Genomic DNA, 228,002 nt, shown 5'->3' on the forward strand with positions numbered 1-228,002 from the left:
CTGGAATTTATTTCAAGGCGCCTTTTCTATGCGCCCTGACTCCTCGGCAGCCGGCACTTTCAAGTCAGCCGTCAGAGCATGCGCTGCCGGAGCACCGATCGTCCAATCGTGCAGCACGGTATAAGCAACTGCCAGCAAAGTTGGGCCGATGAAAACGCCAAGGAAGCCAAAAGCAAACGCGCCACCCAGGATGCCCAGCATCACCAGTATTAGCGGCATGTCACTACTCTTACCAATCAGTATCGGCTTGATGACATTGTCGGACATGCCGACGACCAACACGCCCCACACGACCAGAAAAATTGCCCAACCCGTTGCGCCGCCGTGATACAGCCAGATCGCCGCGGGCAACCAGACGACAACCGGACCGCCCGGTATCACGGACAGGAAGAACGTCGCCAGACCAAGCAGTGCTGGCGCCGGGACGCCCGCAATCCAGCAACCGAAGCCGGCAAGAATGCCTTGCACAAGCGCCGTGCCGAGAATTCCGTAGACCACGCCCTTCACCGTGCTGCCCGCCAACGCCAGCAAGTAATCGGCGCGTTCGCCGGCGATGCGCCGCATGCCCGCCCTCAGCCAGGCCGCAGCGCCCTCCCCTCCGGTATAAAAGAAGAATGCAAGCACGATACTCAGCGCCAACAAACCCAGACCATGCGTAACGGCAATCGCAGCCGCCAGGATCCACTTGCCAGCCGGCGCCGCAAGCGCATGCATTTGCGCGATCAGTTCGGAGTTGCTGCTCGTTACATTTGCCCAGAACGTCTCGATGTTCGAGCCGATCAGCGGGATTCGCCCCACCCACGGCGGCAAATCCGGCAAGCCAGCCTCGAAGAGCCTTTGCACCAACGCGACGATGTCGTGAACGTGCGCACCGAAAGCAAAGCCCGCATACACGAACGGGCCAAGCACCACAACCAGAATGATGAGTACGATCAACGTAGCGGCCAGCTTCCGCCGGCCGCCGACGGCCGCAGTCAGGCGCCGGTACAAGCCCCATGAGCTATAACTAAGAATCGCGCCCCACAGCAACGCGGTCGTAAAAGGCGCCAGCACCAGCAGGGACCCGCCCACCAATATGATCAACGCGAACACCGCCGCGAGACGTTCAATCAGTTGGTCGGATTTCACTATGAATCTCCTGTTGTGCCAGACCACAGCGAAGAATAGACACGCTTGTCAGGCGCCCACTGAACGCAGTCAGTATAGAAGCGAGTCGCGCCCCTGGGCACGACTTATATCATTCGGCCAAGGCGCCATGCAACGCATCCGGAGGCACCCGCAAGAGGCTTATTTTCAGCGCGGAAACGTCCCAATCCATTCGGCATATTCAGCCAAATAATATGTCGGCATAGAAAAGACTAGAATATAAGGTTCTGTGCACCCAACTTCCGGATTTATGCGCTCGCGAATCGCCAAACGTCTCCCCCCCGATGCCGACAAGCTTGTCGGTCTCTCGCTCGCGCTTTTCGCGTCGGGCAGCCGCACCGAAGATCGCTTCTGGGAAGCGAAGCTCGATGTGCTGCTGGCCAAGATCGTCCGCAACGCCAACCAGACTACGCTGGACGCCGCGCTCGATCATCTGCAGCAAAATCATCCCGATGCTTACGGCGCACTCGCCGACATGGCAGAGACGCACAGCGAGTCGTTCATCGTCGAACATGAAGGCGCTCCTTACGAGGCGCTGCTGATTGCCGCGCCCGTGCTGGCCTGGACTCGCTACATGATTCCTTCGGGCCCGCTCAAGGCGGACGCAGCCGACGCGCTGCGCGCGCACCTGCAGGCGCACGTGCTCGCAGCCAATACGCGTGTCGCCATGGTGCCGTTCCTGTACAGCATCGATCAGCTACCGCGTCACCACGTCGAAACCTGGCGCATCGCCCAGCAACTCGCTCAAGCAGCGATGGCCGGCGGCAACGTCAAACTCAATTTTGGCGAACTGCCGGAAACTTCACCGATCCTTGCCGACCCGCGCTTTCTGCTGGCTGTGGTCGCGGCGCCGGTAGGCGAGCCGGCGTTTCGCTGGCAGGAGGAAGAAAACGGCAGCCGGATCGAGCGTGGCCAATGCCTTGAACAATGGGCAACGCAAGGCGGCGCGAATCTTTCGCTGGTACTGCCCGGATGTGAATTCGAGTGCCTGCTGCCAGACGCCTATTATTCAGCTTGCCGCGACGCCGACGAACGCGTGCGCCCTCATACGGTGCGTACAGCAGTGCGCTACCTGTTCGACACAATCGGCGCGGCGCCGCAGGAGTTGCGCGCGGTTGTCGCGGGCTTCGGCGAGCGCCGTATCGACGAATACCGCGTTGGCTTCACGCGCCGCGGCAGCAACGACGTGATCTACGGCGTCGTATGGCCACTTTATGGCCGCGAGAACGGCGAACCCGGTATCGATGAAGAACCGCAAGAGACCGCTGCGTCAGATGACCCGATCGAAGAAATCGTCGCGTTGCTCAAGGAAACCGGTGTGACTGACGTGCGCCGCCACTCGGGCCGCTTCGAGCCGGAATATTGTGATGACTGCGGTGTCCCGCTCTACGCGGACCCGCTTGGCGAAATCGTCCACGCCGAAATGCCGGAGGACGCGGAGCCCGCGCAACCGCATTTCCACTGAGCCACCGGCGCGATTGAGCCGCGCCGTCGACACCAGGAAGCCCCGCCGCGCGCGGGGCTTTTTTGTGTCATTCCTCCTATGCCTTTTGGACAGGCCGTCAAAACGAAGGGAATTTGCCATCATAGTGTCGGTGGCGCATCGTAGTGCGCTCGGCACCCCCGCCGGACCGCACACATCGCGCCACCTCGCCCGATTCATCTGGAGACATGGCATGCGATTCTCAATACTCAACTCAGACGCGGAACGCCGCGATGGACTCAAAGCGCTGCTGCGGCAAATCGACCGGCTAGCACGCTTCAACGAAGCACAGGATTGGCGTCAGGTTGAGCGTACGCTCAAGCGCCTGCGCCCCGACCTGCTCGTGATCGATTGGCAGGACTGGATGTCGGTTGACGATGCCCGTCATCTGCTTAGCCACTACCCGGACCTGCGCATTGCCGTGCTGACCGACGAGGTCTCGCCAGCCGTCGTGAGGGACCTGATGGACGAAGGTGTGCTCGGCGTGGTTCCGCGCGAAACCGACCCCTGCCTGATCGTGCGCGCTTTCGAGATGGTTCTGCTAGGCGGTCACTACGTGCCGCCCGGCGCGTTGGCGCTCAAGCCGCTGCTACCGCCGGACGCGGTCATCCGGCCGTTCGACGAAAAGACTCCGCCACCGCGCAGGACCAAACTTTCCAGCGGCCTGTCGCCTCGCCAGGAGCAGATCATGCGCTGCGTCCACATGGGCAGCACCAACAAGATGATTGCGCGCACGCTCGGCATCAGTGAAGGCACCGTCAAGATCCATCTGACCAGCATATTTCAGCAACTCGGCGCGCCCAATCGCGCTGCGGCGGTCGCGCTCTACAACGGCTGGCTGTCAGCTCATTTGCAAGTACTGCGCAACGGAGACGCAGGTCCGCTCCGTCCGGTAATGGGGCAAGCCGGCGTGGTGCCATTGCGGCGCCGCACGCCGCAGCGCTTTCAGTATCCGTTGCCCGCGAACGACACGGCCGACACGCTGCCAATGGCAGCCGAACCGAGCACGCCTTACGGCGATATGCCCGCCGGGCCGGCGGCGGAGCAGGTCATGCAAGGTCCCGCATAACCTCAGCCGGCGCACACGCCAGAATCGGAAGGTGCACTTTCTGGCAGCGTTTGCGCCGGCTGGCATGGAATCCGCTCACACCTTTTCTCGTCCAACGAGTAATATGAGATACATGGGTTTCCTCTACACACCGCTTCCGTTCTGGGTCGCTGTCGGTGGCTGGATCGCCACTGCGATAGTGGTCGCGCTCGCGCTGTGGAAAAATCCTTTCAAACGACTTCAAGACGGCACGCTCCAGCATGTCTGGCTCGCGATCATCGTCGCGGTGTCGGTGCTGTGGGCGAGCAACGCGTGGCTCGACGACGGCACGGTCATGCATCTGCTCGGCGCCACGCTGGTCGTCACATTATTCGATTGGGCGCTGGCGCTAATCGCCATGGCGATCGTCACTGGTCTCGCCGCTGTCATCTTCGACGCCCCGTGGCAAGGCATTGCGCTGACTTTCCTCGTGTTCGGTGCGTTGCCTGTCGGCATCTCGACCTTGATCCAGCGCGCCAGCATCGCCTGGCTGCCGCGTAATCTCTTCATGTTCATCCTGGGCCAGGGTTTTGTCTCACCCGCCATTGCCGTGTCGCTCACGGCGGCCGCGGCGCTTGGCGTTCACATCGCACTGGCCGACGGTTCGATGACCGTGGTGCCGGCCGGCTACGCGTTCAGCGTGCTTCTGCTAGCCACCGGCGAGGCCTGGTTCACAGGCATGTCGACGGCATTGATCGCGGTCTATCGTCCGGCGTGGGTCACCACTTATGATGTGCGCCGTTATCGATTGGGCGGCCCACGCACCTGACAGAGACGCGGCATCGAGTATCTATCTGCGGCAATCAGTCATCTCGACACGTAAGCGCTTGAGTCCATGCACCACGACAGGACAAAATATTTGTGTCAGGATTGAACTCATCCCTCTCGCCGTGCATCTTACGTGCCTCACGTCTCTTAGCGTCTAACGAACTAGATGGATCGCCCCAACGTACCGCGCCGATTACTGCGGCTGGTCGGCCGGTTAGCAACATTTGCAGCGAGTCTCTCGCTCATCTGCACTGCTCCCGCATACGCCGATCAACTCGAACAGCACAACGATCTCGTCAACAAATTTGTCAATGACATGCATGCAGACCCGTTAGTCGCAGACTGCGCTGCGCATGGCGATTTTGTTGCAAGCACATCGACCGTCTTCGACCATGTCGAATTTCCACCCAACTCCTTCGACAACGCGCATGCGTCCGTCACGCCCTGGAACGATTCGTTCGACGAGGGCAAGCAGCGTGTCAAGGTGGACAACATCGTGACAGTCGAAGGTCTCGGTATCCGTCAGAGCGGCGACGGCGATCCAGCCGATCTCAAGTTCCGCTGCGGCTATGTAGGCGCCCAGATGCTCGCGTTCAGCTGGAACGATCCAGTGCCCCCGGCGCGCGCGCAGAGTTCAGGATCGGCAGGATCGCGTGCGTCGTCGGGCAAGCATAAGAGCGTGAAGGGCAAACACTCCGCCGGCGGCAAAACAACGACGAAGAAAGCGGCTGGCAAGTCCTCGAAGGCAAGCTCGGGAAAATCTTCGCGAGCAACTTCCAGCAAGTCTTCGAGCAAATCGGCCGCGAAGAAGTCCACGGCGAAAAAGAGTCAATAACGGGCAAAGACCTCGCAGTCATTTCGACTGACCCGCGCTTCGGGGTCATTCCGGCGCCAAGTAAAAAGCGGGCACACACCTATACAGTGTGTGCCCGCTTTTTTTGAAACGGCAGGTCAGGCAAACGTCTCCACGTGCCGCAAAATTGCCTGCAGCATGGCGGCGCCCAGCGAAGCGCTACGTTCGCCGTTCCAACCCACCCGCTCGTCCGGCAGGTTGGCGTTGTCCTTGAACGGCATCTCCAGCGTCAACGACAGACAGCCGAATTCATTGCCGATGTACTTTGAAGCCAGCTTGAGCGCATCCTCGCGATACTTGCTCGCGGCGTAGCCGTACTTGTCCTGGAAGTCGGGACTCGCATGCTTGAACGCCTCAATGAACGCTTTCTGCTCCTCCCCCTGCCGCTCGGTGAAACCCGGCAGCATTTCGGAGCCGGCCACGAAGACGTAGGGCAGCGCTTCGTCGCCGTGGATATCGAAAAAGAGATCGCAACCGGTCGCGTGAATTGCGTCACGCACCACCAGCACCTCGGGACTGCGCGCGGCGTCTGGTTCCATCCATTCGCGGTTCAGGTTCGCACCCGTCGCGTTGGTGCGCAGATTGCCGTGCACGCTGCCGTCCGGATTCATGTTCGGCACGATGTAGAACACCGCGTGATCGTAGAGCTTGCGCGCCACCGGGTCGCCCACCCAATCGCCCCAGCCCACGAGACGCTTGACGAGACCTTCGATAAACCATTCGGCCATCGTTTCGCCCGGATGCTGGCGCGCGATCAGCCAGATCTTCTTTTTCGGCGTCTCGCCGGTTTGCGGCGTGCCGAGCGTCAGCAGCGACATCGGCCGGCCTTCGACAGTCTTGCCCAATTCCGTGAGCGTGGCCTGTGGCAATTGCTGGACCGCGCCGAGAAACTCCGAGTGGCGTTCCTCGCCATACGGCTCGAAATACGCGTAGTAGATGCGGTCGAAATCAGGCGTGTGGTCGATCGTCAGCACACGCCCGTCGTAGGAAGTCGGCACGCGGAACCAGTTCACCCTGTCGTAGCTTGCCACCGCCTGATAGTCGCGCCAGCCTTCGGCGAAAGCGCACGCCGCGGCATTTTCGAAGATCATCACGCAGCGCTCACCGGACGCGCCGGACAAACGGAAATAGAACCACTGCGCGAACTCGGCGTGACTGTCGGGCCGCACGCGCAGACGGATGTTGCCAGCGTCTTCGCAAGCCAGCACTTCGATTGCGCCCGCGTCGAAGTTGCTCGTAATCGATAACGTCATGATGTGCTTCCCTGCTTAAGTGCTTGTATGCGCGGCAATCGCCTGGTCGGCGATGCGACGGCGGAATACGTAAGTGGAATCGTTCGAGGCTTCGGCGTCGAATGCATAGCCTTCGGAGTCGAAGTCCTTCAACTGCTCGGGCTTGTCGAGGCGGTTCTCGACCGCGTAGCGCGCCATCAGACCGCGCGCGCGCTTGGCGTGGAAGCTGATGATCTTGTAGCGGCCGCCCTTCCAGTCTTCAAACACGGGCGTGACGATCGGCGCGTCGAGAAGCCTGGGCTTGACCGACTTGAAGTACTCGCCCGACGCGCAGTTGACCAGCACGCGCGACGCGACCGTGTTCTTCTTCAGTTGCGCGTTCAAAGCCTGCGTGATCCGCTCGCCCCAGAACGCGTAAAGATCCTTGCCGCGCGCGTTGGCAAAGCGCGTACCCATTTCGAGCCGATACGGCTGTAGCAGGTCGAGTGGGCGCAGCAATCCGTAGAGGCCGGACAGCACGCGGACGTGGCTTTGCGCGTAATCCAGATCGGCCGACGACAACGTCTTCGCGTTGAAGCCTTCGTATACGTCGCCATTGAACGCGAGTACCGCCTGCTTGGCGTTGTGCGTGCCAAAACTCGGCGACCACTCCGCGTAACGCTGGAAATTGAGGTGCGCAAGCTGATCGGAAATGCTCATCAGCGAGCCGATCTGCTGCGGCGACAAACGACGCAAGCCGCCGATCAATTCGGCCGCGTCGTCGACGAAATCGGGGATCGTGTGTTTTTTGACGTGCGGAGGGGTTTCGTAGTCGAGCGATTTCGCCGGCGACAGAACGATTATCATAGAGGCTTGCAGGCACGCCGTGCCTGGCGGTCAAAGACGAAAGCCAGATTGTAACGAATGCCCGGTTCCCATGCCTCACACGGCGCTTTGCGCGTCGTCCTCGATTCCAATGTGTGGATCGATATTCTCGTGTTCGACGATCCGCACACGCGGCCGATCCGCGCCGCGCTCGAAAGCGGCGCGCTGGCCGCGCTGATCGACGCGCGCTGCCTCGCCGAACTCGCCCACGTGCTCGACTATCCGCAATTCGTGCATCGCAATGTCGACAAGGCGGCGGCGCTTGCCGTCGTCGCACGGCTCGCGCAGCTGGTCGAGCCCACGGCACCCGCGGAAGATGCCAGCCCGCTGCCCAAATGCAAAGACCGCGACGACCAGAAATTCCTCGAACTCGCCCACGCCGCGCAGGCCCACTGGCTGGTATCGAAAGACCGCGCGGTCTTGAAACTTGCCAAACGGATTGCGCGCGACTTCGGTTTTCAGATTGCACAGCCGGCGCCGTTCGTCAGCGCCTGTATGAGCGCGGCAGACGAACCCGCGCCCGTGCAGTAACCCGTGTAACCCTATGACCCTTGGCCGGATGGCCAACGTTGGGCCGAAGGTGCGCACGCAGCGCCGCGTTTTCCCTACAATCAGGCTTCGTCCTTTTCAAACGACGCCTTTCGCCAATTCACTCGACCCCGCTCCGGACAGCGCCATGAATGCACCGCACGACACGCCCATGAGTCCCTCGTTTCCGTCTCGCCTGCCGGACGTCGGCACGACGATCTTCACCGTGATGAGCGCGCTCGCCGCCGAAAAAGGCGCGGTGAACCTCGGCCAGGGCTTCCCCGACTTCGGCTGCGATCCCCGCATTGTCGACGCCGTCGCGAACGCCATGCGCGACGGCCACAATCAATACCCGCCAATGGCGGGCGCCGTGCCGCTGCGTCAGGCGATTTCGGACAAGATCGCCAATCTGTACGGCCGCCGCTACGACGCCACCAGCGAGATCACCGTGACCGCGGGCGCCACGCAGGCGCTGCTGACCGCGATTCTCTGCACCGTGCATCCGGGCGACGAAGTGATCGTGGTCGAGCCGACCTACGACAGCTACCTGCCGTCGATCGAGCTGGCTGGCGGCAAACCGGTATTCGTCACGCTCGAAGCGCCCGACTACACGATCCCGTTCGACAAGCTTGCCGCCGCGATCACCCCGAAAACGCGGCTCCTGCTGATCAATACGCCGCACAATCCGACCGGGACAGTCTGGCGCAGCGAAGACATGCGCAAGCTCGAGGAAATCGTACGCGGCACGAACGTACTGATTCTGTCGGACGAAGTGTATGAACACATGGTGTACGACGGCGCGCCGCACGAAAGCGTGGCGCGTTATCCGGAACTGGCGCAGCGCAGCTTCGTGGTGTCGAGCTTCGGCAAGACCTACCACGTCACTGGCTGGAAAGTCGGCTACGTCGCCGCGCCCGCCGCGCTCACTGCGGAATTCCGCAAAGTGCACCAGTTCAACGTGTTCACGGTCAACACGCCGATGCAGGTCGGTCTTGCCGGCTACATGAAGGATCCGGCACCGTATCTGGATCTGCCCGCGTTTTATCAGAAGAAACGCGACTTCTTCCGCGCCGGCCTCGCGGATTCCCGCTTCAAGCTACTGCCTTGCACGGGCACGTACTTTCAATGCGTCGACTATTCGGCGATCAGCGATTTGCCCGAAGCCGATTTCGCGCAATGGCTGACCGGCGAAGTTGGTGTCGCGGCGATCCCAGTCTCGGCGTTCTATCACGAAGCCCATGAATCGGGCGTGGTGCGTTTCTGTTTTGCCAAGCAGGAAGCCACTCTCGCCACCGCGCTCGAGCGGCTGGCGCGGCTCTAGGAGGTCCCGCGCGATGCTGCGAACGAACCCACGTTCCTCGCCATCGCGCGCAGCGGCCCGCACGTGCGTTGCACGCCCGGATTCATTTCGGCCTCAATGCCGCCACACCTCACGCCGGACGCGAGGCCGCGATATACGCCTTACGATCTTCGGTCACGCGTTGCGCGGCCGGCCGGGCGTTGATCGCCTTCACATAGCTTTTCCAGTCCACACCGGCGTCGAGCAGGAAGTCGCGACCGTAGACAGTCTGCGTCGCCATGCCGACCAGCGGCAGGCTCACATAACCCGCCGCGTCAGCGACACTGAAACGCTCGCCGCCCAGATACGGTCCGAATTTCGCAATCCGCTTGAAGCCGGCAATGTGATGTGCGAGCAACTTCTCAACACGCCCCTTGGTTGCGTCAGTCACGGTACCGCCGAAGAACGCCTGCTTGTAGAGATTGCGTGCGGTCAGTTCGAGATGCACGTCCACGAACATGATCAACTCGCGTTCCTTGGCCGCCTCCCATGGGTCAGCAGAGAAAATCGCCTTGTCGGGAAAACGCGCGGCCAGGTACTCGACGATGCTTTGCGATTCGCACAGATCGCCGTGCTCGGTCTGGATATAGGGCACCTTGCCGAGCGGAGAATGCTCGAGCATCGTCTCTTCCTGGCTCGGCAGCACGAACACTTCCTCGAACGGAATGCCGTGTTCGAGAAGCACGAACTTCACCTTGTTGTAATAGTTCGAGAGCGCGAAACCGCACAGCTTGATCATCGGGTGTCTCCTTCCTTCGAGTTGTTTGAGACCGCGCGTCGACATCAAATGCGGCGGCCTTCGATCAATCATCCAGTAAATTGCACGATCGTGCTATTCTAAAATAACCATGGAGTCGAGCATCACAATGACCTCTCGCAATTTCAGCATCGAGACTATCGGCATCGTTGGAACCGGTGCAATGGGTCGTGGCATCGCCCAGATTGCCGCACTGGCGGGCCTTACCGTACGTCTGTACGACACGAATCCCGCCGCGATCGGCGCCGCGCGCGACTACCTTGCCGAGACTTTCGCCAAATTGACCGCCAAAGGCAAGCTCGATCAGGCCCGCTCGCTCGCCGCGCTGGCGAACGTGAGCGGCGCGCAGGTCATCGGCGATCTGGCCGATTGCGATCTGGTCGTCGAGGCGATCGTCGAAAAGCTCGAGGTGAAGCAAGCCCTCTTTCGCGAACTCGAAGCAGTGGTAAGCGGGCGCTGCGTGCTGGCATCGAATACGTCGTCGTTGTCGATTACCGCGATTGCGGCGGGCTGCACGAATCCGTCGCGCGTAGCCGGTTACCATTTCTTCAATCCGGTTCCGTTGATGAAGGTCGTCGAAGTGATCGACGGGCTGCGCAGCGATCCCGCCGCCGGCGACGCGCTGATGGATCTCGCGCGCCGCATGGGCCACACGCCGGTGCGCGCGAAAGACATGCCCGGCTTCATCGTCAATCATGCCGGCCGCGGCATGAATACCGAAGGCCTGCGCGTGGCGGGCGAAGGCGTGGCGAGCTTCGCAGACATCGACCGTATCATGCGCGAGCAGGCGGGGTTTCGTCTCGGGCCGTTCGAACTGCTCGATCTGACCGCGCTCGACGTATCGCATCCCGTGATGGAATCGATCTATCACCAGTTCTACGAAGAGCCGCGCTTTACGCCCTCGCCGATCACGGGCACGCGGCTCGCGGGCGGATTGATCGGCCGCAAGACGGGCGAAGGCTTCTACCGCTATGAAGACGGCAAACAGCAAGTGCCCGCCGAGGCGCCCGCGCCGACCGAACTGCCGCAAAGCGTGTGGGTCAGCAAGCGCTATCCGCAAGCGCATGAAGCCGTTGCGCAACTCGTCACCAAGGCCGGCGTCAAGCTCGACGAAGGCGCCACGCCCGCAGCGGACTCGCTGATCGTCGTGACACCATTCGGTCATGACGCGACCACCGCTGCCGTCGACGAAGCACTCGATGCCACCCGCGTTGTCGCTATCGACGCGCTATTCCCGCTGCTCGCGGCGCAACGCCGCACGCTGATGACGACACCCGCCACCAGCCGCGCCGCACGTGAGACCGCGCACGCGCTGTTTGCCGCTGACGGCATTCCCGTCACCGTCATCCGCGACTCGACAGGCTTCGTCGCGCAACGCGTGGTGGCGACCATCGTCAATATCGGCTGCGACATCGCACAGAAACAGATCGCCACGCCGGACGATATCGACCTCGCCGTGATGCTCGGCCTCGGCTACCCGCGTGGGCCGCTCGCACTCGGCGATGCACTTGGCGCGGCAACAATTCTCACCATCTTGCGCAATATCTATAGCGTACTCGGCGATCCACGCTACCGTCCGTCGCCGTGGCTGGCACGGCGTGCGCAACTTGGCCTGTCGCTCACTCAACGCGACGCCGCCGACACTCAAACGGAGACCCAACAATGAGCGCCGAACTGCTGACCTCGCGCCCGACCGAAAGCGAATCGACGCTAGTCCTCACGCTGTCGAACCCCGGCGCACGCAATGCGCTGCATCCGGACATGTATGCCGCGGGCATCGAGGCGCTCGATTCAGTCGAGCGCGATCCGTCGATCCGCGCGGTCGTGATTACCGGCGCGGACAACTTCTTTTGTGCCGGCGGCAATCTGAACCGTCTACTGGAAAACCGTGCGAAAGATCCATCGGTACAGGCCGAGAGCATCGATCTGCTGGGCGAATGGATTTCGGCGCTGCGTCTGTCGTCGAAGCCGGTGATCGCTGCTGTCGATGGCGCCGCGGCCGGCGCGGGATTTTCGCTGGCGCTCGCATGTGATCTGATCGTCGCCGCGGAGGACGCCAGGTTCGTGATGTCGTATGCGCGCGTCGGTCTCACGCCCGACGGCGGCGGCTCATGGTTTCTCGCGCAGGCGTTGCCGCGCCAGCTGGCAACCGAGGTGCTGATCGAAGGCAAACCGATCGGCGCCACGCGTCTGCACGAACTCGGCGTCGTCAACAAACTGGCGAGGGCCGGCACAGTGCGCGACACGGCTGTCGCCTGGGCTGACGAGCTGGGCAAGATTTCGCCGAATTCGGTCGCGCGCATCAAGGGGCTCATTAGCGCGGCCGGCACCCAGCCGCTCGCCGAACATCTGGTTGCCGAGCGCGACAGCTTCGTCGCATCCCTGCACCATCGCGAAGGGCTCGAAGGAATTTCCGCATTCCTCGAAAAACGCGCGCCGGTCTACAAGTGAACCTCAGTGAACGAAGGGACAATGCCTGACTATCAACTCCCGAAGCGCCGCCGGGTCTTCCTGATGCGTCACGGCGACGTGACCTACTTCGACGACAGCGGCCGCGCGATCGATCCTGAAACCGTACCGTTAAATGCGAACGGCCGCGAGCAGGCAAGCGCGGCAGGCCGCGTGTTCGCCGGGCAGCAAGTCCGGTTCGACCGGGTGATCGTGAGCGGTTTGCCGCGCACGGTCGAAACCGCGCAGCGCGTATTGGCCGAGACCGGTCAGCGGATCGAGATCGAGATCGAGCCTGCATGGCAGGAAATTCGCGGCGGTAAGCTTGGCAATATTCCACTCCAGGACATGGAAGCGGCATTTCTCGGTGTGTTCGACGGCATCGTGCCGGAAAGCACACGCTTTCTCGACGGCGAAACCATCGGCGCGTTGTTCGACCGCGTGTTGCCCGCGGTGGCGGCATTGCGCGAGGACACGTCGTGGGACACCGTGCTGCTGGTGCTGCACGGTGGAGTGAATCGCGCGATTCTGTCGCACGCGCTCACCGCCGGAGGGCGCACTTTCTTCGGCCATCTGGCGCAGGCCACCGGTTGCATCAACGCGCTCGACGTCGGCGCCGCGCCGCGCGACTGGGTGCTGCGCACGATCAACTATTCCCCGCCGTCGCCGCTCCATCGCGACGTTCGCAACACCACGATGGAAATGCTCTACGCACAATTCATTCAATACAAGCGTAGCTGAACCGAACTGGAGGAGACATATGGTGCAAGCCACACAGACCGGCGAACCAGAACACAAACCGGATTACTCAGACTTCGAGGGCACGCGTCCGGTCAACGAGCGGCAACGCTTCGACAGTGACGCGCTCGCCGCGTGGCTAAGCCAGCATCTCGACGGATTCGCCGGACCGCTCACGCTGGAACAATTCGCGGGCGGCCAGTCCAATCCCACCTTCAAGCTCGTCACGCCATCGCGTGCGTATGTGATGCGCGCCAAGCCCGGGCCAGCCGCGAAGTTACTGCCCTCGGCGCACGCCGTCGAACGCGAATACCGGGTGATGCATGCGCTTGCCGACACCGACGTGCCTGTCGCGAACATGCTCGCGTTGTGCGAGGACGAGAGCGTGATTGGCCGGGCGTTCTACGTGATGGAGTTCGTCGAGGGCCGCGTGCTGTGGGACCAGTCCTTGCCCGGCATGACGCCTGCGGAGCGCACGGCAATTTACGATGAAATGAATCGCGTGATTGCCGCGTTGCATAGCGTCGATGTCACGGCAATCGGCCTTGCGAACTACGGCAAACCGGGCAACTACTTCGCGCGCCAGATCGGCCGCTGGAGCAAACAGTACATCGCATCCGAAACGGAACCGATCGACGCGATGCAACGCCTGATCGAATGGCTTCCGCAACATATGCCGGCCGAAACGAGCGAGCGTGCCTCGGTCGTGCATGGCGACTACCGGCTCGACAATCTGATCTTCCATCCCAATGAGCCACGGGTACTCGCCGTGCTCGACTGGGAACTGTCGACGCTCGGCGATCCGCTCGCCGACTTCGCCTACCACTGCATGGCATGGCACGTCGACCCGACGCAATTCCGCGGCATCGCGGGTCTCGATTGGGCAGCCCTTGGGATTCCCGACGAAACCCAATACGTCGAGCGCTATTGCAAGCGCACCGGCTTCGAGATCCACGGCGACTGGAATTTCTATCTGGCGTACAACATGTTCCGCATCGCCGCGATCCTGCAAGGGATCATGAAACGTGTGGTTGACGGCACGGCGGCCAGCGCTCAGGCGCTCGATGCCGGCCGTCGTGCCAAGCCGATGGCCGAACTCGCCTGGCGCTACGCGCAGAAGGTGCGCTAACCGAATCGAATCGGCGCACCGAACTGCGCTCCCGAACAAACGTCATTCGTCATCCGCGAGGTCATATATGAATTTCGATTACACCCCGAAGGTTCAGGCGCTGCGCGAGAAACTGCTCGCCTTCTTTGACGAACACATCTATCCGAACGAGCAGGCGTTCTACGCCGAGATCGCGCGCAATCGCCAGAACGGCAACGCCTGGCTGCCGACTGAACTGATCGAGCAACTGAAACAGAAGGCGCGCGACGCCGGCTTGTGGAATCTGTTCCTGCCTGAATCGATCCGCGGCGCCGGTCTGACGAATCTTGAATACGCGCCGCTGTGCGAAATCATGGGCCGTGTACCCTGGGCGCCGGAAGTGTTCAACTGCAACGCGCCCGACACCGGCAACATGGAAACGATCGAGCGTTACGGCAGCGACGACAACAAGCGCGAATGGCTCGAACCGCTGCTGCAAGGCCACATCCGTTCGGCGTTTCTGATGACCGAGCCGGACGTGGCGTCGTCGGACGCGACCAATATTCAGACCAGCATCGTGCGCGATGGCGATTACTACGTGATCAACGGCCACAAGTGGTGGTCGTCCGGTGCGGGGGATCCGCGCTGCAAGGTCTACATCGTGATGGGCAAGACCGATCCTGAGGCGCCGCGCCATGCACAACAGTCGATGATTCTGGTCCCCGCCGACGCTACCGGCATCACCGTGCACCGCCCTCTCACCGTGTTCGGTTACGACGACGCGCCGCACGGCCACATGGAAATCACGCTCGAAAACGTGCGCGTGCCAGCCACCAACATGCTGCTCGGCGAAGGACGTGGTTTCGAAATCGCCCAAGGCCGCCTCGGACCGGGACGCATCCACCATTGCATGCGGTTGATCGGCCTCGCCGAGCGCGCGATTGAGTTGATGGCGAAGCGCTCGCTACAACGCGTGGCGTTCGGCAAGCCGGTCGCAGCGCAAGGCGTCACGCAGGAGCGTCTCGCCGAAGCACGCTGCATGATCGAGCAAGCGCGTCTGTTGACGTTGAAGACCGCATACATGATGGACACTGTCGGCAACAAGGGCGCGCGCGGCGAGATTGCGATGATCAAGGTGGTCGCGCCGAATATGGCGTGTCAGGTGATCGACTGGGCGATCCAGGCGCACGGCGGCGGCGGCGTCAGCGACGATTTTCCGCTGGCGTATGCGTATGCATCCGCACGGACCTTACGCTTCGCCGATGGCCCAGACGAAGTGCATCGCAACGCGATCGCAAAGCTCGAATTGGCGCGCTATATGGATGCGGAGGCCGCGGCTCGCGTGGAGACGCCGATTACGCGGGTTTGAGGTCGGGGACGAGGCGATCGCGCGAGTTCACGGCCAGCAGCATCGTCCGATCTGTGCTCTAATTTTCGTCGACTGCGGCGCCCTTGGTGGCGCCGCTTCCACGAAACGAAGGAGCCAGGATGATCGACGTCTATAGCTGGGCCACCCCGAACGGCCACAAGGTTCACATCATGCTCGAGGAGACCGGCCTCGCATACACCGCACATGCCGTGGATATCGGCGCGGGCGACCAGTTCAAACCCGAGTTCCTCGCTATTAGCCCGAACAACAAGATTCCGGCGATCGTCGATTCCGAGGGTCCCAAGGGTGCCGACGGCAAACCGTTCGCGCTATTCGAATCGGGCGCGATTCTGCTTTATCTCGCCGAAAAAACCGGCAAGTTCCTGCCGACCGATCCGGCCGCACGCTATGCAACACTTCAATGGCTGATGTTCCAGATGGGCGGATTAGGCCCCATGCTCGGGCAAACGCATCACTTCCGCATCTACGCGCCGGAGCCGATTGAATACGCGATCAATCGCTACACGAACGAAACGCGACGCCTCTATAGCGTAATGGATACACAACTCGGCAAGACGCAGTATCTGGCCGGCAACGATTACACGATCGCGGATATCGCCGCGTTTCCGTGGACCCGTTCGTGGCAAAACCAGGGGGTCGAACTCGATGCGCTTCCGAATGTGAAGCGCTGGCATGAAGAAATCGCCGCACGTCCGGCGGTCGTGCGCGGTGTCGAGGTGCTGGCGTCGGCCCGCAAGCCGCTTATGGACGATAAGGCCAAGGAAATGCTATTCGGTGCGACGCAGTACGCGAAGCGGTAATTTGCGGCCGTCCCGTGGCGTGGGTGTTCTTTCGCGTTGCAATGTGACCGCAGCGTCACTGTCAGCCGTACGTACGTCGATATGAAAAAGCGCGAGATGGCGTTACTGCCACTCGCGCTTTTTTGCCAACCGGGAGTTAGTCATCAGCGTTAGAAATAGTGCCGCGTGATAAATGCCGCAACACATACGGGCCGCTCACTACCCTGCCGCTCCAGCGTCACGTTCCACTCGACCTGCACACCCGCATTGTCGACGTCAGTGACGGATTCAACCGCGAACTGTGCCCGCAGTTGCGAACCGACCAGCACCGGCGACGTGAACCGCACGCGATTCAAGCCGTAATTGACGCCCATACGCTGCTCGAGCGCCACCGTCTGGTCGAGTAGCGCGGGAATCAGCGACAGCGTCATGAATCCATGCGCGACCGGACCGCCGAACGGCGACTCACGCCGCGCCCGCTCGGGGTCGACGTGAATCCATTGACGATCGCCGGTGGCCTCGGCGAAACGATCGACGCTCGCCTGATCGACCGTCAGCCAGTCGCTCACGAGCGGTTCAGCGCCAATCAGCGCGCGCAACGCCGCCGCATCGCCCAACGTAGCGGCAGGCAACGCGCTGCCCGTCACGACGCGGCCCCCGGATTGCGCAGTCCGAACAAAGCCTTGGAGCGTACCGTAATCACCATTTCGCCGTGCTGGTTGAAGCCTTCCCACTGCGTTGAAACGATGCCGCGATCCGGCTTGCTCTCCGACACGCGCTTGTCGAGTATGGCGTTCATCATCGTGATCGTGTCGCCGACGCGCACCGGCTTTAACCAGCGAATTTCGTCGATGCCGGGCGAGCCCATCGACGTGGAACCCGCGATCGCGTTGCGCACCAGCATGCCCATCATGACCGAACAGGTGTGCCAGCCGCTTGCGACCAGTCCGCGAAACGGGGACGCTGCGGCTGCAGCCTCGTCCAGATGAAACGGCTGCGGATCGAACTTCTCCGCGAACTCGACAATCTCTTCGCGCGTGAAAGTATGCTTGCCGATTTCGGTAGTCGTGCCGACTACCATGTCTTCATAACTCAGACCCATCGTCACACCTCTTTCTTCCGATTCGCCCGGCTGATCAAGCTTCGGCGATGACAAAGCCGGGCAGCGCGGCGAACCGCGCGAGATGGTGATCGACATCGCCCAACGTGGTTTCGATGATAGCAAGACGTTTGAACAGATGCGCCGCCGCGACTTCGTTCGTGACGCCCATGCCGCCGTGCAACTGGACCGCCTGCTGACCAACAAAGCGTGCGGCCTGACCCACTCGCGCTTTCGCGGCGGAGACCGCGCGACGACGTACGTCGGCATCTGCGCTCGTGTAACGCATGGCCGCGAGATAAGTGACCGACCGCGCCTGCTCGGCGTGAATCAGCATCTCGACCATGCGGTGCTGCAACGCCTGAAACCGTGCGATCGGCTGGCCGAACTGCTGGCGCGTTTTGGTGTATTCGACCGTTGCATGGTTCAACGCGTCGAGCGCGCCAACGGCTTCCGCACACAGCAATACCGTGCCGTAGTCCGCGATGTGTTCCAGGGCTGCGGCACCGGCGTGTTTGCCGGTGAGTTGGCGAGCCGGCGTACCGTTGAACTTGAGTGTCGCGGCGCGCTGGCCGTCGATTGTGCGGTAGTCGGTCACTGCAACGCTAGCCGCATCGTGAGCGACGACAAAGAGCGCGATCTCGCCATCGAGCCTCGCCGGCACGATCCAGTAATCCGCTTGCGCGCCGTGCAACACAACCGATTTCGTGCCAGTCAACGTCTGCTGATCGCGCTGCCCGTTCGCAACAGTTTCGACCTCGAACAGGTCGTAGCGCGCGTGCGGCTCGTGAAATGCCACTGCCAGCTTGATCTCGCCCTGAGCCGCACGTTCGAGCAGAGATGCGTCTTCGCCCTGCTGCGTGCCCGCCAGCCGCAGTGCCTCGATGCCCACTGCGGTCGCCCAATACGGCTCGATGACCAAAGCACGCCCGAGCTCCTGCATGACGACCAGCATATCGATCGGGCTGCCCTTGAAGCCACCGTGAGCTTCCGGCACCGGCAAAGCGGTCAGGCCGAGTTCGGCAAAGGCGGCCCAGTGCAGATCCGACACGCCGGCTTCCGATTGCACGATCGCCTGGCGCGCCTCGAACCCGTAACTCTTGTCCAGATAGCGGCGCAGCGCGTCAGCAAATTGCTGTTGTTCGTCGTTGAAAGTGAAGTCCATGCGCCGCTCCTCAAAGTCCCAGAATCATCTGCGCGATGATGTTCTTTTGAATTTCGTTCGAGCCGCCGTAAATCGACGTCTTGCGGAAGTTGAAGTAGTACGCGGCCAACGGCGCGGCGTCATCGTCACCGGCGAGGCTATGTTCGCGTTCGCCTTCGAGGAATGGCACGTCGAACGGTGCGGCGAGCGGCCCGATTGCTTCGACCATCAGTTCAGTCAGTGCTTGCTGCACTTCCGTGCCCTTGATCTTGAGCATGGACGCCTCGGGTCCCGGCCCACGTCCGCCGGTTTCATTGGCCACCACGCGTTGCACGGTGACTTCGAGCGCCATCAGTTCGATCTCGAGACTTGCGACTTTGGCGGCAAACACAGGATCCTGCAGCAACGGTTTGCCGTTCTTCTTCTGATCCAGCGCGAGGCGCTTCAGAAATACGAGTTCGCGCTTCGATTGACCGACACGAGCGATACCCGTGCGCTCGTGCCCAAGCAGGTACTTCGCGTAAGTCCAGCCACGGTTCTCTTCGCCGACCAGATTCTCGAAGGGCACCTTCACGTCCTCGAAGAAGACTTCGTTGACTTCGTGGTCTTCGTCGAGCGTGATGATTGGGCGCACGGTGATACCGGGCGTTTTCATGTCGATCAGCAGGAAGGAGATGCCCTCCTGCTTTTTCGCACCGCTGTCGGTGCGCACGAGGCAGAACATCATGTCGGCGTACTGGCCCAGCGTGGTCCAGGTTTTCTGGCCGTTGACCACATAGTGATCGCCGACGCGCTCGGCACGCGTGCGCAGTGAGGCCAGGTCGGAGCCGGAGCCAGGCTCGGAATAGCCCTGACACCACCAGTCTGTACCGTCGAGGATGCGCGGCAGATAGTGGCGCTTCTGCGCCTCATTGCCGTACTTCATCAGCACGGGCGCCACCATCGAGACGCCGAACGGCAGCACCGATGGCGCGCCGATACGCGCGCACTCTTCGTCCCATATATGCCGTTGGGTCGCGTCCCAGCCTGGGCCACCGTATTCCTTCGGCCACGCGATGACCGACCAGCCGCGCGTGCCGAGCAGCTTGTGCCAGCCAGCGAAGTCTTCACGGTTCAGACGTTTGTGGTTGAGTACCTTGTCGCTCAGCTCGCGAGGCAAATTCGCTTCGAGCCAGGCGCGGATGTCGGCGCGGAATGCGTCGTCAGCGGGGGAATAGTCCAGATTCATGCGTAGTGTCTCCTGGCCGCGACCGCCCGCCGCCAGTGAGCCACTGCGCTATTGCAGCGGTTCCTTCAAGGCAGCCGGGACCGGCAGCGGCATCACTTCGATGCCTTCTTCGACTAAGGCTTTCGCATCTTCCGGTGTCGTGACACCGCGAATATTGCGTGCCGGCGCTTCGTTGTAATGAATGCGCCGTGCTTCCTCAGCGAAGCGGTCGCCCACGTTCTCAGTCTTTTCCAGTACCTCACGCAAAGCACGCATCACACGCGCCTGCATATCCGCCGAGCCCGCAGGGACTTTCGTATCAGTCGCCCCCGACAGATTCAGTCGGGGCGCCGACGGCAAACGGCTCACTTCGTTCGCGCCGCAGATCGGACATTCGATGAGCTTGCGGGACTGCTGCGACTCGAAATCATCCGCCGAAGCGAACCAGCCTTCGAACCGATGGCCATGCGGACACTGTAAATCGAGGACCTTCATGTGGAATCAGGGCTTGCGTGCCAGTTTAGCGCAAAATGGAAATTTGTGAACGGTCGTTCGTAAATTTTTACGGACGGCGCATTGACGCCAGGCGTCGCCGACAAATCGAACGCGGTGCGCGATTTTAACGCTTTGCGCAACGGGCTGCCGAAGGTGGCTCAATCTGCGAACGGCACATCGAAAACCCGTAGATGAAAGAGCGCGCTGAACGTATGGCCCCCATGGTTTCGCGCTTGCCGCCGCGCACCTTTTAAGCCACAAGGGATTCGAGTCGGCGGTTAAGCCGTGGTTCGAGTTCGAGCGCCTCTTTGGCGAGGTTGATCTGCTTGGTCGATTTCGCGACATCGAACACGTCCGCCTTGATGTCATACCCGCCACGCGCGGTCAGCCAATCCAGGATGTCCGACAGATGCCATACCGACGCACTGCCCTCGTGAACCGGCGGTGGAAAATCAATGGCATGGCCCAGCATCAGCTTACGCATGTTTTGCCGTGACACGCCCGCCACCTCAGCGACATCCGTAAGGCCGACGAAATCCGGCCCCGCTTCGACAAGGCGTGCGGACGGCACGACCTGTTTGATATCTTTGAGTGCGCTGACAAGCGCTTCGAACGCTGACGCGCCCTCGCGTGCAAAGACCAGCGCGATGCGTCCTGGCTGCCCTACGCCGATCGTAGCGTCATCACATCCCGCTTCGCCCAGCCGCTCGACGATCTCGTCAAGATCGCAATCTTCAGCGGCAAGCCGGTACTTCAAGGTGAACACATATTCCATAAGCTACTCCTGCCTTCATTCAGCTTCGGGCTTTTTGCCCTTCGAACACGTTTACTGCCGACGCGCCGTGCAGTTGTCGACGATGCGCCTCAGGTGCCTTGCGTGATTGCCGGGATTCTTGGGAGTACTCCACACACTCGAAATGCAAAACTCACCGCAGCGACACCCCGCCTCGTTGTAAGGGCAGTACATCTTTCCCCACGCGTGACCTTTTCCGCCTCCCTGCACACACCAGCCGATTCTTTCCGCGTAAGCCAACGCGGCCTCGACTTCTTTCTTGGAATGGATTTCACGAACCATCTATACCCTCCAATTTAAGGTGTACGCGTCTGGTTGTCAAGTGACAACCAAAAAATACACGATCGCACTCGAAGCCATCTCATATCATTCGTTATCCAAAGTAAATGCGATAACAAACTCCGTTACCAGACATCGATACTAGAGCGGCAACGGACGGGGGGCGAGACTGTCAGATGGCATAGGACGAGAACCCATTTTTCAGACACGGGCTAACGCATTGAGTCGATATTCTGCCCGCAATGGCAAAGCCCCTGGCGGTCATGGACCAACAGGGGCTTTTTGCGGATTTTCCAGCCGGCGCGACTCGCGCCCGGTCTGCGTTCTAAACAGTGCGCTATTGCGGCTCGGCCATTGGCCAGGTACCCGACAACACCTTCTCCAGCCAGAACGTGCCAATGACGGTTTTCACATCGGTGATCTTGCCGGTGCGCACCCACTCGGACACATCGGCCACAGTCGCTGTGAACAGTTCGAGAAATTCGCCGTCGTCGAGTTTGCGCTCGCCGGCAGTCAACCCGCGCGCCAGGTAAATATCGATGAATTCCGTCGAATAGGAAATGATGGGATGAATGCGCGTCAGATAAACATACTCGCGCGCGGTATAGCCGGTCTCTTCCCGCAGCTCACGTTTCGCACAAGCCAGTGCGCCTTCGTTCGGATCGAGCTTGCCCGCCGGATATTCGACCATCACCTTGCCCATCGGATAACGGTACTGGCTTTCCAGCAACACACGGCCGTCGTCGAATAGCGGGATCACCATCACGGCGCCCGGATGCTGAACGTACTCGCGAGTAGCTTGCTTACCGTCCGGCAAGCGGACCGTATCGCATTTGAGCGTGAGGAACGGCCCTTGATGGATCGTTTCGCTCTCGATACAGGTCTCGGTGAGCGCGGCGTCGTGATCGGGAAGTTCAGCCATATGCGACCTCAGAACAGCTTGGTGCGCGACGGCGAGAGGCCGTCAGCGGCGTTTGACGAGATACTGGAAGGTAAAGCCGGGGAATGCGAACACGACGAACAACGCAAACGTGATCGCGTAGAACTGCCACCCCTGTTCGAACCGGTTACCCGCGCGTGCTTCCAGAAGAAACCCGAGCGCGCCGACCGCAAAGTACAGCACGATCAATTCGGCAATCCGGATCCAGCCGCTCTTCTTCGCCGCCTGCAACGGCACGGCGGCGAAGAGCCGTTGATTCAGGAACGGTAGGTTGGCGCCGACCAGCGCCAACAACACGATAAACCATCCCGCAGCCGACATCAGAGCAGCAGCGTGTGCTGGATAGCCTGCAGGCAGGCCTTCAACAGCGGATCCGGCACGATACCGAGCACCAGCACGGCAACACCATTGAGTGCCAGCAATGCACGCGTGCTCGTGTCGGCGAGGATCGGCGACTTGTCTTGCGGTTCGTCGAAGTACATCAGCTTGACGATACGCAGGTAGTAGAACGCGCCGAACAGCGACGTGATGACGGCCAACACGGTCAACCACGTCAACCCGGCATTCATGGTTGCCTGCAACACCGCGAGCTTGGCGTAGAAACCGACCGCAGGCGGAATGCCGGCGAGCGAGAACATCATCACCATCATGACGAAAGCGAACACCGGGCTACGTTGATTCAGGCCCTTGAAGTCTTCGAGCGTGTCCGCTTCGAAATCGCGGCGTGCCAGCAGCATGATGATGCCGAAGGTGCCCATCGTCGTAATCAGGTAGACGATGCTGTAGTACATCGCCGAGCCGTACGCGTTGGCGGCACCCGTGGTCTTGTGATCCACGACGCCAGCCAGCAGGCCCAGCAACACGAAGCCCATGTTCGAAATTGCCGAATACGCGAGCATCCGCTTGACGTTACGTTGCACGATACCGGTGATGTTGCCGACGATCAGCGACAGCGCAGCGAGGATGACAAGCATTTCCTGCCATTCAACCGCCAGCGGCAGCAGACCCATCACGAGGAAGCGCAGGCCCCACGCGAACGCCGCCACTTTCGGACCACCGCCGACCATCAGCGTCATTGCCGTGGGCGCGCCCTGATACACGTCGGGCACCCACATGTGGAACGGCACCGCACCCATCTTGAATGCCACGCCCGCCACGATGAAGATCACGCCGAACAGCAGCACGCTCGGATCGTAGTGGCTTGTGCCGATCGCCTTGAACACTTCGTTCAGATCGAGCGAACCGGTCGCACCGTAGAGCATCGAAATGCCGTACAGCAGGAAGCCGGAAGCCAGCGCGCCGAGCACGTAGTACTTCATCGCCGCTTCGTTCGAAGGCGCCGCATCGCGACGCAGTGCGATCGCACCGTACAGCGACAACGACATCAGTTCCAGACCAAGATACAGCGTCAGGAAGTTGTTGCCGGAGATCATCACCAGTTGGCCGAGCAAGGAGAACATGCCCAACAGGAAGAATTCGCCGCGGAACAAGCCGCGATCTTCGAGGTACCGGCGCGAATAAACGATCGACACCGCATAGCCGAGCGTCACCACCGCCTTCATCACACTGGCGAACGAATCCACCACATACATGTGACCGAAGAAGTAATGCACCTGCGGGTCGAACGCGTTCACCGCGAACCAGATGCCGGCAATCAGCGTCGAGAAGAACGCGATGAAATACGTGGTACGGCGACCGGCCTGGCCGACGAACGTGTCGTTGAGCCACGCGACGACAACGGCGAGCATCACCAGTGCGTCGGGCAACAGAGCAGTCATAGGGGCGTTTTGCATGATCTTTAAATTCCTCCGCTCTGCATTACTGTGGCAACGGCAGTTTGGACTGCGCGACGTGGGAGAGGAGGTTTTCCACGGATACGTGCATCACATCGGTAAAGGGCTTCGGATACAGGCCCATGAACAGCGTCAGTGCGGCGAGCACTGCCAGCATGAAAAATTCGCGGCGATTGATGTCGATGAGGCTCTTCACGTGATCGTTGGCAATCGCGCCGAAGTACACGCGCTTGTACATCCACAACGTGTAGGCCGCACCGAGAATCAGCGTGACAGCCGCACCGCCCGCGATCCAGAAGTTGTACTGGACAGCAGCCAGAATCACCATGAACTCGCCGACGAAACCGGAAGTACCCGGCAAGCCGCAATTGGCCATCGAGAACAGCATCACAAACGCCGCGAACTTCGGCATGACGTTCACGACGCCGCCGTAATCGGCGATCTGACGCGAGTGCATCCGGTCGTACAGCACACCGATGCTCAGGAACATCGCGCCCGACACGAACCCGTGCGAGATCATCTGCACGATCGCGCCTTCCATGCCGAGCTGATTGAAGATGAAGAAGCCGAGCGTCACGAAACCCATGTGCGCGATCGACGAATACGCAACCAGCTTCTTCATGTCGGCCTGCACCATCGCGACCAGACCGATGTAGATCACCGCGATGAGCGACAGCGTGATCACGACCGGTGCGAGGAAGTGGCTTGCGTCCGGTGCGATCGGCAGCGAGAAGCGCACGAAACCGTACGCGCCCAGCTTCAGCATGATCGCGGCCAGCACGACGGAGCCGCCGGTTGGCGCTTCCACGTGGGCATCAGGCAACCACGTGTGAACCGGCCACATCGGCACCTTCACGGCGAAGGCCATGAAGAACGCTATAAAGATCAATATCTGCGGCGTCATGCCGATCTGCGCGTTCTGCCATGTAGCCAGATCGAACGTGCCGGTTTCGATGTACAGGTACAGCAACGCGACCAGCATCAGCAGCGAACCCATCAGCGTGTACAGGAAGAACTTGAACGCCGCATACACGCGGTTCGCCCCACCCCACACGCCGATGATGATGTACATCGGAATCAGCGTTGCTTCGAAGAACACGTAGAACAGCATGCCGTCCGCTGCGCTGAACACGCCGACCATGATGCCGGACAGGATCAGGAACGAAGCGAGGTACTGTGCCACGTTCTTCGTGATGACTTCCCACGCGGCGATCACGACGATCACCGTAATCAATGCGGTCAACACGACGAACCACATCGAGATGCCGTCGACGCCCAGGTGGTACGTGATGTTAAAGCGCTCGATCCAGTTCGCCTTTTCGACGAACTGCAGATCGGCGGTGCTCGAATCAAAACCGGTAATCAGCGGGATCGTCACGATGAAGCTGACGACCGAGCCGATCAGCGCGATCCAGCGCGCCGGAGCCGGGTTCCGGTCAGAACCAATGGCGAGTACCAGCAGACCTACGAGGATCGGTAACCAGATCGCAATACTGAGAATCGGATAAGCGTGCATTAGTGTCCCTCGCCTTATTTGCCGCCGAGCGTTACAAACAGGGTCAGGAGCCCCAACATGCCGATAATCATGGCAAACGCGTAGTGGTAGATATAGCCGGATTGGAGGAAGCGGATCACGCCGGCAAACCAGCCAATAAAGCGTGCGCTACCGTTGACGATACCGTCGATAACCACGACGTCGCCTTCCTTCCAGAGACCACGGCCAATCGCCACAGCGCCCCGCGCAAACACGACGTCATTGATCTTGTCCATGTAGTACTTGTTGTCGAGCAGCGTGTAGATCGGACCCGCCGCGCGCTTGATGACAGCCGGCAGATCGGGACGAACCAGGTACAGGAACCACGCCACCACCACACCTGCGAGTGCCAGCCAAACCGGCAGACCCGAGACCGAGTGCAGACCCATCGACGCCCAGCCCTGGAATTCTTCAGCCATCTCATGCAGCGCCGGATGGTTTTCGCCGATGAAAATCACCTTGTCGAACGCCACGCCGTGCTGGAAGAAGTCGCCGAACAACATCGGACCGATACCGATCGCACCGATCACCACCGACGGAATCGCCAGCAGCACCAGCGGCAGCCACACCACCCACGGCGTTTCATGCGGCTCGTGTGCGTGGTCGTCGTGACCATGGCCGTGTGCGTCATGGCCGTGACCGTCATGCGCATGCGCGGCCGCTTCGATGCCCATCGGCGAATCCGGATGCTTCGGATCGCGGAAGCGCTCCTTGCCGTGGAACACCATGAAGTACATACGGAACGAATACAGCGCCGTAACGAACACGCTCGCCACCACAGCGAAGTACGCGAAACCCGAACCCGGCAGATGCGACAGTTTGACTGCGTCGATGATCGAATCTTTCGAGTAGAAGCCCGAGAAGAACGGCGTACCGATCAATGCCAGCGAACCGATCAGCGACGTGATCCACGTGATCGGCATGTATTTACGCAGGCCGCCCATGTTGCGCATGTCCTGGTCGTGGTGCATGCCGATGATCACGGAACCCGCGCCGAGGAACAGCAGTGCCTTGAAGAACGCGTGCGTCGTGAGGTGGAACACGGCGACCGGGTAGGCCGACACGCCAAGCGCGACCGTCATGTAACCGAGCTGCGACAGCGTGGAGTAAGCCACCACGCGCTTGATGTCGTTCTGGACAATCCCGAGGAAGCCCATGAACAACGCTGTAATCGCACCGATGATCGTGATGAACGACAGCGCCGTATCCGACAGTTCGAACAGCGGCGACATGCGCGTAACCATGAAGATACCGGCCGTCACCATGGTTGCCGCGTGAATCAGTGCGGAAATCGGCGTCGGGCCTTCCATCGAATCCGGCAGCCAGACGTGCAGCGGGAACTGCGCCGACTTACCCATCGCGCCGATGAAGAGGCAAATGCAGGCGACCGTCAGCAGACCCCAGTCCGTACCCGGGAAGGTCAATGCCGCGAGTTCGGTGCGCTTCGCGAACACATCACCGTAGTTCATCGAACCAGCGAACGCGAACAGCAGACCGATACCGAGCAGGAACCCGAAGTCGCCGATACGGTTCACGATGAACGCTTTCATGTTCGCGTAGATCGCCGTCGGACGCGTGAAGTAGAAGCCGATCAGCAGGTACGACACCAGACCCACCGCTTCCCAACCGAAGAACAGTTGCAGGAAGTTGTTGCTCATCACGAGCATCAGCATCGAGAACGTGAACAGCGAGATGTACGAGAAGAAGCGCTGGTAGCCGTCGTCGTCGGCCATGTAGCCGATCGTGTAGATGTGCACCATCAGCGACACGAAGGTCACCACGCACATCATCATCGCCGTCAGCGAGTCGACCAGGAAACCGATCTCGAACTTCGTCTTGCCGATCGTCATCCATTCATAAACGGTCGCGTTGAAGCTCGCGCCGTTCAGCACGTCGAAAAACACGATGGCCGAAAGGATGAAGGAGATCGCGACGCCGAGGATCGTGACCGAATGCGCACCGGCTCGCCCTACCGCCTTCCCGAACAGCCCCGCAATCAGGCAGCCGGCCAGCGGTGCCAGCGGGATCGCCAGCAGCAGGTTTTCATTGAGTATCGTTGACATAGCCGCTTTACCTGAAATTAACCTTTGAGCTGATCGAGATCCTCGACATTGATCGTGTCGAGACTACGGAACAGGGTCACCAGAATTGCGAGGCCGATCGCCGCTTCCGCCGCTGCAACCGTCAGCACGAAGAAGACGAAGATCTGGCCATGCACGTCGCCGAGATAATGCGAGAACGCGACAAAATTGGTGTTCACCGCCAGCAGCATCAGTTCGATCGCCATCAGGATGATGATGACGTTGCGACGGTTCAGGAAAATGCCGACGATGCTGATCGCAAACAGGATCGCGCCGAGGACAAGGTAATGAGCAAGGGTCAACATGATTTCTATCTCCTGTCCGCTCAGCTGTTCTTAGCGGGTGCCGAGTCGGCCGCTGCTGCCGCTGCGGCGGCTTCTTCCGCCGCGACGGTCGCCGCGGTCTTTTCTGATGCCATCTTCACGATGCGCACGCGGTCTTGAGCACGTACCTTGACCTGCTCGCTGACGTTCTGGCGCTTGCTATCTTTCTTGTGGCTCGTGGTCAGCGCAATCGCCGCGATGATCGCCACCAGCAGCACGAGGCCCGCGACTTCGAAGGCGAAGATGTAGTCGGTGTAGATGATCTTGCCGATCAGGCGGGTGTTCGACCAGTCGGCCATACCGTTCGCGGCAGCCGTGGTGTCACGCAGTGCCGTGGCGGTCGCGCCGTAGCCGTGCCACAGGATCAGTGCGGTTTCGATCACGATGATCGCACCCACCACCGTGGCCATTGGCACAAAGCGTTTGAAGTCTTTGCGCAGCACGTCGATGTTGATGTCCAGCATCATCACGACGAACAGGAACAGCACCATCACCGCGCCGACATACACCAGCACCAGCAGGATCGCGAGGAACTCGGCCTGTAGCAGCATCCAGATCGCGGCTGCGTTGAAGAACGCCAGCACTAGAAACAGTGCGGACGAAACCGGGTTACGCGAGGTGATCACCTTCAGCCCTGAAACCACCAGGAGCAGCGCGAAGATGTAGAACAGTACGGTCGTGAATTCCATGATTACCGGTTCATCGTTAGGCCATCGTCAGGCATTGTTCTTTGGCACGTGGCGGGCAAAAGCGGCCGAAACCGCCAGAACAACCGCACAGGTGCGCCGTGCCGCGGCGCTCAGGCCGCGGCGCTCGGCCCGACAACAGGCCGTGTTACTGCTGCATTTACTGCCGCATTTACCGCTTTAACAGAAGCGCTTCAACGATACGGTGCGTCGGCTGCCTTGTTCGCGGCGATCTCCGCTTCGTAGCGATCGCCCACGGCCAGCAGCATGTCTTTCGTGAAATACAGGTCGCCGCGCTTTTCGCCGTGATATTCGAGAATGTGCGTCTCGACAATCGAATCGACCGGACAGCTTTCTTCGCAGAAACCGCAGAAGATGCACTTGGTCAGGTCGATGTCGTAGCGCGTCGTGCGGCGCGTATTGTCCGCACGGGTTTCCGATTCGATCGTGATGGCGAGCGCCGGGCACACCGCTTCGCACAGCTTGCAGGCGATGCAGCGTTCTTCGCCGTTTTCATAGCGGCGCAGCGCATGCAGCCCGCGGAAACGTGGCGAAATCGGAGTCTTCTCTTCAGGGAACTGCACCGTCACCTTGCGCTGGAACGTGTAACGTCCGGTCAGCGCGAGGCCTTTGAGCAATTCCGTCAGGAAGAAGGTCTTGAAAAAGTTTTGGATTGCGGTCATGGGTTCATCCGCCCTTTATTTCCAGATATTCAACGGCGACATGATCCAGAAGCCGACCACCACCAGCCACACCACGCAGACCGGAATGAAAATCTTCCAGCCCAGACGCATGATCTGGTCATAGCGATAGCGCGGGAATGTGGCACGCGCCCAGATGAACACCGACAACAGGAAGAAAACCTTCAGCACCAGCCAGAAGACGCCGGGGATAAACGACAGGAAGCCGAATGGTGCGCTCCAGCCGCCGAGGAACAGCGTTGCAGCCAATGCCGAGATCACGATCATGTTGATGTACTCGGCGAGGAAGAACAGCGCGAACGCCATCCCCGAGTAATCGATCATGTGGCCCGCGACGATTTCCGACTCCCCTTCCACCACGTCGAACGGGTGACGGTTCGTTTCGGCGATGCCCGAGATAAAGTACACGACGAACATCGGCAACAGCGGCAGCCAGTTCCACGACAGGAAGGTCAAGCCGTAGCCCGCGAAAATGCCGCGCTCCTGCGAAGTCACGATGTCCGACAAATTCAGGCTGCCCGCGGTCATCAGCACGACGACGAGCGCGAAGCCCATTGAAATTTCGTACGAGACCATCTGCGCCGCGGCGCGCATGGCGCCGAGGAATGCGTACTTCGAATTCGACGCCCAGCCGGCCAGGATCACGCCGTACACGCCAACCGACGAAATCGCGATCGCATACAACAGACCCGCGTTGATGTCGCCGAGCACCGCACCCGCCTGGAACGGAATCACCGCCCAGACCGCGAAGGCCGGCACCACCACCATGATCGGCGCAATCATGTAGATCCAGCGGCTAGCCTGGGCCGGTTGAATCACTTCTTTCAGCAACAACTTCAGCACGTCGGCGATCGGCTGCAGCAAACCTGCGGGGCCGACGCGGTTCGGACCCAGACGCACGTGCATCCAGCCGATCAGCTTACGCTCCCACAGAATCAGGTAAGCCACGCACAGCAGGATCACGACGGCCACCACCAGGATGCGTACCAGTGCCCACACCGTGGGCCATGCCACACCGAGAAGCTGGGTGCCGCCCGAGTTGATCGTATCGAACAAGCTCATTTACGCCTTCTCCACCAGCAGTTCACCGAACAGGCTGCCCAGCGCTGCACCGGCAGGCGTAGCCGCCGATACGCGGACGACTGTCTCCGCAAGATTCGCGTCGCGCACGGCCGGCAACTGCACCGATTGCTCGCCCTGGCGCACGCGCACTGCGTCGCCTTCCTTCAAACCCAGTTTGTCGAACAGCCCAGCCGGCAGGCCGGCCGAATTCGCTGCGCGTGCCGCCGCCGTCAGATGCAGCGACTCAGCGCGACGCACCAGCGAGTCGGCGTGGTAGATCGGCACGTCGGCGATACGCTCGAACTTGCCTTCCGCCGCCTTCGCTGCCTTGCCGCGTGCAACCGCGACGCCCGTCCTGTTCGACAGACGCGACGTCAACTCGCCATCGCCGAGGGCTGCCGTGCGCACTTCTTCCGACGTGTCGAATTCGAAGCCCGGCGCGCCGAGCAGGCTGCCCAGCACGCGCAACACCTTCCATGCCGGACGCGTGTCGCCGAGCGGACGCACGACGCCGTTGAACGTCTGCACCGTCCCTTCGGCGTTGACGAACGTGCCGGCCGTTTCCGTGAACGGTGCGATCGGCAGCAGCACGTCTGCGTAATCAGCGCCCGTCTGGAACGGCGACATCACGACAACCATTTCAGCCTGGTTTAGCGCGGCCAAAGCCTGCGCCGGATTGGCCGTGTCGAACTCGGGTTCGACGTTCAGCAGCACATAACCCTTGCGCGGTTGTTCGAACACTTCGCGAGCATTCAGGCCACCCTCGCCCGGCAATGCGTTCACGAGATGCGCGCCGACCGTGTTGGCGCCTTCCGTGAGGAAACCCAGCGTTGCACCGGTCGCCTCTGCGATCCATTGCGCCGCTGCGTGAATCAGGGTGAAATCCGGATGACGGACCGCGCCGTTGCCGAGCAACACCACGCGGTGTTCGCCGGTGGCGAGCGACTTCGCAACCTGTTTGTTAGCGTCTGTCGGTTGCGTGCCGGCAAAGGCTTCCGGCAGTGCTACACCGTTCGCTTCCGAGACCGCGCCAGCGATGCCTGCCAACGCGTCGAGCCATGCCGACGGTGCGGCAACCACGCGTTGCGCCTGCGGAATCATCGCGTCGTCGTTCGTGGCTTGCACGAGCGTGAGCTTCGTGCCGCTCTTGGCGGCTTGACGCAGACGCGCGGCGAACAGCGGATGATCGCGGCGCAAATCCGAACCAATTACCAATGCGGCGTCGACATTCGACAGATCGGCGATCGTCGTGCCGAGCCACGGCGCACCGTTGAGCGGAGCGGAGAAGTCCGACTGACGCAGACGGAAGTCGACGTTCGGCGTGCCGACCGCGCTCGCCAGTTGCTTCAACAGGAACAGTTCTTCGACGGTGCTGTGGACGCTGCCGAGAGCGGCCAGCGCGTTCGCGCCATGGTCGCCCTTGATACCCTTCAGTCCCTTGACCACGTATTCAAGTGCGCTTTGCCAGTCGGTCTCGACCCACTTGCCGCCTTGCTTGAGCATCGGCTGCGTGAGACGTTCCGGGCTGTTCAGGCTTTCGTACGAGAAGCGGTCCTTGTCCGAAATCCAGCATTCGTTGATGGATTCGTTTTCGAACGGCAGAACACGCATCACGCGGTTGTTCTTGACTTGCACCACGAGGTTCGCGCCGACGGAATCGTGCGGGCTCACCGACTTGCGGCGCGACAGCTCCCACGTGCGGGCGCTGTAACGGAATGGCTTGCTGGTCAGCGCGCCGACCGGGCACAGATCGATCATGTTGCCCGACAGTTCCGAATCCACCGTCTTGCCGACGAACGACGTGATTTCCGAATGCTCGCCGCGGCCCAGCATGCCGAGCTCCATCACGCCGGCGACTTCCTGGCCGAAGCGGACACAACGCGTGCAGTGGATGCAACGCGACATTTCTTCCATCGAGATCAGCGGGCCGACGTTCTTGTGGAACACCACGCGCTTTTCTTCGCTATAGCGCGACGCCGACTTGCCGTAGCCCACGGCCAGATCCTGCAACTGACACTCGCCGCCCTGATCGCAGATCGGGCAATCCAGCGGGTGGTTGATCAGCAGAAATTCCATCACGGCTTGCTGACCCTTCACTGCCTTATCGGACTTGGTGCGCACGATCATGCCCGCCGACACCGGCGTGGCGCATGCAGGCACGGCCTTCGGCATCTTTTCGACATCGACCAGACACATCCGGCAGTTGGCCGCAATCGACAGCTTCTTGTGATAGCAGAAGTGAGGAATATACGTGTCGACCTTATGCGCAGCCTGGATCACCATGCTGCCTTCAGGCACCTCTACTTTCTTGCCGTCTATTTCAAGTTCAACCATGATGGTCAATCTTCCTTAACCTGTTACCGCTCAATCGTTCGCCCTGTTCATCGCCCATTTCAGGCGGTGAATCCCGCGGATGATGTGTTCTGGTGCGCTATTTAGCGTACTTATCTGGGCACTCAAGCAGCCACTGTTTCCGACGCCGCAGCCGCACCGGCGTGACCGCCGACGAGGCAATGCTTGTGAGCGACGTGGTATTCGAATTCGTCCCAGTAGTGCTTGAGCATGCCGCGAACCGGCATGGCCGCCGCATCGCCGAGCGCGCAAATCGTGCGGCCCATGATGTTCTCGGCAACCGAGTTCAGCAGATCCAGATCTTCCGGACGGCCGAGGCCGTGTTCAATACGATGCACGACGCGATACAGCCAGCCGGTGCCTTCGCGGCATGGCGTGCACTGACCGCACGACTCTTCGTAATAGAAATACGACAGACGCAGCAGCGAACGCACCATGCAACGGGTTTCGTCCATCACGATGACCGCGCCCGAACCGAGCATCGAGCCAGCCTTGGCGATCGAGTCGTAGTCCATGTCGGTATGCATCATCATTTCGCCCGGGATCACCGGTGCCGACGAGCCGCCAGGAATCACAGCCTTGATCTTCTTGCCGCCGCGCATGCCGCCGGCCAGTTCCATCAGCGTCGCGAACGGGGTGCCGAGCGGAATTTCATAGTTGCCCGGACGCTCGACGTCGCCTGCGACCGAGAATATCTTCGTGCCGCCGTTGTTCGGCTTGCCGATTTCGAGGTAATTCTGCGGACCGATCGCGAGCAGGAACGGCACCGCGGCGAACGTCTCGGTGTTGTTGATCGTGGTCGGCTTGCCATAGACGCCGAAGCTCGCCGGGAACGGCGGCTTGAAGCGCGGCTGGCCTTTCTTGCCTTCGAGCGACTCGAGCAGCGCGGTTTCTTCGCCGCAAATGTAGGCGCCGTAGCCATGATGCGCATGCAGTTCGAACGAGAAGCCCGAACCCATGATGTTGTCGCCGAGGAATCCGGCGCGGCGGGCTTCGTCTAACGCTTGTTCAAAGCGCTTGTAGACTTCCCAGATTTCGCCGTGGATATAGTTGTAGCCGACCGTGATGCCCATCGCGTACGCGCCAATGGCCATGCCTTCAATCAGCGAATGCGGATTGAAGCGCAGGATGTCGCGATCCTTGAACGTGCCCGGTTCTCCTTCGTCCGAATTGCAAACGAGGTACTTCTGCCCCGGGAACTGACGCGGCATGAAGCTCCACTTCAGGCCAGTCGGGAAACCCGCACCGCCACGGCCGCGCAGACCCGACGCCTTGACGTCGGCGATCACCTGTTCGGGCGGAATCTTTTCTTCCAGAATGCGGCGCAGCTGGGCGTAACCGCCGCGCGCCACATAGTCTTCGAGATGCCAGTTGTCGCCGTTCAGGCCAGCGAGAATCAGCGGTTTGATGTGACGATCGTGTAAAGACGTCATTTCGAAAGTTCCTCGAGCAGCTGGTCGATCTTCGCGCGGCTCATGAAGCTGCACATGCGATGGTTGTTCACCAGCATCACCGGCGCATCGCCGCACGAGCCCATGCACTCACCTTCTTTCAAGGTGAACTTGCCGTCAGCCGTGGTTTCGCCGAAGTCGATGCCGAGCTTCTGCTTCAGATATTCAGCGGCGCTGTCGGAGCCGCCGTCCGGGCCGAGTTGGCACGGCAGGTTCGTGCAGAGCGTGATCTTGTACTTGCCGACCGGCGAGGTCTCGTACATCGTGTAGAAGGTAGCCACCTCCTGCACGGCGACTGCCGGCATGCCGAGATAGTCCGCGACGAACTGCATGAGTTCGGGCGACAGCCAGCCATGCTCTTCCTGAGCAGTAGCCAGCGCCGACATCACGGCGGACTGTTTCTGATCGGCGGGATACTTCGCGATCGCACGATCGATTTCTTTCAGGCCTTCAGCTGAGATCATTTTCAGACACGACTCTTTCAATTCCTACCGAACGAAAACCCGTCGCGCGCTGCATGTTGCGACAGACCCGGCGTTCCTTTGCTTGACGCGCGCTTCGGTGCAATCTGAAGACACGCGGCGATGAATACGTCCTAGCGATCCACTTCGCCGAACACGATGTCCTGCGTACCGATGATCGTCACAGCGTCGGCGATCATGTGACCGCGCGCCATTTCGTCAAGCGTGGACAGGTGCGCGTAGCCCGGTGCGCGAATCTTCAGGCGATACGGCTTGTTCGCGCCGTCGGAGATCAGGTAGATACCGAACTCGCCCTTCGGATGCTCGACGGCCGCGTACGCTTCGCCTTCCGGTACGTGGAAGCCTTCGGTGAAGAGCTTGAAGTGGTGAATCAACTCTTCCATGTTCGACTTCATGCCAACGCGTGACGGCGGCGCAACCTTGTGATTGTCGACCATCACTGGACCAGGATTCTTACGCAACCACTCAATGCACTGTTTCACAATCCGCGTGGACTGGCGCATTTCTTCGACGCGAACTAGATACCGGTCATAACAATCGCCATTAACGCCGACCGGAATGTCGAAATCCATCTTGTCGTAGACTTCGTACGGCTGCTTCTTGCGCAGATCCCACTCGATACCCGAGCCGCGCAACATCGCGCCGGTCATACCGAGGTTCAGCGCCCGTTCGGGGCTGACCACGCCGATACCGACCAGACGTTGCTTCCAGATCCGGTTGTCGGTGAGCAGCGTTTCGTATTCGTCGACGCACTTGGGGAAACGCGTAAAGAAATCGTCGATGAAGTCGAGCAGCGAACCCTGACGGTTCTCGTTCATCCTCGACAACGCCTTCGCATTGCGAATCTTGGATGCCTTGTATTGCGGCATTGCGTCAGGCAGATCGCGGTACACGCCGCCCGGACGATAGTAAGCCGCGTGCATCCGTGCGCCGGACACCGCTTCGTACACGTCCATCAGGTCTTCGCGCTCGCGGAACGCATACAGAAACACCGCCATCGCGCCGACGTCGAGCGCATGTGCACCGATCCACATCAGGTGGTTCAGCACCCGCGTGACTTCGTCGAACATCACGCGGATGTACTGCGCGCGAATCGGCACTTCGATGCCGAGCAGCTTTTCAATCGCCATCACGTAGCCGTGCTCGTTGACCATCATCGACACGTAGTCGAGGCGGTCCATGTACGGCACGGACTGGATAAACGTTTTGGTTTCCGCGAGTTTTTCAGTCGCGCGATGCAGCAGACCGATGTGCGGATCGGCGCGCTGAATAACTTCGCCGTCGAGTTCGAGCACGAGGCGCAGCACACCGTGCGCTGCCGGATGCTGAGGGCCGAAGTTGAGCGTGTAGTTCTTGATCTCTGCCATGGCGTTCTCTTAGTGTTTCAGACCGCCATAGCGATCCTCGCGGATCACGCGCGGCGTGATTTCCCGCGGCTCGATCGTCACAGGCTGATAGACGACGCGCTTCTCTTCCGGGTCGTAACGCATTTCGACATAACCGGAGACAGGGAAATCTTTACGGAACGGGTGACCAATGAAACCGTAATCGGTCAGGATGCGGCGCAAGTCCGGGTGGCCTTCGAAGACGATGCCGTACAGGTCGAATGCTTCGCGCTCGTACCAGTTGGCCGAACTCCAGATATCGACGACCGAGGCTACGATCGGCACTTCGTCGTCCGGCGCGAACACCCGCAGACGCAGGCGCCAGTTGTTCTGCACCGACAACAAATGCAGGACGGCCGCGAAACGTGGGCCGTCGTATGCGCCATCGGCGTAGGTCTGATAGTCAACACCGCACAGATCGACCAGCTGCTCGAAGCCGAGCGAGCGGTCGTCGCGCAGACGCGTTGCCACATTGATGTAGTCGCTCGCCTTCACGACGATCGTCAGCTCACCGATTGCCTCGGTGGTGCTCAGCAGGAGGCCGCCAAAGGCCGCCTCGAGGTTCGCTTTCAGGGTCTCGAGTTTGCTTGCCATATTGTGGGAGAGGCGTTGGCCTTATTGACGGGCGATTGTATTGGTGCGGCGAATCTTGGCCTGCAACTGGATCACGCCGTACACCAGCGCTTCCGCGGTGGGCGGGCAACCCGGCACATAGACGTCGACCGGCACGATCCGATCGCAGCCGCGCACTACCGAATAGGAATAGTGGTAGTAGCCGCCGCCGTTCGCGCACGAGCCCATCGAAATCACCCAGCGCGGCTCGGCCATCTGGTCGTAGACCTTGCGCAGAGCCGGCGCCATCTTGTTGCACAGCGTGCCGGCGACGATCATCACGTCCGACTGACGCGGACTCGGACGAAACACCACGCCGAAGCGGTCAAGGTCATAACGGGCAGCGCCCGCATGCATCATCTCGACCGCGCAACACGCGAGCCCGAACGTCATCGGCCACAACGACCCGGTGCGCGTCCAGTTGATCAGTTTGTCTGCCGTCGTGGTGACAAACCCTTCTTTCAAGACCCCTTCGATACTCATTTGCTTTCCACTCCAGACGGGGCGGCAAGCCTTGGCCACCCACGCAAACCGGCGATTAATCCATCATTCCCAGTCGAGGCCGCCCTTCTTCCAGATATAGGCGAAGCCCAACAGGAACTCGAGCAGGAAAATCATCATCGCCATGAAGCCAGGCCAGCCGATGTCGCGCAGGGCCACACCCCACGGAAACAGGAACGCGGTTTCAAGGTCGAAAATGATGAAGAGAATGGCGACGAGGTAGTAGCGCACATCGAACTTCATGCGCGCATCTTCGAATGCTTCGAAGCCGCACTCGTATGGTGCGTTTTTCTCGGTATCGGGCTTGTTGGGACCGAGGATCTTGCCGATGCTGACCAGTGCTACGCCTAAACCGGTGCCCACAATGAGGAACAACAAGACGGGGAAATAGGCTGCGAGGTTCAAGACTATCCTCTTTCGGTTGGTTCTGAATGCCGCCAAGAGCATAGCACTCCTGACGCGAAATCACTTCGGCAACGCACATGCCGCAAGCCCAACGCAAGCCGCGCGTCAGAAGTGAAAATGCCAGCCGAAGCGAAGCAAGCGGCTGGCATTTAGATAACATTTGGTGCCGACGGCGAGACTCGAACTCGCACAGCTTTCGCCACTACCCCCTCAAGATAGCGTGTCTACCAATTTCACCACGTCGGCACTAACTGCAATCCGGGAAAACAACTTATAAAACCCGCGAATCGCTTCAAGACTTAGATTGTAACTTGTCTAAACAGTTTGTTCAACGCACAAAAGCACTTTGAACGAAAATTTATTTCGGCACGTCTGTAGCGGGGACGGATGCGGCCGATGCCGGCAATACTGCCGAGCCACCGGCAGGCGCGGACGCAGCAGAAGCCGCGACAGGCGCAGTCACAGCCGCACCCAGCAAGCCTGCGGACGGTTTCGCACGATACGCACCGAGGTACGTGAGCGTCAACGTAGTGACGAAAAACACGGCTGCGAGGACGGCTGTGGTACGCGACAAAAAGTTTGCCGAACCGGTCGCGCCAAACAGGCTACCCGACGCGCCGCTACCGAAAGCAGCGCCCATATCGGCGCCTTTGCCGTGTTGCAACAAAACGAGGCCGATCACCCCGAGTGCCGACAACAGCTGAACGACGATAATCAATGTTTTCAAATACAGCATCACACTCACCTGAGTCTTTATTTAACCGCGCCACACAAAGTGTGCCGCGCGGGATTGGGTCATCCTCGCCGAGGCGCCCTGCTTAACTGGCGACGCCGGTCGCGCCGGCCGCCTTGCAGATCGCCAGGAAATCCTGGTCTTTCAACGACGCGCCGCCGATCAGGCCGCCGTCGATATCCGGCTCGCGGAACAATTCTTCCGCGTTCTCCGGCTTTACACTGCCGCCGTACAACAACGGCACATCCGCCACCGCCGCGCCCTTTGCCGCCAGACGCGAGCGCAGGAACGCATGCACGGCTTGCGCCTGATCCGACGTGGCGCTCTTGCCGGTACCGATCGCCCAGACCGGCTCGTATGCAACAACGATGCGTGCCGCTTCTTCCACCGACAGCTTCGCCAGCACCTCATCCAGTTGCATGCCGACCACCTGCTCCGTCGAGCCGGCCTCGCGCTCCTCGAGCGTTTCGCCGACACACACAATCGGGGTCAAGCCCGCTTCCAGCGCGCGCTGCGTCTTCACCGCCACCAACTCCGCGCTTTCACGATGGTAGGCACGACGTTCCGAGTGCCCAACGATCGCAAGCGTGGCGCCGAAATCGACCACCATCTGCGCTGCCACTTCGCCGGTATAGGCTCCCTGCGTAAACGCCGAGACGTCCTGCACACCCCACACGACCCGGCTGCCTGCCAGCAACGATTGAGTCTGCGCGAGATAAGGGCACGGCACACAGACACCCACGCGCACATCAGCCGGCAATTCACTCGCGCCTTGCGCCACCGCCTGCAGCAACGCTGCGTTTTCGGCGAGGCGCCCGTGCATCTTCCAGTTACCGACTACCAGCTTGGCTCGTTGTTTCGACATCGTCTCGTCGTCTCGTCTTCTTGAATTGGCGGCGGACTTGGTTTGCGCTTACAGCCCGCCTTTCGGATTCATGCGGCGTGCGCAAAACGCGCAATTTTACTGCGTGGGGTGGATCGGGTCAAACTGCCCATGTCAACCCGACCCTCTCAAACCGTCCGTGTCAAGCATCCTGACCCCAAGTCAGCACGATCTTGCCGACGTGCGTGCTGCTTTCCATCAACGCATGCGCTTCGGCTGCTTGCGCGGCCGGAAACACACGATGCACCACCGGCTTGATGCGGCCGCCTTCTAGATGCGGCCACACGCGCTCTTTCAATTGCGCGGCGATCTTCGCCTTGAACTCGATCGGCCGGGGACGCAACGTGGAACCCGTTACCGTCAAGCGGCGGCGCAGCACTTCGTTCAGATTCAGCTCTGCCTTCGCGCCGCCCAGCAACGCGATCAGCACGATGCGGCCGCCGTCGGCCAGCGCGGTCAACTCACGCGGCACATAGCTACCAGCCACCATGTCGAGGATGACGTCGACGCCACGGTCGTTCGTCAGCGACTTGATGACTTCGACGAAATCCTCAGTCTTGTAGTTGACCGCACGTTCGGCGCCGAGCGCTTCACACGCGCGGCACTTTTCGTCCGATCCAGCCGTGGCAAACACACGAAAGCCCAGTGCATGCGCGATCTGGATCGCCGTCACGCCGATACCGCTCGAGCCACCCTGCACCAGCAGCGTCTCGTTCGGTGCGCCTTCGCCCTTGCCGAGTTGCGCACGGTCGAACACATTGCTCCATACCGTGAAGAATGTTTCCGGCAGCGAAGCCGCCTCGACATCCGACAAGCCGGCGGGCACCGGCAGGCACTGCAACAGCGGCGCGGTCGCGTATTCCGCGTAACCACCGCCCGCAAGCAACGCACACACGCGGTCACCCACCTTCAAACCGAACGGATTGTTCTTCGCGTCGATGCTGCCGCCGACAATCTCCCCGGCCACTTCCAGCCCCGGCAGATCCGAGGCGCCCGGCGGCGGCGCATAGCCGCCTTTGCGCTGAAACACGTCCGGCCGGTTGATGCCCGAAGCCGCCACCTTGATCAGCACCTCACCCGCTTTCGGCTGCGGCGTGGGCCGCTCCGCCAGCTTCAGGACTTCCGGTGCTCCGAATTCGGTGATTTCGATCGCTTTCATCTGCGTCAACTCCAAGATTGGATTGCGTTGCATACCGGCGCCCCGAAGGAAGTCCCTCAAGGGATTGGCGGACACGAATCGCCCCGCTCCAACGAAACGCTCCATGCAAACAGAGTACCCGCTTATGTCCGTTTGCAGCGACCTGCAACGCAATCCACCCTGCACGCTTCATGAAAAACGGCCGGAGCGCATTCACGCTGCCGGCCGTCGTCCCGCTACCGCATTACTGCGGCGTCGGCTCGCCTTGCGGCGCGCCGCTTGCGCCATTCGCGCCTTCGTTCAGCAACGCCTTGGCCGACAAACGCACGCGGCCCTTTTCGTCCGTCTGGATGACCTTGACCTTAACTTGCTGGCCGTCCTTCAGGTAGTCGTTGATGTCCTTGATACGCTCGTTGGCGATTTCGGAGATGTGCAGCAGACCATCTTTACCCGGCAGAATGTTCACGATCGCGCCGAAATCGAGCAGCTTGAGCACGGTACCTTCGTACACCTGGCCCACTTCGACTTCCAGCGTGATGTTCTCGATACGCTTCTTCGCTTCGGCCATCCCTTCGCTGCTGGTGCTGGCGATGGTGACGACGCCGTCGTCCGAAATATCGATCGTCGTGCCGGTTTCTTCGGTCAATGCGCGGATCACCGAACCACCCTTGCCGATCACGTCGCGGATCTTTTCCGGATTGATCTTGATGGTGATCATGCGCGGTGCGTAGTCCGACAGCACCGTGTTCGCGCCCGACACCGCCGAGGTCATCTTGCCGAGGATGTGCATACGGCCTTCCTTCGCTTGCGCGAGGGCGACCTGCATGATTTCCTTGGTAATGCCCTGGATTTTGATGTCCATCTGCAGCGCGGTCACGCCTTGCTCCGTACCCGCCACCTTGAAGTCCATGTCGCCGAGGTGATCTTCGTCGCCGAGGATGTCGGTCAGCACGGCAAACTTGTTGTCTTCCAGAATCAGGCCCATCGCGATGCCGGCGACGTGCGCCTTCATCGGCACGCCAGCGTCCATCAGTGCGAGGCAGCCGCCGCACACCGAAGCCATCGACGAGGAACCGTTCGATTCGGTGATTTCCGACACGACGCGAATCGAATAGCCGAATTCGTCGGCGCTCGGCAGGCACGCAGCCAGCGCGCGCTTGGCCAGACGGCCGTGACCGATTTCACGGCGCTTCGGCGAACCGACGCGGCCCGTTTCGCCGGTCGCGAACGGAGGCATGTTGTAGTGGAGCATGAAGCGTTCGCGGTACTCGCCTTCGAGCGCGTCGATGTTCTGCTCGTCGCCCTTCGTACCGAGCGTTGCGACAACCAGCGCCTGCGTTTCGCCACGCGTGAACAGGGCCGAACCGTGCGTACGCGGCAGCACGCCGGTACGGATTTCGATCGGGCGCACCGTGCGCGTGTCGCGGCCGTCGATACGCGGCTCGCCGTTCAGGATCTGCGTACGGACGATCTTCGCTTCGATGTCGAACAGCACGTTGCCGACGGTTGCCTTATCTGCTGCGACCGTGCCGGCCGCCGCCGCATCTTCTTCCAGTTTCTTCGACGTGGCTGCGTAGATTTCCTTCAGCTTGGCCGAACGGGCTTGCTTGTCGCGGATCTGATAAGCGGCGAGCAGCTCGGCTTGCGCCAGTTCCGCCACGCGCGCGATCAGCGGCTCGTTCTTCGCTGCCGGCTGCCAATCCCATTCCGGCTTGCCGCCTTCGCTGACCAGATCGTGAATCGCGTTGATGGCGATCTGCATTTGTTCGTGGCCGAACACGACAGCGCCGAGCATCACTTCTTCGGTCAGCTGTTGCGCTTCCGACTCCACCATCAGCACCGCGCGTTCCGTACCGGCGACGATCAGGTCGAGCGCCGATTCCTTCATTTGCGGGCGCGTCGGGTTCAACACGTATTCGTTGTTGATGTAAGCCACGCGTGCTGCGCCGACCGGGCCGTTGAACGGCAGACCGGACACGGCCAGCGCCGCCGACGCGCCGATCAGCGCGGGGATGTCAGCGGGGATTTCCGGGTTCAGCGACAGGACGTGGATCACGACCTGGACTTCGTTATAGAAGCCTTCCGGGAACAGCGGGCGCAGCGGACGGTCGATCAGGCGCGAGATCAGCGTTTCGCCTTCCGACGGACGGCCTTCACGGCGGAAGAAGCCACCCGGGATCTTGCCGGCGGCGTAGGTCTTTTCGAGGTAATCGACGGTCAGCGGGAAGAAGTCCTGGCCCGGCTTGGCGGTCTTTGCGCCGACCACGGTAGCCAGCACAACGGTGTCTTCGACGTCGACGATCACCGCACCGCTTGCCTGACGAGCGACTTCGCCCGTTTCGAGGCGGACCTTATGCTGTCCCCACTGAAATTCTTTGACGATCTTATTGAACATAGTCATTGCTTTTCCTCTTCGTAATGCCGCGCGGACCAGAAGCGGCGCGGCAACGCCAGGACCGGCGCCGCATGGGGAGAGTAGTGTTATGCCATTCCAGAGAACCACGCCCTACGTCGAGTACGCGCGCGAACCGCTGGAATGACACAAAGCTCTGCCCTGAAGCCCGGCCGTATTTCTGTTTTTTACTGCTTTTTTTACTGCTGTTTTCCTGCTAGCCGCCGCATGAACCGTCACGCTACCGCGGCCTTCAGGCAGTGCGCGTCACATGAAGCGCACCGTGCAAAAACAAAATGCCTGTATCAGTGGAACTGACACAGGCATCTTGCTGAACGACTGGCCGATTACTTACGCAGACCCAGCTTCTCGATCAGTGCGCGGTAACGATCCGCGTCCTTACCCTTCAGGTAGTCGAGCAGCTTACGACGGCGGCTCACCATGCGCAGCAGACCGCGGCGGCTGTGATGGTCCTTCGTGTGGGCCTTGAAGTGAACGGTCAGTTCGTTGATGCGGGTCGTGAGCAGCGCGACCTGAACTTCGGGGGAGCCGGTGTCGTTAGCTGCGCGTGCGAATTGCGCAACGACTTCGGACTTCTTGCTTGTTTCAACTGCGGACATGTCGATTTCCTTAAGAACTAGACAGGCGGTCACGGAAGAAAGGCCGTGCCGTGGGTTACCCGTGTATGCATAGTTTTAGCCATGCCTCACAACGGGACGCGTATTGTAGCACAGCCCAATCCGGCCGCGAACCCTGCTGCGCCGGGCGACTCGCGTGTGCCCAAGGGTCCGCTTTCGGGCCGTTTCATTCAAGGCCGTTTCATCCTGCACACGGTCGAGGGCACAGTCCGCTCGGGCGGCAACGCCAGCACCGTGCGGAAACCATAGCCTGAACCTTCGTTGTCGAACTTGACGCCCGGCGTGCCGGCCTTGTCCATCTCCATCACGTAAAGGGGCTGGATCAGTTGATGGTCATCGGCCCGCATCCACGACGCGTGAAAGCCGTTGTCGAACTTGATGCCCTCCAAGGCCCGGGCGACGGCTATCGGGTCGGCGCTCCCGACGCGATTCATCGCCGCGGCCAGGGTTTCGATCATCAACGGCATGCGCAGGACCGGATAATCGTCCTGGGCGGCCGGGAAACGGGCGCGAAACGCGGCGTACCACGCGTCGGAGGCTGCCCCGCCGGCGTTCGGGTGCCAGTCGGCTACCGCGATCACGTGTTTGACACCGGCGTCACCCAGCGCCGCAGGCGCGCCAAGACTGTTGCCATAGAAAGTGTAAAACCGGGTATCGAGGCCCTGTTCACGCGCCGCCTTGACCAGAAGCGTCAAATCGTTGCCCCAGTTGCCGGTGATGACCGCGTCCGCGCCGCTCGCGCGGATCTTGGCGATGTACGGCGCAAAGTCCTTCACGCGGCCAATCGGATGAAATTCGTCGCCGACAACCGCAATATCCGGACGCTTGGTCGCCAACGTCGAACGCGCGAGACTGCTGACATCATGGCCGAAGCTGTAGTCCTGGTTCAGCAGGTAAACCTTCTTGACCGCTTTGTCGCGCTGGATCACATCGACCAGCGCATCCATGCGCATGCCGGCGTGCGCGTCGAAGCGAAAGTGCCAGAAACTGCAATTGGCATTGGTGAGGGCGGGATCGTCGGCGGAATAATTGAGGAACAGTTCGCGGTTGCCCGGCTCGCGGCTGTTCTGCTTGTCGATTGCGCCGATCAGCGCGGCCGCCACTGCCGAGCTGTTACCTTGCATGACGTAGCCGATATGGCGGTCGGCGGCGGCGCGCAGTTGCACCAGCGCCTCTTCGGTACTGCCCTTGCTGTCGAGCACGACCAGTTCGAGCGGATGCGCGCCGTCGGCGAGCTTCACGCCACCTTGCGCATTCACCTGTTCGACGCCGAAGCGCAGATTGCGCTCCACTGCCGCACCCGCGTTCGCGAAGGGACCGGACATGCCTTCGATCAGCGCCAGCTGGATCGGCGTACCTGTGGGCTTGCTTACTGGCTTGCTGATCGAGCTTGCCGAACCCGACGCCGCCTCGCCTGCCGCATGAGCCACCGCGGCCATCGAAATCGCTGCCAGCGCCATGAATGCCGCCGCTGCCGCCCGTTGCCACTTCGCCATTGTCATTGCCCCGCTGGATTCGTCGAAGCGCGGATCATAGGGCGTTCCGGACGGAATAAGCAAGCCGGCGAATCCGTTACCGTTCTTTCATCAAGGGCTTATACGAAGCGCAAATCTTTTGCTGCCGCCCGTGTCAAAATAATGCGTCTCGATGATAAAAACCGCTACTCAAATGCCATCGGAGGAAGTTATGTCCAACCGCCAACCATCCACGGCGGCCTCGATCGAAGCGCCGCCCGCGGCACGCCTGCGCCGCGCCGCGCTCGTCTGCGTGAGCGCGCTCGCGCTCACGCTTACGCTCGCCGGCTGCGTGCAGCCCTGGCAGCAATACAGCCAGGGCGCGGACGAATCGACCATCGTCGCCCGTCTCGGCGCGCCGCGTGAAAGCTACGATTTGCCCAACGGCGGCAAACGGCTGATGTGGCCGACCCAGCCGATGGGCGAAACCACCACCGCCGCCGACATCGACGCATCCGGCAAGATTGTCACCGTGCGCCAGGTGCTTCAACCCAACGAGTTCTACCGTGCCGAAATCGGCAAATGGACGAAGAGCGACGTGCTGGTGAACTTCGGCCGCCCGGTCGAAACGTCGTACTTCCCGCTGATGAAGCGCGAGGTCTGGACCTATCGCTATCTCGAAGACAACGTCTGGTACATGATGTACAGCTTCTATTTCGACGACCAGGGCATTGTGCGGCTCACGCAGAAAACGCCTGATCCGCTGCACGATCCGGATCGGCGCAGCCTGTTCTGAGCACCTGATCGAGCCCATTGCGCATGGGTAGACAAAGCCGCCGCTTCAGGCGGCTTTTTTTTATTTATTGCGCATGCGGACGAATTTTATTTCGTGCACGGTGGATTTATTTTTTGATAGAAAGGTATTCGTAAGAATTGATTCGGCGTCTCCCATGCTCACCGCGCCGTCCGCGCACAGCCGGGATTCAGCTACGGATCTATGCACTCACTCACGGAGCCGCTATCGATGAACCGTCCGAAACGCTTGCTGGTCGCCAACGTCGCATGGGCGCACGAAACCGCCGCGCGCAATCCCGAATTTTTTCGTGATCTGGTGCGAGGCCAGAACCCACATGTGCTGTGGATCGGCTGCTCGGACAGCCGCGTGCCCGCGGAAACTATCACCCATTGCGAGCCTGGCGATCTATTCGTTCATCGCAACATCGCCAACCTCTTTCATGCCGACGACGACAACTCCGCGAGCGTCCTCGAATACGCGGTGCGGGTGCTGAAGGTAGGCCACGTCATCGTCTGCGGTCACTACGGGTGCGGCGGCGTGCGCGCTGCGCTGCTGCCACCGGAACCGACGCTACCTCATGTGAATCGCCGGATCGCGCCTCTATGCGCATTGGCAAAAGCGCATGGCAATGAGCTCGAGAGCTGCGCGAGCGAACGTGAACGTATCGACCGTCTCGCTGAATTGAACGTGCTCGAACAGGTGCGCCAGCTACGAGCGAGTCTGATCGTGCGGAATGCCGATCCGGCGCCGCTGATTCACGGCTGGATCTTCGCGCTCGAGGATGGGCGCATCAAGGTACTCACGTCCGGCTACGGAGCCGACGATGCGATGACCTGCACGACGGCTGCCCACAGCGCCGCCTAGCGCGCGGCTTGTACCAGAAAGCGGCCTCGGCGTGACCCCCACCGCCAACGCCAACGCCAAGGCCAACGCCAATCCAAAACTCCCGCACCGATTCCATGAACCTTCGAGCCTTTTTCTCCACGTTTCAACGCGATCTGCTTGCAGGCACGGTCGTTTTTCTGGTGGCGCTGCCGTTGTGCCTGGGCATCGCCAACGCTTCGGGCGTCGAGCCGTTTGCCGGGCTCGTGTCGGGCATCGTCGGCGGCCTCGTGGTGGCCGTGCTGAGCGGTTCGCGATTGAGTGTCAGCGGACCAGCGGCAGGCCTCGTTGTGATTGTCGTCGACGGCATCGCGCAACTCGGCGGCTTCTCCGCGTTCCTGCTGGCCGTGTTGCTGTGCGGTGCGATCCAGTTCGGCTTCGGCATGCTAAAGGCCGGCAGATTTGCCGCCTATGTGCCGTCGCCGGTGATCAAAGGCATGCTGGCAGCGATCGGCGTGCTGTTGATCGTCAAGCAATTTCCGCTTGCGCTCGGACTATCCGGGCCGAATGCGGTGACCGGGTCGCAAGCTGCGTCCCAGGTGGCCGGGAGCGTAACCACGCCGTTCGGCTCGATATCGCTCGCGGCCTGCGTGATCACCTTGCTCTCGCTAGCGATTCTGGTGGGCTGGGAAACACGCGCGCTGCGTCGCTTTGTGCTGGTGCGCCTCGTTCCCGCACCACTCGCCGTGGTTCTCCTTGGGATTGGTGCGACACTGCTGCTGAGCCTGCTCGCTCCGTCGTTCGCGCCGCCTGCCGAGCATCGCGTCGCGCTGCCGTCGCTCGAATCGTTCGCCTCGTTGCAAGTCGCCCTCGAATGGGCCGAATTCGGGCCGCACTTCGCGCAGCTGGTCAATCCCGATGTCTGGCGCGTGGCGATCACGCTGGCGATCGTCGCGAGTCTTGAAACGCTGTTGAGTCTCGAAGCGGTCGAGCAGATCGATCCCGCGCGACGCACCGCACCGCCGGATCGCGAATTGAAGGCACAGGGCGTGGGCAATCTGATTGCCGGCGCGATCGGCGGCCTGCCGATCACCTCGGTGATTGTGCGCAGTTCCGCCAATGTCCACGCGGGCGCGCAGAGCAGACTGTCGGCGATCATTCATGGCGTGTTGTTGCTAGTGAGCGTGTTCGCGCTCACCAGTGTCATCAACCTGATCCCGCTTGCCTGCCTCGCGGCGATTCTTATCTTCACCGGCGTGAAGCTCGCCAAGCCGTCGTTATTCGTCGCTGTCGCGAGGCAAGGCTTCGCACCGTTGGCGCCGTTTATCGTCACGCTGGTCGGCGTGCTCGCCACCGATCTGCTGATCGGCATCGTGCTCGGCATTCTGTGCAGCGTGCTGCTCGCGCTGTATGCGAACCTGCGCAGCCCGATCGTGCTCGCGCAACATGGCGATCACTATCTGCTGTCGTTTCGCAAGGACGTGTCGTTTCTCGGCAAAGTGCCGCTCAAGCACTATCTGCAGCAGATTCCCGACGGCGCGACCCTGATCGTCGACGCCACACGCGCCGATTTCGTCGATCATGATGTGCGCGAACTGCTGGAGACGTTTGTCGCCGATGCGCCGCGCCGCGAGATCGCAGTCGAAGTCAGGCATCAGGTGCAAGCGCAGGCGCGCGCGGCGCGCGGGTGGTCGATGCGGCGCACGGCGACGGAGTAACTGCATCACATCAGAAAGGCCAGGCCCGTGCGCTTCAAGACACGAAGCACGCGAAAAGAAGGCGCCTGAAACCAAAAAAGCCCCGCGCTCTTCAGCACGGGGCTTCCTATCGAGCCGGTTCAGCAGGCACGCAGCCAGCGCACCCGCCCTCCCATTACTCCGAGCGTTGCGGATTCAACTTATCGACGTTCGAATACAGCTTGTTGAGCGCCGAGATATACGCCTTCGCGGAAGCCGCGACGATGTCCGGGTCGGTGCCCACGCCGTTGACGATACGGCCGCTCTTCGAGAGGCGCACGGTCACTTCGCCCTGCGCCTGCGTGCCGGTGGTAATGGCGTTCACCGAATACAGCAGCAGTTCCGAGCCGCTACCCACTTCCGTTTCGATCGCATTGAGCGTGGCATCTACCGGGCCGTTGCCGCGAGCTTCTCCGGTCACTTCCTTGCCTTCAACCGAGAACACGATTTTCGCGTGCGGCTGCTCACCGGTTTCCGAATGCTGCGACAGCGACAGGAATTTGTAGTGCTCCTTTTCCTGCGCTGCAGCCGACTCTTCCGTGACGATCGCGATGATGTCCTCGTCGAAGATTTCCGACTTGCGGTCGGCCAGTTCCTTGAAGCGCGCGAACGCGGTATTCAGTTCGCCTTCGCTGTCGAGCGCGATACCCAATTCCTGCAGACGCTGCTTGAATGCATTGCGGCCCGACAACTTGCCGAGCACGATCTTGTTCGCGCTCCAGCCCACATCTTCGGCGCGCATGATTTCATACGTGTCGCGCGCTTTCAACACGCCGTCCTGGTGAATGCCGGATGCGTGCGCAAACGCGTTCGCGCCGACCACCGCCTTGTTCGGCTGCACGACGAAACCGGTGATCTGCGACACCAGTTTCGACGCCGGCACGATCTGCGTGGTATCGAGACCGACATCGAGGCCGAAGTAATCCTTGCGGGTCTTCACCGCCATCACGATTTCTTCAAGCGACGTATTACCCGCGCGCTCGCCGAGACCGTTGATTGTGCACTCGACCTGACGCGCGCCACCGATCTGCACACCGGCCAGCGAGTTCGCCACCGCCATGCCAAGGTCGTTATGGCAGTGCACCGAGAACACGGCCTTGTGCGAGTTCGGAATACGCTCGCGCAGCGTCTTCACGAGCTGGCCGTACAGTTCCGGCACGCCATAACCGACCGTATCCGCGATATTGATGGTGGTTGCGCCCTCGGCGATGACCGCTTCCAGCACGCGGCACAGGAAATCCATGTCCGAACGGCTGCCGTCTTCCGGCGAGAACTCGACGTCGTCCGTAAACTTGCGGGCGAAACGCACTGCCAGCTTTGCCTGCTCGAACACCTGATCCGGCGTCATGCGCAGCTTCTTTTCCATATGCAGCGGCGACGTTGCAATGAACGTGTGGATGCGGAAATGATCGGCCGGCTTGAGCGCGTCAGCCGCGCGTTGAATGTCTTTGTCGTTGGCACGGGCCAGCGAGCAGACCGTGCTGTCCTTGATCAGGCCCGCGATCGTCTGGATCGAATCGAAGTCCCCGTTCGAGCTAGCCGCGAAGCCTGCTTCGATCACGTCCACCTTCATTCGCTCGAGTTGCTTCGCGATGCGGATTTTTTCTTCCTTCGTCATCGACGCGCCGGGCGATTGCTCGCCGTCACGCAACGTGGTGTCGAATATGATCAGTTTGTCGGCCATGTCGGGTCTCCCAAGGAGGCGTTCAATTGTGGGGATTGGATAGTGGAATTTGAGCGTTCGCGCCACCGCTGGCGACGCTCTAAATCACAGACGAGGCAGACGGAGGGCGGAAACAGTCGGCGATCGGCGCGGTGGTGCATCAGCACGAGCGCGCCTGGCGACGCACCGGCTTGTCAAAGTTCGTGCCGTCGTTCTCGTGCCGCAGTTCAAATGAGAACGTGAACGCATTCATCGAACGACTATAGCGGCATTCCCGCCGTCGTGCAATTGGCGTCAGACCTGTCTGGCACGCCCCGCCACAGGGCTTCGGCAAACGAAAACGGCAGCCCGAAGGCTGCCGTTTTCTCGTGTCACTTTCATGCAAAAGCGATGCGCGGTTACCTATCCCGTGCCACCGAGCGAGCCGGATTCGCCCTGCCCCGCAGCGCCTGGTAGCCCCAGAACACGTAGCCCGACAGACCGTACAGCACGAACAGGCCGAACAGCATCAGCGGCGGGTCGGACGACACCAGCACGAACGCCACCACCACCAGCAGGATCACTCCGAACGGCACGCGATGCCGCACGTCGAGCGCCTTGCCGCTATAGAACGGTGCGTTCGACACCATCGTCACGCCGGCGTAGATGGTCAGCACGAAGGCGACCCACGGCAGCCACACGAGCTTGAGCGGCACGCGGTTGTCGGTGGCGAGCCACACGAAGCCGGCGATCAACGCCGCGGCAGCGGGGCTCGGCATGCCCTGGAAGAAACGCTTGTCGACCACGCCGATGTTCGTGTTGAAACGCGCGAGCCGCAACGCCGCCCCCGAACAGTAGACAAACGCCGCGAGCCAGCCCCAGCGGCCGAGGTCCTTCAGGATCCACTCGTACATGACGAGCGCCGGCGCCACGCCGAACGACACCATGTCCGAAAGGCTGTCGAACTGTTCGCCGAAGGCGCTCTGCGTGTGCGTCATACGCGCCACGCGGCCGTCCATGCCGTCGAGCACCATCGCCACGAAGATCGCGATCGCGGCGATTTCGAAGCGCACGTTCATGGCCTGCACGACGGCAAAGAAGCCGCAGAACAGCGCGGCGGTGGTGAATGCGTTTGGCAGCAGGTAAATGCCGCGCTTCCTCAGGAACTGCTGACGCTGTGCGCGTCGGCTTTCGACTGCTCCCGTCTCCGCCACGATCGGCTTGTTACGGCGGAACGGGCGTGGCAGCTGTCCGCTGTTGCGGGGTCGACGCGGTTTGAATGCGGCCATTCGGAAAACCTCCTTGGTGCCGCTTTATAGTTCAGCGAGGATCGTGGACGACGCGGAAACCTTCTCGCCGATCGACACACGCGGACGGCTGCCAACCGGCAGATACACGTCGACACGCGAGCCAAAACGGATAAATCCATAACGCTGGCCACGCGTGAGCGGCTCGCCTGAGCGTACGTAGCAAAGAATGCGCCGCGCGATCAATCCGGCGATCTGCACCGACGTCACCGTCTGGCCGCCGGCCATTTCGATCACCACCGCATTGCGCTCATTTTCGGTCGAAGCCTTATCCACGGCGGCATTCAGATACGCACCCGGGAAATATTCGACCTTGGAGATCGCGCCATCCACCGGCGAGCGTTGCGAGTGGACATTGAAAACGTTCATGAACACGCTGATCTTCAGCGCTTCACGGTTGGCATAAGGATCGTGCGCGGTTTCGACCGCGACAATACGGCCGTCGGCCGGGCACAGCACGGCGTTCGCCTGAGTGGGAATCGGGCGTGCCGGATCGCGGAAGAACTGCACGACGAAGATCAGCAGCAGCCAGAACAGCCATGAAATGCCGAATCCCGCGAAGAAGTGAATCAGTAAAGCAACGACGGCCGCGATGGCGATGAACGGCCAGCCTTCTCGCGCGATGATCGGATGAGGGTAATTCATGGATGGCTTCTGTATTTTTGTAAAACCGTAGGATAGCAAAAGCCGCCCAGGGTTCAGCACCCTTGGACGGCTTTTTGATAAGTCCGGCTAATACGACACGGCGGCGACACCGCGCCGCACCGGACAAATGTAACGACTCGCTTAGTTCTTCGACTGATCGACCAGCTTGTTCGCGGCGATCCACGGCATCATCGAACGCAGCTTCGCACCCACGGTTTCGATCTGGTGCTCAGCCGTCAGACGGCGGCGCGATTGCAGCGTCGGTGCGCCAGCCTTGTTTTCGATGATGAAGCTCTTCGCGTACTCGCCGGTCTGAATGTCCGTGAGAACCTGCTTCATCGCCTTCTTCGTTTCAGCCGTCACGATACGCGGACCCGTCACGTACTCGCCGTATTCGGCGTTGTTCGAGATCGAGTAGTTCATGTTCGCGATGCCGCCTTCGTAGATCAGGTCGACGATCAGCTTCAATTCGTGCAGGCACTCGAAGTACGCCATTTCCGGCGCATAGCCCGCTTCCACCAGCGTTTCGAAGCCGGCCTTGATCAGGTCGACTGTACCGCCGCACAGCACGGCTTGTTCGCCGAACAGGTCGGTTTCCGTTTCTTCGCGGAAGTTCGTTTCGATGATGCCGGCACGGCCGCCGCCGTTCGCTGCCGCGTACGACAAAGCGATGTCACGGGCCGAGCCCGACTTGTCTTGCGCAACGGCGATCAGGTGGGGCACGCCGCCACCTTGCGAGTACGTACCGCGCACCGTGTGGCCCGGCGCCTTCGGCGCGATCATGATCACGTCGAGGTCGGCGCGCGGGATCACTTGACCGTAATGCACGTTGAAGCCGTGCGCGAAGGCCAGCGCCGCGCCTTGCTTGGCGTTGCCATGCACTTCCTTGGCATAGACTTCGGCGATCTGCTCGTCCGGCAGCAGCATCATGACCACATCTGCGCCCTTGACGGCTTCCGCGACTTCCTTGACTTGCAGGCCGGCGTTCTCAGCCTTGCTCCACGATGCGCCGCCCTTGCGCAGACCGACCGTGATGTTCACGCCGCTTTCCTTCAGGTTCAGCGCGTGAGCATGGCCTTGCGAGCCATAGCCGATGATGGTGACTTGCTTGCCCTTGATGAGGGAGAGGTCGGCGTCCTTGTCGTAGAAAACTTTCATGTCGGTTCCTTGGCTAAATTCGGTGAAATCGGTGAAATACAAATACTGCGAATGTTGTGTTGCTGACCGGACTGGCGCAGGTGCAAGCGCACGCACTGCCCGGCTTCGATCGAGACGGCGGGTAACCACATAACCCACCGCAACCCGGCTCGCGCGTCAAACCTTCAGAATGCGCTCGCCGCGGCCGATACCGGAACCGCCCGTACGGACGGTTTCGAGAATCGCAGTCGAGTCGATCCCTTCGATGAAGGCATCGAGCTTCTCGCTCGCGCCCGTCAGTTCGATCGTGTAGGTCTTTTCGGTGACGTCGATGATGCGGCCGCGGAAAATATCCGACATCCGCTTCATCTCCTCACGTTCCTTGCCGACTGCCCTCACCTTGATCAACATCAGCTCGCGCTCGATGTGGGCGCCCTCGGTAAGGTCGACCACTTTCACCACCTCGATCAGGCGGTTCAGATGCTTCGTGATCTGTTCGATCACGTCGTCCGAGCCAATGGAGACGATGGTCATGCGCGACAGCGAACGGTCTTCGGTCGGAGCCACCGTCAAGGTTTCAATGTTGTAGCCGCGTGCCGAGAACAGACCAACCACGCGTGATAACGCGCCCGGTTCGTTTTCCAGCAGGACAGAAATAATGTGTCTCATGTTTCGCTTCTTCCAGATGTTTTGTCGATGTATGCGAGCAGGTTCGCGCCGCTTCATCCGCCCTCGCCCTTTTTGAAGGCGTGCATGACGAAGCCGGCGTCAGAAACCGTCGTTATAGATCTTCCGAACCCATGAGCATCTCAGTGATGCCCTTGCCGGCCTGAACCATCGGCCAGACGTTTTCGGTCGGATCGGTCTGGAAGTCGAGAAACACCGTGCGATCTTTCAGGCGCAGCGCTTCCTTCAGCGCCGGTTCCACATCTGCCGTGCGTTCGATACGCATGCCCACGTGGCCGTACGCTTCGGCGAGCTTCACGAAATCGGGCAACGCATCCATGTACGAATGCGAATAGCGCTTGCTGTATTCGATCTGCTGCCACTGGCGCACCATGCCCAGATAGCGGTTGTTCAGCGAAATGATCTTCACCGGAGTCTCGTACTGCTTGCAGGTGGAGAGCTCCTGGATGCACATCTGGATCGAGCCTTCGCCCGTGATACAGAGCACGTCGTCGTCCGGGTGCGCCATCTTCACGCCCATCGCCGCCGGCAGGCCGAAGCCCATCGTGCCGAGGCCACCGGAATTGATCCAGCGGCGCGGCTTGTTGAAGCGATAGAACTGCGCAGCCCACATCTGGTGCTGACCGACGTCGGAACACACGAAGGCATTGCCGTCGGTCAGTTCCCACGCCTTTTCCACCACGTACTGCGGCTTGATGATGTCGCTCTTGCGGTCGAACTTCAGGCAGTCTTTGGCGCGCCAGGCTTCGATGTCCTTCCACCAGTCGGCCAGCGCCGCGGTGTCCGGGCCATGCTCGGCCGTTTGCAGCTGCTCGATCAGCTCCTTCAGCACTTCCTTCACGTCGCCGACGATCGGAATGTCGACCTTGACGCGCTTGGAGATGGAAGAAGGATCGATGTCGATATGGATGATCTTGCGCGGACGCGACGCGAAGTGTGCCGGGTCGCCGATCACACGGTCGTCGAAGCGCGCGCCGATCGCGATCAGCACGTCGCAGTGCTGCATCGCCATGTTGGCTTCGTACGTGCCGTGCATGCCGAGCATGCCGAGGAATTTCTTGTCGCTCGCGCGGTAACCGCCCAGCCCCATCAACGTATTGGTGATCGGGTAGCCGAGCAGGTCGGCGAACTGGTTCAACTCACGCGATGCATCCGCGAGGATGATGCCGCCGCCGGTGTAGATATACGGGCGACTGGCTGACAGCAGCAAGGCAACCGCCTTGCGGATCTGGCCGGAGTGACCCTTCGTGACCGGGTTGTACGAGCGCAGCGAGACACTCTTGAGCGGTTCGTACTGGCAAGGTGTTTTCGACACATCTTTCGGAATGTCGATCAGCACCGGGCCGGGACGGCCGGTACGGGCAATGTAGAACGCTTTCTTGACGGTAGCGGCGAGGTCGCGCACGTCCTTCACGAGGAAGTTGTGCTTCACGCAGGGACGCGTGATGCCGACCGTATCGCACTCCTGGAACGCATCCTGGCCGATCGCGGCAGTCGGCACCTGGCCGCTGATCACCACCAACGGAATCGAATCCATGTAGGCGGTGGCGATACCGGTCACCGCATTGGTGACGCCGGGGCCGGAAGTCACGAGGCACACACCCACTTTGCCGGTTGAACGCGCGTAGGCGTCGGCGGCGTGGACTGCGGCTTGTTCGTGGCGCACGAGGATGTGCTGGAATTTGTCCTGCTTGTACAGCTCGTCGTAAATGTAGAGTACCGAGCCGCCGGGATAGCCCCACACAAACTCGACGTCTTCGTCGGCCAAAGCGCGCATGAGCACGGTGGCGCCGATAGATTCAGCTTCGGGATGGGGGGTCGTATCCGACGTGGAGAATTCCGCGCTGGGCATATTCATTTATTCACCTTTCGAATTTTCGGCAAAAAATTGATCGGGTGCTCTCTGCCGGGCTTGTGGCTCGGGTTCAAGCGGCGCGTCCAGTTGACAGGTGAGCTTCTTGGGCCACACCTCAATTGAGACAAGTCACTTATGTTGCGAACCAGCGACGATATCTTCAGAAGGCCGCGCGGTCAAGCAAATATTGCCTGAGCGGCCGGCTTGCAATCTCACAATTCGCCGAAAGTGACCGAAACCTTGTTATTGAGATGCAAGGTGAGGCGCGTTTCGCCCCGGCAGCGCAAAAGTTTGTTAGCATCCGCGAGTTTTACGACATTTTTCGACCGATTACGCGCACGCACGCTGCGCCGACCCCCAAACGGATGGCATCAGACAAGGAACTCGCCGATTTTCTGGCGGGCGTCGAAAGGCGCGCATTCAAGCAGACGGTCTACGCCGTGCGGGACGACGACGCCTCGCTCGATATCGTGCAGGACGCGATGATCAAGCTCGCCGAAAAATACGGCGACCGTCCGCCGGCCGAACTTCCGCTTCTGTTTCAGCGTATTCTCCAGAATGCGATGCACGACTATTTCCGTCGTGCGAAAGTGCGCAATACTTGGGTTAGTCTGTTTTCCTCGCTCGGCAACGCCGACGACGACGAATTCGACCCACTCGAAACATTCGAGGCGCAGCAAGGTTCAGCGGGCTCGGAAAGCAACGAACAGAAACTCGAACGCGAACAGGTCTTACAGTTAATCGACAACGAGATCCAAAAATTACCGGCACGTCAACGGGAGGCGTTTCTCATGCGTTATTGGGAAGATATGGATGTCGCCGAGACTGCCGCCGCAATGGGCTGTTCCGAGGGTAGCGTGAAAACGCACTGCTCGCGGGCCACCCACACGCTGGCGCAAGCGCTCAAGGCTAAAGGAATCACGCTATGAGCTCCCCAGAAACCAAAGAACTCGAGTTCGCCCGCCAGGTGCGCCGCGCGCTCGACGAAACCGCCGCCAGCATTCCGGCCGCCACCGTCGACCGGCTCGCCGCGGCCCGCCGTGCCGCGCTCGCCCGCAAGAAGCCCGAACCCGTGAGCGCGCCGGTGTTCGTGCCCGCATTCGCCGGTGCCGGCATGCCGGCCGGTATGCCACAAGTCGACCTGCCGCAGCGCCGCCGTTCGCCGCTGCGCCGCTTTGCGCTCGCGTGGCCGCTCGTCGCGCTGCTGGTCAGCCTCGTGGGCATCGCTTACTGGGAAGACCAGCAACGCATCGCCGAACTCGCCGATATCGATGCAGCCATGCTAAGCGACGACTTGCCGCTCAATGCCTATCTCGACCACGGTTTCAACGCGTACCTATCACGCGCCCACTGAGCGGGAGATTCTTCGGGTGAGTTACAAGCGCGGCTTGGCCGTTGTTTTCGGATGTGCGATCGCGGCCCTGGTGTCGTTTGCTGCGACGTATCCGCGCTTTTATCCGAGCCCGTCGCCCGCCAGCACGCCTGCCGCAAGCGGCAATGCGACCGCCAAGGCGCCGGCGCCCACGCTCGCCGTCGAACTGCCGAGTCTGCCCACCAGCAATAGCCCGTTGGCATGGGCGCGCCTGAGCGCGGCCGAGCATGTCGCGCTCGCGCCGTTCGCCAGCCAATGGGACTCCTTCAGCGACGAACGCAAGCGAAATTGGATCAAGATCGCGTCGCGTTATCCGAAGTTGTCGCCCGACGCGCAAAAACGCCTGCATGACCGAATGACTGAATGGGTGCGTATGACACCGGATCAGCGGCGGGTTGCGCGCGAAAATTATCAGGTGTCGAAGGAGTTGCCGCGCGAAACCCGCCAGAACGCGTGGAAGGCCTATCAGCAATTGCCCGAGGAACAGAAGGAGCGGCTCGCCGCGAGCGAGCGCAAGCGGCGCCCGAGCGTCGTCAGCGCGCCGCCGTCCGGCAAGTCGGAGATCAAGGGCCTGGACCGCCTGGTCACTGCGCGGGAGCACGGCGCGAGCGGTGCCGCGGCGGTGAGCGCCCCGGCTGCCGTTCCATTGCCGAGCCCGGCCTCCACGCCGGCGATTCCTGCCGCAGGCAGTTTCGTGCCCGCCACGCCGATACCGGTGTCGCCGGCCGAGGCGCCGTCGATCTTCAACGGCTCCTGAGCCGGGCTCGACTGTGTCCCAGCCGCTAGTCACCTCGACCGCGCCCGCCGATTCATCCGGCTCCGCACCCACCGTTCGCCGGCGCCTCGCGGCGCTGCTCTACGAAGCCGTGATCCTGTTCGGCGTCGTGTTCATCGCCGGTTATCTGTTCAGCACGTTGACGCAGCAGCGCAATGGCCTCACTCACCATAACCTGCTCGCGGCGTGGATCGGTCTGGTGGTCGGTCTGTATTTCGTCTGGTTCTGGACTCACAGCGGTCAAACGCTGCCGATGAAAACCTGGCGCCTGCGCGTCGTCGCCGCTGACGGCGCCCCGCTGACGACGGGCCGCGCGATCGTTCGTTACGTGCTCGCCTGGCTGTGGTTTTTGCCGCCGCTCGCGCTGCATCCGTTGCTCGGCCTCGCCGTACCGCAAACGCTGGTGGTCGCCGCGATCTGGTGCGTGCTGTGGGCCGCTACCGGCCGCTTCGATTCGCAGCGTCAATTCCTGCATGACCGGCTTGCGGGTACACGCGTGGTGAGCGTCGTACGCTGACATAGCGGGCACCCGGCAATTCCCAACGCGGCGCCCCTCTCCCGTCACAGTAATAAGAACTTCTCGTGACTGTCACGGCACGGTCACGCGCGGCTGGCGCAATACGGGCACTGCAACTCGACGCGTGAGCCATGGACCCCAAAACGTCCGCGACTTCCCTGTTCCGCCAGACCGGCCCGAGCGTCGACCCTGTCGCGTTCCGCCCGGAACCCAACCCTGGTCACGGATTGCCGTTGTCCGTACCGTCACTGCCGCTCGACGCGCACGCCGGTCATCACGACGACGAGTACGCCGAACCCCACCGCTATCGCACGATCTGGCTCTCCGACATCCATCTCGGCTCGAGCGGCTGTCAGGCGCCCTATCTGCTCGACTTTCTGCGGCACAACGAGTCGGAATATCTGTACCTCGTCGGCGACATCATCGACGGCTGGCAGTTGAAAAAAGGCTGGTACTGGCCGCAAGCGCACAACGACGTCGTGCAGAAGGTGCTGCGCAAAGCGCGCAAAGGCACTCAGGTCATCTACGTTCCGGGCAATCACGACGAAGCCGCGCGCCAGTTCTGCGACCTCGCGTTCGGCGACATCCACGTGCGCGGCGAAGCCTTCCACACGACGCTCGCCGGCAAGCGCCTGTGGATCGTGCATGGCGATCTGTTCGATGGCGTGATCCAGCATGCCAAGTGGCTCGCCTATCTGGGCGACACGCTCTACACGATGATCCTGATCCTGAACCGCTGGTTCAACCGGATCCGCAGCCGCCTCGGCTTCCCGTACTGGTCGCTGTCGCAATACCTGAAGCATCAGGTGAAGAACGCGGTGAATTTCATCTCCTCGTTCGAACGCGTGATGACTGACGAAGCGCGCCGCCGCGGCTGCGACGGCGTGGTCTGCGGACACATTCACAAAGCCGAGATCCGCGACATCGACGGCGTGCTGTATTGCAATGACGGCGATTGGGTCGAAAGTCTGTCGGCACTCGTCGAGACGTACGAAGGCGAACTCAAGGTGATCTACTGGACCGTGATGCGCGCACCGGAAGTCGGCGTGCAAAAGGCCCGGGCGACCGCGTAGTCCCTCTCCACTTCTATTGGGCCGAAACCGATGAAGATCATGATCGTCACCGACGCATGGGAACCGCAGGTCAATGGCGTCGTGCGCACGCTGAAAAACACCACGCGCGAGCTCACCGCGCTCGGCCACCGCGTCGACTTGCTGACGCCGCTCGAATTCAAGACGATTCCGTGCCCGACCTATCCGGAGATTCGCCTGTCGCTGCTGCCGCGCCGCAAGCTGTGCCAGCGGATTGACGAATTCGCGCCCGACGCGCTGCACATCGCAACCGAAGGCCCGCTCGGCATGGCCGCGCGCGCCTACGCGATCCAGCACAAGCTGCCGTTCACGACGGCCTATCACACGCGCTTTCCCGAATACGTGCAGGCGCGTTTCGGCATTCCGCTCGCAATCACCTACAAGTTTTTGCACTGGTTCCACAAGGCGTCGCTGGCGGTGATGGCGCCCACGCCGGTGGTCAAGACCGACCTCGAAAAATTCGGCTTCACCAACGTGGTGCTGTGGACCCGCGGCGTCGACCTCGACATCTTTCACCAGATGGACTCGAAGGTCCTCAACACCGCGCGGCCGATCTTTCTGTACGTGGGACGTGTGGCCGTCGAGAAAAACGTCGAGGCATTTCTGAAGCTCGACCTGCCCGGCTCGAAGTGGGTTGCCGGCGAAGGCCCCGCATTGGCCGAACTGAAGTCACGCTATCCGCAAGCGAATTACCTGGGCGTGCTGACGCAAGCCGAACTGGCGAAGGTCTACGCCGCCGCCGATGTCTTCGTGTTCCCGAGCCGCACCGATACCTTCGGGCTCGTGCTGCTCGAAGCGCTGGCCTGCGGCACGCCGGTCGCGGCGTATCCGGTAACCGGCCCAATCGACGTGCTCGGCGACGGCGGCGCGGGCGCCATGCACGAAGACTTGCGCGAAGCCTGCCTCGAAGCGCTCAAGATCGATCGCAACCATGCGCGCGCGTGGGCCGAACGTTTCTCGTGGACGGCGGCGTCCGAGCAGTTCGCGGCGCATCTGAAGCCGCTGCCGCGCGCCTCGTACAGTGAGGAAAGCGCCGCCGCGTGAGGCGACGCGCCAAGCTGCTTATGCGAACCCGAAACTCCACCGCGGCACGCGCGTCGAACGGCGCGTTGCGCGCCGTCGATGCCGGCACGGACAGCGCCAGCATCGAACCGTTCGACGACGTGCGTGAGCACGTCACCGAGCACGTAGCTGAGCACGTAGCTGAGCACGTAGCTGAGCACGATAGCGGGCACGGCGCGCCAAATCATGCCAATCACGCGAATGGTTTGCGTGGCATGAACGGCGCGCGCTTCGAGCGCGCCGACAGCGATCTGCACCACGAACCGCTCAGCCCCGACGATCCGCTCGCCCCGCTCCCTTTCAATCCGTACAAGGGCAATCGCGGCCTGACCCGCGCATGGCACGCGATGAAAAATTCGCTGGCCGGTTTTCAGGTGGCGATTCGCGAGGAAAGCGCGTTCCGCCAGGAACTCACGCTCGCCGCGATCCTGATTCCCTGTGGCGTGCTGGTGCCGGTCGATCCGGTGTCGCGCGTGCTGCTGATCGGCTCGGTGCTGCTGGTGCTGATCGTCGAGTTGCTGAATTCGAGCGTCGAAGCGGCCATCGACCGGATTTCGCTCGAACGCCATGAGTTGTCGCGCCGCGCCAAGGATCTCGGCAGCGCGGCGGTCATGGTCGCGCTCGGTATGTGCCTGATGACGTGGGGGCTGATTGTTGGGCCGCTCGTCGTGGGTTGGGTCAAAGCGTGGCTATGAGGCGGGCTATGAAGCGTGGCCATAGAGCGCGGCCATGAAGCGGAGGCCGCGCCGTTCCATCGCGCTCTCAGCAATGAAAACCCTGAGTATTCGTTTGGTATAAGAACGGTCGGTTTATAATCGACCGATACCAACCGCGTCCGGGTGGAGCACGCAAGCCCGGCGTAACCAGGGCCGGACTACATGGAAGCCAAACCTCCCCGCCGCACCCGCGAACGGATCCTCGAACTGTCGTTGAAGCTGTTCAACGAGATCGGCGAACCGAACGTCACGACCACGACGATCGCCGAGGAAATGGAAATCAGTCCAGGCAACCTGTACTACCACTTCCGCAACAAAGACGACATCATCAACAGCATCTTCAGCCAGTTCGAGCAGGAGATCGAAAAGCGTCTGCGCTTTCCCGACGATCACCGCGCGACCATCGACGAGATGTGGTCGTACCTGCAGTACATGGTCGATTTCACCTGGCGCTATCGTTTTCTGTATCGTGACCTGAACGATCTGCTGGCGCGCAACCGCACGCTGGAAACGCACTTCAAGCAGATCATCAGCCACAAGGTGCGCTTTGCGAGCCAGTTCTGCGAGCAACTGGTGGCGGACGGCGAAATGGTCGCCACGCCCGAAGAACTGCACGTGATCGCCACCAACATCGGCGTAATCGCGACGTACTGGCTGTCGTATCAGTTCGTGATGAACCCGCGCAAGTACAACGAGCAGGAAACCATTCGCGCTGAACTGCATCAGGTGAGCGTGCAGATCGTCTCGCTGATGGCGCCTTATCTGCGCGGCCGCTCGCGGCAGATTTTCGACGACCTCGTTTCGGGCAAGCTGCCCAAACGCGAGTTCTACGACTACCTGCCGCCGAAAGAAGGCGCCGTGCCCCGTAACGAACCGAAGGACACTTGAGCATGAAGTCGGTGTGTGTGTATTGCGGCTCCTCCGACGGAGCCAAACCGTTGTACGCCGAAGCCGCGCGCGCCTTCGGCCGCGCGCTGGTAAAGGCCGATCTCGCGCTCGTCTATGGCGGCGGCAAGGTCGGTCTGATGGGCGTGATCGCCGATACGGTGATGGCCGAAGGCGGCCGCGCAATCGGCGTGATTCCCGAATTGCTGGTCAACAAGGAAGTCGGCCATAACGGGCTGACCGAGTTGCACGTGGTGCCCGACATGCATCATCGCAAGAAGATGATGGCCGACCTTTCCGACGCGTTCGTCGCGATGCCAGGCGGCGTGGGCACGCTCGAAGAGCTGTTCGAGGTCTATACGTGGGCGCAACTCGGCTATCACCAGAAGCCGGTGGCCGTACTGAATATCGACGGCTTTTACGATCCGCTGATCGCGCTGCTCAAGCACACGGTAGACGAAGGCTTCATGCGGCAGACTTACTTCGACATCCTGCAGATGGAAGCCGATCCCGTCGCGCTGATCGACAAGTTGCAACGCTATCAGCCGCCTGCCAACGACAAATGGGCGATCAAGCGCGACGCTGTTTGATTGTCGTCTGCCGCGCTTGTCTGAGTGCCTGTTCGATTGCTGGATCGATTGCTTGTTCGAGCCTCTGAATGAACCCCGGCCGCACGCGCATGGGCCCTCACCCGAATGATGAGATTGCAATGACGAAAACCGTTCTGATCACCGGCGGCAGCCGCGGCATTGGCCGCGCGACCGCACGTTTGCTCGGCGCACGCGGCTGGTCGGTCGGCGTGAATTACGCGCGCAATCTCGCGGCCGCGCAGGAAACCGTGGCGGAAGTGGAGCGCGCGGGCGGCCACGCGTTGCCGATTGCCGGCGACGTCGCCAGCGAAGCCGATGTGATCGCGATGTTCGACGCCCTCCAGCAAAAGTTCGGCCAGCTCGACGCGCTCGTCAACAATGCCGGGATCGTCGCGCCGTCGAGCCAGCTCGCGGATATGGACCTCGCGCGTCTGAAGCGCATGTTCGACGTCAACGTGCTCGGCGCATATCTGTGCGCACGCGAAGCCGCACGCCGGATGTCGACCAGCCGTGGCGGCGCGGGTGGCGTGATCGTGAACCTCTCATCGGCGGCGGCGCGTCTGGGTTCGCCGAACGAATACGTCGACTACGCCGGCTCGAAAGGCGCCGTCGACACCCTGACCATCGGCCTCGCCAAGGAACTCGGCCCGCAGGGGGTGCGCGTGAACGCGGTGCGTCCCGGCCTGATCGATACCGAGATCCACGCCAGCGGCGGCAAGCCGGAGCGCGCCGCCCAACTCGGCGCCTCCACACCGCTGGGCCGCCCGGGCAGCGCCGACGAAGTCGCCGAGTCGATCGTCTGGTTGCTGAGCGACGCCGCCTCGTATGTGACGGGCGCGCTGCTCGACGTCAGCGGCGGACGCTGAGCGGTCGCCTAGAACGACGAACCAGGTTCTTTCAGAAACGCCGCTTCTTCAGCTGTCGACTGACGCCCAAGCGTTGCATTGCGATGCGGAAAGCGTCCGAAACGCTCGATGATTCTGGCGTGCCTGACCGCGGACGAGTAGTAAGACGCACCGCCCGGCTCGGCCTTCAGCTGCGTGAACAGGCGCAGCGATTCCTGCTGACTCGCGAGCGTTTCGTCATGTTCGAACGGCAAATACGCGAACGCGCGATGATGCGCGCCCGGCAACAAAAGATCGGCGCCGCTTGCGATCATCTGCTGGGCGACGCGCAACGCTTGATGATCGGTAGCGAAAGCGCGCGGCGTACCGCGGTGGCAATTGCGGGAAAACTGATCCAGCACGATGACCAGCGCCAACGCGCCGAGCGGCCTTTGCGTCCAGCTGTCGAGCGCCCCTTCGCGGGCCGAGTCGATGAGTGCGCCAAAGCGTTCCCGCAGCATCGCATCGAAGGCTTTGTCGCGGGAGAACCAGCACTTCCGCTCCTGCCCGAAGGTAGGCGAATCCGGCGCGCCGAACCAGCAGTCGAGTACTGCGCGCGCCTCTGCTCGCAGCCCCGCTCCCCCATCAACCATTGCGGTTGCGCATCCAGTCCGCGGTCTCGAAGAACGACGCCAGCAAGCGTTCCCTCAACGGCTCGGAAAGCCCCACGTCTTCCATCGCCCACGCCATGCAACGCAGCCACTGATCGCGCTCGCTGGAAGCGATCGGAAACGGCATATGCCGCGCCCTCAATCTCGGATGACCGAAGCGGCTGATGTAGTGATCGGGGCCACCCATCCAACCGCACAGGAACCAGAAAAACTTATCGCGCGAGCCGTCGAGCGACTCCGGATGCAAGGCCCGAATCCCGGCGAATTCCGGCTCGAGATCCATCAGGTCGTAAAACCGGTCGATCAGCTCGCGTACACGCGTTTCGCCGCCCACCAGTTCGAAGGCCGTCGGCTGTGCCGTGGACACTTCGTCGTTAAGATCGCTCATACCCAATCACAAAAACAGAAAAGAAAATTCACGCGTCGCGCAGCGATTGCAACGCGGGCCGCGCCAGCACATGCCGCAAGCTGAGCCAGCCGCCCACGCCCGCGCAGGCGATGCCGGCCGCGATCCCCGCGGGCAGCAACCACGGATCGAACGTCAGATAAAACTCGAACACGCGCGTCGCCAGCAACCAGCCGATCACCTGCGCGCCGAGCGCCGCCATCAAACCCGCCAGCGCGCCCACCGACACGAACTCGGCGACTTGCACCGCGCGCACCTGGCGATGCGAGGCCCCCAGCGCGCGCAACAGCGCGGATTCTCGCATGCGCTCGTCACGCGTGCCGGCGAGCGCGGCGTAGAGCACCAGCACGCCGGCCGCCAGCGTGAACGCGAACAGGAACTGCACCGCGCCGATCACCTGCTGCAACACGCGCTGTACCTGCGCGAGAATCGGCGCGGTGTCGATCGCCGTGAGGTTCGGATAGGCAGCGATCAGCCCGTCGATGGTCGATTGTTTGTCGGGCGGCAAATGGAAACTGGTGATGAACGTCGCCGGGAAATCCTGCAACGCGACCGGCGGCATCAGCACGAAAAAGTTAACCTTGAACGAGCCCCAGTCGAGCTTGCGCACACTGGTCACCGGCGCGTCGATCTGCAAACCCGTCACGTCGAAGCGCAGCGTGTCGCCGGGCTTCACATTGATCAGCTTCGCGAGCCCCTGCTCGATCGAAATCTGCGGCGTCTTCGTGTCGCCGTACCACGTGCCGGCAGACAGACGGTTGTCGTCGGGCAGCTCTGTCGTATACGAAAGATTGAATTCGCGGTCGACGAGGCGCCTCGCATCTTCGCCCTTGAACGAATCCGGATTGACCGGCTTGCCGTTGATGGCGATCAGACGGCCGCGCACCATCGGTGAGAGCACCGTGCCGGGCACGCCATGCGTGCCTAGATACTGCGTGACGGCGTCGCGCTGGTCGGGCTGGATGTCGATGATGAATTCGTTCGGCGCGTCGGGCGGCGTCGATTTGCGCCAGCCCGCCACGAGGTCGTTACGCGTCATCGCGATGAGCAACAGGCACATCAGGCCGATGCCGAGCGCGGTGATCTGCAACGCGCTTGCGCCGCTGCGCCGCTCCAGCGACGCCAACGCATAGCGCCAGCCGATGCCCGCGTTCACGCGCTCGCTGCGCACGAGCCGCGACGCGCCCCACAGCGCAACCCGCGCGATGCACGCGAACACCAGCAGTCCGCCGGCGAAGCCGCCCGCGACAATGCCGCCGAGTTTCAACTCGCCCGCCGCGACGATCAGCAGCGCGGCGAACAGCACGATGCCAAGCGCGTAGGCGGCCCAGGCGGTGCGCCCCGCTTCACCCCATTCGCGACGCAGCACACGCACCGGCGGTACGCGAGTCAGCGGCAACAGCGGCGGCAATGCGAAGCCGAGCAACAGGACGAGGCCGGCGGCGATCCCTTCGAGCGCCGGCCACACTGTTGGGTACGGCAACGCGACGTCGATCAGACTGCCGAGCCACGTCAGCAACGCCATGTGCCCCAGGTAACCGAGCGCCACGCCGAGCGCGCCGCCGATCAAACCCAGCGCGACGAATTCCAGCGTGAATAGCGCGCGCAGCGTCCTCTGACTGACACCGAGGCAACGCATCGCCGCGCAGCCATCCAGATGCCGGCGCATATACCGATGCGCGGCCATCGCGATCGCGACCGCCGCGAGCAACGCGGTGAGCAACGAGACCAGCGTGAGGAAGTGGCTCGCCCGATCGAGCGTCTGACGCACTTGCGGCTGACCGTCCTGCAACGATTCGAGCGCGACGCCGCGCATCTTGCCGCCGTCCACTCTGTCATGCGCGAATTGGGCGAAGCGCGCCACGGATGCATCCGTGCCCGCCACCAGCAACCGGTACGTCACGCGGCTGCCGAAGGCGATGAGGCCGGTCGACTGGACCTCGTCGGCACGCAGCATCAAACGCGGTGAAAAATTGACGAACGAGAAGCCACGGTCGAGTTCGCGGGTGATGATCGCGCCAATCGAGAAGCTCCGGGTACCGACCTTCACCGCATCGCCGACATGCAGCTTCAAGGCGTCGAGCAATGCCTGATCGACCCACACCGTACCCGGCGCCGGAATCGACTGGGTTTCGTGGTCCGCCGCGCCCGGCGCCGCGGCAATCCGCAACGCGCCGCGCAACGGATAACCCGGCGACACCGCCTTGATGGCGGCGAGTCGCGACACCGGCTGCGCGCCGGTCGTGTTGATCATGCTAGGGAAGATCGCCGTACTGGCGGTATTCAGACCGAGCGCTTTCGCTTGCTGTGCGAACTGCGGATCGACCGGATGATCGGCGCGGACAATGAAATCGGCGGCGATCATGCGCCGCGCATCACGCTCGAGCCCCTGGTGCAAACGGTCGGCCAGAAAGCCGACACTCGACAAAGCCGCGACGGCCAGCACCAGCGCCAACAGCAGCATCGTCAGTTCGCCGGCGCGCCAGTCGCGTGCCGTCATGCGAATGGCCTGGCGCAGCACGTCCATGCCGCCCAGCCGGCGCGTCGGCTTTGCATCAGCGCGCGCCGTCGAATCTCTTACCGTATCGCTCAATCGTGCCTGCTCCTGGCAAAGCGCGACACCATGTGTGTCGCCATCCCGCGAAAACCGCCCTGTACCCCACGCCACAGCCGCGGCAACGCCCAGCTCGCCAGCATCAGGAAGCCCACCATCAACACCAGAAACAGGAGCGGCACGAACAGCGCTAGCAGCATGCCGCCAAATACGAGACCGTCTTCAGCGGTCGAGGTCACGACATTCGAGACCGGTTCCGGCGACAGATTGATCAGCGCGCGCGTGCCCGCTTTCGCCAGATGCGCGGTGCCTGCCAGCGTGCCGCCGGCGAGCGCCGCGACCGTCAGCAGCGCAGGATCGGCATGGCCGAGTGCGCCGGCCGCCAGCATGGCGCCGGCCGGAATGCGGATGAAGGTATGGATCGCGTCCCATAACGAATCGAACGCGGGGATTTTGTCGGCGAGAAATTCCGTGATCGTCAGCACGCCGGCCACACCGATAACCCACGGCGAGGACAGGGCGGACAGCGTATCGGGTAGATGGACGAGGCCCAGACGCGCGAACACGCCGGCCAGCAGGACTGTCAGATAGAGGCGCAGGCCGCTGCCCCATGACAGGCCCGCAGCAAGCGAAAGTGATTCAAGCATGGCCGCCTCCAGGCGCGCTGTGCGTGCCGGGCGCTTCGACGGGCAAAGGAAAGGGAACCGCCGCACCGAAGACGTCAGACCCGCGCCAAGCCGGCCGCGCCAAATGGGCCGCGGGCAATTTCAGGTTGGATTCAATCTCATTATAGCCACGTTAATTCGCAGAACGCAGAGCCGCGAACAAATGGCGGGCTCGAATGGCGTCTGGCTGCGGCTCAATTGGCGTCTGGTTGGCGTCTGGTTGGCGTCTGGTTGGCGTCTGGTTGGCGTCTGGTTGGCGTCTGGTTGGCGTCTGGTTGGCGCGCGGTCCGCGTCCGGTCGGTGCCGAGTCTGCGCGCGGCGCGAGCACGCTCGCGCCTCGCTCTGCCGGTTGGATATCAAGGACTCAATGCCCGGAGGACAGCTTCAACCCGATCAATCCGATCACGATCAGCGCCGCGCTCGCCACCCGCGCGACCGTCAGGGCCTCCCCCATCATGACGATGCCGAAGATGAACGCGCCGACCGCACCGATCCCGGTCCATACGGCATAGGCCGTACCGAGCGGCAACTGGCGCATCGCCATGGCAAGCAGGACAAAGCTGCCGAGCGCGGTTACCACCGTGAATACGGAGGGCCAGAGGCGGGTGAAACCTTCGGAGGTTTTGAGACCGGCTGCCCACGCGACTTCGAGCAAACCGGCAATCAACAGAAGAAACCAGGACATCAGACAGCTCCATGGTCAGATGGGGCCGTCCCCGTTCGTAGCGGATGCGTAAGGTCGTCCTTACGGACCGTAATTATATCAAAATAGCGCACCGCTTCGGTGCGGCGAGCAGCCGCATGGCTCAGCGGACCTTTCGCAAGCGAGTGGACATTTCGCAACGAATGCGCATTTCGCAACCGAACTGGCACGAGACGCTGGCAAAACCCGCCGTGCGCCTCGGCAAGGTTAAACCGCGCCCACCAGCCGGTAGCCCACACCGGTTTCCGTCACGATATGCTCCGGCTGCGCCGGATCGCGCTCCAGTTTCCCGCGCAGATGCGCCATGTAGATACGCAGATAGTGATGGCTCTCGACATGCGACGGCCCCCACACCTCGCGCAGCAATTGCCGATGCGTCAGCACACGGCCGGCGTGACGTACCAGCGTCGCGAGCAGGCGATATTCGATCGGCGTCAGATGGACGGCCACGCTGTCGCGGCTCACCTGACGCAAGGCCAGATCCACCGTCACCGCGCCGAAGCGCACCACCGGCGATTCATTCGCGCCGCCCTGATTGCGCCGCCGCATATGCGCGCGGATGCGCGCCAGCAGTTCGGACACACCGAATGGCTTGGTGAGGTAATCGTCCGCGCCGGCATCGAGCGCCGCGACTTTCTCGGTTTCCTGGGTGCGCGCCGACAGCACGATCACCGGCAGCTCGCTCCAGCCACGCAGCTCACGAATCACATCGAGACCGTCGGTGTCGGGCAGCCCGAGATCGACGATGATTAGATCGGGTTTGCGCGTCGCGGCTTCGACAAGACCCTGCTTGCCGGTCTCGGCGTCGTGCACGACGATGCCCTCGCCTTCCAGCGCGGTCCGCACGAAGCGGCGAATCTGTTTTTCGTCTTCAATCAGAACGACAGTGATGCTCGGGTCACTCATGGCTAGGCCTGGAAACCGGGTTAAGAGTTGAATCAAGGTCAGGCAACGTGTCGGCGCCTTCGTCTTCCAGCGCATCCGGTGCTTCGGGCGGCGTTTCCACCGGCAGCGTGAACCAGAAGCGCGCGCCTTCGACGCGGCCGTCCGCGGATAAGCGATTGAGCGCGCCGATTGTACCGCCGTGCGCTTCGACGATCGCGCGGCAGATCGCGAGGCCGAGGCCGATGCCCGGCTTGGCCGACTCCTTCTCGCCGCGCGTGAATTTCTCGAACACACGCGCTTCCATGCCGGCCGGCAGACCCGGCCCGCTATCGTCGACCGCGACGCGTACGAACGACTTGCCGTCCGCGTCGAGGCGTTGCGCGCTGATCGCCAAAGGCGTGTCCGGCGCGGTGTATTTGGCGGCATTCTCGAACAGGTTCGAGAAGAGCCGTTCCATCAGCACGGCGTCCAGATGCAACAGCGGCAAATCCGCGGGCAGCTTCACCTGTACCGGATGTTTCGCCAGCACGCGTCTGCATGCCCGCAGCGCGGCGCCGACGGTTTCTTCGAGCAGCGTCCATTGCTGGTTCAGTTGCAGGCTGCCCGCCTGCAGGCGCGCCATGTCGAGCAGATTGGTGACGATGCCGGTCATGCGCAGCGCTTCTTCGTGAATCGCTTCGACGAGATCGTCGCCGGGTTGCGCATCAGCATGCGCCTCGCGCGATTGCGCCAGCATCGACGAGAAGCCGACGATCGTCGTCAACGGTGTACGCAAATCGTGCGAGATGGCCGACAGCAGCGAATTGCGCAAGCGCTCGGATTCCATATTGACGAGCGCGTCGCGCGCGATGTCGACGTAGTGCACGCGCTCGAGAGCCAGCGCGATTTGCGCGGCGAACGCGTCGAGCATGCGTTGCTGCTCGGGCACGTCCAGCTCGCGTTCATCGCGCATCACGACCGCGAGCACGCCGCGCGTGCGCATCGGCGCCTTCAACGGCAAGTACAGCGCCGCGGCGGCCGGCAGCGTATCGGTGCCTTGCCCGGCAGGCTTCTGCTGATCGTAGACCCATTGGCCCACGTCGCTATCGAGCAGTGCGCCGTCGAGCGTGATGGCCGCGTCGGGGTCTTCGATCTTCTGCTTCACCTGATCGGCGCTGTCCGGCAACAGGACCGCGACGCGCGCGCCGAACACTTCGCTCACATGCCGGCTGCCGATGCCGACGATCTGCTCGGTGGTGAGCGCCGCCGCGAGTTCACGCGCCATGGCGTACATCGCGCCGGTGCGTTGCTCGCGACGCCGCGCGACACTCGCCTCACGGCGCAAGCTCGAGGTGAGATGGCTGATGACGAGCGAAGTCAGCAGCATGCCGATGAAGGTCAGCAGATACTGCGTATCGGACACCGACAGCGACATGCGCGGCGGCACGAAGAAGAAATCGAACGCGGCCACGCTCATGAACGACAGTACGACACCCGGTCCGCGGCCCAGCTTCACGGCGGTAAAGATCACGCCGAGCAGGTACAGCATGACGAGGTTGGTCAGATCGATATGATCGATCAGCTGGCTCGACAGCAGCGTAATGGCCGCGCAAATCGCCAGCGCGAAACCGTAAGCACGCGGCGGCGAGCGGCGTTCGCGCGCCGTGCTCAACACCTCGCGCCATGCATTCGCCGTGGTGTTCAGTAAGCGCCGATGCTCGCCGCCGTCACGTTCCGACGACGCGCGAATCAGCGTGAGATCGAGATCGCCCGCGCGTTCGGCGATGCGCTCGCCGAGCGGCCGGCGCAGCCAGCGCGTGAAACCGGTGCGCGCCGAAGCGCCGGCGACCAGCTTCGAGACGTTGCGAGCCTGCGCGTAACCGATCAGTGCGGCGGCCGCATCGGTGGCCGCGAGCGTCGCGGTTTCTGCGCCGAGTTCGGCGGCAAGCTTCAAGGCGTTCAGCGTGCGTTCGCGGCGGGCATCGGGCAAGCGCTGCAGCGCGGGCGTTTCCACGTAGACGGCGATCCAGTCGGCCTTCAGGCTGGCGGCGAGGCGCGCTGCGGCGCGCACCAGCATCGGCGCTTCCGGACCCGGGCCCACGCACACCAGCAAGCGCTCACGCGCCTGCCAGATCCGCTGGATCGAACGATCGGCGCGATATTCCCGCATCTGCGCATCGACCCGGTCCGCGGTGCGGCGCAACGCCAGCTCGCGCAGCGCGATCAGATTGCCCTTGCGAAAGAAGTTGCGCACCGCGCGCTCGGCCTGCTGCGGCAAATACACCTTGCCGTCGCGCATCCGGTCGAGCAGTTCCTCGGCGGGCAGGTCGACCAGCGTGACTTCGTCGGCGCGATCGAACACGCGGTCGGGCACCGTCTCCCAGACGCGGATGCCGGTGATCTGGCCGACCACGTCGTTCAAGCTTTCGAGGTGCTGGACGTTGACCGTGGTGTAGACGTCGATCCCCGCATCGAGCAGTTCGTAGACGTCCTGCCAGCGCTTCAGATGCCGCGCGCCCTGCACGTTCGAATGCGCGAGTTCGTCGACCAGGATCAGTTGCGGCTTGCGCGCGAGCGCGGCGTCGAGATCGAACTCGCCGAGCTTGCGGCCGCGATACTCGATATGCGCGAGCGGCAGCACGTCGAGGCCTTCGAGCAGCGCAGCGGTTTCGCTGCGGCCATGGGTTTCGGCGATGCCGACCACCACGTCCGCGCCTTCATCGGCACGGCGCCGCGCGGCCTGCAACATGGCGTAGGTCTTGCCGACGCCGGCCGACGCGCCGAAGAAAATCTTCAGCCGGCCGCGCTGACGCTTTTCTTCGTCACGTTGCAGCTTGTCGAGCAGTTCGTCAGGATCGGGGCGGTTCATGCTCAATGTTTTTCATAGTAAGGCGAGCGATAGTGCCAGCATGGTGGCACGCCGGCGGCCGGCCCGCAAATGACCATGGCTGCCACGCCGAGTTCGCAGCGATGCATGAGGGTGCCCTGGGTGGCCCGTTGCAACAACGGCCGCGAACAAATGGCGAAGGCGGCACCAGATGGACGCCGCCTTCTCGAACCACAGTCATCCACGGTGCCTGTCGACGTCGAGCGCCGTTAAGAGTCGCCCGGCGACGCCTGACAGCGTTCAACCGTGTTTCATCTCGTCCAGTGCCAGATTCAGTTGCAGCACATTCACGCGCGGCTCACCCAGAATACCGAACTGGCGGCCAGTCGTATAACGATCGACCAGGGCCTGCACGTCGTTCGTGGCGAGCTTGCGCGCCTTGGCGACGCGTTCGATCTGATAAGCGGCGGCCGCCGGGCTGATCTCAGGATCGAGACCACTGCCCGAGGACGTCACCAGATCGACCGGCACCGGATTCGACATATCCGTGCCGGCAGCCTTCAACGCGTCGATACGGCCTTTGACTTCGTCGAGCAGCGCCGGGTTGGTCGGGCCGAGGTTCGAACCGGCCGAGCCCGTCGGGTTGTACGGCATCGGGCTGGTGGCCGACAGGCGGCCCCAGAAGTATTGCGGCGCATCGAACTGCTGGCCGATCAGCTTCGAGCCGACCACCTTGCCGTTCTGCTCGAGCAGGCTGCCGTTGGCCTGATCGTTGAAGGCCGCCTGACCGACCGCGGTCATCACAGCGGGATAAGCGAGCCCGGTGACGGCGGTCAGTACCGCGAAAATCACGATCAACGGACGGAACAGATTTTTCATGATGAGTAATTCCTCTTAAACAGCCGCTTCTCAGACCCAGCCGAACGCGGCCAGCACCATATCGATCAGCTTGATGCCGATGAACGGCACGATGATCCCGCCCAAACCATAGATCAGCAGATTCCGGCGCAGCAGGATCGCCGCGCCCAGCGCGCGATAACGCACGCCTTTGAGTGCCAGCGGAATCAGCAGCACGATGATCAGCGCATTGAAAATCACCGCCGACATGATCGCGGAGGCCGGCGTGGCCAGATGCATCACGTTCAGCGCGTTCAGTGCCGGATAGGTCGTGGCAAAAGCCGCCGGGATGATCGCGAAGTACTTGGCGACGTCGTTGGCAATCGAGAACGTGGTCAGCGAGCCGCGCGTCATCAGCATCTGCTTGCCGATCTCGACGATCTCGATCAGCTTGGTCGGATTCGAATCGAGGTCGACCATGTTGCCCGCTTCTTTCGCGGCCTGCGTGCCGGTGTTCATCGCCACCGCGACGTCGGCCTGGGCGAGCGCCGGGGCGTCGTTGGTGCCGTCGCCGGTCATCGCGACCAGACGGCCTTCCGCCTGGTGCGCGCGAATCGTCGCGAGCTTCGCTTCCGGCGTGGCTTCGGCGAGGAAATCGTCGACCCCGGCTTCTGCCGCGATCGCTGCTGCGGTCAGCCGGTTGTCGCCGGTCACCATGATGGTCTTGATACCCATCTTGCGCAGTTCGGCAAAGCGCTCCTTGATGCCGCCCTTCACCACGTCCTTCAGTTCGATCACGCCGAGCACGCGCGCGCCCTGCTCGCCTTTCTCGGCGACCACCAGCGGCGTGCTGCCGCGACGCGCGACTTCGGCCACTGCCGTGCTGACTTCGTTCGGGAAACGGCCGCCATTCGCTTCGACGTAGTTCTTCACTGCATCAGCCGCGCCCTTGCGGATTTCACGGCCCGGCAGATCGACACCGCTCATCCGCGTTTGCGCCGTGAACGCCAGGAACTGGGCGTGCAGCGAAGCCATATCGCGTTGACGGATGTTGAAACGCTGCTTGGCCAGCACGACGATGCTGCGGCCTTCCGGCGTTTCGTCGGCGAGCGACGAAAGCTGGGCGGCGTCCGCCAGCGCTTCTTCGGTCAGGCCGGGCGCCGGCACGAACTGCGATGCCTGGCGATTACCGAGCGTGATCGTGCCGGTCTTGTCGAGCAACAGCACGTCGACGTCGCCGGCGGCTTCAACAGCACGGCCTGAAGTGGCGATCACGTTCGCCTGCATCATGCGGCTCATACCAGCCACACCGATCGCCGACAACAGGCCGCCGATGGTGGTCGGAATCAGACACACCAGCAGCGCGACCAGCGCGGTAATCGTCACCACGTGGCCCGCTTTTGCAGCTTCGACGGAGAACATCGAGAACGGCAGCAGCGTGGCGGTAGCCAGCAGCATCACGATGGTCAGCGCGACCAGCAGAATCGTCAGCGCGATTTCGTTCGGCGTCTTCTGACGCTTCGCGCCTTCGACCATCGCGATCATGCGGTCGAGGAAGGCTTCGCCCGGATTGGCCGTCACCCGCACGACGATCCAGTCCGACAGCACGCGCGTGCCGCCCGTCACCGACGAAAAGTCGCCGCCCGACTCGCGGATCACCGGTGCGGATTCACCCGTGATCGCCGATTCGTCGACCGACGCGACACCGTCGATCACTTCACCGTCGGCCGGAATCACGTCGCCCGTTTCGACCAGCACGACGTCGCCTTTACGCAGATCCGACGCCGTCAGAATACGGATCGGCGACTTCGGATGCGGCTCGTTGAGCTTCTTGGCCATCACGTCTTTCTTCGCGCTGCGCAGCGACGCGGCCTGGGCCTTGGAACGGCCTTCGGCGAGCGCCTCCGCGAAGTTCGCGAACAGCACCGTGAACCACAGCCACAAGGTGACCGCGAGAATGAAACCCGCGGGCGCCTCGGCCTGGCCGCCAAGCGCGGCGATCCACAGAATGGTCGTCAGAATGCTGCCGACGTACACGCAGAACATCACCGGATTGCGGAACTGCGTGCGCGGCGTGAGCTTTTTGAAGGAGTCCACGATCGCCGGGCGCAGCAGCGCCGGGTCGAACATGGACCTGGTTGCATTATGTTCAGTCATTGAATCCTCGAATTTCCCGTTTGCGCCTTGCCACTCGCTGGTCGCGCTTGTGTCATCCCGATCATTCCGATCATCTCGACGGGCCGCCTCAATGGGCGCCCATCATGATCAGATGTTCGACACCAGGACCGAGCGCGAGCGCAGGCACATAAGTCAGCGCACCGACCAGCAGCACCGTGCCGAGCAGCAGCACGACGAACAGCGGGCCATGAGTCGGCAGCGTGCCGCCGGTCACACCGATGCGCTTCTTGGCGGCGAGCGAGCCCGCAATCGCCAGCACCGGGATGACCGTGCCGAAGCGGCCGAACCACATCGCGATCGCTGTCAGCCAGTTGTAGAACGGCGTGCTCACTGTCAGACCGGCAAACGCACTACCGTTGTTGTTCGCAGCCGAACTGAACGCGTAGAGGATTTCGGAGAAACCGTGCGCGCCGGGGTTGGCGATACCCGCCTTGCCCGCGTCGGTCAGCACCGCGATCGACGTACCCACCAGCACCAGCAGCGGCGTGAGCAGCACCACGATCGACACCATCTTCATTTCGTACGCTTCGATCTTCTTGCCGACGTATTCCGGCGTGCGGCCGATCATCAGGCCCGCCACGAACACCGCCAGCATCGCGAACACGAGCATCCCGTACATACCGGAACCCACGCCGCCGAAGATCACTTCGCCGAGTTGTATCAACAGCATCGGATAGAGGCCGCCGATCGGCGTCAGCGAGTCGTGCGTGTTGGCCACCGCGCCGCACGAAGCCGCCGTGGTCGCCACCGTGAAGATGCCCGACTGCGCGATACCGAAGCGCGTTTCCTTGCCTTCCGCATTACCGCCCGACTGCAACGCATTCGCCGATTGATCGACATGCAACGCCGTCAACGCCGGATTGCCCGATTGCTCGGCGCTGATCTCGCCGAACACGCACACGCCGAAGGCGATCGCCATCGCCGCGAGCACGGCCACGCCCTGCTTGCGATCCGTGATCATCCGGCCGAACACCAGCGCGAGCGACGCGGGGATGAGCAGCATCGAGAAGATCTGCAGGAAGTTCGAGAACGGCGTCGGGTTTTCGTACGGATGCGCCGAGTTGCCGTTAAAGAAGCCGCCACCGTTGGTGCCGAGCATCTTGATGGCTTCCTGCGACGCCACCGGGCCCATCGCGAGGGTCTGCGTCTTCACGGGTGTGTCGACCGTCACTGCATTGCCCTTGGCATCCTTCACGGGATTGCCTTGTGCATCGAGCTTCGGCGCGGCATACGTAGTGGTTTGCAGCGTCGGCACGTCTTCATACGCCTTGAAGTTCTGGATCACGCCCTGGCCCATCAGAACCGCGGCGACGATCACCGACAGCGGCAGCAACACGTAAAGCGTCACCCGCGTGAGGTCGACCCAGAAGTTGCCGATGGTCTGCGCGGTATGACGCGCGAAGCCGCGAATCAGCGCAATCACCACCACAATGCCGGTGGCCGCGGAGAAGAAGTTCTGCACGGTCAGGCCGAGCATCTGCGTCAGGTAGCCAACGGTTTGCTCAGGCGTGTAATCCTGCCAGTTCGTGTTGGTCACGAAGCTGACCGCGGTATTGAACGCGCCGTCTACCGTCATCGGGCCGAACTGCTGCGGATTGCCCGGCAGCCAGCCTTGCACGCGCAACAGCACGTAAAGGAACAGCACGCCGAGCACGTTGAACGCGATCGTCGCGATCGCGTAGTGCTTCCAGCTCATTTCCGTCGACGGATCGACGCCCGCAATGCGGTACAGCAAGCGTTCAAGCGGGCCGCCTAAGCGGACCACGCGCGAAGTGCCGTCCATCACATTGCTCAGATAGCGGGACATCGGCACCGCGGCTAGCAGCAGCACGACGATGAAGAGGCCCGCTTGCAGGACATTGTTCGAGTTCATTCAATGTCCTCCGCGCGCAACAGCGCATAGACCAGGTACGCAAACAACAGCGCGGTAGCCGCGCCCGACAACCAGAGAATCCAGTTCATGACCGCGCTCCCTGACCACGCCGGAACTGCATCAACTTCTCGCAGCCGGCAATCAATGCAAAGGTCAGCGCGGAAAACAGCACCAGCCCCCCGACATACAGCACATCCATCTTGTTCTCCACTCACGGACTTTGGATGGGTGCAACGTTATGCCGATCCGCGTAAAGGGCAGGTCAAAGATTTGAGATGGAGTGTAAAAATCGCGTAAACGCAAAAGGCCGTTCCATCGGGGACGGAACGGCCTTATGGCGACGGGATATGGGCTTGCGGCATTTCGCGCCAACCCGGATGTCGCCTGCGGCGAGCGTCATGGCGCTGTGGTTTTTACACCCGCGCGATGCCGCGCCCTGGGGTCATGGCATGAACGGTTACGGCAGCAGAACCGTCGAGCCCGTGGTACGGCGGCCTTCGAGATCCGCGTGGGCGCGGCCGACATCCGCCAGCGCATAACGCTGGTTGATGCTCGTCTTCACCTTGCCCGACACCAGCACGTCGAACAGCTCGGAGGACATTGCCTCGTAGTCGCTGCGTTTGGCGATATAGGTGAAGAGCGTGGGACGCGTAAAGAATAGTGAACCGCGTCCAGCGAATTCCGACGAATCGATCGGCGGCAACGGTCCCGATGCATTGCCGAAGCTCACGAACAGGCCGAGCGGCGCAAGGCAATCGAGCGAGCCGGTAAACGTGTCCTTACCGATCGAGTCGTACACCACCGGCACACCCGCGCCATTGGTGATCTCACGCACGCGCTTGGTGAAGTTCTCGCGCGTATAAACGATCGCGTGGTCACAGCCGTGCGCTTTGGCGATCTCGGCTTTCTCGTCGGAGCCGACCGTGCCGATCACTGTCGCCCCCAATGCCTTCGCCCATTGGCACACCAGCAGCCCAACGCCGCCGGCCGCGGCCTGGATCAGGATCGTGTCGCCGGCCTTCACCGGGTACGTGCGGCGCAGCAGATATTGCGCCGTCAGCCCTTGCAGCATGACAGAAGCGGCCTGTTCGTCGCTCAACGCGTCCGGCACCTTGACGACTTGCGCCGCCGACAGCACCCGCTCCTGGGCATAGGCGCCAGGCGGACGCGCCACGTATGCCACGCGATCGCCCGCCTTGAAACCGCTCACGCCCGTGCCGACCGCGGTGACTTCACCCGCCGCCTCCATGCCGAGGCCGCCGGGCAGCGGCAATGGGTACAGGCCAGTGCGGAAATACACGTCGATATAGTTCAGCCCGACCGCGTTCTGCTTGATGCGAATCTCACCCGCGCCTGGCTCGCCTACTTCCACGTCGACCCATTTCATCACTTCCGGGCCGCCGGCTTTATCGAATCGGATTGCTTTTACCATCATGTCTCCTTGGTGTGTGACGTCGACCGATCGCGCAACACGCGCGCGTTCAGACCTGCTGCGTGAGGCGCAAGGTCAGCACGTCGAGAATCATTCGCGCGGTCGAAATGTTCGTGGCGCAGGGAATGTTGTGCACGTCGCAGGCCCGCACCAGCGCGTTGATATCCGGCTCGTGCGGCTGCGGGGTCATTGGGTCGCGCAGGAAAATCACCATGTCCACCCGCCCTTCCGCGAGTTGCGCGCCGATCTGCAAGTCGCCGCCGTGCGGGCCGGACAGCATGCGTTCGACCGTGAGACCGTGCGCGTCACCGATACGCGTACCGGTCGTGCCGGTCGCGACGATCTCGCAACGCCTGAGCGTATCGACGTATTCGCCGGCCAGTTTGACGATGTCGTCTTTCTTGTGATCGTGCGCGATTAGCGCGATGCGGGTGCTCATGACGTAAAACTCCTGAAACCGTTGTGATTGTCGTTGTTGTAGTGAGAGTGCTGCGGTTGCTTCAAAACAGGGACGCTCAGAACGTACCGGGGTAAGTGCCGCCGTCCATCAACCAGTTCTGCCCGGTGATGTAGCCGGCGTGCACGCTGCACAGGAACGCACAGGCACGGCCGAATTCGTCGCGATTGCCGAAACGGCCGGCGGGGATCGTCTTCATGCGCTGCTTGCGCGCATCTTCGATGGAAATGTCTTGCGCCTTGGCTTGCGCCGCGAAGGTGGTGGCGATCCGGTCGGTGTCGAAGATGCCCGGCAACAGGCTGTTGATCGTCACGCCCGAGGCCGCCACCTTGCTGCGCGCGAGACCCGCGATGAAGCCGGTCAGGCCCGAGCGCGCACCGTTGGACAAGCCGAGCACGTCGATCGGCGCCTTCACGGCGGAACTCGTGATATTGACGATGCGCCCAAAGCCGCGCTCGCCCATCCCGTCGATGGTCGCGCGGATCAGCTCGATCGGCGTGAGCATGTTGCTCTCCAGCGCACGGATCCAGTCTTCGTGCGTGAAGTTGCGGAAGTCGCCCGGCGGCGGTCCGCCCGCGTTGTTGACCAGAATGTCCGGCTGCGGGCACGCGGCGAGCGCCGCGGCGCGTCCTTCCGGCGTGGTGATGTCACATGCCACGGTTTTCACTTCCACGCCGCTTTGCTTGCGGATTTCGGCGGCGGTCGCCTCCAGCGTCTCCGCCGTGCGCGCAACGATCGTCAGATTGACGCCTTCGGCTGCCAGCGCTTCCGCGCAGCCGCGCCCCAATCCCTTGCTGGCCGCGCAAACTAGCGCGGTGCGTCCTGCGATTCCCATGTCCATGTGTGTATCCTCGTGACGTGAATGTGCGCGTCGTTGTGACTCGATTGCGAACCGGTCGTGGACCGGTCGCGCCTTTCGTGACTTGCTCGTAGCCCGGCTCGTGACCCGGCTTGCGACCCGTGTCGCCGACCAGGGCCGCCCAATCGTGGCCGTGTTTCCCCCGATTCTAGAAGAATCGGTGCCGGACTGCCCCGGGCTGCTGCAATCTCCGGTATCTTCCGGCGGCACTCTTTCGGTAAACTTGCGCCGTGGCGTGCCCGCCGGCCGTATTTTCAGCCGGCGTCAGCCGCCGATCCGATACCGGAACCGATCCCTTTTTCCGCCGCTTGCGCCCCGCCATGACTCAGGACAGCCGTTTTCCCAATCTTTTCATCCTCGATCACCCGCTGATCCAGCACAAGCTGTCGCATATGCGCGACCGGGACACCTCGACTCGCACGTTCCGCGAACTGCTGCGCGAGATCACGCTGTTGATGGGCTACGAGATCACCCGCAACCTGCCGATGACCACGCGCCGCCTCACCACGCCGCTGGTCGAAATCGACGCACCGGTGATCGCCGGCAAGAAACTGGCGATCGTGCCGGTGCTGCGTGCCGGCATCGGCATGTCGGACGGTCTGCTGGAGCTGGTGCCGTCGGCGCGCGTGGGCCACATCGGCGTGTATCGCGCCGAGGACCATCGCCCGGTCGAGTATCTGGTGCGCCTGCCGGATCTGGAAGACCGCGTGTTCATTCTGTGCGATCCGATGGTCGCGACCGGTTACTCGGCTGTGCACGCGGTAGACGTGCTCAAACGCCGCAACGTGGCGGGCGAGAACATCATGTTTCTCGCGCTGGTGGCCGCGCCGGAAGGCGTGCAGGTGTTCCAGGACGCGCATCCGGACGTCAAGCTGTACGTGGCCTCGCTCGATTCGCACCTGAACGAGCACGCGTACATCGTGCCGGGTCTCGGCGACGCCGGCGACCGCCTGTTCGGCACGAAAAACTGACTGCAGGTTGAAAAGTGAAATGGCCGGGAGGAGGCGCGCGCAAAACGCCGCCGTTCGATTTACCCGCACGTTCCGGCCACGCTCCCCTCTGCCGCGCTCCCGCGCCGTGATAAAATTCGAATCCGCTCAAAGAGCGGCTCAACTTGCACAACTGCCTGGCGCATCGCGCCTTTACGCGGGGCTTGCTGGAACTGGCGCGGCGTTTTCAGCCCGCTAGCCGCACCGCCTGGCCCCAACCGCGCTGCAAAACCGGTCCCGCTAGCCGCGGCGCAACCGGACACAGCCGGGCGTTATCAAGCTGAAACCGTCTGAATCGAGGCGCAAGATCGCAATCACCAGCGCCCGGCATCGCAACGACAATTGCACAATGCGTGCGCCCCGCTGGCGCGCGCGATGGAGAAAGGTATGGCGGGTCATTCGAAATGGGCCAACATCAAGCATAAGAAAGCAGCGGCCGACGCCAAGCGCGGCAAGGTCTGGACGCGGCTCATCAAGGAAATTCAGGTTGCGGCCCGCATGGGTGGCGGCGACATCGACTCGAATCCGCGTCTGCGGCTCGCCGTCGAAAAGGCGTACGACGCCAACATGCCGAAAGATAACGTCAACCGCGCGATCCAGCGCGGTGTGGGCGGCGTGGACGGCGCAAACTACGAAGAAATCCGCTACGAAGGCTACGGCATCGGCGGCGCGGCGGTGATCGTGGATACCATGACCGACAACCGCACGCGCACGGTGGCGGACGTGCGTCACGCGTTCTCGAAGAACGGCGGCAACATGGGCACGGACGGCTCAGTGTCGTTCATGTTCGATCACATCGGCCAGTTCCTGTTCGCGCCCGGCACGGCTGAAGACAAGCTGATGGAAGCCGCACTCGAAGCCGGCGCTGACGACGTCGTCACGAATGAAGACGGCAGTATCGAAGTGCTGTGCCCGCCGAACGATTTCCCGAAGGTGAAGACCGCGCTCGAAGCCGCGGGCTTCAAGGCCGAACTGGCCGAGGTGACGATGAAACCTCAGACGGAAGTCGAATTCACCGGCGACGACGCGGTGAAAATGCAGAAACTGCTCGACGCGCTGGAGAGTCTGGACGACGTGCAGGAAGTCTATACAAACGCCGCGATCGCCGACGAGTGAGCGCGCTCCGGCGGCGCGTTGCATCTGACACGTGACACGACGTGGCGCGTGGATCGGCATTGAATCACGCCGGCGCCTCCGGTGAGCCTCGCGGCTACTGAGCGGGCGTTGGTTTATGCCCTTCCATACCGTTCCACCCGGGTTCGCTATGTGCCCTGCGCCGCGCTCTGGCTGCGGGCCCATTGCAAACCTCGCTGTTATTCCACGGCTGAGCGTGATGCTTCAGCCGTTTATGGTTTTTAAGTCTCGGGGATTCACATGAAGTTACTCGTCGTCGGTTCCGGCGGTCGCGAACATGCGCTCGCATGGAAGCTCGCGCAATCGCCGCGGGTCCAGCTCGTCTACGTTGCACCCGGCAACGGCGGCACGGCCCAGGACGAGCGTCTGCGCAACATCGACATCACCGATCCTGCCGCGCTCGCCGATTTCGTCGAGCAGGAACAGATCGCGTTCACGCTGGTCGGGCCGGAAGGTCCGCTCGCCGCGGGGATCGTCAACCTGTTCCGCTCGCGCGGCCTGAAAATTTTCGGACCGAGCAAGGAAGCCGCGCAGCTCGAAAGCTCGAAGGATTTCGCCAAGGCGTTCATGAAGCGCCATGCGATCCCGACCGCCGAGTACGAAACATTCGCCGACGTTGCCGCCGCGCACGCGTATCTGGACGCCAAGGGCGCGCCGATCGTGATCAAAGCCGACGGCCTCGCCGCCGGCAAGGGCGTGGTGGTCGCGCAAACGCTGGAAGAAGCGCACGCCGCGGTCGACATGATGCTGTCGGACAACAAGCTGGGCGATGCCGGCGCGCGGGTCGTGATCGAGGAATTCCTCGCGGGCGAGGAAGCGAGTTTCATCGTGATGGTGGACGGCAAACATGTGCTGGCGCTCGCCTCGAGCCAGGACCACAAGCGTCTGCTCGACGCCGATCAGGGTCCGAACACGGGCGGCATGGGCGCCTACTCGCCCGCGCCGATCGTCACGCCGCAACTGCATGCACGCGTGATGCGCGAAATCATCCAGCCGACCGTGCGTGGCATGGAGAAAGAAGGCATCCGCTTCACCGGCTTCCTGTACGCCGGCCTGATGATCGACGCACAAGGCAATCCGAAGACGCTCGAATTCAACTGCCGGATGGGCGACCCGGAAACGCAGCCGATCATGGCGCGCCTGAAAGGCGACTTCTCGAAGGTGGTCGAGCAGGCGATTGCCGGCACGCTGAACACGATCGAACTGGAATGGGACCGCCGCACCGCGCTGGGTGTCGTGCTCGCGGCGTACAACTATCCGGACACGCCGAGAAAGGGGGACCGGATCAGTGATATTCCGGCCGAGACCGACGATTCGGTCACGTTCCACGCCGGCACCACGCTCGCGGACGGCAAGCTGAGCACCTCGGGCGGCCGCGTATTGTGCGTGGTCGGTCTGGCGGATTCGGTGCGCAGCGCGCAATCGGTCGCGTACGAGACGATCAACCAGATCTCGTTCGACGGCATGCAATATCGCCGCGACATCGGCTACCGTGCATTGAACCGCAAGCACGACACCAAGACAGAAGGCAAGCACTAAGCCACACCCCCACTCGCCCGCATGCGGCGCCAACGGCGCTACACTGCGGGTTTTCGCGGCCGTCACTGCGCCCATCGCACCATCTGGATGCCCGGGTCGAGTGGCATTCACCCGGCGCGAACGAATAGGCCGCCGCGCCTTCGCAGGAGCAGCAACATCCTGACGAAGGCCCGGCCGTCGCCCTTCACGAAGAACCCGCGGCACGTCGAGCGTGCCGCCCTCAGCACCTGCACTCATGACCGATTCGACCTATGACGCACAGGCCGTGCGCAGCTGGCTGCAAGGCCTGCAAACGCAAATCGCGGACACGCTCGGTGCGTTCGACGGTAAGCCGTTCGCGACCGACGCATGGCAGCGCGCTCCCGGCGAAAAGCTGCGCGGCGGCGGCTGCACGCGGATTCTGGAAGGCGGCAACTTCTTCGAGCGCGCCGGCGTCGGCTTCTCGGACGTCGCGGGCGACGCGTTGCCGGGTTCGGCGAGCGCCGCGCGTCCGCAACTGGCCGGCCGTGGTTTCGAAGCCATGGGCGTTTCGCTCGTGCTGCACCCGCACAATCCGCACTGTCCGACCGTGCACATGAACGTGCGTCTGCTGGTTGCAACCAAAGCCGGCGAAGAGCCGGTGTTCTGGTTCGGCGGCGGCATGGATCTGACGCCGTACTACGGCTACGAGGAAGACGCGCAGCATTTCCATCGGGTGTGCCGCGACGCGCTGCAGCCTTATGGCGCGGACCTCTACCCGAGTTTCAAGCGCTGGTGCGACGAGTATTTCTTCCTCAGGCACCGTAACGAACCGCGTGGCATTGGCGGGATTTTCTTCGACGATTTCTCGGCGCTGGGTTTCGATCAATCGTTCGCGATGCTGAAAAGCGTCGGCGAGGGATTCCTCAAAGCGTACCTGCCGATCGTCGAAAAGCGCCGCAACATTCCGTACGGCGAAGCCGAGCGGGACTTCCAGGCATACCGGCGCGGCCGCTACGTCGAGTTCAATCTGGTCTTCGACCGTGGCACACTGTTCGGGCTGCAGAGCGGCGGACGCACCGAATCGATTCTGATGTCGATGCCGCCTGTGGTGAACTGGCGCTACAACTGGCAGCCGGAACCGGGCACGCCGGAAGCGCGTCTTTACAGCGATTTTCTCGTGCCGCGCGAGTGGGTGTGAGGCTTAGGCCCATCAGGCCCGCACCCCACTGCACGTGACCACGACAAAGGATCTTCACCTGAAGCCGAACGCTCATCCTGTCGCCCTGCCTCGCCGGATCGGACTGCTCGGCGGCACTTTCGATCCGATCCACGACGGCCATCTCGCGCTCGCGCGGCGTTTCGCCGAGGTACTGAACCTGACTGAACTGGTGCTGCTGCCGGCCGGCCAGCCGTGGCAGAAAACCGACGTGTCAGCCGCTGAACACAGGCTGGCGATGACCCGCGCCGCCGCCGGCGCGTTGGTGCTGCCAGGCGTGACCGTGCGGGTGGCGACCGAGGAAATTGAACACGACGGCCCGACCTACACCGTCAACACGCTTCAATTGTGGCGTGAACGTGAAGGGCCGGATGCGTCGATTGCGCTTCTGATTGGCGCGGATCAACTGGTGCACCTCGACAGCTGGCGCGACTGGCGGCGCCTGTTCGAGTTTGCTCACATTTGCGCGGCCACGCGCCCCGGTTTCGACCTCGCGTCGATTCCGCCCGTGGTCGCGAAAGAAATCGACGCGCGCCGTGCCCGCGCCGACGTTCTGCAAGCCACCCCCTGCGGCCACTTGCTGATCGATACGACGCTTGCGTTCAACGTCTCGGCCACCGATATTCGCGCGCATCTGCGCGAACAGGTGAACCAGCGGCTCGCCCTCGTGGGCGAGGAACAGCAAGACCAGGCCGCCGCGAGCCATGTCCCCACCGCGGTGTGGGACTATATTCTTCAACATCATCTGTACCACCGGTAACCCCATGGATATTCGCAAACTGCAACGCGTGATCGTCGACGCTCTCGAAGACGTCAAAGCGCAAGACATCAAGGTGTTCAACACCAGCCACCTGACGGCGTTGTTCGATCGCGTGATCGTCGCGAGCGGCACCTCGAACCGCCAGACCAAGGCGCTCGCGTCGAGCGTGCGCGAGAGCGTCAAGGAAAACGGCGGCGACGTCATCAGCACCGAAGGTGACGACGTCGGCGAATGGGTGCTGGTCGATTGCGGCGACGCGATCGTGCACATCCTGCAACCGGCGCTGCGCCAGTACTACAACCTCGAGGAAATCTGGGGCGACAAGCCGGTGCGCATCAAGCTGTCGACGCCGGATCCGTTCGGCGGCGCGCGCTCGAGCGAGCCGGACGACGAGGACGAAGAGGAAGACGCGCCGGCTGTCAAAAAACCCGCACGCAAGGCGCCGGCACGCCGCAAGTAAGCGGCTGGCTGGCAAACCGCTGAAGTTTGCGGTGCGTAGTCGGCGTTTGCGTTGGCGATTGCAGCGCTTGCGCCCTCGATTCCACCCGTAGCTGCTTCCGTGCGTGCATCCGCGATAACAACCGTGATTGCATCCGCGCGTGCATCCGCGATTACATCCGTCATGAAACTGCATATCCTCGCTGTCGGCCACAAGATGCCGGACTGGATCGCCACGGGCTTCGACGAATACGCGAAACGTATGCCGCCAGAGTTGCGGATCGAGCTGCGCGAGATCAAGCCCGAGCAGCGTTCGTCGGGGCGTCCCGCCGAAAGCGTGATGGCCGCCGAGCGACAGAAAATCGAAACCGCGATGCCGAAGAACGCGCGCATCGTCGCGCTCGATGAACGCGGCAAGGACTGGACCACGATGCAGCTCGCCGGCGCCCTGCCCGGCTGGCAGCAGGACGGCCGCGACGTGGCGTTTCTGATCGGCGGCGCCGACGGGCTCGATCCCGATCTGAAAGCGCGCGCCGATATGCTGCTCCGCGTCTCCAGCCTGACGCTGCCGCACGCGATGGTCCGCGTGCTGCTCGCCGAACAGCTTTACCGCGCGTGGACCATCACGCAAAATCACCCCTATCACCGCGTGTGAGCGAACGAGCCAGCTGACAGATCGCGCGTTTTCCTGTCGCCTGCGCAGATCGACGGGCTTATAGACGAGTTCTTCGACGCGATTTTTCGGCTTGCTTGTCGGCTTGCTTGTGGGCCTGTTCATCGAGCCATTTTATCGGCACGCCTTTGGCGGTGTCCTTCTGCACGCTGATCGACGCTCGACTGACACGCGCGCCGCGCGCTTCTCGCGCATTGACACAATCCGCCTCATCGAGACCCGTTCATGCCAACGCACACCGCTCCGCTGCATCCGTTCGTCTACCTCGCGTCTCAGAGTCCACGCCGCCAGGAGCTGTTGCAACAGCTCGGCGTGCGTTTCGAACTGCTGCTGCCGCGTCCCGATGAAGATGCCGAAGCGCTCGAAGTCGAATTGCCCGGCGAGCGCGCGCACGACTACGTGCAGCGCGTGTGCATCGCCAAAGCTCACGCCGCGCGCGCACGACTCGTCGCCGGCGGCCATGCTGTACGGCCGATTCTGGTTGCCGACACAACCGTCACGATCGATGACGCGATCCTCGGCAAACCCGTCGACGCCGACGATGCCGTCGCGATGCTCACGCGTCTTGCTGGCCGCGATCACGAAGTGCTGACGGCCGTCGCGGTGGTCGACGCCGAAGGCACGTTACTGCCTGCCGCGCTATCGGTATCGAAGGTGCGTTTTGCTGCACTGCACGCATCCGTCCTGCGCCGCTACGCCGCCAGCGGCGAGCCGCTCGGCAAGGCAGGCGCGTATGGTGTGCAGGGCCGCGCCGCGGAGTTTATCGAACATATCGACGGGTCCTATTCAGGTATCATGGGTTTGCCGCTTTTTGAAACCGCTGCCCTCCTGCGTGCAGCGCGCATCGACTTCTAAAATAACACCATGAATGAAGAAATCCTGATCAATGTCACGCCGCAGGAAACGCGAGTCGCGCTCGTCCAGCAAGGCGCCGTCCAGGAACTTCACGTCGAACGAACGCTGTCGCGGGGACGCGTCGGCAATGTCTATCTCGGCAAAGTCGTCCGCGTGTTGCCGGGCATGCAATCCGCCTTCATCGACATCGGTCTGGAACGCGCCGCATTCCTGCATGTAGCCGATATCTGGCACCCGCGCATTGCGGGCGAACCGCAGCATCAAACGCCCCATCAGCCGATCGAAAAGATCGTTTTCGAAGGCCAGACGCTGATGGTGCAGGTCGTGAAGGATCCGATCGGCACCAAGGGCGCAAGGCTGTCCACGCAAGTGAGTATCGCCGGGCGCACGCTCGTGTATCTGCCGCAGGAGCCGCACATCGGCATCTCGCAGAAGATCGAGAGCGAAGCCGAACGCGAGGCCGTGCGGGCACGTTTGACCGCCGTGTTGCCCGCCGATGAAAAAGGCGGCTACATCGTACGCACCATTGCTGAAGATGCGACCAGCGAAGAGTTGGCGGGTGACGTCGCGTATTTGCGCAAGACCTGGGCGACGATCATCTCGCAAGGTCAGCGCATGCCGCCGACCAGCCTGCTGTATCAGGACCTGAATCTCGCGCAGCGTGTGCTGCGCGATTTCGTGAATGATGAAACGTCGCGGATTCAGGTCGACTCGCGCGAGACCTATCAAATGCTGGCCGACTTCGCGGCGGAATTCACGCCGGCGGTGTCGTCGAAGCTGCATCACTACACCGGCGAGCGGCCACTCTTCGATCTGTACAACATCGAGGCCGAGATTCAGCGCGCCTTGTCGCGCCGGGTCGATCTGAAGTCCGGCGGCTATCTGGTGATCGACCAGACCGAGGCGATGACCACCATCGACGTGAACACCGGCGGTTACGTCGGCGCGCGCAACTTCGACGACACGATCTTCAAGACCAACCTCGAAGCCGCGCACACGATCGCGCGGCAATTACGGCTGCGCAATCTGGGTGGCGTGATCATTATCGACTTCATCGATATGGAGAACGTCGAGCATCGCGATCAGGTGCTCGGCGAGTTGAAGAAGGCGTTGTCGCGGGATCGTACGCGCGTGACCGTGAATGGGTTCTCGCAGTTGGGGCTGGTGGAGATGACGCGCAAGCGCACGCGCGAATCGTTGGCACATGTGCTGTGCGAGCCCTGCCCGGTTTGCCAGGGCAAGGGGCAGGTCAAGACGTCGCGCACGGTGTGCTATGACGTGTTGCGCGAGATTCTGCGCGAGTCGCGGCAGTTCAATCCGCGTGAGTTTCGCGTGGTGGCATCGCAGCAGGTGATCGATCTGTTTCTTGAAGAAGAGTCGCAGCATCTGGCGATGCTGATCGATTTCATCGGCAAGCCGGTATCGTTGCAGGTGGAGTCGAATTTGAGCCAGGAGCAATACGATATTGTGCTGATGTAGCCGCGCACGCCTTCGTACCTTGCGACAAAGCACGACCGTCGCGCAAATCAGCTTCGGATTTTCATGCTGCCCGCGTCACGCGCGGGATCACAGCCGCCGCCGCGATCGCTACGCATGTAGCGATCGGGTGCGCTCCGCGCCCTTCACTCCTCACACTTCACATCCTCTCTACGCACCACGACGATCGCCGGGTACGTCCCGTGATCGAGTTCCACGCGCGCCACCACGGTGAGCGTCGTGTCATCGGTGTCGTCGTACACGCTGACCCGCTCGTTCCGAAAGCTGGTGAGGCCGACGCAGTCCGACGCGCGGCCCTCATCGGAGATCTTGCACTGGATCGGGTTGTCGGCCAGGTAGCGATACTTGCTGGAGTTCGCCGTCGCCATGTATTCGCGAAAGCTTTGAGCCGATCCGCCAATCCCCGTGACGTTCGCGATCGCGCACGATTGTTTTGGCGTCGCATTGCTGGTTGATGTTTGTGCTATCGCGTGCGCGCTCGCGGCAGCAATGGCGAGGACGAGGACGAGTGACGATGCGATGAGGTGCTTCATGGCGCGGTTCCCGTTTTGCGGATCTAAGCGCAGGATTGTAAAGGCATCCCGCGCGGACCATCTGATTGGGACACAGTTTCCGCTGTGCGCGCTGTGCTCAAAGGGCCATCGCCCCAGGAAGAACGGCGGGCATTCCCGTCCGTGCAACAACCGCCGCAAAAACCTCTACCGGCCCTCAATTTCCCCGTTGACGCTATCCCAACCCGAAGCGTATAACCATCCCATTGGATGTTAATTGGATGGTGTTCGGATGTTCTCCGGATGCCGAACGGGATAGAAAATGGCCAACCTCAAACTCATCGACACCTCTCGTCCCAAAGGCGGTGAGACCGAAAAAATCACCATCAACCTTGGCCCAATCGACCTCGGCCAGATCGATTTACTCGTCGAAGAAGGTTTTTACTCGAACCGCACCGACCTGATTCGCACGGCGATCCGCAACCAGCTTGGCGTACACGCGCAGGTCGTCACGGAAACGGTGACCCGGCGCGCAATGGTGCTCGGCTTGCAGCACTTTTCGAGGCAGGACCTTGAAGCCGCTCAAGCCGCGAACGAACGACTGGACATTCATGTGCTCGGCCTCGCCAGCATCGCAGCCGATGTGCCGCCGGAACTCGCGGCGGCCACGATTGCATCGGTGGAGGTGCTCGGTGCATTTCACGCGTCGCCCGCGGTCAAGGCGGCGCTCGCCGGCCGCATCAGGTAGACCGCGTCTGGCATGGCTGATCTTACGGTTGCAGACGTGGTTGGACACGTTGTTGAACCAGTGAAGCTCATCGCCTGCCCAGCCACGCCTTCTGCAACTCAACCTATAACCGCTTACGATCATGAAAATGAATGAAGATTTCCTGAAGTCGATGAAAGAAGCCTTCGACCTGCTTCAAACGAAAGGAGCGAAGGAAGCGACCGCGGCGGTTCAGCGCGCGCTCTCGGGTGCGTCGGCCGAAGCCGGCAACGCATACCCATCGCACACGCCGCAAGGCGTCAACGAATGGACACGAGCGTGGACGCAGCCACATCCGCAAACTCAAACGCAGACTCAAACCCAAAGTCAGGCACACGCCCGCACCACGCCACACGCACCCGCCGAGCGTACTGTCCACGCCGACACGCCCGGCAGCTTCAGCACCCATACCTTCAGCAACAGCGCGGGTCAACGCCAATACAAGCTCTACGTGCCCGCCGTCTACAACAGCGAACCGTTGCCGCTCATCGTGATGCTGCACGGCTGCACGCAAAACGCCGACGACTTCGCGGCCGGCACGCGCATGAACGAAATGGCCGAGCGCCATGGCGTCATCGTCGTGTATCCGAATCAGTCGCAGGCGGCCAATCATTCAAAGTGCTGGAACTGGTTCAAGCCTGCCGACCAGCAGCGCGATCAGGGCGAGCCTTCGTTGATCGCCGGCATCACGCGTGAGGTGATGGCACGCTATCGCGTCGATCCAGCACGCGTGTATGTGGCGGGTCTATCGGCGGGGGGCGCCATGGCGGACATCATGCTGAAGACATCGCCCGATCTGTATGCGGCAGCCTGCGTGCATTCCGGCCTCGCGTACGGATGCGCGAAAGATCTGCCCTCGGCGCTCGCCGCGATGAAGGGCGGCAAGGCGCATCGCAACCGCTCATCCGTCGAACCGCAACGCCCGCTCATCGTGTTTCATGGCGACGCGGACACGACGGTCCATCCGTCGAACGCCACAGCGCTCGTAGCGGGCTTCGACGCCGGCGTCACGACAGTCGGCACGCCGTCGCACGCGGGAGGTACCCCGGGCGGCCAACGCGGCTGCACGGTACAGCGGCTCGTCGCCGCGAATGGCGTGGAAGCGGAGCATTGGTCGATTCATGGCGCGGGCCACGCATGGGCAGGCGGCAGTCAGCGCGGCTCTTACACGGACCCATCCGGCCCCGACGCGGCGGCCGAAATGCTGCGCTTCTTCCTCGCCCATCCGCGAACTTCAACCGCGCACTAATTACTTTCAACCGACGAATGATCGTGACGAAAAGGCTGTACATCCAGCCGCAAAGGTATAGAGTGGCTCATGTTGCAGCGCAGCAAAATCACTGCGCCGCGTCGACCTGCCGTCTCGCTTGAGACCTGGCCTCCGAAATCCTTTGGACGCCTGCACCGGGTCACTTCGGAGATCACCACTATGCAAAGCCCCGCGATCGAACATAGCGCCGCCTTTGGTCAACGCACTTTCAACATCTTCACCGACTTGCAGCTCGACGGCCTGGCTTGCCTGCAAAAACTCGGCGAGCTCAATCTCGCGGCGCTGAAGGCAACCGTCACCGAAAGCAAGAACGCACTGTCGGCCGGCCAGTTCAACGTCGCGCCGTTTGCGGGCCCGTCCGATATGCAGCAGCAAATGGTTCAACGCACCCTGTCGTACGCACAGCACGTCAAGGAAATCGATGCGCAATTCACCGCGGCGTTGAACAAGGCTGGCGAAGCCCTGCGCGAAGAGTTCGGCGCCAGCGCGGCGCAGTTCGGTGCGGGCTTCGGCCAGACCACGCCGTTCAGCTCGGACAGCGCGTTTGGCGCAATGCAATCCGTGATGGCTTCGATGATTCAGTCGGGCAACGCGATGCAGGACAGCATCAAGCGTGTATCGGGCGCCATGACGGGCACGGCGGTCACCACTATGGACGCCGCCGCACAGTAAGTCTCGCGTCGTAACACGCGGTATAGCGAGTAAAGGAAAGGGGCCAATCGGCCCCTTTCTCGTTTCCACGTATCGGGGATGCCACGCCTCTTAAGCGACGCGCGCGCGGAGCGGCAAGCACGCGGCAAGCACGCACTAAGCCGCCACAGGACAGCCGGCCTGCTCGAGCGCGGCCTGTGCATGGTCGTGCAGATCATCCGTGGTGAGCGACGCGTCCGGCGAGCGCACCCACGCGGCGATCCGCAGCGTAGCGCCGCCCCGCTCGGGATAGTCCGCCACGGTAATGACCGGCGCAAGCGTCGAGCCGGTCAGAACACGCGGCTCGTCGGCGACCAGTTTCTTCAACTCGCCGATCGCCGCATCCACGTCTTTGCGTTGCGCGAGTCCGACTTCGACCTCGATCCGTTGCGTGCCGCCGCTGCTGTAGTTGATCACCGGATTACTCCAGATCTGACTGTTCGGCACGAACACGGCATTGCCGTCGCCGCGTTCGATGCGCGTCGTGAACAGCCCCACTTCGCGCACAATGCCCGCGGCGGCCCCGCTACCCTCGATCACATCGCCGACGCGAAACGGCCGCAGCATCAGCAACATCATGCCGGCCGCGATGTTCTGCAAGGTGCCCTGCAAGGCGAGGCCGATCGCGAGACCGGCAGCGCCGAGCACCGCCAGCACACTCGCCGTGGCAATGCCGACTTCGCTTAGCGCCGCGACGAAAACGAGCACGCGCACAGCCCATGTCCCCATCGCCGCCAGCATGGGCGCGAGTGTGGGATCGGCACGCGTGCGGGCGAGCGCCTTTGCGAAGAGCGCGCCGACCCGGTTCGACAGCCACCAGCCGACAATCAGAATCAGCACCGCCAGCACGATATGAAGGACGTCGTGCGTCAATGTGACAAGCAGCGACGGTTGGAAATGCAGTAGACGGGAAAGAAGATCGTTCATTGTTTCCTGCGCTCCGTTGCGTATGTTCTCCTGACGCAAGGAAGCAGGATATGTTCCCGCGATTTGCACTATTGCGGCTGAGGCACAGCGCTTGCGGAAACCGCTCAGGGCAAAGGGGTGCGTGTCAGGCCGTGCCTAACGGTTTCAGCAAATTGCGCAACGCCGCGATAGTGACGGGCCGCGAGAACCAGAATCCTTGCGCCTCGTCACAGCCGAGTGCTTCCAGTTGCGCGGCCTGTTCGGCGGTCTCCACGCCTTCGGCCGTCACGCGCAGTTTCAACGCGTGGGCCATTGCAATAATGGCGCCGACAAGCGCCGCGCATTGCGGGTCGGTATTCATGCGCATCACAAACGAACGGTCGATTTTCAGGCGATTCAGCGGAAACCGCGTGAGATAGGCAAGACTCGAATAGCCGGTGCCGAAGTCATCCACCGCGACTTCAACGCCCAATTCGCGCAACGCATGCAGCGTCTGCAATGCCAGCTCGGTGTCGCCGAGCAGCGCGCCCTCGGTGATTTCCAGCTCGAGATACGAAGGGTCGAGCGCCGCCTCTTCGAGCGCCTCGCGGATCGTCTCGAACAGATTGTGCCGTTGGAATTGCTGCGGGGAGACGTTTACCGCGATCCGCGGCAAGCTACCGGTCAGCCGCAGCAGTTTGCCGGCATCACGGCACGCAGTACGAATCACCCATTCGCCGATCTGCTCGATCAGGCCCGCCTCTTCCGCGACCGGCACGAATTCGGCCGGACTGATCAAGCCACGCTGCGGATGGTTCCAGCGAAGCAGCGTTTCCACCTGCGCGATGCGCCCGTTGGCGAGCGTCACCTGGGGTTGATACACGAGATGCAATTGCTGACGTTCGAGCGCTTCGCGCAGCATGGTCTCCAGTTCGAAGCGGCGCGCCGCCTGACCTTCGAGCGCGGTGGAAAAACGCCGCACCGCATTACCACTTACCGCCGAAGCCGCCGATAACGCCACCCCCGCGCGACGCATCAGCGTCGGCGCATCGGCACCGTCCGCAGGATAGGCGACGATGCCGATACTCGCCGTAATGTTCAGCGTGGTGCCGGCGTAGTCGATCGCTTCCGCGATGCGGCCCAGTGCCTCGGCTGCGAACGCATCGGCTGCGGCGCCGGTTTCATTGATCAGCAGCGCGAATTGCGTGCCGCCGATCGAGGCGATCGTGCCGTCGTTGGGGAACAGTCCGCGCATCCGCTCACCGACGATCTGCAACACCAGCTCGGCCGCATGCAAACCGAGCGCATCGCGCAGTTTGCGCAAATGATCGAGCTCGGCGATCAGCACGGTAAAGCCACTGCCGTTGCGTTGACAGCGCCCGATTGTGAGCTCGAGTCGTTCAGTGAAGAGCGTCTGATTGGGCAGACGGGTCACGCCGTCGTGATGCGCGACGTACCACAAGCGCGCTTCGGATTGCGCGTAGCGCGTCATATCGATCGCGATGCCCACATAGCGGGCGGGCCGAGCAGCGAGACTGCCGGGATGCGCCGGCTCGGCGGCAGTCGACGCCACAAGCGGTGCCACAATCGGCGCCAGCGCGAACACCACGCGAATCGGCGTGCCGTTGCGCCGCACATAGGTCCATTCGCCTTCGTAGCGCGCGCTGATCGCCGACAGCGGCGGCAATTCGGTGCGCCGCCTCGCGAGTTCGGCCGGATCGAGCAAGGATTCAAATGAGCGCCGGCCGATCAGTTCTTCGGCGGCAAAACCAGTCAGCTTTTCGAAAGCCACGTTGACCGAGTCGAACCTGCCGTCGGCCGTGCAGATGAACATGCCGTATGGCGCCGCCGCAAGCGTGGCGTCGCGTGCGCGCGCTTCGGCATAGAGGTGTTCTTGCATCGCGCCGGCCTTTGAATTTTCTGGTATTGAAAGCAAGTGAGCGTTTTTTTCTGGCGCGTACGACGCAAGCGCCGAAGCTGGCAGATTCGGTCCAATCCGCCCGCCAACCGTGCGTATGATAGCGGCTTTCCCGGCCGCCCCGCCGCGCCTGCAGCGCATTCTCTACGCGCAATCGTTTTCCTCGGCGTATTCCCCGACTCCGGCAGCAGCACGTCCGTTATCGCGCAGATCATAAAGCGTTTGCTATGACCGGATACGCCGCGTTTCATTACTCAATGCGCACCGGCCTGCGACGCCTTCGCGCAGCGCTCTGCCGGATTGCCGACCGTTGTATCTACCGATATATTTTGCTCGCCGCTCATGCATGTCTCCAAAGCGTGGCGGGGTTCGTGGCGCTTATGGCAGCGCGGCTTCGATAAACACCGCGCAGAGCGCTTCCATGCCTTTCGCATCTTCTTCGTCGAAGCGCGCGACGACCGGGCTATCGACATCCCACACGCCGATCAGCGTGCCGTCCGGTGCGACGAGCGGCACGACGATTTCCGATTGCGATGCGCAATCGCAAGCGATATGACCGGGGAATTCATGCACATCGCGCACCACTTGCGTCTGTCGGGTAAGCGCTGCCGTGCCGCATACACCCTTGCCGAGCGCGATGCGCACGCAGGCCGGCTTGCCTTGAAACGGTCCGACCACCAGTTCGCGGCCGTCGTGGAAATAGAAACCGGCCCAATTCAGATCGCTCAGCGAATGGAACACGAACGCGGAAAAATTCGCCGCGTTGGCGATCCAGTCGGTTTCGTCGGCGAGCAGCGCGCGCGCCTGGGCGACCAGCTCTTCGTATTGCGCGGCTTTAGGGAGATGCGAGGCGGAGGAGACTTCGAACATGACGGCGTCCGTGATGAAGGCGGAAAGAGGAGCAGCAAGGCTGTGCAGTGTAAAGCAAGCTGCCCTTTCCTTCACGGCACGGCACGTTGCGCATGCCGCCCTCTTGCCGTCCGACCTACGTGCGGCCTGATGGCTTTATGCGGACATTAGCTCTGCGAACAACGCCACGCATAGACCGTTATTCCACCCCGATGATCACGCTCGATGCCTTGAAAATAGCCGTCGCCGCTTTGCCGCTCGCGAGGCCGAGGCGCTCGACGCTTTCGTTGGTGATGATCGCGGCGACCTGCGCGCCGCCCGCGCTGATGGCCACTTCCGAATTCACGGCGCCCTCCGTCACCGCCGACACCGTACCGGCGATGCAGTTGCGCGCCGACACCTGGCTCGCCGTCACGTCGACCATCACGATCACCGACGACGCCTTGACCAGTGCGAACGCCTTCTTGCCTGCGGCAAGGCCGAGCGAGCTCGCGCTGCCGTGCGTGATGATCGCGACGATTTCGAGCCCGTCCTGGGTGCGCAGCGTGACTTCGTCGTTCACGGCGCCGTGTTTGACTTCGGTGATTTCGCCGGCGAATTGATTGCGTGCGCTGGTTTGCATGGTGTTCTCCTGGTTGCTTGAGCCTCGTGAAACACGGTTTGAGGCGATGTGCCGAGTGTGGCGAAACGCCCGGTTTGAGCGGCAACTTGGGCATGAAGTGCGGTGACGCAGCCGCTATTGACGCTTCGAACCTCAATGAAACCACATAGCGTTGTGTAAATACACTCATAAAGCCGATAAAGCACCCCGCAGGGCATTGATATGCCGCCGTCACGTTCGCGAAACGTCGCGGTCATGTCAGTGAGGTCGACGCCAGCGCCTCGCCCGCGTAGAGATCCAGCCAGACATCGGCGAGCAAGGGCCCGGCGTAATGACAACATGGCGATCGGCGCGGTATCGGCCGTGCGCGCGGCGCGCCTATAAGCTTGAGAAAGACCCGTTCACTCGTTGCGCGTCAGAGAGACACCTCAAAAATGGCCCCAGACATGCCACCGCGCGTTTCGGCTTCACGAAAGCCGTTGAGCGGCTTGCTCCACGCATCCACCGCCCGGCGCGTCGCGCGACACCGTATCATCGTGCCCTTGGACCCTCACCGTCGAAGCCTATGCCTGTCGCCGTCCCGCCACGCACTGCCGCACGTTTTGCCGCATACCTTGCCACATGCGTTACCGCACGCCGCGCCGTTCGTCTGCCGCACGTCCGCCATGCCGCTACGTTGTGCGCCGCCCTTGCGGCCGCTGTCGCCTTCGCCGCCTGCAGCAATCCGCCGCCGACGCGCGACGCCCACGCGAACGCCGGCACCGTCACGCTGTTCCCCATCGCCAATTACGATCAGAACGTCGACCACTGGCTCGAGCCGGACAGCCCCAGCTACGACCAGCCGTTCCTGAGCCCCGTGGATCAGCAGGCGCATTTCAGAGCCCTCTACGCGCGCTATTTCGGTACCGGCACGCGCGCACCGTCGCCATGGAATTCCGCTTACGTGACGATGCGCGTCTATCGCCAGGAAGGGACGGACATTGCGGCATTGCAGCAGCACCGCATCGGCAAATTCGACAACACCGACAAGAGCGGCGCGGCGCTTGGCTACGGCGAGAATTTCCGGCCGCACGACAAGACGTGGATCGACGCGATCGCGCAAAACATGGACCTCGGCCAGTTCACGCAAGAGGCCGTCTACAAGCCCGAACGCCGCGCGATCGCGACCGGCAATCTGATGGTGCGCGAACTGCCGACCATGGACCCGTCGTTCTACGATCATCGCCTGGCTGGCGAAGGCTATCCGTTCGACAACCTGCAGATCTCCGCAGTCCGTCCGGGTATGCCGCTGTACGTGCTGGGCAGCAGCGTCGACGGCGCGTGGCGCTACGTGCAGACGCCCGACGTACAAGGCTGGGTGCGCAGCGACGGCGTCGGCCTGACCGACGCTGCCTTCGTCGACAGGTGGCGGGCCGCCACCGCGAAGTCGCTGGGCGCGGTGACGGTGGCCTCGGCGCCGGTGCGCGACAGCCGCGGCGTGTTCCGCTTCGACGCGCCCGCCGGCACGCTGCTGCCGCTCGCCCCGAATAACGCCACGCCGCCCATGGCACAGACAAACAAAACAGCGAGCGAAGCAAGTGACGCCGCCGGCACGTCGGCCTCCCGCACGCTCCTCGTTCCGGCTCGCGACGTGGACGGCCAGGCGATCATCCGCACCGCCCAACTGAGCGACGCGCAGATTGCCCCGATGCCGCTCGCCGCCACCCCGCGGCATCTGGCGATGCTGATGAAAACGCTGATCGGGCGGCCGTATGGCTGGGGCAATAGCGGGCTCTACAACGACTGTTCGTCGGAGCTGCAAAGCATCTTCGCGGCGTTCGGTGTCTGGCTGCCGCGTCATTCGTCGACGCAGATGAGCGCCGGACGCCTGATCGATCTGTCCGCGTCCACGCCGGCGCAACGGCTCGACTACCTGACCCACCATGGCGAACCATTGCGCACGCTGATTTACATCGGCGGCCATGTGATGCTGTACATCGGCAACACGACCCGCAACGGCGTCGCGGTGCCGGTCGTCTATCAGGACGTGTGGGGCTTGCGGCCGGCCGACAACAGCGGGCGCGCGGTGATCGGCGGTTCGGTGATCCTGCCGCTGTTCGAACACATTCCGGAGGATGCGACCTTGCAGTCGCTCGCGGCGACCCCGACGTTCCAGATCAGCATCCTCGGTGCGCCGGCCGGCGCAGCGGCAACGCCGGCGGGGCCATCCACACCCGTCACGCCGCCGGACGACGACAATCCGGCCGGTTGAGCCTGCGCGGCGAACCCGCGCCGCACGCCGATGCCCATGTCCACGCCCATGCCCGTGCTCACGGCCACCCCACACCCGCACCCCATCGCACTGCACGCCCGTGCTGAAAAATATTTTTTCCGGAGTGTCGATTCAAAGGCGACGCACTCGTCGTAACGTAGAAGGTCTGGCTCACGCAGCCGGTCTTTCAACTCACGAACCTGTTACTCCAAGGAGTTGCCGTCATGTCCAGCCCCGCTGTGAAACCGATCCCGGACGGGATGCACTCGCTCACGCCGTATCTGATTTGCGCTAACGCAGCAGAAGCCATCACGTTCTACGCCAAGGCGTTCAACGCCGTCGAGCAGTTCCGCCTGCCCGGACCCGGCGGCAAGGTGATGCATGCTTGCCTGAAGATCGGCGACTCCATGCTGATGCTGACCGACGAGTGGCCCGAGCACAACACGTTCGGCCCGACTGCACTAAAAGGCACGCCGGTGCTGATTCACCACTACGTCGAAGATGTCGACGCCAGTTTCAAGCAGGCCGTCGAGGCAGGCGCGAGCGTCACCATGCCGGTTACCGACATGTTCTGGGGCGACCGTTACGGCCAGTTGAAGGACCCGTTCGGCCACAGCTGGTCGCTTGCCACGCACAAGCGCGATCTGAGTGTGGAGGAGATCCAGCAAGCCATGCAGAGCATGCAAGGCACGGAGTGCGGCGGCTCGCAATAAGACGCCTCCCTTCCTGGATGGCGAGTAACGCCGAAGGGTGATGCACGGCGAAGTGACGGGCGGCGGATAAAACGCTTCTGCCCAGGCTTTGAAACAAGCCCGCCTGGCCATGGGACCACGGAACCGTGAGCGGTCGATCTTTGATAGGATCGGTCTCGACCCATACACGGCGGGACATGAACGGTGCGCGTCAACCATCAGGCTTTTTTCTGCTCGCTGTTTGTCGCGCGTCTTGCCGATCAGGTCTTGCTGTTCCTTGTGCCGCTGGTCGTGTTTCAGACGACACACCAGGTATCGTGGTCGGGTCTTGCGTTCTTTATTGAAACGCTGCCGCGTTATCTGGTGTTTCCTTTCTTCGGCGCATTGTGCGACCGCATTTCGCCGCTCAAGCTGATGCGGGTGAGTCAGACTGTGCGGGCGGTGGTGTGTTTCGGCGGCGTGTTGGCTTACGTGGTGTTTGGCGGCATTGGCTGGTTGATTGCGCTGTCCGCGTTGTGCGGCGTGCTGACGAGCCAGGGGCTTGTCGCGCGCGAGGTGATGCTGCCGCAAATCTTCAGCACGCAGCAGTTCCAGCGCGTGCTTGCCTATTCACAGTTGGCTGACCAATTGGGCTTCGTCCTTGGCCCGATGCTGGCCGCTGTGCTGCTCGGCGTATGGCGCTGGGAGTGGGTGGTCGGCGCAGCTGGCATGCTGTTTCTGCTCGCCGACGCGGCGCTGCTACTGTGGCAGCGCACCAGCGGTTTCCGCGCGGGCGATCCGCCTCCCGCACGAGGTCACTGGACGATGCCTGTGCGCATTGCACTGCGCCACGTACTGGTTTTACCGGGCCTGAAAAAAGTCGTGTTGCTCGCTGCCGCCGAGAACCTTGTGATTGGCGTGACGCTTGCGACATCGGCCGCGATGGTGACGGGTCTTCACGCGCAATCGAGCCGCTACTACGCTGGCTTGCAGACAGCTGGCGCCGTGGCCACGGTACTGATTCTTTTGTCGATTGCGCGAAATGCGTGGCCGGCGCAGACCCTTGGCCGGGTCGCTTTCGTGTCGATCTGCGTGGGCGGCGTGATTGCCGGAGCGAGCACGGCGCCTTGGGGCTATGCGCTTGGCTTTCTGCTGATTGTCGGCTTCGACAAGATGTTCAACGTCTACATCCGCAGCGCGCGGCAGAAAATCATTCCGCCCGAGGACTACGGCAAAACGACGGGCGTAATCATTCTGTTGAACAACATGACGCAACCGCTCGCCGGTTTGCTGGTCGGCGTATTCTCGGGACGGGCCCAAACCGGCGCACTGATCGTAGTGCTCTCGGCGACGATGGGTTGCATTGGCGCAGCGGTATCGATCGTCGCGACGCTATCGCGACGCAAGCGCGCGCTAGCGCTCGGGGAATGACAAAGCGCGCGACCCAAAGCCGCCCTGACTCTTCGGCGCGCGCAGCGCCGCCGGAAGTATGACGCCCTAGTCACTCACGCGGAGTGTGCGAGAACACCGATTCCAGATGCACCCCTTCCGCGACTGTGCGAGGGCCTCGCTTATGAGCTGGCGGTGTGAGCCGCTTTCTTTGCTTATCTTTCTTTGCGGCGGCAAAGAAAGTAAGTGCCGCCCCGCACAGGGGCAACACTAATAGACCACTAAGAAAACAAGGAAAGGCCAACGCCCCAGGCAAACAAACCAAAACACAAAAACAAACGCAAACGCCGAAGGCCAAAACCCCTCTTACACAGCCTCACAAACAACATCAAACTTCATCAACTGCGTAGCCCCAAACGCATTACTAATAGCGACATCAGCAGCGTCACGCCCGCGAGCCATCAAAACCCGCCCCGTCCGGGGCACATTATTCCTCGGATCGAAGATCTGCCAACACCCCCCAACATAAGCCTCAAACCACGCAGCAAAATCCATCGTCGCATACGGCGGCGGCGTCCCAACATCACTGATATACCCCGTGCAATACCGCGCCGGTATATTCATCGCCCGGCACAGCGTCACAGCCAGATGCGCAAAATCCCGGCACACGCCCTTCCTCTCCTGCCAGGCCTGCCAGGCAGTCTTCGTCGGCCGCGCGAAATCATATCCAAACACGATATGCTCATGCACATAATCACAAATCGCATCCACTCGCCCACGCCCAAGCGGCATCTTCCCAAACGTCTGCCACGCGAACTCGGATAGCAAATCCGTTTCGCAATAACGGCTACCCAGCAGAAACACCAACGAATCATCAGGCAACGCCTCAACCGCATGTTGCTCGGTAAACGGCGGCCGCCTCTCCGCCTCGGACGACACCTCGAGCACGGCACTCGTCGACAACGCAATCAGCCCCTGCGGCGCCACAATCCGACTGCACAAATTGCCGAAACCATCGCGATACTGCCTGATCGGCACCGGTGGATCGACTGCCAGTAAATCCGGATTCAGCACTTCCTTCGCGTGCGAATAGTGCGTGTTCAACATCAACATCATCGGCGTCGGTTGCACGCACTCATAGACCAGCTCGTAGCCAACGCGCAATTTCATCGCGACACCCTCGTCCAGTTGAAACGTTCAATTGACGCGCCCGGTAAGCAACTCGAGTCGACGCCCCCAGCTAACACGTTCGATTGGTACCAGGACCAACCCACCTGGCCTGCGCCGTCACTGCTCCTCGGTCACGCTCACATCGACCTGCAAACCGCGAAACGAATGCGGCGCGCCATGCCATGTGCCCCACAACGGCAACGCCTGGTAGTAGTTCCACGCCACCGCGACCCGTATCAGATGACGATTGCCGACAATGCTATTGGTCGGATCGAAATCGACCCAGCCGGCGCCCGGCAAATAGATTTGCAACCATGCGTGCGTCGCGCCGCCGCCCTGCGTGGCGTCGTGCTCGGGCACGAACAGATAACCGCTCACAAAGCGCGCCGCGAGGCCAAGCGAACGCACGGCGTCCATCATCAGCACGGCAAAATCCCGGCAACTGCCGCTGCGGTTGCGCAAGGTGTCGCCAGGACGGTGCACGCCCTTTTCCGTGCGGCGCACATAGAAAAACGTGCTCTTGATTTCGAGCGTCATCGCGCGCAGCAGCGCCATCGTCCCGCCTGTGCCGTTCTTGCCGCTGCCGCCGCCCGCCACAGGGACGAAGCGACGCGCCCACTCGTCCACGTCGCTGTCGGGATACTGGCGGCTGCGCGCGTTCACGAGGTCGGATGCTTCCTCGTTGGTGTACGCGAACGGCCAGTTCACCGCGTACGGTTCGAGCGCGTAGTCGGGCAACGGCGCTTCGACATGTTCGAGTGTCACTTCGCTATCGAAGCGCAGTTCGCTCGCCTTGCCCACGAAACTCGCGACCGCCACCGAGTTGTCGAACACGTCATGCAGCCAGTGCAGCCGCGAGGGCGTCGGTGTAATCACCAACCGGTTGGTGACGAGGCGCAAATCGTGACTGGCGCGCGGGCGGAACATCATCCGGTGTTCGCCGAACCGCACGGGTTCCGAGTAACGGTAGATGCTGACGTGACGTACCGTGAAACGCTGGGGCTCAGTCATCTGACAGGCCGATGGATGCAACTGGGTTCGTCCTGAGCATCGCGTTCACGCTGGTAAAACCGCTGCCGCGGCAGGCGCTCAACGCCCGGCACGGTTTGATCCTGAATGAGCCACGGCCAGGAGTCGGCGTGGTCGAGTGCGCTCAACGAGCAGCTTTCGCTTTGAGCATACACCCGCCATATTGATTGAACTCACTCATTTGGCAGCGGCGTCGCGTAGTCGAGGTTATCAACAGAATCTGTTGACAAGGCTGTGGACAAATCAACCCTTTGATAAATGACCCCGCTGCCCAAGGCTTTCCGGGCGGCGTGGGGGAGAAATTTCTTTGCCCTTACGCCCCATACAGCTATTCCCCAACGTTTCCCCACACGCTGCTGTGCGGCACGCTCGAAATGAGACGGCACCCGCACGTCCCGTGATGACCATGGCGTGCGAGCGAACGGCCTTCATCGTCCATCACGTCATCGCCCTCGATGATGATGTTCGGCTGTACCTCGGGATGCAGCGGGCATTCGATCAGGTCGCCCTTGCGGGCAAGCGGAATGCCGTCATAGTCAGCCGTTTCGGATGCGGTGATCACCTTACCGCCATGATCGGTGATGTCGCCAAGCCGGATAAAATCCATATTGCTATCCTGGCTCAGTTTGTTTTCACGGGGACGATCTCAGGCGTGCGGGGAAGCGGGGGCGCGTTCCGGTCATCAAAACGGGCTTCCCATCGCCGCGTGCCGTCACTGTCGGCATGGGGCGCGCCTGGAACATTGGTGTGCAATCCCTGTGGATCAGGATTGCGCAGCATGCGAAGCACACTGTTGACGACCCGATAAGGCTCAGACCATTCCTCTTCGGGCGCACCAAGCCACGGGAAATCTCCGGCCCGAATAAGCAGGCACTTCCCGATCCGATCGATATTGATGTCGGGGCGCGCGAGTTCGGTACGTACCTTTGCCTCGCCGCCAAGGCGGTCCACGAACAGGTCGCCAATGAGCGTGTACCAGTTCACGCCTTTGATATAGCCGTAGCTATCAATTTTCGCGCCGGGATGCAGATCATCATAGAATTTCGTCCCGCGCTCCACTGATTCGCCTTCGTAGGAACTGGCGAGATATTCATTCCTTTGCACAAACCAGTAACTGTCAATTTCAAGTCCCTTGAACCGCTGCGCCATGACCCATTCCTGCGATAGGTAAGGGTGCATGTTGTACGGCAGGATGGCCGACAGGCCGCCATAGCCGCCGCACACCGGAAGCTGCGCGCAGACGAACCGCAGGAACGATTCGTATTGCTGTACGCCTTCCGGCGTGTTGACGAAATCCATCGGCATCCAGAATTTCAGGGACGACATCCCTCCGTCCGTGCCTTTTTTGGCCACAAACCCACTACCCGGCAGCCGATAGTCCTCTGCCAATGCCTGACTAGTCAACGTCCCAATCTGATAGGCCGGTGCAGCGTCCGGGTCTGCCTCACTGGACCGTACCGCTTCCACGGCTTCGTAGGGCGGCGTCTCGACAATGGCGCGGCGGATCGCCTCGACTCCCGGACGCATCCTTCGGCCAAAGTTGCCTGTTCCCTCCGGTCCCTTGCCGCCCTTCAGGTATTCGCCAAAGAGTTCCGCGAAGCGGTCGAAGCAGTCTAGGACGCCCTGCCGCACTTCCAGCGTCGAACCGCCCCGAAAGAACACCGTGCCGATCACGCCAGGCAGCACCACGAGCCGCCCCTGCCTGTCGTGCAGGCACAGTTCTTCACGATAGCGCTTCAGGGCTTCTTCCGGTGTCAGCACCGGTTTTGATGACGCATTAGAACTCATCATTCAATCCGTTTGAAAGTCGTTAAGTTCAGGATCAAAGGCTAGGCGAGTTCGGCAAGCAGTACGGCTCCGCCTGCCGTTGCCGCGATCGCCACCAGCGCCGCCAGCACGCCCACCAGCACCTCGGCCAGCACCACGACAACCGCCACTCCGGCAACCAGGAGCACAACAGTTGCTACGCCCCCGACGGCAGTGATCAGGACATGCCCCCAGTCGATCTGCTTGAGCTGCGCTGCCACGAGATCAGTCTGTCTGCGGATCTGTTGCCAGCCTTTCACGAGTTCCACCGTCGTGTAGCGCCAGAGCGTGCGGTTATTCTCATCAACGTAGCGCCACGTCTGCCCCGACATGTCAGCGACCCATCGCCCTTTCTCGAACAGCCATGCCGCGCTCGCACGCAGCCACGCCTGGGTTTCGTCAGAGAGCTGGCGAATACCCTGCCTGGTGGTGTCCCACAGGGCAGCGACTTTGTTTTCAGCCGAATCAGCCGCTGTTTCGAGCGCGCTCCAGGCTTCGAACCAAGCTGGCTGGGGAACCGGCCTTCTCGCGCGAATGCGTGCCCGCAGTCGCTTCCTGCCCGCGAGCCAACCCAGAAATGCCGCCGCGATGGCGGCTTCGGCCAGTTCTTTCGAACGCTGATCGCCGCCTTCCACGTTCAGCACGGTCATATGGCTTTTGTCGCCCGCAACCGCCAGATAATCATCTTCCTGTTTCCATCCCCAGTCATCACCCGGAAACTTGACCTCAACCAGCCGCAGCAGATTTGGCGTCTGCGTGCGTCCATCCTGATCGACGTTACCGCGCCCCGGCCACCGGTTGGCCGGTTCATTGACGATGACGACATCCGGGCGGCGCACATCTCCCTTTACCGCTCCCCGCAGGGGAAACGGATTGAAGGTGTGGCGTCGCCCCGCATCATCGGTTCCATTCGATATGCTAAGAAATGGCACCGGGGGAATGCTTTTTCTAAAGCGATACGGCCGCATATCGAACGACACTTCCGCCTTGTACCGGAAGCAGTAATCCCTTTCTTCTTCATCCCACCGGATTTCAGCACTCATCGCGATCTGCTTGAGCAGACTGACGCCCACAAGTCCATCGCTTTTCTGCGCCCTCAAACTGATGTCAGGCCACCACATCGCCGAGCGGATTTTCTCTTCCAGATAGCCCATGCCCTGATCGGGCAACCGGGCATATTTTGGAGTTTCTTCCTTGACAGTTACAGTCGAATCAAAGGGTGTTATCGGTGTTGCCATGTTCAGCCATCCTCTCAACTATCCACATGATCTGAAAAGATATCGTTGCCTCCGCCGACCAGATGCCACGCCTCGGTTTGCGGTGTCTTGAGCGAATCAGCCACGTGCAACTGGACGGGCTGCGGGGCAGACGTAAATACCGGCACCGTCTCACCCTGATCCGTCGTGAGCCCGCTCCACGTGCGCCCGTCCGGCAGCTTGAGCTGATAGGGGTGCCGCGCCATCGGCAGCCCGCTCTTTGCGTTGGCCAGTACGTACCGCGCCTGGTAATCGGGCTTGAACGATTGCAGTGGCCGCAGCGTCGAATCGGGTCCTGTCTTACTCCACGTCGCGCACTTTTCGAGTATCTTGCCGGTCGTTGCATTCACGATGCCGCTACCATTGATACAGACGAACGAGCCACCCGCACCGATCCACACTTCCTGTTTGGCTTCGATGATGATCCTCCCGTCCGTGCTGCTGACCGTCAGGTCCTTCAGCGCCGCCAGTTCCATCGCATCATCCTGCGCCTGGACTTCGACCTTTCCCTTCGCCGCGAACAACCTGATTCCGGCCTGCGCCGCAAAGAAAAAGATTCCCTCCCGCACCGATGCGTAAAGTGACTTGAGCGCCGCTATCGCGACGTTGCCGCCCGTGGTCAGCGCGGTGTGGTTGCGGCTCGCAATGTGCGTGCTGTCCTGCGCGCTCAGATGGGTACTGGCCGCACTCGATACCGCGATATCGGGGTTCCGGAATTCGGGGAAGTCACCACCCTCGCCACGTAGCGCGGCGTTGGCATTTTTGATCGCGTCTGTCACGTCGCCCTGGCTGTGCGTCGCGTCCTGTGCGCAATGCTGCTGCGCCAGTTTCGCCAGTTGCTCGTGAACGCCATGCGCCTCGGTGAGCTGCGCGTGCGTTTCAGACATGTCCGTCACCTTGCCCACTGCATTGGCCCGGCCATGTGTCGTCGCAAGCATGCCCTGCGTCGCGCGAAGCGCGCCCCGCAGGTCCGTGCGCAGTTCGAAACCTTCTCCGCGAGCATCCTGCCGCCCGTCGTTGCCGTCGATACGCGTATTGAAACCGAGGCTCAGGCTCGACTTGCCGTGATCGCTGGCAAGCTGCGCCTGCTGTCTGCCGTGCGTGTCGTCCAGCGCCAGATGGTTCGAGGATGAGCCGCCTTGCATGCTGCTGCGTATCCCCGACAGCCACTGGTTACGCGGCAGCTCCCACGCGGGCAGGTTGTGCGCGTTCACGACACTGCCGTAAAGGAACGGCATGTCGGGATCGTTGTTGATATGCCCCACCAGGATTTCACTGCCAATGCGCGGAACCCACGCTGTTCCCGTCTGGCCGCCCTGCCACTGCTGCACGGGCTGAATCCAGATGAAGGAATTCTGGTCAAACGTGCCTTGTCTGTCGGGCACGAGCTGACACTTGATACGGCCATAGGCATCACACCAGATTTGCTGGCCTTCAGGACCGGTCACGATGGCGCGCACGACCCCAGCTACAGGCCGAGGTGTATCAAACGGCATGCGGAAATATTCACGTACCGGCTGGATTTCGAAATCCGTCTCGCACCGGAATACCTGTGCCGAACCACTGGCCTGATCGACTTCGGTGAGTTTCAATCTGGTGAACACGACCAGATATTCGACGTTCGCCTTCACGAGCGGATAGTCGGTCAGATGAAACGTAAAGCCTGCCTTCAGGCCGCGCATGTTGCCATGACCTCGCGCACGCAGACCGACGCAGCGCAGCGCCTGCATCCGCACCAGCGCCGCGAACTGCGCGTGCGCATTGGCATCGAGCGGACGGGCGTTCAGGCCCATCGCGCCCTGGCGCGGCTCACTCACGTTCTCGAAGGCGTAGTACTCCTGGTCCGCGCTCGCTGTATCACGCGGCTGACTGTCCTCCACGCGCAGCGGTGTGACACGCGCTCCAAGGTGTGGCCGCGTATAGTCATGCGCCACGACGGTGGATTTTCCTTCGGTCTGCTGGCTCGCCAGTTCAAGCCGGTCGATGTGCTCTTCGTCAATGCGTTCGCCGTTCGAAAAGCGCAGCGGCTCGTATGCTTCGCCATGCCGGTGAAATGCGCCCAGCGTGTCTGCGATGACAATCCGATGAGCGCGGTTCGCATGCTCAAACCAGTAGAAGAGTCCGTTCGATTCGCACAGTCGCTGGAAAAACGCGAAGTCGGATTCGAAGAACTGGCACGTCAGGTCGCGCTGTGGATAGTGGTCAATGACAAGCGGCCCGGCAATACGCCACTCAACCGTCACCGGATAACTGGCCAGCACCGTTTTAATAACCTTTACCACCGTACTGTTCTGGAAGTTGCGGTAGTTGCAGCCCTTCGCGGCCTGCGCCTGCGCAGCTTCGACAATGAACCTGTAGACCTTCGAGCGGTCATCCTGCCTCACGAATTCCGCCCTGGTCACCATCCCGGTGATCTCGCGCACATGGAAGCCGCGATTACCCATTCCGGTGTCCCCTGGCATGCCGGGAACGAATTCACCCCGGCCTGGGATGTCGATTTCCACTGTGACCTGCGTCCCAACGATGCTGTCAAGATCCAGCGTGGTGCGCCTGGAATCTGTCACGGCAATATCCGTCCTGCAAAGCACCGCATAACGGAACGACCTGCCGATGCCTTCCTCACCTTCCAGATCGATGACGCGAAGCAGGGGCTCTGAACCTTCATCTTCCGGCAGCAGGCAGTTTTCTGGCGGTGTCCAGCGTGGGAGCGCCGCGCCGCTTATTTCGACGGTGCGCTCGGGCTTCCGGTAGATCCCCGTGTGGTTATCAAGGTAATTTTTCATAGTCTCCCCCACTCATTCCCAGCGACGCAGCGTCAGCTGTCAAACCTGCTAATTGACCAGCTAAAAATCGTCAGGTCAACGGAATTAATATGGGATAGACGAGTCGTGACACTTCTTGAAGAAAATGCGGCGCGTCTGCCTCTGGCGAGGATGAGTACCGTGTAACGGTCGTGAATGTGGCGCGGAGGCAGGCCGAGGCCCTGGCCCCTGGTATCGCACGCGGATCGCGGCCTATCGGCCTATCAATCACGCACCGCGTCCGCGGCAGGTCCGCTCGCGGCGTCCTGTGACGCCGTGCGCGCTTCCTCGCGCCATTGCTGCCGCGAACGCAGCATTCTGCGTAAAGCGAGGCGCGCCATCTTCACCCAGCCCGACGGACGCGGGTCGGCGAGCATGCTGAGCGCGCGGGCATAGTCGAGCGTGAGGCCGGGCGTCCACGCCATCGTCGCGGCGCGTTTGCGCAGTTGCGCGGCCACCCACAATTCCGGCGTCGTAATCACTCGCAAAAATGGCCGCCAGCCGCCGAGGCCGCCCCACACGCGCGCCGACGCCCCTTCGATCGCCGCTTCCAGTGCACGCGAGACGCTGCTCGAACAATTGCGATACGTCAGGTTGTAGGTCGTGTCCTGACGATAGGTGTCCCAGAAGCGGCGCAAGCGAGCCGGATCGTAATTGCGTATGCGCACCTGAACCGTCGACGGACACCATGCTTTCGATTCGGTCGGATAATCGGGCTGGAATAGGCCGGGCACGTCGTTCTCGCGCGTCGCGCGCAGGAGCCGCGCGAAATCGTCAGGCGAACGATCGATCTCGACGCCCGGATACAAGCTGATATAGATGCCTTCCGGCGATTCGAGCGCGGCGTGGCCGGTTGATATCACGCCGTTGCGATCCACCGCCGCGATATAGCGGTCGACGATCAGCTGCCGCCGCGCCTCGCCCTTTGCCGAACCGACCGGCGTCCACACATGGACGGTCAACGCGTCTTCATCGGCGGTGGGCGGGCCGTCCCACTCGACTGCGCCCAACCGCCCTGGCGCCACCGCGCTCGCAGCGGAATTGGCGGCATCCGCGCTGGCGGCGTCCGCGCTTGCATCATACGAAGCGACCGCGGGATTCGACGCAAGACGGCGCACACGCGTGCTCAGCAAAATCATGTTCCAGCCGCCGAATATCAGGCCAAGGCCGAGACAGTACGGCACCGTGCCCACATAGTGCGTCGGATACGGCTGATAGAAGAAAACCGCCAACGCGATTTCAACGCCGCCGCCGATCATCGCGAGCCGCCACGTGCGATAGCGAACGACCTTCGCGGAGACGATCTGCAACAGGCCGTCGGCCAGAAAGAGCGTGCCGAAGATCATCGACAGAATGAAGTTGCCATGATGATGGCCAATCAGGATCAACCCCGCCGCAACGCAGAATGCGAGGCCCTTCACATAGCGCAGCACGCGTTGCCCGCCCATGCCGGTCCAGGCAACCGCCAGCGTGGCGAGCCCTTCGAGCAGCAGCAACGACGCAAACAGTGTGATCGGAAAATAGAGCGCACTATCGAGCGCGTCGATGAACACCACCACGCCTAGCGCCAGGCTCACCCAGCCGATCCGCTGCAACGAGCGCCAGCGCGTGCGCAGATAATCGACACCCAGCAGGATCATGACGAGTCGAACCATCGCAAGCCCTCCGTGAATGATGCGCCTTTCAGATCGCAATCTTAACCATATTCACGGAGCTGGGGCACACGCTCCGGCACGGGGGTGTGTCCGCGCATGTCGACGCGTTCATGAAGGGCCGGCGCGTCTTGCGAGATCGCGGACCCATGCATGGCCGCATCGTCGCGGCAGCCTATGGACGCGTTTGGCTGGACTCAGGCAGCCGCGGCTTGCGGCATCGCCTCGCCCTGCTCGCCGCCCAGCGCGTCGAGCAGATCGTTCAGCATGCGATCGAGTTCGGCGGTCATCAGCGTGAGGTCGGAATCGAAGCGCTCATCGTCGTTCTGCGCGGTCGGGTCGCTCGCTTCCTTGAGGACGTCGAGCGGCGCGATGCGCTTGATCGTGAGCGACGGCGTCAGCACGAACGACACGCGATCGTTCCACGTCATCGCCAGACGCATGCATTGCTTGCCGGCTTCGATATGCCGGCGCATATCTTCGGCATCCAAAGTATGTCCGACATAGCGCACCGTCGCGTTGCCTTCGGTCGGCGAGCGCAACTCGGTGTCCTGGTCGAGTGTGAAGCCCGCGGGACCTTCGCCGGAAAGCAGCCATTCAGTCATCGCCGCAACCGGCGACTGCGTGACGCGCACGGTGCCGAGCGGCAATTGATCGATCGACTTCACCAGCAGACCGCGCACTTCGTCGGCGACCGCTTGCGAGCCCGCATCGATCACGAGCCAGCCGTTCCTGGTATCGATCCACACACGCGTATCGCGGCGAATGCTGAAGGCGCGCGGCAGCAGGTCGTCGGTGACCTGCTCCTTGATCTCGCGCATCTGCTTGCGGCCGGGTTTGAAGCCCTGTTGCTCTTCGAGTTCGAGCGCGCGTGCCTTGGTGAATTGCGTGACGACCGAAGCCGGCAGCAGCTTCTTTTCGGTGCGGAACACCAGCAGCATCTGAGCGTTGAGCGAATACACCAGCGAGTCGTTATCGCGCGGCGACGCCCAACCGTGGCTTTGCATCTCGACGCTGTTGCCGGGCGCGAACGCGTGCGGCGCGAGCCATTTCTCCATTTGTTCAGGGGTGACGGACCACGGAGCGGGAAGGCGGTGCAACTGGAGGTTTTTGAACCACATGGGCGGGGTCTTTTACGGGCAAAGCGCGTCATTCTATATGACCCGGCGAAGATGGCCCCGTCAGAAGCCTGAGCGCTCGCGGCGATGAAGCGGTACCTTCGCAACAGCCACTTTCCAATAAAACCGAAACCGTATTAGCGCCAGACCGATTACAAGCCGACGCTGCTCGACGGCTCGGGTGCGATCAAGCCGTAGTAAGCCGTAGTGGTTTAGCCGCATGGGTCCTGGGGCGCGCTTTGCGTTCAAATCACCTAGACTTTTTAAGAAACACGCGAACCTGGACGGAGGCGGCCATGGCCGATGAAACCGCACCCTGGCAGATGGTGGAGTACGAGGGCTTCGAAATTCACGTGGCGCCCTTCCCGAAAAGCCCGCCCGACGAAACGAAGCCGTCAACCGCCGCTGATAACCGCTACACGTATGTAGGCTACGTGTGTCATCCAGGCGCCGACCCGACCATCCCCGGGCATGCGGTGCCGTTCCATGCGGACGGCGAGGAGAGCTTCACCGGCAAGGATGAAGCGCTCTACGAAGGGGTGCACGTGGGGCGCAGCATCGTCGAAGGCACGCATCCGGATCTGACGGTGCTGCCGCTGGTGACCGGCGGCGTGTAACGTACGCAAAGCGTACGCAAAAGCGCGCGCCGGCGCCCGTGCCCTTAGCTGAACGCCCGCTTGATGCGCGACTTGAGCAGCGCGCGGCGCAAGCGGCCGGTCCGCTCAGGTTCGCTGACCGCCTGGCTGCCTTCCACCGCCGTGCCGCGACGCAGAAAATAACGGTCGAAAGTGGCTTGCGTCATGCCCCACTTGTTCAGGAACTGGCGGCGCCCATCGTTCTTGACGACCTTGCCGGTGCTCTTCTGCTGGAAGTGATAAACAAGACTGTCGCCGACGCCGAGAAACACCCGGCAACCGGCGTCCCACAGCTTCATCGAGAAGTCGTTGTCGCTGCTCATGCCGGGGCTCAATTCGCTGCTATAGCCGCCAAGCTTGTACCACCAGTCGCGATGCACAAGCGTGGGCGGCCACGTGGCGCCGCGCCAGTCGGCGCGCACGAGTTTCGGCGCGGCGGCCACCAGTTCGTCGGCGCGGAAATTTTCCACATCGCGGCCGAAATTCTGAACGACGACGCAGGGATTACCGGAGTCGACCGGCTCGACCATCGTGCCGGACAGCATGAACAGATTGTCGGCCGGCATCTGCGCGAGGCGCTTGACGAGCGCGTCGTCCCAGCCGGGGCAGCAGTACATGTCGTCGTTCATGTAGACGATGTAGTCCTGCGTGGCGCGCGCCGCCGCGATATTGACCGCATGACAGATGCCGATATTGCCGGGCGACGCGGTATGTTCGATACCCTCGCCGCGCACCCAGGCGAGGGTGCCGTCCGAGCCGTCGTTCACGTGCACGATGATCTGATGCGCGTGCGTGGAATGACGCCGCAAGCTCTCGATCACGAGCCGCAGGTAAGGCAGATTATTCCAGGTCGGGATGATGATTGTGAACATCGATTCGGTCCGTTGAGCTTGCCGTCGGCGCGAGCGCGGTTCAACTCCGCATTGGCAATCCGGTGTAGTGAAGTGCAATTGAATGACCACCGTGCCCGCGACATCACCGGGCGCGGCGTTGAAGAATCGCTGTCGGCGTGAGTGTCTGCGGGCGCGCTGGGAGCCTGACACCGCACAGACAGCCAAACAGCATCGCCCATCTGTTTCGCCGGGGATTGTACCGCCGCCGCCCGCTCATACTACAAATACCATGGTCCGCCACCCATGACGGCCGTCTTTGAGCAAGACCGTCCGTGCAACGCGACACCGGTTGCTGCACCTCCGCCGACGCGTGACTGACTGTGTACTTCAGCAAGCATTCCGCAAGGGACCGCACGGTTATAATCGCGATCGCTCTACCGTCTTAAAAAACGCACCCAAGGGTCCGGTCATAGCAATTCCACCACCGGAACGGTAGTGTTCTTACATATTGTTGCCCTATGATTTTTGCTCCCAGTCTGGTCTGGCTCAGCACAGCCCTGCTGTTTTTCGCGCCCGCGGTCAATCTCGTGTGGCGCGGCGGCACGGGCTACTGCTTCTTCGCAATTCTCGCGCTGGCGCTCGGCGCCGCCGTGGCCAACCGGCGCATGCCCGGCTATTTCTCCGGCCTGCGCACCTACCGCTGGTTCACGATCGGCATGCTGGCTTTCGTCGTAGCCATCGCCGTCCAGCAGGCGCTGTTCGGCTACTGGCTGCCACGCCAATTCGACGCGTTGTCGCGCTTCGTGCTTGCCCTGCCGGTCTTTCTGCTGCTGCGGCAGTTGCCGTCCAGGCATCTACGCGTGATCGGCTGGGGCTGTGCCGCCGGCGCGTTGGCAGTGGGCGCCTGGGCGCTCATGGATCAACCCCCTGGCGGCTGGACGGATGCAAATCGTCTGAATAATTCCTATACAAATGCGATTCCGTTCGGCGACACCGCGCTGCTGCTCGGTTTTCTGTCGGTTTTCACGTTGGGCTGGGACAAGCCGCGTAACGGGTTCGGGTTCGGGTTCGTGTTCGGGCTGCGGTTACTGGCACTGGTGGGCGGCGGCTACGCATCCTATCTGTCGGGCAGCCGCGGCGGCTGGCTAGCCGTGCCCGTGTTCGTCGTGCTGCTCGGCATGCAGTATCAGTGGTACGCGCACAAGAAGCGTCTCCTGATCACGACGCTGGCGATCGTGATCGCCGCGGGTGCGCTCCTATCGACGGAACGGATTCAGAAGCGCCTCGCCGAAGTGACCAACGACGTGTCAATGATGCATCAGGGCGAAGACTACACGTCGGTCGGCCTGCGCTTTCAGTTGTGGAATGCGTCCGGTCTGATCTTTATGCATCATCCGGTGCTCGGCGTCGGCAAGGGGCGTCTGGTGGACGAGTTGGGACTGCTCGCGAAGCGTGGCGAAGTGAAGACGGAGATCGTCAACGAGCGCGCCCATAGCGACTTTTTCTCGACGCTTGCCGAGATGGGCGCAATCGGCGTGATGTGCCTGCTGCTGTTCTACTACGGCATCTCCGTGTACTTCTGGCGTCACAGGCTGTCGAGCGATCCGGCGATTCGCGCGGCGTCCTATGCGGGGCTGGCGGTTGCCACCAGCACGGTGATTTTCGGACTGACCATCGACGTTCTCGTGCCAATCATGGTCACCGTGCTGCTCGCGCTGCTGGTCGCCACGTTTCTCGCGGTGATCGATTCGCGCAAGCGCGAATTGGCTACGGTGCAGCCAGCGGCGGCACGCGCCGCCCGTCAGACCACTCCCGGAGTCAACGCCTGAATAGTTTGTAGAGCGCGGCGACATGAGCATCGACACTCGGGTCGTAGACCAGGCTCTTCAGTGGCTCGGCGATACGCGCGTCGCCGTCCCGCACACGCTCCATCGCGGCCTGAATGGCGCGCTCGAAGCTCCCCGCCGACTGCCGCGAAAACTCGATCTTCGCCGCCCCGGTGACGGTCTCCGCCGATCCGACGTTGTCGGCGATCACCAGCGGCGTGCCGCACATCACCGACTCCACGCCCACCAGACCGAACGGCTCGTATGCCGACGCCACCACGGTAAAGTCGGCGGCGGCGAACAGTTTTTCGATCTCCTTGCAGTACCCGACATAGCGAATCGTGTCGCTGGTTTTCGGCACGGGCCGTCCAGCCACCGCCAGGCAAACCGGCAGCGTGGTTTGTGCAAAGAATGCTTCCAGCAAGGGATAGCCTTTGCGTTCGTGACTGGTCGACGAAAATACAAAAATCACGCGGTCCTCGGGTAGACCGAACTGGCGGCGCACCGCGGCTCGCTCTACGTCGTTCAGCGGCTGAAAACGCGCTGTGTCCACGGGGGGATAGAGGACGTCGATGCGCTCGGGCGGCACACCGTAGAAACGTTGCAACTCGCGGCTCATCAATTGCGAATGCGCGACGATCGTACGCGCCTGCGAATAGACGCGCCGCTCCATATCGATCTGCCATTGGTCGCTGCGGCGCGCGGTGCGGCCGGCGGCTTCGAGCGAACCCGGATGCGTGCCGCCGCACAACGCGACGTCGGCATGCGTGGAGTGGTTGATCGAGAAAACGCACGCCGGACGGTGCCGTTTCAGCCGTTGCTTGAGGCGCCAGTCGAACGCGAGATTGCGAAGCTTGCGCGGCGCCCAGCGGACATTGAGCGGCTGGGCGTCGACCCACGCCGCCTCGGGCAGCGCGCGGTCGATCTCACGGGCGAACAACGTGGGACGCAGGCCCATCCGATGCAAACCGGCAATCACGTCGCGCGTGTAGCGTTCGGCGCCGCCACTGTTTTTCAGCGCCTGGGCGGTCAGGGCGATGTCGGTAACAGGACGCCGGGTCGGATCGGACAAGGATCGGTTCTCTGTGAGGCGCCCGCGCGGTGGAGGTGGAGGACCGTGCGGACTGGTTTCGGGGCAGCGGCAATTGTAAAGGATGGGCTTCGCGGGCTACATGACGCAGCCCTCCCGTCACCGATTAGAATCTAGCGCAACCGCACCCCACCCTATTCCATGACCGATAGCCCGTCGACAAGCCCTGAATCCGCAGCGTCAGACACTGACCGCCCGCTCGTATCGATCCTGCTGATCGCCTACAACCAGGAAAAGCAGATCGCCGAGGCCGTGCGGAGCGCCCTCGCGCAAACCTATGCGCCGCTCGAAATCATCATCTCGGACGACGCCTCCAGCGACGCCACGTTCGCCGCGATCGAAGCCGCGATCGCCGGCTACAGCGGCCCCCACAAAGTGATCGCGCGCCGCAACGCGGCCAACCGGGGTATCAGCGCACATCTATCGCAAATCGCGCAACTGGCTGACGGAGAACTGCTGTTCGTGGCCGCAGGCGACGACATGTCCGCGCCGAACCGCTGTGAGCGTGTGGTCGATTTCTGGCTCGCCCATGATCGCCGCCCCGATCTGATCGCCACCGACCTCGCGGACATGGACGAAGCCGGTAATGTCCACGAACGAATGTCGCCGACCGAACTCGACACCTATCGCAGTTTCGACGACTGGCTCGCCGGCCGCCCGTGGCTCATCGGCGCCGCGCACACATGGTCGCGCCGGTTGTTCGAGCGCTTCGGCCCCATGCTGCCGGGCGCCGCCGCGGAAGATCAGATCATGGTGCTGCGCGCGATCCTGTCGGGCGGGGCCGCGAGTCTGCGCGAACCGTTGGTGCGCTACCGGCGCGGCGGACTATCGCGCAAACGCCGCTATCGATCGGTGGACGAGTTGATTGCGCGAATGCGCCAAAGCAATCGCCATGGACTGGCGGAACTCGCGCAGTTGCAGCGCGACGCCGAGATCGGCGGCGTGGGCGAACGCATGCGCACGGCGCTGGCGTCCAAACTCGCGCGCGAACAATTCATTCACGCGATGTTCGAAGCGAGCGGTCCCGGAGAACGTATCGGGCTGCTTACGCGCTGTCCCAACGTCAAGCTCGGGCTGCGCCTGCGCATGTTTCTGTATGCGACATGCCCGGCGATCTACGCGCCGGGCATCTGGCTCAAGCGGATCGTGCGGAAAAACGGCCGCTGAAACCGCTGGCCGCAAGGTGCTTCAGGAAGTGCTGCGCCGCCCGCGCAAGCGCCGGCCGAACGGCTGCTGCGCCTCGACGCCGAAGCTCAGCAGACTTTTGCGCAAGCGCCGCATCATTTTCATCGCCCGCAGGAAGGTCTCGCCGGTGTGGCTGAGCAGCACGAATTCGAGCGCGCCGCGCCAGTTCTCGATGCCGCGCGAAAACGCGTTCATATCGTCGCGCGCATCGAGCGGCAGTTCAGTTCCGAAACGCCGCCCGAACAATTGAATCTGATCCGCGATGCCGTCGATCTGACGCCGTTTGCTGGCGCCCCGCCGCTCCGCCGCCGCCTGCTTGCATTCGTCGCGCGCACCGGCCGCCGACCGCTGATTGGTCGCACTCGCGCCAACCGCATTGCTGTCGTGCTGGCGATATTTCAGATGCGGCGCCGCCACGTAACGGATCTCGCCGAACGATGCCACCACCATCGCCAGCCACCAGTCGTGCATCACGATGCCGACGGGGAACGGCAGCGCGCGCTCCAGCGCGGCGCGGTTGACCAGCATCGCGCAGCCCGGGATATGGTTGCTCAGCAGAAAATCCCGCAGACGCTCGGCGCGGCACGACTTCGCCGTGATATCGAAGAGCGACTTCGACAGGCGGCACAGCGTCGCATCCACCAATTCGATGTCGCAGAACGCCAGCGCCGGCGTGGCGACGCCGCGGGCCTTTTCCAAGGCCTGCAATTCGTGCATCAGGTCGGAGAGTTTTTCGGGCGCCCAGACGTCGTCCTGATCCGCCAGTGCGACGTACTCGCCGCGGCAGCCCGCCAGCGCACGCTCGAAATTGCGCACGATGCCCACCCGCTCGCCACCCGGCATCAGCCGGACCTGCACGCGGCCGGCGTACGCGGCCAATAATTCGGGCGTGCCGTCGGTGGAAGCGTCGTCGGATACCACCACCTCGAGATTAGGCCAGCTTTGCGCTTCCAGCGAAGCCAGAAGCTCGGGCAGATAAGTGCGGCCGTTATAGGTCGCAAGCGCAATCGAAACGAGTGGTTTGCTGGTGGAATCGTCGTGATGCATCGCCAGGAGGTTTTCCTCTGCGGAATAGGGTCGTCGGTCGTCAGCATGCGTTTACTGTAGAAAAAGCGCAACAAAATTAGACGAAACGCAACACCATCCCAAAAATGGGCTAAAAGCCCCGCTTGACACGCGGTTGTAAGCGAAGGGGGACAAAGCTCGCGAGAAATGCCGCGAACGGTTGTCAGCCGCGGCCGGGAGACGCCTGGAAGGGGCGCTGCCCGGCTGGCTGTTGCAGCATGTGGGAAATTGGGCTGATCAGGCTGCGTCCTGCTGGAACTGAATGCGGTGCAAATGCGCATACAGCCCATCTTGCGTCAGCAGTTCGCGATGGCTGCCGCGCTCGACAATCCGTCCCGCTTCCATCACCAGAATCCGGTCGGCCCGTTCGATGGTCGACAAACGGTGCGCGATGACGAGCGTGGTACGGCCCTTCATCAGGGTTTCCAGGGCGGCCTGCACATGGCGCTCGGATTCCGAATCCAGCGCCGAAGTGGCTTCGTCGAGAATCAGGATCGGCGCATCTTTGTAGATCGCGCGCGCGATCGCGAGACGCTGGCGTTGGCCGCCCGAAAGCATCATGCCGTTGTCGCCGACCAACGTATCGATGCCGTTGGGCATCGCCTCGACGGTGTCCCACAGGTTGGCAGCGCGCAGCGCCGCCTTGACCTTGTCACGATCGGCCGTCTGGCCATAAGCGACGTTGTTGGCCACCGTGTCGTTGAACAGCACGACGTCCTGGCTCACCATCGCGATCTGGCTGCGCAGCGCGTGCAGGTCATATTCCGGCAGCGCGACGCCGTCGACCAGAATTTCGCCGCCGGTCGGATCGAAAAAGCGCGGCAGCAAATTGACGAGCGTGGTCTTGCCGCTGCCCGACGGGCCCGCGAGCGCGACCATCTCACCCGGCGCCACCTTGAACGACACCCGGTCGAGCGTGTGGCGGTTATGCGTGGCGTTGCTGCCATATGTGAACGAGACGTCGCGGAATTCCACTTCGCCGCGGGCGCGCTCGAGCGGCTTGCCGCCGCCCTCCGGTTCGGACGGCTCGTCGATCAGGCCAAAAATCAGTTCGCACGCCGTCATGCCGCGCTGCAGTGGCTGGTTCACGTCCATCAGGTGTTTAAGCGGCGAGATGATCAGCAGCATTGACGTGACGAAGGCGACAAACCCGCCGACGGTGGTCTGATCCGACGACGACTGCACCACCGCGATGGTAATCACCACTGCAAGTGCAATCGACGAGAGGAACTGCGTCAACGGCTGCGCAAGGCCGCCTGAGACGGTCATGCGCATGGCGTAGCCGCGCAGACGCTTGCTCATCGCCGTGAAGCGATCCGTCTCGTACTGCTCGCCGTTGTGCACCTTGACGACCTTGTAGCCACCCACCGTCTCTTCGACGATGTACGAGAGTTCGTTGGTCAGCAGTTGATGCTCGCGATTCAGGCGCCGCAATCGGCGGTTGATCTTGCCGACCAGCCAGCCGATTCCCGGCAGCAGCACCGCGACGATCAGCGTCAGGCGCCAGTTCAAATAGAACAGATAGCCAAGCAGGAACAAGACTGTCAGCGAATCACGCACCAGCGTGACCATCACGCTCAACAGCACGTTGAGAATCTGGTTCACCTCGAAGACGATCGCGTTGATCACCGTGCTCGCGGTTTCGCGCTGGAAGAACGCCACGCTTGTGTGGATCATGCGGTTGAACATCTTCAGCCGCAGTTCGAGCAGAATCTTGTTCGACACGTACGCGAGCAGATAGCCGGACGCGTATTGCGACACGCCGCGAATCAGCGCAAGGCCGATCACCGCAACCGGCACGAACCACTTGGCGTTGTCGTTTGCATGCGCGCCGAAGCCCTTGTCGAGCAGCGGCTTGAGCAACGCGGGAATCGCTGCGTCGGTGCCGGCGCTCACGGCCATTGCGACGATTGCGCCGACCACCACCCACATCAGCGGCTTGATATACGGCCACAGGCGTCGAAAGACGACTGCGGGCGACGATGCCTCACCTGAACCGATGGGTTTGCTTAACGTTGGCTTCGCGCTCAAGGAATCCTCTGAGAATGCGGAACAGCATCCGCACAACGGGCGGATGGCCGCCGCGCGGAATGCCTGACGCGTGAAATATCAAAAAAGTGCATTGTAAACGGTTGGTGATGGCGGCCGGGGATATGGATCGGGCGGGTTGTATACTTGCGCGACTCATTCCCTACCCCTGCACCCTCCACGCAATTCAGGTATGCAAGAAACCACCCTCGGCGTCGCCATCATCACCAAAAACGCGGCGGCGCGACTGGCCGAATGCCTGCAGGCCGTGGCCTTCGCCGATCAGATCGTCGTAATCGACGGCGGCAGCACCGACGGCACCGCTGACATCGCCCGGGCACACGGCGCGCGCGTGCTCGAGCAAACCGACTGGCCGGGCTTCGGGCCGCAAAAAAACCGTGCGGTGGATGCGCTCACCACCAGTTGGATTCTCTCGATCGACGCCGACGAAATCGTTTCGCCGGAACTGGCCTCGGCGATCCGCGCGGCGCTCGCGGCCCCCACCGCCGATGTCTACGCGGTGGACAGGTTGTCGAGCTTTTGCGGCCACTGGATTCATCACAGCGGCTGGTATCCCGACTGGATTCCGCGCCTGTTCAAACGGGGTGCTGCGCGTTTCTCCGACGACCTCGTGCACGAACGCCTGGTGTTCGACACTCCGTCGCAGCGGCTGACCGGCAAGCTGATGCACTACTCCTACGAGGACTTCGAGGGCGTATTGCGCAAGCTCGACGCGTATTCGAGCGCGGGTGCGCAGCAACGTCATGCGGCCGGCAAGCGAGGCAGTTTCGGCAAGGCGCTCGGGCGCGGCGCATGGGCCTTCGTGCGGACCTACGTGCTGCGGCGCGGATTTCTCGACGGCCGCGCGGGCTTCATGATCGCGGTGTTCAACGCGGAAACGGTGTACTACCGGTTTTTGAAGCTGGCGCGGCTTGGGGGAAAGACGCGGCGCTAGGACTGGCCGGCGCGGGCCAACCAGAAATCAAATTCCAGTCGCGGCTCGCGCCTTTCAGCGCGGGCTGAATCAATAAACGATCTCGATCGAGCTTCCGGCAAACTCGCCGCGCAATGCCGCGAGCAGTTCGTCGGTCGGCTTCACGCGCCACGCGTCGCCCAGACGCATTTCGCCTTGCGCATTCTCGCTGCGATAAACCACCTGCACGGCGAGGCCGTTCGGAATCTGCACCGCCTGACGCTGCCCACCGCCGCCATAACCGCCGCCGTTGCGACCACCGCCACCGCCATTGCCGCGCGACGACGCCGCCGGTGCCGGCGCAGCTTGTGGCTCGTCTTTACCCGCGCTATGCGCTTCGAGCACGCGCCGCAACGCCAATGCGTCTGCATTACCGTTCATCTGCACCTTCACGGCTTCCGCATAACGGCAACGTGCGCGGCCGAGATCCATCACCGTATCGACCGTGAAACGGATGCCACCCGTAAATGCGTCGTTACGCGCCTGGCCTTGCACCACCAGCAATTCGTCTTCCTTGAACAACTGCTTGTGCGCTTCAAATGTCTCATTGAAGACAGTCACTTCGCATTGGCCGGTGCCGTCGTCGAGCAGCGCGATCAGCATCTTGCCGCGCTGGGTCATCTGCGTGCGCAGCGATGCGATCACGCCTGCGACCAGCTTGTCGCGCCCTTCCTTCAGTTCGCCGATTTTCTGACGCACGAAACGGCGCACTTCGTCTTTATAGGCATCGAACAGGTGGCCCGACAGGTAGAAGCCGAGCGCGGCCTTTTCTTCCTGCAGCTTCTTCTTTTCCGGCCATTCCGGCTCGTCGACCAGCTCGTGACCTTGCGACGGCGCATCGCCCATGTCGAACAGGCCCGCCTGCATCGCATTGGCGCTTGCCTGCTCGGCGGCTTCCATGGCCAGCGAGACGGAGGCGATCAGTTGCGCGCGATTCGCGTGCAGCGTGTCGAACGCGCCGGCGCGGATCAATGCTTCCACCGTGCGGCGATTGACGATCCGGCGATCGACCCGGTTGCAGAAATCGAAGATGTCGATGAACGGACCTTCTTCACGTGCGCGGATGATTTCTTCGATCGCGTTCTGGCCGCTGCCCTTGATTGCGCCGAGACCGTAGCGGATGGTTTTCGACCGCTTGCCGTCCGCTTCCGCTACCGGCTCGAAACGGTATGCGGACAGATTGACGTCCGGCGGCAGCACGGCCATCTTGTTCGTGAGGCAATCCTCGAACAGGATCTTGACCTTGTCCGTGTCGTCCATGGCGAGCGACATATTCGCCGCCATGAATTCGGCCGGATGGTGCGCCTTCAGCCACGCGGTGTAGTACGCGAGCAGCGCATACGCTGCCGCGTGCGACTTGTTGAAGCCGTAGCCCGCGAATTTCTCCATCAAGTCGAAGATTTCGTCCGCTTTCTCGCCGGTCAGCCCGTTTTTCGAGGCCCCCTGGCGGAACAGCTCGCGGTGCTCGGCCATTTCCTCGGCCTTCTTCTTACCCATCGCGCGGCGCAGCAAGTCGGCGCCACCGAGCGAGTAGCCGCCGATGATCTGCGCCATCTGCATCACCTGCTCCTGATAGACCATGATGCCGTAGGTCTCTTTCAGAACAGGTTCGACGCGCGGATCCGGATACTCCACCACTTCGCGGCCGTGCTTACGCGCACAGAAGCTCGGGATCAGGTCCATCGGGCCCGGACGGTACAGCGCGACCAGCGCGATGATGTCTTCGAAGCGGTCGGGCTGCGCGTCTTTCAGCATGCCTTGCATGCCGCGGCTTTCCAGCTGGAACACGGCGACCGTGTTCGCCTTCTTCAGGATCGAGAACGATGCGGCGTCGTCGAGCGGCACCTGTGCGAGCGACCAGTCTTTCTTCGACGGATCGAGACGGCGGATATAGCGCTCGGCCCAATCCAGAATCGTCAGCGTGGTCAGGCCCAAAAAGTCGAACTTCACGAGGCCGACGGCTTCGACGTCGTCTTTATCGTACTGGCTCACGACGCCGCTTTCGTCGCCCTGCGTATAGAGCGGACAGAAATCGGTCAGCTTACCGGGCGCGATCAGCACGCCGCCGGCGTGCATACCGACGTTACGCGTGAGGCCTTCCACGCGTTGCGCGAGTTCGAGCAACTGGTGCACTTCGTCTTCGTTGTCGAAGCGCTCCTGCAACAGCGGCTCTTCCTTCATCGCGTCGGCGATGGTGACGTGTTTGCCTGGTTTGAACGGAATCAGCTTGGCGATGCCGTCCGTGAACATGTAGCCGAGATCGAGCACGCGGCCGATGTCGCGCACTGCCGCTTTCGCCGCCATCGTGCCGAAGGTGGCGATCTGCGACACGGCGTCCGCGCCGTATTTCTCCTTGACGTATTGAATCACACGGTCGCGGCCGTGTTGGCAGAAATCGATGTCGAAGTCGGGCATCGACACCCGTTCCGGATTCAGGAAACGTTCGAACAGCAGGTTGTAGCGCAGTGGATCGAGGTCGGTCACGCCGAGCGCGTACGCCACCAGTGAACCTGCGCCCGAACCCCGGCCCGGACCGACCGGCACACCATTGTTCTTCGCCCAGTTGATGAAGTCCGCAACGATCAGGAAGTAGCCGGGAAAGCCCATCTTGATGATCGTGCCGCACTCGAATTCGAGGCGCTGATAATACGTTTCGCGCTGCGCCTCGCGCTCGGCTTCAACCGGATACAGTTGTTCGAGACGCTTTTCGAGGCCCTCCTTCGACAATTGCACGAGGTAGTCGTCGAGCGACATGCCGTCGGGCGTCGGAAAGAGCGGCAGCTTCGGCTTGCCGAGTTCGAGCGTGAGATTGCAGCGCTTGGCGATTTCGACACTATTGGCAAGCGCCGACGGAATGTCCGCGAACAACGCTGCCATCTCTTCTTGCGTGCGGAAATACTGCTCCGACGTAAAGCGCTTCGAGCGGCGCGGATTCGCCAGGATGTCGCCTTCGGAAATACACACGCGCGCTTCGTGCGCGGTGAAATCGTCCGGCGTCATGAACTGCATGGGATGGGTGGCCACCACCGGCAATTTCAGCGACGCCGCGAGTGCGACCGCCTGCTGCACGTATTGCTCGCCGCCTGGCTGACCGCACCGTTGCAGTTCGATATAGAAGCCACTCGGGAACACCCTGGCCCAATGCAACGCATTGCGTTTGGCCGCTTCTTCGTTGCCGGCGGCAAGCGCGAGCCCGATGTCGCCCTGTTGCGCACCCGACAACGCGAGCAGGCCTTCACCCAGGCCCGATTCGAGCCAGCCGGCTTCGACCTCCGCGCGGCCGCGATACTGATTCGTGAGCGATGCCTTGCTGAGCAGTTCGCACAGGTTCAGATAGCCGCGCCGATTCTTGACCAGCAGCAGCAAACGCGAAGGCTTCTCGCGGTCGTCCGGATTGGTGATCCAGACATCGCAGCCGGCAATGGGTTTGACCCCTTTGCCGCGGGCTTCCTTGTAGAAACGGACGAGGCCGAACGCGTTGCCGAGGTCGGTTAGGGCGAGCGCGCCCTGACCGTCTTTGGCAGCGGCCTTGACGACGTCGTCAAGACGCACGATGCCATCGGCAATCGAGAATTCGGAGTGAACGCGGAGATGAACGAAGCGGGGATCTGACATGGGCGACATTGTAACTCCACCCTTCCGGAGTTTTCAGGCCAAAACCGCGCGTTAGCCATTCGGCTTAGGACGGCAACGCGAGCGCGCCGTACATCGGTGTTTTGCGGGCAGTGGAAGGTTTCGGTGACAGCGCATGGGCGTACGTCTTGCGCGCCCAGACGAACCAGCAGGGGCAAATCAGCAGTATTTCACTCGCCAGAACGCACGGTCCCGGCGAAGTCATGGAGTAAGCGCCGTGCAAGTTTGCGAGCGATTTGCGCTGCCGCAACTGGCTGGCCATTCGGCCGAGTCGGCCTAAGCGCCGGCTTGAGGGATAATACGGGTTTCGCCTATTCGACGTGGCCGGCCGCATGGAGGCTGAATGTGGGCGTCTCAATGCGCCCCGTTTTCCGTGCCGCCGGGCGCTTCTTACCGCTGGACACACATGAGTACCGTCAATCTCGCCGCGTATCATTTCGCGACTATCGAAGACACCGCCGCATGGCGCCCGCTCGTCACCGAGCGCTGCACTACGCTTGGCCTGCGCGGCACCGTCCTGCTAGCTCCGGAAGGCATCAATCTGTTCGTCGCGGGCACCCGCGAAGCCGCGGACGCCTTCATCGACTACATCCGTCACGATGCGCTGTTCGAAGGCAAATTCGCCAATCTGCAATTCAAGGAAAGCCTGTCGGAAAAGCAGCCGTTCACCCGCATGCTGGTCAAGCTCAAGCGCGAGATCATCACGATGAAAAAGCCGGCCATCCGACCGGAACTCGGCCGCGCGCCGTTCGTCGACGCCGCCACGCTGAAAAGCTGGCTCGACCGCGGCCATGACGACGAAGGCCGTCCTGTCGTGATGCTCGACACACGCAATGCGTTTGAAGTGGACGTCGGCACGTTCGACGACGCGCTCGACTACCGCATTACGAAATTCAGTGAGTTTCCGGAGGTGATCGAGCAGAACCGCGCCGATCTCGAAGGCAAGACGGTGGTGTCGTTCTGCACGGGCGGAATTCGCTGCGAGAAGGCGGCGATCCATATGAAGGAAGTCGGCATCGAGAACGTCTACCAACTGGAAGGCGGCATCCTGAAGTATTTCGAGGAAGTGGGCGGCGCTCACTATCACGGCGACTGCTTCGTGTTCGACTACCGGACCGCGCTCAATCCCCAGTTGGAGCCAACCGCCACGGTGCAATGTTTCGGCTGTCGCGCGGTAGTCACGCCGCAAGCGCAGCAATCGCCGATGTATGTGGCCGGCAAGACGTGTCCGGAGTGCCATCCGGACAGCAAGGCGGCCCGCGCCGCGTGATAGGCGCAAGCCCTTTGCGCGATCTCGGCGAGGCACGTTGAACGCGCTGGGTGTTCCCTGTGTTTGATGTGCCCGGTGTGCCTGGTGTGCCTGGTGTGCTTGGGGCACAGTACATTGCAGTTGTCGCACACGTGCAGAACACGGCTGGGAATGCTGCGACCGCCTGCGCCGTGGACGCCGCGTTTAGTCGTATAACGTGCTTCGAACGAGAGCACGCTGTGCGAGTTTGCTGGCCCGCAACGCGGAGGCCGGCAAGACACGACTGAGGCGCCCATTTCCTGCATGGCGGTGAGCGCGTCCCGTTTTTTCCGCACTAATCCATCCACCTCATGACCTATCGTGGACGCTTTGCGCCGTCGCCTACTGGGCCCTTGCACTTCGGCTCACTGGTGAGCGCGCTCGCAAGCTGGCTGGACGCCCGTGCGCACGGCGGCGCGTGGCTTGTGCGTATTGAAGACATTGACGGTCCTCGAACTGTCGCTGGCGCGGCCGAGGACATTCTGGCGACGCTTGAACGATTCGGCATGCACGCAGACGAGCCGCCGGTCTGGCAAAGCCGCCGCCTGGCGCGCTATCAGGAAGCGCTGAATCAGTTGAATGCTGCTGACGGTCTGATCTATCCATGCGGCTGCACGCGCAAGGAGATTGCCGATTCGTTGTTGAGTGCGCACGCGCGCAACACTACGCTGGCCTATCCCGGCACGTGTCGCAGCGGCCTGCACGGCAAACCGGCGCGCGCCTGGCGCCTGCGCGTGCCTGACGGCGACGCTGCGGTGATCACATTCGAAGACCGCTGGCAGGGCAAGCAGACGCAGAACCTGGCCACCGAGGTCGGCGACTTCGTCCTGAAGCGCGCCGACGACCAGTGGGCGTATCAACTGGCGGTGGTGGTCGACGACGCGGACGCGGACATTACGCACATCGTGCGAGGTGCGGACTTGATGGATTCAACGGCGCGGCAGATTTACTTGCAGCGTTGTCTGGGCATACCGACGCCAGAGTATTTGCACGTGCCAGTGGTCACGAACGATCGGGGCGAAAAACTCAGCAAACAAAACGGCGCAACCGCGTTGGACAATGACAAACTACTTGAGACATTAAGCGCAGCCGCGCGGCACCTGGGGCTAGAGATCAACGGCAGCGAACACGCGACGCTAGAAGATTTTTATGCCGCCGCAACGACGGCTTGGGCAAAGCGCATGGGCGTGAGCACGCAACACAAATAGCGCCCCAAAAGCGCCGGACACAACCGAGACAACCCAACACCCGAGGGACGCCAGTGGAGACCGGTCCGCATAGCTGGTAACTGCGGCGGTAGCTTTGGCCTCGGCTTTGGCTTTGGCTTTGGCTTTGGCTTTGGCTTTGGCTTTGGCTTTGGCTTTGGCTTTGGCTTTGGCTGGGGCTGGGGCTGGGGCTGGCGGCTGGGGCTGGCGGCTGGCTGCCATAGCGGCAAGCGGCACGATAACGCCACCAGGGCATTCGGGGCGTTTGTCGACCGAGCGAGCGGAAATGGGGAGGGGTTTTGAAGAAATACCGCTACGGTGCGCGGAGCGCTGCCGGAAGAATGACGGCTGTGTCACTCACGCGGAGTGTGCGGGAACTCAGATTCCAGATGCACCACTACCGCCGCTGTGCGGGGGACCCGCTTATGAGCTAGCGGTGTGAGCCGCTTTCTTTTGCCTATCTTTTCTTTGCGGCCGGCAAAGAAAAGTAGGTGCCGCCCCGCACAGGGGCAACGCTAATAGACCACTAAGAAGACAAGGAAAGGCCAAAAAACCCAGATCAACAAAAGGCCAACACCGGAAGCCCACAACCCCAAAGCGCCGCGCGGGCAACCAACCAAAAAAAATCACGAAGACGAAGTCAACTTCCTCGGCATCCCAAACCCACCGAGCAACGCCGCCAACGGCTGCTTCGAACCACCCTTCTGCGGAGCACCAGCAGACGAACCCGAGGCCGCCGCCTCTTCAACCTTCCGCATGGAAGCCGCCGAAGGCTCATAAGGCTTAAGAAAGAAATCATCCACCGGCTGCGCACGATGATGATGCGGCCGATCGAACGCCCCCGAACCCGAAGCCCCCGAACGCCGGCGACCGCCGCGCTCATCACGACCTTCCGCACGGCCATCGACGCGTTCACGCCGCGGCGCACGCTCTTCATGGTGATGCCGCACCGGCGTATCCACAACCAGACGTTGCACATCCAAAGGCCGCTTGATCAGCTTCTCGATATCGGCAAGCTGCTTACGCTCGTTCGGGCTACACAGCGACAACGCATCGCCCGAAGCCCCGGCACGCCCAGTGCGCCCAATCCGGTGCACATAATCTTCAGCATTGAACGGCAGGTCGAAATTGATCACGGCGGGCAGCTCGGCAATATCCAGACCACGCGCGGCGACATCAGTCGCCACCAAAGCCTCGATCTCGCCCCGCTTGAATGCATCCAGAGCCTGCATCCGTTCATTCTGCGTGCGGTCACCGTGGATCGCCGTGGCGATCACGCCGTCGCGCTCGAGACTGCGCGCCAGACGGCTCGCACCGATCTTGCTGTTACAAAACACGATCACCTGCTTGAGGTTGCGATCGCGAATCAGTTTGACGACAGCGCCCGTCTTGTCGCCCTCGGCCACTTCATAAACAGTCTGCGTCACATTGGTCGCGGTCGAATTGCTGCGTGCGACTTCGATTGTCTGCGGGTCGCGCAGATAGGTAGCGGCAAGCTTCTTGATTTCGCCCGAGAACGTGGCCGAAAACAATAGCGTCTGACGTTCTTTCGGCAACAGGTTCAGGATGCGCTGCAAATCCGGCAGGAAGCCCATGTCGAGCATCCGGTCGGCTTCGTCGAGCACGAGGATCTGCACCTGGCCCAAATTGGCGGTTTTCTGTTGCACGTGATCGAGCAGGCGGCCCGGCGTAGCGATCAGAATTTCGACGCCGCGGCGCAGCTGCTCGGATTGCGGATTCATATCGACACCGCCGAACACCACCGCGCTGCGCAGCGCCGTGTGCTTCGCATAGGCCTGCACGTTCGCGGCAACCTGGTCGGCAAGTTCGCGGGTCGGCGTGAGGATCAGCGCGCGCACCGGATGGCGGGCGGGCGATGCGCTCGTGCTGGCCTGCGGCAGCAGACGCTGGATGATCGGCAGCGAGAAGCTCGCGGTCTTGCCGGTGCCGGTTTGCGCGGCGCCCATCATGTCACGGCCGGCCAGCACGACGGGAATCGCCTGCTCCTGGATCGGCGTAGGGATGGTGTAGCCCGATTCTTTGACGGCTTTCAGGATATCGGGCGCGAGGCCGAATTGATCAAAAGTCGCAGTGCTGGGCGTGACGGCTGTGTCGGACATGGTGGCTTTCGCTAAAAATGCACTTGGCGCGGGTGCGCACGGCAGCGGTCGGAACCGCAGAGGGCATCAGGATGAAGGCGGAGCCACGGCGTTCCGCACGGGGACCCGTCAGTATTACGGGAAAAAATGCGGCCGGCTCCGGCCGGCGGAAACACCCGCCGGAAAGGCCGGTATTGTAGCACTTCAGCAAAAACACTCATGGCGCATCTGCCGACTTTCTGCTTACGCGGGCGAAAGCCGGCCGGGGGGACGTCGCACAAAGCCTTGGAAAATTGCGGCGAGACCGCCGAACGCCTCGCCGGCGAGCGTAGTTCGTTCACGCGACAGTTGCATGACAGCACGAGCTTCCTGCCCTGCGGGTCGCCGCCTGAGCAAGCCTCACCAAGTCTCGCGCATCACCATCAACCTCATCTCGGTCATATCCTCGATCGCGTAGCGCACACCCTCGCGCCCGAGCCCCGAATCCTTCACGCCGCCATACGGCATGTTGTCGACCCGGAACGACGGCACGTCATTGATCACCACGCCGCCCACGTCGAGCACATCCCACGCGCGATGCGCATGGGCGAGCGAATCGGTGAACACGCCGGCCTGCAGGCCGAAGTCGCTATCGTTGACGGTGGCCAAGGCGGCGTCGAAATCGTCGAAACGCTCCAGAATCGCCACCGGCCCGAACGCTTCCTTACGATACAGATCGGTGTCGCGCTTCACGCCCTCGAGCAGGGTGGCCTCGAACATCGCGCCGTCGACCTTGCCGCCCGCGACGATCTTCGCGCCTGCCTGCACCGCGCTTTCCATCCAGCCGGCGAGACGTTTCGACTCGGATTCGGAGATCATGGGCCCGACAAAGGTCTTTTCGTCCTTCGGATCGCCCATCACCAGCGACTTCGTTTTGGCGATCAGCTTCTCGCGCAGGGCGTCGTAGAGCTTCGCATGCACCAGAATCCGCTGCACGCCGATGCAACTCTGCCCCGACTGATAGAACGCGCCGAACGCCAGCCGGTCGACCACGTAGTCGAGCTTCTCACCCTGATCGCCGTCGACGATCGCCGCCGCGTTGCCGCCCAACTCCAGGATCACCTTCTTCTTGCCGGCCTTTTTCTTCAGTTCCCAGCCCACCGCGGGCGAGCCGGTAAAGGACAGCAGCTTGAAGCGCTCATCGGTGGTGAACAGGTCGGCGCCGTCACGATGCGCCGGCAGAATCGAGAACGCGCCTTTCGGCAAATCGGTTTCCGCCAGAATCTCGCCCATGATCAGCGCGCCGACCGGCGTGCGGCTCGCCGGTTTCAGCACGAACGGCACGCCGGCCGCGATCGCCGGCGCGACTTTGTGCGCGGTCAGGTTCAGCGGAAAATTGAACGGCGAGATAAACGAGCACGGCCCGATCGGCACACGCTTCACGTAGCCGTGATAGCCCTTCGCGCGCGGCGAAATCTCCAGATTGATGATCTCGCCGTCGATGCGCACCGACTCTTCAGCCGCCACCTTGAACGTATCGATCAGACGCGTGACCTCGCCTTTCGAGTCGTTGATCGGCTTGCCGGCTTCGATACAAAGCGCGAGCGCCAGCTCGTCGTAACGCTCGCGAAAGCGCTTCACACAATGTTCGAGCACCGCTTGACGCTTGAAAGGTGGAAACGCGCGCAATGCGGGCATCGCGTCGACGGCGTAACCGATCGCCTTGTCGATCGCCGCTGCGTCCGCCATCGCCACGCGGGTCGCCACTTCGCCGCTGAATTTATCGGTGACTTCGAGATCGGTATTGGCGGCTACCGCAACGTTTGCGAGGTAGTACGGGTAAGTCTTGTTCAACATGACACGTTCTCCTTTCCGACAACTGACATTAGTCATGCGGCCAGCAAGGGCTATGCCCCGTTGCCGCTCATCGCTGGTCCTTCATCGTTGCGCGCTCATAGCTGGGCGGAGAGCCGTTTGATCTCGCGATTCAGCACGCGCTCGTTGTCCGAGTAGTCGATCGGCAGATCGATCACATGCACGCCGGGCGTCACGAAACATTCGCGCAGCAACGGCGCGAACTCCGCAGCCGATTCAATGCGATGGCCTTTCGCGCCGTAACTCTGCGCATACGCGACGAAATCCGGGTTGCTCAGCGTCATGCCGTAGTCCGGGAAGTTCATGTTTTCCTGCTTCCAGCGGATCATGCCGAACGCGTCGTCGCGCAAAATCAGGATCACCAGATCGAGCTTCAGACGCACTGCCGTTTCCAGCTCCTGCGAATTCATCATGAAGCCGCCGTCGCCGCATACCGCCATGACCTTGCGGTCCGGATGCACGATCTTGGTCGCGATCGCCGACGGCAAGCCGGCGCCCATCGACGCCAACGCGTTGTCGAGCAGCAGCGAATTCGGTTCGTGCGCACGGTAATAGCGCGCGAACCAGATCTTGTACATGCCGTTGTCCAGACACACGATGCCGTCCACCGGCGTGGTCTCGTAGACGTCGTTGACGATCCGCACCGGGTACATCGGGAAACGGTCGTCGTGCTGGCCTTTAACCAGATGCTCTTCGAAGTGCTGCTTGATTTCCTTGAAGCGCGTGAAGTCCCAATGTTCCTTGCGCTCCTTGAGACTCTCCTTGAGCTGCCAGACCGCGTTGGCAATATCGCCGACCACTTCAATCTGCGGGAAATACACCGTATCCACTTCTGCGCCGAGAAAGTTGACGTGGATCACCGTCTTCTCGCCGGCGTCGCCGCTGCGCATGAAGAACGGCGGTTTCTCGATCACGTCGTGGCCGACGTTGATGATGCAGTCCGCGTGATCGATCGCGCGATGCACGAAATCGCCGTCGGACAAAGTGGCGTTGCCGAGCCACATTGGGTGCGATTCATCGATCACACCCTTGCCCATCTGCGTCGTGAAAAACGGAATGCCGATCTGGTCGACGAATTCGCGCAGCATCTTGGTGGTGGTCTTGCGGTTGCCGCCCGCGCCGATCATCAGCAACGGATGCTTCGCCTTCGTGATCGCCTCGACCGCGCGCGCCACCGCCTTTTCTTCGGCGACGGGACGGCGGCTATAGCTCTTCGGAATCGGCTTGCCATCGCCCTCTTCATCCGCGACGTCTTCGGGCAATTCGAGGTGCACAGCGCCGGGCCGCTCTTCTTCCGCCTGACGCACCGCCTCGCGCACCGAGGCCGGAATGTTGGCGATCGACACGATCTGCCGCGTGTACTTGGTCAGCGGCTCCATCATCCGCACTACGTCGACGATCTGGAAATGCCCCTGCTTGCTCGATTTGATCGGCTTTTGTCCGGTCACCATCAGCATCGGCATGCCGCCCAACTGCGCGTAGGCGGCGGCGGTGACGAAGTTGGTCGCGCCCGGCCCGAGGGTGGACAGACAGACACCCGTGCGTCCGGTGAGGCGTCCGTAGGTGGCGGCCATGAAACCCGCCGCCTGTTCGTGACGTGTGAGGATCAGGCGGATTTTCGAGCGGCGCAGCGATTCGAGCAGATCGAGATTTTCTTCACCGGGGATGCCGAACACGTACTCGACACCTTCGGCTTCCAGCGATTTGACGAACAGGTCCGATGCTTTCATGGAGGGTCTCGCTTGATGGAACGGACGCGGGCCATGGGCCCATCCGTTGAGGTCGGAAAACGGACGATCGAACACGACGACAGCCACCCGCACCGCGCGCGGCCGGACATAACGGTGACAGCGGAGACAGCAGTAACGGCGGACACAGCGGATGCCATGCCGGACAGCTTACTACTCGAGCGGAAAGGATGTGCGCAGGCGGGCAGCGCCGCAAGGCAGGGGAAACGTGAAGGCCAGGCGAGGCAGGCGGCATATTTTTGAGGAAAGCCGCCGCAACCTGCTCAGCGATTGATGGTGACGCAGTCGGACAGCATCGGCGGGGCGTTTTCGCCATCTGTCGCGTCGTAGAGGTCAGCGCGCGGGCCCTTGGTCCACCAGGTGTAGCTGCCGGCCTGATACTTCGCGCCGGAGCCCGATATCGTGTTGACGAACAGCAGTTGCTGGCCCTTTACAGGTACGAGCGCGAAGCTCTGGCCGTTCGCGGTGTTCCAGTAGGTCACTTGCAGGATCTTGCCGGTCGCGCAGGTGTATTTGTGCGTCTGGCGATTCTTGGCCTGAATCTCGGCGAGGCGCGATGGCGCGGCCCAGGCATTGCCATACAGCGCCGCGAGACTCGCGGCCGCAGTGATTGCAACAAGCCATTGCTTCATGAGATGCCTCGATCGTTGTTGCGCATCAAACACGGGCGGCGCGCCTTGCACCGCGGCTGGGTTGCCGCCATGTGGTCTCGTTTATGGATCGATCACGTCGGCGCACGCGTCGGTCGGCGCGGCGGCGACGTGCCCGACCAGCGGCACGATCTTCAAGCCGGCCGATGCGACCCGGCACGGTGCAGCGGCGAGGCCGCACCCTGTCATTCCGGCACACAGCGCGATCGTCACGCCGAGCGCGCCGAAACGGCCAAACTTGCCACGCCGCGTAGTCTCGCGGGATTCCAGGGCCATGCCTACCTCAACTTCAATGAGCGTCAGTGAACTTCGATGAGTCAGATTGCGCATGGGACACATCGCCTTACCTGGTCGAAACCGGCCGCACCGCCGCCGCGGCCTGCTTCGCGCGCGAGCGTGCTTCGTCGATACTCTCGCCGGTGGCGAGCGCCACGCCCATGCGGCGCTTGACAAAGCTCTCCGGCTTGCCGAACAGACGCAGATCCGCATTCGGCACGGCCAATGCCGCCGCGACGCCTTCGAACGCGATGCCCGCTTCGTCGAGACCGCCGTAAATCACCGCCGACGCGCCCGGCGCCCGCAGCGACGTATCTACGGGCAAACCGAGGATCGCGCGCGCGTGCAGTTCGAACTCCGAGAAGCGTTGCGAGCACAGCGTGACCAGCCCCGTGTCGTGCGGGCGCGGACTCACTTCAGAAAACCATACGTCATCGCCGCGGACGAAAAGTTCCACACCGAACAGGCCCCTGCCGCCCAATGCCGCGGTCACCTTGTGCGCCACTTCACGCGAACGTTCGAGGGCGAGCGGGCTCATCGGCTGCGGCTGCCACGATTCGACGTAGTCGCCCGCCACTTGCACGTGGCCGATCGGGTCGCAGAAATACGTGCTGACTTCGCCGCTCGCCGGGTCGATCGCACGCACGGTAAGCTGCGTGATTTCGTATTCGAAATCGATAAAGCCTTCGACGATCACGCGGCCGTGATTCACGCGCCCGCCCGCCATTGCGTATTGCCAGGCGGTTTCGACGTCGGCGTCGCTCTTCAGCACCGACTGCCCCTTGCCCGACGACGACATCACAGGCTTCACCACGCACGGATAACCGACCTTGGCGATGCCTGCGCGCAGTTCCTCGAGCGAATCGGCGAACGCGTACGGCGAAGTGGGCAGGCCGAGCTCCTCAGCGGCCAGACGGCGGATGCCTTCGCGATTCATGGTGAGTTGCGTGGCGCGCGCGGTCGGGATCACTTCAGCGAGGCCGTCGGTTTCGATCGCGGCGAGCGCATCCGTGGCGATCGCTTCGATCTCCGGGACGATCAGATGCGGGCGTTCCTGCTCGACCAGCGCGCGCAACGCGGCGCGATCCGTCATGTCGATCACGTGCGAGCGATGCGCGACCTGATGACCCGGTGCGTTCGGATAGCGGTCCACGGCGATCACTTCGACACCCAGCCGTTGCAGCGCGATGATCACTTCCTTGCCGAGCTCGCCGGCGCCGAGCAGCATGACGCGCGTGGCGGATTCAGAAAGGGGCGTGCCGATCCGTTGGCCGATCTGCATGGGGTCTCCAGATAAAAGTCGGATGAGGGTGGGATTGGGTAGAACACGATGTTAACATGCGCACCCCACTGCGCACCCGTTGCGCCGACGTCGCGGCCCCCGCGCGGCGCCTTGCTCGGCGGGTTCGCGTTGCTATCTGTGCGTAAGGTGCATAAAGACGTCACAGGGCGCCGCCGCGCCGACGATTGAGTTCGTTGCACGCCGTTCGCTCGCGTGCGGCGTGCCGAGTGCGTTACCCTTACGCCTTCGCCAGTTTGAAGAGGAACGACGCCATGCTCCAAAGCTCCTCCGCGCGAGCTGTTGCGCGCATCATCCCGTATGCGCGCACGGCCATCGCCGCGTTGAGCGTCGCCGCGCTATGCAGTGCGTGCGCCATGCCAAAGCATTCCGACACGGAAGCGGCGCCACCCGATCCGTTCAACCCCGCCGCAACCCAGTTGCTCGACGACACCAGTTGGGTACTCACCGGCTGGAAACAGGCCGACGGCACGGCACGCGCGATTCCGCCCGCCGATCAGGGCGCGCCGGTCACGCTCGTGCTCTCCACCGACAAAGGTCAGCGCCACGCCAGCGGCTTTTCAGGCTGCAATCGCTACATGGGTTCGTATGCGCTGAAAGACGGCAAGCTGAGCTTCGGCACCCTGGGTGGCACGCGCATGGCGTGCGCGACGCCGGGCGGCCAGATCGAGGGCCCATATCTCAACGCGTTGACGCACATCGACCGTACCGGCGTGCAGATGCGCGCACCGCAGCAGATGCAACTGGTGCTCGATAACGGCGATACGCTGACGTTCGACCGCAGCGCAAAATGACGGGCAGGCGGGTGCGCGTCGAGGGTGGACGCGCGCTGCGTCTGCTGACTCGACGGCTTCCGACCTTCCAGATCTTTCCAGCGGCCCTCTATTTGATTTCAAACGATGCCAGCGCGTAAATCTCGCGCGCGAACCGATTGGAAAATCAGATCACGTACATTCGAATAAACAAGAATTTATTCTTAAATACTCTTAATAAATCTTATAAAAACTCAACCCCGCATCCCCAAATAAAGCAGTGCCCCGTCATTTTGCCGCATTGCCTTCCTCAAGCACACCACCTACGATATTAACTGCATCCTTACCCAATGCAATCCACGGACATTTATTTCAACTCGCCCACGACTAAAAATAATGGGCAGGATTTGTTGCGCATTAAATAGGAATTTATCATGCTTACTTGCAAGAAATCATTTTCCAATATACATGGCAACTCCACCGAAGCGATCAACTTCGCTTTTCCCCACGTAAGGCCAACCGCTTTTGGTATCCTGGTCGCAGCCACGCTCCTTACTGTCTGCACGCTACCCGCTCAAGCAGCCCTCCCGGCTCCCCCGTCACCTGTCTCAGAGAAGTCAATCCAGAATACCGTTTGGGGCCTTCAGAACTGGACGCGCGCCGACAACAGCACACGTGCTGTACCGCCTCAAGAAGTGCCGGCAACGCTCGAGTTTGCGCGTGAAAACACGATCATTGGTTACACGGGTTGCAATACGATCTCGGGCAAATATTCTTTCGTGCAAGACCACCTGTTGATACAGACGGGCAGCATGAGCCGCCGGGCCTGTTTCACCTTGCCGGATAGCCGGTTCGAACGGGAATATGCAGGGGCGCTGGGGACTATCGCCCAAACCCGCATGCTCGGCGGTTCTCCGCAGAGATTGCAGATGATTCTCGCCAACGGCGAGAGGCTGGAATTCTTGCCCCTCCAGCACAATACTGCTGGACAGGTGAATTCCGCACTCCGTGTCACCGAAGAACGAATCAAAAATACCAAGTGGACACTCACAAGCTGGAAGCCCGCAAACGGCGACGTGCGGGCATTGCCCACGGGTGAGAAATCACTCAGCCTCAATTTTTTTGATCAAGGGAGAGCCGACGGTTATACAGGATGCAACTCCATGCAGGCGAGCTATACATTCGCCGATGGCAAGCTGTCAGTACAACCGGGCGTTGCCACCTTGAAGTTATGTCAAGAAATATCCCGGGATCAACAAGGAAACCGCATCCGGGACAACTCCAGCTATATCCTGGAACAGGACTATCTCAATGCATTGCCTCAAATCAAAGCGGCGGACATACAAATAGCGTCGAGCACTTCACAGCGATTGCGGCTGGTCCTCGATAACCGCGACACGCTCGAGTTCGAGCGCAGTCCTGGGTGGATGACCGAGGGCCTTAACTGATCGCCGTAGCCGCCGCCTGGCGCACCGTATGGCGGACGCAGCGTTAGCCACACCATTCCGACGGTGACTACTGCATAGATCAGTCGCCGGCCGGAACGGAATTTTTTACGGCAGCCCTTAAAGCATTTTGCCCTGCCCGTTTCAGTTTAGAATCGCTGGCTTGCGCTTAAACGCGTCCGTCATTCGTTGATGTCCAGTATGCATACCGTAGTTTTCGGCTGGTTCGGCGGGTCAGCCGTCTGGTTCATTCCTCTTTTGTGGCGCCTCGTGAAGTCGGTGCTGCCAGGCGGCGCAGGTTTGCGCGGCCCCGGCACGATCCGCCTTTGGCTCGGCTTCGTCTGCGTGATGGTGGCGAGCTGCACACTGGAGGGGTCGCTGATCGGCGCGGCCGGCGTGAATGGTTTTGGCCATGCACTGGCGGCGGGCTTCGGTCATCTGCTCGGGCATATCGGCACGCCGCTCGCGGCGCTCGCCCTGCTTCTGATCAGCTTGCCCTGGCTGATCGACTTCCGCTGGCGCGACGTCGCCGGGTGGGCCGATGGCGCATTCGGCCTCGGCCTGTCACGCGGCATCGCCAAACGCGATGAGGAAGCGCGCCGCCATCGCAGCGTCGATGACGGTTTGCCGTCGCATGTTTCGCCGTCCACTTCCACTAATACGATGGCGCCGAAAAGCAATGGACGTTATGCGCGTCCGACTGTCTGGCGGCCGCCGGCGCGTGGGCGTGGTGCCGCGGCGGCTGGTGGTGCGGCGGGCGCGGCAGCGGCAGCGGCAGCGGCGGCGAAAGATGCAGCGGCGCGTGGCCCTGGGTCGGGCTGGCGCGCTGGCGCAGTGAAGACGCGCAGTCAGGCAGCGCAGGCCGAGCCGGTACTGCGTACGTCAGCGGGAATGCCGACGCGGCAAGCGCCGATACAAACACCGACGCCGATGCAGGCACCGACACAGGGCCGCTCGCTGAACACGGACAAGGCGGCGTGGATGCCGGCTGAACCGGTTGCGCCGAACGGCTGGTTGCGTGAGCCGGCAACGGCGCCGCGCACGGGCTCATCGGTAGCCGGTTCGGCGGCGGGACCGGGAACGGCCGCGCTCCCCGCTCGTGATGGCGGATCGCAAGGTGGTCGACGCCCGGCTGGTCATCAATGGCCAGCGGGACCGGCGGCCGCCGGCTCAGGCATGGCAGGTGTCGCCGGTCTTGCGGGTGCGAGTGCGGCGGCACATGCGGCACAAGCGCTGCCCGCGGCGACGGCAACGCGGATGATGTCAGGATCGGCAGCCGGTTCTGCAACGCGCGCCACGATCGGCACAGGCCGTCCGTCGACAATTCAGGGTTCGGCAGCCAGTGGAGTCTCTTCGGGAAGTCGCTCCCGGGCGGCTCAGCAGCCGTTTGCGCCTGGTTCGCGCGCGGACACCAACGTCGCGCCGGAGCAAACAACGCGGCGTCCGGCTTCGTCCAGCGCCCCGGCGCCGAGCTATACACGACCGATGGCCACGGCGCAGAAGGTCGCCCCGCCCGCCAGCGTCCAGGAGACGCTTCGCAGCATCGCGGAAAACGCCGCGCGCTGGACCGATATCGCGGGAGTCAGCCTCGCGCGCAGCAGCGGCGCGGAAAACGCAACGGTCACGACGGCTCCGGTGAGCACCGAGCCGCCAGTCGACGCTGGGCAATCGGGCGTGGCTTCGTCGTTGCCAGGTGAGGGGGAACAGGCCGCAGTGCGGGGCGCGAGCGGGTCTTCACAGGATGAAGCTGAAGTTGTGCTGGTCCATATGCCAACGCAGCCGCTGATCGAATCGCGGTCGTTTGCGGGCGCGCGATCGCCGGTCCAAATGCCGCCGCGGGACGAAACGCAGTCGCGGGTTGAAACGACACGGTCGAAAGCTGCTTCCGCGGCGCCGATCGAGCAAAACTCCGAAACTGTCGTGCAATGGCCAATTGAGGCGCCCATCATCCAGACACCGTTGGTCGCGACAGTGGCGCCTACGTCGGCGTCCGCATTGACAGTAGCAGAAGCATTGGCGCCAGCGGAAACATTAGCATCGGCACAAGCAGAGGCCTCCCTACCAGCAGAGGCTTCACCACAAGCACAGGCACCAGCCCGCGCTGATGCACCGACATCAGCACCGACGTTTGCATCCGCACCAGCAGCACCAGCAGCACCAGCAGCACCAGCGGCACCAGCGGCACAGTATGCAGCGCCGGTGCCGGCTGCCACGCCGTTTCAAATCTTCGCGGCGCAGTTGCAGGAAAACCGCACAGCAACGGACGTGTCACCGGTCATCGAAGAGGAACCGACGCAATCAACGGCCGATAACGACCGCAACGCAAATGCAGCGGTCGAACAGGTGCAGCCGATCGCTCAGCCTGTCGTGCCGTCGCAGGACGCAGCGTCGGCGGACGTATCGCGTGTAGTCAGCGCCACCGCGACGAGCGAGCCCGCGCCGACACATCACGTCGCACCCCCTTGGCAAGTCGTGAGCGCGAGCGATACTGACAGGCCAGTTGAAGTCGAAACAACGACCACCGCTGCCCTATCGGACGCATCGGACGTATCGGACGCAGCGGACATATCCGACGATTTGAACTCGTCAGCGGCCTTGTACGCATCGGACGCATCGGACCTATCCCGCGATCTGAACTCATCAACGCCATCGGACGCTTCACCCGTCGCCGCCATAGTGCAGCCGCAAAACACCGCATCGCACGTGTCGAATGTGGTTCGCTTCCCTGGCTTCGCGTCGCACGCCGCGGCGGTCACGCCGGTGGCCTCTGCCGCCATAGTCGACGAAACCGCCAGCGGGCTGGCTTACGCGCCAAGCACATCGGCAGAGACAGGAGCACCGGCAATACCGGCAGCACTGAACGCATCACGCGCAACAACCACACCGAGCGCCCCCACCGCCCAACCCGTACTTCCTGCAGCCCAGTTCGCGCCCGAGACGTCACCTGGGCCAACCGAACGCACGGAAGCCACCGACCTCGTCGAACGCACCGAGCTCGTCGCACGAACGGAGCCCATCGAACGCATCGAACCCGCCGAACCCGCCATCCAGCGCCCGCCGCTGCGCGGCCACACGCCGGCCAACGGCTTTGAATTCCGCGCGCCCGCGGCATCGATGGTCGAATTGCCGACGCTCGATCTGCTCGCGCGCGCCGACACCGACGTCGAACCCGTCTCCGAAGAAAAGCTCATCGAAACCGGCCTGCTGATCGAGCAGCGTCTGCAGGAATTCAAGGTGCCGGTCACCGTAGTCGGCCATTCGGCTGGCCCGGTCATCACGCGCTTCGAAGTCGAGCCGGCGCTCGGCGTGCGCGGCAGTCAGATCGTCGGCCTGATGAAGGACCTCTCGCGCGGCCTCGGCCTCACGTCGATTCGCGTGGTCGAGACGATTCCCGGCAAGACCTGCATGGGCCTCGAGTTGCCGAACGCGAAGCGGCAAACCATCCGTCTGTCCGAAATCCTCGAAGCAAGCGTCTACCAGAACTCGCATTCGCAATTGACGCTGGCGATGGGCAAGGACATCACCGGCCATCCGGTGGTGGCCGACCTCGCGAAGGCGCCGCACATGCTGGTGGCGGGCACGACGGGTTCAGGCAAGTCGGTGGCGATCAACGCGATGATCTGCTCGCTGCTTTACAAGGCGACGCCCGAAGAAGTGCGGCTCATCATGATCGACCCGAAGATGTTGGAACTGTCGGTGTACGAAGGCATTCCACATCTGCTCGCGCCGGTCGTCACCGATATGAAACTGGCGGCCAATGCGCTGAACTGGTGTGTCGGCGAAATGGAAAAGCGTTATCGGCTCATGTCGGCGGTCGGCGTGCGCAACCTGCCCGGCTTCAACCAGAAGATCCGCGATACCGAAGCCAAGGGCAAAAAGCTCGGCAACCCGTTCTCGCTGACGCCGGATGCACCCGAGCCGCTCGCGCCGCTGCCGCTGATCGTGGTGGTGATCGACGAGCTCGCCGACTTGATGATGGTCGCGGGCAAGAAAATCGAAGAGCTGATCGCGCGTCTCGCGCAGAAGGCGCGCGCCGCCGGCATTCACCTGATTCTGGCGACGCAGCGTCCGTCGGTGGACGTGATCACCGGCCTCATCAAGGCGAACATTCCGACGCGTGTGGCGTTCCAGGTGTCCTCAAAAATTGACTCGCGCACGATTCTCGATCAGATGGGCGCCGAATCGCTGCTCGGCCAGGGCGACATGCTGTTCCTACCGCCAGGCACGGGTTATCCGCAGCGTGTGCACGGCGCGTTTGTCGCCGACGAGGAAGTGCATCGGATCGTCGAGTATCTGAAGCAATTCGGCGAACCGCAATACGAAGAAGGCATTCTGGACGGCCCGGCGACGGAAGGTGGCGCGGCGCAGGACCTGTTCGGCGAATCGCCGGATGCTGAAGCTGATCCGCTTTACGACGAAGCCGTGGCCTTCGTGGTGCGCACGCGGCGCGCGTCGATCTCGTCGGTGCAGCGGCAATTGCGCATCGGCTATAACCGCGCGGCGCGGCTTGTCGAGCAGATGGAGACGGCGGGTTTGGTGTCGGCGATGGGGATTAATGGTAGCCGTGAAGTGCTGGCGCCGGGGCCGGCGGAATAGTAGGCGGTGGGTGGAATTGCTGCGGGTGGGAAACGGGGTGGTGCCGTCGCGTAGTTAGTGATAGGTACTAGCGTTCCACCCCGCACTAGATAAAAAGGCGCGATTACTTGCGCCTTCCCCGCAACGCTACAGCGACTACCGCATGGTTATGCGCTATGCGTCAGCATTGGTTAGCGGTGCGACAGACACGCTTGCGCTGGTTGCAGCATGAGCTATTGCCGCACTAGCAAGCAGACCCGCTGCATGCTTCGCGGTGATGTGGCTTTCAGGTACGCCTTTAGCATCGAGCGCGATGACCTGATACAACTCGCGATCACGCACAAGATCACGTTCATATCCTTCGACCGTCTCTACCAGGAGCTCCAGCAATGCGCGCTGGCTTTGCCGTTCGTCGCGCGTCACGGTCGGGCATCGATAGATTGTGCTTGCCAGACTAACCAGCCGATTAAGCTGGCCACGTTGCTGATCGCATAAGCGGAAAGTTGAAAGCGCGAGTTTCTCGTACTGCAGCGCGTCGACCGGGGGACGTGACGAGGTTTGAAGCTGTTTGGTGATCTTTGTCATGGTGCGATTGCCGGTTCGTTCCTGAATCGCCCGACACTTGCTAACAGATAGGGTGAGCGGGCACGTAACAAGGTTGGCAGACCGGTACTGAAACCACAAACCGGCAGACCCGGAGGTCTCCTTGCTACAGCCCGCCCATTGAATAACAGGCGTGCGGAGGCAAACGCACGACCTGCCGAAGCAGGCGCGCGGGTTTCAGTAACTCAGGCTGCCAAGCCTGAACCGTCGTTGTTTCGACGGCTTTCTGAGTATAAGCCGCACGATGTAGCACGCTCTTACCGGCGCAGGCTAAATCGGCCCGGTCGATATTATTTCAGAATTTCTCTCTTAAACTTCCGAAACGTTGATCAAGTTCTGTCCAGAACCGCCACGACGGCAACATAGCCCGAGGCGGCGCAGCAACTCAGAAGCCCGCTGTCATCATCGCCATACGGGTCCACTCAAAAACAGTATTGTCCGAAGCGGCCCGTCTTCTAAATGCGGCGCCGGCACCCTCCCTCCCCTCACGACGGCGCCACCAACTTGAAATCCACCGGCGAATCAATCTCGATCCGCTTCGGATTCGCCTCGAGCAAGCCGCTCTGCTGATCGCGCTTGAACACATACACCGTGCCGCTGTTCTGATTGCCGACGATCAGCCAATTACCGGTCGGGTCGATCGCGAATTCGCGCGGCGACTTACCCAGGCTCGACTGGTGCCCGATCTTCTTCAGATGACCATTGGTGGGGTCGACCGAGAAGATCACGATATCGTTCGCGTCGCCGCGATTCGACGCGTAGACAAAGCGCCCGTCCGGCGACAGATGAATCGCCGAGCCGCCCACCGCGCCCTTGAAGCCAGGCTCGGTCAACGAAAGCGTCTGCACTTGCGTGAGCTTGCCATCGTTGTAGTTGAAGGTGCTGACCGTGCCCGCCAGTTCGCTCGTCAGATACGCATGCTTGCCGTCCGCGCCGAACACCAGATGACGCGGACCGGTGCCCGCTTTCTCCTGGGTGTAGCGCCAGTCGGTCGGGCCGAACAGGCCGCGGCTGCCGTCAGGCGTGTAGCGGTATGAGTACAGCTTGTCGGCGCCCAGGTCTTGCGCGAACAGGTAGTGACCGTCCGGCGAGAACACGGTGGAGTGAACGTGCGAGTTGTCCTGACGCCCCTTCACCGGACCGCCGCCTTCATGGTGCACCGTGAGCACCGATGCGCCCACCTGACCGTCCGCCTGCAACGGGAACACCGCGAAGCTGCCGCCCGGATCGGCGGCCACCGAGTAGTTGGCTGTCAGCAGGTATTTGCCGTCCGGCGACAGGCTCAGATAGCACGGGTCGTTGCCATCCGACGAGACCTTGTTGAGGAAGGTCAGCTGGCCGCTTGCGGCGTCGAAGCGAAATGCGCTGATGCCGCCGCGTTGCGTGGCCGGGCCATTGTCGCCGGGCAATTCGTTGACCGCGTAGACGAAGCGGCGATCGCGGCTCACCACCAGGTACGACGGGTTGACCGTCTGCGCGACCGAGACGCGGGTTGCTTCGCCCGTCTTCGTGTCGAAGCGGTAGACGTATAGGCCTTCGCTCTTGCCACCGGTGTAAGTGCCGACCAGCATGTCATAAACGCCGTCGGCCGGAGCCGGGCCGGAATCTTGCGCAAAGGCATGCGAAGCAACAATCGAGACCATGAGCACGAAACCTTTTATTATCGAGCGGGCGGAACGCAGAGGAGCTAACCGGCCGCCGCGCCATGAGGTGGATTGAACAGCAGGAAGTGAAGAAGAGTTTGAGGCAGAGTTTGAAGCAGCACGCGCTGTGACCCGGGGACTACGAAGCATATGACCTCCTGGACATTGGTTATTCGGTTGCATCGGTTGTAATGGTGTCTCTGGTCTGCCGCGCGTTCGGTCGAATTGTTTTTATCGAGGCAAGTATAAAAGCGTTGCGTCGGATCATGCAGCGATTCCGCTCGGGCCGATTACCGGGCCTCGCCCGGCTAGCCGGCGCGCCGCTGCATGCGTAGCCATTGTCCCGCCTGACGGGGCATTTTTTTCAATCGCGTCTCACCCATCACACACTACGGAGTCTTCATGAACGTCACACTCAGCCTGGGCCCGCTCGTTTCGTTGATCGCCGGTATTCTGATTCTCGTCATGCCGCGCCTGTTGAACTACATCGTCGCGCTCTATCTGATCATCATCGGCATCATTGGGATTTTCGGCGTGGGGTCGTCACATTTCTGAGCCAACGCGGCGGCGGCAGTCGGCAACAGAAGTAGCCAGGGACGTACAACCGGGCGCAGTGCCGGCCCGGCGCCGTCCTGCATGAACGCGGCGGCAGCTGAGCAACGACACGCGTCTCGACGCGGCGACGGTGCAGCACGTGGTGCGTAGCAGGTAGCACAGGGAAGCAGCGAGACTAAGCGGAAAAGCGAAACGGCGTGACAAAGCAGCGCGGCGATATATGTGTATGCGCGATATGCGTATGCGCGGCAGATTCCGGCCCGATGCTGCGCGCCAAATCGAAAACAGCCGCGCGGCGCCAGGCCCGCCCAACAGACAGTCAGCCGTTCGAAAGCTGATCGAGCCGCAAGCGCCCCTGCAACGACAATCCGCCGACGGCATAATGACCCTCACCTTCCTGATGACGCCGGAAGCAGGCCCGTTCGACCAGAAAGGCCGCCGCAGCCAGCATGCGGTTGCGGCTCAGGCCCAGCCGGCCATGATCGAGCGGCAACATCGAGTCGTCGGCCAGTTCGCTGGCGGCTGAGAGAATTGTGATGCAATCGGATTTCGACGGGTTCAGCATTGCTTGGATCCTCGAAAACAGTGTTTGCACGCGCCGTGAGCCAAGGCCGAGGCATGATCCGGATAGCTCCACGCATCGGCACGAAAATCGATTGTAGGCAGTGATTTGACAATTACCAACCCGCGTTTGCCCCATCGCGTGCTGAACCAAAGCGCCTCGCGCGAGTCCGGTAATAACAATGACCCCAAGCGTGGCGGCCTTCGCCTCGCGTAACACTGACACGCTCCTCCATGCCCGCACTCATCGAAGACTACGCACTCATCGGCGACGGCCACACGGCCGCGCTCATCTCCCGGGACGGTTCGGTCGACTGGCTTTGCTGGCCGCGTTTCGACTCCGGCGCCTGTTTCGCCGCCCTGCTCGGCACGCCCGACAACGGCCGCTGGCTGATTTCGCCGGTTTCGGATACACCACCCACCATCACGCGCCGTTATCGCGGCGAAACGCTGATCCTGGAGACCGATTTCGAAACGCCGGAAGGCGCCGTCACGCTGATCGATTTCATGCCGCCGGGCAACGGCTGGTCCGAGATGGTGCGGATCGTGGTCGGCAAACGCGGCACCGTGCGTATGCAGATGGAACTGGTGCTGCGCTTCGACTACGGTTTTTCGGTTCCGTGGGTCGATCGCCTGAAGCACGACAGCGGCGTCAAGGCGATCGTCGGCCCGGACACCGCGGTGCTGCGCACACCGGTTGAGCTACGCGGCGAAAACATGAAGACCGTCGCCGAGTTCACCGTCAGCGAAGGCGAACGCGTGCCGTTTTCGCTGGCTTATGCCGCTTCGCATCTGCGTATTCCGCCGGCACGCGATCCGCACACGTCGCTCGCGCGCACCGAGAATCATTGGCTCGAATGGTCGGCGCGCAGCACGGTTGAAGGCAAATGGGCCGCGCAGATCCGCCGCTCGCTGATCACGCTGAAGGCACTCGCGTACGAGCCGACCGGCGGCATCGTCGCCGCGCCCACCACGTCGCTGCCGGAACAGCTGGGCGGCATGCGCAACTGGGACTACCGCTACTGCTGGCTGCGCGACGCCACCATCACGCTGCTCGCGATGATGCGCGGCGGCTACTACGACGAAGCGCGCGCGTGGCGCAGCTGGCTCGGCCGGGTCATGGCCGGCGCGCCGGATCAACTGCAGATCATGTACGGCATCGCCGGCGAGCGGCGTCTGCCCGAGTTCGAAATCGACTGGTTGCCGGGCTATCAGGATGCCAAACCGGTGCGGATCGGCAACAACGCGGTCGGCCAACGTCAGCTCGACGTCTACGGCGAAGTGATGAACGCGCTGCATCTCGCGCGCGTCGGCGGCCTGCAGGCGGACGACACCGCATGGAACGTGCAGCGCGCGCTGCTCGGCCATCTCGACACGATCTGGGAAGAGCCGGACGAAGGCATCTGGGAAACCCGCGGCGGCCGCCAGCACTTCACCTTCTCGAAGGTGATGGCGTGGGTGGCCTACGACCGCGCCATCAAGTCGGCCGAAATGTTCAGACTGGAAGGCCCGCTCGATGAGTGGCGCGCCACCCGCGCGAAAATCCACACGCAGGTCTGTGCGCAGGCATGGAATCCGGTGCTCAACGCGTTCTCACAGATCTACGGCAGCGACCAGCTCGATGCGAGCGTCCTGCTGATGCCGCTGGTCGGTTTCCTCCCGCCGACGGATCCACGCGTTAAAGGCACGGTGGCGGCGATCGAAAAGGATCTGATGCACGACGGCTTCGTAATGCGCTACCGCACCACTGAATACGACGACGGCCTCCCGCCGGGCGAAGGCACTTTCCTCGCGTGCTCGTTCTGGATGGTGGACAACCTGGCATTACAGGGCCGCATGGATGAAGCCGTGGCCATGTATGAACGCCTGCTCGGTCTGTGCAATGACGTCGGTTTGCTCGCGGAAGAGTACGACCCGAACGCGCAGCGCCTCGTCGGCAACTTCCCGCAGGCGTTTTCGCACGTGGCGCTGGTGCACACCGGCCTGAACCTGATGAAGCACGAACAGGAGATGGCCAAGGCGACCGGGCAGCCGGCGCATAACGACACCATGGCGGAAGAACTTGAGGCTGCGGCAAGCCCCGATAGCGGCCCGGCAACATCGCCAGTACCATGATTTAATGACGTTTGCGCGCAGCCCGCGCGCAAATTGCTGCATTGCACAAGTACGCTTTGTTCAGTATGATCGAGCAGACTGTTGGCCGAAAATCAATGTGCCCACAACCAATACGGCCTGCCGCAACGCCACACGCGTGTTTGCCAAGCCCCATGCGAACCGCCTAAACGGAGCACCCATGCTCTACCAACTGCACGAATTCCAACGGGCGATGTTGAGCCCTCTCACCGCCTGGGCCCAGGCCGCGTCGAAATCGTTCGCGAATCCCGCCAGCCCATTGGCCTATGTGCCGGGCGCCACACGTCTTTCCGCTGGTTACGAACTGCTCTACCGGCTTGGCAAGGATTACGAAAAGCCCGAGTTCAATCTTCATCAGATTGTCAAAGACGGTCATAACATTCCGATCATCGAACAAACGATCATCGAAAAACCGTTTTGCCGCCTGATGCGCTTCAAGCGTTTCGCCGACGACAGCGACGCTGTCATTCAATTGAAAGACGAGCCGATCGTGCTGGTGTGCGCGCCGTTGTCGGGCCACCACGCCACCCTGCTGCGCGATACGGTGCGCACGTTGCTGCAAGACCACAAGGTCTACCTGACCGACTGGATCGACGCGCGCATGGTGCCGCTCGAAGAAGGCGAGTTTCGTCTGGACGATTACGTCGCCTACATTCAGGAATTCATCCGCCATATCGGCGCGAAGAACCTGCATGTGATCTCGGTGTGTCAACCCACGGTCCCGGTGCTCGCCGCCATCGCGCTGATGGCGAGCCGCGGCGAAGACACGCCGCGCACCATGACGATGATGGGCGGCCCGATCGACGCGCGTAAGAGCCCGACTTCGGTCAACTCGCTCGCCACGCAGCACTCGTACGAATGGTTCGAGAACAACGTGATCTTCACGGTGCCGCCGAACTATCCGGGCGTGGGCCGTAAGGTTTACCCGGGCTTCCTGCAACACACCGGCTTCGTCGCGATGAATCCGGAACGGCACGCGGCCTCGCACTGGGACTACTACCAGAGCCTCCTGCGAGGTGACGAAGACGACGCGGAAGCGCATCGCCGCTTTTACGACGAGTACAACGCCGTGCTCGACATGGACGCGGACTATTACCTCGACACGATCCGCGTGGTGTTTCAGGAATTCCGCCTGGCTGAAGGCACGTGGGAGGTCTCGGGCGAACGGGTGCGTCCGCAAGACATCAAAAAGACTGCGCTCTTCACGATCGAAGGCGAGTTGGACGATATTTCCGGCGACGGTCAGACCTTCGCCGCACACGAGTTGTGCAGTGGCATTCCGGAGGAGGACAAGCGTCACTTCACCGCGGAGAAATGTGGCCACTACGGCATTTTCTCGGGCCGCCGCTGGCGCACCATCATTTATCCGCAACTGCGCGACTTCATCCTCGAGCACAACAGGGCGCCGAAGGTAGCGAAGGAAAAAGTCGAAGCCTGAGCACCGCGCGCACGAACATAAACAACGGCCTCTTCTTCAGAGGCCGTTGTCGTTTCTGAGCGCCTGCTTGTTACGACGCTTGCCATGTTGCTGCGCTACCGCGGAATTGAAATCGCAGCCTATTTCCGCAACAGATACGCAAGCAGCAACTCGGTGTTCATCTGGATGACTTCACTGCGTTCGCCCGCACTGCTGAAATCGCGGCCAAGTGTCGCTTCGAGCGTGAAGCGGTTCGACACGATGTAGTAGCCCATGCCGGACAGCGTCACGTAAAAGCGCAACGGATCGACATTGGTGCGAAACAGCCCGGCGCGTTGACCACGTTCAAGAATGCCGCCGAGCGTAGCGACGATCGGCGAGATCATTTCGCGGATGCGCGTCGACTTCTGCATGTAGCGTGCCTCATGCAGATTCTCGTTGTTGATGAGACGCAGCAGCTCGGGATGATCGCGGTAGTAATCCCAAACAAAATGCGCGAGACGTGTGACCGCCTCGACCGGCGCAATGCCGTTCAGTTCGAGCGTTCGTTCCGCTTCGTTGAGCGCACTGAATGCGTGCTCGAGTACCGCGGTAAAAAGCTGCTCCTTGCTACCGAAGTAGTAATAGAGCATGCGTTCATTAGTTTCCGCGCGGCGGGCGATCTGATCGACGCGCGCGCCGAACAGCCCTCCATTTGCAAACTCTTCGGCCGCCGCAAGCAAAATGCGGCGCCGCGTGCCTTCAGGATCTCTTTTGATTTTCGGTTGATTCATGGTGGCATCGTCTTCGTGAGCCGCGTTATCCGAATCGCGCCGCCGGCCTCTCCTCGGGCCTTGCACCGACAGCACTGAACGGGCTGGTTGCGGGAATACCCTTCTGCGGTCATTCGAAAAAGCGCTTCGATTATGGCACATGGATTGCGGATGGCAATCGGGGAAATCGGCGATAATGTGCTATTTAGTTTAGGCGAAGCGCTTAGTTCCACACGTCGCCAATCGTGACGCCAATCGCGCCTCTATTCGTGTCTGTATTTGCCTATATCGGCGCGTGTTGTCGCTGCGTTTTTTGCTCTTTTTTCGCCGCGCTTTTGTGTTGCCCCAGCCTGCCGCGTGTTTTCCCTAAGCCGCGTTCGGCGAGTTGTGCGGCCACGAAGCAAGCCCCCATGTCGTGACCGTGATTGAATTCAGAATACTCGCAGACCGCATCGAAGATCTGCTGCCCCAAACGCAATGCACCAAGTGTGGTTATCCGGCGTGCCGTCCGTATGCCGAAGCCATCGCCCACGGCGAGGCTAACTACAACCAGTGCCCGCCGGGCGGCGCCGAAGGTATCGCCCGCCTCGCCGCACTGCTCGGCAAACCGGTGATCCCGCTCAATTCCGCCAACGGTGTCGAACGGCCGCGTCCGCTGGCGGTTATCGACGAACAAGTTTGCATCGGCTGCACGCTGTGCATGCAAGCCTGTCCGGTCGATGCAATAGTTGGTGCACCGAAACAGATGCATACGGTGATCGCCGAACTCTGTACCGGATGCGACCTGTGTGTGCCCCCCTGCCCGGTCGACTGCATCGCGCTGCCGCCAGTCACGGGTGAGGCAACCGGCTGGGACGCATGGAGCCAGAGCCAGGCCGACGCCGCACGCGAGCGCCACGACCGGCGGGAAGCGCGTCTCGCCCGTGAGCGCGAAGCTGCCGAAGCACGTGCTGCGGCGCGGCGAGCGGTTAGCAACCCGCCCGCTCAAGTGACGCAAGCCGATGCCTCGGCAAGCTCCGCCGCGCCTGCCGCGGACGACGCCGAAGCGAAAAAACGCGCGATCATCCAGGCCGCGCTCGAACGTGCGCGTCAGAAGAAGCAGGAGCTGGCCGCGAAAGGCCAGGGCCCGCAGAACACGGAACGCGTCAGCGCCGACGTACAGGCGCAGATCGACGCCGCCGAAGCACGCCGCCGCCGTCTCGGACTCGCCGAAAACGACGCCGATACCCCACCCACGAAGCCATAACCTGTCACTCCACGCCGCGCATGAACGCGAACAAACGCCGCGCCATCTACGAGACGCTTCAGAGTCTCAACCCGCATCCCACCACCGAACTCGAGTACACCACACCGTTCGAACTGCTGATTGCCGTGCTGCTGTCGGCGCAGGCCACCGACGTCTCGGTGAACAAGGCGATGCGCAAGATGTTTCCCGTCGCGAACACGCCGCAGAAAGTGTTCGATCTCGGCGAAGAAGGGGTGGTCGGCTACATCAAGACGATCGGCCTGTATCGGACCAAGGCGAAGAATGTGATCGCAACCTGCCGCATTCTGCTCGACCAGTACGGCGGCGAAGTGCCGGAGGATCGTGAAGCGCTCGAAAGCTTGCCGGGGGTCGGCCGCAAAACGGCGAACGTGATTCTGAACACGGCGTTCGGTCATCCGACCATCGCCGTCGACACCCACATCTTTCGGGTTGCGAATCGAACTGGGCTCGCGCCCGGCAAAGACGTGCGGGCAGTCGAAGCGGCGCTGGAGAAATTCACGCCCGCCGAGTTCAAGCAGGATGCGCACCACTGGTTGATCCTGCATGGCCGCTATGTGTGTAAAGCGCGCCGCCCGGAATGCTGGCATTGCGTGATCGAGCCACTGTGCGAATTCAGGCCCAAGACGCCGCCGCCCGACCTCTGAGAGCGGCACGGGTTCGGCGGGCGGGGAGGACGCCGCATCACTGCGGCGTTCGCGTGCATCGCCTACGTCGCATCCTCCAGATACACCGCGGCCTCGGTTGCCCTTCGGTCCACTGCGGCACGCGCTGAGGCGCCGCCAGCAAGCCACCCCGCCCCGGCGTAAAATCACCCCCTTCGAACCCGCCCCACACTTACCGCACCCTTCCCACGATGTTCAATCCCAGCCGCGACGAAGTCCGTCAATTTTTCACCGACACCTGGCGCAAGCAGCGTCAAGGCGAGATTCTGACGCCGCTCGAAGCGATCGCCGCCGACTGGATCGTCGAGCATCCGGAATATCACGCCGATCTAACCAGCACGGAAGCCGCCCAGGCTCAGGACTATTCGCCCGAACGCGGCCAGACCAACCCGTTTCTGCACCTGTCGATGCATCTGGCGATTACCGAACAGTTGTCGATCGACCAGCCGCCGGGCATCCGCGCGGCGCACGAGCGGCTCGCCGCCCGTCTCGGCTCGACCCACGAGGCCCAGCACGCGATCATGGACTGCCTCGGCGAAACCATCTGGGAAGCACAACGCACCGGCACGCCGCCGGACACGGACGCGTATTTGCAGCGCATCGAGCGGCGCGCCACCCGGGACTGAGCCCTGAAAGCACAACACCCCGCCGAAGCGGGGTGTTGTTCAATCTGAAAGCAACGCAAAAACAGCGCGACGCTGTTACTTCTTCTGCACCAGATCGCCGTTCAGCGATTCGACGTACGCCGCGATGTCTTTCATGTCACTTGGCGACAGGCTTTGCACCTGCGCCTGCATGATCGCGTTATTGCGACCGAGGTGCGGGTTGCCGTTGCCCATCTGGTACTGGCGCAGCGCCCAGTAGACATAGTCGGAATGCTGACCTGCGAGCTTCGGATATTCCGGGCTCACTGGGTTGTTCAGGTTGACGCCGTGGCAAGCCGCGCAGTTGTGGTTGTTGGCCAGCACCTTACCGTTGCCGGCATCAGCGGCGTGCGCGACATTCGCTACAACCAGACCGATGACTGCCGCCGACGCGCATGCAGCCTTGAACACCGTGTGGAGTGCCTGTTGGGGCTTATTCATGAATTCTCCTATCCCGCGAATATAAATAGCCGAGTGACCGGATGGATGACCGCAGCCGATCACTTGTCGGGATTGCTCTTCGAAGAGGAATTTTGCGCTGCGTAGTAGGCAGCGATATCGGCGATGTCCTGATCCGACAGCGACGCGGTGATTGCGCGCATCGTTTCGAAATGGCGGTCGCCCTTCTTGTAGCCGCGCAGGGCGTTCTCGAGGTACGCCCGATTCTGGCCGCCGAGCATGGGCACGCGGTAGACCTCAGGGTAAGCCGTGCGGTATTCAGGAATGCCGTGGCAGCCAATACACATCGCGACCTTGCCTTGGCCCGCCTTCGCGTTGCCGACGACATCCGCTGCCTGCGCACTGGCCGCATAGCCCGCGAACACCGACAGCGCTACGATCACGACGTGTTTGCCAACGAATTTATTCATAGCATGTAACCTGGCTTGAGGGGAACGGGCGCCCAAAAAGGCAACGGCCCGCGCCGTTCTTCTTATAGGGTAGCCACGCAGGCCAAAAAAATCGGGCTAATTGTACCGCGCCGCCGCGCCAAACGTCCACCGCGCGGGGCCGCGGCGCCTCCGGGCGGCGCAAAGCCACGGCTAGCGCCATTCTGCCCCGCCGCGTCTCGCCCACGTCGCCTGGCGCTTACCGCGCAATCTGGCCGGCTGTGCCCACGCCACCCGGCGCACCCGCCCACCGGGTGCGCCGGGCAAGCGTGCAGGGCGCTCGCAAACGCCCGATGGGCGCCAACTGCAGCGTCCGACACCGCGGGTCACACCTTACGCGAGCCCGTTTCAGGCCAACAGGCCTTCTGACTTATACTGGGTTTTTTCTCAAAAAGAGCATCTCGCCATGCGTTTTGAAGGCTCATCGCAGTACGTCGCCACCGACGACCTCAAGCTCGCGGTCAACGCCGCGATGACGCTGAAGCGCCCGTTGCTGATCAAGGGCGAACCCGGCACGGGCAAAACCATGCTCGCGGAAGAGGTCGCCGCCGCGCTCGGCATGCCGCTGCTGCAGTGGCATATCAAGTCCACCACCAAGGCCCAGCAAGGCCTGTACGAGTACGACGCGGTGTCGCGTCTACGCGATTCGCAGCTCGGCGACGAGCGCGTCAAGGACATCCGCAATTACATCGTCAAGGGCGTGCTGTGGCAGGCATTCGAGTCCGACGAGCAAACGGTGCTGCTGATCGACGAAATCGACAAGGCCGACATCGAATTCCCGAACGACCTGCTGCGCGAGCTCGACCGCATGGAGTTCTACGTCTACGAGACCCACGAGCTGATCCGCGCGAAACAGCGCCCGCTTGTGATCATCACGTCGAACAATGAGAAGGAGCTGCCCGACGCCTTCCTGCGCCGATGCTTCTTCCACTACATCAAATTCCCCGAGCCGGTGACGATGCAGCAGATCGTCGAGGTGCACTACCCCGGCATCAAGAAGGAACTGCTCGCCGCGGCGATGCAGAGCTTCTTCGAGTTGCGCAACGTCGCCGGTCTGAAGAAGAAACCGTCCACCTCGGAACTGCTCGACTGGCTGAAGCTGCTGCTCGCGGAAGATATTCCGCCCGAAGCGCTGCGCTCGTCCGACCAGAAGCAGATCATCCCGCCGCTGCACGGCGCGCTCCTGAAGAACGAACAGGACGTGAGCCTGTTCGAGCGGCTGATCTTCATGAACCGCAACAACCGCTGATCGACCGGCCGCCGAGGACACAGCATGCTGATCGACTTCTTCTACTCGCTGCGCGCCGCCAAACTGCCGGTGTCGGTGAAGGAATACCTGACGCTGCTCGAGGCGCTGAAAGCCAATGTGATTGCACCGTCGCTCGACGAGTTCTACTATCTCGCGCGCATCACGCTGGTCAAGGACGAGCAGTATTTCGACAAGTTCGACCAGGCGTTCGGGGCGTATTTCAACGGCGTCGCGCAAGCCTCGGAGCTGGCCTTCGACGTCCCGCTCGACTGGCTGAAGAAGAAGCTGCAACGCGATCTGTCGCCGGAAGAAAAAGCGCAGATCGAAGCCATGGGCGGCCTCGACAAGCTGATGGAGCGCCTGAAGGAACTGTTCGACGAACAGAAAGAGCGCCACGAAGGCGGCAGCAAATGGATCGGTACGGGCGGCACCTCGCCGTTCGGCAACGGCGGGTATAACCCGGAGGGCGTGCGCATCGGCGGCGACGCGGCGGGCAATCGCACGGCGGTGAAGGTGTGGGAGGCGCGCGCTTATCGCGATTACGACGACCAGGTCGAAATTGGCACGCGCAATATCAAGGTCGCGCTGCGCCGCTTGCGCCGGTTCGCCCGCGAAGGGGCCGCCGAAGAGCTCGATCTGCCCGACACGATCCGCAGCACCGCGGCGAACGCCGGCTGGCTCGACCTGAAGATGGTGCCGGAGCGCCACAACAAGGTGAAAGTGCTGATGCTGCTCGACGTGGGCGGCTCGATGGACGATCACATCAAGCGCACCGAAGAGCTCTTTTCCGCCGCCAAGGCGGAGTTCAAGCATCTGGAGTTTTATTACTTCCACAACTGCGTGTACGACTTTCTGTGGAAAAACAACCGCCGCCGTCACGCCGAGCGCATGCCCACCTGGGACGTGCTGCACAAGTTCACATCTGACTACAAGCTGATCTTCGTCGGCGACGCGACCATGAGCCCGTACGAAGTGCTGCAGCCCGGCGGCTCGGTCGAATACAACAATGCCGAAGCCGGCGCCGTGTGGCTGCGCCGTCTCGCCGACCATTTCCCCCATCACGCGTGGCTGAATCCGGAGCCGGAAGGCTTGTGGGCGTACCGGCAGTCGGTCAGCGCGATCCGCGAAGTGCTCGGCCACCGCATGTATCCGCTCACGCTCGCCGGACTCGAAACCGCGATGCGCATGTTGAGCAAATAACCCGCTCGCGTTTTTCATTCCAACTCCTTCCAACTATAAGAAAGCCTCTGTATGAGTCAGTCTTCAGCGCCCGATTTGTCCCCTGCCGACACGCCGCCCGGGCGTTTCAACCCCATTGCCGACACCTCGCTGTCGGCGATCGTCGCCGGCTTCGTCGCGATGATGACGGGCTATACCAGCTCGCTCGTGCTGATGTTCCAGGCCGGCCAGGCCGCGCATCTCACCGATGCGCAGATTTCTTCGTGGATCTGGGCGCTGTCGATCGGCATGGCCGTGTGCACGATCGGCCTCTCGCTGCGTTTTCACGCGCCGATCGTGATTGCATGGTCGACACCCGGTGCGGCGCTGCTGGTGTCGTCGCTGCCGCATGTGGCCTACCCCGAGGCGATCGGCGCGTTTATCGTCTGCGCGGTACTGCTGACGGTGGTCGGCCTGACCGGCTGGTTCGATACGCTGATGAAGAAAATCCCGGCAGGCATCGCCTCGGCTTTGCTGGCGGGCATTCTGTTCGAGATCGGCATCGAGATTTTCCGCGCCGCGCAATTCCAGACGGCGCTCGTGCTGACGATGTTCGTCACCTACCTGATCGTCAAACGCCTCGCGCCCCGCTATGCGATCGTGACGACGCTGATCGTCGGCACGGCCGCCGCCGGCGGGCTCGGACTGCTCGACTTCAGCCGCTTTCACGTCGCGCTCGCCCATCCGGTGTTCACGGTGCCGGCGTTTTCGGTTGCGGCGAGCGTCAGCATCGGCATTCCGCTGTTCGTCGTCGCGATGGCCTCGCAGAACGTGCCGGGCATCGCCGTGCTGCGCGCGGACGGCTACACCACGCCCTCCGCGCCGCTGATTTCGACGACCGGCATCGCCTCCTTGCTGCTCGCACCGTTCGGCTCGCACGGCATCAATCTTGCGGCGATTACCGCGGCGATCTGTACCGGCCCCGAAGCGCACGAAAACCGCGACAAGCGCTACACCGCGGCGGTCTGGTGCGGCATTTTCTATCTGATCGCCGGGATTTTCGGCGCGACCATCGCCGCGCTGTTCGCTGCCTTGCCGAAGGCGCTGGTGGTATCGGTGGCAGCGCTGGCGCTGTTCGGCTCGATCATGAGCGGGCTCGCCAACGCGATGCAGGATTTGAAGCAGCGCGAGGCGGCGCTGGTGACGTTCATGGTGACAGCCTCGGGGCTCACGCTGCTGTCGATCGGCTCGGCGTTCTGGGGGCTGGTGGCGGGCGTGCTGACGCAAGTGGTGCTGAACGCCCGGCGCGCCTGAAACGGCCGCCGGAGGCAGTGGGCCGGCGTGGCCTTGTCGTGCTGCTGTGTGGCCGCAAAACGGCGGGACCCGACGCTGCTGGCAAAGGTCTCGCAAGGCATTGCCAAAAGCGATCTTGGGAGGCACCACGCAACAGCCAATCTATCGCCCGAAAATCCGTTTGAACGGATCGCCCGGGGCAAGTGTCAATACTGCATCAGGCGATCCGCCATAGAATAGAAGCATCCGGCAGCGCCTTCCGCCAACCTTCCCCGGCAACATGGCGGGCAGACGCTGTAGCGTGACCCGCGGCCGCCGGAACGGTTCTGTCTGTTCTGTCCGGTGGCAATCTCATTTCTCCTGAACCACGGCGCACACGCGCCATGAAGGCTCGAACATGACAACCGCACTCGATCAACTCAAGCAATACACCACCGTCGTGGCCGATACGGGCGACTTCCAGCAGCTTGCCCAGTACAAGCCGCAGGACGCGACCACCAATCCGTCGCTGATTCTGAAGGCCGTTCAGAAAGACGACTACAAGCCGCTGCTCGAAAAGACCGTGAAAGCGCACGCGTCGAAGCCGGTCGCCGCGATCATCGACCAGTTGCTGATCGCCTTCGGCACCGAAATTCTCAAGATCATCCCGGGCCGTGTATCGACCGAGGTGGACGCGCGTCTGTCGTTCGACACAGAGGCGTCGATCGCCAAGGGCCGTGAGCTGATCGCCCTGTACAAAGAGCATGGCATCGGCCGCGAACGCGTGCTGATCAAGCTGGCCTCCACGTGGGAAGGCGTCCGCGCCGCTGAAGTGCTACAGAAGGAAGGCATCCACTGCAATATGACGCTGCTGTTCTCGCTCGCGCAAGCCGCTGCCTGCGCCGAAGCCGGCGCGCAACTGATCTCGCCGTTCGTCGGCCGTATCTACGACTGGTACAAGAAGAACGCCGGCAGTGCCTGGGACGAAGCAAAAGACGGCGGCGCCAACGATCCGGGCGTCAAATCGGTGCGACGCATTTACGCGTACTACAAGAAGTTTGGCTACAAGACCGAGGTGATGGGCGCAAGCTTCCGCACGCCGGGCCAGATTCTGGAACTGGCGGGCTGCGATCTGCTGACCATCAGCCCGGATCTGCTGCAAAAGCTTCAGGACAGCACCGAGAAGGTCGAGCGCAAGCTGTCGCCGGAGATCTCCACGGGTGCGGACATCGAGCGCGTGCCGGTCGACGAATCCTCGTTCCGTTTCCTCGTCAACGACGAAGCCATGGCAACTGAAAAGCTCGCTGAAGGGATCCGCGCGTTTGCCGCCGACGCCGTCAAACTGGAAAAGCTGATCGAAGCACTGCGTTAAAGGGCTTTTGTTTAGCTAAGCGCACGGTCAAGCACGCGGCCCTGAGCCTGCCGGTTCAGGGCCGCGTGCCGTTTAAAGGCCCGCGCCGAATAGCTGCCCGTGCTGCGGACCCCTACGACATAAAGTCACAATTGCTGCCCCAACGGACGACTACAATCGTCTGCACGCCCGCTTCCTTGTTGCCCTTTGCCGAAGAAACGCGGCGCCGCTGCCCCTAATTCCAGGAGACGATCATGTACGTTCAGCCTTACGTATTTTTCAACGGCCGCTGTGAAGAAGCGCTCAAGTACTACACCGAGAAACTCGGCGCCGAGGTGTTGCTGATGATGCGCTACAAGGACGCGCCGCCCAACCCCGACCCGCAGAACCAGCCGCGCCCCGGACTGGAAGAAAAGATCATGCACGCCACGATCAAGCTCGGCTCGACCAACTGGATGGCCTCCGACGGCCACTGCGATCCCGCGGCCACGTTCAGCGGCTTCAGCCTCTCGCTGACGGCCGACGACGCCGCGTCCGGCGAGAAATATTTCAACGCGCTGGCCGACGGCGGTTCGGTGACGATGCCTTGGCAAGCCACCTTCTGGAGCAAGGGCTTCGGGATGGTGGTGGACCGCTTCGGTCTCGCGTGGATGGTGACGCTGCCAGACGCCTGAGCGCGTCACGCGCCCTACCCCTGCAACAACGCCCGCGAATGCCGCTCGATGTTCCAGTTCGGCTCTGTCTCGAGCAGCAAAACGCGCAACCGGTCCACCTGTTCAGCAAGCCGCTGCCCGAGCCAATACGGCCCCTGCAAGTCGCGCGGCAGTTCAAGCGCTATGTTGCTGTGCGCCTGCGCGAGCGGCGCGGCGGCCGGAATGCCGAAATGCGTCACGCGGCCAAACCGCAGGGCGCGCGCCATGGCCAGCAGCATGCCGCGCACGGCGTGCACCTCTGCGCCACACTCCTGCGCATATGCAGCGCGCGCCACCGCGTCCGAGCGCATCAGCGAGCCGGTTGCCAGCAATTCAAGCGAACTGAGCACCGAGCGATGCAGCCGCTGGATCTCATCGAGCCTGGCCAGCGGCACATCGATCTCTTTGGCCACCGAGGGCATCAGCGAGCGCAACTGAACCAGCCGCTTGTTGATCGCGAGGAAGCGTTTGACCTGCTCTTCGTCGGTGACCGTCTCGCCTTCCAGCAAACGGGTGTAGATTCGCGCGCATTCGCGCAGATTGGTGGCGAGGCCATAGCGCCACGAATACGTGGCGTGCAGCGGCAACGCGAACGAAAACGCCAGCGCGATCACAATGCCGATCAGCACGTTCAGCGTGCGCCATAGGCCGACGTCGATCAGATTATCGCCATGCCCCGCGACGATGCACATCGTGATCGCCGTCAGCAGACCGATGTAACCGGACGAACCGATTGCAAACCATGCGCAAATCGCTGCGACGATCGACATCAGCACATAGGTGAGCGGCAGCGAGCCAAGCAGATTCTGCTGCACAATCAGCAGAAGCCCGATCGATGCGCCCAGCAGCGTGCCCGCCGCCCGTTCGGCGGCCTTCTTGCGGATATTGCCGTGGTGCTGCAAGCCGCCGATCACCACCAGCAGCGTCACCGACGACCAGATGCCGTGCGGAATATCGATGCCGGTGGTCGCGAGAATCGACACCAGCATGGCGAAGCCCACACGCAGACTATGCAGCATCTTCGCGTGGCGATAGCGATAGTACGGCGACGTGACCATGCGCACCATGCGGCTGATGGCCGAACGGCGGGCAATCACGGTGCGGGAATCGGCAGAAGCCATGGCGGCACGAGGGACGCTTTTGAAGGTGGGTTCCGCTATCCTGCCCTGGAGTGGCCCAGAAAGACAAACGCCCGCAAACTTTCGTCAGCGGGCGTTACTTCTCAAGGCGAGATGGAACGGCTGACCTAGCCTTCGACCACGTCCAGATAGTCTTCCGGACGGGTGCGGTCCTCGGCGCGCTGCATGCCGAACATGCGCACCAGCAAGCTGACCACCACCGACACCACCAGGTTGACGATCAGCGACCACACCGCCGCGTAGCCCGGAATCGCCATGCCGAACAGGTGAATCGTGAAGATCGAGCCCGCCAGCTTCAGCGAAATCGCCATCCAGGTCCCGGTGGCGATACCGACCGCCCAGCCGATCAGCAGGCCGCGATAGTCGAGCACGCGCGTGTACAGACCCAGCACGATGGCCGGCAGCGTCTGGATGATCCAGATGCCGCCCAGCAGTTGCAGCTGGATCGCGTACGTCAACGGCAGGCCGAGAATGAACGCGACCGCGCCGACCTTGACGATCAGCGACACCAGCTTCGCGACGTTGGTCTCCTGCTCATGCGACATGTTGCGGTTCACGAACTCCTTGTGGATGTTGCGCGTGTAGAGGTTCGCCGCCGCAATTGACATGATGGCCGCCGGCACCAGCGCGCCGATGCCGATCGCCGCGAACGCCACGCCCACGAACCACGACGGGAAGAAGTGCAGGAACAGCGCCGGTACCGCGAAGTTCGGGCCGAATGCCTTGAAGTACGGCGCAAATTCCGGCATGTCCTTCACGCCCGCGGCCAGCGCCATGAAGCCGAGCAAGGCGAGCAGGCCGAGCACCAGCGAGTAAGCCGGCAGCATCGCCATGTTGCGGCGAATGGTATTGCCCGATTTCGACGACAACACCGCGGTGATCGAGTGCGGGTACAGGAACAGCGCGAGCGCCGAACCGACCGCAAGCGTCGCGTACGCGCTATAGCCGTTCAGGTTCGATACGTCCGGTGCTTTCAGCAGCAGCTTGGCCGGCGGCACCACGCTGAAGATGTGACCGAAGCCGCCCAGTTGCGGCGGAATCACAATGACCGCGGCAAAGATCACGATATAGATCAGCACGTCCTTGACGACCGCGATCATGGCCGGTGCGCGCAGGCCCGACGTATACGTGTACGCGGCGAGGATCGCGAATGCGATGATCAGCGGCAGATCGCCGACGAAGCCCTTGGTGTCGAAACCCAGCGCGCCGATCACCACTTCGATACCGACCAGTTGCAACGCGATGTACGGCATGGTCGCGACGATGCCGGTCACGGCGATCGCCAGCGCCAGCATGCGGCTGCCGTAGCGAGCGGAGACGAAGTCAGCCGATGTCACGTAGCCCTGACGTTTGGCGATGCTCCACAGTTTCGGAAACACGACGAACGCGAACGGATAAATCAGGATCGTGTACGGCAACGCGAAGAAACCAGTTGCGCCCGCACCGAATACCAGCGCCGGCACGGCGATGAAAGTGTAGGCGGTGTACAGGTCGCCGCCCAGCAGGAACCACGTGACGACCGTGCCGAAGCGCCGGCCGCCGAGGCCCCACTCTTCCAGATGGGCCAGGTCGCCCTTGCGCCAGTGGGCCGCGATAAAACCGAGAATGGTGACGCCAATGAAAAACAGGACGAAGACAAATGTTGCGGTGGCGTTCATTATCGTGCGCCCCCTTGCGAGCTGCCCGTCGAGCGGGTCTTGGTCTTGAAGTACACGAGCGCCGTGATGATCGCGCTAAGCAGCACCCACAGGAGCTGGTACCAGTAGAAGAACGGAAAATCGAACAGTTGCGGTTCGACCTTGTTATATGACGGCACCCAGATCATGGCGATCCAGGGCAACAGCAGCAGCCAGAGCCAGTGCTTGCTGGCTTTGTTCGCGTCGGCGTCGTGAGCCATGACGTCTCCTCTTCCCTATTATTGAAATGTTGGCCCGTGGTTGACGGGTGGTGGATCTCCCCGTCGCAGATAGGCCACGGGCGCCCCGAAAGCTCCGAAAGAGTATAGGAGCGGCGAACGTGCGGTCAAGCAGGGACGACCCGAGGCGGGACGTGCTTTTGAGGCCAGTTGGCGGGTGTTTTGAGGTGGGCGGGACGGTGTGTCGCCGCAAGGTGGAATGCTGGTGTGGCCGCAGGTGTCGGGCCGGGCCACTGATGTGTCGCTCGCCGATGAGCCCTCGTGGGCATTGTTGCCAGGCTGCGTGATGCGCGGTGGGTTGTGGCGTCGACGACCGTCGCGTCGACGCAACGGCAGCGGTCCTTGGGTCTCGCCATAGTCCGGGTCTCGCCACGGTCGAGCCGGCTTGCCCGGGCCGACCGCGTCATTCGTCACTCGTCAGAGCGAGAACGCGTTTCCGTTCTGGCCGGTCGATTCCTGCAGCCCCTTGATCCACTTGCGCGCCGGCAAACCGAGTTCCGCTTCGATCAGCCTGGCGCGTGCTTGCAGCGCCGCGAACGGTACCTCGAGGGCCGGGCCCGAGAAGGCGATCGCGATGCGGTTGCCGTCGTGAACTTCCGGCAATGCGACCACGCGGCCGTCGAACGCTTCGTTCAGACGCTTCATGTTACGCACGAAGCTCGGGTGATCGCCGAACAGGTTCACCGTCACCACGCCCGCGTCGGTCAGACATGCGCGCACCGCCCGGTAGAAACCGACGCTGTCGAGCACCGGGCCACGCGCGGTGGCATCGTAGACGTCGATCTGCAACGCGCCGATCGTGCCATGGTTGGCGCGATCGTTGACGAAGTCCCATGCATCCATTTCGTGCACGGTCAGCCGTGCGTCGTCGTGCGGCAGTTCAAACATCGTGCGTGCCGCCACCACCACAGCCGGATTCAACTCGACCGCCTCGACCTTTGCGCGCTTCAGGAAACGGTAGGCAAATTTGGTCAGCGCGGCTGCGCCGAGACCGAGCTGAACGATCCGTTTGGGCGTCTCGATGAACAGCAGCCAGGCCATCATCTGCTGCGCGTACTCAAGTTCGATGTGATCCGGCTTGCGCAGACGCATCGCGCCCTGCACCCATTCGGTGCCGAAATGCAGGAACCGTACGCCGCCCTCTTCCGAGAACGTGACCGGTGCGAAACGTGGCTTGCGCGGCGCTTCGATTTGCGGCGCGTCGTGCAGATCGTCGTCGTGCGGCGCGCGCTTTTTTTGGCGCACGGCTTTCTGTTTGTTCAGCGTGTTATCGCCCGCGTCAGCGTCTTTGTTGCGGAATGCACGTGCTTCAGCCGAGGCGCGCTTGATCAATTTCGTCATGTAAGGATGTCTCGCCAGAGACGCAATTTTTGGTCGAACGAGAGCATAGCATTCGCCGGACTCGACGAAGGCAATACGAGGGTGACGTAGCCGGCCTCGCTGATCACCGGCGCGAAGCGGCCCGCCGTCTTGCCGTTGAAGCAGACTTTGGCGAGTTGCGGGGCGTGGGCGCGCAGCGATGCGAAATCGTTGGGGCTGGCGTTGCGGATTGCGGCGTCGAGACTGCCTTCGCGCTCGCAGGCGGCGAGCACGTCCCACACGCCGATGCCGTGCGCGAGCACGCGGCGCAAACGTTCTTCATAGGCGAGTTCGGCAAGCGGTTCGTCGAGCACGGCGCCGAGCAGCCGCCAGAACTGGTTGCGCGGATGCGCGTAATACTGAGTCGCCGCGAGCGACGCCTCGCCGGGAAAGCTGCCGAGAATCAGCGTATGCGTATCCGCCGCGACGACTGGGGGAAAGCCGCGCAGCATCAGCGCTTCACCTTGTTGTCCGATGCTGGTGCGTGCGTGGATTCACGCGCAGCGTGCTCGTCGTGATGGTCAGATGCCGGCGCGTGCCCGGATTCACGCATCCCCCGTTCGAAATGACCTGCGGGCTCCGCACGCGGCGCACCATGGGCGCGCGACACCGTGTGGTCGAGCGGCCGGCCATGTTCCCGCACATGGGTACGCTGCGGCACTTGCGCGGAGGCTGGGCGCGCAGCCGGTGTCCGTGCCGAAGACGCCAGATGCGCCCACAGCGCCGGCAACATGCACTCGGTCACCATCAACGGCGCGCCGTGGCGCTCGAACACCGAGCGGCGCGCGACCAGCGCATGTGGCGGCGTTGCGTCAATCTCCCGCACCGCCAAGCGGTACAACGGATGACGCGCGGTCAACCTGCGGCTCACCAGCGACGAGCGCGCGACGCTGCTATCGCTATACAGCAACTCGGCGAGCGGCCGCGTACGCAATCGCCGCGTAGCCTGCCACACGCCGACGCTTGCGGCCAGCGGCGCGATGCTATGCGCAGCGACGAAGGGCACACCGTCCACCGACAACACCACTTCCCGAACCCACACCGGCGCGCGCGGCACGAGGCCGAGCGGGGCGTGCTCGTCGGCCCACGGCAACGCGACGGCTTCACGCGTCACACGCACGGTGACTTCGCCCAGTGTGCGCAGATGCGCGGTCAGCGATCCGCCGCGGGTCAACCAGTCTTTCTGAGCGGCGCTAAAGCGGGGTAAGGGCGCGACGCGCCAGTGGGCGTCGGCGGCATTGAAACGGATAGACATGGTGTCGGATTATAGCGGCGCGGCCGTCAGAGCATTACCTGGCCCTCACCTATCTCCCCTTCAGGAAGTTCCATTGACAACTGTCTGAACGCTGACTCGCCTCAAACAGATTGTCGATTTCAGAGTGTTCCGATTCTCCTGTGCCAGCGACGCGCGATACAACCTTCGTGCTTTACAAAGTCGTCGGCTCGCCCGCGATCGAAGGGCGCGCCATTTGATCGGATACAGAAGGAGAAGAAGAAACATGAGAACGTTCCTGGGCGCAACAGCATGCGCAATGTCGGTACTGCTGATGGCGGGTTGCGCGACGCCGCTCAATCGCGATACGGAAACATCGCTGAACAAGGCGGTCGGCATCGAGGTGGCCCCCGTCGCCGGCGGTGTGGCGGTGAAGCTGCCGGAGGCCGCGCTGTTCGAATTCGGCAAATCCGAAGTCCGCGGCGACGCGGCCATGGTGATCGACCGCTCCGCCGCGTTGCTCAAGCGCAGCAAGAAGCCGATCGTGGTGGAGGGATACACCGATAACGTGGGCACGCTGGAATACAACCAGAAGCTCTCGGAGGACCGCGCTACCGCGGTGGGTTACTCGCTGGTGGCGCGCGGCGTGGCGCAGGATCGAATCCGCACGAAGGGCAACGCGTATAACAATCCGGTAGCACGCAACGACACGGCTGAGGGTCGCGCACTGAATCGCCGCACGGAGATCCTCGTGCGTGGGGAAACGATGGATACGCTGATGGGCAAGAAGTAGGCGTCCGTCATCCGACGCCTGGCTCGTAAAAACGCCCGCGTCATGCGGGCGTTTTTGCGTGTGCGTTCTGCGTGTGCGTTCTTATAAACTCGCCTTCCAGTTTCAGCCATTCGCGATTCACGTAACTATCGTGCGCCAGCCATCGCCCGCAATTGGGCCGCCACGCGCGCCACCACCGGCTCCCACGCCCCCGGCTGAGGCTGTCTGAACAGATCGACCGAGTCGTACCACGGCTGCATTTCCTCATTTCCCCAGCACCAATGCGACACATGATCGAGCATCGCCATCACTGGACGCCCCAACGCACCGCCCAGATGCAACGGCGCGCTGTCGATGGTCACCACGGCATCGAGCGCGCTCACGTGCGCGGCCACGTCGTCGAAACCCGCCTGGTAGCGCGCCGTCAGATCGCTGACGCGATGGCCCTGCGCGGTCAAGGCCGCCACGTCGGCGTGACGGCCCGGCGTCAGCGGATGGAATACCACCTTGGATAAAGTGAGGATCGGCGCCAGCGCCGCCAGCGGAATGGAGCGCTTTGCGTCGCGCCGATGCGTCGGGCTGCCCGACCACACCAGGCCGACATGCAGCGCGGCGTCGTTGCCGCACGCGCTGACATGCTCACGCCACGCGGCCACTTTGGCCGCGTCGGCATGCAGGTAGGGCGCACCGTGCACCTGTTCAGGCGGCAAGCCAAGAACGGATAGCACGCTCATCATCGGCAGGCCATAGTGCGGTTTACCGAGCATGCCCTCTTCAATCGACACGCAATCCGCGTAATAGCGCGCAAACAGCGGCTGCAATGGGCGGCGCACCGCAAGCACCAGGCGGCCGCCCTCATCGCGCACACGCGCCGCCAATTCCGGCACGAAGCGCACCATCTGGATGTCGTCGCCACTGCCCTGCTCGCTGTGCACGACCAGCGTCTTGCCGGCGAGCGGTTCACCTCGCCAGCGCGGGCACAGCTGTGCCATCAAAGTGACCACATTGTTCGACTCGCGGTCGTCGCGCGTCAAACGCGCCTCGAAATGCGGCCATCCGCTCGACCATGCGCCGCGCCGCAGTTTCAGGTCGGCCAGATCGACCGCAGCTTGGGTCGTCGATGGATCGCACACGAGCGCGGCATGCAGTGCCGCTTCGCTCTCGTCGTAGCGTGCCTGTTCGGCGAGATACATGCCGATCGCGGCCAGCACGTCGGCATTGCCGGGCACGGCGGCATCGACGGCACGCATGGTCGCCTCGGCCGCCGCCGCGTCGTTGCATTGCCATTGCGCGTGGCTCAGTTGCCAGGCCATTTCCGCATCGGCGGGATTGCGTGCCAGCATTTCGCGGCAAACACGTTCGACCGTGGGCCAATCGCGACTCTCGCGCAAGGCGAGCACGAGCTGCAACGGCAGCGCGGGGTGCATTGATGGGTCGCGCGCATAGGCCCGCAACAGTGCCTCGCGACGCTCGGCTCGCGAGCCCGCATCCGTTTGCGCTGCCAACGAAATCGCCAGCCACCACGGCGCACGCGCGTCCTGCGGCACATGCTGCTCATACGCGCGCACCATGTGCGCCGCTGCCGAATGTGCGCCGCAGTGATCGATCAACCCGACAATCCAGTCGATCGTCGCGGCATGCGACTGGGCAACCACTGCCCGTTCGCTGTTGCGCCGCGCGGCCTCGGCATGGCCGAGTGCATCGGCAAAGAGCGCCAGCCGGGCATGACGTACACCACTTGTCACAGCCTGCGCTTGCGACGCGCTGTGATAGGCCTCTTCGAAGCGGCCCGCGCTCGCGCACAAGTCCGCGTGCAACTGCGGCGACACGCCTTGCGCCACGAACTCGACAGCGCTTCGCGCGGCGGCATCGAAACCTTGCTCGCGCAGGATGGACCACAGCAAATGAATAGGATCGGCGGAATTCGCCAAGGCAGAGTCGGACATAGCGATACGATAAATGAGCAAGGAGTGAGCGAGGCGTGAATCGCAACGGCGGGTTGCGTGGATGCGTCATCGCGGAAATAAGACTCGGTGTTTCATCGGCTTAAAGATTGCAAACAATCCTCTAAACCTCCGAGTTTCGAACGCGTGAGCATAAGATAAATCGGCGCTTTTACATCTCATAAACCAATCTCAATTTATGGTTGTTGAAGAGTTTTAATTAGTTAACCATAATTAATTTTCAGGTGAATTTTTCCAGCAAGAAGCTTCGCCTGAATCGACAAAAAACACATAGGAGTAAAGGGCTTGAATACTACGAACTCGAAAGAAACGTCAGACCGCATCGCCCATCTGGCCGCGGTCGTCTTGCGGCGCGCGAGCGCTTCGCATCTGGAAAAAGAACTCGCCGGCTCGGCGCTCGCGCAGCATCACACGGCGAAGCAAACCAGTACTGCCATCGGCAGTCTCGCGGCCAAGGTGCTGGCCGATCACCATTCCTGCATGGAGGCCAAGGAACTAGCCGGTTCCGTGCTGTCGCAGGTGCGCCATCTGCATGGGCTGGCGCTGGTGCGTTAAAAGCGCTCCACTGCCTCCGCTTAAACCCGGTGCGAAACCGTACCGGGAGCACGAAAGCAATCGGCAAAAAAAATGCGCTGCCGAAGCAGCGCATTTTTTATCTACAGGCGTCAAACCAACGCCGGCCCGGGCTCAACTCAAGCTCCATTCAAACTCGAAAACTCAAGCCTCACGCGCCAACAACAACGCGTTCGTCCGCTTCACGAAGCTAGCCGGATCTTCCAGCGCGCCGCCTTCAGCGAGCAAGGCCTGATCGAACAGCAGATGGCACCAGTCGTCGAAGTTCACGCTATCCGCATGCAAGCCCTTCACCAGCGCATGCTCCGGATTCACTTCGAGAATCGGATGGAACGACGGCGCTTCCTGACCCGCCGCCTTCAGCATACGCTGCAGATAGCCGCTCATTTCGCCGTCGTCGGCGACGAGACAGGACGGCGAATCGGTCAAACGGAACGTCAGACGCACATCCTTGGCCTTGTCCTTCAGCGCTTCCTTCATCTTGTCGACGAGCGGCTTGAACTCTTCGCCGACCTTCTCCTGCGCCTGCTTTTCCTCGTCGTTCAGCGCGCCCAGATCGAGATCGCCGCGCGCGACACTTTGCAGCCGCTTGCCGTCGAACTCGTTCAGGAACGAGAGCATCCATTCATCGACGCGGTCGGTCAGCAACAGCACTTCCACGCCCTTCTTGCGGAACACCTCGAGGTGCGGGCTGTGGGTCGCGGCCTGCCAGGTATCGGCGGTCACGTAGTAGATCTTGGTCTGCTCGGGCTTCATGCGCGAAACATAATCGGCGAGCGAAACCGTTTGCTCCGGCGTCTCCGTGTGCGTAGACGCAAAACGCACCAGCTTCGCAATACGCTCGCGATTGGCGAAGTCTTCGCCAATGCCTTCCTTCAGCACCTGGCCGAATTCCTTCCAGAAACCGGCGTACTTTTCCTTGTCGGCTTCGTTCTCAGAATTCGCCAATTCCTCGAGCATCGACAGCGACCGCTTGGTCACCCCTTCGCGGATCGCCTTTACATCGCGGCTCTCCTGGAGGATTTCACGCGACACGTTCAGCGGCAAATCAGCCGAATCGACCACGCCCTTCACGAAGCGCAGATACGCGGGCAGCAGTTGTTCGGCGTCGTCCATGATGAACACGCGCTTCACGTACAGCTTCAGGCCGCCGCGATGATCGCGGTTGAACATGTCGAACGGCGCGTGCGTGGGCACATACAGCAGTTGCGTGTATTCGCTGCGGCCTTCGACGCGGTTATGCGTCCACGTCAGCGGATCCTGATGATCGTGCGAGAGATGCTGATAGAACTGCTTGTACTGCTCTTCAGTGATGTCGTTCTTCGAACGGGTCCACAGCGCGCTTGCCTGGTTGACGGTCTCGTCTTCGTCCTTCGTGACCATCTCGCTCTTTTCAGCGTCCCACTCTTCCTTCGCCATCAGGATGGGCAGCGCGACGTGGTCCGAGTACTTCTGAATGATCGACTTCAGACGATGCGACGACAGCAGTTCATCCTCATCGGCACGCAGATGCAGCGTGATGGTCGTGCCGCGCGCGGCGCGCTCGATCTGCTCGACCGCGAAATCGCCCTCGCCCGCGCTTTCCCAGCGCACGCCTTCCGAAGCCGGCAAGCCGGCACGGCGCGTTTCCACGGTGATCTTGTCCGCGACGATGAAGCCCGAGTAAAAGCCCACGCCGAACTGGCCGATCAGCGCCGCATCTTTCTGCTGATCGCCGGAGAGCTTGCCGAAGAATTCCTTGGTGCCCGAGCGCGCGATGGTGCCGAGGTTGGCGATCGCTTCATCGCGGCTCATGCCGATGCCGTTGTCGTCGAGCGTGATGGTGCGTGCGGCCTTGTCGTACGACACGCGAATCCGCAGATTCGAATCGTTTTCGTACAACGCACTGTTTTCGATCGCTTCGAAGCGCAGCTTGTCGGCCGCGTCTGACGCATTCGAAATCAGCTCGCGCAGAAAGATTTCCTTGTTGCTGTACAGCGAATGGATCATCAGGTGCAGAAGTTGTTTAACTTCTGCCTGAAAGCTCATGGTTTCTTGTGCCATGGTCGGACTTCCTCTCTGTTACGAATACGAATGGGATTGAACATTGCCGGCGTAAGTTGGGGCGAGCCGGCGCGGTTTCAAGAGGCACGCCGCGCGACGCTGTCCAGATAGCGGCACAGGAACGTCGCCAGTTCGGGATCGCCGCAGTTGGCAATATTGAAGCGCATCCACGTGGTCGGCGATTGCTGCGGAGAAAACAGACTGCCAGGTGTCAGCAGAAAGCCGTCTTCGTGGCCGGCGGCCGCAAGCGCGCTCGCATCGACTCCCGTGTCGGCCCACAGGAACATGCCCGCCGTGGGCGTCAGGAACAGCCTCAGGCCGGTCTTCTCGAGCATCCGCACGGATTTTTCGCGCACGCCGTCGAGCCGCGCGCGCAGCCGCTCGACATGCCGGCGATAGTGGCCCTCGGTGAGAATCTTGTAGAGCACGCGCTCGTTCAGTTCGGGGCTCGTCATGCCGACCAGCATCTTCTGATCGCTGACGGCCGTGGCCACTTCCGGCGCGCAGGCGATAAAACCCACGCGCAAATTCGGCGCGAGCGTCTTCGAAAAGCTGCCCAGGTAGATCACGCGCTTCAACTGGTCGAGACTCGCGAGCCGCGTTCCGGGATAGCTCGGCGGGCAGAGATCGCCGTAAATATCATCTTCGACGACGATGAAATCGTAGGCCTCGGCGAGACGCAGAATGCGGAACGCCTGCGCGGCCGTGAGCGACGTGCCGGTGGGGTTCTGCAGCACCGAATTGATCACCAGCATTTTCGGCCGCCATGTCTGCACCAGCGACTCGAGCGCGTCGAGGTCCGGCCCGTCCGGCGTATAGGGCATGCCGACGAGGTGCGCGCCCTGCGACGCAAAGCGCCCGAACATCTGAAACCAGGCCGGATCGCCGACGATCACCGCATCGCCCGACTTCACATAGATGCGTGAAATCAGGTCGATCGCCTGCGTAATACCGGAGACCATCACGATCTGATCCGGCGAAGCGCCGATTTCCAGCTCCTCCAGCCGCGTCTGCAACTGCTGGCGCAGCGGCAAAAAGCCCTGCGGCGTGCCGATGCCGAGCATCTGCGCGCCGCTTTGCCGGCCAAGCGTGCGCAGCGCGTTGGTGATCAGATCGCCGTCGAGCCAGCGCCCCGGCAGATAGCCCAGCCCCGGGCTGCGCTCGGGGCGCGCGCCCGTATGCAGCATATTGCGCAGCAGCCAGACGACGTCGATCGTGGCCGGCGCGGGCGCCGCCGCGGCGATCGTGCGGATCTCAGCGGTTGGCGCACCGCCCAACCGTTCGCGCACATAGAAGCCGGAACCGCGCCGCGACTCCAGGTAACCCTGCGCCACCAGCCGCTCGTACGACTCGACCACGGTGAAGCGCGATACGCCCTTGTCCAGCGCCAGCTTGCGGATCGACGGCATGCGCATGCCGGGACGGAACACGCGCTCCTCGATGCGGCGGCGCGCCCACTGGACGAGCTGCTCGACCAGCGTCAGCGACGCCGTGTCGTGCGGGGTGGGAATCTGGGCAAGCGGGACGGACATGACGGGCTCCAACTGTACCGAACGGTATCGACTCGATTGTACCGTTACTGTGCTGGTCTGCGCCGCTACATTGAAGGCTACATTCAAGATAAGCAGCGGATGATGAAGCGGCCCGGGCGCTATGCACCGCCCACGGCCAGGCTCGGGCAACACCAGCCCAAACGCCATCCGTCTGGCCCGCCGACCCGGCAAACGGTTATGCTTACGACCCCGGCCACGCTGCTGCCGCACCCGGCGCGCGTTCCGGCTTACCGCAGAAACCGCTTTCCCGATCCGCCATGACTGCCCATTCGCTCCATCTCGACCATCTCGTGATTTCCGCCCGTACCCTCGACGAGGGCACGCAGTACGTCGCCGACACGCTGGGCGTCGCACCGGAAGGCGGCGGCGCGCATCCGCTGATGCGCACGCACAATCGCCTGCTGAATCTGTGGGGTGAGGTGTATCTGGAGGTGATCGCAATCGATCCTCAGGCCGCGGAACCCGCGGATGGCGCCGCGCCTCGCGCCCGCCTGTTCGCCCTCGACGACCCGGCGACGCAGGCACGGCTCGAAAAAGGGCCGTACCTGTCGCATTGGGTTGCCCGAGTCGACCGGCCGAAGCGGCTCACGGTCTGGCAAACGCAGTATCCAGAGCGCATCGCCCCGATCGTGCCGATGACGCGCGGCGATTTCACGTGGGGCCTGTCAGTGCCTGACGACGGCGCCTTCCCCGCCTGGCACGGCGCGGGCGACGGCGTGCTGCCGTCGCTGATCCAGTGGGACACGCCGCGCCATCCGTCTGGTGTCTTGCCTGAAACGGGCATTGCACTAAAAGCGCTGAAAGCTGCGCATCCGCAAGCCGACACGATCGCGGCTCAATTGCACTGGCTGGGCGCGGCGCACCTGATCGCACTCGAGCCCACGGCAGGCGCTGCGGCGCTGGTCGCCGAGTTTGAAACACCCGACGGTCTACGGACCCTTAAATAAGCAGCGCGCGCGGGTCGTCGACTCGCGCGATAATTGAAGTTTTGACCGGTTCCAGAGATACCAGCAGAGGAGACCATGGACCAAAGCGACTTGAAAGCCCCCACGTGGCAACTGTCCGAACGCGCACGCAAGCTCACGAGCTCAGCGATCCGCGAGATCCTGAAAGTCACGGAACGGCCCGAAGTCATTTCGTTCGCGGGCGGCCTGCCCTCGCCGGCAACCTTCCCGGCCGAACGCATGCGCGAGGCATCCGACCGCATTTTGCGCGACGCACCCGCCGCGGCTTTGCAATACAGCGCGACTGAAGGCTACCTGCCGCTGCGCGAATGGATCGCCCAACGCTATTCGGTGAACGGCGCGCAGATTCGCCCGTCGCAGGTATTGATCACCACGGGCTCGCAGCAAGCGCTCGATCTGCTCGGCAAAGTGCTGGTGTGTCCGGACAGCCCCGTGCTGGTCGAAACGCCGACCTACCTCGGCGCGCTGCAATCGTTCTCGATGTACGAGCCGCGCTACGTGCAGGTGCCGACCGACGAGCAAGGCCTGATTCCCGAGGCGCTCACGCCCGAGCTGACGGCCGGCGCACGCCTCCTGTACGCACAGCCGAATTTCCAGAATCCGACGGGCCGCCGCCTGCCGGTCGAACGCCGGCGCGCCCTTGCTGCGTTTGCAAAGACCGCGCCGTTCCCGGTGATCGAAGACGATCCCTACGGCGCACTCGACTACGCGGGTGAACCGCTGCCCACCATGCTGTCGATGTCGCCGGATCACATCGTCCACCTCGGCTCGTTCTCGAAAGTGCTGGCGCCGGGCCTACGGGTCGGCTACATCATTGCGCCCGAAGAGTTGATCTTCAAGCTCGTGCAAGCCAAGCAAGCCACCGACCTGCACACGCCGAGCTTCACGCAACGCATCGTGTACGAGGTGATCAAGGACGGCTTCCTCGACACTCACGTGCCGACCATTCGCGAGCTGTACCGCGATCAATGCGCGGCGATGCTCGCCTCGCTCGAACGCTACATGCCGGAAGGCGTGAGCTGGAACCGTCCGGAAGGCGGCATGTTCGTGTGGGTGAATCTGCCCGCGCAAATCGACAGCATGAAGCTGCTGGAAGAAGCCGTCGCGCAGAATGTCGCGTTCGTGCCGGGCGGTCCGTTCTTCGCGAACGAAGCCGAGCACAATACGCTACGCCTGTCATTCGTCACGGTGCCGCCGGCGAAGATCGACGAAGGCGTGGCGCGTCTCGCGGCACTGATCCGCGCGAAGGTCTAACGAAGGTCAAAACGCACCCGGCCGCCCGCCGGGTTACCGAATTCCCTTACTGACTAAGGACACACCATGGCTCAAACAAATGTGTACGACAAGCTCGAGGAATTGGGCATCGAACTGCCGAGCGCCGGCGCGCCGGCAGCCGCCTATGTGATGAGCGCGCAAAGCGGCAACACGGTGTACCTGTCGGGTCACATCGCGAAGAAGGACGGCAAGCCGTGGGCCGGCAAGCTGGGCGCCACGCTCACCACCGAAGAAGGCAAGGCCGCCGCGCGCTCGATCGCTATCGACCTGCTTGCCACGCTGCACGCGCATGTGGGCGATCTGAACCGCGTCACGCGCATCGTCAAGCTGATGAGCCTCGTCAACTCGACATTCGAATTCACCGAGCAGCACCTGGTGACCAACGGCGCGTCGGAACTGATCGCGGACGTGTTCGGCGAGCGCGGCAAGCATGCTCGCTCGGCGTTCGGCGTGGCGCAGATTCCGCTCGGCGCATGCGTCGAAATCGAGTTGATCGCCGAAGTCGAATAACGCAGGCCTGCGGGCTCGTCCGTCGATTTTCCTGGCCGGCCGCTCCTGAGTGGATTGAACGCGTCGCGAGGTGTCTGGCACCTGCGGCGCGTTTTTGCATTTGTGGCAAGGTGGATCGTTCCTTTGTCACCAGATAGAATCCGCGAATCCTACCCATCTGCCGGATTTGCCGGATCGCGCCCGATGCCCGCCACCACCGTTCGTTTCAAACAGGTCGACGTGTTTACGTCGGTTCCGTTCAAAGGCAATCCGCTCGCGGTCGTATTCGACGCCGATGAGCTCAGCGGCGATCAGATGCAGGCCATCGCGCACTGGACCAATCTGTCCGAAACCACCTTCCTGTTGAAACCGACCGACCCGGCCGCCGACTATCGCGTGCGTATCTTCACCACGCATGGCGAATTACCATTCGCCGGTCATCCGACACTCGGCACCGCGCATGCATTGCTTGAAAGTGGGTATCGACCGAAGCAGTCGGGCAAACTGATGCAGCAATGCGGCGTGGGTCTGGTTGAATTGCAGGCCCTGACTGCATCCGGCTCAGCCGGCGAGACGCAGGACGGATGGGCATTCGCCGCGCCGCCCGCGCGCATCACGGCGCTTACGCAAGATCGGTACGCGGCGCTGGCTACGGCTTTGCGTAGCGACGCGATCGATTTCAGCGCGACGCCCTGCGCGGTCGACAATGGTGCACCGTGGCTCGTAGTGCGCGTCAATTCAGCGCGCGACTGTCTCGCGCTCGACCCGGATGCCGCTGCGCTCGCTGACATCGTGCATTCACTGGACACTCACGGCCTCGCCGTTTATGGCCCGCACGGCGCCGACGGTCCGGCCACCTTCGAGGTGCGCTGCCTGATGGCGGGTGGTCGCTTCGGCGTCGGCGAAGATCCGGTCACGGGCAGCGCGAACGCCGCGCTAGCGGGTCTGCTCAGCGCGCAGCAGTTACGCCCCGGCTCGCACTACACGGCCCGCCAGGGCACCGTGCTGGGCCGCGCCGGCAACGTTTCGGTGCACTACGACGACACAGCCGGCAAGACGTGGATCGGCGGCCCGTCAGTGACGGTCGTCGACGGCACGTTCCGGATGCCGTGAACGGTGCGGCGTGGCGCGCCATGGCTGGCCAGCGAGCGCTCGTCTGTCACCGACCGCCGCACGTGTTACGCCCCATTCGGCCACCCTTGACCCCAAAACGCCGCAGCGTCTGCACGATTCATGCGCCACGCATGACGAAAGGCTGGCACACCTGAATTCCGGACCCCGATGAAATATTCGAAAACGACTGCGAGGCTGCAGCCCCAAGGCTGGCCGAGTCGCGTGCGAATTCAGCCGGCTGGGACGGTCTGTCGCGCCCGCGTATACCCGATGCGCGGACTCTTCCTTAATCCAGTGGCATTCAGTAATATCGAAACGTACCCGATGACCTGCGGATGGTCAGGCACGACGCCACGCTCCCTCCCCTGCGCAGCAGTTCCGGCACCTTGGTCACCATGCAGCCACCCATGAAATTAGCGCAGTCCTTACTCGCGCAGTTGCAACTGGCCGGTACCGGGGAACGGGCCGCCTGATGAGCCAGTTCCGCTTTTCCGACCTGCGCGAAGCCAAACTCCCCCGCGATCCCGCCGTGTCGCGCCGCCGTGCCTTGCTCGTCATTCCGGCGCTCGGCGTGCTGGTGCTGATCCTGCTTTGGACCGTGATCTTCGCGCGGCTATCGGTTGAGAAAGAAGCGACAAATCGTGAGGCCACGGCCTCTGCTGCAATTCTCTCAGCGGCGCTGGAGCAGCACACGGTCAAGGCGATTCACCAGGTCGATCAGATCACCCGCTTCGTCAAATACGAGTTCGAGAAAACGCCGAATCATTTCGATCTGGCCAGCACGGTAGAAAAAGGCGTGGTGCAAAGCGAGACGCTGGTGCAGGTGTCGCTGATCGATGAACACGGCACGCTGATCGCGAATACGGCCGAACTCAATCCCAAACACATCGACCTGTCGGACCGCGAACACTTCAAGGTCCACGAGCATGAAAACGACGACCAGTTGTATATCAGCAAGCCGGTGCTCGGCCGCATATCCGGCCATTGGACCTTGCAGATGACACGGCGTCTGAATCATCCGGACGGCTCGTTCGCGGGCGTCGTGGTGGTCTCCGAAGACCCGAGCTATTTCACCAGCGACTTCTACAACAATGCGGCTATCGGCCGTGAAGGCGTGATCGCGGTGATCTCGGACAACGGCACGGTGCTCGCGCGCCGCACCGGCAGCACCGACAGCGCCAACGGCACATTCTCGGCGAGCGGTTCGTATCCGACCTCGGAGCATGTGTCGGGCACCTACGTCGATTCGATCGACAACGTCACGCGCATCGTTTCGTACCGGCATATCGACGGCTATCCGCTCGGCGTGCTGGTGGGTTTGTCGCAAGCCGAAGAATTCGCCGACTACAACCACACGCGTAACGTTTATCTGCTAATGGCGGGCTTCATCTCGCTCGCCATGCTGAGCTTCTTCGCGGTGGCCACCGGTTTGATCGGCAAGTTGCTCGGGCGCGAGCGCGAGATGACGCATCTGGTCGAGTACGATCTGCTGACCGGTTTGCGCAATCGCTATGCGACGCTGCAAACACTGCGGCACGACGTCGCGCAGCCGGCCAATCTCGGGCGTCTCGCGATTCTCTTCATCGACCTCGACAACTTCAAGACCGTCAACGACACGCTCGGCCACAACGCCGGCGACATCGTGTTGCAAATGACGGCCTCGCGTCTTGCCACCGCGGTGGGCGACGCCGGCGCGTTGAGCCGCATCGGCGGCGACGAGTTCGTCGTGGTGATCAAGGGCGACGACGTCGAGAAACGCGCCGTCACACTCGCCGAAGCGGCGGCCGAAGCGTTCTCGAAGCCCTTCGAAGTGCGCGGCAGTTCATTCGTGCTGCATGCGAGCATCGGCATCGCGCTCTACTCGGTCGCCAACGAGAGCGAGATCGACCTGCTGAAAAAGGCCGACCTCGCGATGTACAGCGCGAAGGACGCGGGCAAGAATTGCTATCAGTTCTTTTCGCCGCAGTTATCGCACCGCGCGGACCATTTGATGAAGTGGGAACAGCAGTTGCGCGTCGCGCTCGCCGAAGAGCAACTGTTCCTCGCCTATCAGCCGAAGATCGATCTGACGCGCCGCTGCATCACCGGTTTCGAAGCCCTGGTGCGCTGGAATCATCCGCAACACGGTTTGATTCCAGCCAACGAATTCATTCCGGTTGCCGAATCGACCGGCCTGATCGTGCCGATCGGCGACTTCGTGATCGAGACAGCCTGCCGTCAACTGGCGTTGTGGCAGCAACAGGGCTACGACACGTTGTCGCTCGCGGTGAACATCTCCGCGGTGCAGTTCTGGCGTGGCGATCTGTACGAGACGATCTCGCACGCGATCGAAGAAAGCGGCATCTCCGCGCGCCGCCTCGAACTCGAAATCACCGAGACGGCGATGATGGAATATCCGGAACTCGTCTCGGAGAAGATCTTCGCGTTGAAGCGGCTCGGCGTGCGCATCGCGCTCGACGACTTCGGCACCGGCTATTCGTCGCTCTCTTACCTGAACCGCTTCTCGGTCGACACACTGAAGGTGGACCGTTCGTTTATCCAGGCGATTCCGGGCGACCGGAGTGTGTGCGTGATGGTCACCGCGATCGTCAACCTGGCGCGTTCACTCGGGCTTACCGTCGTGGTCGAAGGCACCGAGACTGAAGAGCAGATTGCGTGGCTCGCCGCGCTCGGCCATATCGAAGCGCAGGGGTTCCTGTTTTCGCGTCCGGTGCCGGTGGACGCGATTCCCGCGCTCCTCGAACGCTTCGGTGTATGTGGCATGAAGGGGCACCGTCCCGCGCACCTCGCCGACAGCACCAGCAGCGTGTCGAGCACCAATAGCTGAACGCGGGTTCGACAGTGGCGCGTGTGGGTGTGTGGGCCTGTGCCACGTGCAAGCGCACCAGCCTATAAGGGGCGCCCCCTTATCTAACCGCGATATCACAAAACCGGCTACATTCACGCTGTACTACGACTCGGCGCGCGGCCGCGCGCCGGCCGCGCCAACCCACACCGATGATCCCAGAGGGCGGGCCGCCCGAGTGCCGGGGCCCGCGGCGCCATGCAGACGATCACGAGCCAGGATACCGCCAGACGAGGAGAACGGGAGCCGCTATGGACGCTGTTCCGGGTCGTGGTCGGCCTGTCGGCGCTGTCGTGGGGCGGCCTCGCGCTGATGGCGCAACTTGAAAACCACTACGTGGAACGCGAGGGACGGCTCTCGCGCGTGGCTTTTGCCGATCTGATCGCGCTTGCCTGGATGGTGCCCGGGCCGGTGGGCTGCAATGTCGCCGTGCAACTCGGGCATGCGCTGCGCGGACGCGCCGGCGCCTGGGTGGCGGGCATTGCAAGCGTGCTGCCCTTTTTCATGCTGATGACGCTGTTCGCGATCTTCTACCGCACGCCGCTCGTGCGCGCCGCCGCTTCCCAGACATTGCTCAATCACTTCAGCGTGGTGCTGGCCACGCTGATCGCGATCACCTGGTACAAACAGACGCGCGCGCTGGTGCGCGGCAAACTCGAATGGATCGCGGCGGTGCTCGGTTGCGTGGCGCTCTTCTATGCGCGCAGTCCCGCGGCCTACGTGGTGATGCTCGGCGCGGCATTCGGCGCCGGTTGGGTGGTCAGCCCGGTTCGCGATACACGCATCGTCGTGTCGATTGGGCGAGGCGACTGGCACATGCTGGCCGCGCTGGGCGTGTTGCTGGCGTTGTTCGCGCTGCCGCTGCCGCATCGCTATGAACTGGCGCTGCTATGGCCGCGGCTGGCCGGTGCGGGCATGACGTTGTTCGGTGGCGGCTTCTCGGCGTTGCCGGTGCTCAAGACGCTGTTTGTGACGCCCGCGATCGGTGTGTCGGATAACGATTTCACCTTGGCTTTTTCGCTTTCGCCACTGTCACCGGGACCGCTGTTAAACGTAGTGCCGTTCTTCGGTTATCTGGTGGATGGCTGGGCAGGCGCGTTGATTGCTACGCTCGCGCTGTTTGTGCCGTCGGGTTGCCTCGTGATAATGGCGCAGCGGCATCTGCATCAGTTGAAGGCCAATCCGCGTTTCGAGCACGGCATGCGGATCTTGCGCGCGGTCACTACCGCCTTTCTTGCGGTGGCGGTGTTGCGCATCGGCATGCATGTGCCGTTCAAGCCGGTCTATCTGGTGACCGCGTTGTTCTCCGCTATGTGCTTCGCGAAGCTCAAGGTACCGGTGTATGCGGTGTACGGGACCGTGGCGGTTGTGTGTGGGTTGTGGCTTGCCTACGGCGCGATGCCGTAGGCGGTAGCGGCCCGCGCGTGATAGCGCGCGCTCAGAACCCGCGCGACAGCACGGCGACACCGATCGTCACCACGCCCAGCACGATATTCACCAGCACCAGGCGCCGGATCGTGCCGACTGCCTGCGCGCCGTCCGGCCACTTCTGCGCCTGGACCGCACGGCGAATGCGCGGGAACACAGCGAAGCGAATGTGCCCGAAGATCAGCATCATCACGATGCCGAGCCCGGCCATGGCGTGCAACGGCCAGGTGGCGTGACCGCCGCCGAATTGCATCAGCAGGAAGCCGCCGGTGAGAAGAATGACGAGCACGGCGCCGGCGACCCAATTGAAGAAGCGGCCGAACACCGATTCCCACAAAGGCAGACGCAGCTGCGGCGAAAGGTCGGCAATGGCCGGCCGCAGACAGAAATGCGCGAATATCATCCCACCCACCCACACCGCGACTGCGAGCAGATGTAGAAACAGCGCGAGTTCGATAGCTTTGTTCATAGTTGTTTTCCTCTCCCGACGACGCCACGCCGCTTATGACGAGTGATATTAGTAGCGGCTATTGAGCGCATTCGACCGCGTGCTATGCGTGCAGTTCCATGCGTTCATGGCGTCTTGACGTTCTTTGTAGTTGTTATTGCAGCGCGCCCGATGCGAAGGCGGCGCCGCACCCCGATTTTTGATGACGCACGGCGCGGGCTTCATCTGCGAATGATGCGCGCGCCGTGTTGCTACGCTTGCCTGCTTCAGGCAGCCGCCGTGTTGCTGCCCTTTCACGCTCAGGCAACTTTTGCGTCGCCACACCTTGCGTGCTCCATGCAGCTTCCAACAGCTTCGTCATGCAGCGCCGTTAAGCCGCCAGCACCGGACGCATACCCTCGAGCTTCATCTTGCTCTCCGGCGCACGGCCCTTACGCGCCCGCTTGCCAACGTGCGGCGTGAGTGTGGCGCCGCTCAACTTCTCCTCATCCACCCGGCCACCGCGGCGCGTGCCAATCAATACCACGCCCGCCTTGTTGATGGACAACGCCTGCACCAGCGTTTCGTTGTCGTCGAGCGCCATCAGCGTGACGCCGCGTCCGCCACCCGACAGCGTTTTCATCTCGTCGAGGCCGAACACCAGCAGGCGTCCACCTGAAGACAGACACGCGATGTGCGTCGCATCCGGCAACATCGGCATCGGCGCGAGCGGCGCGGCGCCAGCGTCGATCGTCATGAACGACTTGCCGGCCTTCACGCGGCTCACCATATCGCCGACCCTGGCAACAAAGCCGAAGCCGTTGCTCGACGCAAGCAGCAATGCCTGATCCGCGGAAGCCGCGTAGTAATGCATCAGATGACTGCCCGACTCGAGTTCGATCAGCGACGTAACCGGCACGCCGTCGCCCCGGCCGCCCGGCAGGATCGCGACCGCCACCGAATAAACACGGCCATTGCTGCCCCATGCAACCAGCGTATCCGGCGTGCGGCATTGGAATGCGGCATAGAGGCCGTCGCCGGCCTTGAACGTGAAGCCGGCCACATCCAGACCGTGGCCCTTCAGTGCGCGCACCCAGCCCTTTTGCGACACCACCACCGTAACCGGTTCGTCGACCACGCGCGCTTCGAACGTGGCGCGCTTTTCCTGCTGGATCAGCGTACGGCGCTCGTCGCCGTATTGCTTCGCATCGCCTTCGATTTCCTTGATGAGCAGACGCTTCATCGCGGACTCGTTGCCAAGCAGTTCTTCGAGCTTGGCCTTCTCGTCGCGCAACTCGGACAGTTCCTTCTCGATCTTGATCTTCTCGAGCCGCGCCAACTGACGCAAGCGGATTTCGAGAATGTCTTCGGCCTGGCGATCGGACAGACTGAACGCGGCCATCAACGCGACCTTCGGTTCGTCCGATTCGCGAATGATGCGGATGACTTCGTCGATGTTCAAAAAGACGATCATCCGGCCTTCGAGGATATGAATCCGGTCGTCGACCTTCGTCAAACGGTAACGCGTGCGGCGCGTCACCGTCGCGAAGCGGAACGCGATCCACTCGTGGATGATTTCGCTCAAGCCCTTCTGACGCGGCCGGCCATCGCCGCCCACCATCACCATATTGAGCGACGCGTTCGATTCGAGGCTCGTATGCGCGAGCAACGTGTTGACGAAATCTGTCTGATCGATGCGGCTCGACTTCGGCTCGAACACCAAACGCACCGGCGAGTCCCGGCCCGACTCGTCGCGCACGGCGTCGAGCAGCGCGAGCATGGTCTGCTTGGTCTGCAACTGTTCGGGCGTGAGCGTTTTCTTGCCGAGCTTGATCTTCGGATTGGTCTGCTCTTCGATTTCCTCGAGCACCTTCTGCGCCGCCGTGTTCGGCGGCAGTTCGGTAATCACGAGTTGCCACTGGCCGCGCGCGAGCTCTTCGATCTTCCAGCGAGCCCGCACTTTCAGGCTGCCGCGGCCGCTTTCGTAAGCCGCCGAAATCTCGGCGTCGCTCGAAATGATCTGGCCGCCGCCGGGGAAATCGGGCCCGGCGATGTGTTGCATCAACTCGGCGTGTTCGATCTTCGGATTGCGGATCATCGCGACCGCTGCCGCTGCCACTTCGCGCAGGTTGTGCGACGGGATTTCCGTGGCCAGCCCCACCGCGATGCCCGATGCGCCGTTCAACAGCACGAACGGCAAACGCGCGGGCAACACCTTCGGCTCTTCGAACTCGCCGTCGTAGTTCTTCATGAAGTCGACCGTGCCCTGGTCGATTTCGTCGAGCAGCAGCTTCGCAATCGGCGTGAGGCGCGCTTCGGTGTAGCGCATCGCCGCCGCGCCGTCACCGTCGCGCGAACCGAAGTTGCCCTGGCCGTCGATCAGCGGATAGCGCATCGAGAAGTCTTGTGCGAGACGCACCAATGCGTCGTACGCCGACTGGTCGCCGTGCGGGTGGTACTTACCCAGCACGTCGCCGACCACACGCGCCGATTTGACGGGCTTGGCGTTGTCGCCGAGGCCCATGTCGTTCATCGCGTACAGGATGCGCCGCTGCACCGGCTTCTGGCCGTCGCATACGTCAGGCAGCGCGCGGCCCTTGACCACGCTTACCGCGTAGTCGAGGTACTGGCGCTCCGCATAGTTGCCGAGCGTCAGGAAGTCGCCTTCCGGCGGCGGCGGCTCGATGAAAAGGTCGAGAGTGTTATCGTCGTCCATCTTGATTCCGTATCCGTGTTTGGCGTGAAGTTTTCGTGCGAAGGTGGCGCGCTATCTCAAGCGCGCTCAGATATCCGCTTCAACTTCGTTGCCCTTTTCTTCCAGCCAGCTGCGGCGCGACGCCGCTTCACCCTTGCCCATCAGCATCGTCATACGCGCCACCGTGGCGTCGTAGTCGAGCTCACCGAGTGCCACCGGCGTCAGGCGCCGCGTGTCGGGATTCATCGTGGTGTCCCACAACTGCTCCGCGCTCATTTCGCCCAGGCCTTTGAAGCGGCTGATCGACCACTGCGTGTCGCGCACGCCGTCCTTGCGCAGCTTGTCGAGAATCGCTTCGAGTTCGCCTTCGTCAAGCGCGTAGAGCTTCTGCGCCGGCTTCTTGCCGCGCGCGGGCGCATCGACCCGGAACAGCGGCGGACGCGCCACGCACACATGCCCGCGTTCGATCAGCTGCGGGAAATGCTTGAAGAACAGCGTCAGCAACAGCACCTGAATGTGCGAACCGTCGACGTCAGCATCCGACAAGATGCAGATCTTGCCGTAGCGCAGATTCGACAGATCGACCTTGTCGTCCGGACTATGCGGATCGACGCCGATCGCCACCGAAATGTCGTGCACTTCGTTGTTGGCGAACAGGCGGTCGCGCTCGGTTTCCCACGTGTTCAGCACCTTGCCGCGCAGCGGCAGGATCGCCTGGTATTCCTTGTCGCGGCCCATCTTCGCCGAGCCGCCCGCCGAATCGCCCTCGACGAGGAACAGTTCATTGCGGCCGATTTCCGTCGATTCGCAATCGGTCAGCTTGCCCGGCAGCACGGCGACGCCCGAACTCTTGCGCTTCTCGACCTTCTGACCGGCACGCGTACGCGCTTGCGCCTGTTTGATGACGAGATCCGCGAGTTTCTTGCCGTGCTCGACGTGCTGATTCAGCCACAGCTCCAACGCCGGCCGCGAGAACGACGACACCAGCTTCACCGCATCGCGGCTATTCAGGCGCTCCTTGATCTGCCCTTGGAATTGCGGATCGAGCACCTTCGCCGACAGCACGAACGACACGCGTGCGAACACGTCTTCCGCCAGCAGCTTCACGCCCTTCGGTTGCAGGTTATGCAACTCGACAAAGTTCTTCACCGCCTGGAACAGGCCGTCACGCAAGCCGGATTCGTGCGTGCCGCCCGCGGGTGTGGGAATCAGGTTGACGTACGACTCGCGCATCAGCGTGCCTTCTTCGCTCCACGCGACGACCCACGCGGCACCTTCGCCTTCGGCAAACGTCTCTTCACTGGCGCGCGAGTTTTCGACATAGCGCTCGCCTTCGAACAGCGGAATCAGCAGATCGCTGCCGTTCATGCCTTCGAGCAGATAGCCGCGCAAACCGTCTTCGTATTTCCAGGTTTGCTGCTCGCCGGTTTTCTCATTGATCAGCGTGACTTCGACGCCCGGCAACAGCACCGCTTTCGAGCGCAGCAGACGCTGCAGTTCGCCGAACGGCAGGTTTGGCGAATCGAAGTATTTCGGATTGGCCCACGCGGTGACGCGCGTGCCGGATTTCTTGTCGGCTTTGGTTGCGGGGCGGACTTCGAGTTGTTTGGCGACGTCGCCGTTGGCAAAACTCAGCTCGGCGACCTTGCCGTCGCGCCACACCGTGACGTCGAGGCGGGTGGACAGCGCGTTGGTGACCGACACGCCGACGCCGTGCAGGCCGCCCGAGAACGTGTATGCACCGCCGGCGGCCTTATCGAACTTGCCGCCCGCGTGCAGGCGCGTGAAAACGATCTCGACGACCGGCACGCCTTCTTCCGGATGCAAGCCGAACGGAATGCCGCGGCCGTCGTCTTCGACCGAGACTGAATGGTCCGCGTGCAGCGTGACCGTGATTTGCCGGCCGTGGCCGCCGAGGGCCTCGTCCGACGCGTTGTCGATAACTTCCTGAATGATGTGCAGCGGATTCTCGGTGCGGGTGTACATCCCGGGCCGTTGCTTGACCGGCTCCAGGCCCTTCAACACCTTGATCGACGCTTCGCTATACGCGGCGTTTGGCTTTTTCGTAGACATGGTTGACTCGGGTGCGTCGGTTCATCGTTGTCCACAGGTCCTGTGGACAGGTCCGTGGACAATGCGTTGAGTTTTCAAAAAAAGCGAAACGAAACAACGGGGTTAGGTGCGGTGCCCGCAGTGCGGGCAAGCTGTTTTATCGCCTGGCTTCCCTTGGGCGCGCTCGACGGCGGCTCAACGCCGGTTCTCCAGCCCGGCAACGGCCGGCCGGTGCGAACACCGGGGAAGCCTGTCCGCGGGGTATTTTACTGATTTCGATACGGGCAGCAATTCACGACATGCGGGATTGGCCGTTTGGATAAGGGGCAGCGCCTGCATGTGGCCTGGCACGTGGCCTGTGATGCGAGCGCGATGAGACCGTCGCGCAGTCCCGTCCTCCGACCTTGCCCTCGCGTCGGCGCAAACTCGGATCGCGCCGCCCCCGCGCCTCACTTGCGCTTGTTTTCCAGCTCGTCCCAGCGTTCCAGCGCGATCAGCAATTCCTCTTCGATCGCGGCGTAACGCTCGGTCAGACGTGTGCCTTCCTGAGCGTCTTTCGCGAACACCGAACCGTCTTCGAGTTGAGCGCCGATGGTTTTCTGCTCGGCTTCGAGCGCGGCAATTTTCGCCGGCAGCGCCTCCAGTTCGCGCTGGTCCTTGAAGGACAACTTGACGGCACGCTGCGTATTGCGGGCCGCGCCGGTATCCTTCGACGCCACCACTTCTCTCGCCGCTTCTTTCTGCGCGTCCTGCGCCATCTGCTGCGACCGGTCGCGTTGAATCTGCCAGTCGGTAAAGCCGCCGACATACTCGCGCCACTTGCCGCCGCCTTCCGAAGCGACCACCGACGTCGCGACGTTGTCGAGAAACGCGCGATCGTGGCTGACCAGCAGCACGGTGCCGTCATATTCGGTGAGCAGTTCTTCGAGCAATTCGAGCGTCGGGATGTCGAGGTCGTTGGTCGGTTCGTCGAGCACCAGCACGTTGGCCGGCCGCGCGAACAGACGCGCCAGCAGCAGGCGGTTCCGCTCGCCGCCCGAGAGCGACTTGACCGGTGAACGCGCGCGTTCCGGCGCGAACAGGAAGTCGCCCAGATAGCTCATCACGTGCTTCTTCTGGCCGTTGACCTCGACCCACTCGCTGCCTGGGCTGATCGTATCCGCGAGACTCTTGTCCAGATCGAGTTGCGCGCGCATCTGGTCGAAGTACGCGACCTGCAGATTGGTGCCGATGCGCACCGTGCCTTCATCCGGTGGCAATTCGCCGAGGATCATCTTCAGCAGCGTGGTCTTGCCCGCCCCGTTCGGACCGACGAAGCCGATCTTGTCGCCACGCATGACCGTAGCCGTGAACGTGTCGACCACTGTGCGCGAACCGTAGCGCTTGGTCACGTCAGTCAGTTCGGCGACGATCTTGCCGGATTTCTCGCCCTGGCCCACGTCGAGCTTGACGTTGCCCTGCACATTGCGGCGCTCGGCGCGGTCATTGCGCATTTGCACGAGCCGCGCGATCCGGCCGACGCTGCGCGTACGGCGCGCTTCCACGCCCTTGCGAATCCACACTTCTTCCTGCGCCAGCAGCTTGTCGAACTTGGCCGCTTCCACTTGTTCGACTTCAAGCTGCTGCGCCTTCCTGGTCTGGTAGGCGCTGAAATTGCCCGGATACGACAACAAACGCCCGCGATCCAGTTCGACGATGCGGGTAGCGACGCGGTCGAGAAACGCGCGATCGTGGGTGATGAAGAGCAGGCCTGCGCGCAGCGAGACCAGTAGTTCCTCGAGCCAGCGAATGCCGTCGAAATCGAGGTGGTTGGTCGGCTCGTCGAGCAGCAGCACGTCCGGCTGCACGACCAGCGCACGCGCCAGCGCCACGCGCTTTTGCATCCCGCCCGACAGCGAACCGACCCGCGCCTCGCCATTCAGACCGATCTGTTGCAGCGTGGTGGCCACGCGCGTGTTCCAGTTCCAGGCGTCCGCATGGTCCAGCGCCGATTGCAGCGTGTTCATGCGCGACATCAGTTCGTCGTGAACCTGACCTTCCGGTTCGTCGGCGAGCTGATTGGCGACCACGTCGTATTCATCCAGCAGCGCGCGGGCGTGGGTGAGGCCGGCGGCGACCGCGTCGAATACCGTGTCGTCCGTATCGAACTCCGGCTCCTGCGGCACGTAGACGCTCGTCAAACCCTGCTGGCGCGTGACGAGACCGTCGTCAGGCTTGGTCAGATCGGCGACGATCTTCAGCAGCGACGACTTGCCCGCGCCGTTACGGCCGATCAGCCCAACGCGCTCGCCCGCTTCGAGAGAAAAATCCGCGTGATCGAGCAACGCGACGTGACCGAACGCCAGTTGGGCCCCGGTAATGGTGTAAAGCGACATGGAGAATTGGGAGAAGACAGCGATGAGTCGGAACTGCCCATTGTACCGGGCGCGCGGGCGGGTGCCTGTATGCCGGAAGAGATAGGCCGAATGGCCGGCTTGAAAACTGGGGATAAACCGTGCGCACGTCTGTCGCAGACAGGATCCGACCGCGCGTAAACCATGCTCAGGCCGTGCTCAAGCCAGGATACAAAACGGAAAGCGCGGCCGGACGGTGCTTGCACCCGCCCGGCCCGATCAGCGTGCAGGTTACTTCACGTGCACCGTGATGGTCTTGCTCATTTCCGGCCCGTACGAGCGATGCGCGCCGTCGCCGAATTGCAGCGTCAGCGTGTGATCGCCCGGCGGCAGCGTCAGATCGGTTTCGGTCTGGCCCTTGCCGAAGTGGAGCGATTTGTCGGTGGCGGGAATCACTTCGCCCTTGGGAAGCGGCTTGCCGTCGATCAGCAGGTGATGATGGCCCGTGCCTTCCGTCATCGTGCCGGCCGGCGCGATTTTCATGCCCTCGACACCGAACACCACATGGACCGGATTGGTGACGGTCGCGCCGTCCGCCGGCTGCACGAAAGATACGCCGGCCGCCTGCGCCGCGCCGGATATGGCGAGCAACCCGGCCATTACCGTGCCGGCCAACCATTTATTTCTAAACATCGTTTTTCTCCTTGTTGGGAAACGACGGCGTGCGCGCCGTGCAGGCGCCGATGGCGGCGCCAGTTGCCTGAGGCCGATCGTCGCAATACATGCCAGGCGCCCGACGCGCCTGTCTAAAAGATTAGCTGCGGATCAGAGCATACACGCTGTGTATGACGGGACCCGTCACGCTGGTCGGACGCGTCTCAGGCGCTTTGCGGCGACGCCGCATCGGTAATCGGCGGTCCACTTGTCAAATTCCGGTAATATTGCGGGTCGCCGCCGTGCCCAAAAAAGGGGCAGACTGAGCGGATCATTGCATTGAACCAAAGAAGAGTACGTCGTGAGCGAAGTAATTGAAGTGACTGAATATAAGAGCTGGGTCTGCCTGATTTGCGGCTGGATCTACAACGAAGAAGAAGGCATTCCCGAAGAAGGTATCGCCCCGGGCACGCGCTTCGCCGCGATTGCGGACGACTGGCGCTGCCCGCTGTGCGATGTCAGCAAGTCGGAGTTCGCGGTGGTGGAATTCTGAGTGAACTCGATTGAACCGGGGCGCGCTACCTGATGTAGGGCGCCGGGCGGTTCGCGCGGCCCAGCGGGTAATGCCCGCTGGGCCGTTTGCTTTGTGGGACGGGCTTTGCCGCCCTCCTCCCGGCTGGGCGTGTTTGATATACTCTGCGCTCGCTGGCGAATTTGGACTCGCCCGGTCTCGGCCCGAGGTTGTTGTTTGGCGGGATTGCAGCGATTATTTTGGTTTGGTCCTCTCCCTGTAGTTCAATGGATAGAACAAGTGCCTCCTAAGCGCTAGATACAGGTTCGATTCCTGTCAGGGGGACCAGATAACTTCCCAGCGTTACCCAAGTTTGCCCAGAAAAGCCCCGTATGCGTTGCGCTGCGGGGCTTTTTGCAAACGAGCTAAAGCCGCCAATAAGGACAACGATCCCATCCTCACGCTGGGCGCGGTGCGTCTGTCGCCTTCAAAGTAGCGTTCCCGGCACGCAGGTAATCTACGGACACAATTCCAGCCGAACTTCGGCAGGCACCCCGCATCTGATGTTTTAAGGGGGTGCAACATGCTCAGGCTTATGGCAATTGTTGGTTTGGCGGCCGCGCTGTCGGGCTGTGTCGCATATCCCGCAGGCTACGGCTACGCCGATCCCGGATACGCTTATGGGCCCGACTACGCGCCCGCGTATGGCTACGGCAGCATCAATGTCTGGGGCGGCGGTGGCGGCGGTTACCATCACGGCGACTACCACCACGGCGGCTGGGGCCACGGCTACGGGCACGGACATTGGGAAGGCGGCCATGGCGGTGGACATGGCGGCGGCCACGGCGGACATGGCCATTGAGTCGTGTTTGAAGGGCGGCTACCCGGTGCTATTCCTGCGCGTCGAGTGGTGAATGGTCATCAGGCAACCATCAGCGCAGCGAGACACGCAAGCGCCATCGCCATGAACAGGCTGGCTGCGAGAAAGTTGTGTGAATAGCTCATGCCGCCCCCGATTTGTTATCTCACAAGCATACGATGGCTCGGGGAAGGGCGTTGTTAAGGATGGTCAATTGGCAGAGCCCTCCGCATCGTCAGCAACCTCACCGCTTCCCACTCATCACCGCGTCGCGCAAGGCCTGGATCGACTAGTACTTTCTGATACGCGTCATGCAGGCCGCTTCGGAATCTCCAATCCCTTCGCCACCGCCGGACGCGCGACGAACGCAGCCAGCACGCGCTTCACATTCGGAAAGTCGTCGATTCCGACCAGATCCCCGGCTTCGTAGAAACCGATCAGATTGCGCACCCACGGGAAGGTCGCGATATCGGCGATCGAATACGTCTCGCCAAGAATCCAGTCACGTCCTTCGAGTTGCCGGTCCAGCACGCCGAGCAGCCGCTTCGACTCGCCGATGTAGCGGTCGCGCGGGCGTTTGTCTTCGTATTCCTTGCCGGCGAATTTGTGGAAGAAACCCACCTGGCCGAACATCGGCCCGATGCCGCCCATCTGGAACATGACCCACTGGATCGCTTCATAGCGGCCAGCGGCGTCCTGCGGGATCAATTTGCCGGACTTGTCCGCCAGGTAAATCAGAATCGCGCCGGATTCGAACAGCGGCAGCGGCTTGCCGTCCGGGCCGTTCGGATCGATGATCGCCGGAATCTTGTTGTTCGGATTCAGCGACAAAAACTCAGGAGACATCTGGTCGTTCGTATCGAAACGCACGAGATGCGGCTCATACGGCAGACCGGTCTCTTCGAGCATGATCGACACCTTCACGCCATTGGGCGTCGGCAGCGAATACAGCTGAATCCGGTCCGGATGCTCGGCAGGCCATTTCTTCGTGATCGGGAAGGTGGAAAGATCGGTCATGGTAGTGAGGTAACCCTTGTGCGAGAGCAGCGGCTGGAAATCGGAATCGAATCGGGGATCAGCGCTCGGCCGGAAGACCGAACAGCAAGACCCGAACACGCGACCGCCAAATATAAACCGACTCAGCACAACGCGTGCGCGGACGCCGCAAAACGTCCCGTTGCGAACAGGGTCACGCGCCGCTCTTGTCTACCGCGTCACCGCATCACCCGACCTCAGCACCGAGGCACTGAGGCACCGAAACACCACAAGGCTCACCACAGATCCTTCGTCGACGTGCCGGCGCGCAGGTTATAGCCTTCGCGCCACAAGGCCGCGCCGACCGTCAGCAGCAGCGTCTTCTGCTCGCCGTCGAGTTGTTCCCACGTTGCCGCCAGCCAACTGGCGAAGCTCGCACAGGTGGTTTCGAGGTCGACGGGCGCCTTGCCCTCCAGGTACTGCCGTTCGAACATCGAAAGCACTTTTTCGGGGGTCATGGGCGCCTCCTTGTTGTTGGATGCGCCAAGTCTAATGGCGACGCACGGTGTGTGGCACGTCCACGGCGCCGAACCCGGGTTACTCCCAGGCGAAAACGAAAAAAGGCGCCGAAGCGCCTCCTTACGTCAAGCGACAACGCGAGCCAAATTAGGGCTTGTTGTGCTTTGCCTGGTCCTTGGCGTCTTCCTTAGCGTCGCCATAGGCCTTTTGTACCTTGCCGGCGCCTTGCTGGAGGTCGCCCTTGAGCTCCTTGCCCGGATTGTTGGTGGCCTTGCCAACGGCTTCGTTGACCTTGCCCTTGACCTGCTCGCCCACACCCTTCACCTGGTCTTTGTTCATGTTCGGCTCCACTATTTGGAATGCCGGCGCGACATTACGCCAGTATCCGTGTTGAGCAACGGGTGTGCCCGCGGCAACCGTCGATCCCCTGCGCGCGAGGTACACGGCCGTGAAAATATTTAACAAAAACCCTAAAGTCCCGCCGCCGCCTGCCGTAAAGGTGCCATGGAGGGGCTATGGAACGCACACTCATTACGCTGACGGGTTCATCCCAGGCGACGCTGATCGATCGGGACATCGCGCATATCGGGCGCGTGATGCGGCCGTCTTTACACGGCGATCTGGGCGGACCGATTCTGCCGCCCACCTACTGGCGCAAGCGTCTGTATCAGTTGCTCGACTCCGGCCATCTGTCCCACGCGCAACTGTGCACGGTCGACAGCCTCCTGCTCCAGATCGACCAGTTCGAAGCGCAACCCGTGTGGAGCGCTGCGCTGGCTCCGGCAGCCGCCGCGCTGTCCCAGCCGCCGCATCTCGCGAGCACCAGCCGTCCTGCCTGAGACGCTGCAAGCCTTGATGGCCGGCCTTCCGCTGCGGCCAGTCCTACTTTTCCCCAGCTAAAAAAAGGCCGCGAATCTTGTCGCGGCCTGAACACGTCGCAACGCGGGGAATTCGCGTCACGCCGCCAGCCTACACGCCCAACTGTGACACCCGCATTTAAGCGAAAAGAGTCGCAGGTTCATCGCAAATTTTCTGCCCGAGGACGGCAGAAAATAGGAAAAAGGGACGACCTTAGGTCATAATGTCCGCAAAAATTCCCAGCAAGGACCTCCGTGACCCTCGCCGCATCGCTCGACCTGCTCAGACAGGCGCGCGCCCGCTTCACTCAACGCGAAATCGCCGCGCACGTCGGCAAGGCCATCAAAACGGTACGCCGCTGGGAAAAAGGCGAAACACCGTGTCCGTCCATGCTGGAACCGGCTTTGCGCGATCTGCTGCAGAGCAGTGCCCGGGCAAAGGCCGGTGCGGCCACTGCCGGCGCCCAGTTCCGCTTCATCGATCTGTTTGCCGGGATCGGCGGGATTCGCATGGGTTTCGAGGCGCACGGCGGCGACTGCGTTTTCACGAGTGAGTGGAACGATTTCTCCACCAGGACTTATCGCGAGAACTATCCCGCCGACGGCGAGCACGCGCTGATCGGCGACATCGTCTCGTTTCCCGCCGAAGAGGTGCCGAGCCACGACGTGCTGCTCGGCGGCTTTCCATGCCAGCCGTTTTCGATTGCCGGCGTCAGCAAGAAAAACGCGCTGGGCCGGCCGCACGGTTTCGAGTGCACGACGCAAGGCACGCTGTTTTTCGACGTCGCGCGCATCATCGCGGCGAAACGGCCGGCCGCGTTCCTGCTGGAGAACGTGAAGAATCTGCTCTCGCACGATAAAGGCCGTACCTTCGACGTGATCCTGCAGACCCTGCGCGACGAGCTCGGCTATGAAGTGCACTACCGCGTGGTCGACGGCCAGCATTTCACGCCGCAACATCGCGAGCGCATCATCATTGTCGGCTTTCGTGGCAAGACGTCGTTTTCCTGGGACGATCTGCGTCTGCCGGAAAGCGGCCCGCGCCTCGGCTCGATCCTGCATCGCACGGACGGCAGCGAACCGGTGCTGCCCTGGGACCACGATCGCTTCTTCGACCACGCCGCCAGACGGGTGCAACCGAAGTACACACTCACGCCGAATCTCTGGACCTATCTGCAGAACTACGCGGCGAAGCATCGCGCGGCAGGCAATGGTTTCGGTTTCGGCATGGCCTATCCCGATAGCGTCACGCGCACGCTCTCCGCGCGCTATCACAAGGACGGCTCGGAGATTCTGGTCTATCAGGGTGAACAGCTGCGGCCGCGGCGTCTCACGCCGCGCGAATGCGCCCGGCTGATGGGCTTTCCCGATACGTTCAGGATTCCGGTCAGCGACACGCAGGCTTACCGGCAGTTCGGCAACAGCGTCGTCATGCCGGTGATGCGGGAAGTGGCGCGCATCATGCTGCCACATGTGCAAACCCTGCTCGCCAAGGAAACGCACCATGGTTCGAAGCAAACCCTTTCGCTCTATTCCTGAGCTGCCCGATCAGTTAGCCTGGCGCTAACGATGGTCGATATCGTCGACAGTGCAACGCGTAGCCGCATGATGTCCGGCATTCGCGGCCGCAACACGAAGCCTGAAGTCCTGATCCGCAGCCTGCTGCATGGCCGGGGCTTTCGCTTCCGCCTTGACGCGCGCGATCTGCCGGGCCGCCCGGATATCGTGCTGCCGCGCTACCGCGCTGTGATTCTGGTCCACGGCTGCTTCTGGCACGGTCACGACTGTCATCTGTTCAAATGGCCGCAAACGCGGCCGGAATTCTGGCGCGACAAGATCGGCCGCAATCGCAGCAACGACGACAAGGTCAAGGCGGCGTTGCTTGCGAGCGGCTGGCGTGTCGGGGTGGTGTGGGAATGCGCTTTGCGTGGTGCGAATCGCGATATCGAAGGCGTATTGCAGCGGCTCGTCGAGTGGTTGAAGAGCGACGCGCCGAGCTTCGAGGAACGCGGTTGAAAGCTGCTTGTAGTCCGTCACATCCAAGGGAATCTCGAAGCGGCTGGTGATACACTCGATTGGCTAACCATCCCAGAACCACTCAAGAAGGGAGGCACACAATGGCTGATTTCCGTCTCTGGTCCGACGAGTTCCCCACCAACGGCTTTATGCCGAAAGCCCACGAGTATCACGACAAGGCCTTCGGTGTGGACGGCGAGAACATCTCGCCCGCGCTGCAATGGGATGCACCGCCGGCCGATACTCAAAGCTTCGCACTCACCGTTCACGATCCCGATGCGCCCACCGGCAGCGGCTTCTGGCATTGGGTGATCGTCAATATTCCGGCCGACGCCCGCTCGCTGCCGCGCAACGCCGGCAAGGCCGACGGCTCGCTGCTGCCGCAAGGCGCGCTGCAGGTACGCAACGACTACGGCACGGTCGGCTTCGGTGGCGCCGCGCCGCCGCGCGGCGACAAGGCGCATCGCTACATCTTCCGCCTGCATGCGCTGAAGGTGCCGCATCTGCCGATCAATGCGGATACCACCAATGCGGTCGCGCGCTTCATGACGCATCTGAATGAACTCGATTCGACCACCCACACAGGTCTGTATGAGCTCAAATAACGCGTAAGACGCGATGCCGGTGCGCTGTCGCAGCGCTGGCATCGTCGCCGCGCGCCGTCTTGTCTTCGAGAGCGGCACGCGGCGCGCGGCCTATCGTCGGGTCGATGAGCCGCCTCACTCCAAATCAAAAAAACGATGCACGCACAACCATCGCGCAAGGACGGTTCGACGCCGGCCGATGCCGCTTCAGCCGCCCACCTGGGCACCGGCACACCGTCCGCGGATAGCCCCGAACGAGGCTTGCCGATCCCTCAACGCTATTGGGCCATGCTGGTCATCGCACTCGGCCTCACGCTGGCCGTGCTCGACAGCGCGATCGCCAACGTCGCGCTGCCGACCATCGCGCGCAATCTGCACGCGAGCGCAGCCGGCTCGATCTGGGTCGTCAACGCCTACCAGCTTGCCATCACCATTTCGCTGCTGCCGCTTGCGTCGCTCGGCGACCGGATCGGCTATCGGCGCGTTTATCTGGGCGGGCTGATCCTGTTCACGGTGGCGTCGTTCGGTTGCGCGTTGTCCACCTCGCTGCCGACGCTCGCGCTCGCCCGCGTGGCCCAGGGTTTTGGCGCGGCGGGGGTCATGAGTGTCAACACCGCGCTCGTGCGCATGATCTATCCGCCCGCGCAGCTGGGCCGCGGCGTCGCGCTCAACGCGATGGTCGTTGCGGTGGCGTCCGCGGTCGGACCGACGGTCGCTTCCGGGGTGCTCGCCGTCGCCTCGTGGCCGTGGCTGTTTGCGATCAATGTGCCGATCGGGATCGCGGCGATCGTAGGCGCCCTCAAGGCGCTGCCGATGAATCCCGGCCACGAGTCGCCCTACGACTATTTAAGCGCGGTGATGAATGCGTTCGTGTTCGGCCTGCTGATTTTTGCCGTCGATGGTCTCGGCCACGGTGAGCGCTTCGGCTGGGTCACCGCAGAGGCGCTCGGTGCGATCGTGATCGGTTATTTCTTCGTGCGCCGTCAATTGACTCAGTCCGCGCCGTTGCTGCCGATCGATTTGCTAAGGATTCCGGTGTTCGCGCTGTCGATCGGTACCTCGGTGTGTTCGTTTTGCGCGCAGATGCTGGCCTTCGTATCACTGCCGTTCCTCTTGCAGGACACGCTCGGTTTCTCACAGGTCGATACCGGCTTACTGATGACGCCGTGGCCCGCGGTGATCATCATCGCCGCACCGATTGCGGGCGTGTTGGCGGACAAGGTGTCATCGGGCTGGCTCGGCGGCGTCGGACTCGTCACGATGACCGCGGGCCTGCTGCTGCTCGCCACCCTCGGCGCGCATCCCGAGCCCATGCAGATTGCGTGGCGCATGGCGGTGTGCGGTGCCGGCTTCGGCATCTTCCAGTCGCCGAACAACCGCACCATCCTGTCGGCCGCGCCACGCGAGCGCAGCGGCGGCGCGAGCGGCATGCTCGGCACCGCGCGCCTGACCGGACAGACGCTCGGCGCGGCGCTGGTCGCGCTGATCTTCGGCATCGCGCCCCAGCACGGGCCGACTATCGTGCTGTATGTGGCAGCGTGCTTTTCAGCGGTCGCCGCCGTAGTCAGCACGCTTCGGGTCATGCAGCGGGTGAATGTGCAAACGGCGTGAGCGTATGGCCAGCAATACAACAAGGGCGCGAATCGCATGCAGCGGTCCGCGCCCTTCTTTAATGCTTCATTCATCCGCAAATAGTTCGACGTGATCAGCGCGCGCGGCCCTCGAAGGAATCCGCGCCGCCACCGATGCCGCTACGACGATGCCGTCACGTCAGCCAGCTTTACCGCTTTGGCCGTCACGGAAGAGGCCGTCGCGACGTTGCGCAGATCGCCCAGGAACGTATCGCGCCAGACCGACAGATTATTCTCGCGCATCGGCGCCATCATGTCCGCGTGCCGCGCTTGCCGTTCGGCGAGCGGCATCGACAGCGCGCGCTCCAGCGCCTCGGCCATCTGCGACAGATCGAACGGATTGACGACCAGTGCTCCCGGCAGTTGCTCGGCCGCGCCGGCGAATTGCGACAGCACGAGTACACCCGGATCGGCCGGGTCCTGCGAGGCGACGTACTCCTTGGCGACCAGATTCATCCCGTCGCGCAGCGGCGTCACGTAGCCCACCTGCGATTGACGGAACAGCGCCATCAGCAGATTGCGTTCGTATTTGCGGTTCAGATATTGAATCGGCGTCCAGTCGAGTTGCGCGAACCGGCCATTGATGCGGCCGGCTTCGCCCTCCAGCGTCTGACGGATGCGCTGATAGGTCTGCACATCGGCGCGAGTCGGCGGCGCGATCTGCACCAGCGATACGCGGCCGTGCCAACCCGGCGCATTCAACAGCAAGCGTTCGAACGCCTGAAAGCGCTCGACGAGGCCTTTCGAATAATCGAGCCGGTCGACGCTCATGATCAGCTTGCGCCCACGCATGCCGTCACGCAGGCTGCGGACCGGCTTGCGGTCGGTGAACTGCTCAGCGGCCTTGGCGATCGCGTCCGGATAGATGCCGATCGGGTACGCCGCCACTTTCAGAAAGCGGTTGTAGGCGTGCACCATGCCGTCCTCGCTCGAGGTGCCGTGCTGGCCGCGCTCGATAAAGTCGACGAACGACTGACGGTCCGCCTCGGTCTGAAAGCCGACCACGTCGTAGCTGCACATTGCCTTGACCAGTTCTTCGTGCGGCGGAATGGTCCGCAGTACCTCCGGAACGGGAAACGGAATATGCAGGAAGAAGCCGATGGGATTCTTCACCCCGAGCTCACGCAGGCAGCGCGCGAACGGCAGCAGGTGATAGTCGTGTACCCAGATGATGTCATCGGGTTTGAGCAATTCCTTGAGCTGCCTGGCGAGCGTCGCGTTGACTCGCTGATAGCCCGCGTATTCCTGCCGGTCGTAGCGCGACAGGTCGTTGCGATAGTGGAAGGTCGGCCACAGTGTCGCGTTGGAAAAGCCCCGATAGTACTGGTCGTAGTCGCGCTTGGTGAGGCCCACCGTCGCGTAAGTCACATTGCCCTGCTTTTCGATCACCGGAGCGGACGGCTCATTGACCGTTTCGCCGCTCCAGCCGAACCAGACGCCGCCGGTTTCCTTCAACGCGTCCAACACGCCGATCGCAAGGCCACCTGCTGAGGGACGGCCTTCCTGCGTCGGCGCGACACGATTCGATACCACGATCAGTCTGCTCATTGGTACTCCACCTGGTCAGTTGTTTCGTTGCGTACGGATATGCGCTAAAAACGTGCACGCAAGTCGCGTGCCGTTTTTTGAGACGTCGGGAATAAAAATGTATGTAAATGTGACGGACGAGCACAAACGCGCGACATGGAAGCATCGCGAAGAAGTTTTTTACTGCTTTTGCATGGCAAAACCGGAACCGTTCTTACCGGCCCGTCAACCGGGCTTAAGCGTCCTGTTCCGAGCCCAGATCCCGCTGATACTCCAGTCCTTCCGGGCGCACACCGCCCTGGTTGTACTCGCCGTCTGGCGGCGCGTCGGGCGCGACGCGGTTCTGCGCTGAGGGGTCATGCGCCGAGGGGTCTTGTGCTTCGGGTGGACCGTTCTTGCTGCTGGCCGGCCGGGAATCGCGTTTCGAATGGCGCGCGGAACGGCGCAGTGCTGGATGTCTCATGATCGATGCCTCCAGGGGAAGCCCGCCGCTATGGAGAGCGGCATCAATACAGTCTAGGGGTCACGACGGTAAATTGCCGGTAAAAGATGCGCCGGCTTTGTAACAAGTACATAAAATTGCTGCGCCGGTATGTGGCGCAGCGCACAGAACACGTCAGAGTTGCATGCTTGATCGATGCGAAGGCGGACGGGGACTGGCTTGTGGCGTTTGCGTGGGCTGTGGTGGGGGATCGCCGATCGGCGGCGCGACGGGTTCGATTGGGTCGGGAGTCGGGGAGGGATTTGGAATGGCGTCGGGTTCGCCGGGGTTCGGGGCCGGTGGGGGCGACGGCGGTTCGATCGGCTCCGGGCGGTGAGCGTGTTTTGGGAGGGGAAGCGTGGGCGCGGCGGGGTATTCCGGCATGGTAGTTATCCTCGGTTTTGCGGTCTGCTGGATCGCAGCAAGGCTTGTGCCGGTCGGGTTTTTGCCTTCGGCGGTTTCTTTGTCTGTTTGCCTACGGCGGTGGGCTTTGCTTAAGCTGGTTCCTTTCGCGGCGCTTATTCTGTTTGCCTGCGGCGTCGGGCTTTTCCTGGGTTGTTTTCCCGCGCGGCGCTTATTGGTCGTTGGCCTACGGCGTTGGCCTTTCCTTGATTTGTTATTGGTTTATTGGCGTCGCCCCTGTGCGGGGCGGGCACCTACTTTTCTTTGCCTGCCGCAAAGAAAAGTAGGCAAAAGAAAGCGGCTCAAACCGCTAATTCTTAAGCGGGCTCCCCGCGCAGTCACGGTAGTGGCGCATCTGGAATCCGTGCCCTCGCGCATTTGGCGTCAGTGACAAGGCACTCATACTTCCCGCCTCGCACTGCGTGCTCGCCGGAAGGGTCCATCGAAAACATGGAGCTTCGTTTGGATGTGGCAGGGCCATCGGCTTCGCCGCGGCGATGCGCTAAAAAAACCGAATGGTTTTTTGGTGTCCTGACAGGCGCGTCAAGCGCCCAGCGGCCGCGCTGCTGGCGTACTTAATAAAGGAAGCAGATATTGGCCTAATGAAGCAACAGAGAGCGCGACAATAACTGTTGGTTTTGCTAAGTTTCCGCGGAGCCCTAACTACAGCGCACAACCGCCGACAGGTCGCAGAGACGTAACAACAGCGCATGGTTTGCTGAACTTGTCGAGTCACAACAGTAGTGTGCGGTTTTATCAAGTACCGCTACGGCGCGCGGAGCGCCGCCGGAAGTATGACGGCTGTGTCACTCACGCGGAGTGTGCGAGAACACAGATTCCAGATGCACCACTACCGTGACTGCGCGGGGGACCCGCTTAAGAATTGGCGGTTTGAGCCGCTTTCTCTTGCCTACTTCTCTTTGCGGCGGCAAAGAGAAGTAGGTGCCCGCCCCGCACAGGGGCGACGCTAATAAACCAATAACAAAGCAAGGAGAGGCCAACGCCGCAGGCAAACAGACAACAAGCGCCACGCAGGCAACCAGTTCAAGCAAAGGCCAACGCCGTAGGCAAACAAACAAGCGCGAGCAGAAAAGACCGAAGGCAAAAAACCTTAAACGTCCGCACCCTTCAAAGCCCGCGCCTCCTCAGCGGCATCCCCATCATCACGCGCATCATTCCCATACTCAACCAGCCGGTTATACAAAGTCTTAAGACTAATACCAAGAATCTCAGCAGCCCGCGTCTTCACACCACCGCACTGCTCAAGTGTGGCCAATATCAACTGTCGGTCCGCTTCGGCAAGCGAAGTCCCAAACGGAATCGTGATCGCCGTACCCGCCGCCGGCTTCGACAAGGTGATCTGCAACGGCACCGTCGCCGTGCTATCCGAATCCGAACCCGACATGATGTGCGCGCGCTGCACGTAGTTCTTCAACTCGCGCACATTGCCCGGCCAGGGATACGACATCAGCATTTCCTTCACTGCAGCGGGGAAATGCTTCTTCGTGCTGTGACGCTCGTTCAGTTCGTCAAGAAACGCCTGCGCAAGCAATTCCACATCCTTACCCCGGTCGCGCAGCGGCGGCAGGCTGATCGGAAACACGTTCAGACGATGGTACAAATCGAGCCGCAACTTGCCTTCCAGCACCGCCTGCTCAGGATCGCGGTTGGTCGCCGCGATCAGTCGCACGTCCGTTTCGATTTCCTTGGTCGTGCCGACCCGCATGAACATGCCGGTTTCCAGCACGCGCAGCAGTTTCACCTGCAACTCGATCGGCATTTCGGTGATTTCGTCGAGAAACAGCGTGCCGCCGTTCGCGCGTTCAAAATAGCCTTTGTGCTGACGGTCCGCACCCGTGAACGAGCCGCGCTCGTGACCGAACATTTCCGACTCGATCAGGTTCGGCGAGATCGCACCGCAGTTCACCGCGAGGAACGCGTGTTTCCGGCGCAAGCTGAGTTGGTGCAGCGTCTGAGCGGCAACTTCCTTGCCGGTGCCTGACTCGCCCACCAGCATGACCGAGGCCGCCGTCGGCGCAACGCGGCCGATCTGGTCGTAGACCTCCTGCATGGCCGGTGAATTGCCGAGCATCAAGCCGAAGCGGCCCATGCGCCGCAACTCGCCGCGCAACGTGCCGATTTCCGCCTTCAGGTCGCCGGCGCGCGGCAGCCGCGACAGAATCGCCTTCACCCGCTGCATGTTGATCGGCTTCACCAGGTAGTCGGTGGCGCCCATCTTCAGCGCGTTGACCGCCGACTCCACCGTGGCATGGCCGGTAATCACGATCACTTCCACGCCGGAGCGCGGATCGAGATCTTCAAACAGATCCACTCCGCTGCCGTCGGGCAGCTTCAGATCGGTAAAGACAACGTCCGGCATCTGCCGGACCAGTTGAATGCGCGCTTCGCGCAAATCGCCCGCAGTGGCGGTAGTCAGACCGTCTTCCCCGATGATGGCGGAAAGCGCCTCGCGGGTACCGGCATCGTCATCGACAATCAGTACGTGTGGCATCGCGTCTCGAAAGCCCGAAAGCGTAAATGAGGAAGCATGCAAAACCGCATGCTGAAAAAGCCGGCCGGCGGCATACCGCTGCGCCGCGATGCGCTCGGATGTGAGCACACGCCAACGTTTTTACAACAGCGGCGATCCTTGGACTTAATTCAATATCGCAACAATCGACACGGAAATCACGCCGAGAACTGCGACATTGTTGTCTATTTGCCTATTATACGGCTTTAACGAGACAAATTTGTCATGTGCGCGAAACGCCGCCGTCAAAGTTTCACATCGACGACGCGGCGCGCGCAAGGTCTTTCAAACGTCACGCCTAACTGCGCGGAAAGGGCCATGCGCCGCCGTGTCCGTTCGGATGCGCCGAGCCATTCGCGCCATGCGCCGTGTCCGGCGTGGACGCGCCAGCAGTCGTCGCCGTCACGCCGCCGGAGTCTGCGCGGCGCGGTTTCGCTGCACGTAGCGCACCGCCAGAAACCCGCCGAGAGCCATCAGCGCGCCGAAGATGCCAATTTTGGGTCGTCCCATCGTGAACTCCTTGTTATCGTCAAACGGATTGGCGTCCAGCATCGCGCGTTAGCGCGAGCTCAGCACGCCAAGCAGAAAGCCGACGCCCGCGGCAATGCCGATCGAGCGCCACGGATTGCGGCGCACGTAGCGTTCGGTATTGACGGTCGCGGCCCGGTAGCGCCGCTGCGCGTTGCGCTGCGCATCGCCAAGCGTCGATTGCAGGGTTTCGACATGCGCGCCCAGGCGGTTGCGCAGCGCGTCGACGCCCTCGCCCGGCACATTGGCGGCAAGCCGCAGCATCTCTTCCGAGTCCGTCAGCAGCACCCGCAGATCGTCGACAATCTTCTGACCGCCGAGTGCAAGCTGTTGCGTGGTGTCAGTCATCATTCACTCCTGTGTCTGAATTCGGCGTTTGCGTGTCTTTTCCAGCGCGGCGCGAACGATCGGAACCGTATCCGCGCCGCACGCATTGAACAAAGACGTTCAAAAGCACACGCGTGTCGGGTTGATGACGCAAACCCCGTGCCCGGTAAATTTTCCGATCTCAGCCGGTGCCCGCAGGGACTTAAGCACTTTCGACCGAACGCGCACCTAGCCGCTGCCGAACCATTGCGCCGACCCGCCACATGGATTGCAGGAAGCGATGTCGAAGTGGTTAAATCGGATTTTGTGAGATAGTGACCGCACTGGTCCATCTCGCGTCAAGGCCTGCGCGCCGCAGCACCGAACCTCATTTGCACAGGACCCCCGTTTATGGCGTCAATCGATCTGGACTCGCCCACCGTCTCCGCCGGCGGCAATGCTTCGGCACAGGCGAAGCAGCGCGTCGCGGACGGCATCGCGGGACTGAAATCGTACGGGCTGCTGTATGGCTCGTCGCCGGTGATGCTCGATCTGTACGAACAGATCGAACGCGTCGCCAGCACCGACGCGACCGCGCTGGTCATCGGCGAATCCGGCACCGGCAAGGAATTAATTGCCCGCACGATTCACGATAAAAGTGGCCGCAAGGACGCCCCGTTTGTCGCCGTCAACTGCGGTGCGATTCCCGACGAACTCATCGAAGCCGAATTGTTCGGCCATGAAAAAGGCAGCTTCACCGGCGCGGTCCAGGGACGCGTCGGCTACTTCGAACACGCGAACGGCGGCACGCTGTTCCTCGACGAAATCACTGAAATGGCGCCGGTGCGCCAGGTCAAACTCTTGCGTGCGCTCGAGACCGGCACGTTTTTCCGGGTCGGCGGCAACGAACTGATTCGCGGCGACGTGCGCGTGATTGCGGCGACCAATCGCGATCCCGCGGTAGCCGTGAAGGAAAACGGTCTGCGTGAAGACCTGATGTACCGGCTGGCGGTTTTTCCGTTGCGCGCGCCGCCGTTGCGCGAGCGTGAGAACGATCGGGAACTGCTCGCGCAACACTTCCTCGCGTTGCTGAATCATCAGGAAAACGCGAGCAAAAGCTTCAGCAAACGGTCGATCGAAACATTGCGAACCTGGTCGTGGCCGGGCAACGTGCGCGAGTTGAAAAACGCGGTGTATCGCGCGTTCATTCTCGCGGAGAAGACGGTCGAACTGCCGCATCCGCACCTCGCGTCGCGCGTGAAAAAGCCGGTAACGCAGGGCGACGCGATGAACGTGTGCATCGGTACGCCACTCGCCGATGCGCAAAAGCAGATCATTCTCGGCACGCTCAAATATTGCGGCGGCGACAAGCGGCGTGCAGCCAAGGCGCTCGGCGTGAGCCTGAAAACGCTGTACAACCGCTTGAGTGCGTACGGCGACGACGAAGGCGCGGAAGAAGATACCGAACAATAAGCCGTGCCAGGCGCTCACGCGATTTGTTCGCGTGAGCGGGTGATGCCGGGTGTGGTGCTGCTGTGCGGGCCGGCTACTTTTTTTGCGCCTTCTCCTGCATCTGTTGCACCTTCCTTTTCTGCAGAAATGGCCGTTTCTGCGCATCCGTCGTCTCGTAATTAATCCCTTCGCACCACCAATCAAAATCGGCTTTCGCTCAGCAGAAACCGATTCGTCTCGCACTATCTTTTGCAATTGCTTGCACTTTCCCACTGCCAATTACAAATCGCATCCTGCAAAATGCGGCAGCACATAATGCAACGATGAGAAAGACGTGCCCGCCGTTTATCCGCCCGCGTCGCGCGTGAACGAAAGGCACTTGCAGGAATAGAGACAGGGAAATGCAAAAAAGTATGGTGTGGACCGGATGGGCAAAACCAACAGCCGAAGCATCCGAAGCGCCTCTAGCAGCGCAACGCGCAAGGCGGGCTACAACAGCGCTCGTCGCGTTGGCCGTGGCGATCTCAGCGGCATTGAGCGGCTGTAGTTCGCTCTATTCGGAAGGCGCCACCGCCGGCGCCGGTATCGCGGGCGCCGCGCTTGCAGCCAAAGTGACCAGCAACGCGGCAGTTGCTACCGGCATCGGTCTGGGCGCGGTGGCCGCCGCGCGCGCCGGCGTGCAGTACTCGGAGCGCGTGGTCCATAAGAATACGCAGGACGGTATCGCCAAAATCGCCGGACCGCTCGACGTCGGCGCGATCGCACCGTGGAACGTGATCCACTCGGTGCCGATCGAAGACGACGAACACGGCCGCGTCACCGTCAGCCGCACGATCAGCGCTGGCGCGCTCGACTGCAAGGAAATCGTCTTCTCGGTTGATCAGACCGCTACCAAGAATGTGCCGGCGAGCAGCGCGTTCTACGTCGCGTCGATCTGCCGTGACGGCGACAACTGGAAATGGGCATCGGCCGAACCCGCGACCGAACGCTGGGGCGCGTTGCAATGAAGGCGCTGTCGCTTCCTCGTCCGCGCAGCGAATCGGCGCTGTCTGAGCCACGGTTCGTCGACGGCCCGCGTGCGGCCCGGGTACCGCGTGCCCTTGCGGCGCTTTCCGGCAGCCGGCTGCGGCTCGTGCTGGCCGGCGCACTCTGCGTCGGCGCCAGTCTGCTGACGAGCGGCTGCTCGTCGGTCGGCGCGGCAAGCGGCGCTGCAGCCGGTGTCGCGTCAGGTCTCGTGACCTCCAATCCGGCAATCGGTATCGGCATCGGTATCGCCGTACAGGCCGCGACCGACGAAGCCGTCGCCCACTATATGCGCGTCATGCACACCGATCAGCAGAACATGATCGCCGCGTTGGCAGGGGCGATGCCGGTCGGCGAGACGCGGCCGTGGATGATCAAGCACACGCTGCCGATCGAGAACGGCCACGGCCAGGTGCGCGTGACGCGCGCGTTCAGCTCGGCGCTCGCACTGTGCAAAGATTTCGTGTTCTCGGTGCAGGACGGCGACGGCCCGAATGCGCATGAAGACTGGTACACGGCGAGCGCGTGCCAGCAGGACAAGGGCTGGAAGTGGGCGTCGGCGGAACCAGCTGTGGAGCGCTGGGGTAATTTGCAATAAGAAAAGCGCAATCGCCGGTGGCGGGAGGCGGCGGACGAACCGGTGCGCCCGCATCCTCGCAATAAAAAAAGCGGCCGGGTCTCCCCTGCCGCTCCGATTGCTGACCAGCCCCACGCTTTCCAAAGCATGGGGTTTTGTTATTCAGGCGACGCGGATCGCTATGTTTTGCGTGATCAGCTTCAAGCAACCTGACCGGGCTTAAGACTCCACGTCTTCCAGACTGAAAATTTCCGTCTGGTCGTTGTACGAGAAGATCTCGCCATAACGGCCCCAGTTGATCACTGCGTCGAGCGTCTCTTCCGCGGCGCTGTCCGACAGAAAATCCTCCAGCTCCTGCTCGAAGCGCACGCGCGGCGCGCGATGCCCCGGCCGTTCGTTCAACACCTTCTTGATTCGCGCGGCGAGCGGCACGTGACGCAACAGATGCTCGGCGAACATCATCTTGCGTTCCTGGGTGCCGAATTCCGAGAACACGCGCGCCGGCGGCGTCAGGAAAATATCGCCTTCGCGCACGTCGGCAAAACCGAGGTGCTGCAGCACTTCGGCAACCGGGAACAGATCGTCCACCTCCAGATGCAGCGAGCGGGCAATTTCCGGCATGTCCGCGCGGCCGTGGTACGGCGCGGCGGCGAGCGTCTCGATCAGACCGGCCATCAGGTTGGTCGACACATGCGGCAGCCAGCTGTGCAGCTCCAGCCCCTTCTTGGTCTTTTCGTCGGTCTGACGCGCGGTCATCTTCGCGTAGATCTCGTCCACCAGACGCCGGAACGCCGGATCCAGACGGTTGCGCGGATGCTTGAACGGCACCTTGATCTCAGCGATCACGCGGCCGGGATTGGACGACAACACCAGAATCCGGTCGCACATGAACACCGCTTCCTCGATGTTGTGCGTGACGATCAGCACCGCCTTGATCGGCATGCGGCCTTGCGTCCACAGATCGAGCAGGTCGGTACGCAGCGTTTCGGCGGTCAGCACGTCGAGCGCCGAGAACGGTTCGTCCATCAGCAGCAGCGTGGGGTCGACCACCAGCGCGCGCGCGAAGCCGACGCGCTGACGCATGCCGCCCGACAACTCGCGTGGATAAGCGTTTTCGAAACCGTCCAGACCGATCAGGTCGATTGCCGCGAGCGCGCGCGTGCGCCGCTCGCTCGCGCCGACGCCTTGCGCTTCCAGACCCGCTTCCACGTTTTGCAGCACGGTCAGCCACGGAAATAGCGCGAAGGTCTGAAACACCATTGCCACGCCCTTGGCCGGGCCGTCGAGCGGCTTGCCCATATACGTGACTTCGCCGTCGGTCGGCTCGATCAGACCGGCGATGATGCGCAGCAGAGTGGACTTACCCGAACCCGAGCGGCCCAGCAAACCGACAATCTCGCCTTCGCGCAACGACAGATTCGCGTCATCGAGGACGAGCAGCTCGCCCTGCGACTTGTTGAACCCGCGGCACACGTCCTTGACGCGCAGGATCTCCTCGCCGAGGCGCGGCGGCTTCGGCGGTGTCTGGATCGGCGCGGCGGTCATAGCAGCTTTAGGATTTTGCATCGCGTTTAGCCTTCATTTCTCTCAACAAAACGCCGGACCGCCCCACGTTTTTACCCCTTCGGGGGCCCGGCGCGAAGCGACAGGTTCGGGGGCGCTCAATCAAGCCGGAGCTTGGCTTCGGCGTAGGCGTACATCGGACGCCACAGCAGACGGTTGAACAGGGTCACGAACAGGGACATCACGGCAATGCCGACGATGATCTTCGGATAGTCGCCCGCCGCCGTGGATTGCGCGATATAGGCGCCGAGGCCGTGCGCGGCCACCTTCGTGTCGCCCCACTGAACGAATTCCGCGACGATGCTCGCGTTCCACGCGCCGCCCGACGCGGTGATCGCACCCGTCACGTAGTACGGGAAGATGCCCGGCAGCATGGCCTGGCGCCACCACTGCCAGCCGCGGATATGGAAGTTCTTGGCGGCTTCGCGGTAGTCGTTCGGATACGAGCTCGCGCCGGCAATCACGTTGAACAGGATATACCACTGCGTGCCGAGCACGATCAGCGGCGACAGCCAGATGTCCGGGTTCAGATGAAAACGCACGATCGCGATCACGAACACCGGGAACAGCAGGTTCGCCGGGAACGCGGCGAGAAACTGCGCGATCGGCTGGATTTTCTCCGCGAGCGCCGGCCGCAAGCCGACCAGTACGCCGATCGGCACCCAGATCACGGAAGCGATCGCGATCAGCACCACCACTCGCAGCAGCGTGATGAGCCCGAGCACCAATACATGCCAGACCTCGTCGAGCGAGACGCTAGTGCGCACATACATGAACACGCGAGACACCACGTACACGGTGACGATCAGCACCAGCGCCGCCCACAGAATATCGCCGACGCGCGAACTCTTCTGGCTCTGCGGAATCTGGAAGCGCGGCCCCTGGAACGCCGGCAGTCGGAACGGCACGCGCGCGGCCTTCGCGAACATCCAGCCGAGCGGCACCAGCAGACGGTGAATCAGCCGGGTGCGGCGGATCAGGTCGAGCAGCCACGATTCCGGCGCGTCGCCCGAACTGGTGTTTTCCATGCGGAATTTGTCGGCCCATGCGACGAGCGGGCGGAACAGAAACTGGTCGTAGGCGAGAATCACGACGGTCATGGCGAGGATCACCCAGCCGATCGCATGCAGATTCTTGTCCGAGATTGCCTGCGCGAGATAAGCGCCAATCCCCGGCAGGATGATCGTCCGGTTGCCGACCGTGATGGCCTCAGACGCAACCACGAAGAACCAGCCGCCCGACATCGACATCATCATGTTCCAGATGAGTCCCGGCATCGAGAACGGTACTTCGAGCTTCCAGAAGCGCTGCCATGAAGTCAGATGAAAACCGCGCGAGACTTCGTCCAGATCGCGCGGCACCGTGCGCAGCGACTGGTAGAAGCTGAACGTCATATTCCACGCCTGGCTCGTGAAGATCGCGAAGATCGCCGCCAGTTCGGCGCCGAGCACACGGCCCGGGAACAGCGCGAGGAAGAACGTGACCGTAAACGAAATGTAGCCGAGCACCGGCACCGACTGCAGGATGTCGAGAATCGGCACCAGCACGAGACCGGCGCGGCGGCTCTTGGCCGCCAGCGTGCCGTACACCAGCGTGAAGGTCAGCGAGGCGACCATGGCCGCCAGCATGCGCAGCGTGGTGCGCATGGCGTACTCCGGCAGATTCGCCGGGTCGAGCGAAATCGCCTGGGTCTTGAGCGTCGACATCGGCGCCAAGGTCTCGTGAAAGCCGATCGCGGCCATCGCGATGATGCAGATGATCAACGGGAAGGCGACGAAATCCCAGCGATTGGGCAGCACCCGCCATGCCGACGCATTGGCGGTGCGCTTCAGATTGAAGCTGAAATCCATCAGACGCTCTCCCCTTTGATACTGGCCATACAGGCATTCAAACGCACGAAGGGGGCTGCGGCTTCGGCGCGGCGGTCTGAAGATCGGTCCGGAAAGCGGAAATCAGGCATGGCAAAACGCGTGGGCGCGGTAAATCGTTAGCGTTGGAGACACGTGAACCGGTGACGGACATGTCCGTGGGCGAGCCGCCCGGGACCGCAAACCGTCAAGCCGGGCTCCTGTCGCCGCAGGCGCCGCCCGAAGGCTGGCGAGCTTTCCTTTGTTTTGGACGGCACGACACTACACCATCCTATGTTTCAGGCACAACCTTTCGCGGCAAATAGCGGCAAATCGCCAGGAACACTCCGGCAACGGCCGCCGGCCGGTGTCGACGCGCGCTGCAGCGAAGCAACTCCTGCCGCGCGCGAGCCACCTCCCCACCGCTGCGATAGCGGCCGGCGCCGCGTTTCAAACACCGGAAAATCCGCGCAGCCATTCAGAAAACTGATGCGCTGCCGTTAAGAACCTGATGGGCGCCACGGACATACTTCGCATTCCCGCAATAACGGTGGCGTTGGGCCCCGTGACGGTTAAAATCAGGAGACGGCACGCCGCTTGCGACTATGCCGGGCCACAACGAGGCTCACACCAGGGGCGTGTTGCCAGCCGCGTGCACCGAAGCGAAATAGCGCCAGCGCGCTGCCACAAATGAGCTAGTTGCATGTCACAGCCAGACGGATCAGAGGGTCGATGAACAGCACAACCTTGCGCCAGGCAACCGGACCGATCAGCTTCGTCCTGATCGTGCTCGTTTGCTGGTTCGTGGCCGGCATGGTCGCGGACCGGATGGTACAGCAAGAGCTGGACGCGGCCCTGCGCGCACAGCGGCAAATGTCCACGTCGATTGTCGATAACATGGCGGAGGTGATCGCCAGCGACCTCGCGATGTCTCGCGCCATCCCCGCAACCATGGCCGAAATGGACGTGGTCCAGCGCGCGCTAGTGCAATCCCAGAATTATGCCGCGAACAGCGAAGCGGCGGAACCCGCCCTGCGCACCACGTTGTTGAAAGACCCGCGGATGATCGCCGTGAGCAACTTCCTGCACGACGCGCAAGGCTTCTCCGGGCTCGATCAGATCTGGCTCGTCAATGCCAACGGCATCTGCGTCGCATCGAGCAACGCCATCAACAACCCGCTTGCCCGGGAAAGCTCCTTTGTCGGCATCGACATGCGGGTTCGCGGCTACCTGACGAATGCTTTGCTCGGTGCATTCTCGGAAGCCTATGGCGTGGGCCGCAATAGCGGTGAGCCGGGCATCTTCATCGCCGCGCCGGTGTATGCCGACGGCCTGCTTGTCGGGGTCGTGGTGGCCAAGGTGGGAATCGCGCGGTTGCGCCACTGGGTCGCGCATGCCGGCACTTTCGTCGCCGACGACAACGGCCTCATCATCATGGCGCACAACAGCGAACTCGAAGGCCACGCGCTGCCGAACTCGCGCGTCACGCAGATGAGCGCAGCCGCGCGCATGACCATCTATCGCCGCGAAACCCTCCCCGATGTACAGATCCAGGTCGACACACAAGTGCGCGAGCAGGCGCCCTGGGTGCCTACCGCGATTGCTGGACAGCTGTTCGGCATGGGCGCGCAGCCGGCGCCGGCGCTGTATCAGGCACGCGGCGGCTTGAACTCGGGATTGTCGGCGCATCTGGTCGATCCGCTCGCGGCCTGGCCCGAGCTGTTGCGCAATCACAAGCGCGATCATCTGCTGGTGTTTCTGACGCTGGCCGGCACCGTCGCGCTGGCGTGGGTCATCACCGTGTCGTATGTACGCGAGCGGCGTCACCATCGCGCCACCCGCGACCTTGCCGAGCAATTGCAATCGGCCAACACACTGCTCTCGGCCGAGGCGCGCCACGATGCGCTGACCGGCGCACTGTCGCGGCGTTACTTCCTCGACCTGCTGCGCCACGAGATCGAACGCGCGCATGCGTGCAACGAGCCGCTGTGCATGGCAATCGCCGACCTCGACCACTTCAAGCAGATCAACGACCGCTTCGGCCATGCCGCCGGCGACCGCGCGCTCGAACATTTCGTCGACACCTGCCGGGCCGAGTTGCGCGGCGCTGATGCGATCGGCCGGCTGGGCGGTGAAGAGTTCGGCTTGTTGCTGCCGGCCACGGATCTGGCGGGCGGCCGCGAAGTCGTCGAGCGCTTGCGCCTGCGCCTGAAGGCGATGCCTTCGCCGAAGCTGCCGGCCTCGGTGGGCTTGAGCGTGAGCATCGGCATCACCGAACTCTCCTCCGACGATCTGCCGGAGCGCATCATGAGCCGCGCCGACACGGCGCTCTACGCGGCGAAGACGGGCGGCCGCGACCGCACCGAAGCCCTGCCGCCCGACGACACCGCGCCGCCCGCGCGGACGGTGGCCAGCGTCTGGTGATACCCGTGCCGCGGATAGGTGCGGTAGCTGATGCAAAGCAAGTCCTGGCTTCAGGCGTCCTGTAACGAAGCAGGTATGATCAACCCTGGTATTGAGGTTGCCGCTACCGCTCTAACGGGAGATTCGCATGAAGGGAAATTTGGTCATCGTCTGTCGCGATCAGGATGCTCAAGCATTCGACCATCTGCTGGCCGAATATGGCGCGTTCCAGACGCGCTTGTCGTCGACCGCGTGGTATCTGAAACTGGCTGTCGCGCCGGAACTGATTCAGGAAGAGATACTCGCGCGTCTTGGCAAGTACACCACGCACTACATTTTCGAAGCCGAAACGGTCACGTGGAATACGGTGGATAGCGACGCGGCGAATGCGTTGAACACGCTGTTTTCAGACTAGCGCAAGGGTTGCCGGACAACGCTTTCGGACAACGCTTCCAGACATCTCATCCGGACATTGCGCTCTGGAATAGACACAGCCGGGCAGGCGCCTGCCGCCCAGCCCGCTCACCCTGATCCGATGCTTTACCAGACGCTTTCCGAAGCCGCCATGACACGCGGCACCGCTTCGAACGGAAAGCTCATCAAGACCCGCAAGCCACGGCCGCCGTGGTTGCCGATCTCCCACTCGCCGCCCGCGCGCCGCACCAGACGCTCCACGATCGCAAGCCCCAACCCGCTATGACCATTGCCGCCGCGTGCCGGGTCGAGCCGCACGAATGGCCGGCTCGCATTGATCAGGTCCTGCGCGGCGATACCGCTGCCGTTGTCGCTCACCGACAGCGTGAAACCCTGCGCCGTGCGCGCCGTGGCGACTACGATCGGCGGCGCGCCGTAGGCGTGCGCGTTGTCCAACAGGTTCGACAGGATCCGGTCGAGCGTGGCCGCCGGCAGCAGGAAACCGGGCCCTGCGTTGAGTTCGGTCCGCACCGTGTTCGCACCCGCCGCCACCGCGCGATAGCTGCGCACCACGCGCTCGCATTGCCCGTCTACCTCGACCGCCTCGCTGCGATCGGCGCCGTCGTGCGCGAACACCAGAAACTGTTCGACGATATGCGTCATCGAATCGACGTCGCGCACGACGCCGTCACGCATCTTCACTTCTTCCATCATTTCGGCGCGCAACCGCAAGCGTGCCAGCGGCGTTTTCAGGTCGTGCGCGACGCCGGCCAGCATCACCGCCCGGTCGTTTTCAGTACGCGCCACTTCCTGAACCATCTGGTTGAAGCCGTGCGTCAACTGCCGCAACTCGCGCGGCCCGCGCTCGGGCACCGGCGGCACCGGCAGGCCGCGACCGAAGCGCGCCACCGCCTGGGCGAGCGAGCGCAACGGCTGCTGCAGCGCCCACGCGGCAAACAGCGCCGCCATCACCGCGAACGAGAAAATGATCGCGAGCCACAGCACCGTGCGGTCAAGCGAACGCGGCGGGCGCAAGGGCTGCAGCGGCACCACGATCCAGCTGCGATCCGTGGTGGCGCGCACCCACAGCGTGGGGGGACGGCCCGGCGGCCCAACCCGCACCAGGGTGCCGGCGGGCATGCGATCGCGCACGTCCTCGGCGAAACGTTCGAGCGGCGCAGGCAGTTCGGCGTTCTCCGGCGCCACGTCGGGGCTTGCCGGATCGACCAGCCTGACGCGCGACGGCAAGGGCTGGTCCGGCGTGCGGGCGACGTGCTGGCGCACCGAGTCGACGAGGAAGATGGCTTCCTCGACTGCGTAGCGCGTTTGCAGCTGGCTGCGCTCGAGCCGGATGAGCGCGTACCACGCGAAATGGGACAGCAGCAGCACCGCAATGACTAGCAGCGCCAGCCGCCCGAACAGCGAATCAATGGGCCGGCGCATGCTGTTCGCCATCCGGCACGAACACGTAGCCGCGTCCGCGCACCGTCTGAATGAAGCGCGGCGTGGACGGGTCGGTTTCAAGAATACGACGCAGGCGCCACACCTGGACGTCGATGCCGCGGTCGGTGCCGTCGTACTCCGGGCCATGCAGCAGTTCGAGCAGACGCTCACGGGTGAGCGTGCGCATGGGGTGGTTGACGAAAATCTTCAGCAGCGCGAATTCACTGCCCGACAACGTGAGCGGCTTGTCTTCCAGATGCAGCGTGCGCGACTGGAAGTCCAGCGTGAAGCGGCCAAAGTTGAACGGCTCGCGTTGCTCCGGCGCCGCCGCCGAGGGCAGCGTGCGGCGGCGCCGCAGCACTGCCTGCACACGCGCCAATAGCTCGCGAGGATTGAACGGCTTGCCGAGATAGTCGTCCGCGCCGAGTTCGAGGCCGACGATACGGTCGACGTCGTCAGCCCGTGCGGTGAGCATGATCACCGGGATGTCGTCGCCTGATGCGCGCAGCTTGCGCAGCGCGGTCAGCCCGTCTACGCCCGGCATCATCAGATCGAGCACGATCAGATCCGGACGCTCGCGTTCGAGCCTGCGTTCGAGCGTACCCGCGTCGTGCAGCACCGAGACTTCGATGCCCTGACGGGCCAGATAGTCGCGCAGCAGATCGCGCAATTCGACGTCGTCGTCGACAACAAGTATTTGAGTAGCCATGGGATGAAGTTTAACGCGCAGCAAGAAGGGTTTTCGATTTCAGACGGCCATCAAGGGTTACCGGGTGTTACGGTGAAAGGCGTACGTAATGACCCGTAATAGCCGCATCAAACCACGTAACACAGCGCCGGACGCACTTGTCTACGCTGTGACTTACCGAATGCAGGCCGTCCTCTATCACCGGTTGCATCGTCGGCTATTCCATTACAGGGAGTCTTACATGTCCACCAGAAAAATGTCGCGCGTTCTCGCCGTTGCCGCCACTGCCCTCGCTATCGGCGCGGGCGCTGCCTATGCCGCACAGCCCGCCGCCCATGGCGGCCCCGGCGGCTGGCATGGCCACTTCATGAAGGAACTGACGCAACTACATGACCAGTTGAAACTGAACGCGGATCAGGAAAAGCAATGGCAAGCCGCGCTCGACACCATGAAGCAGAACCACGAAGCGATGCGCGCCAACCATAAACAGATCAAGGACCAGTTCAAGGCCGCGCAGCAGCAGCCGATTCTGGACCTGAACGCCATGGCTGCCGCGCATCAGCAAGTCGAGCAGAAAGACGCCCAACTGCGTCAGCAAACCTCGGATGCGTGGCTCAAGTTCTATAACGGCTTGAACGACCAGCAGAAGACCACCGTCAGCACGGCGCTGAAGCAGCGTTTTGCGAAGATGGAAGCGCGTCACGAGAAGATGCGCGATCGCTGGCAACATCACAAGGGCGCGGCGTCGGCGCCGGCTGCGAATCAGTAAGCGGTAAGCGGTAAGCATTAGGCGGTACGACGCAGGCGGAAGGCGGCTCGCGCGGCCGTCGGCTGGATGCAAAAACGCCACGGAGATTGTCCGTGGCGTTTTTTTGCGTGCTTTCCGCTCTTCAACTCGAGCTGCTCGTTGCGTTCGCAACGGGTTGCGGCAAAGGGCAACGGGCTGCGGGCTGCGGGCTGCGGGCTGCGGGCTGCGGGCTGCGGGCTGCGGGCTGCGGGCTGCGGGCTGCGGGCAATAAGACAATACCAGCCGTCAAACCACCTGCCGGCGCTTACCCGTTGAGCTGACCCAGATCGAACAGCAGCACTTCGGCGTTCTCGCCCTTCTCAAGCTTCACCGTATCGGTCTCGCTGAGCTTGGCAGCGTCGCCGGCCTGGAGCGCTTCGCCGTTTACAGTCAGCGCGCCTCGTGCCACGTGCACATAGGCGAGCCGGCCTTTCGGCAATGTGAACGCAGCCTGTTCCGCGCCGTCGATTAGTGCCGCGTAGATCGAGGCATCCGCATGAATCGTCACCGAGCCATCCCGGCCGTCGGGCGAGGCGACCACGCGCAGACGCCCGCGCTTATCGGCATCGTCGAAGCGCTTTTCCTCGTAGCCGGGCTGGTCGCCCGCGCGTTGCGGGATCACCCAGATCTGCAACAGGTGCGCCGGCTCGTCCTGTGATGCATTGAACTCGCTGTGCTGCACCCCCGTGCCGGCGCTCATGCGCTGCACGTCGCCGGGACGGATGGTCGAGCCGTTGCCCATGCTGTCGCGGTGCGCGAGCGCGCCTTCGAGCACATAGGTGACGATTTCCATGTCGCGGTGGCCATGCGTGCCGAAGCCCTGGCCACCGGCGATGCGGTCTTCGTTGATCACCCGCAGCGGTCCGAAATGCACGTGTTGCGGGTCGCGGTAGTCGGCAAACGAAAAGCTGTGATACGAGTCGAGCCAGCCGTGGTTGGCGTGACCACGTTCGGCGGAACGGCGAATCTCGATCATGGGAATCTCCCGGTCAGTAAATAGCGATGCCCAGAATGTATGGGCGCGCAGTGCACTAAACAATCGGCAGGGGCGCACCGGATCGTTTCATAAATCCGTGCAATCGTGCGCCGGGCGGCACAAGGCACTGTCCCGGCCGCTGCTGGAAGCCCTCCTCGTCCAACCGGCTGGCAGCCTGTCGCCGATTCACGCGAAACAGCGCACGCCAGGCAGTGGCCGGCCCGCCTACTGGCGGCCCTCCTCCACATGCCGCACGACAGTCTGTCGCCCATTCACGCGAAACAGCCCGACAGCGTCGCGCAGGCACAACGCATGCGCCGGCCTGACGGCGGCCGTCGGCTTCCCGCACTGGCGCCGGGCCACTGTTCGGGTAAAATACCGCCCTTTTCGAGACACGTCGCCGTGCAAGGCACGCTGGCGCGGCCGGCAGCCGGGGCCGCGACGGGACGGCCCCAGGCTTCAGCCCCTCGCCAAACTCGCTTGAGATGTCGGAAAGACATCGGCGGAACCCCGGCAGGAGCGAAGCGAAAAAGCAGGCGCACCCAGGCGGAACCATACGCGGCGCGACAATTTTGACCGCCTAGAATAGCGACGGCCGGCCCGCAGCCGGCGGTCGTCAAGATCGGCGCGCCATGACGGTAATAGATTTCGAAGCAGGATCAAAAGCAGTTCCAACCCGATTCAAAACCAGAGTCGAAAAGCGCGCTGCAAGGCCGGCAACGGCCATGCAGTCATGATTGCACGGCGGTGCGCTGCGCGCCGCAGGAAAAACAGCGAGCCCCAAGCTCGCGGCAAACGCGGCGCAGCGCTGGCCGCGTCTTTTGCGGTGCGTCACAAACGCATCGTCAAGGATCCTCTATGTTCCTTCAAGGCTACGGCCCGCTGCTTCTCAACGGCACCTGGCAAACCGTCAAACTGGCGGTGTTGTCGCTGGTGTTCGCTTTCGTGCTGGGCCTGCTCGGCGCGGCGGCGAAACTGTCGAAGAATCGTCTCTCATACGGCGTCGGCACCGTCTACACGACGCTCGTGCGCGGCGTGCCCGACCTGGTGCTGATGCTGCTGCTGTTCTACAGCATCCAGATCTGGCTGAATAACCTGACTGACCTGCTCGGCTGGGAGCAGATCGACATCGACCCCTTCGTGGCCGGCGTCGCGGTGCTGGGTTTCATTTATGGCGCTTACTTCACCGAGACCTTCCGCGGCGCGTTCCTCGCCGTGCCGCGTGGCCAGCTCGAAGCGGGCGCGGCCTACGGCATGACCGGCTGGCAAGTGTTCACACGGGTCATGTTCCCGCAGATGATGCGCTTCGCGCTGCCCGGCATCGGCAATAACTGGCAGGTGATGGTGAAAGCCACGGCGCTGGTGTCGATCATCGGTCTCGCCGATGTCGTCAAGGCTTCGCAGGACGCGGGCAAGGGCACGTTGCGGTTCTTCTTCTTCACCCTGTTCGCAGGGGCGATCTATCTCGTCATCACCACAATCTCCAACTTCGTGCTGATGTACCTCGAAAAGCGTTACTCGACCGGCGTGCGAAAGGCGGATCTATGATCGAGATCATTCAGGAATACTGGCGCAACTATCTTTATACCGATGGCTACCGCCTCACCGGCGTCGTGATTACGCTGTGGCTGCTGGTGGTGTCGATCGGGCTCGGCTTCTGCCTGTCTATTCCGCTCGCGGTGGCTCGCGTGTCGAAGAAGAAATGGCTCGCCCGTCTGGTGTGGCTGTATACGTATGTGTTCCGCGGCACGCCGCTCTACGTGCAACTGCTGCTCTGCTACACCGGCTTGTACAGCCTCGAGATCATCCGTAATCACGAGCTGACCAACGCGTTCTTCCGCGACGGCATGCATTGCACGCTGCTCGCATTCACGCTCAATACCTGCGCATACACCACCGAAATTTTCGCCGGCGCGATCAAGGCCACGCCGTATGGTGAGATTGAGGCGGCGCGCGCCTATGGCATGTCGTCGTTCACGCTGTACCGCCGGGTGATTCTGCCGTCGGCACTGCGCCGCGCGTTGCCGTACTACAGTAACGAAGTGATCCTGATGCTGCACGCCACCACCGTTGCGTTCACCGCAACCGTGCCGGACATCCTCAAGATCGCCCGCGACGTGAACTCCGCCACCTATCAGTCGTTCAATGCGTTCGGCATCGCCGCCCTGCTCTATTTGTTGATTTCGTTTGCGCTCGTGTGGCTGTTCCGCCGCGCCGAGCGTCGCTGGCTCGCTTACCTGCGGCCGCAAGGCAAGTAACCAGGGGCACCGCCTCAAGCCCCAAGCAAGCAAGTAAGCCCGCCAAGGATCCCGATGAACACCAAGAAGCAAAAGCTCTTCGTCGATGAGCTTCATAAACAGTACGGCGACAATGAAGTCCTCAAGGGCGTGACGCTGAAGGCCAACGCCGGCGACGTGATCAGCGTGATCGGCTCGTCCGGTTCGGGCAAGAGCACGATGCTTCGCTGCATCAACTTTCTCGAGCAGCCGAACTCGGGCCGCATCTTCGTCGACGGCGAAGAAGTCCGCACGCAACTTGCCAAAAACAAAGCCCTGCGCGTATCCGATCCGAAGCAGTTGCAGCGCGTGCGCACCAAGCTGTCGATGGTGTTCCAGCACTTCAACCTGTGGTCGCACATGAACGTGCTCGAGAACATCGTCGAGGCGCCGGTCAATGTGCTGGGTCTGAAGCGCAAGGAAGCCGAAGAACGCGCGCGGGAGTATCTGGAGAAGGTGGGTCTCGCGCCGCGGCTGGAAAAGCAGTACCCGTCGCATCTGTCGGGCGGCCAGCAGCAACGCGTGGCGATCGCGCGCGCGCTGGCCATGCATCCGGACGTGATGCTGTTCGACGAACCAACCTCGGCGCTCGATCCCGAGCTGGTCGGCGAAGTGCTGAAGGTGATGCAGACACTCGCCGAAGAAGGCCGCACGATGATCGTCGTCACTCATGAAATGGCGTTCGCGCGCAACGTGTCGAATCACGTGATGTTCCTGCATCAAGGCCGCGTCGAAGAAGAAGGCCATCCGGACGAAGTCTTCAGGAACACGAAGAGCGAACGGCTCAAGCAGTTCCTCTCCGGCAGCCTCAAATAGGACTGCCGTACAGCCCAGTATTTGGGCTGTAGTCAAAGTAAAATTACAAGGCGCTTACGAGCGCCTTTTTTACTTCGCTCACCTGCACATTCCGGCCGTTCCGGCCTCGAAAATGGGCCCCAGCCCGCTCTGGGCCGCCCTCGTTCCGCCTTACTCTGCCGCATTTGAAGCGTCAATAGTGGCAATCCTTAAGGTTGTCCGTCCCAATCCGTGATTCCCTTACCAGTTAAGGGTTTCCTGCCTTCTTGGCAACGTCACAACGCTTCCTCGCGCACATTCGTATTGCAATTTGGAGACACCCGCCAAGGGCGGTACTAATTTCTTCTCCCACTCCAGGGTATTTTTGATAAATTAGTAACCAAAGTAGCAAAACAAAGTTCATTAAAAGTAGTTTCACTTCAAAGCAACAGAGGAGAACCGGTCGGCGAGGGATCGGCATGACGCGAAGAAGTGGCCCACCGAGGCTATCCGTCACGGCAGGAGACCCAATCCACCCGCTAATCTCCCTGGTACCGATTTCTGTTCGGCGCGCTTGTGTCCGAACACCATTCGCAGTACTGGGTTTTACTTTTCGACAGGGTATGGAGGAGAAGATGAAGAAAGCATTGCTCGCCGCTGCGCTGATGACAGCCGGTGTAGTTGCTCACGCCCAAAGCAGCGTGACGCTGTACGGCCGCCTTGACGCTGGCCTGGAATACATGTCGGGCGTTCCGCAAGGCGTCGGTGCGAATGGTCAGGCAACTAGCAGCGCGAACCGTTTCAAGGCAGAAAGCGGCGACTGGGGTACCAGCCTTTGGGGTTTGAAGGGCGTTGAGGACATTGGCGGCGGTAACAAGGTCCTGTTCCAGTTGGAAGGCTCCTTCAACACCATGACGGGCGCGGGTCCTGGCGGTGGCGGCCTCTTCAATCGCTGGGCAACGGTAGGCTTGGCGAATGACCAGTACGGTACGTTCACGATGGGCCGCATGCTCTTCATCTCGAACGGCGTATGGGACTTCGACCCGTTCGGTCAATCGAACTGGTCGTCGGCGTCGCTGGTGCGTGGCCGCAACTGGCCGCAATCGAGCAACAACTTCGCATACCAGTCGCCGAAGATCGCAGGCTTTGACTTCTACGGCCAATACGCCCTGTCGAACGCAACGAGCTGGAACGGCAACGGCACGACCCCGCAAGGTCGCGAAGCTGGCGCACAGGTCACCTACACGAACTCGCTGTTCCAGATTCGCGGTCTGTACGACGAAATTCGCAACCCGACAAATGGCTCGCTGTGGGGTGGCAATGTCGGCGCGAACAGCAACGCAGCCAACACGGCCAACGGCGTATTCGCAGCATCGCGTGAATACACGGCCATGTTCAATGTGTTCCTCGGCCAGTTCAAGATTCAGGGCGCCTACCAGGCTGTCCGTTCGGCAGGTGCTACCGGTGTTCTGCCGGGCCAGCCGACCACGCTCGATCACGAATGGGGCGGTGTGACGTGGCAAGCAACGCCGGCTGCGGCACTGATTGCGGCGGTGTACCACGTGAACGGCAACAACGGTGCAGGCAATGCGACGATCTACACGGTCGGCGGCTCGTACAACCTGTCCAAGCGCACGCTGCTGGACCTGCAGGCTGCAACGGTGCGTAACAGCAGTACGGCTAACTTCGGTCTGAATGCTAACAACGCTGGTTTCGCCACTGCAACGGATAACCCGCTGCAAGGCCACCAGCAGTCCGGCGTGTACGCAGGTATTCAACACTCGTTCTAAGCGAACGGTGTTCCCCGAAGGGGCTTCCTTCTGGGCGCCCCCCAAGGGGACTTCCTGCGGGGCGTAGTTGTCACGAGTTCTTCAAGAGAATCTTTTTCACGCTGCTGCGAGAGGCGCGTATCGGTGCGATGTCCGAAAGGGTATCGCACCGTTTTTTATTGGCGCACACGGTTTTGCCACTGCCCCGGCGCACCTGATCGGTGCGCGCGTTGCGCGATGCCAAATACCGGCGCTTTAGTTTCTGTGTTTTATCGTGCGGGTTGAACCCGCTCACGAACCGCTCAAACCGCGGCTTCGTTTTCCTCGCCCGTGCGAATCCGGATCACACGCTCGACGTCCGCGACGAAAATCTTGCCATCGCCGATCTTGCCGGTGCGCGCCGCGCCGATGATCGCGTCGATCACCTGATCGCACTGGTTGTCCGCGATCACCACCTCGATCTTCACTTTCGGGAGAAAGTCGACCACATACTCTGCACCACGATAGAGCTCGGTGTGGCCTTTTTGCCGGCCGAAGCCTTTGACTTCGGTCACGGTTAGACCCGTGAGGCCGACTTCAGCGAGCGCCTCGCGCACTTCGTCGAGTTTGAACGGTTTGATGACTGCAGTGATGCGCTTCATGGCGGACCTCGTCTCGTGATTGGAAGTTCGAAAGGTGAATGGATGATTTTTATTCTACGCCGCACCGGATGCATTGCGGCGATCCGGCGCGCGCTTCAGGTTTGCTTCACGCGAGTCCCCAAGGGCTGTTCGCTTCTTACTGAACCGACTCGGTGTAGCGCGACGTAATCGGATAACGCCAGTCGCGACCGAACGCGCGATGCGTGACGCGAATGCCGATCGGCGCCTGACGGCGTTTGTACTCGTTGATCTTGATGAGGCGCGTGACGCGTTTGACGTCGTCGACCGCATAGCCCGCCGCGATGATTTCCGCGAGCGAGCGGTCCTCTTCCATGTACATGCGCATGATGGCGTCGAGCACTTCGTACGGCGGCAAGCTGTCCTGATCGGTCTGGTTCTCGCGCAATTCCGCCGAAGGCGCGCGCGTCAGAATCCGCTCGGGGATCACGTCCTGCTTGCCGAAGGTGGTGGCCTGGTTGCGGTAATGGCACAGCTTGTAGACCAGCGTCTTGGCGATATCCTTGATCACCGCGAAGCCGCCGGCCATATCGCCGTACAACGTGCAATAACCCACCGCCATCTCGCTCTTGTTGCCGGTAGTCAGCACGATCGAGCCGAACTTGTTCGACAGCGCCATCAGCAAGGTGCCGCGGATGCGCGCCTGAATGTTTTCTTCGGTGGCGTCTTCGGCGCGGCCCGCGAATTCATCGGCGAGCGAGCTGCGGAACGCGTCGAACATCGGCGCGATCGCGATTTCGTCGTAGCGTACGCCGACGCGGCGGGCCATTTCGGCGGCGTCGGTGGTCGAGATGTCCGCGGTGTAGCGCGACGGCATCATCACCGCGCGCACGCGCTCCGCGCCCAGTGCATCGACCGCGACGGCCAGCACCAGCGCGGAATCCACGCCGCCCGACAGCCCGATCAGCGCACCCGGGAAGCCGTTCTTGTTGATGTAGTCGCGCACGCCCATCACGAGTGCGGCGTACACCTGCGCCTCCAGGGAGAGTTCCGGCGCGATCGCACCGGGCAACGGTTTGCCGGGCAACGGTTTGCCGGGCAACGGTTTGCCGCTATCGAACTCGACGATCGCATGGCCCTCCTCGAACTGCGCCATCTTCGCGACGAGCTGACCTTCACCGTCGAGCACGAACGAGCCGCCGTCGAACACCAGTTCGTCCTGCGCGCCGACCATGTTCACGTACACCATCGGCAAACCGGTTTCGCGAATCCGAGCGCGCAGAATGTCGAAGCGCACCGCTTCCTTGTTCAGGTGATACGGCGAGCCATTTGGAATCAGCAGCACTTGCGCGCCTGCCGCCTTCGCCATTTGCGCAGCCGACGCATGCCACGCGTCCTCGCAAATCACCACGCCGTATTTGACACCGTCCAGTTCGAACACGAACGGCTTCGGGTCGGAAGCGAAGTAACGCTTCTCGTCGAATACTTCGGTATTGGGCAGATCCTGCTTGCGATAGGTGCCGACTACTTCCCCGTCAACGATCAGCGAGGCCGCGTTGAAGGTATCGATTGGCGGGACGCCGCGCTCGATCGGCGCGTTTGCATTACCATGGCCGTGCGCCGCGATCTGCGCCAGCGCGTGTGTCGACGCATCGGCCACCGCATCTGCCGCATCACGCAGCGGATGGCCAACGATCACATGCAAGCCGGCGAACGGCTTGAGCTGCGTGGCGAGGTCGCTCAGCGCTGCCGCACTCGCGGTGTAAAACGCGGGACGCAGCAGCAGATCCTCGGGCGGATAGCCGGAGAGCGCGAGTTCAGGCGCGATCAGCAGCTTCGCACCATCGTTGTGCGCGGCGCGCGCGGCAGCGACAATTTTCGCGACGTTGCCGGCGAAGTCGCCGACGGTGACATTGATTTGAGCAAGAGCGATTCGGGTCTTCATGGCAGGATCGACAGGCAAGCCGGATGGCTTGCGAGTACCGCGGCTGGTTAGCTCGACGGCAACGGACAAATCGGATAAACGAACGACGCATCGCTAAACGCCTGGCGTCGCTCATTGGGAACAGTCACACAGATTGAACCAGGAACGCTTTGATTATCGCACGGGCATTCTGGCGTCGCCCTCGGAGGTGGACGCCGCCGAATGGAATGCCCTCCTCGCGCAGCAGTCGCAACCCACGCCGTTTCTGCGGCACGAGTTTCTGAGCGCGCTGCACGCGACCCGGTGCGCGGTCGCCGATACCGGCTGGGCGCCGCAATTCGTCACGCTCACCGACCCACGCACGGACAAGCTCGCCGCGGCCGCGCCCGTGTATCTGAAGGGGCACTCGTACGGCGAATACGTCTTCGATTGGGCGTGGGCCGATGCGTACAAACGCAACGGTCTGCCGTATTACCCGAAGCTGCTGTGCGCGGTGCCGTTCACACCGGTACAAGGCAACCGGCTGTTGTCGGCGGATACGCATGCGCTCAGACATCTGGCGGCAACGCTGATGGCGTTCGCCGAGCAAGCCGACGTGTCGTCGCTGCACGTGCTGTTTCCGACCGAAACGGAAGGCGCTGCGCTGACCGACATGGGCATGATGCAGCGCGAAGGCGTGCAGTTTCACTGGCTGAACGACGGCTATCGCGACTTCGACGATTTCCTCTCCACGCTCGAACAGAAGAAGCGCAAGAACATCCGCGCCGAGCGCCGCAAGGTGCAGGAAGCCGGCGTGACGATGCGGCGGATTCGCGGCGAAGATATCCAGGACGCCGACTGGCGATTCTTCAGCAAATGTTATCGGCAAACTTACCGCGAACACTTTTCGAGCCCGTATCTGAACCTCGATTTCTTCCGCATGATCGGCGCCTCGATGCCGGAGAATCTGCTGCTGGTGATCGCCGAATACGAAGGCAAGCCGATTGCCAGCTCACTCGTGGTCTATCAGCGCGATGCGAAAACCGGCGGGACGCTGTACGGCCGCTATTGGGGCGCTTTGGAACATGTACCCTGCCTGCACTTCGAAACCGCGTACTACCAGCCGCTCGAATTCTGCATCGAAGAAAAGCTCGGCGCGTTCGAAGGCGGCGCCCAGGGCGAGCACAAGATGGCGCGCGGTTTTCTGCCGACTGTGACGCGCTCGGCGCATTGGCTCGCGCATCCGGCCTTCGCCGATGCGGTCGGCCACTTCCTCGACAACGAAAAGAACAGCATCCACGCGTATGTGGACGAGCTGCGCGAACACAATCCGTTCAAAGGCTAGAAGCGTACCCATGGCGTGGTTTCTGTATCTGCTCGAATGCTCGGACGGCAGCGTCTATACCGGCATTGCCACCGATGTGCAGGCGCGCTTCGACAAACACCTGAGCGGCCTGGGCGCGCGTTATACGCGTTCGCGCAAGCCGGTGCAGGTGCTGGTGTCGTTCGAGTTGGCGGACAGGTCCAGCGCTTCGCGTGCCGAGTATTGGGTGAAACGCTTGTCGCCGTCTGAGAAGTGGGCGCTGGCTGGGGGGCTGCGTACGCTTGAGTCGGTGATGCCTTTGCCGGAGCCGGAGCCCGAGTCCGCGCCCGAGCCGGTCGACGAAACGCAGGAAGAAAGCGGGGCGTCCTGACGGCGTTTTGCGGTGTTTGGGGTATCCGCTTCCGCTAGCCCCGCGCCTCTCGCATCCGCTCGGTCAGCAGCCGATGCATCAGCGCGATTTCCCCCACCGCATCTGCCTCCAGCGAGGTCAGCCTGTCTCGCGCAGGCAGATCGCGCCGTATCGGCCGCAAGTTCCGATCGAGAGCTGCCTCGATGTCGGTGCTCGCGGCGGCAACCCACGTGCCGAGTTCGTCGTGCAGATCGCGCCGGTTCGTGCTCAGACGCAGTTGCGTCGCCGTTCCGGCCATTTTTCGCAGCACGCTCAGCACCGTCAGCGTCACCGTGTCGACCATCGAGTCCTCGAGCTTTTCGAGTCGAATGCGCCCGATTGCCTCCTCGGCATTATTGCTGCCCAAACCAGCAGCTCGGCGCAAGCGCTCCATGTCCTTTTCGCTTCGACGCGGGGATTCTAGTGCCGCTCTCAGATACGCGAGATTGGCTCGCACCGCCTCGCCCAGATAGGCGCGATAGTCGACTTTTTCGCGCGTCGGCCACAGATAGAACGTCGCCAGCAGCGCCAGTACGCAGCCGAGTACGTTGTTGCCGAGCCGCGTGAGCGCGTACGCAAACTGGTTGGCGCCCGGCGTCGCGAAGTCAGCCACGAGCACGAAGGTCGGTGTCAGGAACAGAACGAACAGGCTGTAGCTGACCGGACGCAGCGCCATCGTGGCCACCACCAGCGGAAAGACCGCCAATGAAATGCCGAGGGGCGAATGAATCGCATAGCCGATCGCGGCCGCCAGCACGCCCCCGACGATGCTCCCAGCCGCGCGTTCGATGCTCCGTGGCCAGGTCGCGGCGATCGACGGTTGCAGGATCAGCAGCGTCGCCATGGTTGCCCAGTAGCCGAACGGAAGTCCGAGCGCCCGTATCACCAGAAAGCCCGCCGTCGTCGTGACGCCCACGCGAGCGGCGTGGCGCAACCCGACCGACTGGATCGAGAGGTTTGCCTTGAAGGTCGACCATGTCCGCGTCAACAGTCCGGCTGCGCTGTCCGACCATTCCAACCGTTGGGCATAGGCCGGCGTGAAATCGACCAGTTCGAAGCCGGCCTTGAGCGTCACGGGTTCCATCAACGCGGATTCGAGTCGCCGCGCGAGGCTTCGCAAGCGAAGCTGCAGGTCGGCGAGACGGTTCCATTGCGTTTCGTTCGCGGCCGCGCCGATTCTCCGCAACGTCTCACCCATTGCGGTCAGCAGCCGTGCCGTGCGTTTTACGCGACGGGCGTCTTGCGGGGCTTTTTCACACGCGCCGGTGACCGCGATCAGATACGCAAAGAGCGCTTCGCTTTCGCTCAGCAGCGCGAGGAGATTGTCGTAGGTTTCGCGGCCGGCCGTTCGCGAGCCCGGCACGTTCGCCAGCACCTTGCGCGAGCGCTCCAGCGAAGCACGCGCATCGGCGCGAAATTTCGCGGCATGCGTGGCCCACTGCCCGGGGGCTGCGCGCTGCTCGAGCAGGCGGGCGCTGTCGAAGGCGATGTCGGCCAGACGCACATACACGGCACGCAGCGCAGCGCGGCTCGTGCCGAACGGATGAATGCGCCAGACGGTCAGGCTCAGCACCACGGCAAACAGGCATCCGGCCAGGTAGATGCCGAGGAACGCCATGCCACCGCGCAGGTCGTGCATGGGCCGGTCGACCATCACGACGCAGGCGGTCGCGGCGAGTATCGTCACCTGCGAGGTCGCAGCGCCCCAGATCCTGCCGAATGCGCCGAGCGTGGTGAATACAAGAATGGCGAGCGCCGCGAACACCGCCCCCTCGCCTGACGCGAAGGCGGTCACGCCACCGCACACGGTCGACAGAAGGGCGAAGCCCATCATCGAGGCGAAGCGCGCACGATTCGAACCGGCGGCATCTGCGAGACAGGTCCAGAAAGCGCCGATCGCGGCCCACGCGAAGATCGGATCATGCAGCAGATTGCCAAGCACCAGCATGGCGGTCGACGCACAAGCGGCTCTCAACCCTTCCGACAGATTGGCCTCGCTCGTCGAAAACGACACCATCCATACCGGCCGGCCGCGGTAGATCGCGGTGACGAGCGCATACAAGCTCGCGACCAGGCGGCTCGACCAACGCGGCGGCGATGAGGTGGACTTGCGATTCAGCATCCGGCGGTGGCTCCAAAAAACGCGCGTTGGCGCTGCGTCAGTACAGTAATACGCCGACGACAGGAAACCTGCTGCGGCCGCCGCATGATAAGGGTAAACGCTGATATATAAAAATGCCTTCGGTTCATCCCGTCGATGCGCTGTGGCTATGCGCTGGGCGGCCAGCCAGATGGGCGCGCGGCCGGCCCTCTGTATCAGGCGCGGCGTGGGAACGCTGAAAACACCGCCCATGAAAAAGCCGCGCGGCCCTTGCAGGCTCGCGCGGCTTTTTCATCAACCGGGGTAACGCAGCTTACTTCTTGTAGTTCGCCACGCCTTCGGTAATTTCCTTGTGCGCGGCTTCGATGCCCGCCCAACCGTCGACCTTCACCCACTTGCCCTTCTCCAGCGCCTTGTATTGCTCGAAGAAGTGCTTGATCTGGTCTTTCAGGTAGGCCGGGACGTCGTCGATCGACTTGAGGTCGGCGGTCATCGGGCAGACCTTGTCGTGCGCGACGGCGACGAGCTTCGCGTCCACGCCCGATTCGTCGGTCATTTGCAGCATGCCGAGCGCGCGCGCGCGAATCACGGAGCCGGCCAGCAGCGGGAACGGCGTGATGACCAGCACGTCGACCGGGTCGCCGTCGCCCGACAGCGTTTGCGGAATGTAGCCGTAATTCGCCGGATAGCGCATGCCCGTGCTGATGAAACGGTCGACGTGGAGCAGGCCCGTTTCCTTGTCGGCTTCGTACTTCACCGGATCGCTTTGCGCCGGGATTTCGATGATGACGTTGAAATCTTGCGGAAGATCTTTGCCTGCGGGGACGTGATTGAAGCTCATGAGCGCTCTCTGATCAGATGGAATTCGAAAAACACGGCGTGCGGCACGGGCTCGAGCGGCGCGAATCGTAAAACTCGCTACGACGAGGCGCTGCGGCCAGACAGTGCGGAATGCGCCATTATAGCCAATCGGCCGATGGCACCTCTGGTTGGATCGGCGCGATAATCGACTGGCGTCCCTCGATTGTGCCTCTCGTTTGTGAACACCGCGTAGCTGAAGCCCGGCATGAATCCCGGTCTGGAGATCGGCTGCGTGACACCCCAAGGAGCATGCATGGAAGAAGCCCGGCATTTCATCGGCGGCGAATGGTCCGCTGCCTCAGGCGGCGAGACGATCGCCGTACTCGATCCCTCGGACGGCCAGCCGTTCACCCAGCTGGCCCGCGGCACCGCGGCGGATATCGACACCGCGGTCCACGCCGCCCGCCGCGCATTTGAAGGCGCATGGGGTGCGGCCAGCGCCGCCGAACGCGGGCGCGTGCTGTACCGCCTGTCGATGCTGGTCGCCGCCCGTCAGGAGGAACTCGCGCAACTCGAAGCCCGCGACACCGGCAAACCGCTCAAGCAGGCACGCGCCGATTCGGCAGCTCTCGCCCGCTATTTCGAGTTCTATGCCGGCGCCGCAGACAAACTGCACGGCGAGACGCTGCCTTATCAGGCCGGCTACACAGTGTTGACGATCCGCGAGCCGCACGGCGTGACCGGCCATATCGTGCCGTGGAACTACCCGATGCAGATCTTCGGCCGCAGCGTCGGCGCGGCGCTCGCCACCGGCAATGCGTGCGTCGTCAAGCCGGCGGAAGATGCGTGCCTCTCCGTATTGCGGGTCGCCGAACTGGCGGCCGAGGCGGGTTTGCCGGCGGGCGCGCTGAATATCGTCACCGGTTTCGGGCATGAAGCGGGCGCGGCCCTCGCGCGCCATCCCGGCATCGATCACATTTCGTTCACCGGCTCGCCCGAAACCGGCAAGCTCGTGACGCAGATGGCCGCTGAAAACCATGTGCCGGTCACGCTCGAACTGGGCGGCAAATCGCCGCAAATCGTATTCGCCGACGCCGATCTCGACGCGGCCTTGCCGGTGCTGGTGTCGGCGATCGTGCAGAACGCCGGGCAAACCTGCTCGGCGGGCAGCCGCGTGCTGATCGACCGGGCCATTTACGAGCCGCTGCTCGACCGGCTGAGCGGCGCGTTCCACGCGCTGCGGGTCGGACCGTCGCATGCCGATCTCGACTGCGGCCCGCTGATCAGCGCAAAGCAGCAACAGCGTGTGTGGGACTTCCTCTCCGACGCGCAACACGACGGCATCCCGCTGGCGGCGCACGGCGAAGTAATCCCTGAAGCGCCGGAAAGCGGCTTCTATCAGGCGCCGACGCTATTGCGCGACGTGCCGGCAAGCCACCGCCTCGCGCGCGACGAAGTGTTCGGCCCGGTCCTCGCCGCCATGCCGTTCAGCGACGAAGACGAGGCGCTCGCGCTCGCCAACGGCACGCAGTA

General features: G+C 62.3%; 206 protein-coding genes, 2 tRNA genes and 1 pseudogene (1 of these 209 running past the window's edge). 90 read left to right on the forward strand and 119 right to left on the reverse strand.

Annotated features, from left to right (window positions below; all coding sequences use genetic code 11):
• Window positions 1-12: 12 nt before the first annotated feature.
• Window positions 13-1,128 carry an AI-2E family transporter gene (locus PQR53_RS10465; RefSeq protein WP_408452847.1) on the reverse strand — a complete coding sequence of 372 codons (1,116 nt, stop codon included), beginning with the start codon at window positions 1,126-1,128 and terminating at the stop codon, window positions 13-15.
• 268 nt (window positions 1,129-1,396) lie between these two features.
• On the opposite strand from PQR53_RS10465, the gene PQR53_RS10470 reads away from it, so the two are divergent.
• From PQR53_RS10470 to PQR53_RS10485, 4 genes are all read left to right on the forward strand, one after another.
• Window positions 1,397-2,611, forward strand: coding sequence for a DUF2863 family protein (locus PQR53_RS10470; protein WP_408452850.1), 1,215 nt, complete (start codon window positions 1,397-1,399; stop codon window positions 2,609-2,611).
• Between the two features lie 211 nt (window positions 2,612-2,822).
• Complete coding sequence (locus tag PQR53_RS10475; RefSeq protein WP_408452852.1) at window positions 2,823-3,698, forward strand: response regulator transcription factor; 876 nt, start codon at window positions 2,823-2,825, stop codon at window positions 3,696-3,698.
• Window positions 3,699-3,810: 112 nt separating this feature from the next.
• The gene (locus PQR53_RS10480) at window positions 3,811-4,485 is read left to right on the forward strand and encodes an energy-coupling factor ABC transporter permease (RefSeq protein ID WP_408452854.1); all 675 of its coding nucleotides are present in this window, start codon (window positions 3,811-3,813) and stop codon (window positions 4,483-4,485) included.
• A gap of 165 nt (window positions 4,486-4,650) precedes the next feature.
• A complete protein-coding gene (locus PQR53_RS10485; RefSeq protein ID WP_408452857.1) occupies window positions 4,651-5,319 on the forward strand; it encodes a BspC domain-containing protein in 669 nt (222 codons plus the stop codon).
• Between the two features lie 116 nt (window positions 5,320-5,435).
• Here PQR53_RS10485 and PQR53_RS10490 read toward each other — a convergent pair whose 3' ends face one another.
• Window positions 5,436-6,590 carry a M14 family metallopeptidase gene (locus PQR53_RS10490; RefSeq protein ID WP_408452860.1) on the reverse strand — a complete coding sequence of 385 codons (1,155 nt, stop codon included), beginning with the start codon at window positions 6,588-6,590 and terminating at the stop codon, window positions 5,436-5,438.
• Window positions 6,591-6,605: 15 nt separating this feature from the next.
• On the reverse strand, window positions 6,606-7,415 hold the full coding sequence (gene yaaA / locus PQR53_RS10495) for a peroxide stress protein YaaA (protein WP_408452862.1): 810 nt from the start codon (window positions 7,413-7,415) through the stop codon (window positions 6,606-6,608).
• Between the two features lie 57 nt (window positions 7,416-7,472).
• Here yaaA and PQR53_RS10500 point away from each other — a divergent pair, with 57 nt between their 5' ends.
• Both PQR53_RS10500 and PQR53_RS10505 read left to right on the forward strand, forming a co-directional pair.
• Window positions 7,473-7,964, forward strand: coding sequence for a putative toxin-antitoxin system toxin component, PIN family (locus PQR53_RS10500; RefSeq protein ID WP_408452864.1), 492 nt, complete (start codon window positions 7,473-7,475; stop codon window positions 7,962-7,964).
• A gap of 145 nt (window positions 7,965-8,109) precedes the next feature.
• A complete protein-coding gene (locus PQR53_RS10505; protein ID WP_408452866.1) occupies window positions 8,110-9,282 on the forward strand; it encodes a pyridoxal phosphate-dependent aminotransferase in 1,173 nt (390 codons plus the stop codon).
• A 109-nt stretch (window positions 9,283-9,391) separates the two neighbouring features.
• Here PQR53_RS10505 and PQR53_RS10510 read toward each other — a convergent pair whose 3' ends face one another.
• Window positions 9,392-10,039 carry a glutathione S-transferase family protein gene (locus PQR53_RS10510; RefSeq protein ID WP_179741668.1) on the reverse strand — a complete coding sequence of 216 codons (648 nt, stop codon included), beginning with the start codon at window positions 10,037-10,039 and terminating at the stop codon, window positions 9,392-9,394.
• A 127-nt stretch (window positions 10,040-10,166) separates the two neighbouring features.
• On the opposite strand from PQR53_RS10510, the gene PQR53_RS10515 reads away from it, so the two are divergent.
• The 6 genes from PQR53_RS10515 (at window position 10,167) to PQR53_RS10540 (ending at window position 16,520) form a co-directional block, all read left to right on the forward strand.
• Window positions 10,167-11,723: a 3-hydroxyacyl-CoA dehydrogenase gene (locus PQR53_RS10515; RefSeq protein ID WP_408452868.1), complete on the forward strand. Its 1,557-nt coding sequence runs from the start codon at window positions 10,167-10,169 to the stop codon at window positions 11,721-11,723.
• Window positions 11,720-12,508, forward strand: a complete 789-nt coding sequence (locus PQR53_RS10520; RefSeq protein ID WP_179741666.1) for an oxepin-CoA hydrolase, alternative type — start codon at window positions 11,720-11,722, stop codon at window positions 12,506-12,508. The genes PQR53_RS10515 and PQR53_RS10520 overlap by 4 nt, the downstream gene beginning before the upstream one ends.
• Before the next feature lie 21 nt (window positions 12,509-12,529).
• Window positions 12,530-13,246: a histidine phosphatase family protein gene (locus PQR53_RS10525; RefSeq protein WP_408452870.1), complete on the forward strand. Its 717-nt coding sequence runs from the start codon at window positions 12,530-12,532 to the stop codon at window positions 13,244-13,246.
• A 19-nt stretch (window positions 13,247-13,265) separates the two neighbouring features.
• Window positions 13,266-14,372: a phosphotransferase gene (locus PQR53_RS10530; RefSeq protein WP_408452872.1), complete on the forward strand. Its 1,107-nt coding sequence runs from the start codon at window positions 13,266-13,268 to the stop codon at window positions 14,370-14,372.
• A 67-nt stretch (window positions 14,373-14,439) separates the two neighbouring features.
• Complete coding sequence (locus PQR53_RS10535; protein WP_408452874.1) at window positions 14,440-15,699, forward strand: acyl-CoA dehydrogenase family protein; 1,260 nt, start codon at window positions 14,440-14,442, stop codon at window positions 15,697-15,699.
• A gap of 119 nt (window positions 15,700-15,818) precedes the next feature.
• Window positions 15,819-16,520, forward strand: coding sequence for a glutathione binding-like protein (locus PQR53_RS10540; RefSeq protein WP_408452876.1), 702 nt, complete (start codon window positions 15,819-15,821; stop codon window positions 16,518-16,520).
• A gap of 149 nt (window positions 16,521-16,669) precedes the next feature.
• Here the strand turns inward: PQR53_RS10540 and PQR53_RS10545 are convergent, their stop codons facing one another.
• From PQR53_RS10545 to PQR53_RS10690, 30 genes are all read right to left on the reverse strand, one after another.
• Window positions 16,670-17,146 (reverse strand): MaoC family dehydratase, encoded by a 477-nt coding sequence (locus PQR53_RS10545; protein ID WP_408452879.1) that lies wholly within the window; start codon window positions 17,144-17,146, stop codon window positions 16,670-16,672.
• The gene (locus PQR53_RS10550) at window positions 17,143-17,601 is read right to left on the reverse strand and encodes a MaoC family dehydratase (protein ID WP_408452882.1); all 459 of its coding nucleotides are present in this window, start codon (window positions 17,599-17,601) and stop codon (window positions 17,143-17,145) included. The genes PQR53_RS10545 and PQR53_RS10550 overlap by 4 nt, the downstream gene beginning before the upstream one ends.
• A gap of 34 nt (window positions 17,602-17,635) precedes the next feature.
• The gene (locus tag PQR53_RS10555) at window positions 17,636-18,763 is read right to left on the reverse strand and encodes an acyl-CoA dehydrogenase family protein (protein WP_408452885.1); all 1,128 of its coding nucleotides are present in this window, start codon (window positions 18,761-18,763) and stop codon (window positions 17,636-17,638) included.
• Between the two features lie 10 nt (window positions 18,764-18,773).
• Window positions 18,774-19,970, reverse strand: a complete 1,197-nt coding sequence (locus tag PQR53_RS10560; protein WP_408452887.1) for an acyl-CoA dehydrogenase family protein — start codon at window positions 19,968-19,970, stop codon at window positions 18,774-18,776.
• Window positions 19,971-20,018: 48 nt separating this feature from the next.
• Window positions 20,019-20,444: a DUF1178 family protein gene (locus tag PQR53_RS10565; RefSeq protein ID WP_179741658.1), complete on the reverse strand. Its 426-nt coding sequence runs from the start codon at window positions 20,442-20,444 to the stop codon at window positions 20,019-20,021.
• Window positions 20,445-20,694: 250 nt separating this feature from the next.
• Window positions 20,695-21,219 carry a helix-turn-helix transcriptional regulator gene (locus PQR53_RS10570; RefSeq protein ID WP_408452890.1) on the reverse strand — a complete coding sequence of 175 codons (525 nt, stop codon included), beginning with the start codon at window positions 21,217-21,219 and terminating at the stop codon, window positions 20,695-20,697.
• Between the two features lie 51 nt (window positions 21,220-21,270).
• Window positions 21,271-21,519 carry a hypothetical protein gene (locus PQR53_RS10575; protein ID WP_408452892.1) on the reverse strand — a complete coding sequence of 83 codons (249 nt, stop codon included), beginning with the start codon at window positions 21,517-21,519 and terminating at the stop codon, window positions 21,271-21,273.
• A gap of 334 nt (window positions 21,520-21,853) precedes the next feature.
• Window positions 21,854-22,438 (reverse strand): NUDIX domain-containing protein, encoded by a 585-nt coding sequence (locus PQR53_RS10580; RefSeq protein ID WP_408452895.1) that lies wholly within the window; start codon window positions 22,436-22,438, stop codon window positions 21,854-21,856.
• A gap of 42 nt (window positions 22,439-22,480) precedes the next feature.
• Entirely contained in the window at window positions 22,481-22,777 is a 297-nt protein-coding gene (locus PQR53_RS10585) for a DUF2818 family protein (protein WP_179741655.1), read from the reverse strand.
• Window positions 22,777-24,249: an NADH-quinone oxidoreductase subunit NuoN gene (gene nuoN, locus PQR53_RS10590; protein ID WP_093639649.1), complete on the reverse strand. Its 1,473-nt coding sequence runs from the start codon at window positions 24,247-24,249 to the stop codon at window positions 22,777-22,779. The genes PQR53_RS10585 and nuoN overlap by 1 nt, the downstream gene beginning before the upstream one ends.
• A gap of 25 nt (window positions 24,250-24,274) precedes the next feature.
• Window positions 24,275-25,765, reverse strand: a complete 1,491-nt coding sequence (locus PQR53_RS10595; protein WP_179741653.1) for an NADH-quinone oxidoreductase subunit M — start codon at window positions 25,763-25,765, stop codon at window positions 24,275-24,277.
• A gap of 14 nt (window positions 25,766-25,779) precedes the next feature.
• The gene (nuoL, locus tag PQR53_RS10600; protein WP_408452897.1) at window positions 25,780-27,846 is read right to left on the reverse strand and encodes an NADH-quinone oxidoreductase subunit L; all 2,067 of its coding nucleotides are present in this window, start codon (window positions 27,844-27,846) and stop codon (window positions 25,780-25,782) included.
• Between the two features lie 17 nt (window positions 27,847-27,863).
• The gene (nuoK, locus tag PQR53_RS10605) at window positions 27,864-28,169 is read right to left on the reverse strand and encodes an NADH-quinone oxidoreductase subunit NuoK (RefSeq protein WP_006052894.1); all 306 of its coding nucleotides are present in this window, start codon (window positions 28,167-28,169) and stop codon (window positions 27,864-27,866) included.
• Window positions 28,170-28,189: 20 nt separating this feature from the next.
• Window positions 28,190-28,876, reverse strand: a complete 687-nt coding sequence (locus tag PQR53_RS10610; RefSeq protein ID WP_408452900.1) for an NADH-quinone oxidoreductase subunit J — start codon at window positions 28,874-28,876, stop codon at window positions 28,190-28,192.
• Between the two features lie 191 nt (window positions 28,877-29,067).
• Window positions 29,068-29,556, reverse strand: coding sequence for an NADH-quinone oxidoreductase subunit NuoI (gene nuoI / locus PQR53_RS10615; protein WP_012432383.1), 489 nt, complete (start codon window positions 29,554-29,556; stop codon window positions 29,068-29,070).
• Between the two features lie 15 nt (window positions 29,557-29,571).
• The gene (gene nuoH, locus PQR53_RS10620; protein ID WP_179741650.1) at window positions 29,572-30,636 is read right to left on the reverse strand and encodes an NADH-quinone oxidoreductase subunit NuoH; all 1,065 of its coding nucleotides are present in this window, start codon (window positions 30,634-30,636) and stop codon (window positions 29,572-29,574) included.
• Window positions 30,637-32,970 carry an NADH-quinone oxidoreductase subunit NuoG gene (gene nuoG / locus PQR53_RS10625; RefSeq protein WP_179741649.1) on the reverse strand — a complete coding sequence of 778 codons (2,334 nt, stop codon included), beginning with the start codon at window positions 32,968-32,970 and terminating at the stop codon, window positions 30,637-30,639.
• Window positions 32,971-33,092: 122 nt separating this feature from the next.
• Window positions 33,093-34,421 carry an NADH-quinone oxidoreductase subunit NuoF gene (gene nuoF, locus PQR53_RS10630; protein ID WP_179741648.1) on the reverse strand — a complete coding sequence of 443 codons (1,329 nt, stop codon included), beginning with the start codon at window positions 34,419-34,421 and terminating at the stop codon, window positions 33,093-33,095.
• The gene (nuoE, locus tag PQR53_RS10635) at window positions 34,418-34,903 is read right to left on the reverse strand and encodes an NADH-quinone oxidoreductase subunit NuoE (protein WP_054034960.1); all 486 of its coding nucleotides are present in this window, start codon (window positions 34,901-34,903) and stop codon (window positions 34,418-34,420) included. Before nuoE ends, nuoF begins: the two co-directional genes overlap by 4 nt.
• Before the next feature lie 131 nt (window positions 34,904-35,034).
• Entirely contained in the window at window positions 35,035-36,288 is a 1,254-nt protein-coding gene (locus tag PQR53_RS10640) for an NADH-quinone oxidoreductase subunit D (RefSeq protein WP_169489257.1), read from the reverse strand.
• 9 nt (window positions 36,289-36,297) lie between these two features.
• Complete coding sequence (locus PQR53_RS10645) at window positions 36,298-36,900, reverse strand: NADH-quinone oxidoreductase subunit C (protein WP_179741646.1); 603 nt, start codon at window positions 36,898-36,900, stop codon at window positions 36,298-36,300.
• Window positions 36,901-36,921: 21 nt separating this feature from the next.
• Window positions 36,922-37,401, reverse strand: coding sequence for a NuoB/complex I 20 kDa subunit family protein (locus PQR53_RS10650; RefSeq protein ID WP_006052903.1), 480 nt, complete (start codon window positions 37,399-37,401; stop codon window positions 36,922-36,924).
• 63 nt (window positions 37,402-37,464) lie between these two features.
• A complete protein-coding gene (locus tag PQR53_RS10655; protein ID WP_007175615.1) occupies window positions 37,465-37,824 on the reverse strand; it encodes an NADH-quinone oxidoreductase subunit A in 360 nt (119 codons plus the stop codon).
• Window positions 37,825-37,985: 161 nt separating this feature from the next.
• A tRNA-Leu gene (locus tag PQR53_RS10660) sits at window positions 37,986-38,070 on the reverse strand.
• Window positions 38,071-38,182: 112 nt separating this feature from the next.
• The gene (gene secG / locus PQR53_RS10665; RefSeq protein WP_091795823.1) at window positions 38,183-38,560 is read right to left on the reverse strand and encodes a preprotein translocase subunit SecG; all 378 of its coding nucleotides are present in this window, start codon (window positions 38,558-38,560) and stop codon (window positions 38,183-38,185) included.
• A gap of 82 nt (window positions 38,561-38,642) precedes the next feature.
• Window positions 38,643-39,422, reverse strand: coding sequence for a triose-phosphate isomerase (gene tpiA / locus PQR53_RS10670; RefSeq protein WP_408452905.1), 780 nt, complete (start codon window positions 39,420-39,422; stop codon window positions 38,643-38,645).
• A gap of 160 nt (window positions 39,423-39,582) precedes the next feature.
• Window positions 39,583-40,599 carry an NAD(P)H-quinone oxidoreductase gene (locus PQR53_RS10675; RefSeq protein WP_408452907.1) on the reverse strand — a complete coding sequence of 339 codons (1,017 nt, stop codon included), beginning with the start codon at window positions 40,597-40,599 and terminating at the stop codon, window positions 39,583-39,585.
• 223 nt (window positions 40,600-40,822) lie between these two features.
• Window positions 40,823-42,979 carry a polyribonucleotide nucleotidyltransferase gene (gene pnp / locus PQR53_RS10680; protein ID WP_408452910.1) on the reverse strand — a complete coding sequence of 719 codons (2,157 nt, stop codon included), beginning with the start codon at window positions 42,977-42,979 and terminating at the stop codon, window positions 40,823-40,825.
• A 338-nt stretch (window positions 42,980-43,317) separates the two neighbouring features.
• Entirely contained in the window at window positions 43,318-43,590 is a 273-nt protein-coding gene (gene rpsO / locus PQR53_RS10685) for a 30S ribosomal protein S15 (protein WP_011487489.1), read from the reverse strand.
• 188 nt (window positions 43,591-43,778) lie between these two features.
• A complete protein-coding gene (locus tag PQR53_RS10690; RefSeq protein ID WP_408453574.1) occupies window positions 43,779-45,110 on the reverse strand; it encodes a branched-chain amino acid ABC transporter substrate-binding protein in 1,332 nt (443 codons plus the stop codon).
• 184 nt (window positions 45,111-45,294) lie between these two features.
• Here PQR53_RS10690 and PQR53_RS10695 point away from each other — a divergent pair, with 184 nt between their 5' ends.
• The 3 genes from PQR53_RS10695 (at window position 45,295) to PQR53_RS10705 (ending at window position 48,398) form a co-directional block, all read left to right on the forward strand.
• Entirely contained in the window at window positions 45,295-45,858 is a 564-nt protein-coding gene (locus tag PQR53_RS10695; RefSeq protein ID WP_408452912.1) for a hypothetical protein, read from the forward strand.
• 228 nt (window positions 45,859-46,086) lie between these two features.
• The gene (locus PQR53_RS10700; RefSeq protein WP_408452915.1) at window positions 46,087-46,722 is read left to right on the forward strand and encodes a carbonic anhydrase; all 636 of its coding nucleotides are present in this window, start codon (window positions 46,087-46,089) and stop codon (window positions 46,720-46,722) included.
• A 95-nt stretch (window positions 46,723-46,817) separates the two neighbouring features.
• The gene (locus PQR53_RS10705) at window positions 46,818-48,398 is read left to right on the forward strand and encodes a SulP family inorganic anion transporter (protein ID WP_408452918.1); all 1,581 of its coding nucleotides are present in this window, start codon (window positions 46,818-46,820) and stop codon (window positions 48,396-48,398) included.
• Window positions 48,399-48,552: 154 nt separating this feature from the next.
• Here the strand turns inward: PQR53_RS10705 and PQR53_RS10710 are convergent, their stop codons facing one another.
• The 6 genes from PQR53_RS10710 to PQR53_RS10735 form a co-directional block, all read right to left on the reverse strand.
• On the reverse strand, window positions 48,553-50,100 hold the full coding sequence (locus tag PQR53_RS10710) for a 2-isopropylmalate synthase (protein WP_408452921.1): 1,548 nt from the start codon (window positions 50,098-50,100) through the stop codon (window positions 48,553-48,555).
• A gap of 377 nt (window positions 50,101-50,477) precedes the next feature.
• Window positions 50,478-51,347, reverse strand: coding sequence for a CDP-diacylglycerol--serine O-phosphatidyltransferase (pssA, locus tag PQR53_RS10715; RefSeq protein ID WP_200564448.1), 870 nt, complete (start codon window positions 51,345-51,347; stop codon window positions 50,478-50,480).
• A gap of 24 nt (window positions 51,348-51,371) precedes the next feature.
• Window positions 51,372-52,010, reverse strand: a complete 639-nt coding sequence (locus PQR53_RS10720) for a phosphatidylserine decarboxylase (protein WP_408419635.1) — start codon at window positions 52,008-52,010, stop codon at window positions 51,372-51,374.
• Between the two features lie 141 nt (window positions 52,011-52,151).
• Window positions 52,152-53,168: a ketol-acid reductoisomerase gene (ilvC, locus tag PQR53_RS10725; protein WP_179743534.1), complete on the reverse strand. Its 1,017-nt coding sequence runs from the start codon at window positions 53,166-53,168 to the stop codon at window positions 52,152-52,154.
• A gap of 156 nt (window positions 53,169-53,324) precedes the next feature.
• A complete protein-coding gene (ilvN, locus tag PQR53_RS10730; RefSeq protein WP_035551805.1) occupies window positions 53,325-53,816 on the reverse strand; it encodes an acetolactate synthase small subunit in 492 nt (163 codons plus the stop codon).
• Window positions 53,817-53,928: 112 nt separating this feature from the next.
• Window positions 53,929-55,692 (reverse strand): acetolactate synthase 3 catalytic subunit, encoded by a 1,764-nt coding sequence (locus PQR53_RS10735; RefSeq protein ID WP_408452926.1) that lies wholly within the window; start codon window positions 55,690-55,692, stop codon window positions 53,929-53,931.
• 362 nt (window positions 55,693-56,054) lie between these two features.
• Between PQR53_RS10735 and PQR53_RS10740 the strand changes: the two genes are divergently transcribed.
• The 10 genes from PQR53_RS10740 to PQR53_RS10785 all read left to right on the forward strand — a co-directional run bounded on the left by PQR53_RS10740 (window position 56,055) and on the right by PQR53_RS10785 (window position 63,563).
• Window positions 56,055-56,618, forward strand: coding sequence for an RNA polymerase sigma factor (locus tag PQR53_RS10740; protein ID WP_179743599.1), 564 nt, complete (start codon window positions 56,055-56,057; stop codon window positions 56,616-56,618).
• Complete coding sequence (locus PQR53_RS10745) at window positions 56,615-57,043, forward strand: DUF3619 family protein (RefSeq protein WP_408452928.1); 429 nt, start codon at window positions 56,615-56,617, stop codon at window positions 57,041-57,043. The genes PQR53_RS10740 and PQR53_RS10745 overlap by 4 nt, the downstream gene beginning before the upstream one ends.
• A gap of 16 nt (window positions 57,044-57,059) precedes the next feature.
• On the forward strand, window positions 57,060-57,818 hold the full coding sequence (locus PQR53_RS10750) for a DUF3106 domain-containing protein (protein WP_408452931.1): 759 nt from the start codon (window positions 57,060-57,062) through the stop codon (window positions 57,816-57,818).
• 13 nt (window positions 57,819-57,831) lie between these two features.
• A complete protein-coding gene (locus tag PQR53_RS10755) occupies window positions 57,832-58,353 on the forward strand; it encodes an RDD family protein (RefSeq protein WP_408452934.1) in 522 nt (173 codons plus the stop codon).
• Between the two features lie 131 nt (window positions 58,354-58,484).
• Window positions 58,485-59,426, forward strand: coding sequence for a UDP-2,3-diacylglucosamine diphosphatase (locus PQR53_RS10760; protein WP_408452937.1), 942 nt, complete (start codon window positions 58,485-58,487; stop codon window positions 59,424-59,426).
• 30 nt (window positions 59,427-59,456) lie between these two features.
• Window positions 59,457-60,488, forward strand: a complete 1,032-nt coding sequence (locus tag PQR53_RS10765; protein ID WP_408452939.1) for a glycosyltransferase family 4 protein — start codon at window positions 59,457-59,459, stop codon at window positions 60,486-60,488.
• Between the two features lie 20 nt (window positions 60,489-60,508).
• Window positions 60,509-61,201 (forward strand): diacylglycerol kinase, encoded by a 693-nt coding sequence (locus PQR53_RS10770; RefSeq protein WP_408452941.1) that lies wholly within the window; start codon window positions 60,509-60,511, stop codon window positions 61,199-61,201.
• A 183-nt stretch (window positions 61,202-61,384) separates the two neighbouring features.
• Window positions 61,385-62,110 carry a TetR/AcrR family transcriptional regulator gene (locus PQR53_RS10775; RefSeq protein WP_179743549.1) on the forward strand — a complete coding sequence of 242 codons (726 nt, stop codon included), beginning with the start codon at window positions 61,385-61,387 and terminating at the stop codon, window positions 62,108-62,110.
• A 2-nt stretch (window positions 62,111-62,112) separates the two neighbouring features.
• The gene (locus PQR53_RS10780; RefSeq protein ID WP_408452944.1) at window positions 62,113-62,697 is read left to right on the forward strand and encodes an LOG family protein; all 585 of its coding nucleotides are present in this window, start codon (window positions 62,113-62,115) and stop codon (window positions 62,695-62,697) included.
• Window positions 62,698-62,816: 119 nt separating this feature from the next.
• A complete protein-coding gene (locus PQR53_RS10785) occupies window positions 62,817-63,563 on the forward strand; it encodes an SDR family oxidoreductase (RefSeq protein ID WP_408452947.1) in 747 nt (248 codons plus the stop codon).
• Window positions 63,564-63,571: 8 nt separating this feature from the next.
• On the opposite strand, the gene PQR53_RS10790 is transcribed toward PQR53_RS10785, so the two are convergent.
• From PQR53_RS10790 to PQR53_RS10860, 15 genes are all read right to left on the reverse strand, one after another.
• Entirely contained in the window at window positions 63,572-64,174 is a 603-nt protein-coding gene (locus tag PQR53_RS10790) for a DUF924 family protein (RefSeq protein ID WP_408452950.1), read from the reverse strand.
• On the reverse strand, window positions 64,167-64,580 hold the full coding sequence (locus PQR53_RS10795; protein ID WP_408452952.1) for a group II truncated hemoglobin: 414 nt from the start codon (window positions 64,578-64,580) through the stop codon (window positions 64,167-64,169). Before PQR53_RS10795 ends, PQR53_RS10790 begins: the two co-directional genes overlap by 8 nt.
• Before the next feature lie 28 nt (window positions 64,581-64,608).
• Window positions 64,609-67,191 carry an ABC transporter permease gene (locus PQR53_RS10800; RefSeq protein ID WP_408452955.1) on the reverse strand — a complete coding sequence of 861 codons (2,583 nt, stop codon included), beginning with the start codon at window positions 67,189-67,191 and terminating at the stop codon, window positions 64,609-64,611.
• Window positions 67,188-67,799, reverse strand: coding sequence for a DUF4126 domain-containing protein (locus PQR53_RS10805; RefSeq protein ID WP_179737174.1), 612 nt, complete (start codon window positions 67,797-67,799; stop codon window positions 67,188-67,190). Before PQR53_RS10805 ends, PQR53_RS10800 begins: the two co-directional genes overlap by 4 nt.
• A gap of 382 nt (window positions 67,800-68,181) precedes the next feature.
• Window positions 68,182-68,502, reverse strand: coding sequence for a quaternary ammonium compound efflux SMR transporter SugE (sugE, locus tag PQR53_RS10810; RefSeq protein WP_408452958.1), 321 nt, complete (start codon window positions 68,500-68,502; stop codon window positions 68,182-68,184).
• Between the two features lie 225 nt (window positions 68,503-68,727).
• Window positions 68,728-69,426, reverse strand: a complete 699-nt coding sequence (gene kdpE / locus PQR53_RS10815; protein WP_179737172.1) for a two-component system response regulator KdpE — start codon at window positions 69,424-69,426, stop codon at window positions 68,728-68,730.
• Window positions 69,419-72,253: a DUF4118 domain-containing protein gene (locus PQR53_RS10820; protein ID WP_408452960.1), complete on the reverse strand. Its 2,835-nt coding sequence runs from the start codon at window positions 72,251-72,253 to the stop codon at window positions 69,419-69,421. The genes kdpE and PQR53_RS10820 overlap by 8 nt, the downstream gene beginning before the upstream one ends.
• 258 nt (window positions 72,254-72,511) lie before the next feature.
• The gene (kdpC, locus tag PQR53_RS10825) at window positions 72,512-73,090 is read right to left on the reverse strand and encodes a potassium-transporting ATPase subunit KdpC (RefSeq protein ID WP_408452963.1); all 579 of its coding nucleotides are present in this window, start codon (window positions 73,088-73,090) and stop codon (window positions 72,512-72,514) included.
• Window positions 73,091-73,120: 30 nt separating this feature from the next.
• Complete coding sequence (gene kdpB / locus PQR53_RS10830; protein WP_323043589.1) at window positions 73,121-75,205, reverse strand: potassium-transporting ATPase subunit KdpB; 2,085 nt, start codon at window positions 75,203-75,205, stop codon at window positions 73,121-73,123.
• Between the two features lie 88 nt (window positions 75,206-75,293).
• Entirely contained in the window at window positions 75,294-77,099 is a 1,806-nt protein-coding gene (gene kdpA / locus PQR53_RS10835; protein WP_408452967.1) for a potassium-transporting ATPase subunit KdpA, read from the reverse strand.
• The gene (gene kdpF / locus PQR53_RS10840) at window positions 77,096-77,188 is read right to left on the reverse strand and encodes a K(+)-transporting ATPase subunit F (RefSeq protein WP_007583461.1); all 93 of its coding nucleotides are present in this window, start codon (window positions 77,186-77,188) and stop codon (window positions 77,096-77,098) included. The genes kdpA and kdpF overlap by 4 nt, the downstream gene beginning before the upstream one ends.
• Window positions 77,185-77,298 (reverse strand): potassium ABC transporter ATPase, encoded by a 114-nt coding sequence (locus tag PQR53_RS10845; protein ID WP_120345708.1) that lies wholly within the window; start codon window positions 77,296-77,298, stop codon window positions 77,185-77,187. The genes kdpF and PQR53_RS10845 overlap by 4 nt, the downstream gene beginning before the upstream one ends.
• Window positions 77,299-77,556: 258 nt before the next feature.
• Window positions 77,557-78,531 carry a quinone oxidoreductase family protein gene (locus tag PQR53_RS10850; RefSeq protein WP_408452970.1) on the reverse strand — a complete coding sequence of 325 codons (975 nt, stop codon included), beginning with the start codon at window positions 78,529-78,531 and terminating at the stop codon, window positions 77,557-77,559.
• A 49-nt stretch (window positions 78,532-78,580) separates the two neighbouring features.
• Entirely contained in the window at window positions 78,581-78,970 is a 390-nt protein-coding gene (locus PQR53_RS10855; protein WP_074284944.1) for a methylglyoxal synthase, read from the reverse strand.
• Between the two features lie 76 nt (window positions 78,971-79,046).
• Window positions 79,047-79,829, reverse strand: a complete 783-nt coding sequence (locus PQR53_RS10860; RefSeq protein ID WP_408452973.1) for an SDR family oxidoreductase — start codon at window positions 79,827-79,829, stop codon at window positions 79,047-79,049.
• A 338-nt stretch (window positions 79,830-80,167) separates the two neighbouring features.
• Here PQR53_RS10860 and upp point away from each other — a divergent pair, with 338 nt between their 5' ends.
• From upp to rng, 9 genes are all read left to right on the forward strand, one after another.
• Window positions 80,168-80,818 (forward strand): uracil phosphoribosyltransferase, encoded by a 651-nt coding sequence (upp, locus tag PQR53_RS10865; RefSeq protein ID WP_012432337.1) that lies wholly within the window; start codon window positions 80,168-80,170, stop codon window positions 80,816-80,818.
• A gap of 405 nt (window positions 80,819-81,223) precedes the next feature.
• A complete protein-coding gene (locus PQR53_RS10870) occupies window positions 81,224-81,952 on the forward strand; it encodes a YebC/PmpR family DNA-binding transcriptional regulator (RefSeq protein ID WP_408452976.1) in 729 nt (242 codons plus the stop codon).
• 258 nt (window positions 81,953-82,210) lie between these two features.
• Window positions 82,211-83,509: a phosphoribosylamine--glycine ligase gene (gene purD, locus PQR53_RS10875; protein WP_408452978.1), complete on the forward strand. Its 1,299-nt coding sequence runs from the start codon at window positions 82,211-82,213 to the stop codon at window positions 83,507-83,509.
• Window positions 83,510-83,744: 235 nt separating this feature from the next.
• Complete coding sequence (hemF, locus tag PQR53_RS10880; protein ID WP_408452981.1) at window positions 83,745-84,668, forward strand: oxygen-dependent coproporphyrinogen oxidase; 924 nt, start codon at window positions 83,745-83,747, stop codon at window positions 84,666-84,668.
• 34 nt (window positions 84,669-84,702) lie between these two features.
• On the forward strand, window positions 84,703-85,446 hold the full coding sequence (locus PQR53_RS10885; RefSeq protein ID WP_408452984.1) for a nicotinate-nucleotide adenylyltransferase: 744 nt from the start codon (window positions 84,703-84,705) through the stop codon (window positions 85,444-85,446).
• Between the two features lie 4 nt (window positions 85,447-85,450).
• On the forward strand, window positions 85,451-85,906 hold the full coding sequence (rsfS, locus tag PQR53_RS10890) for a ribosome silencing factor (protein ID WP_408452987.1): 456 nt from the start codon (window positions 85,451-85,453) through the stop codon (window positions 85,904-85,906).
• 162 nt (window positions 85,907-86,068) lie between these two features.
• Window positions 86,069-86,539, forward strand: a complete 471-nt coding sequence (gene rlmH / locus PQR53_RS10895) for a 23S rRNA (pseudouridine(1915)-N(3))-methyltransferase RlmH (RefSeq protein ID WP_408452990.1) — start codon at window positions 86,069-86,071, stop codon at window positions 86,537-86,539.
• Between the two features lie 243 nt (window positions 86,540-86,782).
• Window positions 86,783-87,412, forward strand: coding sequence for a Maf family protein (locus tag PQR53_RS10900; RefSeq protein WP_408452992.1), 630 nt, complete (start codon window positions 86,783-86,785; stop codon window positions 87,410-87,412).
• 9 nt (window positions 87,413-87,421) lie between these two features.
• Window positions 87,422-88,891 carry a ribonuclease G gene (rng, locus tag PQR53_RS10905; protein WP_154562225.1) on the forward strand — a complete coding sequence of 490 codons (1,470 nt, stop codon included), beginning with the start codon at window positions 87,422-87,424 and terminating at the stop codon, window positions 88,889-88,891.
• A gap of 143 nt (window positions 88,892-89,034) precedes the next feature.
• On the opposite strand, the gene PQR53_RS10910 is transcribed toward rng, so the two are convergent.
• Window positions 89,035-89,442 carry a hypothetical protein gene (locus tag PQR53_RS10910; RefSeq protein ID WP_408452995.1) on the reverse strand — a complete coding sequence of 136 codons (408 nt, stop codon included), beginning with the start codon at window positions 89,440-89,442 and terminating at the stop codon, window positions 89,035-89,037.
• A 280-nt stretch (window positions 89,443-89,722) separates the two neighbouring features.
• Between PQR53_RS10910 and PQR53_RS10915 the strand changes: the two genes are divergently transcribed.
• The 3 genes from PQR53_RS10915 to PQR53_RS10925 all read left to right on the forward strand — a co-directional run bounded on the left by PQR53_RS10915 (window position 89,723) and on the right by PQR53_RS10925 (window position 92,108).
• Window positions 89,723-90,148, forward strand: a complete 426-nt coding sequence (locus PQR53_RS10915) for a ribbon-helix-helix domain-containing protein (RefSeq protein ID WP_323044385.1) — start codon at window positions 89,723-89,725, stop codon at window positions 90,146-90,148.
• Between the two features lie 121 nt (window positions 90,149-90,269).
• Window positions 90,270-91,415 (forward strand): extracellular catalytic domain type 1 short-chain-length polyhydroxyalkanoate depolymerase, encoded by a 1,146-nt coding sequence (locus tag PQR53_RS10920; RefSeq protein ID WP_408452998.1) that lies wholly within the window; start codon window positions 90,270-90,272, stop codon window positions 91,413-91,415.
• A gap of 180 nt (window positions 91,416-91,595) precedes the next feature.
• Window positions 91,596-92,108: a phasin family protein gene (locus PQR53_RS10925; RefSeq protein WP_408453001.1), complete on the forward strand. Its 513-nt coding sequence runs from the start codon at window positions 91,596-91,598 to the stop codon at window positions 92,106-92,108.
• Window positions 92,109-92,243: 135 nt separating this feature from the next.
• On the opposite strand, the gene PQR53_RS10930 is transcribed toward PQR53_RS10925, so the two are convergent.
• From PQR53_RS10930 to PQR53_RS10945, 4 genes are all read right to left on the reverse strand, one after another.
• Window positions 92,244-93,053 carry a mechanosensitive ion channel family protein gene (locus PQR53_RS10930; protein WP_408453003.1) on the reverse strand — a complete coding sequence of 270 codons (810 nt, stop codon included), beginning with the start codon at window positions 93,051-93,053 and terminating at the stop codon, window positions 92,244-92,246.
• A 124-nt stretch (window positions 93,054-93,177) separates the two neighbouring features.
• Window positions 93,178-94,911, reverse strand: a complete 1,734-nt coding sequence (locus PQR53_RS10935) for a putative bifunctional diguanylate cyclase/phosphodiesterase (RefSeq protein WP_408453006.1) — start codon at window positions 94,909-94,911, stop codon at window positions 93,178-93,180.
• Between the two features lie 396 nt (window positions 94,912-95,307).
• Complete coding sequence (gene msrC, locus PQR53_RS10940) at window positions 95,308-95,799, reverse strand: free L-methionine (R)-S-oxide reductase MsrC (protein WP_408453009.1); 492 nt, start codon at window positions 95,797-95,799, stop codon at window positions 95,308-95,310.
• Window positions 95,800-95,977: 178 nt separating this feature from the next.
• The gene (locus PQR53_RS10945; RefSeq protein ID WP_408453012.1) at window positions 95,978-96,400 is read right to left on the reverse strand and encodes a TOBE domain-containing protein; all 423 of its coding nucleotides are present in this window, start codon (window positions 96,398-96,400) and stop codon (window positions 95,978-95,980) included.
• Between the two features lie 544 nt (window positions 96,401-96,944).
• On the opposite strand from PQR53_RS10945, the gene PQR53_RS10950 reads away from it, so the two are divergent.
• From PQR53_RS10950 to PQR53_RS10960, 3 genes are all read left to right on the forward strand, one after another.
• Window positions 96,945-98,630 carry an SH3 domain-containing protein gene (locus PQR53_RS10950; protein ID WP_408453015.1) on the forward strand — a complete coding sequence of 562 codons (1,686 nt, stop codon included), beginning with the start codon at window positions 96,945-96,947 and terminating at the stop codon, window positions 98,628-98,630.
• 224 nt (window positions 98,631-98,854) lie between these two features.
• On the forward strand, window positions 98,855-99,343 hold the full coding sequence (locus PQR53_RS10955; RefSeq protein ID WP_408453017.1) for a VOC family protein: 489 nt from the start codon (window positions 98,855-98,857) through the stop codon (window positions 99,341-99,343).
• Window positions 99,344-99,526: 183 nt separating this feature from the next.
• The gene (locus PQR53_RS10960; protein WP_408453020.1) at window positions 99,527-100,732 is read left to right on the forward strand and encodes an MFS transporter; all 1,206 of its coding nucleotides are present in this window, start codon (window positions 99,527-99,529) and stop codon (window positions 100,730-100,732) included.
• A gap of 324 nt (window positions 100,733-101,056) precedes the next feature.
• On the opposite strand, the gene PQR53_RS10965 is transcribed toward PQR53_RS10960, so the two are convergent.
• The 8 genes from PQR53_RS10965 to PQR53_RS11000 all read right to left on the reverse strand — a co-directional run bounded on the left by PQR53_RS10965 (window position 101,057) and on the right by PQR53_RS11000 (window position 111,525).
• Complete coding sequence (locus tag PQR53_RS10965) at window positions 101,057-101,860, reverse strand: transglutaminase-like domain-containing protein (protein ID WP_408453022.1); 804 nt, start codon at window positions 101,858-101,860, stop codon at window positions 101,057-101,059.
• 117 nt (window positions 101,861-101,977) lie between these two features.
• Window positions 101,978-102,871, reverse strand: a complete 894-nt coding sequence (locus PQR53_RS10970) for a transglutaminase family protein (protein WP_408453025.1) — start codon at window positions 102,869-102,871, stop codon at window positions 101,978-101,980.
• Window positions 102,872-103,217: 346 nt separating this feature from the next.
• Window positions 103,218-103,496 carry a PAAR domain-containing protein gene (locus tag PQR53_RS10975; protein WP_408453028.1) on the reverse strand — a complete coding sequence of 93 codons (279 nt, stop codon included), beginning with the start codon at window positions 103,494-103,496 and terminating at the stop codon, window positions 103,218-103,220.
• 14 nt (window positions 103,497-103,510) lie between these two features.
• Entirely contained in the window at window positions 103,511-104,680 is a 1,170-nt protein-coding gene (locus tag PQR53_RS10980) for a type VI immunity family protein (protein ID WP_408453030.1), read from the reverse strand.
• A gap of 38 nt (window positions 104,681-104,718) precedes the next feature.
• Complete coding sequence (locus PQR53_RS10985; RefSeq protein ID WP_408453033.1) at window positions 104,719-105,933, reverse strand: VRR-NUC domain-containing protein; 1,215 nt, start codon at window positions 105,931-105,933, stop codon at window positions 104,719-104,721.
• Window positions 105,934-105,947: 14 nt separating this feature from the next.
• On the reverse strand, window positions 105,948-108,734 hold the full coding sequence (locus PQR53_RS10990; RefSeq protein WP_408453036.1) for a type VI secretion system Vgr family protein: 2,787 nt from the start codon (window positions 108,732-108,734) through the stop codon (window positions 105,948-105,950).
• A 242-nt stretch (window positions 108,735-108,976) separates the two neighbouring features.
• On the reverse strand, window positions 108,977-110,407 hold the full coding sequence (locus PQR53_RS10995; protein WP_408453039.1) for an HdeD family acid-resistance protein: 1,431 nt from the start codon (window positions 110,405-110,407) through the stop codon (window positions 108,977-108,979).
• Window positions 110,408-110,601: 194 nt separating this feature from the next.
• Window positions 110,602-111,525 carry a recombination-associated protein RdgC gene (locus PQR53_RS11000; RefSeq protein ID WP_323048141.1) on the reverse strand — a complete coding sequence of 308 codons (924 nt, stop codon included), beginning with the start codon at window positions 111,523-111,525 and terminating at the stop codon, window positions 110,602-110,604.
• A 293-nt stretch (window positions 111,526-111,818) separates the two neighbouring features.
• Between PQR53_RS11000 and PQR53_RS11005 the strand changes: the two genes are divergently transcribed.
• Window positions 111,819-112,139, forward strand: coding sequence for a hypothetical protein (locus PQR53_RS11005; RefSeq protein ID WP_408453041.1), 321 nt, complete (start codon window positions 111,819-111,821; stop codon window positions 112,137-112,139).
• A gap of 44 nt (window positions 112,140-112,183) precedes the next feature.
• Here PQR53_RS11005 and PQR53_RS11010 read toward each other — a convergent pair whose 3' ends face one another.
• Window positions 112,184-113,029: a glycosyltransferase family 2 protein gene (locus PQR53_RS11010; RefSeq protein WP_408453044.1), complete on the reverse strand. Its 846-nt coding sequence runs from the start codon at window positions 113,027-113,029 to the stop codon at window positions 112,184-112,186.
• A 479-nt stretch (window positions 113,030-113,508) separates the two neighbouring features.
• On the opposite strand from PQR53_RS11010, the gene PQR53_RS11015 reads away from it, so the two are divergent.
• Entirely contained in the window at window positions 113,509-114,819 is a 1,311-nt protein-coding gene (locus PQR53_RS11015) for an O-antigen ligase family protein (protein WP_408453047.1), read from the forward strand.
• Here the strand turns inward: PQR53_RS11015 and PQR53_RS11020 are convergent.
• The gene (locus PQR53_RS11020; RefSeq protein WP_408453049.1) at window positions 114,809-115,888 is read right to left on the reverse strand and encodes a glycosyltransferase family 4 protein; all 1,080 of its coding nucleotides are present in this window, start codon (window positions 115,886-115,888) and stop codon (window positions 114,809-114,811) included. The two genes, PQR53_RS11015 and PQR53_RS11020, sit on opposite strands and share 11 nt — an antisense overlap.
• 159 nt (window positions 115,889-116,047) lie before the next feature.
• Between PQR53_RS11020 and PQR53_RS11025 the strand changes: the two genes are divergently transcribed.
• Window positions 116,048-117,073 (forward strand): glycosyltransferase, encoded by a 1,026-nt coding sequence (locus PQR53_RS11025; protein WP_408453052.1) that lies wholly within the window; start codon window positions 116,048-116,050, stop codon window positions 117,071-117,073.
• A gap of 21 nt (window positions 117,074-117,094) precedes the next feature.
• Here PQR53_RS11025 and PQR53_RS11030 read toward each other — a convergent pair whose 3' ends face one another.
• Both PQR53_RS11030 and msbA read right to left on the reverse strand, forming a co-directional pair.
• Window positions 117,095-118,138, reverse strand: a complete 1,044-nt coding sequence (locus PQR53_RS11030) for a glycosyltransferase family 2 protein (RefSeq protein WP_408453053.1) — start codon at window positions 118,136-118,138, stop codon at window positions 117,095-117,097.
• Window positions 118,139-118,393: 255 nt separating this feature from the next.
• Entirely contained in the window at window positions 118,394-120,187 is a 1,794-nt protein-coding gene (gene msbA, locus PQR53_RS11035) for a lipid A export permease/ATP-binding protein MsbA (protein WP_408453056.1), read from the reverse strand.
• A 190-nt stretch (window positions 120,188-120,377) separates the two neighbouring features.
• Here msbA and PQR53_RS11040 point away from each other — a divergent pair, with 190 nt between their 5' ends.
• Window positions 120,378-121,139 carry a glycosyltransferase family 2 protein gene (locus PQR53_RS11040; protein ID WP_408453058.1) on the forward strand — a complete coding sequence of 254 codons (762 nt, stop codon included), beginning with the start codon at window positions 120,378-120,380 and terminating at the stop codon, window positions 121,137-121,139.
• A 69-nt stretch (window positions 121,140-121,208) separates the two neighbouring features.
• Here the strand turns inward: PQR53_RS11040 and dnaE are convergent, their stop codons facing one another.
• Window positions 121,209-124,781, reverse strand: coding sequence for a DNA polymerase III subunit alpha (gene dnaE / locus PQR53_RS11045; protein WP_408453061.1), 3,573 nt, complete (start codon window positions 124,779-124,781; stop codon window positions 121,209-121,211).
• A gap of 415 nt (window positions 124,782-125,196) precedes the next feature.
• On the opposite strand from dnaE, the gene PQR53_RS11050 reads away from it, so the two are divergent.
• The gene (locus tag PQR53_RS11050) at window positions 125,197-126,060 is read left to right on the forward strand and encodes a sulfurtransferase (protein WP_408453064.1); all 864 of its coding nucleotides are present in this window, start codon (window positions 125,197-125,199) and stop codon (window positions 126,058-126,060) included.
• A gap of 329 nt (window positions 126,061-126,389) precedes the next feature.
• Window positions 126,390-127,286: a tRNA glutamyl-Q(34) synthetase GluQRS gene (gene gluQRS / locus PQR53_RS11055; RefSeq protein ID WP_408453069.1), complete on the forward strand. Its 897-nt coding sequence runs from the start codon at window positions 126,390-126,392 to the stop codon at window positions 127,284-127,286.
• A 623-nt stretch (window positions 127,287-127,909) separates the two neighbouring features.
• On the opposite strand, the gene PQR53_RS11060 is transcribed toward gluQRS, so the two are convergent.
• The 7 genes from PQR53_RS11060 to PQR53_RS11090 form a co-directional block, all read right to left on the reverse strand.
• Entirely contained in the window at window positions 127,910-129,403 is a 1,494-nt protein-coding gene (locus tag PQR53_RS11060; RefSeq protein ID WP_408453072.1) for a DEAD/DEAH box helicase, read from the reverse strand.
• Window positions 129,404-129,781: 378 nt separating this feature from the next.
• A complete protein-coding gene (locus PQR53_RS11065; protein WP_408453075.1) occupies window positions 129,782-131,218 on the reverse strand; it encodes an aldehyde dehydrogenase family protein in 1,437 nt (478 codons plus the stop codon).
• A 95-nt stretch (window positions 131,219-131,313) separates the two neighbouring features.
• Window positions 131,314-132,966, reverse strand: a complete 1,653-nt coding sequence (locus PQR53_RS11070; protein WP_408453078.1) for an acetolactate synthase large subunit — start codon at window positions 132,964-132,966, stop codon at window positions 131,314-131,316.
• Between the two features lie 281 nt (window positions 132,967-133,247).
• Window positions 133,248-133,616 (reverse strand): MliC family protein, encoded by a 369-nt coding sequence (locus PQR53_RS11075; RefSeq protein ID WP_408453081.1) that lies wholly within the window; start codon window positions 133,614-133,616, stop codon window positions 133,248-133,250.
• A gap of 81 nt (window positions 133,617-133,697) precedes the next feature.
• Window positions 133,698-133,910, reverse strand: coding sequence for a DUF6726 family protein (locus PQR53_RS11080; protein ID WP_408453084.1), 213 nt, complete (start codon window positions 133,908-133,910; stop codon window positions 133,698-133,700).
• Between the two features lie 67 nt (window positions 133,911-133,977).
• Window positions 133,978-135,192 (reverse strand): formate-dependent phosphoribosylglycinamide formyltransferase, encoded by a 1,215-nt coding sequence (gene purT, locus PQR53_RS11085; protein ID WP_408453087.1) that lies wholly within the window; start codon window positions 135,190-135,192, stop codon window positions 133,978-133,980.
• Window positions 135,193-135,430: 238 nt separating this feature from the next.
• A complete protein-coding gene (locus PQR53_RS11090) occupies window positions 135,431-135,568 on the reverse strand; it encodes a hypothetical protein (RefSeq protein WP_408453090.1) in 138 nt (45 codons plus the stop codon).
• Here PQR53_RS11090 and PQR53_RS11095 point away from each other — a divergent pair.
• The 3 genes from PQR53_RS11095 (at window position 135,567) to PQR53_RS11105 (ending at window position 142,003) form a co-directional block, all read left to right on the forward strand.
• Entirely contained in the window at window positions 135,567-136,004 is a 438-nt protein-coding gene (locus tag PQR53_RS11095; protein WP_408453093.1) for an META domain-containing protein, read from the forward strand. The genes PQR53_RS11090 and PQR53_RS11095 overlap by 2 nt on opposite strands.
• Before the next feature lie 392 nt (window positions 136,005-136,396).
• Entirely contained in the window at window positions 136,397-137,410 is a 1,014-nt protein-coding gene (locus PQR53_RS11100; RefSeq protein WP_408453096.1) for an META domain-containing protein, read from the forward strand.
• 198 nt (window positions 137,411-137,608) lie between these two features.
• Window positions 137,609-142,003, forward strand: a complete 4,395-nt coding sequence (locus PQR53_RS11105) for a DNA translocase FtsK (protein WP_408453099.1) — start codon at window positions 137,609-137,611, stop codon at window positions 142,001-142,003.
• Between the two features lie 153 nt (window positions 142,004-142,156).
• Here PQR53_RS11105 and PQR53_RS11110 read toward each other — a convergent pair whose 3' ends face one another.
• Window positions 142,157-142,567: a hypothetical protein gene (locus PQR53_RS11110; protein ID WP_408453102.1), complete on the reverse strand. Its 411-nt coding sequence runs from the start codon at window positions 142,565-142,567 to the stop codon at window positions 142,157-142,159.
• 503 nt (window positions 142,568-143,070) lie between these two features.
• Window positions 143,071-144,378 (reverse strand): lactonase family protein, encoded by a 1,308-nt coding sequence (locus PQR53_RS11115; protein ID WP_459251627.1) that lies wholly within the window; start codon window positions 144,376-144,378, stop codon window positions 143,071-143,073.
• 252 nt (window positions 144,379-144,630) lie between these two features.
• Between PQR53_RS11115 and PQR53_RS11120 the strand changes: the two genes are divergently transcribed.
• Entirely contained in the window at window positions 144,631-144,783 is a 153-nt protein-coding gene (locus PQR53_RS11120) for a DUF3096 domain-containing protein (RefSeq protein WP_007175701.1), read from the forward strand.
• 319 nt (window positions 144,784-145,102) lie between these two features.
• On the opposite strand, the gene PQR53_RS11125 is transcribed toward PQR53_RS11120, so the two are convergent.
• Entirely contained in the window at window positions 145,103-145,348 is a 246-nt protein-coding gene (locus tag PQR53_RS11125) for a hypothetical protein (RefSeq protein ID WP_408453108.1), read from the reverse strand.
• A 230-nt stretch (window positions 145,349-145,578) separates the two neighbouring features.
• Here PQR53_RS11125 and PQR53_RS11130 point away from each other — a divergent pair, with 230 nt between their 5' ends.
• Both PQR53_RS11130 and PQR53_RS11135 read left to right on the forward strand, forming a co-directional pair.
• Window positions 145,579-147,459 (forward strand): glycoside hydrolase family 15 protein, encoded by a 1,881-nt coding sequence (locus PQR53_RS11130; RefSeq protein WP_408453111.1) that lies wholly within the window; start codon window positions 145,579-145,581, stop codon window positions 147,457-147,459.
• A gap of 178 nt (window positions 147,460-147,637) precedes the next feature.
• Complete coding sequence (locus PQR53_RS11135) at window positions 147,638-148,915, forward strand: polyhydroxyalkanoate depolymerase (RefSeq protein ID WP_408453114.1); 1,278 nt, start codon at window positions 147,638-147,640, stop codon at window positions 148,913-148,915.
• A gap of 119 nt (window positions 148,916-149,034) precedes the next feature.
• Here PQR53_RS11135 and PQR53_RS11140 read toward each other — a convergent pair whose 3' ends face one another.
• Window positions 149,035-149,667 carry a TetR/AcrR family transcriptional regulator gene (locus tag PQR53_RS11140; RefSeq protein WP_179737076.1) on the reverse strand — a complete coding sequence of 211 codons (633 nt, stop codon included), beginning with the start codon at window positions 149,665-149,667 and terminating at the stop codon, window positions 149,035-149,037.
• 394 nt (window positions 149,668-150,061) lie between these two features.
• Between PQR53_RS11140 and rsxB the strand changes: the two genes are divergently transcribed.
• The 3 genes from rsxB (at window position 150,062) to PQR53_RS11155 (ending at window position 152,201) form a co-directional block, all read left to right on the forward strand.
• Window positions 150,062-150,892: an electron transport complex subunit RsxB gene (gene rsxB / locus PQR53_RS11145; protein WP_408453117.1), complete on the forward strand. Its 831-nt coding sequence runs from the start codon at window positions 150,062-150,064 to the stop codon at window positions 150,890-150,892.
• Window positions 150,893-150,912: 20 nt separating this feature from the next.
• Complete coding sequence (gene nth, locus PQR53_RS11150) at window positions 150,913-151,557, forward strand: endonuclease III (RefSeq protein WP_408453119.1); 645 nt, start codon at window positions 150,913-150,915, stop codon at window positions 151,555-151,557.
• 209 nt (window positions 151,558-151,766) lie between these two features.
• Entirely contained in the window at window positions 151,767-152,201 is a 435-nt protein-coding gene (locus PQR53_RS11155; protein WP_408453122.1) for a DUF1841 family protein, read from the forward strand.
• Window positions 152,202-152,276: 75 nt separating this feature from the next.
• Here PQR53_RS11155 and PQR53_RS11160 read toward each other — a convergent pair whose 3' ends face one another.
• Window positions 152,277-152,660, reverse strand: coding sequence for a c-type cytochrome (locus PQR53_RS11160; RefSeq protein ID WP_408453125.1), 384 nt, complete (start codon window positions 152,658-152,660; stop codon window positions 152,277-152,279).
• Between the two features lie 59 nt (window positions 152,661-152,719).
• Window positions 152,720-153,088, reverse strand: a complete 369-nt coding sequence (locus PQR53_RS11165; protein ID WP_408453127.1) for a c-type cytochrome — start codon at window positions 153,086-153,088, stop codon at window positions 152,720-152,722.
• Between the two features lie 424 nt (window positions 153,089-153,512).
• Between PQR53_RS11165 and PQR53_RS11170 the strand changes: the two genes are divergently transcribed.
• The 5 genes from PQR53_RS11170 to PQR53_RS11190 all read left to right on the forward strand — a co-directional run bounded on the left by PQR53_RS11170 (window position 153,513) and on the right by PQR53_RS11190 (window position 158,810).
• Window positions 153,513-154,355 carry an AAA family ATPase gene (locus PQR53_RS11170; protein ID WP_370710504.1) on the forward strand — a complete coding sequence of 281 codons (843 nt, stop codon included), beginning with the start codon at window positions 153,513-153,515 and terminating at the stop codon, window positions 154,353-154,355.
• Between the two features lie 24 nt (window positions 154,356-154,379).
• Window positions 154,380-155,555, forward strand: a complete 1,176-nt coding sequence (locus PQR53_RS11175) for a vWA domain-containing protein (RefSeq protein ID WP_323047745.1) — start codon at window positions 154,380-154,382, stop codon at window positions 155,553-155,555.
• Window positions 155,556-155,606: 51 nt separating this feature from the next.
• A complete protein-coding gene (locus tag PQR53_RS11180; RefSeq protein WP_408453131.1) occupies window positions 155,607-156,827 on the forward strand; it encodes a benzoate/H(+) symporter BenE family transporter in 1,221 nt (406 codons plus the stop codon).
• Between the two features lie 376 nt (window positions 156,828-157,203).
• Window positions 157,204-158,157 carry a transaldolase gene (gene tal / locus PQR53_RS11185; RefSeq protein ID WP_408453134.1) on the forward strand — a complete coding sequence of 318 codons (954 nt, stop codon included), beginning with the start codon at window positions 157,204-157,206 and terminating at the stop codon, window positions 158,155-158,157.
• 233 nt (window positions 158,158-158,390) lie between these two features.
• On the forward strand, window positions 158,391-158,810 hold the full coding sequence (locus PQR53_RS11190) for a VOC family protein (RefSeq protein ID WP_408453136.1): 420 nt from the start codon (window positions 158,391-158,393) through the stop codon (window positions 158,808-158,810).
• Window positions 158,811-158,824: 14 nt separating this feature from the next.
• Here PQR53_RS11190 and PQR53_RS11195 read toward each other — a convergent pair whose 3' ends face one another.
• From PQR53_RS11195 to PQR53_RS11220, 6 genes are all read right to left on the reverse strand, one after another.
• Window positions 158,825-159,949: an FUSC family protein gene (locus PQR53_RS11195; RefSeq protein WP_408453139.1), complete on the reverse strand. Its 1,125-nt coding sequence runs from the start codon at window positions 159,947-159,949 to the stop codon at window positions 158,825-158,827.
• Between the two features lie 125 nt (window positions 159,950-160,074).
• Window positions 160,075-161,625, reverse strand: a complete 1,551-nt coding sequence (gene mctP / locus PQR53_RS11200) for a monocarboxylate uptake permease MctP (RefSeq protein ID WP_408453142.1) — start codon at window positions 161,623-161,625, stop codon at window positions 160,075-160,077.
• Window positions 161,625-161,864 carry a DUF3311 domain-containing protein gene (locus PQR53_RS11205; RefSeq protein ID WP_408453145.1) on the reverse strand — a complete coding sequence of 80 codons (240 nt, stop codon included), beginning with the start codon at window positions 161,862-161,864 and terminating at the stop codon, window positions 161,625-161,627. Before PQR53_RS11205 ends, mctP begins: the two co-directional genes overlap by 1 nt.
• 435 nt (window positions 161,865-162,299) lie before the next feature.
• The gene (locus tag PQR53_RS11210; protein ID WP_408453148.1) at window positions 162,300-163,223 is read right to left on the reverse strand and encodes a class I SAM-dependent methyltransferase; all 924 of its coding nucleotides are present in this window, start codon (window positions 163,221-163,223) and stop codon (window positions 162,300-162,302) included.
• A complete protein-coding gene (locus tag PQR53_RS11215) occupies window positions 163,220-163,693 on the reverse strand; it encodes a DNA-deoxyinosine glycosylase (RefSeq protein WP_408453151.1) in 474 nt (157 codons plus the stop codon). The genes PQR53_RS11210 and PQR53_RS11215 overlap by 4 nt, the downstream gene beginning before the upstream one ends.
• Window positions 163,693-164,496: a chorismate--pyruvate lyase family protein gene (locus PQR53_RS11220; RefSeq protein WP_408453154.1), complete on the reverse strand. Its 804-nt coding sequence runs from the start codon at window positions 164,494-164,496 to the stop codon at window positions 163,693-163,695. Before PQR53_RS11220 ends, PQR53_RS11215 begins: the two co-directional genes overlap by 1 nt.
• 244 nt (window positions 164,497-164,740) lie before the next feature.
• Here PQR53_RS11220 and PQR53_RS11225 point away from each other — a divergent pair, with 244 nt between their 5' ends.
• Window positions 164,741-165,247 (forward strand): OmpA family protein, encoded by a 507-nt coding sequence (locus PQR53_RS11225; protein WP_408453157.1) that lies wholly within the window; start codon window positions 164,741-164,743, stop codon window positions 165,245-165,247.
• 125 nt (window positions 165,248-165,372) lie between these two features.
• Here PQR53_RS11225 and PQR53_RS11230 read toward each other — a convergent pair whose 3' ends face one another.
• Window positions 165,373-167,172, reverse strand: coding sequence for a hypothetical protein (locus PQR53_RS11230; protein ID WP_408453160.1), 1,800 nt, complete (start codon window positions 167,170-167,172; stop codon window positions 165,373-165,375).
• A 303-nt stretch (window positions 167,173-167,475) separates the two neighbouring features.
• Here PQR53_RS11230 and PQR53_RS11235 point away from each other — a divergent pair, with 303 nt between their 5' ends.
• On the forward strand, window positions 167,476-167,745 hold the full coding sequence (locus tag PQR53_RS11235; RefSeq protein WP_408453162.1) for a hypothetical protein: 270 nt from the start codon (window positions 167,476-167,478) through the stop codon (window positions 167,743-167,745).
• Between the two features lie 162 nt (window positions 167,746-167,907).
• Here PQR53_RS11235 and htpG read toward each other — a convergent pair whose 3' ends face one another.
• Both htpG and PQR53_RS11245 read right to left on the reverse strand, forming a co-directional pair.
• A complete protein-coding gene (gene htpG / locus PQR53_RS11240; RefSeq protein WP_408453165.1) occupies window positions 167,908-169,806 on the reverse strand; it encodes a molecular chaperone HtpG in 1,899 nt (632 codons plus the stop codon).
• 77 nt (window positions 169,807-169,883) lie between these two features.
• Entirely contained in the window at window positions 169,884-171,338 is a 1,455-nt protein-coding gene (locus PQR53_RS11245; protein WP_408453168.1) for an aminotransferase-like domain-containing protein, read from the reverse strand.
• Window positions 171,339-171,616: 278 nt separating this feature from the next.
• Between PQR53_RS11245 and PQR53_RS11250 the strand changes: the two genes are divergently transcribed.
• The 6 genes from PQR53_RS11250 (at window position 171,617) to PQR53_RS11275 (ending at window position 179,453) form a co-directional block, all read left to right on the forward strand.
• Complete coding sequence (locus tag PQR53_RS11250; protein ID WP_408453171.1) at window positions 171,617-172,306, forward strand: VOC family protein; 690 nt, start codon at window positions 171,617-171,619, stop codon at window positions 172,304-172,306.
• A 75-nt stretch (window positions 172,307-172,381) separates the two neighbouring features.
• Window positions 172,382-173,578 carry an aminotransferase-like domain-containing protein gene (locus PQR53_RS11255; protein WP_408453174.1) on the forward strand — a complete coding sequence of 399 codons (1,197 nt, stop codon included), beginning with the start codon at window positions 172,382-172,384 and terminating at the stop codon, window positions 173,576-173,578.
• Between the two features lie 66 nt (window positions 173,579-173,644).
• The gene (locus PQR53_RS11260; RefSeq protein WP_408453177.1) at window positions 173,645-174,109 is read left to right on the forward strand and encodes a RidA family protein; all 465 of its coding nucleotides are present in this window, start codon (window positions 173,645-173,647) and stop codon (window positions 174,107-174,109) included.
• Between the two features lie 183 nt (window positions 174,110-174,292).
• Window positions 174,293-175,201 carry a PhzF family phenazine biosynthesis protein gene (locus PQR53_RS11265; protein WP_408453179.1) on the forward strand — a complete coding sequence of 303 codons (909 nt, stop codon included), beginning with the start codon at window positions 174,293-174,295 and terminating at the stop codon, window positions 175,199-175,201.
• A 472-nt stretch (window positions 175,202-175,673) separates the two neighbouring features.
• Window positions 175,674-178,028, forward strand: a complete 2,355-nt coding sequence (locus PQR53_RS11270) for a bifunctional diguanylate cyclase/phosphodiesterase (RefSeq protein WP_408453182.1) — start codon at window positions 175,674-175,676, stop codon at window positions 178,026-178,028.
• Window positions 178,029-178,244: 216 nt separating this feature from the next.
• On the forward strand, window positions 178,245-179,453 hold the full coding sequence (locus PQR53_RS11275) for a chromate transporter (protein WP_408453185.1): 1,209 nt from the start codon (window positions 178,245-178,247) through the stop codon (window positions 179,451-179,453).
• 31 nt (window positions 179,454-179,484) lie between these two features.
• Here the strand turns inward: PQR53_RS11275 and PQR53_RS11280 are convergent, their stop codons facing one another.
• From PQR53_RS11280 to PQR53_RS11300, 5 genes are all read right to left on the reverse strand, one after another.
• Window positions 179,485-179,943: a CopD family protein gene (locus PQR53_RS11280; protein ID WP_179737026.1), complete on the reverse strand. Its 459-nt coding sequence runs from the start codon at window positions 179,941-179,943 to the stop codon at window positions 179,485-179,487.
• 349 nt (window positions 179,944-180,292) lie between these two features.
• On the reverse strand, window positions 180,293-182,617 hold the full coding sequence (parC, locus tag PQR53_RS11285; protein WP_408453189.1) for a DNA topoisomerase IV subunit A: 2,325 nt from the start codon (window positions 182,615-182,617) through the stop codon (window positions 180,293-180,295).
• A 66-nt stretch (window positions 182,618-182,683) separates the two neighbouring features.
• The gene (locus tag PQR53_RS11290) at window positions 182,684-184,669 is read right to left on the reverse strand and encodes a DNA topoisomerase IV subunit B (protein WP_408453192.1); all 1,986 of its coding nucleotides are present in this window, start codon (window positions 184,667-184,669) and stop codon (window positions 182,684-182,686) included.
• A gap of 428 nt (window positions 184,670-185,097) precedes the next feature.
• On the reverse strand, window positions 185,098-187,023 hold the full coding sequence (locus PQR53_RS11295) for an ATP-binding cassette domain-containing protein (protein WP_408453194.1): 1,926 nt from the start codon (window positions 187,021-187,023) through the stop codon (window positions 185,098-185,100).
• A 249-nt stretch (window positions 187,024-187,272) separates the two neighbouring features.
• Window positions 187,273-187,674 carry a DUF4399 domain-containing protein gene (locus PQR53_RS11300; RefSeq protein ID WP_408453197.1) on the reverse strand — a complete coding sequence of 134 codons (402 nt, stop codon included), beginning with the start codon at window positions 187,672-187,674 and terminating at the stop codon, window positions 187,273-187,275.
• Window positions 187,675-187,996: 322 nt separating this feature from the next.
• On the opposite strand from PQR53_RS11300, the gene PQR53_RS11305 reads away from it, so the two are divergent.
• The 3 genes from PQR53_RS11305 (at window position 187,997) to PQR53_RS11315 (ending at window position 189,008) form a co-directional block, all read left to right on the forward strand.
• On the forward strand, window positions 187,997-188,188 hold the full coding sequence (locus PQR53_RS11305; RefSeq protein ID WP_408453199.1) for a rubredoxin: 192 nt from the start codon (window positions 187,997-187,999) through the stop codon (window positions 188,186-188,188).
• Between the two features lie 231 nt (window positions 188,189-188,419).
• A tRNA-Arg gene (locus PQR53_RS11310) sits at window positions 188,420-188,494 on the forward strand.
• Window positions 188,495-188,729: 235 nt separating this feature from the next.
• Window positions 188,730-189,008: a hypothetical protein gene (locus tag PQR53_RS11315; protein ID WP_408453201.1), complete on the forward strand. Its 279-nt coding sequence runs from the start codon at window positions 188,730-188,732 to the stop codon at window positions 189,006-189,008.
• A 306-nt stretch (window positions 189,009-189,314) separates the two neighbouring features.
• Here the strand turns inward: PQR53_RS11315 and PQR53_RS11320 are convergent, their stop codons facing one another.
• The 3 genes from PQR53_RS11320 to PQR53_RS11330 all read right to left on the reverse strand — a co-directional run bounded on the left by PQR53_RS11320 (window position 189,315) and on the right by PQR53_RS11330 (window position 190,838).
• Entirely contained in the window at window positions 189,315-190,022 is a 708-nt protein-coding gene (locus PQR53_RS11320; protein ID WP_408453203.1) for a glutathione S-transferase N-terminal domain-containing protein, read from the reverse strand.
• Between the two features lie 254 nt (window positions 190,023-190,276).
• Entirely contained in the window at window positions 190,277-190,498 is a 222-nt protein-coding gene (locus PQR53_RS11325; RefSeq protein ID WP_408453206.1) for a hypothetical protein, read from the reverse strand.
• A gap of 148 nt (window positions 190,499-190,646) precedes the next feature.
• Window positions 190,647-190,838 (reverse strand): CsbD family protein, encoded by a 192-nt coding sequence (locus PQR53_RS11330; RefSeq protein ID WP_408453209.1) that lies wholly within the window; start codon window positions 190,836-190,838, stop codon window positions 190,647-190,649.
• Between the two features lie 176 nt (window positions 190,839-191,014).
• On the opposite strand from PQR53_RS11330, the gene PQR53_RS11335 reads away from it, so the two are divergent.
• From PQR53_RS11335 to PQR53_RS11355, 5 genes are all read left to right on the forward strand, one after another.
• Window positions 191,015-191,338, forward strand: a complete 324-nt coding sequence (locus PQR53_RS11335) for a hypothetical protein (RefSeq protein ID WP_408453212.1) — start codon at window positions 191,015-191,017, stop codon at window positions 191,336-191,338.
• A 273-nt stretch (window positions 191,339-191,611) separates the two neighbouring features.
• Window positions 191,612-192,895, forward strand: a complete 1,284-nt coding sequence (dcm, locus tag PQR53_RS11340) for a DNA (cytosine-5-)-methyltransferase (protein ID WP_408453214.1) — start codon at window positions 191,612-191,614, stop codon at window positions 192,893-192,895.
• Window positions 192,896-192,925: 30 nt separating this feature from the next.
• Window positions 192,926-193,372, forward strand: a complete 447-nt coding sequence (locus PQR53_RS11345) for a very short patch repair endonuclease (RefSeq protein ID WP_408453217.1) — start codon at window positions 192,926-192,928, stop codon at window positions 193,370-193,372.
• Between the two features lie 101 nt (window positions 193,373-193,473).
• Window positions 193,474-193,977, forward strand: a complete 504-nt coding sequence (locus PQR53_RS11350; protein WP_179736910.1) for a YbhB/YbcL family Raf kinase inhibitor-like protein — start codon at window positions 193,474-193,476, stop codon at window positions 193,975-193,977.
• A gap of 135 nt (window positions 193,978-194,112) precedes the next feature.
• The gene (locus PQR53_RS11355; RefSeq protein WP_408453220.1) at window positions 194,113-195,567 is read left to right on the forward strand and encodes an MFS transporter; all 1,455 of its coding nucleotides are present in this window, start codon (window positions 194,113-194,115) and stop codon (window positions 195,565-195,567) included.
• A 140-nt stretch (window positions 195,568-195,707) separates the two neighbouring features.
• On the opposite strand, the gene otsA is transcribed toward PQR53_RS11355, so the two are convergent.
• The 4 genes from otsA to PQR53_RS11375 all read right to left on the reverse strand — a co-directional run bounded on the left by otsA (window position 195,708) and on the right by PQR53_RS11375 (window position 200,509).
• The gene (gene otsA, locus PQR53_RS11360; RefSeq protein WP_408453222.1) at window positions 195,708-197,135 is read right to left on the reverse strand and encodes an alpha,alpha-trehalose-phosphate synthase (UDP-forming); all 1,428 of its coding nucleotides are present in this window, start codon (window positions 197,133-197,135) and stop codon (window positions 195,708-195,710) included.
• Window positions 197,136-197,349: 214 nt separating this feature from the next.
• On the reverse strand, window positions 197,350-197,577 hold the full coding sequence (locus tag PQR53_RS11365; RefSeq protein ID WP_179736906.1) for a hypothetical protein: 228 nt from the start codon (window positions 197,575-197,577) through the stop codon (window positions 197,350-197,352).
• 153 nt (window positions 197,578-197,730) lie between these two features.
• The gene (locus PQR53_RS11370) at window positions 197,731-197,979 is read right to left on the reverse strand and encodes a hypothetical protein (protein WP_408453225.1); all 249 of its coding nucleotides are present in this window, start codon (window positions 197,977-197,979) and stop codon (window positions 197,731-197,733) included.
• A 1,129-nt stretch (window positions 197,980-199,108) separates the two neighbouring features.
• Window positions 199,109-200,509: a sigma-54-dependent transcriptional regulator gene (locus PQR53_RS11375; RefSeq protein WP_408453227.1), complete on the reverse strand. Its 1,401-nt coding sequence runs from the start codon at window positions 200,507-200,509 to the stop codon at window positions 199,109-199,111.
• 36 nt (window positions 200,510-200,545) lie between these two features.
• On the opposite strand from PQR53_RS11375, the gene PQR53_RS11380 reads away from it, so the two are divergent.
• Window positions 200,546-200,737, forward strand: a complete 192-nt coding sequence (locus PQR53_RS11380; RefSeq protein ID WP_408453228.1) for a hypothetical protein — start codon at window positions 200,546-200,548, stop codon at window positions 200,735-200,737.
• 88 nt (window positions 200,738-200,825) lie between these two features.
• On the opposite strand, the pseudogene PQR53_RS11385 reads toward PQR53_RS11380, so the two are convergent.
• Both PQR53_RS11385 and PQR53_RS11390 read right to left on the reverse strand, forming a co-directional pair.
• Window positions 200,826-201,037, reverse strand: a pseudogene (locus tag PQR53_RS11385) (hypothetical protein).
• A 48-nt stretch (window positions 201,038-201,085) separates the two neighbouring features.
• A complete protein-coding gene (locus PQR53_RS11390; RefSeq protein ID WP_408453230.1) occupies window positions 201,086-201,403 on the reverse strand; it encodes an ElaB/YgaM/YqjD family protein in 318 nt (105 codons plus the stop codon).
• 369 nt (window positions 201,404-201,772) lie between these two features.
• Here PQR53_RS11390 and PQR53_RS11395 point away from each other — a divergent pair, with 369 nt between their 5' ends.
• The 3 genes from PQR53_RS11395 (at window position 201,773) to PQR53_RS11405 (ending at window position 204,434) form a co-directional block, all read left to right on the forward strand.
• On the forward strand, window positions 201,773-202,834 hold the full coding sequence (locus PQR53_RS11395; RefSeq protein WP_408453233.1) for a sigma-54 interaction domain-containing protein: 1,062 nt from the start codon (window positions 201,773-201,775) through the stop codon (window positions 202,832-202,834).
• 380 nt (window positions 202,835-203,214) lie between these two features.
• Window positions 203,215-203,820 (forward strand): hypothetical protein, encoded by a 606-nt coding sequence (locus PQR53_RS11400; RefSeq protein WP_408453235.1) that lies wholly within the window; start codon window positions 203,215-203,217, stop codon window positions 203,818-203,820.
• Entirely contained in the window at window positions 203,817-204,434 is a 618-nt protein-coding gene (locus PQR53_RS11405) for a hypothetical protein (protein WP_408453237.1), read from the forward strand. The genes PQR53_RS11400 and PQR53_RS11405 overlap by 4 nt, the downstream gene beginning before the upstream one ends.
• Before the next feature lie 198 nt (window positions 204,435-204,632).
• Here PQR53_RS11405 and PQR53_RS11410 read toward each other — a convergent pair whose 3' ends face one another.
• Window positions 204,633-205,979 (reverse strand): ABC transporter ATP-binding protein, encoded by a 1,347-nt coding sequence (locus tag PQR53_RS11410; protein ID WP_408233065.1) that lies wholly within the window; start codon window positions 205,977-205,979, stop codon window positions 204,633-204,635.
• A 95-nt stretch (window positions 205,980-206,074) separates the two neighbouring features.
• Window positions 206,075-207,826: an ABC transporter permease gene (locus PQR53_RS11415; RefSeq protein ID WP_408453239.1), complete on the reverse strand. Its 1,752-nt coding sequence runs from the start codon at window positions 207,824-207,826 to the stop codon at window positions 206,075-206,077.
• Between the two features lie 729 nt (window positions 207,827-208,555).
• On the opposite strand from PQR53_RS11415, the gene PQR53_RS11420 reads away from it, so the two are divergent.
• Entirely contained in the window at window positions 208,556-210,247 is a 1,692-nt protein-coding gene (locus PQR53_RS11420; protein ID WP_408453242.1) for a sensor domain-containing diguanylate cyclase, read from the forward strand.
• Between the two features lie 127 nt (window positions 210,248-210,374).
• A complete protein-coding gene (locus tag PQR53_RS11425; protein WP_408453245.1) occupies window positions 210,375-210,641 on the forward strand; it encodes a hypothetical protein in 267 nt (88 codons plus the stop codon).
• A 125-nt stretch (window positions 210,642-210,766) separates the two neighbouring features.
• On the opposite strand, the gene PQR53_RS11430 is transcribed toward PQR53_RS11425, so the two are convergent.
• Window positions 210,767-212,083 carry an ATP-binding protein gene (locus PQR53_RS11430; protein ID WP_408453247.1) on the reverse strand — a complete coding sequence of 439 codons (1,317 nt, stop codon included), beginning with the start codon at window positions 212,081-212,083 and terminating at the stop codon, window positions 210,767-210,769.
• The gene (locus PQR53_RS11435; protein ID WP_054035058.1) at window positions 212,067-212,792 is read right to left on the reverse strand and encodes a response regulator; all 726 of its coding nucleotides are present in this window, start codon (window positions 212,790-212,792) and stop codon (window positions 212,067-212,069) included. Before PQR53_RS11435 ends, PQR53_RS11430 begins: the two co-directional genes overlap by 17 nt.
• Window positions 212,793-213,012: 220 nt before the next feature.
• Between PQR53_RS11435 and PQR53_RS11440 the strand changes: the two genes are divergently transcribed.
• The gene (locus PQR53_RS11440; protein WP_408453249.1) at window positions 213,013-213,540 is read left to right on the forward strand and encodes a Spy/CpxP family protein refolding chaperone; all 528 of its coding nucleotides are present in this window, start codon (window positions 213,013-213,015) and stop codon (window positions 213,538-213,540) included.
• A gap of 283 nt (window positions 213,541-213,823) precedes the next feature.
• Here the strand turns inward: PQR53_RS11440 and PQR53_RS11445 are convergent, their stop codons facing one another.
• A complete protein-coding gene (locus PQR53_RS11445; RefSeq protein WP_408453250.1) occupies window positions 213,824-214,534 on the reverse strand; it encodes a pirin family protein in 711 nt (236 codons plus the stop codon).
• Between the two features lie 858 nt (window positions 214,535-215,392).
• On the opposite strand from PQR53_RS11445, the gene PQR53_RS11450 reads away from it, so the two are divergent.
• The 4 genes from PQR53_RS11450 to PQR53_RS11465 all read left to right on the forward strand — a co-directional run bounded on the left by PQR53_RS11450 (window position 215,393) and on the right by PQR53_RS11465 (window position 219,374).
• Entirely contained in the window at window positions 215,393-216,082 is a 690-nt protein-coding gene (locus PQR53_RS11450) for an ABC transporter permease (protein ID WP_408453253.1), read from the forward strand.
• Window positions 216,079-216,792: an ABC transporter permease gene (locus tag PQR53_RS11455; protein ID WP_408453255.1), complete on the forward strand. Its 714-nt coding sequence runs from the start codon at window positions 216,079-216,081 to the stop codon at window positions 216,790-216,792. The genes PQR53_RS11450 and PQR53_RS11455 overlap by 4 nt, the downstream gene beginning before the upstream one ends.
• Window positions 216,793-216,846: 54 nt before the next feature.
• Window positions 216,847-217,626, forward strand: coding sequence for an ABC transporter ATP-binding protein (locus PQR53_RS11460; protein WP_408453257.1), 780 nt, complete (start codon window positions 216,847-216,849; stop codon window positions 217,624-217,626).
• 593 nt (window positions 217,627-218,219) lie between these two features.
• Window positions 218,220-219,374 (forward strand): porin, encoded by a 1,155-nt coding sequence (locus PQR53_RS11465; protein WP_408419359.1) that lies wholly within the window; start codon window positions 218,220-218,222, stop codon window positions 219,372-219,374.
• 70 nt (window positions 219,375-219,444) lie between these two features.
• On the opposite strand, the gene PQR53_RS11470 is transcribed toward PQR53_RS11465, so the two are convergent.
• The 3 genes from PQR53_RS11470 to PQR53_RS11480 form a co-directional block, all read right to left on the reverse strand.
• Complete coding sequence (locus PQR53_RS11470; protein ID WP_408453260.1) at window positions 219,445-219,648, reverse strand: hypothetical protein; 204 nt, start codon at window positions 219,646-219,648, stop codon at window positions 219,445-219,447.
• Window positions 219,649-219,655: 7 nt separating this feature from the next.
• Window positions 219,656-219,994: a P-II family nitrogen regulator gene (gene glnK / locus PQR53_RS11475; protein ID WP_149671490.1), complete on the reverse strand. Its 339-nt coding sequence runs from the start codon at window positions 219,992-219,994 to the stop codon at window positions 219,656-219,658.
• A 136-nt stretch (window positions 219,995-220,130) separates the two neighbouring features.
• Window positions 220,131-221,897: an NAD+ synthase gene (locus PQR53_RS11480; RefSeq protein ID WP_408453262.1), complete on the reverse strand. Its 1,767-nt coding sequence runs from the start codon at window positions 221,895-221,897 to the stop codon at window positions 220,131-220,133.
• Between the two features lie 133 nt (window positions 221,898-222,030).
• Between PQR53_RS11480 and PQR53_RS11485 the strand changes: the two genes are divergently transcribed.
• Both PQR53_RS11485 and PQR53_RS11490 read left to right on the forward strand, forming a co-directional pair.
• Window positions 222,031-223,200: a GNAT family N-acetyltransferase gene (locus PQR53_RS11485; RefSeq protein WP_408453264.1), complete on the forward strand. Its 1,170-nt coding sequence runs from the start codon at window positions 222,031-222,033 to the stop codon at window positions 223,198-223,200.
• 10 nt (window positions 223,201-223,210) lie between these two features.
• Window positions 223,211-223,549, forward strand: a complete 339-nt coding sequence (locus PQR53_RS11490) for a GIY-YIG nuclease family protein (protein ID WP_408453266.1) — start codon at window positions 223,211-223,213, stop codon at window positions 223,547-223,549.
• Window positions 223,550-223,583: 34 nt separating this feature from the next.
• On the opposite strand, the gene PQR53_RS11495 is transcribed toward PQR53_RS11490, so the two are convergent.
• Entirely contained in the window at window positions 223,584-225,689 is a 2,106-nt protein-coding gene (locus PQR53_RS11495) for an FUSC family protein (RefSeq protein WP_408453269.1), read from the reverse strand.
• Between the two features lie 292 nt (window positions 225,690-225,981).
• On the reverse strand, window positions 225,982-226,509 hold the full coding sequence (gene ppa, locus PQR53_RS11500; protein ID WP_408453271.1) for an inorganic diphosphatase: 528 nt from the start codon (window positions 226,507-226,509) through the stop codon (window positions 225,982-225,984).
• A 273-nt stretch (window positions 226,510-226,782) separates the two neighbouring features.
• Between ppa and PQR53_RS11505 the strand changes: the two genes are divergently transcribed.
• Window positions 226,783-228,002, forward strand: the 5' portion of a protein-coding gene (locus PQR53_RS11505) for an aldehyde dehydrogenase family protein (RefSeq protein WP_408453273.1). The gene runs 220 nt beyond the window's last position; only the first 1,220 of its 1,440 coding nucleotides appear in the window; its start codon is at window positions 226,783-226,785; its stop codon lies beyond the right edge, outside the window.

The sequence above is a fragment of the Paraburkholderia fungorum genome, assembly GCF_046027605.1.
In the GTDB taxonomy this organism is placed as follows: Bacteria; Pseudomonadota; Gammaproteobacteria; order Burkholderiales; family Burkholderiaceae; genus Paraburkholderia; species Paraburkholderia fungorum_F.

Excerpts from the sequence above, each read along its gene's own strand:
- PQR53_RS10700 (WP_408452915.1), top strand. The coding sequence starts at position 46,087 with ATGAACCGTCCGAAACGCTTGCTGGTCGCCAACGTCGCATGGGCGCAC.
- PQR53_RS11025 (WP_408453052.1), top strand. The coding sequence starts at position 116,048 with ATGACCGATAGCCCGTCGACAAGCCCTGAATCCGCAGCGTCAGACACT.
- PQR53_RS11455 (WP_408453255.1), top strand. The coding sequence starts at position 216,079 with ATGATCGAGATCATTCAGGAATACTGGCGCAACTATCTTTATACCGAT.
- nuoN (WP_093639649.1), bottom strand. The coding sequence starts at position 24,249 with ATGCAAAACGCCCCTATGACTGCTCTGTTGCCCGACGCACTGGTGATG.
- nuoE (WP_054034960.1), bottom strand. The coding sequence starts at position 34,903 with ATGATCTCAGCTGAAGGCCTGAAAGAAATCGATCGTGCGATCGCGAAG.
- PQR53_RS10610 (WP_408452900.1), bottom strand. The coding sequence starts at position 28,876 with ATGGAATTCACGACCGTACTGTTCTACATCTTCGCGCTGCTCCTGGTG.
- PQR53_RS11065 (WP_408453075.1), bottom strand. The coding sequence starts at position 131,218 with ATGTTGAACAAGACTTACCCGTACTACCTCGCAAACGTTGCGGTAGCC.
- rlmH (WP_408452990.1), top strand. The coding sequence starts at position 86,069 with ATGAAACTGCATATCCTCGCTGTCGGCCACAAGATGCCGGACTGGATC.
- PQR53_RS10505 (WP_408452866.1), top strand. The coding sequence starts at position 8,110 with ATGAATGCACCGCACGACACGCCCATGAGTCCCTCGTTTCCGTCTCGC.
- PQR53_RS11440 (WP_408453249.1), top strand. The coding sequence starts at position 213,013 with ATGTCCACCAGAAAAATGTCGCGCGTTCTCGCCGTTGCCGCCACTGCC.
- PQR53_RS11190 (WP_408453136.1), top strand. The coding sequence starts at position 158,391 with ATGTACGTTCAGCCTTACGTATTTTTCAACGGCCGCTGTGAAGAAGCG.
- PQR53_RS10705 (WP_408452918.1), top strand. The coding sequence starts at position 46,818 with ATGAACCTTCGAGCCTTTTTCTCCACGTTTCAACGCGATCTGCTTGCA.
- PQR53_RS11160 (WP_408453125.1), bottom strand. The coding sequence starts at position 152,660 with ATGAATAAGCCCCAACAGGCACTCCACACGGTGTTCAAGGCTGCATGC.
- PQR53_RS11410 (WP_408233065.1), bottom strand. The coding sequence starts at position 205,979 with ATGCAAAATCCTAAAGCTGCTATGACCGCCGCGCCGATCCAGACACCG.
- PQR53_RS11330 (WP_408453209.1), bottom strand. The coding sequence starts at position 190,838 with ATGAACAAAGACCAGGTGAAGGGTGTGGGCGAGCAGGTCAAGGGCAAG.
- nth (WP_408453119.1), top strand. The coding sequence starts at position 150,913 with ATGAACGCGAACAAACGCCGCGCCATCTACGAGACGCTTCAGAGTCTC.
- PQR53_RS10485 (WP_408452857.1), top strand. The coding sequence starts at position 4,651 with ATGGATCGCCCCAACGTACCGCGCCGATTACTGCGGCTGGTCGGCCGG.
- PQR53_RS10570 (WP_408452890.1), bottom strand. The coding sequence starts at position 21,219 with ATGGAATATGTGTTCACCTTGAAGTACCGGCTTGCCGCTGAAGATTGC.
- PQR53_RS11495 (WP_408453269.1), bottom strand. The coding sequence starts at position 225,689 with ATGCTGAATCGCAAGTCCACCTCATCGCCGCCGCGTTGGTCGAGCCGC.
- PQR53_RS11465 (WP_408419359.1), top strand. The coding sequence starts at position 218,220 with ATGAAGAAAGCATTGCTCGCCGCTGCGCTGATGACAGCCGGTGTAGTT.
- PQR53_RS10580 (WP_408452895.1), bottom strand. The coding sequence starts at position 22,438 with ATGGCTGAACTTCCCGATCACGACGCCGCGCTCACCGAGACCTGTATC.
- PQR53_RS11130 (WP_408453111.1), top strand. The coding sequence starts at position 145,579 with ATGCCCGCACTCATCGAAGACTACGCACTCATCGGCGACGGCCACACG.
- PQR53_RS11040 (WP_408453058.1), top strand. The coding sequence starts at position 120,378 with ATGCAAGAAACCACCCTCGGCGTCGCCATCATCACCAAAAACGCGGCG.
- kdpF (WP_007583461.1), bottom strand. The coding sequence starts at position 77,188 with ATGAACTGGATTCTCTGGTTGTCGGGCGCGGCTACCGCGCTGTTGTTT.
- PQR53_RS11080 (WP_408453084.1), bottom strand. The coding sequence starts at position 133,910 with ATGGCCCTGGAATCCCGCGAGACTACGCGGCGTGGCAAGTTTGGCCGT.
- PQR53_RS11435 (WP_054035058.1), bottom strand. The coding sequence starts at position 212,792 with ATGGCTACTCAAATACTTGTTGTCGACGACGACGTCGAATTGCGCGAT.
- PQR53_RS11260 (WP_408453177.1), top strand. The coding sequence starts at position 173,645 with ATGGCTCAAACAAATGTGTACGACAAGCTCGAGGAATTGGGCATCGAA.
- kdpC (WP_408452963.1), bottom strand. The coding sequence starts at position 73,090 with ATGAAAAATCTGTTCCGTCCGTTGATCGTGATTTTCGCGGTACTGACC.
- PQR53_RS10560 (WP_408452887.1), bottom strand. The coding sequence starts at position 19,970 with ATGAATCTGGACTATTCCCCCGCTGACGACGCATTCCGCGCCGACATC.
- PQR53_RS10950 (WP_408453015.1), top strand. The coding sequence starts at position 96,945 with ATGCCTGTCGCCGTCCCGCCACGCACTGCCGCACGTTTTGCCGCATAC.
- PQR53_RS11415 (WP_408453239.1), bottom strand. The coding sequence starts at position 207,826 with ATGGATTTCAGCTTCAATCTGAAGCGCACCGCCAATGCGTCGGCATGG.
- PQR53_RS10520 (WP_179741666.1), top strand. The coding sequence starts at position 11,720 with ATGAGCGCCGAACTGCTGACCTCGCGCCCGACCGAAAGCGAATCGACG.
- sugE (WP_408452958.1), bottom strand. The coding sequence starts at position 68,502 with ATGTCCTGGTTTCTTCTGTTGATTGCCGGTTTGCTCGAAGTCGCGTGG.
- PQR53_RS11425 (WP_408453245.1), top strand. The coding sequence starts at position 210,375 with ATGAAGGGAAATTTGGTCATCGTCTGTCGCGATCAGGATGCTCAAGCA.
- PQR53_RS11010 (WP_408453044.1), bottom strand. The coding sequence starts at position 113,029 with ATGTTCACAATCATCATCCCGACCTGGAATAATCTGCCTTACCTGCGG.
- PQR53_RS10790 (WP_408452950.1), bottom strand. The coding sequence starts at position 64,174 with ATGGTTGATGGGGGAGCGGGGCTGCGAGCAGAGGCGCGCGCAGTACTC.
- PQR53_RS10770 (WP_408452941.1), top strand. The coding sequence starts at position 60,509 with ATGCGAACCCGAAACTCCACCGCGGCACGCGCGTCGAACGGCGCGTTG.
- PQR53_RS10740 (WP_179743599.1), top strand. The coding sequence starts at position 56,055 with ATGGCATCAGACAAGGAACTCGCCGATTTTCTGGCGGGCGTCGAAAGG.
- PQR53_RS10900 (WP_408452992.1), top strand. The coding sequence starts at position 86,783 with ATGCCAACGCACACCGCTCCGCTGCATCCGTTCGTCTACCTCGCGTCT.
- PQR53_RS10855 (WP_074284944.1), bottom strand. The coding sequence starts at position 78,970 with ATGAGCACCCGCATCGCGCTAATCGCGCACGATCACAAGAAAGACGAC.
- PQR53_RS10555 (WP_408452885.1), bottom strand. The coding sequence starts at position 18,763 with ATGGACTTCACTTTCAACGACGAACAACAGCAATTTGCTGACGCGCTG.
- PQR53_RS10760 (WP_408452937.1), top strand. The coding sequence starts at position 58,485 with ATGGACCCCAAAACGTCCGCGACTTCCCTGTTCCGCCAGACCGGCCCG.
- PQR53_RS10990 (WP_408453036.1), bottom strand. The coding sequence starts at position 108,734 with ATGAAAAATTACCTTGATAACCACACGGGGATCTACCGGAAGCCCGAG.
- tal (WP_408453134.1), top strand. The coding sequence starts at position 157,204 with ATGACAACCGCACTCGATCAACTCAAGCAATACACCACCGTCGTGGCC.
- kdpB (WP_323043589.1), bottom strand. The coding sequence starts at position 75,205 with ATGACTGAACATAATGCAACCAGGTCCATGTTCGACCCGGCGCTGCTG.
- ilvC (WP_179743534.1), bottom strand. The coding sequence starts at position 53,168 with ATGAAAGTTTTCTACGACAAGGACGCCGACCTCTCCCTCATCAAGGGC.
- nuoH (WP_179741650.1), bottom strand. The coding sequence starts at position 30,636 with ATGAGCTTGTTCGATACGATCAACTCGGGCGGCACCCAGCTTCTCGGT.
- PQR53_RS11420 (WP_408453242.1), top strand. The coding sequence starts at position 208,556 with ATGAACAGCACAACCTTGCGCCAGGCAACCGGACCGATCAGCTTCGTC.
- PQR53_RS11460 (WP_408453257.1), top strand. The coding sequence starts at position 216,847 with ATGAACACCAAGAAGCAAAAGCTCTTCGTCGATGAGCTTCATAAACAG.
- ilvN (WP_035551805.1), bottom strand. The coding sequence starts at position 53,816 with ATGAGACACATTATTTCTGTCCTGCTGGAAAACGAACCGGGCGCGTTA.
- parC (WP_408453189.1), bottom strand. The coding sequence starts at position 182,617 with ATGGACGACGATAACACTCTCGACCTTTTCATCGAGCCGCCGCCGCCG.
- PQR53_RS11255 (WP_408453174.1), top strand. The coding sequence starts at position 172,382 with ATGGACCAAAGCGACTTGAAAGCCCCCACGTGGCAACTGTCCGAACGC.
- PQR53_RS10920 (WP_408452998.1), top strand. The coding sequence starts at position 90,270 with ATGAAAATGAATGAAGATTTCCTGAAGTCGATGAAAGAAGCCTTCGAC.
- PQR53_RS11110 (WP_408453102.1), bottom strand. The coding sequence starts at position 142,567 with ATGACAAAGATCACCAAACAGCTTCAAACCTCGTCACGTCCCCCGGTC.
- PQR53_RS11390 (WP_408453230.1), bottom strand. The coding sequence starts at position 201,403 with ATGACTGACACCACGCAACAGCTTGCACTCGGCGGTCAGAAGATTGTC.
- PQR53_RS10525 (WP_408452870.1), top strand. The coding sequence starts at position 12,530 with ATGCCTGACTATCAACTCCCGAAGCGCCGCCGGGTCTTCCTGATGCGT.
- PQR53_RS10690 (WP_408453574.1), bottom strand. The coding sequence starts at position 45,110 with ATGACAATGGCGAAGTGGCAACGGGCGGCAGCGGCGGCATTCATGGCG.
- PQR53_RS11380 (WP_408453228.1), top strand. The coding sequence starts at position 200,546 with ATGCAAAACCGCATGCTGAAAAAGCCGGCCGGCGGCATACCGCTGCGC.
- PQR53_RS11070 (WP_408453078.1), bottom strand. The coding sequence starts at position 132,966 with ATGAAAGCATCGGACCTGTTCGTCAAATCGCTGGAAGCCGAAGGTGTC.
- PQR53_RS10675 (WP_408452907.1), bottom strand. The coding sequence starts at position 40,599 with ATGAAAGCGATCGAAATCACCGAATTCGGAGCACCGGAAGTCCTGAAG.
- PQR53_RS10805 (WP_179737174.1), bottom strand. The coding sequence starts at position 67,799 with ATGCTTGAATCACTTTCGCTTGCTGCGGGCCTGTCATGGGGCAGCGGC.
- PQR53_RS11095 (WP_408453093.1), top strand. The coding sequence starts at position 135,567 with ATGCCAAAGCATTCCGACACGGAAGCGGCGCCACCCGATCCGTTCAAC.
- PQR53_RS10640 (WP_169489257.1), bottom strand. The coding sequence starts at position 36,288 with ATGGCAGAGATCAAGAACTACACGCTCAACTTCGGCCCTCAGCATCCG.
- PQR53_RS10995 (WP_408453039.1), bottom strand. The coding sequence starts at position 110,407 with ATGGTTCGACTCGTCATGATCCTGCTGGGTGTCGATTATCTGCGCACG.
- PQR53_RS11215 (WP_408453151.1), bottom strand. The coding sequence starts at position 163,693 with ATGCTGCGCGGCTTTCCCCCAGTCGTCGCGGCGGATACGCATACGCTG.
- PQR53_RS10490 (WP_408452860.1), bottom strand. The coding sequence starts at position 6,590 with ATGACGTTATCGATTACGAGCAACTTCGACGCGGGCGCAATCGAAGTG.
- PQR53_RS11480 (WP_408453262.1), bottom strand. The coding sequence starts at position 221,897 with ATGAAGACCCGAATCGCTCTTGCTCAAATCAATGTCACCGTCGGCGAC.
- PQR53_RS10530 (WP_408452872.1), top strand. The coding sequence starts at position 13,266 with ATGGTGCAAGCCACACAGACCGGCGAACCAGAACACAAACCGGATTAC.
- PQR53_RS11345 (WP_408453217.1), top strand. The coding sequence starts at position 192,926 with ATGGTCGATATCGTCGACAGTGCAACGCGTAGCCGCATGATGTCCGGC.
- PQR53_RS10785 (WP_408452947.1), top strand. The coding sequence starts at position 62,817 with ATGACGAAAACCGTTCTGATCACCGGCGGCAGCCGCGGCATTGGCCGC.
- PQR53_RS11015 (WP_408453047.1), top strand. The coding sequence starts at position 113,509 with ATGATTTTTGCTCCCAGTCTGGTCTGGCTCAGCACAGCCCTGCTGTTT.
- PQR53_RS11180 (WP_408453131.1), top strand. The coding sequence starts at position 155,607 with ATGAGTCAGTCTTCAGCGCCCGATTTGTCCCCTGCCGACACGCCGCCC.
- PQR53_RS10845 (WP_120345708.1), bottom strand. The coding sequence starts at position 77,298 with ATGGATGTGCTGTATGTCGGGGGGCTGGTGCTGTTTTCCGCGCTGACC.
- kdpA (WP_408452967.1), bottom strand. The coding sequence starts at position 77,099 with ATGAACTCGAACAATGTCCTGCAAGCGGGCCTCTTCATCGTCGTGCTG.
- PQR53_RS11210 (WP_408453148.1), bottom strand. The coding sequence starts at position 163,223 with ATGACGAAATTGATCAAGCGCGCCTCGGCTGAAGCACGTGCATTCCGC.
- ppa (WP_408453271.1), bottom strand. The coding sequence starts at position 226,509 with ATGAGCTTCAATCACGTCCCCGCAGGCAAAGATCTTCCGCAAGATTTC.
- mctP (WP_408453142.1), bottom strand. The coding sequence starts at position 161,625 with ATGAACGCCACCGCAACATTTGTCTTCGTCCTGTTTTTCATTGGCGTC.
- PQR53_RS10775 (WP_179743549.1), top strand. The coding sequence starts at position 61,385 with ATGGAAGCCAAACCTCCCCGCCGCACCCGCGAACGGATCCTCGAACTG.
- pnp (WP_408452910.1), bottom strand. The coding sequence starts at position 42,979 with ATGACTATGTTCAATAAGATCGTCAAAGAATTTCAGTGGGGACAGCAT.
- PQR53_RS11335 (WP_408453212.1), top strand. The coding sequence starts at position 191,015 with ATGGAACGCACACTCATTACGCTGACGGGTTCATCCCAGGCGACGCTG.
- PQR53_RS10595 (WP_179741653.1), bottom strand. The coding sequence starts at position 25,765 with ATGCACGCTTATCCGATTCTCAGTATTGCGATCTGGTTACCGATCCTC.
- PQR53_RS10720 (WP_408419635.1), bottom strand. The coding sequence starts at position 52,010 with ATGAATTACCCTCATCCGATCATCGCGCGAGAAGGCTGGCCGTTCATC.
- rpsO (WP_011487489.1), bottom strand. The coding sequence starts at position 43,590 with ATGTCCGCAGTTGAAACAAGCAAGAAGTCCGAAGTCGTTGCGCAATTC.
- PQR53_RS10565 (WP_179741658.1), bottom strand. The coding sequence starts at position 20,444 with ATGAAGGTCCTCGATTTACAGTGTCCGCATGGCCATCGGTTCGAAGGC.
- PQR53_RS11195 (WP_408453139.1), bottom strand. The coding sequence starts at position 159,949 with ATGGCTTCTGCCGATTCCCGCACCGTGATTGCCCGCCGTTCGGCCATC.
- PQR53_RS11450 (WP_408453253.1), top strand. The coding sequence starts at position 215,393 with ATGTTCCTTCAAGGCTACGGCCCGCTGCTTCTCAACGGCACCTGGCAA.
- PQR53_RS11400 (WP_408453235.1), top strand. The coding sequence starts at position 203,215 with ATGCAAAAAAGTATGGTGTGGACCGGATGGGCAAAACCAACAGCCGAA.
- PQR53_RS10515 (WP_408452868.1), top strand. The coding sequence starts at position 10,167 with ATGACCTCTCGCAATTTCAGCATCGAGACTATCGGCATCGTTGGAACC.
- tpiA (WP_408452905.1), bottom strand. The coding sequence starts at position 39,422 with ATGTCGAAACAACGAGCCAAGCTGGTAGTCGGTAACTGGAAGATGCAC.
- PQR53_RS11250 (WP_408453171.1), top strand. The coding sequence starts at position 171,617 with ATGACTGCCCATTCGCTCCATCTCGACCATCTCGTGATTTCCGCCCGT.
- nuoF (WP_179741648.1), bottom strand. The coding sequence starts at position 34,421 with ATGACGTCTTTACACGATCGTCACATCAAACCGCTGATTCTCGCTGGC.
- PQR53_RS10980 (WP_408453030.1), bottom strand. The coding sequence starts at position 104,680 with ATGATGAGTTCTAATGCGTCATCAAAACCGGTGCTGACACCGGAAGAA.
- htpG (WP_408453165.1), bottom strand. The coding sequence starts at position 169,806 with ATGGCACAAGAAACCATGAGCTTTCAGGCAGAAGTTAAACAACTTCTG.
- PQR53_RS11030 (WP_408453053.1), bottom strand. The coding sequence starts at position 118,138 with ATGCATCACGACGATTCCACCAGCAAACCACTCGTTTCGATTGCGCTT.
- PQR53_RS10650 (WP_006052903.1), bottom strand. The coding sequence starts at position 37,401 with ATGAGTATCGAAGGGGTCTTGAAAGAAGGGTTTGTCACCACGACGGCA.
- PQR53_RS11120 (WP_007175701.1), top strand. The coding sequence starts at position 144,631 with ATGAACGTCACACTCAGCCTGGGCCCGCTCGTTTCGTTGATCGCCGGT.
- glnK (WP_149671490.1), bottom strand. The coding sequence starts at position 219,994 with ATGAAGCGCATCACTGCAGTCATCAAACCGTTCAAACTCGACGAAGTG.
- msrC (WP_408453009.1), bottom strand. The coding sequence starts at position 95,799 with ATGTTCGAAGTCTCCTCCGCCTCGCATCTCCCTAAAGCCGCGCAATAC.
- PQR53_RS11430 (WP_408453247.1), bottom strand. The coding sequence starts at position 212,083 with ATGCGCCGGCCCATTGATTCGCTGTTCGGGCGGCTGGCGCTGCTAGTC.
- PQR53_RS11225 (WP_408453157.1), top strand. The coding sequence starts at position 164,741 with ATGAGAACGTTCCTGGGCGCAACAGCATGCGCAATGTCGGTACTGCTG.
- PQR53_RS10930 (WP_408453003.1), bottom strand. The coding sequence starts at position 93,053 with ATGAACGATCTTCTTTCCCGTCTACTGCATTTCCAACCGTCGCTGCTT.
- dnaE (WP_408453061.1), bottom strand. The coding sequence starts at position 124,781 with ATGTCGCCCATGTCAGATCCCCGCTTCGTTCATCTCCGCGTTCACTCC.
- PQR53_RS10965 (WP_408453022.1), bottom strand. The coding sequence starts at position 101,860 with ATGAAATTGCGCGTTGGCTACGAGCTGGTCTATGAGTGCGTGCAACCG.
- PQR53_RS10765 (WP_408452939.1), top strand. The coding sequence starts at position 59,457 with ATGAAGATCATGATCGTCACCGACGCATGGGAACCGCAGGTCAATGGC.
- PQR53_RS11315 (WP_408453201.1), top strand. The coding sequence starts at position 188,730 with ATGCTCAGGCTTATGGCAATTGTTGGTTTGGCGGCCGCGCTGTCGGGC.
- PQR53_RS10850 (WP_408452970.1), bottom strand. The coding sequence starts at position 78,531 with ATGGTAAAAGCAATCCGATTCGATAAAGCCGGCGGCCCGGAAGTGATG.
- PQR53_RS10480 (WP_408452854.1), top strand. The coding sequence starts at position 3,811 with ATGGGTTTCCTCTACACACCGCTTCCGTTCTGGGTCGCTGTCGGTGGC.
- PQR53_RS11175 (WP_323047745.1), top strand. The coding sequence starts at position 154,380 with ATGCTGATCGACTTCTTCTACTCGCTGCGCGCCGCCAAACTGCCGGTG.
- PQR53_RS10735 (WP_408452926.1), bottom strand. The coding sequence starts at position 55,692 with ATGAATATGCCCAGCGCGGAATTCTCCACGTCGGATACGACCCCCCAT.
- nuoL (WP_408452897.1), bottom strand. The coding sequence starts at position 27,846 with ATGTCAACGATACTCAATGAAAACCTGCTGCTGGCGATCCCGCTGGCA.
- nuoI (WP_012432383.1), bottom strand. The coding sequence starts at position 29,556 with ATGACCGCAATCCAAAACTTTTTCAAGACCTTCTTCCTGACGGAATTG.
- PQR53_RS10475 (WP_408452852.1), top strand. The coding sequence starts at position 2,823 with ATGCGATTCTCAATACTCAACTCAGACGCGGAACGCCGCGATGGACTC.
- PQR53_RS11205 (WP_408453145.1), bottom strand. The coding sequence starts at position 161,864 with ATGGCTCACGACGCCGACGCGAACAAAGCCAGCAAGCACTGGCTCTGG.
- PQR53_RS10710 (WP_408452921.1), bottom strand. The coding sequence starts at position 50,100 with ATGGCCGACAAACTGATCATATTCGACACCACGTTGCGTGACGGCGAG.
- PQR53_RS11155 (WP_408453122.1), top strand. The coding sequence starts at position 151,767 with ATGTTCAATCCCAGCCGCGACGAAGTCCGTCAATTTTTCACCGACACC.
- PQR53_RS10945 (WP_408453012.1), bottom strand. The coding sequence starts at position 96,400 with ATGCAAACCAGCGCACGCAATCAATTCGCCGGCGAAATCACCGAAGTC.
- PQR53_RS11245 (WP_408453168.1), bottom strand. The coding sequence starts at position 171,338 with ATGTCCGTCCCGCTTGCCCAGATTCCCACCCCGCACGACACGGCGTCG.
- PQR53_RS11375 (WP_408453227.1), bottom strand. The coding sequence starts at position 200,509 with ATGCCACACGTACTGATTGTCGATGACGATGCCGGTACCCGCGAGGCG.
- PQR53_RS10470 (WP_408452850.1), top strand. The coding sequence starts at position 1,397 with ATGCGCTCGCGAATCGCCAAACGTCTCCCCCCCGATGCCGACAAGCTT.
- PQR53_RS10970 (WP_408453025.1), bottom strand. The coding sequence starts at position 102,871 with ATGACTGAGCCCCAGCGTTTCACGGTACGTCACGTCAGCATCTACCGT.
- PQR53_RS11370 (WP_408453225.1), bottom strand. The coding sequence starts at position 197,979 with ATGCCGGAATACCCCGCCGCGCCCACGCTTCCCCTCCCAAAACACGCT.
- upp (WP_012432337.1), top strand. The coding sequence starts at position 80,168 with ATGACTCAGGACAGCCGTTTTCCCAATCTTTTCATCCTCGATCACCCG.
- PQR53_RS11365 (WP_179736906.1), bottom strand. The coding sequence starts at position 197,577 with ATGAGACATCCAGCACTGCGCCGTTCCGCGCGCCATTCGAAACGCGAT.
- pssA (WP_200564448.1), bottom strand. The coding sequence starts at position 51,347 with ATGGCCGCATTCAAACCGCGTCGACCCCGCAACAGCGGACAGCTGCCA.
- PQR53_RS11290 (WP_408453192.1), bottom strand. The coding sequence starts at position 184,669 with ATGTCTACGAAAAAGCCAAACGCCGCGTATAGCGAAGCGTCGATCAAG.
- hemF (WP_408452981.1), top strand. The coding sequence starts at position 83,745 with ATGACCGATTCGACCTATGACGCACAGGCCGTGCGCAGCTGGCTGCAA.
- PQR53_RS10645 (WP_179741646.1), bottom strand. The coding sequence starts at position 36,900 with ATGGCAAGCAAACTCGAGACCCTGAAAGCGAACCTCGAGGCGGCCTTT.
- PQR53_RS10575 (WP_408452892.1), bottom strand. The coding sequence starts at position 21,519 with ATGGTTCGTGAAATCCATTCCAAGAAAGAAGTCGAGGCCGCGTTGGCT.
- PQR53_RS10585 (WP_179741655.1), bottom strand. The coding sequence starts at position 22,777 with ATGTCGGCTGCGGGATGGTTTATCGTGTTGTTGGCGCTGGTCGGCGCC.
- PQR53_RS11280 (WP_179737026.1), bottom strand. The coding sequence starts at position 179,943 with ATGAACAAAGCTATCGAACTCGCGCTGTTTCTACATCTGCTCGCAGTC.
- nuoK (WP_006052894.1), bottom strand. The coding sequence starts at position 28,169 with ATGTTGACCCTTGCTCATTACCTTGTCCTCGGCGCGATCCTGTTTGCG.
- PQR53_RS11060 (WP_408453072.1), bottom strand. The coding sequence starts at position 129,403 with ATGTCCGACACAGCCGTCACGCCCAGCACTGCGACTTTTGATCAATTC.
- rng (WP_154562225.1), top strand. The coding sequence starts at position 87,422 with ATGAATGAAGAAATCCTGATCAATGTCACGCCGCAGGAAACGCGAGTC.
- PQR53_RS11170 (WP_370710504.1), top strand. The coding sequence starts at position 153,513 with ATGCGTTTTGAAGGCTCATCGCAGTACGTCGCCACCGACGACCTCAAG.
- PQR53_RS11105 (WP_408453099.1), top strand. The coding sequence starts at position 137,609 with ATGCATACCGTAGTTTTCGGCTGGTTCGGCGGGTCAGCCGTCTGGTTC.
- PQR53_RS11135 (WP_408453114.1), top strand. The coding sequence starts at position 147,638 with ATGCTCTACCAACTGCACGAATTCCAACGGGCGATGTTGAGCCCTCTC.
- gluQRS (WP_408453069.1), top strand. The coding sequence starts at position 126,390 with ATGACCTATCGTGGACGCTTTGCGCCGTCGCCTACTGGGCCCTTGCAC.
- PQR53_RS11090 (WP_408453090.1), bottom strand. The coding sequence starts at position 135,568 with ATGGCGCACGCACTGCATAGCGCGGCGACGCTCAACGCGGCGATGGCC.
- PQR53_RS11115 (WP_459251627.1), bottom strand. The coding sequence starts at position 144,378 with ATGCTTCGTAGTCCCCGGGTCACAGCGCGTGCTGCTTCAAACTCTGCC.
- PQR53_RS10780 (WP_408452944.1), top strand. The coding sequence starts at position 62,113 with ATGAAGTCGGTGTGTGTGTATTGCGGCTCCTCCGACGGAGCCAAACCG.
- PQR53_RS10975 (WP_408453028.1), bottom strand. The coding sequence starts at position 103,496 with ATGGATTTTATCCGGCTTGGCGACATCACCGATCATGGCGGTAAGGTG.
- PQR53_RS10510 (WP_179741668.1), bottom strand. The coding sequence starts at position 10,039 with ATGATCAAGCTGTGCGGTTTCGCGCTCTCGAACTATTACAACAAGGTG.
- PQR53_RS10860 (WP_408452973.1), bottom strand. The coding sequence starts at position 79,829 with ATGGACATGGGAATCGCAGGACGCACCGCGCTAGTTTGCGCGGCCAGC.
- purD (WP_408452978.1), top strand. The coding sequence starts at position 82,211 with ATGAAGTTACTCGTCGTCGGTTCCGGCGGTCGCGAACATGCGCTCGCA.
- PQR53_RS11320 (WP_408453203.1), bottom strand. The coding sequence starts at position 190,022 with ATGACCGATCTTTCCACCTTCCCGATCACGAAGAAATGGCCTGCCGAG.
- PQR53_RS11490 (WP_408453266.1), top strand. The coding sequence starts at position 223,211 with ATGGCGTGGTTTCTGTATCTGCTCGAATGCTCGGACGGCAGCGTCTAT.
- PQR53_RS11005 (WP_408453041.1), top strand. The coding sequence starts at position 111,819 with ATGGCCGATGAAACCGCACCCTGGCAGATGGTGGAGTACGAGGGCTTC.
- PQR53_RS11395 (WP_408453233.1), top strand. The coding sequence starts at position 201,773 with ATGGCGTCAATCGATCTGGACTCGCCCACCGTCTCCGCCGGCGGCAAT.
- PQR53_RS10985 (WP_408453033.1), bottom strand. The coding sequence starts at position 105,933 with ATGGCAACACCGATAACACCCTTTGATTCGACTGTAACTGTCAAGGAA.
- yaaA (WP_408452862.1), bottom strand. The coding sequence starts at position 7,415 with ATGATAATCGTTCTGTCGCCGGCGAAATCGCTCGACTACGAAACCCCT.
- PQR53_RS11350 (WP_179736910.1), top strand. The coding sequence starts at position 193,474 with ATGGCTGATTTCCGTCTCTGGTCCGACGAGTTCCCCACCAACGGCTTT.
- PQR53_RS10695 (WP_408452912.1), top strand. The coding sequence starts at position 45,295 with ATGTCCAACCGCCAACCATCCACGGCGGCCTCGATCGAAGCGCCGCCC.
- PQR53_RS10745 (WP_408452928.1), top strand. The coding sequence starts at position 56,615 with ATGAGCTCCCCAGAAACCAAAGAACTCGAGTTCGCCCGCCAGGTGCGC.
- PQR53_RS10915 (WP_323044385.1), top strand. The coding sequence starts at position 89,723 with ATGGCCAACCTCAAACTCATCGACACCTCTCGTCCCAAAGGCGGTGAG.
- PQR53_RS11300 (WP_408453197.1), bottom strand. The coding sequence starts at position 187,674 with ATGTTTAGAAATAAATGGTTGGCCGGCACGGTAATGGCCGGGTTGCTC.
- rsfS (WP_408452987.1), top strand. The coding sequence starts at position 85,451 with ATGGATATTCGCAAACTGCAACGCGTGATCGTCGACGCTCTCGAAGAC.
- PQR53_RS11445 (WP_408453250.1), bottom strand. The coding sequence starts at position 214,534 with ATGATCGAGATTCGCCGTTCCGCCGAACGTGGTCACGCCAACCACGGC.
- PQR53_RS11295 (WP_408453194.1), bottom strand. The coding sequence starts at position 187,023 with ATGTCGCTTTACACCATTACCGGGGCCCAACTGGCGTTCGGTCACGTC.
- PQR53_RS11405 (WP_408453237.1), top strand. The coding sequence starts at position 203,817 with ATGAAGGCGCTGTCGCTTCCTCGTCCGCGCAGCGAATCGGCGCTGTCT.
- PQR53_RS11230 (WP_408453160.1), bottom strand. The coding sequence starts at position 167,172 with ATGTCCGACTCTGCCTTGGCGAATTCCGCCGATCCTATTCATTTGCTG.
- PQR53_RS10910 (WP_408452995.1), bottom strand. The coding sequence starts at position 89,442 with ATGAAGCACCTCATCGCATCGTCACTCGTCCTCGTCCTCGCCATTGCT.
- PQR53_RS11220 (WP_408453154.1), bottom strand. The coding sequence starts at position 164,496 with ATGTCTATCCGTTTCAATGCCGCCGACGCCCACTGGCGCGTCGCGCCC.
- PQR53_RS10535 (WP_408452874.1), top strand. The coding sequence starts at position 14,440 with ATGAATTTCGATTACACCCCGAAGGTTCAGGCGCTGCGCGAGAAACTG.
- PQR53_RS11265 (WP_408453179.1), top strand. The coding sequence starts at position 174,293 with ATGCCCGCCACCACCGTTCGTTTCAAACAGGTCGACGTGTTTACGTCG.
- PQR53_RS10935 (WP_408453006.1), bottom strand. The coding sequence starts at position 94,911 with ATGCAAGAACACCTCTATGCCGAAGCGCGCGCACGCGACGCCACGCTT.
- PQR53_RS11140 (WP_179737076.1), bottom strand. The coding sequence starts at position 149,667 with ATGAATCAACCGAAAATCAAAAGAGATCCTGAAGGCACGCGGCGCCGC.
- PQR53_RS10955 (WP_408453017.1), top strand. The coding sequence starts at position 98,855 with ATGTCCAGCCCCGCTGTGAAACCGATCCCGGACGGGATGCACTCGCTC.
- PQR53_RS10500 (WP_408452864.1), top strand. The coding sequence starts at position 7,473 with ATGCCCGGTTCCCATGCCTCACACGGCGCTTTGCGCGTCGTCCTCGAT.
- secG (WP_091795823.1), bottom strand. The coding sequence starts at position 38,560 with ATGCTGTATTTGAAAACATTGATTATCGTCGTTCAGCTGTTGTCGGCA.
- PQR53_RS11275 (WP_408453185.1), top strand. The coding sequence starts at position 178,245 with ATGCAGACGATCACGAGCCAGGATACCGCCAGACGAGGAGAACGGGAG.
- PQR53_RS10550 (WP_408452882.1), bottom strand. The coding sequence starts at position 17,601 with ATGGGTCTGAGTTATGAAGACATGGTAGTCGGCACGACTACCGAAATC.
- PQR53_RS10540 (WP_408452876.1), top strand. The coding sequence starts at position 15,819 with ATGATCGACGTCTATAGCTGGGCCACCCCGAACGGCCACAAGGTTCAC.
- PQR53_RS11000 (WP_323048141.1), bottom strand. The coding sequence starts at position 111,525 with ATGTGGTTCAAAAACCTCCAGTTGCACCGCCTTCCCGCTCCGTGGTCC.
- PQR53_RS11165 (WP_408453127.1), bottom strand. The coding sequence starts at position 153,088 with ATGAATAAATTCGTTGGCAAACACGTCGTGATCGTAGCGCTGTCGGTG.
- PQR53_RS11355 (WP_408453220.1), top strand. The coding sequence starts at position 194,113 with ATGCACGCACAACCATCGCGCAAGGACGGTTCGACGCCGGCCGATGCC.
- otsA (WP_408453222.1), bottom strand. The coding sequence starts at position 197,135 with ATGAGCAGACTGATCGTGGTATCGAATCGTGTCGCGCCGACGCAGGAA.
- PQR53_RS10870 (WP_408452976.1), top strand. The coding sequence starts at position 81,224 with ATGGCGGGTCATTCGAAATGGGCCAACATCAAGCATAAGAAAGCAGCG.
- PQR53_RS11075 (WP_408453081.1), bottom strand. The coding sequence starts at position 133,616 with ATGAAGCAATGGCTTGTTGCAATCACTGCGGCCGCGAGTCTCGCGGCG.
- PQR53_RS11270 (WP_408453182.1), top strand. The coding sequence starts at position 175,674 with ATGAGCCAGTTCCGCTTTTCCGACCTGCGCGAAGCCAAACTCCCCCGC.
- kdpE (WP_179737172.1), bottom strand. The coding sequence starts at position 69,426 with ATGAGTGACCCGAGCATCACTGTCGTTCTGATTGAAGACGAAAAACAG.
- PQR53_RS11325 (WP_408453206.1), bottom strand. The coding sequence starts at position 190,498 with ATGACCCCCGAAAAAGTGCTTTCGATGTTCGAACGGCAGTACCTGGAG.
- PQR53_RS10925 (WP_408453001.1), top strand. The coding sequence starts at position 91,596 with ATGCAAAGCCCCGCGATCGAACATAGCGCCGCCTTTGGTCAACGCACT.
- PQR53_RS11050 (WP_408453064.1), top strand. The coding sequence starts at position 125,197 with ATGAGTACCGTCAATCTCGCCGCGTATCATTTCGCGACTATCGAAGAC.
- PQR53_RS11125 (WP_408453108.1), bottom strand. The coding sequence starts at position 145,348 with ATGCTGAACCCGTCGAAATCCGATTGCATCACAATTCTCTCAGCCGCC.
- PQR53_RS10820 (WP_408452960.1), bottom strand. The coding sequence starts at position 72,253 with ATGAACCGCCCCGATCCTGACGAACTGCTCGACAAGCTGCAACGTGAC.
- PQR53_RS10795 (WP_408452952.1), bottom strand. The coding sequence starts at position 64,580 with ATGAGCGATCTTAACGACGAAGTGTCCACGGCACAGCCGACGGCCTTC.
- PQR53_RS11100 (WP_408453096.1), top strand. The coding sequence starts at position 136,397 with ATGCTTACTTGCAAGAAATCATTTTCCAATATACATGGCAACTCCACC.
- purT (WP_408453087.1), bottom strand. The coding sequence starts at position 135,192 with ATGCAGATCGGCCAACGGATCGGCACGCCCCTTTCTGAATCCGCCACG.
- nuoG (WP_179741649.1), bottom strand. The coding sequence starts at position 32,970 with ATGGTTGAACTTGAAATAGACGGCAAGAAAGTAGAGGTGCCTGAAGGC.